The sequence below is a fragment of the Polyangiaceae bacterium genome (assembly GCA_020633235.1).
Classification (GTDB): domain Bacteria; phylum Myxococcota_A; class Polyangia; order Polyangiales; family Polyangiaceae; genus JACKEA01.
Genome location: JACKEA010000002.1, coordinates 1 through 229,123, shown reverse-complemented (window position 1 = coordinate 229,123; position 229,123 = coordinate 1). Strand labels below are relative to the sequence as shown.

Annotated in this window: 203 protein-coding genes, 2 tRNA genes, 1 other RNA gene and 3 pseudogenes (1 of these 209 cut by a window edge); 112 read left to right on the top strand and 97 right to left on the bottom strand. The window is 68.5% G+C overall.

From position 1 onward, the window contains the following. The 3 genes and pseudogenes from H6717_11600 to H6717_11590 all read left to right on the top strand — a co-directional run. A protein-coding gene (locus H6717_11600; protein ID MCB9577654.1) for a response regulator crosses the window boundary here: on the top strand, positions 1-829 show its 3' portion. It extends 641 nt beyond the left edge of the window; only the last 829 of its 1,470 coding nucleotides appear in the window; its start codon lies off the left edge, out of view; it ends in the stop codon at positions 827-829. Between the two features lie 96 nt (positions 830-925). Next, positions 926-1,030: pseudogene (locus H6717_11595) on the top strand (zinc-ribbon domain-containing protein). Between the two features lie 106 nt (positions 1,031-1,136). Then, a complete protein-coding gene (locus tag H6717_11590) occupies positions 1,137-2,639 on the top strand; it encodes a DUF4339 domain-containing protein (protein ID MCB9577653.1) in 1,503 nt (500 codons plus the stop codon). Positions 2,640-2,769: 130 nt separating this feature from the next. Here H6717_11590 and rnpB read toward each other — a convergent pair. The 3 genes from rnpB to erpA form a co-directional block, all read right to left on the bottom strand. Then, an RNA gene (rnpB, locus tag H6717_11585) (RNase P RNA component class A) lies at positions 2,770-3,134 on the bottom strand. 47 nt (positions 3,135-3,181) lie between these two features. Next, positions 3,182-4,069 carry an RNA polymerase factor sigma-32 gene (locus H6717_11580; GenBank protein MCB9577652.1) on the bottom strand — a complete coding sequence of 296 codons (888 nt, stop codon included), beginning with the start codon at positions 4,067-4,069 and terminating at the stop codon, positions 3,182-3,184. A gap of 398 nt (positions 4,070-4,467) precedes the next feature. After that, the gene (gene erpA / locus H6717_11575; GenBank protein MCB9577651.1) at positions 4,468-4,791 is read right to left on the bottom strand and encodes an iron-sulfur cluster insertion protein ErpA; all 324 of its coding nucleotides are present in this window, start codon (positions 4,789-4,791) and stop codon (positions 4,468-4,470) included. 226 nt (positions 4,792-5,017) lie between these two features. Here erpA and H6717_11570 point away from each other — a divergent pair, with 226 nt between their 5' ends. Then, positions 5,018-5,617 (top strand): hypothetical protein, encoded by a 600-nt coding sequence (locus H6717_11570; GenBank protein MCB9577650.1) that lies wholly within the window; start codon positions 5,018-5,020, stop codon positions 5,615-5,617. On the opposite strand, the gene H6717_11565 is transcribed toward H6717_11570, so the two are convergent. Genes H6717_11565 through H6717_11555 form a run of 3 tightly spaced genes read right to left on the bottom strand, consistent with a single transcriptional unit; the run spans position 5,587 to position 9,124 of the window. Then, positions 5,587-7,716 (bottom strand): radical SAM protein, encoded by a 2,130-nt coding sequence (locus H6717_11565; protein ID MCB9577649.1) that lies wholly within the window; start codon positions 7,714-7,716, stop codon positions 5,587-5,589. The two genes, H6717_11570 and H6717_11565, sit on opposite strands and share 31 nt — an antisense overlap. Then, positions 7,713-8,036: a hypothetical protein gene (locus tag H6717_11560; protein MCB9577648.1), complete on the bottom strand. Its 324-nt coding sequence runs from the start codon at positions 8,034-8,036 to the stop codon at positions 7,713-7,715. Before H6717_11560 ends, H6717_11565 begins: the two co-directional genes overlap by 4 nt. Then, complete coding sequence (locus H6717_11555; GenBank protein MCB9577647.1) at positions 8,033-9,124, bottom strand: radical SAM protein; 1,092 nt, start codon at positions 9,122-9,124, stop codon at positions 8,033-8,035. The genes H6717_11560 and H6717_11555 overlap by 4 nt, the downstream gene beginning before the upstream one ends. 52 nt (positions 9,125-9,176) lie before the next feature. Between H6717_11555 and H6717_11550 the strand changes: the two genes are divergently transcribed. From H6717_11550 to H6717_11530, 5 genes are read left to right on the top strand one after another with little or no spacing between them, the layout of a single operon-like run. After that, positions 9,177-10,553 (top strand): hypothetical protein, encoded by a 1,377-nt coding sequence (locus tag H6717_11550; protein MCB9577646.1) that lies wholly within the window; start codon positions 9,177-9,179, stop codon positions 10,551-10,553. Positions 10,554-10,601: 48 nt separating this feature from the next. Continuing rightward, positions 10,602-12,611 (top strand): hypothetical protein, encoded by a 2,010-nt coding sequence (locus H6717_11545; protein ID MCB9577645.1) that lies wholly within the window; start codon positions 10,602-10,604, stop codon positions 12,609-12,611. Further along, the gene (locus H6717_11540; GenBank protein ID MCB9577644.1) at positions 12,608-13,417 is read left to right on the top strand and encodes a hypothetical protein; all 810 of its coding nucleotides are present in this window, start codon (positions 12,608-12,610) and stop codon (positions 13,415-13,417) included. The genes H6717_11545 and H6717_11540 overlap by 4 nt, the downstream gene beginning before the upstream one ends. Beyond that, positions 13,414-15,417 (top strand): hypothetical protein, encoded by a 2,004-nt coding sequence (locus H6717_11535; protein ID MCB9577643.1) that lies wholly within the window; start codon positions 13,414-13,416, stop codon positions 15,415-15,417. Before H6717_11540 ends, H6717_11535 begins: the two co-directional genes overlap by 4 nt. Beyond that, on the top strand, positions 15,414-16,160 hold the full coding sequence (locus tag H6717_11530) for a hypothetical protein (protein ID MCB9577642.1): 747 nt from the start codon (positions 15,414-15,416) through the stop codon (positions 16,158-16,160). The genes H6717_11535 and H6717_11530 overlap by 4 nt, the downstream gene beginning before the upstream one ends. A 91-nt stretch (positions 16,161-16,251) precedes the next feature. Here H6717_11530 and H6717_11525 read toward each other — a convergent pair whose 3' ends face one another. From H6717_11525 to H6717_11515, 3 genes are read right to left on the bottom strand one after another with little or no spacing between them, the layout of a single operon-like run. Then, positions 16,252-17,466, bottom strand: a complete 1,215-nt coding sequence (locus tag H6717_11525) for a PQQ-binding-like beta-propeller repeat protein (GenBank protein MCB9577641.1) — start codon at positions 17,464-17,466, stop codon at positions 16,252-16,254. Further along, positions 17,450-19,561, bottom strand: a complete 2,112-nt coding sequence (locus tag H6717_11520) for a serine/threonine protein kinase (protein MCB9577640.1) — start codon at positions 19,559-19,561, stop codon at positions 17,450-17,452. The genes H6717_11525 and H6717_11520 overlap by 17 nt, the downstream gene beginning before the upstream one ends. Next, the gene (locus H6717_11515) at positions 19,558-20,700 is read right to left on the bottom strand and encodes a hypothetical protein (protein MCB9577639.1); all 1,143 of its coding nucleotides are present in this window, start codon (positions 20,698-20,700) and stop codon (positions 19,558-19,560) included. Before H6717_11515 ends, H6717_11520 begins: the two co-directional genes overlap by 4 nt. 465 nt (positions 20,701-21,165) lie before the next feature. Here H6717_11515 and hisF point away from each other — a divergent pair, with 465 nt between their 5' ends. From hisF to H6717_11500, 3 genes are read left to right on the top strand one after another with little or no spacing between them, the layout of a single operon-like run. After that, positions 21,166-21,933: an imidazole glycerol phosphate synthase subunit HisF gene (gene hisF, locus H6717_11510; GenBank protein MCB9577638.1), complete on the top strand. Its 768-nt coding sequence runs from the start codon at positions 21,166-21,168 to the stop codon at positions 21,931-21,933. Continuing rightward, on the top strand, positions 21,930-24,140 hold the full coding sequence (locus tag H6717_11505) for a hypothetical protein (protein ID MCB9577637.1): 2,211 nt from the start codon (positions 21,930-21,932) through the stop codon (positions 24,138-24,140). The genes hisF and H6717_11505 overlap by 4 nt, the downstream gene beginning before the upstream one ends. Positions 24,141-24,173: 33 nt before the next feature. After that, complete coding sequence (locus H6717_11500; protein MCB9577636.1) at positions 24,174-24,557, top strand: TerB family tellurite resistance protein; 384 nt, start codon at positions 24,174-24,176, stop codon at positions 24,555-24,557. On the opposite strand, the gene H6717_11495 is transcribed toward H6717_11500, so the two are convergent. Further along, positions 24,558-24,926 (bottom strand): response regulator, encoded by a 369-nt coding sequence (locus tag H6717_11495; protein ID MCB9577635.1) that lies wholly within the window; start codon positions 24,924-24,926, stop codon positions 24,558-24,560. Between the two features lie 54 nt (positions 24,927-24,980). Further along, on the bottom strand, positions 24,981-26,330 hold the full coding sequence (locus H6717_11490) for a sensor histidine kinase (protein MCB9577634.1): 1,350 nt from the start codon (positions 26,328-26,330) through the stop codon (positions 24,981-24,983). A 118-nt stretch (positions 26,331-26,448) separates the two neighbouring features. Here H6717_11490 and H6717_11485 point away from each other — a divergent pair, with 118 nt between their 5' ends. The 9 genes from H6717_11485 (at position 26,449) to H6717_11445 (ending at position 36,323) form a co-directional block, all read left to right on the top strand. Beyond that, positions 26,449-28,593, top strand: coding sequence for a putative metal-binding motif-containing protein (locus H6717_11485; protein MCB9577633.1), 2,145 nt, complete (start codon positions 26,449-26,451; stop codon positions 28,591-28,593). A gap of 85 nt (positions 28,594-28,678) precedes the next feature. Beyond that, entirely contained in the window at positions 28,679-29,350 is a 672-nt protein-coding gene (locus H6717_11480; GenBank protein MCB9577632.1) for an SRPBCC family protein, read from the top strand. A gap of 8 nt (positions 29,351-29,358) precedes the next feature. Continuing rightward, positions 29,359-29,721 carry a hypothetical protein gene (locus H6717_11475; GenBank protein MCB9577631.1) on the top strand — a complete coding sequence of 121 codons (363 nt, stop codon included), beginning with the start codon at positions 29,359-29,361 and terminating at the stop codon, positions 29,719-29,721. Then, positions 29,721-30,596 carry a hypothetical protein gene (locus H6717_11470; GenBank protein MCB9577630.1) on the top strand — a complete coding sequence of 292 codons (876 nt, stop codon included), beginning with the start codon at positions 29,721-29,723 and terminating at the stop codon, positions 30,594-30,596. The genes H6717_11475 and H6717_11470 overlap by 1 nt, the downstream gene beginning before the upstream one ends. Before the next feature lie 69 nt (positions 30,597-30,665). Next, the gene (locus H6717_11465; GenBank protein MCB9577629.1) at positions 30,666-31,598 is read left to right on the top strand and encodes a hypothetical protein; all 933 of its coding nucleotides are present in this window, start codon (positions 30,666-30,668) and stop codon (positions 31,596-31,598) included. Further along, a complete protein-coding gene (locus H6717_11460; protein ID MCB9577628.1) occupies positions 31,595-32,239 on the top strand; it encodes a hypothetical protein in 645 nt (214 codons plus the stop codon). The genes H6717_11465 and H6717_11460 overlap by 4 nt, the downstream gene beginning before the upstream one ends. After that, positions 32,227-33,192 carry a tyrosine recombinase XerC gene (locus H6717_11455; protein ID MCB9577627.1) on the top strand — a complete coding sequence of 322 codons (966 nt, stop codon included), beginning with the start codon at positions 32,227-32,229 and terminating at the stop codon, positions 33,190-33,192. The genes H6717_11460 and H6717_11455 overlap by 13 nt, the downstream gene beginning before the upstream one ends. Beyond that, positions 33,189-35,432 (top strand): sulfatase-like hydrolase/transferase, encoded by a 2,244-nt coding sequence (locus H6717_11450; protein MCB9577626.1) that lies wholly within the window; start codon positions 33,189-33,191, stop codon positions 35,430-35,432. Before H6717_11455 ends, H6717_11450 begins: the two co-directional genes overlap by 4 nt. 15 nt (positions 35,433-35,447) lie before the next feature. Next, positions 35,448-36,323, top strand: coding sequence for a phosphatase PAP2 family protein (locus H6717_11445; GenBank protein ID MCB9577625.1), 876 nt, complete (start codon positions 35,448-35,450; stop codon positions 36,321-36,323). A gap of 2 nt (positions 36,324-36,325) precedes the next feature. Here the strand turns inward: H6717_11445 and H6717_11440 are convergent, their stop codons facing one another. Beyond that, positions 36,326-36,916 carry an FHA domain-containing protein gene (locus tag H6717_11440; protein MCB9577624.1) on the bottom strand — a complete coding sequence of 197 codons (591 nt, stop codon included), beginning with the start codon at positions 36,914-36,916 and terminating at the stop codon, positions 36,326-36,328. 144 nt (positions 36,917-37,060) lie between these two features. Between H6717_11440 and H6717_11435 the strand changes: the two genes are divergently transcribed. The 5 genes from H6717_11435 (at position 37,061) to H6717_11415 (ending at position 39,390) form a co-directional block, all read left to right on the top strand. Continuing rightward, the gene (locus H6717_11435) at positions 37,061-37,450 is read left to right on the top strand and encodes a thiol reductase thioredoxin (protein MCB9577623.1); all 390 of its coding nucleotides are present in this window, start codon (positions 37,061-37,063) and stop codon (positions 37,448-37,450) included. Further along, positions 37,447-37,734, top strand: a complete 288-nt coding sequence (locus H6717_11430; protein MCB9577622.1) for a hypothetical protein — start codon at positions 37,447-37,449, stop codon at positions 37,732-37,734. Before H6717_11435 ends, H6717_11430 begins: the two co-directional genes overlap by 4 nt. Continuing rightward, on the top strand, positions 37,715-38,149 hold the full coding sequence (locus H6717_11425) for an OsmC family protein (protein ID MCB9577621.1): 435 nt from the start codon (positions 37,715-37,717) through the stop codon (positions 38,147-38,149). Before H6717_11430 ends, H6717_11425 begins: the two co-directional genes overlap by 20 nt. An 84-nt stretch (positions 38,150-38,233) precedes the next feature. Continuing rightward, on the top strand, positions 38,234-39,034 hold the full coding sequence (locus H6717_11420; GenBank protein MCB9577620.1) for a sigma-70 family RNA polymerase sigma factor: 801 nt from the start codon (positions 38,234-38,236) through the stop codon (positions 39,032-39,034). Between the two features lie 89 nt (positions 39,035-39,123). Continuing rightward, complete coding sequence (locus H6717_11415; GenBank protein MCB9577619.1) at positions 39,124-39,390, top strand: hypothetical protein; 267 nt, start codon at positions 39,124-39,126, stop codon at positions 39,388-39,390. Between the two features lie 663 nt (positions 39,391-40,053). Here H6717_11415 and H6717_11410 read toward each other — a convergent pair. After that, entirely contained in the window at positions 40,054-41,028 is a 975-nt protein-coding gene (locus tag H6717_11410; GenBank protein ID MCB9577618.1) for a D-cysteine desulfhydrase family protein, read from the bottom strand. After that, positions 41,028-41,285 carry an acetyl-CoA carboxylase biotin carboxyl carrier protein subunit gene (locus H6717_11405; protein ID MCB9577617.1) on the bottom strand — a complete coding sequence of 86 codons (258 nt, stop codon included), beginning with the start codon at positions 41,283-41,285 and terminating at the stop codon, positions 41,028-41,030. The genes H6717_11410 and H6717_11405 overlap by 1 nt, the downstream gene beginning before the upstream one ends. A 474-nt stretch (positions 41,286-41,759) precedes the next feature. Between H6717_11405 and H6717_11400 the strand changes: the two genes are divergently transcribed. From H6717_11400 to H6717_11390, 3 genes are read left to right on the top strand one after another with little or no spacing between them, the layout of a single operon-like run. Then, a complete protein-coding gene (locus tag H6717_11400; protein ID MCB9577616.1) occupies positions 41,760-42,104 on the top strand; it encodes a ribosome-associated translation inhibitor RaiA in 345 nt (114 codons plus the stop codon). 3 nt (positions 42,105-42,107) lie between these two features. Further along, positions 42,108-44,534, top strand: a complete 2,427-nt coding sequence (locus tag H6717_11395) for an AAA family ATPase (protein MCB9577615.1) — start codon at positions 42,108-42,110, stop codon at positions 44,532-44,534. Further along, complete coding sequence (locus H6717_11390) at positions 44,531-45,241, top strand: hypothetical protein (GenBank protein ID MCB9577614.1); 711 nt, start codon at positions 44,531-44,533, stop codon at positions 45,239-45,241. Before H6717_11395 ends, H6717_11390 begins: the two co-directional genes overlap by 4 nt. A 3-nt stretch (positions 45,242-45,244) precedes the next feature. Here H6717_11390 and H6717_11385 read toward each other — a convergent pair whose 3' ends face one another. Beyond that, a complete protein-coding gene (locus tag H6717_11385) occupies positions 45,245-46,279 on the bottom strand; it encodes a GNAT family N-acetyltransferase (GenBank protein ID MCB9577613.1) in 1,035 nt (344 codons plus the stop codon). A 79-nt stretch (positions 46,280-46,358) separates the two neighbouring features. On the opposite strand from H6717_11385, the gene H6717_11380 reads away from it, so the two are divergent. After that, positions 46,359-47,828 carry a PLP-dependent aminotransferase family protein gene (locus H6717_11380; GenBank protein MCB9577612.1) on the top strand — a complete coding sequence of 490 codons (1,470 nt, stop codon included), beginning with the start codon at positions 46,359-46,361 and terminating at the stop codon, positions 47,826-47,828. On the opposite strand, the gene H6717_11375 is transcribed toward H6717_11380, so the two are convergent. From H6717_11375 to H6717_11365, 3 genes are all read right to left on the bottom strand, one after another. Beyond that, entirely contained in the window at positions 47,800-48,549 is a 750-nt protein-coding gene (locus H6717_11375; GenBank protein MCB9577611.1) for an NUDIX hydrolase, read from the bottom strand. The genes H6717_11380 and H6717_11375 overlap by 29 nt on opposite strands. Positions 48,550-48,619: 70 nt before the next feature. Further along, positions 48,620-52,279, bottom strand: coding sequence for a hypothetical protein (locus H6717_11370; GenBank protein MCB9577610.1), 3,660 nt, complete (start codon positions 52,277-52,279; stop codon positions 48,620-48,622). A 41-nt stretch (positions 52,280-52,320) separates the two neighbouring features. Further along, positions 52,321-54,006 (bottom strand): serine/threonine protein kinase, encoded by a 1,686-nt coding sequence (locus tag H6717_11365; protein MCB9577609.1) that lies wholly within the window; start codon positions 54,004-54,006, stop codon positions 52,321-52,323. Positions 54,007-54,286: 280 nt separating this feature from the next. Between H6717_11365 and H6717_11360 the strand changes: the two genes are divergently transcribed. Next, the gene (locus tag H6717_11360) at positions 54,287-54,934 is read left to right on the top strand and encodes an RES domain-containing protein (GenBank protein ID MCB9577608.1); all 648 of its coding nucleotides are present in this window, start codon (positions 54,287-54,289) and stop codon (positions 54,932-54,934) included. Positions 54,935-54,937: 3 nt separating this feature from the next. Here H6717_11360 and H6717_11355 read toward each other — a convergent pair whose 3' ends face one another. Continuing rightward, on the bottom strand, positions 54,938-55,348 hold the full coding sequence (locus tag H6717_11355) for a DUF2384 domain-containing protein (protein ID MCB9577607.1): 411 nt from the start codon (positions 55,346-55,348) through the stop codon (positions 54,938-54,940). Between the two features lie 68 nt (positions 55,349-55,416). After that, entirely contained in the window at positions 55,417-55,668 is a 252-nt protein-coding gene (locus H6717_11350) for a hypothetical protein (GenBank protein MCB9577606.1), read from the bottom strand. Between the two features lie 462 nt (positions 55,669-56,130). On the opposite strand from H6717_11350, the gene H6717_11345 reads away from it, so the two are divergent. Beyond that, positions 56,131-56,484 (top strand): four helix bundle protein, encoded by a 354-nt coding sequence (locus H6717_11345; GenBank protein MCB9577605.1) that lies wholly within the window; start codon positions 56,131-56,133, stop codon positions 56,482-56,484. 424 nt (positions 56,485-56,908) lie between these two features. Further along, positions 56,909-57,262 (top strand): four helix bundle protein, encoded by a 354-nt coding sequence (locus H6717_11340; protein ID MCB9577604.1) that lies wholly within the window; start codon positions 56,909-56,911, stop codon positions 57,260-57,262. A 976-nt stretch (positions 57,263-58,238) separates the two neighbouring features. On the opposite strand, the gene H6717_11335 is transcribed toward H6717_11340, so the two are convergent. Beyond that, positions 58,239-59,936: a hypothetical protein gene (locus tag H6717_11335; GenBank protein ID MCB9577603.1), complete on the bottom strand. Its 1,698-nt coding sequence runs from the start codon at positions 59,934-59,936 to the stop codon at positions 58,239-58,241. 95 nt (positions 59,937-60,031) lie between these two features. On the opposite strand from H6717_11335, the gene hutH reads away from it, so the two are divergent. Next, the gene (hutH, locus tag H6717_11330; protein ID MCB9577602.1) at positions 60,032-61,594 is read left to right on the top strand and encodes a histidine ammonia-lyase; all 1,563 of its coding nucleotides are present in this window, start codon (positions 60,032-60,034) and stop codon (positions 61,592-61,594) included. Between the two features lie 6 nt (positions 61,595-61,600). On the opposite strand, the gene H6717_11325 is transcribed toward hutH, so the two are convergent. Further along, the gene (locus H6717_11325; protein MCB9577601.1) at positions 61,601-63,148 is read right to left on the bottom strand and encodes a Rieske (2Fe-2S) protein; all 1,548 of its coding nucleotides are present in this window, start codon (positions 63,146-63,148) and stop codon (positions 61,601-61,603) included. A 201-nt stretch (positions 63,149-63,349) separates the two neighbouring features. On the opposite strand from H6717_11325, the gene H6717_11320 reads away from it, so the two are divergent. Then, positions 63,350-63,742, top strand: coding sequence for a hypothetical protein (locus tag H6717_11320; GenBank protein MCB9577600.1), 393 nt, complete (start codon positions 63,350-63,352; stop codon positions 63,740-63,742). Here H6717_11320 and H6717_11315 read toward each other — a convergent pair. Next, the gene (locus tag H6717_11315) at positions 63,718-64,584 is read right to left on the bottom strand and encodes a DUF4349 domain-containing protein (protein MCB9577599.1); all 867 of its coding nucleotides are present in this window, start codon (positions 64,582-64,584) and stop codon (positions 63,718-63,720) included. The genes H6717_11320 and H6717_11315 overlap by 25 nt on opposite strands. Before the next feature lie 54 nt (positions 64,585-64,638). Here H6717_11315 and H6717_11310 point away from each other — a divergent pair, with 54 nt between their 5' ends. Together H6717_11310 and H6717_11305 are read left to right on the top strand one after the other, a co-directional pair. Then, a complete protein-coding gene (locus tag H6717_11310; protein MCB9577598.1) occupies positions 64,639-65,052 on the top strand; it encodes a hypothetical protein in 414 nt (137 codons plus the stop codon). 236 nt (positions 65,053-65,288) lie between these two features. After that, positions 65,289-65,948 carry a hypothetical protein gene (locus H6717_11305; protein MCB9577597.1) on the top strand — a complete coding sequence of 220 codons (660 nt, stop codon included), beginning with the start codon at positions 65,289-65,291 and terminating at the stop codon, positions 65,946-65,948. Between the two features lie 123 nt (positions 65,949-66,071). Here H6717_11305 and H6717_11300 read toward each other — a convergent pair whose 3' ends face one another. The 3 genes from H6717_11300 to H6717_11290 all read right to left on the bottom strand — a co-directional run bounded on the left by H6717_11300 (position 66,072) and on the right by H6717_11290 (position 69,389). Beyond that, positions 66,072-68,201, bottom strand: a complete 2,130-nt coding sequence (locus tag H6717_11300; GenBank protein ID MCB9577596.1) for a DUF262 domain-containing protein — start codon at positions 68,199-68,201, stop codon at positions 66,072-66,074. A 62-nt stretch (positions 68,202-68,263) separates the two neighbouring features. Further along, on the bottom strand, positions 68,264-68,791 hold the full coding sequence (locus H6717_11295) for a hypothetical protein (GenBank protein MCB9577595.1): 528 nt from the start codon (positions 68,789-68,791) through the stop codon (positions 68,264-68,266). Positions 68,792-68,897: 106 nt separating this feature from the next. Further along, complete coding sequence (locus H6717_11290) at positions 68,898-69,389, bottom strand: hypothetical protein (GenBank protein MCB9577594.1); 492 nt, start codon at positions 69,387-69,389, stop codon at positions 68,898-68,900. Positions 69,390-69,760: 371 nt separating this feature from the next. On the opposite strand from H6717_11290, the gene H6717_11285 reads away from it, so the two are divergent. The 10 genes from H6717_11285 (at position 69,761) to H6717_11240 (ending at position 84,350) form a co-directional block, all read left to right on the top strand. Next, on the top strand, positions 69,761-71,134 hold the full coding sequence (locus H6717_11285) for a serine/threonine protein kinase (protein MCB9577593.1): 1,374 nt from the start codon (positions 69,761-69,763) through the stop codon (positions 71,132-71,134). Between the two features lie 75 nt (positions 71,135-71,209). Then, positions 71,210-72,910, top strand: coding sequence for a protein kinase (locus H6717_11280; protein MCB9577592.1), 1,701 nt, complete (start codon positions 71,210-71,212; stop codon positions 72,908-72,910). Positions 72,911-72,954: 44 nt separating this feature from the next. Next, the gene (locus H6717_11275) at positions 72,955-73,920 is read left to right on the top strand and encodes a hypothetical protein (protein MCB9577591.1); all 966 of its coding nucleotides are present in this window, start codon (positions 72,955-72,957) and stop codon (positions 73,918-73,920) included. After that, positions 73,917-74,954: a PEGA domain-containing protein gene (locus H6717_11270; GenBank protein MCB9577590.1), complete on the top strand. Its 1,038-nt coding sequence runs from the start codon at positions 73,917-73,919 to the stop codon at positions 74,952-74,954. The genes H6717_11275 and H6717_11270 overlap by 4 nt, the downstream gene beginning before the upstream one ends. Before the next feature lie 15 nt (positions 74,955-74,969). Next, positions 74,970-76,649: a hypothetical protein gene (locus tag H6717_11265; protein ID MCB9577589.1), complete on the top strand. Its 1,680-nt coding sequence runs from the start codon at positions 74,970-74,972 to the stop codon at positions 76,647-76,649. 500 nt (positions 76,650-77,149) lie between these two features. Next, on the top strand, positions 77,150-78,457 hold the full coding sequence (locus H6717_11260) for a hypothetical protein (protein ID MCB9577588.1): 1,308 nt from the start codon (positions 77,150-77,152) through the stop codon (positions 78,455-78,457). Between the two features lie 500 nt (positions 78,458-78,957). After that, positions 78,958-80,265, top strand: a complete 1,308-nt coding sequence (locus tag H6717_11255; protein ID MCB9577587.1) for a hypothetical protein — start codon at positions 78,958-78,960, stop codon at positions 80,263-80,265. Between the two features lie 515 nt (positions 80,266-80,780). Then, complete coding sequence (locus tag H6717_11250; GenBank protein MCB9577586.1) at positions 80,781-82,088, top strand: hypothetical protein; 1,308 nt, start codon at positions 80,781-80,783, stop codon at positions 82,086-82,088. 283 nt (positions 82,089-82,371) lie between these two features. Continuing rightward, on the top strand, positions 82,372-83,283 hold the full coding sequence (locus H6717_11245) for a hypothetical protein (protein MCB9577585.1): 912 nt from the start codon (positions 82,372-82,374) through the stop codon (positions 83,281-83,283). Further along, positions 83,256-84,350 carry a PEGA domain-containing protein gene (locus H6717_11240; protein ID MCB9577584.1) on the top strand — a complete coding sequence of 365 codons (1,095 nt, stop codon included), beginning with the start codon at positions 83,256-83,258 and terminating at the stop codon, positions 84,348-84,350. The genes H6717_11245 and H6717_11240 overlap by 28 nt, the downstream gene beginning before the upstream one ends. A gap of 9 nt (positions 84,351-84,359) precedes the next feature. On the opposite strand, the gene H6717_11235 is transcribed toward H6717_11240, so the two are convergent. The 4 genes from H6717_11235 to H6717_11220 all read right to left on the bottom strand — a co-directional run bounded on the left by H6717_11235 (position 84,360) and on the right by H6717_11220 (position 87,401). After that, complete coding sequence (locus H6717_11235; protein ID MCB9577583.1) at positions 84,360-85,850, bottom strand: diguanylate cyclase; 1,491 nt, start codon at positions 85,848-85,850, stop codon at positions 84,360-84,362. 95 nt (positions 85,851-85,945) lie between these two features. Then, positions 85,946-86,725 carry an enoyl-CoA hydratase/isomerase family protein gene (locus tag H6717_11230; GenBank protein ID MCB9577582.1) on the bottom strand — a complete coding sequence of 260 codons (780 nt, stop codon included), beginning with the start codon at positions 86,723-86,725 and terminating at the stop codon, positions 85,946-85,948. Positions 86,726-86,727: 2 nt separating this feature from the next. Continuing rightward, positions 86,728-87,117 carry a hypothetical protein gene (locus tag H6717_11225; protein ID MCB9577581.1) on the bottom strand — a complete coding sequence of 130 codons (390 nt, stop codon included), beginning with the start codon at positions 87,115-87,117 and terminating at the stop codon, positions 86,728-86,730. Further along, entirely contained in the window at positions 87,114-87,401 is a 288-nt protein-coding gene (locus H6717_11220) for a hypothetical protein (protein MCB9577580.1), read from the bottom strand. Before H6717_11220 ends, H6717_11225 begins: the two co-directional genes overlap by 4 nt. A 66-nt stretch (positions 87,402-87,467) precedes the next feature. Here H6717_11220 and amrA point away from each other — a divergent pair, with 66 nt between their 5' ends. Next, a complete protein-coding gene (gene amrA, locus H6717_11215; protein ID MCB9577579.1) occupies positions 87,468-87,995 on the top strand; it encodes an AmmeMemoRadiSam system protein A in 528 nt (175 codons plus the stop codon). A gap of 120 nt (positions 87,996-88,115) precedes the next feature. Here amrA and H6717_11210 read toward each other — a convergent pair whose 3' ends face one another. Next, entirely contained in the window at positions 88,116-88,829 is a 714-nt protein-coding gene (locus H6717_11210) for a hypothetical protein (protein ID MCB9577578.1), read from the bottom strand. Positions 88,830-88,995: 166 nt separating this feature from the next. On the opposite strand from H6717_11210, the gene H6717_11205 reads away from it, so the two are divergent. Both H6717_11205 and H6717_11200 read left to right on the top strand, forming a co-directional pair. Then, positions 88,996-89,067 (top strand) — tRNA-Val (locus H6717_11205). A gap of 812 nt (positions 89,068-89,879) precedes the next feature. Then, positions 89,880-90,728 (top strand): ParA family protein, encoded by an 849-nt coding sequence (locus tag H6717_11200; protein MCB9577577.1) that lies wholly within the window; start codon positions 89,880-89,882, stop codon positions 90,726-90,728. Between the two features lie 479 nt (positions 90,729-91,207). Here the strand turns inward: H6717_11200 and H6717_11195 are convergent, their stop codons facing one another. From H6717_11195 to H6717_11185, 3 genes are all read right to left on the bottom strand, one after another. Further along, positions 91,208-91,555, bottom strand: a complete 348-nt coding sequence (locus tag H6717_11195) for a hypothetical protein (GenBank protein MCB9577576.1) — start codon at positions 91,553-91,555, stop codon at positions 91,208-91,210. A 120-nt stretch (positions 91,556-91,675) separates the two neighbouring features. Next, positions 91,676-92,305 carry a ribosome biogenesis GTP-binding protein YsxC gene (gene ysxC / locus H6717_11190; protein MCB9577575.1) on the bottom strand — a complete coding sequence of 210 codons (630 nt, stop codon included), beginning with the start codon at positions 92,303-92,305 and terminating at the stop codon, positions 91,676-91,678. A gap of 71 nt (positions 92,306-92,376) precedes the next feature. Beyond that, positions 92,377-92,952, bottom strand: a complete 576-nt coding sequence (locus H6717_11185; GenBank protein MCB9577574.1) for a hypothetical protein — start codon at positions 92,950-92,952, stop codon at positions 92,377-92,379. 118 nt (positions 92,953-93,070) lie between these two features. On the opposite strand from H6717_11185, the gene H6717_11180 reads away from it, so the two are divergent. Then, entirely contained in the window at positions 93,071-94,873 is a 1,803-nt protein-coding gene (locus H6717_11180; protein MCB9577573.1) for a metallophosphoesterase, read from the top strand. 1,329 nt (positions 94,874-96,202) lie between these two features. On the opposite strand, the gene H6717_11175 is transcribed toward H6717_11180, so the two are convergent. The 6 genes from H6717_11175 to tsaB form a co-directional block, all read right to left on the bottom strand. Then, positions 96,203-96,724, bottom strand: a complete 522-nt coding sequence (locus H6717_11175; GenBank protein MCB9577572.1) for a TerB family tellurite resistance protein — start codon at positions 96,722-96,724, stop codon at positions 96,203-96,205. Between the two features lie 37 nt (positions 96,725-96,761). Beyond that, positions 96,762-97,466: a DNA repair protein RecO gene (recO, locus tag H6717_11170; GenBank protein ID MCB9577571.1), complete on the bottom strand. Its 705-nt coding sequence runs from the start codon at positions 97,464-97,466 to the stop codon at positions 96,762-96,764. After that, on the bottom strand, positions 97,457-97,879 hold the full coding sequence (locus H6717_11165; protein ID MCB9577570.1) for a helix-turn-helix domain-containing protein: 423 nt from the start codon (positions 97,877-97,879) through the stop codon (positions 97,457-97,459). Before H6717_11165 ends, recO begins: the two co-directional genes overlap by 10 nt. Before the next feature lie 13 nt (positions 97,880-97,892). Beyond that, positions 97,893-98,663, bottom strand: a complete 771-nt coding sequence (locus H6717_11160; GenBank protein MCB9577569.1) for a tetratricopeptide repeat protein — start codon at positions 98,661-98,663, stop codon at positions 97,893-97,895. A gap of 102 nt (positions 98,664-98,765) precedes the next feature. After that, a complete protein-coding gene (locus H6717_11155) occupies positions 98,766-99,473 on the bottom strand; it encodes a Crp/Fnr family transcriptional regulator (protein ID MCB9577568.1) in 708 nt (235 codons plus the stop codon). Positions 99,474-99,490: 17 nt separating this feature from the next. After that, a complete protein-coding gene (gene tsaB / locus H6717_11150; protein MCB9577567.1) occupies positions 99,491-100,135 on the bottom strand; it encodes a tRNA (adenosine(37)-N6)-threonylcarbamoyltransferase complex dimerization subunit type 1 TsaB in 645 nt (214 codons plus the stop codon). 118 nt (positions 100,136-100,253) lie between these two features. On the opposite strand from tsaB, the gene H6717_11145 reads away from it, so the two are divergent. From H6717_11145 to H6717_11135, 3 genes are all read left to right on the top strand, one after another. Then, positions 100,254-100,331, top strand: a tRNA-Pro gene (locus tag H6717_11145). 114 nt (positions 100,332-100,445) lie between these two features. Next, entirely contained in the window at positions 100,446-102,083 is a 1,638-nt protein-coding gene (locus H6717_11140; GenBank protein MCB9577566.1) for a hypothetical protein, read from the top strand. A gap of 65 nt (positions 102,084-102,148) precedes the next feature. Then, a complete protein-coding gene (locus tag H6717_11135; protein MCB9577565.1) occupies positions 102,149-103,483 on the top strand; it encodes a hypothetical protein in 1,335 nt (444 codons plus the stop codon). 1 nt (position 103,484) lies between these two features. Here H6717_11135 and H6717_11130 read toward each other — a convergent pair whose 3' ends face one another. After that, positions 103,485-104,762: a M48 family metalloprotease gene (locus H6717_11130; protein ID MCB9577564.1), complete on the bottom strand. Its 1,278-nt coding sequence runs from the start codon at positions 104,760-104,762 to the stop codon at positions 103,485-103,487. Between the two features lie 71 nt (positions 104,763-104,833). Between H6717_11130 and H6717_11125 the strand changes: the two genes are divergently transcribed. Both H6717_11125 and H6717_11120 read left to right on the top strand, forming a co-directional pair. Continuing rightward, positions 104,834-105,646 (top strand): tetratricopeptide repeat protein, encoded by an 813-nt coding sequence (locus H6717_11125; protein ID MCB9577563.1) that lies wholly within the window; start codon positions 104,834-104,836, stop codon positions 105,644-105,646. 60 nt (positions 105,647-105,706) lie between these two features. Further along, positions 105,707-108,400, top strand: a complete 2,694-nt coding sequence (locus H6717_11120; GenBank protein ID MCB9577562.1) for a hypothetical protein — start codon at positions 105,707-105,709, stop codon at positions 108,398-108,400. 93 nt (positions 108,401-108,493) lie between these two features. Here the strand turns inward: H6717_11120 and H6717_11115 are convergent, their stop codons facing one another. After that, positions 108,494-108,778: a hypothetical protein gene (locus tag H6717_11115; protein MCB9577561.1), complete on the bottom strand. Its 285-nt coding sequence runs from the start codon at positions 108,776-108,778 to the stop codon at positions 108,494-108,496. Beyond that, positions 108,778-109,371, bottom strand: a complete 594-nt coding sequence (locus H6717_11110; protein ID MCB9577560.1) for a class I SAM-dependent methyltransferase — start codon at positions 109,369-109,371, stop codon at positions 108,778-108,780. Before H6717_11110 ends, H6717_11115 begins: the two co-directional genes overlap by 1 nt. 353 nt (positions 109,372-109,724) lie before the next feature. Between H6717_11110 and H6717_11105 the strand changes: the two are divergent. The 4 genes and pseudogenes from H6717_11105 to H6717_11090 all read left to right on the top strand — a co-directional run bounded on the left by H6717_11105 (position 109,725) and on the right by H6717_11090 (position 115,807). Continuing rightward, positions 109,725-111,209: pseudogene (locus H6717_11105) on the top strand (DUF4215 domain-containing protein). Positions 111,210-111,684: 475 nt separating this feature from the next. Next, positions 111,685-112,842: a VWA domain-containing protein gene (locus H6717_11100; GenBank protein ID MCB9577559.1), complete on the top strand. Its 1,158-nt coding sequence runs from the start codon at positions 111,685-111,687 to the stop codon at positions 112,840-112,842. Next, positions 112,839-114,614 (top strand): hypothetical protein, encoded by a 1,776-nt coding sequence (locus tag H6717_11095; protein ID MCB9577558.1) that lies wholly within the window; start codon positions 112,839-112,841, stop codon positions 114,612-114,614. The genes H6717_11100 and H6717_11095 overlap by 4 nt, the downstream gene beginning before the upstream one ends. A gap of 26 nt (positions 114,615-114,640) precedes the next feature. Beyond that, positions 114,641-115,807, top strand: coding sequence for a hypothetical protein (locus tag H6717_11090; protein MCB9577557.1), 1,167 nt, complete (start codon positions 114,641-114,643; stop codon positions 115,805-115,807). A 147-nt stretch (positions 115,808-115,954) separates the two neighbouring features. Here H6717_11090 and H6717_11085 read toward each other — a convergent pair whose 3' ends face one another. Both H6717_11085 and H6717_11080 read right to left on the bottom strand, forming a co-directional pair. Continuing rightward, positions 115,955-117,121 carry a DTW domain-containing protein gene (locus H6717_11085; protein MCB9577556.1) on the bottom strand — a complete coding sequence of 389 codons (1,167 nt, stop codon included), beginning with the start codon at positions 117,119-117,121 and terminating at the stop codon, positions 115,955-115,957. 707 nt (positions 117,122-117,828) lie between these two features. Next, positions 117,829-118,701: pseudogene (locus tag H6717_11080) on the bottom strand (serine/threonine protein kinase). Between the two features lie 122 nt (positions 118,702-118,823). Between H6717_11080 and H6717_11075 the strand changes: the two are divergent. Genes H6717_11075 through H6717_11065 form a run of 3 tightly spaced genes read left to right on the top strand, consistent with a single transcriptional unit; the run spans position 118,824 to position 120,459 of the window. Continuing rightward, on the top strand, positions 118,824-119,222 hold the full coding sequence (locus tag H6717_11075; protein MCB9577555.1) for a TerB family tellurite resistance protein: 399 nt from the start codon (positions 118,824-118,826) through the stop codon (positions 119,220-119,222). Continuing rightward, positions 119,222-119,671, top strand: a complete 450-nt coding sequence (locus tag H6717_11070) for a hypothetical protein (GenBank protein MCB9577554.1) — start codon at positions 119,222-119,224, stop codon at positions 119,669-119,671. Before H6717_11075 ends, H6717_11070 begins: the two co-directional genes overlap by 1 nt. Next, positions 119,668-120,459 (top strand): SDR family oxidoreductase, encoded by a 792-nt coding sequence (locus tag H6717_11065; GenBank protein MCB9577553.1) that lies wholly within the window; start codon positions 119,668-119,670, stop codon positions 120,457-120,459. The genes H6717_11070 and H6717_11065 overlap by 4 nt, the downstream gene beginning before the upstream one ends. 4 nt (positions 120,460-120,463) lie before the next feature. Here H6717_11065 and H6717_11060 read toward each other — a convergent pair whose 3' ends face one another. Continuing rightward, positions 120,464-121,102 carry a DUF502 domain-containing protein gene (locus tag H6717_11060; GenBank protein ID MCB9577552.1) on the bottom strand — a complete coding sequence of 213 codons (639 nt, stop codon included), beginning with the start codon at positions 121,100-121,102 and terminating at the stop codon, positions 120,464-120,466. 38 nt (positions 121,103-121,140) lie between these two features. On the opposite strand from H6717_11060, the gene H6717_11055 reads away from it, so the two are divergent. Beyond that, positions 121,141-122,298 carry an MFS transporter gene (locus tag H6717_11055; GenBank protein MCB9577551.1) on the top strand — a complete coding sequence of 386 codons (1,158 nt, stop codon included), beginning with the start codon at positions 121,141-121,143 and terminating at the stop codon, positions 122,296-122,298. Here H6717_11055 and H6717_11050 read toward each other — a convergent pair. Beyond that, entirely contained in the window at positions 122,276-123,406 is a 1,131-nt protein-coding gene (locus H6717_11050; protein MCB9577550.1) for an amidohydrolase family protein, read from the bottom strand. The two genes, H6717_11055 and H6717_11050, sit on opposite strands and share 23 nt — an antisense overlap. Before the next feature lie 59 nt (positions 123,407-123,465). Between H6717_11050 and H6717_11045 the strand changes: the two genes are divergently transcribed. Further along, entirely contained in the window at positions 123,466-123,972 is a 507-nt protein-coding gene (locus H6717_11045; protein MCB9577549.1) for an FKBP-type peptidyl-prolyl cis-trans isomerase, read from the top strand. Positions 123,973-124,138: 166 nt separating this feature from the next. On the opposite strand, the gene H6717_11040 is transcribed toward H6717_11045, so the two are convergent. The 6 genes from H6717_11040 to H6717_11015 form a co-directional block, all read right to left on the bottom strand. After that, the gene (locus H6717_11040; protein MCB9577548.1) at positions 124,139-124,993 is read right to left on the bottom strand and encodes an FHA domain-containing protein; all 855 of its coding nucleotides are present in this window, start codon (positions 124,991-124,993) and stop codon (positions 124,139-124,141) included. Between the two features lie 50 nt (positions 124,994-125,043). After that, complete coding sequence (pheA, locus tag H6717_11035) at positions 125,044-126,105, bottom strand: prephenate dehydratase (protein ID MCB9577547.1); 1,062 nt, start codon at positions 126,103-126,105, stop codon at positions 125,044-125,046. Between the two features lie 57 nt (positions 126,106-126,162). After that, positions 126,163-126,489, bottom strand: a complete 327-nt coding sequence (locus tag H6717_11030) for an SCP2 sterol-binding domain-containing protein (protein ID MCB9577546.1) — start codon at positions 126,487-126,489, stop codon at positions 126,163-126,165. Between the two features lie 53 nt (positions 126,490-126,542). After that, positions 126,543-127,247 carry a FadR family transcriptional regulator gene (locus tag H6717_11025; GenBank protein ID MCB9577545.1) on the bottom strand — a complete coding sequence of 235 codons (705 nt, stop codon included), beginning with the start codon at positions 127,245-127,247 and terminating at the stop codon, positions 126,543-126,545. A gap of 178 nt (positions 127,248-127,425) precedes the next feature. Next, entirely contained in the window at positions 127,426-127,746 is a 321-nt protein-coding gene (locus tag H6717_11020) for a hypothetical protein (GenBank protein ID MCB9577544.1), read from the bottom strand. Positions 127,747-127,848: 102 nt separating this feature from the next. Continuing rightward, positions 127,849-130,041, bottom strand: coding sequence for a S9 family peptidase (locus H6717_11015; GenBank protein MCB9577543.1), 2,193 nt, complete (start codon positions 130,039-130,041; stop codon positions 127,849-127,851). A 61-nt stretch (positions 130,042-130,102) separates the two neighbouring features. Here H6717_11015 and H6717_11010 point away from each other — a divergent pair, with 61 nt between their 5' ends. The 3 genes from H6717_11010 to H6717_11000 are packed head-to-tail and all read left to right on the top strand — an operon-like array spanning position 130,103 to position 133,196. Continuing rightward, positions 130,103-131,239, top strand: a complete 1,137-nt coding sequence (locus tag H6717_11010) for a CehA/McbA family metallohydrolase (protein ID MCB9577542.1) — start codon at positions 130,103-130,105, stop codon at positions 131,237-131,239. Further along, the gene (locus H6717_11005) at positions 131,232-131,540 is read left to right on the top strand and encodes a gamma-glutamylcyclotransferase (GenBank protein MCB9577541.1); all 309 of its coding nucleotides are present in this window, start codon (positions 131,232-131,234) and stop codon (positions 131,538-131,540) included. Before H6717_11010 ends, H6717_11005 begins: the two co-directional genes overlap by 8 nt. A gap of 39 nt (positions 131,541-131,579) precedes the next feature. After that, positions 131,580-133,196 carry a L,D-transpeptidase gene (locus tag H6717_11000; protein MCB9577540.1) on the top strand — a complete coding sequence of 539 codons (1,617 nt, stop codon included), beginning with the start codon at positions 131,580-131,582 and terminating at the stop codon, positions 133,194-133,196. Between the two features lie 3 nt (positions 133,197-133,199). Here the strand turns inward: H6717_11000 and H6717_10995 are convergent, their stop codons facing one another. From H6717_10995 to H6717_10985, 3 genes are all read right to left on the bottom strand, one after another. Next, positions 133,200-134,648, bottom strand: a complete 1,449-nt coding sequence (locus H6717_10995) for a DNA integrity scanning protein DisA nucleotide-binding domain protein (protein ID MCB9577539.1) — start codon at positions 134,646-134,648, stop codon at positions 133,200-133,202. Further along, entirely contained in the window at positions 134,645-135,898 is a 1,254-nt protein-coding gene (locus tag H6717_10990; protein MCB9577538.1) for an NAD-binding protein, read from the bottom strand. The genes H6717_10995 and H6717_10990 overlap by 4 nt, the downstream gene beginning before the upstream one ends. 67 nt (positions 135,899-135,965) lie before the next feature. Then, complete coding sequence (locus H6717_10985) at positions 135,966-137,732, bottom strand: zinc-ribbon domain-containing protein (protein ID MCB9577537.1); 1,767 nt, start codon at positions 137,730-137,732, stop codon at positions 135,966-135,968. A gap of 106 nt (positions 137,733-137,838) precedes the next feature. On the opposite strand from H6717_10985, the gene H6717_10980 reads away from it, so the two are divergent. Genes H6717_10980 through H6717_10965 form a run of 4 tightly spaced genes read left to right on the top strand, consistent with a single transcriptional unit; the run spans position 137,839 to position 142,121 of the window. Beyond that, positions 137,839-139,578 carry a DUF393 domain-containing protein gene (locus tag H6717_10980; protein ID MCB9577536.1) on the top strand — a complete coding sequence of 580 codons (1,740 nt, stop codon included), beginning with the start codon at positions 137,839-137,841 and terminating at the stop codon, positions 139,576-139,578. Between the two features lie 31 nt (positions 139,579-139,609). Further along, complete coding sequence (locus H6717_10975) at positions 139,610-140,587, top strand: hypothetical protein (protein ID MCB9577535.1); 978 nt, start codon at positions 139,610-139,612, stop codon at positions 140,585-140,587. Then, positions 140,488-141,387 (top strand): hypothetical protein, encoded by a 900-nt coding sequence (locus tag H6717_10970; GenBank protein MCB9577534.1) that lies wholly within the window; start codon positions 140,488-140,490, stop codon positions 141,385-141,387. The genes H6717_10975 and H6717_10970 overlap by 100 nt, the downstream gene beginning before the upstream one ends. 38 nt (positions 141,388-141,425) lie before the next feature. After that, positions 141,426-142,121: a 1-acyl-sn-glycerol-3-phosphate acyltransferase gene (locus H6717_10965; protein ID MCB9577533.1), complete on the top strand. Its 696-nt coding sequence runs from the start codon at positions 141,426-141,428 to the stop codon at positions 142,119-142,121. Between the two features lie 111 nt (positions 142,122-142,232). On the opposite strand, the gene H6717_10960 is transcribed toward H6717_10965, so the two are convergent. The 3 genes from H6717_10960 to H6717_10950 are packed head-to-tail and all read right to left on the bottom strand — an operon-like array spanning position 142,233 to position 145,263. Continuing rightward, entirely contained in the window at positions 142,233-142,664 is a 432-nt protein-coding gene (locus tag H6717_10960; protein MCB9577532.1) for a hypothetical protein, read from the bottom strand. Then, entirely contained in the window at positions 142,661-143,671 is a 1,011-nt protein-coding gene (locus H6717_10955) for an NAD(P)-dependent glycerol-3-phosphate dehydrogenase (GenBank protein MCB9577531.1), read from the bottom strand. Before H6717_10955 ends, H6717_10960 begins: the two co-directional genes overlap by 4 nt. Positions 143,672-143,679: 8 nt before the next feature. Then, positions 143,680-145,263, bottom strand: a complete 1,584-nt coding sequence (locus tag H6717_10950; protein MCB9577530.1) for a 1-acyl-sn-glycerol-3-phosphate acyltransferase — start codon at positions 145,261-145,263, stop codon at positions 143,680-143,682. 586 nt (positions 145,264-145,849) lie between these two features. Here H6717_10950 and H6717_10945 point away from each other — a divergent pair. Together H6717_10945 and H6717_10940 are read left to right on the top strand one after the other, a co-directional pair. Continuing rightward, a complete protein-coding gene (locus H6717_10945; protein MCB9577529.1) occupies positions 145,850-146,686 on the top strand; it encodes a hypothetical protein in 837 nt (278 codons plus the stop codon). Positions 146,687-146,695: 9 nt separating this feature from the next. Then, the gene (locus H6717_10940) at positions 146,696-147,598 is read left to right on the top strand and encodes a sel1 repeat family protein (protein MCB9577528.1); all 903 of its coding nucleotides are present in this window, start codon (positions 146,696-146,698) and stop codon (positions 147,596-147,598) included. A gap of 84 nt (positions 147,599-147,682) precedes the next feature. Here the strand turns inward: H6717_10940 and H6717_10935 are convergent, their stop codons facing one another. From H6717_10935 to gltB, 3 genes are all read right to left on the bottom strand, one after another. Next, the gene (locus H6717_10935; protein ID MCB9577527.1) at positions 147,683-148,351 is read right to left on the bottom strand and encodes a hypothetical protein; all 669 of its coding nucleotides are present in this window, start codon (positions 148,349-148,351) and stop codon (positions 147,683-147,685) included. A gap of 178 nt (positions 148,352-148,529) precedes the next feature. After that, positions 148,530-149,960, bottom strand: a complete 1,431-nt coding sequence (locus H6717_10930) for a glutamate synthase subunit beta (protein ID MCB9577526.1) — start codon at positions 149,958-149,960, stop codon at positions 148,530-148,532. After that, entirely contained in the window at positions 149,960-154,510 is a 4,551-nt protein-coding gene (gene gltB / locus H6717_10925) for a glutamate synthase large subunit (GenBank protein MCB9577525.1), read from the bottom strand. The genes H6717_10930 and gltB overlap by 1 nt, the downstream gene beginning before the upstream one ends. A 150-nt stretch (positions 154,511-154,660) precedes the next feature. Here gltB and H6717_10920 point away from each other — a divergent pair, with 150 nt between their 5' ends. Next, a complete protein-coding gene (locus tag H6717_10920) occupies positions 154,661-155,401 on the top strand; it encodes a hypothetical protein (protein MCB9577524.1) in 741 nt (246 codons plus the stop codon). A 3-nt stretch (positions 155,402-155,404) separates the two neighbouring features. Here the strand turns inward: H6717_10920 and H6717_10915 are convergent, their stop codons facing one another. Further along, a complete protein-coding gene (locus H6717_10915) occupies positions 155,405-155,929 on the bottom strand; it encodes a hypothetical protein (protein MCB9577523.1) in 525 nt (174 codons plus the stop codon). A gap of 142 nt (positions 155,930-156,071) precedes the next feature. On the opposite strand from H6717_10915, the gene H6717_10910 reads away from it, so the two are divergent. Next, on the top strand, positions 156,072-157,607 hold the full coding sequence (locus H6717_10910; protein MCB9577522.1) for a glycosyltransferase family 39 protein: 1,536 nt from the start codon (positions 156,072-156,074) through the stop codon (positions 157,605-157,607). 45 nt (positions 157,608-157,652) lie between these two features. Here the strand turns inward: H6717_10910 and H6717_10905 are convergent, their stop codons facing one another. The 3 genes from H6717_10905 to H6717_10895 form a co-directional block, all read right to left on the bottom strand. Then, positions 157,653-158,195: a hypothetical protein gene (locus H6717_10905; protein MCB9577521.1), complete on the bottom strand. Its 543-nt coding sequence runs from the start codon at positions 158,193-158,195 to the stop codon at positions 157,653-157,655. A gap of 41 nt (positions 158,196-158,236) precedes the next feature. Continuing rightward, on the bottom strand, positions 158,237-158,854 hold the full coding sequence (locus H6717_10900; protein ID MCB9577520.1) for a hypothetical protein: 618 nt from the start codon (positions 158,852-158,854) through the stop codon (positions 158,237-158,239). A 265-nt stretch (positions 158,855-159,119) separates the two neighbouring features. Then, a complete protein-coding gene (locus H6717_10895) occupies positions 159,120-159,464 on the bottom strand; it encodes a polymer-forming cytoskeletal protein (protein MCB9577519.1) in 345 nt (114 codons plus the stop codon). Between the two features lie 338 nt (positions 159,465-159,802). Between H6717_10895 and H6717_10890 the strand changes: the two genes are divergently transcribed. The 5 genes from H6717_10890 to H6717_10870 all read left to right on the top strand — a co-directional run bounded on the left by H6717_10890 (position 159,803) and on the right by H6717_10870 (position 167,915). Then, a complete protein-coding gene (locus H6717_10890; protein MCB9577518.1) occupies positions 159,803-161,230 on the top strand; it encodes a hypothetical protein in 1,428 nt (475 codons plus the stop codon). Between the two features lie 124 nt (positions 161,231-161,354). After that, positions 161,355-162,041 carry a hypothetical protein gene (locus tag H6717_10885; protein MCB9577517.1) on the top strand — a complete coding sequence of 229 codons (687 nt, stop codon included), beginning with the start codon at positions 161,355-161,357 and terminating at the stop codon, positions 162,039-162,041. A gap of 1,638 nt (positions 162,042-163,679) precedes the next feature. Further along, entirely contained in the window at positions 163,680-165,062 is a 1,383-nt protein-coding gene (locus tag H6717_10880; protein MCB9577516.1) for a diguanylate cyclase, read from the top strand. Continuing rightward, positions 165,059-166,507: a sigma-54-dependent Fis family transcriptional regulator gene (locus H6717_10875; GenBank protein ID MCB9577515.1), complete on the top strand. Its 1,449-nt coding sequence runs from the start codon at positions 165,059-165,061 to the stop codon at positions 166,505-166,507. Before H6717_10880 ends, H6717_10875 begins: the two co-directional genes overlap by 4 nt. 46 nt (positions 166,508-166,553) lie before the next feature. Then, the gene (locus tag H6717_10870) at positions 166,554-167,915 is read left to right on the top strand and encodes a TolC family protein (protein MCB9577514.1); all 1,362 of its coding nucleotides are present in this window, start codon (positions 166,554-166,556) and stop codon (positions 167,913-167,915) included. A 39-nt stretch (positions 167,916-167,954) separates the two neighbouring features. On the opposite strand, the gene H6717_10865 is transcribed toward H6717_10870, so the two are convergent. From H6717_10865 to H6717_10855, 3 genes are all read right to left on the bottom strand, one after another. Then, positions 167,955-169,670 (bottom strand): Fic family protein, encoded by a 1,716-nt coding sequence (locus H6717_10865; GenBank protein MCB9577513.1) that lies wholly within the window; start codon positions 169,668-169,670, stop codon positions 167,955-167,957. A 154-nt stretch (positions 169,671-169,824) separates the two neighbouring features. Further along, positions 169,825-170,664 (bottom strand): type I methionyl aminopeptidase, encoded by an 840-nt coding sequence (gene map / locus H6717_10860; GenBank protein MCB9577512.1) that lies wholly within the window; start codon positions 170,662-170,664, stop codon positions 169,825-169,827. After that, complete coding sequence (locus H6717_10855) at positions 170,661-171,218, bottom strand: hypothetical protein (GenBank protein MCB9577511.1); 558 nt, start codon at positions 171,216-171,218, stop codon at positions 170,661-170,663. Before H6717_10855 ends, map begins: the two co-directional genes overlap by 4 nt. 119 nt (positions 171,219-171,337) lie before the next feature. Here H6717_10855 and H6717_10850 point away from each other — a divergent pair, with 119 nt between their 5' ends. Then, positions 171,338-172,201, top strand: coding sequence for a hypothetical protein (locus H6717_10850; protein ID MCB9577510.1), 864 nt, complete (start codon positions 171,338-171,340; stop codon positions 172,199-172,201). Between the two features lie 6 nt (positions 172,202-172,207). On the opposite strand, the gene H6717_10845 is transcribed toward H6717_10850, so the two are convergent. After that, positions 172,208-172,477, bottom strand: coding sequence for a NifU family protein (locus H6717_10845; GenBank protein ID MCB9577509.1), 270 nt, complete (start codon positions 172,475-172,477; stop codon positions 172,208-172,210). A 233-nt stretch (positions 172,478-172,710) separates the two neighbouring features. Between H6717_10845 and rpsP the strand changes: the two genes are divergently transcribed. The 5 genes from rpsP (at position 172,711) to H6717_10820 (ending at position 175,044) form a co-directional block, all read left to right on the top strand. Beyond that, positions 172,711-172,956 carry a 30S ribosomal protein S16 gene (gene rpsP, locus H6717_10840; GenBank protein ID MCB9577508.1) on the top strand — a complete coding sequence of 82 codons (246 nt, stop codon included), beginning with the start codon at positions 172,711-172,713 and terminating at the stop codon, positions 172,954-172,956. Positions 172,957-173,064: 108 nt separating this feature from the next. Continuing rightward, positions 173,065-173,301 carry a KH domain-containing protein gene (locus H6717_10835; GenBank protein ID MCB9577507.1) on the top strand — a complete coding sequence of 79 codons (237 nt, stop codon included), beginning with the start codon at positions 173,065-173,067 and terminating at the stop codon, positions 173,299-173,301. Continuing rightward, a complete protein-coding gene (gene rimM / locus H6717_10830; GenBank protein MCB9577506.1) occupies positions 173,298-173,804 on the top strand; it encodes a 16S rRNA processing protein RimM in 507 nt (168 codons plus the stop codon). Before H6717_10835 ends, rimM begins: the two co-directional genes overlap by 4 nt. Continuing rightward, positions 173,801-174,493 (top strand): tRNA (guanosine(37)-N1)-methyltransferase TrmD, encoded by a 693-nt coding sequence (gene trmD, locus H6717_10825; GenBank protein MCB9577505.1) that lies wholly within the window; start codon positions 173,801-173,803, stop codon positions 174,491-174,493. The genes rimM and trmD overlap by 4 nt, the downstream gene beginning before the upstream one ends. Next, entirely contained in the window at positions 174,490-175,044 is a 555-nt protein-coding gene (locus tag H6717_10820; GenBank protein MCB9577504.1) for an RNA methyltransferase, read from the top strand. The genes trmD and H6717_10820 overlap by 4 nt, the downstream gene beginning before the upstream one ends. Here the strand turns inward: H6717_10820 and H6717_10815 are convergent. Both H6717_10815 and H6717_10810 read right to left on the bottom strand, forming a co-directional pair. Next, the gene (locus H6717_10815; GenBank protein ID MCB9577503.1) at positions 175,013-175,651 is read right to left on the bottom strand and encodes a methyltransferase; all 639 of its coding nucleotides are present in this window, start codon (positions 175,649-175,651) and stop codon (positions 175,013-175,015) included. The genes H6717_10820 and H6717_10815 overlap by 32 nt on opposite strands. Positions 175,652-175,751: 100 nt before the next feature. Further along, on the bottom strand, positions 175,752-176,984 hold the full coding sequence (locus H6717_10810) for a hypothetical protein (GenBank protein ID MCB9577502.1): 1,233 nt from the start codon (positions 176,982-176,984) through the stop codon (positions 175,752-175,754). A gap of 200 nt (positions 176,985-177,184) precedes the next feature. Here H6717_10810 and H6717_10805 point away from each other — a divergent pair, with 200 nt between their 5' ends. From H6717_10805 to H6717_10785, 5 genes are read left to right on the top strand one after another with little or no spacing between them, the layout of a single operon-like run. Further along, positions 177,185-178,411 carry a tetratricopeptide repeat protein gene (locus H6717_10805; GenBank protein MCB9577501.1) on the top strand — a complete coding sequence of 409 codons (1,227 nt, stop codon included), beginning with the start codon at positions 177,185-177,187 and terminating at the stop codon, positions 178,409-178,411. Beyond that, positions 178,408-179,259 (top strand): hypothetical protein, encoded by an 852-nt coding sequence (locus H6717_10800; GenBank protein MCB9577500.1) that lies wholly within the window; start codon positions 178,408-178,410, stop codon positions 179,257-179,259. The genes H6717_10805 and H6717_10800 overlap by 4 nt, the downstream gene beginning before the upstream one ends. A gap of 18 nt (positions 179,260-179,277) precedes the next feature. Further along, entirely contained in the window at positions 179,278-180,705 is a 1,428-nt protein-coding gene (locus H6717_10795) for a hypothetical protein (GenBank protein MCB9577499.1), read from the top strand. A gap of 47 nt (positions 180,706-180,752) precedes the next feature. Further along, the gene (locus tag H6717_10790; GenBank protein ID MCB9577498.1) at positions 180,753-181,397 is read left to right on the top strand and encodes a DUF72 domain-containing protein; all 645 of its coding nucleotides are present in this window, start codon (positions 180,753-180,755) and stop codon (positions 181,395-181,397) included. After that, positions 181,394-182,338 carry a hypothetical protein gene (locus H6717_10785; GenBank protein MCB9577497.1) on the top strand — a complete coding sequence of 315 codons (945 nt, stop codon included), beginning with the start codon at positions 181,394-181,396 and terminating at the stop codon, positions 182,336-182,338. Before H6717_10790 ends, H6717_10785 begins: the two co-directional genes overlap by 4 nt. Positions 182,339-182,353: 15 nt before the next feature. On the opposite strand, the gene rpmB is transcribed toward H6717_10785, so the two are convergent. From rpmB to H6717_10750, 7 genes are all read right to left on the bottom strand, one after another. Continuing rightward, positions 182,354-182,581 (bottom strand): 50S ribosomal protein L28, encoded by a 228-nt coding sequence (gene rpmB, locus H6717_10780; GenBank protein MCB9577496.1) that lies wholly within the window; start codon positions 182,579-182,581, stop codon positions 182,354-182,356. Positions 182,582-182,619: 38 nt separating this feature from the next. Beyond that, positions 182,620-183,555: a hypothetical protein gene (locus tag H6717_10775; protein ID MCB9577495.1), complete on the bottom strand. Its 936-nt coding sequence runs from the start codon at positions 183,553-183,555 to the stop codon at positions 182,620-182,622. Then, a complete protein-coding gene (locus tag H6717_10770; protein ID MCB9577494.1) occupies positions 183,552-184,394 on the bottom strand; it encodes an N-formylglutamate amidohydrolase in 843 nt (280 codons plus the stop codon). Before H6717_10770 ends, H6717_10775 begins: the two co-directional genes overlap by 4 nt. Positions 184,395-184,466: 72 nt before the next feature. Then, entirely contained in the window at positions 184,467-185,357 is an 891-nt protein-coding gene (gene xerD / locus H6717_10765; protein MCB9577493.1) for a site-specific tyrosine recombinase XerD, read from the bottom strand. Positions 185,358-185,530: 173 nt separating this feature from the next. Next, entirely contained in the window at positions 185,531-186,292 is a 762-nt protein-coding gene (locus tag H6717_10760; protein MCB9577492.1) for an indole-3-glycerol-phosphate synthase, read from the bottom strand. A 3-nt stretch (positions 186,293-186,295) separates the two neighbouring features. Beyond that, on the bottom strand, positions 186,296-187,318 hold the full coding sequence (gene trpD / locus H6717_10755) for an anthranilate phosphoribosyltransferase (protein ID MCB9577491.1): 1,023 nt from the start codon (positions 187,316-187,318) through the stop codon (positions 186,296-186,298). Then, entirely contained in the window at positions 187,315-187,971 is a 657-nt protein-coding gene (locus tag H6717_10750) for an aminodeoxychorismate/anthranilate synthase component II (protein ID MCB9577490.1), read from the bottom strand. The genes trpD and H6717_10750 overlap by 4 nt, the downstream gene beginning before the upstream one ends. 6 nt (positions 187,972-187,977) lie before the next feature. Here H6717_10750 and H6717_10745 point away from each other — a divergent pair, with 6 nt between their 5' ends. Next, the gene (locus tag H6717_10745) at positions 187,978-188,283 is read left to right on the top strand and encodes a PilZ domain-containing protein (protein MCB9577489.1); all 306 of its coding nucleotides are present in this window, start codon (positions 187,978-187,980) and stop codon (positions 188,281-188,283) included. A gap of 7 nt (positions 188,284-188,290) precedes the next feature. Here the strand turns inward: H6717_10745 and H6717_10740 are convergent, their stop codons facing one another. Further along, on the bottom strand, positions 188,291-189,160 hold the full coding sequence (locus H6717_10740) for an alpha/beta hydrolase (protein ID MCB9577488.1): 870 nt from the start codon (positions 189,158-189,160) through the stop codon (positions 188,291-188,293). A gap of 150 nt (positions 189,161-189,310) precedes the next feature. On the opposite strand from H6717_10740, the gene H6717_10735 reads away from it, so the two are divergent. Then, entirely contained in the window at positions 189,311-190,456 is a 1,146-nt protein-coding gene (locus H6717_10735; protein ID MCB9577487.1) for a hypothetical protein, read from the top strand. Between the two features lie 40 nt (positions 190,457-190,496). Here H6717_10735 and H6717_10730 read toward each other — a convergent pair whose 3' ends face one another. After that, a complete protein-coding gene (locus H6717_10730; GenBank protein MCB9577486.1) occupies positions 190,497-191,759 on the bottom strand; it encodes an HlyC/CorC family transporter in 1,263 nt (420 codons plus the stop codon). 390 nt (positions 191,760-192,149) lie between these two features. On the opposite strand from H6717_10730, the gene H6717_10725 reads away from it, so the two are divergent. After that, entirely contained in the window at positions 192,150-192,554 is a 405-nt protein-coding gene (locus H6717_10725) for a hypothetical protein (protein MCB9577485.1), read from the top strand. Here H6717_10725 and truB read toward each other — a convergent pair. Genes truB through H6717_10710 form a run of 3 tightly spaced genes read right to left on the bottom strand, consistent with a single transcriptional unit; the run spans position 192,541 to position 195,820 of the window. Then, positions 192,541-193,416 (bottom strand): tRNA pseudouridine(55) synthase TruB, encoded by an 876-nt coding sequence (truB, locus tag H6717_10720; protein MCB9577484.1) that lies wholly within the window; start codon positions 193,414-193,416, stop codon positions 192,541-192,543. The two genes, H6717_10725 and truB, sit on opposite strands and share 14 nt — an antisense overlap. Beyond that, positions 193,413-194,759, bottom strand: a complete 1,347-nt coding sequence (locus tag H6717_10715) for a 1-acyl-sn-glycerol-3-phosphate acyltransferase (GenBank protein ID MCB9577483.1) — start codon at positions 194,757-194,759, stop codon at positions 193,413-193,415. The genes truB and H6717_10715 overlap by 4 nt, the downstream gene beginning before the upstream one ends. Continuing rightward, positions 194,756-195,820 (bottom strand): NAD-dependent epimerase/dehydratase family protein, encoded by a 1,065-nt coding sequence (locus H6717_10710; GenBank protein ID MCB9577482.1) that lies wholly within the window; start codon positions 195,818-195,820, stop codon positions 194,756-194,758. The genes H6717_10715 and H6717_10710 overlap by 4 nt, the downstream gene beginning before the upstream one ends. A gap of 126 nt (positions 195,821-195,946) precedes the next feature. Between H6717_10710 and H6717_10705 the strand changes: the two genes are divergently transcribed. Beyond that, entirely contained in the window at positions 195,947-197,983 is a 2,037-nt protein-coding gene (locus tag H6717_10705; GenBank protein MCB9577481.1) for a protein kinase, read from the top strand. On the opposite strand, the gene H6717_10700 is transcribed toward H6717_10705, so the two are convergent. Genes H6717_10700 through gatC form a run of 4 tightly spaced genes read right to left on the bottom strand, consistent with a single transcriptional unit; the run spans position 197,942 to position 201,511 of the window. Then, positions 197,942-199,165, bottom strand: coding sequence for a hypothetical protein (locus H6717_10700; protein ID MCB9577480.1), 1,224 nt, complete (start codon positions 199,163-199,165; stop codon positions 197,942-197,944). The two genes, H6717_10705 and H6717_10700, sit on opposite strands and share 42 nt — an antisense overlap. Then, positions 199,162-199,749: a GNAT family N-acetyltransferase gene (locus H6717_10695; GenBank protein ID MCB9577479.1), complete on the bottom strand. Its 588-nt coding sequence runs from the start codon at positions 199,747-199,749 to the stop codon at positions 199,162-199,164. The genes H6717_10700 and H6717_10695 overlap by 4 nt, the downstream gene beginning before the upstream one ends. Further along, positions 199,746-201,221 (bottom strand): Asp-tRNA(Asn)/Glu-tRNA(Gln) amidotransferase subunit GatA, encoded by a 1,476-nt coding sequence (gene gatA / locus H6717_10690; protein MCB9577478.1) that lies wholly within the window; start codon positions 201,219-201,221, stop codon positions 199,746-199,748. Before gatA ends, H6717_10695 begins: the two co-directional genes overlap by 4 nt. Beyond that, positions 201,218-201,511 carry an Asp-tRNA(Asn)/Glu-tRNA(Gln) amidotransferase subunit GatC gene (gene gatC, locus H6717_10685; GenBank protein ID MCB9577477.1) on the bottom strand — a complete coding sequence of 98 codons (294 nt, stop codon included), beginning with the start codon at positions 201,509-201,511 and terminating at the stop codon, positions 201,218-201,220. The genes gatA and gatC overlap by 4 nt, the downstream gene beginning before the upstream one ends. 73 nt (positions 201,512-201,584) lie before the next feature. Here gatC and H6717_10680 point away from each other — a divergent pair, with 73 nt between their 5' ends. The 5 genes from H6717_10680 to tsf all read left to right on the top strand — a co-directional run bounded on the left by H6717_10680 (position 201,585) and on the right by tsf (position 207,744). Beyond that, positions 201,585-202,070 carry a DUF4190 domain-containing protein gene (locus tag H6717_10680; GenBank protein ID MCB9577476.1) on the top strand — a complete coding sequence of 162 codons (486 nt, stop codon included), beginning with the start codon at positions 201,585-201,587 and terminating at the stop codon, positions 202,068-202,070. A gap of 42 nt (positions 202,071-202,112) precedes the next feature. Continuing rightward, positions 202,113-203,534 (top strand): Na+/H+ antiporter NhaA, encoded by a 1,422-nt coding sequence (gene nhaA, locus H6717_10675; GenBank protein MCB9577475.1) that lies wholly within the window; start codon positions 202,113-202,115, stop codon positions 203,532-203,534. 151 nt (positions 203,535-203,685) lie between these two features. Continuing rightward, positions 203,686-205,563 (top strand): protein kinase, encoded by a 1,878-nt coding sequence (locus H6717_10670; protein MCB9577474.1) that lies wholly within the window; start codon positions 203,686-203,688, stop codon positions 205,561-205,563. Between the two features lie 198 nt (positions 205,564-205,761). After that, positions 205,762-206,694 (top strand): 30S ribosomal protein S2, encoded by a 933-nt coding sequence (gene rpsB / locus H6717_10665; GenBank protein MCB9577473.1) that lies wholly within the window; start codon positions 205,762-205,764, stop codon positions 206,692-206,694. A gap of 117 nt (positions 206,695-206,811) precedes the next feature. Next, a complete protein-coding gene (gene tsf, locus H6717_10660) occupies positions 206,812-207,744 on the top strand; it encodes a translation elongation factor Ts (GenBank protein MCB9577472.1) in 933 nt (310 codons plus the stop codon). A gap of 44 nt (positions 207,745-207,788) precedes the next feature. Here the strand turns inward: tsf and H6717_10655 are convergent, their stop codons facing one another. Beyond that, positions 207,789-209,141: a sulfatase gene (locus tag H6717_10655; GenBank protein MCB9577471.1), complete on the bottom strand. Its 1,353-nt coding sequence runs from the start codon at positions 209,139-209,141 to the stop codon at positions 207,789-207,791. Beyond that, the gene (locus tag H6717_10650) at positions 209,138-210,067 is read right to left on the bottom strand and encodes an SDR family oxidoreductase (GenBank protein MCB9577470.1); all 930 of its coding nucleotides are present in this window, start codon (positions 210,065-210,067) and stop codon (positions 209,138-209,140) included. Before H6717_10650 ends, H6717_10655 begins: the two co-directional genes overlap by 4 nt. A 65-nt stretch (positions 210,068-210,132) precedes the next feature. Here H6717_10650 and H6717_10645 point away from each other — a divergent pair, with 65 nt between their 5' ends. Beyond that, positions 210,133-210,741: a nucleotidyltransferase domain-containing protein gene (locus tag H6717_10645; GenBank protein ID MCB9577469.1), complete on the top strand. Its 609-nt coding sequence runs from the start codon at positions 210,133-210,135 to the stop codon at positions 210,739-210,741. 35 nt (positions 210,742-210,776) lie between these two features. On the opposite strand, the gene H6717_10640 is transcribed toward H6717_10645, so the two are convergent. Then, complete coding sequence (locus H6717_10640; GenBank protein MCB9577468.1) at positions 210,777-211,109, bottom strand: hypothetical protein; 333 nt, start codon at positions 211,107-211,109, stop codon at positions 210,777-210,779. 263 nt (positions 211,110-211,372) lie between these two features. Between H6717_10640 and H6717_10635 the strand changes: the two genes are divergently transcribed. The 7 genes from H6717_10635 (at position 211,373) to H6717_10605 (ending at position 218,994) form a co-directional block, all read left to right on the top strand. Further along, on the top strand, positions 211,373-211,885 hold the full coding sequence (locus H6717_10635) for a hypothetical protein (protein MCB9577467.1): 513 nt from the start codon (positions 211,373-211,375) through the stop codon (positions 211,883-211,885). A 32-nt stretch (positions 211,886-211,917) separates the two neighbouring features. After that, a complete protein-coding gene (locus tag H6717_10630) occupies positions 211,918-212,424 on the top strand; it encodes a hypothetical protein (protein ID MCB9577466.1) in 507 nt (168 codons plus the stop codon). Positions 212,425-212,512: 88 nt separating this feature from the next. After that, the gene (locus tag H6717_10625; GenBank protein MCB9577465.1) at positions 212,513-213,745 is read left to right on the top strand and encodes a serine/threonine protein kinase; all 1,233 of its coding nucleotides are present in this window, start codon (positions 212,513-212,515) and stop codon (positions 213,743-213,745) included. After that, the gene (locus H6717_10620) at positions 213,742-215,622 is read left to right on the top strand and encodes a protein kinase (protein ID MCB9577464.1); all 1,881 of its coding nucleotides are present in this window, start codon (positions 213,742-213,744) and stop codon (positions 215,620-215,622) included. Before H6717_10625 ends, H6717_10620 begins: the two co-directional genes overlap by 4 nt. 35 nt (positions 215,623-215,657) lie before the next feature. Next, positions 215,658-216,308 (top strand): hypothetical protein, encoded by a 651-nt coding sequence (locus H6717_10615; protein ID MCB9577463.1) that lies wholly within the window; start codon positions 215,658-215,660, stop codon positions 216,306-216,308. Between the two features lie 11 nt (positions 216,309-216,319). Beyond that, on the top strand, positions 216,320-217,345 hold the full coding sequence (locus H6717_10610) for a PEGA domain-containing protein (protein ID MCB9577462.1): 1,026 nt from the start codon (positions 216,320-216,322) through the stop codon (positions 217,343-217,345). Positions 217,346-217,362: 17 nt separating this feature from the next. Next, a complete protein-coding gene (locus H6717_10605) occupies positions 217,363-218,994 on the top strand; it encodes a hypothetical protein (GenBank protein MCB9577461.1) in 1,632 nt (543 codons plus the stop codon). 6 nt (positions 218,995-219,000) lie between these two features. Here H6717_10605 and H6717_10600 read toward each other — a convergent pair whose 3' ends face one another. Next, positions 219,001-219,357 (bottom strand): DUF559 domain-containing protein, encoded by a 357-nt coding sequence (locus tag H6717_10600; protein MCB9577460.1) that lies wholly within the window; start codon positions 219,355-219,357, stop codon positions 219,001-219,003. A gap of 477 nt (positions 219,358-219,834) precedes the next feature. On the opposite strand from H6717_10600, the gene H6717_10595 reads away from it, so the two are divergent. From H6717_10595 to H6717_10585, 3 genes are all read left to right on the top strand, one after another. After that, on the top strand, positions 219,835-220,638 hold the full coding sequence (locus H6717_10595; protein ID MCB9577459.1) for a PEGA domain-containing protein: 804 nt from the start codon (positions 219,835-219,837) through the stop codon (positions 220,636-220,638). Positions 220,639-220,654: 16 nt separating this feature from the next. Further along, positions 220,655-222,268 (top strand): hypothetical protein, encoded by a 1,614-nt coding sequence (locus H6717_10590; GenBank protein MCB9577458.1) that lies wholly within the window; start codon positions 220,655-220,657, stop codon positions 222,266-222,268. Between the two features lie 246 nt (positions 222,269-222,514). Then, positions 222,515-223,927, top strand: coding sequence for a hypothetical protein (locus tag H6717_10585; protein MCB9577457.1), 1,413 nt, complete (start codon positions 222,515-222,517; stop codon positions 223,925-223,927). Positions 223,928-223,937: 10 nt separating this feature from the next. Here the strand turns inward: H6717_10585 and H6717_10580 are convergent, their stop codons facing one another. The 5 genes from H6717_10580 to H6717_10560 form a co-directional block, all read right to left on the bottom strand. After that, complete coding sequence (locus H6717_10580; GenBank protein MCB9577456.1) at positions 223,938-225,215, bottom strand: SEC-C domain-containing protein; 1,278 nt, start codon at positions 225,213-225,215, stop codon at positions 223,938-223,940. 83 nt (positions 225,216-225,298) lie between these two features. Next, positions 225,299-225,706 carry a GNAT family N-acetyltransferase gene (locus H6717_10575; protein ID MCB9577455.1) on the bottom strand — a complete coding sequence of 136 codons (408 nt, stop codon included), beginning with the start codon at positions 225,704-225,706 and terminating at the stop codon, positions 225,299-225,301. A 137-nt stretch (positions 225,707-225,843) separates the two neighbouring features. Beyond that, complete coding sequence (locus H6717_10570) at positions 225,844-226,188, bottom strand: hypothetical protein (GenBank protein MCB9577454.1); 345 nt, start codon at positions 226,186-226,188, stop codon at positions 225,844-225,846. An 86-nt stretch (positions 226,189-226,274) separates the two neighbouring features. Beyond that, entirely contained in the window at positions 226,275-228,908 is a 2,634-nt protein-coding gene (locus H6717_10565; GenBank protein MCB9577453.1) for a CehA/McbA family metallohydrolase, read from the bottom strand. A gap of 69 nt (positions 228,909-228,977) precedes the next feature. After that, positions 228,978-229,123 (bottom strand): hypothetical protein (locus H6717_10560; GenBank protein ID MCB9577452.1); only part of this gene is annotated, 146 nt, incomplete at its 5' end.

The following is a 229,123-nucleotide window of genomic DNA, read 5'->3' as shown; positions in this document are numbered from 1 at the left end:
GGATCTGAGCGTGGTGGCGGAGCTGCCCGAGGAGCAGCTCGATTCGCAGCCCGCCGCGCTCGGCCGCACCGTGCTGGTGGTGGACGACGAAGCCGATATCCGCAAGATGCTCAAGCGCCTGCTCACCAGCCGCGGCTATCGGGTGCTGGAGGCGGACCGGGGCCTCTTGGCCCTGCGGCTGGTCAAGGAGCATCGGCCCGATCTCATCGTGCTGGATGCCATGCTGCCGGAGGTCCACGGCTTCGAGATCGCCCGACGCATCAAGGGCAGCACCCGCTACGGCCACATCCCCATCATCATGGTGAGCGCGGTGTATCGGGGCTGGCGCTACGCCGAGGACCTGAAGCAGAGCTGCGGGGTGGATCACTACATCGAGAAGCCCTTCCGTATCGCCGACGTGATGGCGGCGGTAGAAGCGTGCCTGGTGGAGGCCACGCCGGAGACTCCGGAAGTCGACAGTCAGGAGAGCTCGGCGGACGCGGAGCAGGCGCTGGACGCGGGGGTTCGGGCTTACAAGGCGGGGCGCATCGAGGAAGCCGTGGAGCACCTCCGCCGCGGGATCGCCATCGATCCGCTAGCCTATCGCTTGCATTTTCATCTCGGCCTTCTGTACGGAAAACTGGGGAAAGTCTACGAGGCCATCAGCGAGCTGGAGACCGCCGTCGAGATCAACGCCCACCATTTTCCCGCCGTGAAGAACCTCGCAATCCTCTACCAAAAGGCCGGATTTCGAAACAAGGCTGCAGAAATGTGGGAGCGGGCGCTGTCTCTGGCGCCGGATGACCCCACCCGAAAGAGCATCAAGCAGCACATTTTGAACCTGTTGTGAGCCGCCCTCCAGAAAACCCGCGAAATGAAAGCTTTCGCGCTCCGGGGGCCCTCGCGCTATCCTGTGCCCCGCAAACGCCCGTCGCCGTCCGTCTGAATGAAGTTCCTCTGCCCGAGCTGCAAGGCCAAGTACCAGATCGCCGACGACAAAGTCGCAGGTCGATCGGTACGGATGAAGTGCCGCAAGTGCGGGCACATGATCAGCCTTTCGAAAGTCGTCACCGAAGGATCGGTGTCGCGCAAGCTCGACGGTCTCGGTTCGCGGCCGCCGCCGGCGAGCACTCCTCCGCCGCCCAGCGGCTCGTGGCGTGAGCCCGGGGCTCACAAGCCCAGCCTGCCGCGCGCGGCGCCGCCCCCGCGTCCCGCAGCTGCGCGCTCGCCCCGCGGCCGCCCCGCGCCCCGCGCCGCCGCCGCGTCGTGCGGGCTCGGCGCCGGGCATCACGCCGTCTCCCGGCATCCTCGCCGCGCGCGAGGCGTCGCGCCTGAGCGCGCCCACCGTGGTGGGCAGCCCGCCACAAGAGCTGCTCAAGAAGAACAACGGTGCGGCAGCGCACGCGCTGGCGGACTTCGAGGACACCGGCTTCGACGAAGACGAGCGCACCGTCGTCGCTTCCGTCGGCGGGCTGGCGGCGTCCTTCGCACAGTCCGTCACGGCTCCCGAGTCCGCGCCCCTGTCCACGCTGTCCACGCCTTCGGACGAATGGTACGTGGGCATCAACGGCGTTCCCGTCGGGCCCATTCGCTTGAGCGAGCTCCGCAGCAAGGCGTCCGCGGGCACCATCACGCTGGATTCGCTGGTGTGGCGCGACGGCTTCGAAGAGTGGATCTCGCTGCGTACGTTCCCCGAGCTGGTGGCCATCGTGGAAGAGGGCGTATCCAGCGCCCGAGCGTCGCTCACGCCGCTCTCGCCCCACGTCTCGTCGCCGCCCGTGGCACCGGTCCCGGCACCCAAGCCGGAGGTCTACGATCCCTTCGCGATGCCGTCGGCGCCGGCCGCCGGCGCGCTGGCGGATCCCTTTGGCGCCCCGGCCGCGCCGCCTCCCGCCGCAGCCGTGCCGCAGACCGGGCCCGCGGTCGTCACCGAGCGGGCGCTCAGCGAGTCCGAGTTCGTCATCCCCAAGCGCAGCGGCACGCCCATCGCCGCGTGGATTGCGGTGGCCGCCGCGTTGATCTGCGGCCTCGGCATCGGCTTCGTGCTCTTCGATCGCGAAAAGCCCAGCGACCCCATCGTGAAGTACGTGGAGGTGCCGGCGAAGGATCCGGGCAAGGGCACCGCGGCGAATCCCGAGAGCACCGCCGAAGCGCAGAACCCCGAAGCCACGGACGACGCGGGCACCAAGGCCGTGGCCGGCAAAGCCGGCACCGCGGGCGGCGTCGCCAAGGCGGGCACGCCGGCCACCGCGGACACGACCAAGAAGGGTGGGCTCACGGGGCTCAGTGGGCTCAGTGGCTTGAGCGGGCCGGGACCGACGGGTGGACCCAGCGGCGACAACGGCGCCCAAGCGCACCCCGACGGCCTCGACGGCGCCACCATCCAGAAGACCGTCAGCCGCTACACCGGCAGCGTGAAGCGCAGCTGCTGGCAGCCGGCCCTCGACACTCGAGCGAAGGACGCTCCCAGCTCCGCTCGCGTGAGCGTGACGATTCACGTCGCGCCCAGCGGCAGCGTCAGCTCCGTCAGCTCCAGCGGCGATCCCAAGGGCTATCGCGGTCTCGCGAGCTGCATCACGAGCCGCGTGCGGGCGTGGCAGTTCCCCGCCGCCGGGGCGCCCACGACCGTCAACGTGCCGTTCGTGTTCGCCGCGCAATAGCCTTTGGGTTTGTCGCTGCGCCGCGGAACCTCGCGGCCGCGCGGTCACGTCGCGGAGCGCGCCGTGCGTCCGCGAGCTTCCGCGGCGGACCAACAAAAGAAAAAACGCGCCAGCCGGAGCTGGCGCGGTCGCAGGGTGCGTAAGCCGGGTTCTGTGTCGACGGTCGGTCGCCCTTCCGTCGCTGACGATCATTCCTCTAGGACCCGCGTTACCGCGGGCCTCCAGCAACCTACCCTGGGGCTCGGGCGAGCAGCCCTCGAACGCCCCTATACGTGGTCTTGCTCCGGATGGGGTTTGCCATGCCACGACCGTTGCCGATCGCGCGGTGGGCTCTTACCCCACCGTTTCACCCTTACCCGCCGACGAGCGACGGGCGGTTTGTTTTCTGTGGCACTTTCCTCGAGGTTTCCCTCACCGGGCGTTACCCGGCATCCTGCCCTGTGGAGCCCGGACTTTCCTCCCAGGCGCTCGCGCGCCCGGGCGATCGTCTGCACCGCTTCGACGGGGCGGAACTTAACGCAGGATGCCGGTCTGGGCCAGGGTCAGGCCGCGGCGCTGTCGAACACCTCGCGGGAGTCCTGGGCGGAGCGGCTGATCTCGGTGATGCGCTGGCGCAACTTGCGCTTCGCGCGCTCTTCCAGCTGCCGCGCGCGCTCGCGCGAGACGCCCAGGCGGCGGCCGATCTCGGCCAGCGACAGCTCGTCCTCGGAGTCCGCCAGCAGACGGTTTTCGACGATGTAGCGCTCGCGCTGGTCGAGGGTTTCCAGCGCCGTGCGCACGGTGCGCTTCACCACGCCGCGTCGTTGGTCTGCTTCCAACGTTTCGTCCTGGCTCGCGTCGCTCGCGGGCAGCGTATCCACCATGCTGGTGGCCGAGTCGTCGAACACCTTGGTGTCGAGGGACAGGTCCCGGGTTTCCAGTCGCCGCACCATGGCGGCCACCTGCTCCGGAGTGACGTTGAACTTCTTCGCCAGTGCTTCGTTGGCGCGCTCCGTGTCGCCCAGGAGATTCATGACGCGCACGCGCTCGCGGCGCAGCTTGAAGAACAGCTTGCTGCGCAGGGCGCCGGAGCCCACGCCCACCAAGCTCCAGGAGCGAATGACGTAGTTGAGCACGTAGGCTCGAATCCAGTACGCGGCGTAGGTGACGAAACGATTGCCGCGCTCCGGCTCGAACTTCTTGAGCGCGTGCACCACACCGAAGTTCCCCTCGGCGATGAGCTCCGCCAGCGGCACGCCGTAGCGCCGATACTTCAGCGCGATGGCGACCACGTAGCGCATGTGGGCGCGTACCAGCTCGTCCGCGACCTTGGGGTCTTGAGTCTTCACCCACTGGCGCGTCAGCTTCAGCTCCTCTTCACGAGTGAGCTTCGGGTACTGATGCACTGCAGTGATGTAGCGGGAAAGTGCAGCATCGATCTCGCGCGCCATGGGAGGGGACCTTTCGAGCTGGACGCCGGAACCACTCCGACGTCGCACATACTATGTCCTGGACAAATGATGGTCAAGTCGTTTTGTCCAGGACGTGTCTAAATCTTGTTGCCAGAACCCTTGGACAGACTCTGTTTCGTCAGCATTCGGGGACACCCAGCTATTCCCGAGACGTGACGTAACGTCATTTACGCACGAGATACTCCTCGCGCGAGGGGTTGGTTCCACCTGCGGATGGCCGGGCAAGACTTCCGGACGCAGGGCGGGGGCTGAACCTGGCCGATCGTCCGGAGGCGCGGCTACAAAACCTGAATGGAACCGCGGATCTTGGGGTCAGCCCTAAGGACACCCGTCGAGATCCAGGTTCCGCCAGCCGTCTGGCGCCCCCGCGCGTGAAATCAGACCTGGAAGGAGGAGCCGCAGCCGCAGGTGCCGCTCACGTTCGGGTTTCCGAACTTGAAGCCGGCCCCCGAAACACCCTCGACGTAGTCGATCTCGGTGCCGTCGAGGTACTGGTAGCTGAGCGGGTCGACGAACAGCTGGACGCCGTTGGATTCGAACTGCTCGTCCAAGTCCGTGGGAGAATCCTCGAAGTAGAGGTCGTATTGGAAGCCCGCACAACCGCCGCCGATCACGCGCAAGCGCAGACCCTGGCCTTGCAGGCCCTCGGCCTGGGCGATCTCTTTGACCTTGTCTGCGGCGAGTTGCGTGATGCTGATCATCGGCGGTCCAGTCTCCCTGTAGCGATTTCGGAAGTATATGTCGAAGGGTGAGCGTTCGCTACCCCCCGCAACCCAGGGGGGGCGGCCCTGGGCCGAGGCGGTTTTTCATGTCCTGGCCCACGTTCCGACCCGCGTGGCCGCGTCCCTGTGGGACCAAGAGTACGTCCGGCGTTGTGCCGAAACCCTCGGTTCCGCGGCGCACCGACCCCTTGGGGAGGATGCGCGAGTGCTCGCCCGCCTGCTCGACGATCACGAGGTGCTCGCCAGAGTGCAGCTCCTGGCGTGGCTGTTCGTCGAGGTCGGGCGAGCCCGGAGCGTTGCTCTGGTGGACCTCGCCGCCCTCTCCCCGGACGCGGTGGACGCGCCGGAGCTCCTGCCGGCCTTGCGGCGCGCCGGCGATGCCGTGGAGATCCTGCGCTGCGCCGTCGAGCTCGAAGCGCCGCTGCTCGCGCGCTTGCCGCGCGTGAAGGTGGACGTGGAGCCCGTGGAAGTGGAGCTCCGCCGGGTGCGCCGCGCGGCGCCGGCGCTCGCGCGCTTCACGATCCGACTGCTTGCGCCGTTGAGGCGGCGGGGACGCGTGCGGGGCGACGAGATCTGGGTCGGGGTGCCGGGCTCGGGTCTGACGATCGAGCATGTTGCGTGGCAGGCCGCCCACGAAGCGACGGTGGCGGAGCTCTCGGCACTGGGCGACAGGAGCGAGCGCGAGGTAGAGCACGCAGCACTGGACACGCTGCGCGATCGTGCTCGGGCCGTGGGGCTCGAAGCCGAGCACGCCGTCTGGTTTTCACACTTGGATCACGCCGGCGGTCGCCGATCCGGCACGTAGCGGACGCTGCCGAGCTCCGTGAGCTCGTGTCCGTCGGCCAGACGCCGCACGTGAACGAGCTTCTGGCTATCTGCGGAGCCGACGGGAACCACCAGCTCGCCGCCCACGGGCAGCGCGGCGAGCCAAGCCTCGGGCAGTGATTGCACGGCGAAGCCGGCGAACACCTTGGGGCGTCCGCCCCACAGCTTGGTGTCGTGGGCGCTGGCCGTGAGCACCGTCGCCCGAGGAACGTTCTGCCGCGCGCGTTCGGCCAGGTCGGGGGACAGCTCGATGGCCAGCACGCTGCCCGTCTCGCCGACGAGCTGGGAGGCGAGGGCAGCGCCGTAGCCGGTGCCGGCGCCGAGATCCACGAAGCTGTCGCCCTCGGCGAGAGACAGCGCGGAGAAGGCGACGACGTAGGCGTGCAGCGCCGACAGCGTGGAGCCGCCGTCTTCGGACAGGGGCAGAGCGCGATCGTCGGCGGAGGCGCCGATGTGCTCGACGTCGACGAAGCGCTCTCGGGGCACGGCGAGGAGCGCGTCCGCGAGGGGTGCGTCGGGTTCGGGGCGCAGGCCTTCGAGCGTGTGGGCGCGTGCGCTCTTGGCGACCGCGGACAGCTCCGAGTCGTCCTCCAGCGCCGCGCGCCGATCGGCCGGGCCCACGCTCCCATTGAGGCCGCGCCACAGATGCCACAGGCCGAGGGTGTGCAGGCGGCGCCGCGGGGTGCCGAGCTCCACCTGCTCTCGGACCGCGCGGAGGTAGTAGTCGCGGGCGCTGCCCTGGTACGCGAAGCGCTCTTCGATGCCGCGCACGATGGGCCCGAACAGCTCGTGGCGCAGCTGATTCACGCGGCGGAAGTCGAGCTCCGTCGAGGGATCCACCCATTCCGAGAGGAAGTCCTGATCGCCGTCGTGCCACCAGGGGTAGCGGTGCACCCGCATTCCGGTGCTCGCCTCCCAGCTCACGCGCTCTTCGTCGATGGGGGAGCCGGGATACAGGCGAAAGGGATCGACGCTCAAGAAGCCATGAGTGCCGGCCTCGGGCTCGAGGAACAGCCGCCGCAAGTAGGCCGCGCTGGTCCGGAGCGTGCTCTCGGTTTCTCCAGGATGACCGACGATGATGTTGGCGCCGAAGGGGACGCCGAGCTCCCGCGCCCAGCTCGCCACCTCCAGCATCTTCTCCAGGTAATCCTTCAGCCGGCCGGCCTTGCGGATGCGAGTGAGCTGCTCCGGATCGCCCGACTCCAGCCCGAAGCCCGGGCTCACGTTGGCTCGCGCCATCAGCTCCAGGTCCTCTCGCTCGATCAGATCCACGCGAATCAGTAGCCAGATCTTGCGCGCGCGAAGGGGGCGGCGGGCGAGCTCGGTCAAGAACTGTCGTCGCCAGCCGCGCTTCATTCCGAACAGCGCGTCTGCCACGAACAGCGTCCACTGGGAGAGGTCGAGGAAACGATCCAGTCGCTGCATTTCTTCGACGGCCGTCTCCGGATCGAGCGCGCGCCAGGAGACGTCGCGCTTGGCGCGCTCCATGCAAAAGGCGCAGTCGAAGGGACAGCCGCGGGAGAGGTAGATTTCCGCTTGGGAGGCGACGCGGCGAGCGATGGGCCGATAGCGTTCGAGCAGCGACCAGTCGTAGGGGACGAGCTCGGCGGGATCCGGCACGGAGTCGGGGCCGAGAACGCGCATCAACGGGCGGCGCCCGCTCTCGACGGCGCTCGCCAGGCGCGCCATGGGGCGCTCGCCGTCGCCCACCACCACGAAGTCGAACGGCGAGTCCTCCGCGGTGAAGTCTTCCGGTCGCGCGCTCGGGTGATAGCCCCCCGTGACCAGCCAGGCGCGGGGCAAGAGCTCCCGCAGCCGCGCGCCGATCGCCATCACCTTCAAGTAGTCGTAGGACGAGTAGCAGGAGATGCCGACCAGGTCGTAGCCGCCTGCCACGACCCGGGCGAGGTCGATGGGGCCGAAGGCGCGCTCCATGTCGAAGTCCACCACCTCGACGATGGCGTCGCTGGCGCGTCGGATGGCGCTCGCGATCATCAACAACTGCGGTACGCCGAAGTTGGCGCCGCCGCCGAACAGCCCGCCGGGCCAGATCAAGAGGACGCGCGGGCGATCCTTCACGGGGGCGGGGCCAGACACGGCTGAGGCTCGGCGTCGGCGTCGTCCGTCGCGTCGACCCCCGCGTCCAACGGCGGTTCGAGGCAGGGCCGGGGCTCGGCGTCGGCGTCCGGCGCGGCGTCGCTGCCCGCGTCCAGGGCGACGCCGAGGCAGGGCTGGGGCTCGTTGTCGGCCTGGGCATCCGTGAGGCTGCCGCCGCCGTCGCTGGTGCTCTCACCGCCGCAGCCTTGGGCGGCCGCTGTCGCGATGCCCGCGGCGGCCAGGGCACGCGTGACGAAGCGCGCGCGGCGCCCCAGGATGGCGTCTCGATCCGACTTGGTCACAGGATCACCTCCAAGTGGGTTTTGTCGTCGCGGTGTCGTTCGAAGTGCAGCGCGACGTCGTCGTCCACATGCTGGGAGACGAACGGGTCGACGAAGCGCCGGGCGTGGCCGCTGACCCACTCCGCCGCCGCACCGCAGCCGCCTGCGCAGGTCTTCTCGTGGAGACAGCCTCGGCAAAACTCCGGAGCCTCGCGTCGATATTCGGTGATCTCCGGCGCTTGCAGCAGGGCTCGGAGATCGACTTGGGGATCGAGGATGTCCGCCACGCCGCCGATCGCGGTGCGATGAAGCGTGCAGTTCTTCAGACGCCCGTCGGGGCCGAGGGCAACCTCCTGCATGCGGGTGCCGATGGCGCAGGTGCCGAACTGAATGGGCGCGAGCTCCTCGACCTCCACGGCGCAGGGCGGTACCGGCATGGTGCACGTGATGCGCATGCCGCGCTCCCGAGCGAAGGGGAGGGCTTGGCGGAAGGCCACGAGCAGATCACTCCGGGAGGGCAACAGCTGGGCGGCGTGCCGCGCGGCGTAGCCCGCCGGGCTGAATCGGCTGAGGGCGATCTGCCGGATGCCGAGGGAGTGCCACAGCTCGAGGGTGGCGCCGAGCTCGGCGGCATTCTTGCGCGTCACCACCACGCAGCCGACCACCGGGATGCCCTGGCGCCTCAGGACGCGGACGCCCTCGAGCGTGCGGTCGAAGTGCCCACGTCCGACGTGCGCTTCGTGCAGCTCGCGGGTCGGCCCGTTCAAGGTGACCTGCACGTAACGTACGCCGTAAGGTGCCAGCCGCTTGGCCAGGGCGTCGTCGATCAGACCGCCGTTGGAGATGATCTGTATGCCGACCTCGTGCCGGGCGAGCAGATCCAAGAGCTGGAAGACGTCTCCGTGGGCGAAGGGCTCACCACCGGTGACCGTCACGTGATCGATGTCCCACGCGTCGATCATCTTTTGGACGCGAGCGAGGAGCTTGTCGCGCTCGCCGAAATCCACACCTCCGTCCTCGCGCCACTCGTTGTAGCAGTAGTCGCACTTCTGGTTGCACACCGGCGTCGTCTCGATCGCGACGCTGTACACCTTGGGCCGGCTCCCCATCGCGGGGAGGATAGCATTGCGTGCGCCTCGAGGCTGAGCTACCGCCTGTCGGATGAAGACGTCGGGCTTGGGGATCGTCGTAGGTCTCGCGCTTTCTTTGCTCGGTTGTGGCTCCGACGACAGCGGGGCGTCCCCCGGCGGTGGCGGCGGTGGCGGCGGGGCTGCGGGCGCTGGTGGGACGGCCGGGAGCGGTGGCAGCGCCGGCGCAGCGGGCGGCGGCAGCGCGCTATCGCCCTGCGACGCACCGCCCCGCAACTTGTGGACCTGGGAGCTCGGTGTGATGCCGCCTCAAGACGTGCAGGTGCCGTCGACCTGCCGCGGTCTGACGGACCACGCGTACATCTACGTGGCGGACGACGCTTGGGGCACGGACGTCACCCAGGACCAGCTCGAGACCATCGCCGCCGCGTTCGAGAAGGCGACGCCCAGCGACCCGAGTCAAGGCATCTACTCCCTGGACGTCTCCACCTTCGGTGAGCCGCCCGACGTAGACGGGGACCCGCGGGTGATCTTGTTCTACGTGCCCATGAACGCGTTCCAGAGCTTCACCTTCGACGGCTTCTTCCGCGCGGACGATCAGAGCCCGGGGCCGCACTCGAACGAGACGGAGATGTTGCACCTGAATGCGGCCGGCAAGAACGCGCCGGACTCGGAGTACATGCTGGGCGTGGTGGCGCACGAGCTGGTGCACCTGATCGCTTCCAAGTACGACTCCGCGGAGCAAGGTTGGCTCGACGAGGCGCTCGCCGAGTCGGCGATGGTGAAGGCCGGCTACATGACCGACCTGTCCGCCGGCAAGAGCTACGCGAAGGCCACGGCCATCACCCCGCTGTGTGTCTCCAGCTACTCCGACTACGGCGCGACGTTCAGCTGGGGCAGCTACATGCTCGATCGCTTCGGCTCGGACTTCCTGGCCAGCGTGCTGCAGGACCCCGCCGACGGCCGCGCGTCGATCGAAGCGCATTTGCCGAGCGGCACCACGTTCCGCGACGTGTTCGGCGAGTTCATGGTGGCGACGCTCTTGGATCAGCCGGGCTTGGGTGATGGCCGCTATGGTTTCAGCTCCGTCGACGTCTCGGCTCTCGGCGCCGAGGCGGCGGCGGTGCTCGACGGTGCCCCCCACGACGTGAAATCCGTGGCCTTCGGCGCCCGCATGCTGAAGTTCTCGCCCTCCGGCGCCGGTACCGTGTCGATCGATCTTTCCAGTGCGGATCTGGCGCAGCTCGTCGTCCACTCCGTGGCCTTCGATCCCGCCTCCCCGGACAAGGCGACGGTCACCCTGGAGGACGCGACGCAGAGCATCAGCGTGCCCGTCGCAGCGGGACAGGCGGTGGACTTGGTCATCGCCGTGGACGCGGGCCCCGCGCTCTCGAGCTCCCAGAGCGCGCCGTCCTCGACCATCACCTACACGGCGACCTACTCGCCCTAGTTTGCGCTTGCGACGTCGGATCCGGCCGACGTACGGTGCCTCGGCTCGGTGCTGAAACGGACGACATTCGCTGCCTTCGCGTTGCTCGCTTGGAGCGGCGAGGCGCACGCTCTCGTCTTCGATGCCTCGGGGGAAGCGAGCTTCGACGCCGCCACCACCTGGTCGGAGAGCTTCGAAGATCCCGTCGCCGATGCGGGCGCCGACGCGGGCCCAGGCCTGGTGATCAGCGACGACGCCGACGCCCTCGACGGCACGCACGTGCTGAGCCTCGGTAGCTTCGAGGGACAAGACTTCTCGGTCCCGGTGCCCGCCACGGCAGAAGCCCTGCGGGCGAGCGCCTGGGTTCGGGGCGGCAGCATCGTGGGTACTCTGGAGGCACGCGACGAAAACGGTCGCGTGGACAGCTTTGCCGTGCTGTTCCCCACCGGTCGCGTCACCAGCGACGGCTGGGTGGAGGTCGCGACTCGAGGCTTCAGCGTGGATCCGGCGCGGATCACCGAGCTCGCCTTCGGCATTTTCGCTCCCTCCGAGGCCAGCGTGGACGCCCTGGAGGTCGCCCCGGATGGCCCCGCGGTGGACGAGAAGCCCTGCGCGGGAGTCGCCGACAACGCGGCGTGCTCGGGCGGCCAGGTGTGCATGTGGGGTCGCTGTCGAAACGTCGCCTCCCAGGTGCCGCCGATGCCGCCGGAACCCACGAAGTCCGCTTTGGCGGCGTATCTTCGAACACGCCTGGCGGCGCTGTTCGGCCCTTACGAAAACCGCAAGCTCGACCTTCCGAACGCCCTGGCGGAGATCGACGGCATGGCGAGTGCGCAGGATGCATTCAGCTATTGGCGTCATTTCCAGGTCGCCATTCATCGCCTCCACGACTGGCACACCAAGGGCAACGACGTCTCCGGCTTCCTGCTCTCGAACGAGAAGCCCATCGGCGTGTGCTTCATCGAGGGAGAGGCGGATCTGTCCAAGAGCGTGGCGCCTGCGCCGGCAGGAAAGCTCGACGTGTTGGTCTCTCACGTGGGCACCACGAACACCTTCGACCTCCACCCCGGGGATCGGCTGATCAGCGTGGACGGAGAGCACCCGGTGGAGTGGGCAAGGTCCCTCATCGGCGTGGACTCGGGCTATTGGAGCGCGTCGAACCACAGCACCGAGGCCGAGGCCGTTTCCCGCTTGGCGGGGCTCATCGCGCGGTACGCCGATCACGTCGAGGTGCTGCGCTGCGACGCGGGCACCAAGAAGTGCGCGACCACGGCGGAGACGATTTCGATCACGGACCTGCCGTCGTCCGCGCCGGGCACCTCGGCGGGCATCTCCTGCGACAACCGCCCGATCTTGCACGTCCCCGGCTCCAGCGACAGCCATCCGCAGGGCGGTTTCGTGAGCGGCATCGTGCAAGAGAGCAACGCTCAAGAGGCGATCTACGGCCTGCAGTGGAGCTCCCTGAACGTCAGTGGCCAGGGCGGCGTAGGTCCACTGCTCGAGAGCGCCGTCGCCGACTGGCGCGCGAAGGCGCGCGGCGTGATCCTCGATCATCGCACCGGTTTCGGCGGCACCAACCTGGGTCCTCCCATCATCTGGAACTTGGTACGCACGCCGACTCCACTGGATGTGTTCCTGTTTCGAAAGCGCTCCGATGACGTCGGCCCGAGCTTGCTGGAGGGCAAGGCGACCTTCGACGCGCTGCTCTCGGCGGGAAAGGTCGAGAGCGCGGGCGGACCGAACCCGGACCTCGATCTCCCGGTGGCGCTCTTGATCCACCTCGACGGGTCCGCCAGCGACTGGCTGCCGTTGGGCATGAAGGGCGCGCCCAAGGCGAAGATCTTCGGTCCCTATCCGACGGCAGGCGCCTTCTCCACGCTGTTCGATTTCAGCTACTGGTCGGCCCTCGGCTACTCGATCGCGGTGGGAGACACGATCGACGCCACGGGTCAGACCCGGAACGGGTTCGGGGTGGAGCCGGACGTGGTCGTGCTGCCGCTCCAGAGCGATCTGCTTTCGGGCAAGGACACGGTGTACGACGCCGCCCTGTCCTGGGTGCGGACGGAGCTCAAGCCATGAACCGCGGTTGGGCTCTGGCGCTCTTGCTGCTGTGGGGCGGCTGTGGCGACGGCGAGACGACGCTCTCGCCGCTGGACGCGGGGGGGGATGCCTCGCTCGACGGCGGGCTCCCCGACGCGGCCCAGGACGCGAGCCCCCCAAAGGTGCGGCGCACGGTGATGCAGCGAAACCCGTTCGGCAACGTCGCCGCCACGCAGAACCTGCTCTGGGACGGCGACTTCGAGTGGTCGAGCCCCTTCAGCGGGCAGTACGGCTGGGTGGATGCCGTGTACTTCTCTCCCACCGGTAACTTCTCGCAGATCCGCGTGGGGCCCATGTGCCGGAGCGGGCTGAAGTGCGGGTACATGACCCAGAGCCAACGCGTCGCGGCCATTGGCGTATCCCCTTCCGGTACCAAGGTGAGCGCCAGCGTGTGGGTGAAGGTGCCCACGAACGACTGCGGCGACATGGGGGTGCACCTGTTCGCTTGCGACTTTGCCAAGGATCCGGACCTGCCCATGAGCGACCCCGACGGCCCCGACGCCGACGGCTGGTGCCACTACCAAGCGGTGGGCGCCGAGCGCACCAGCGCAACGTGCTTGTTCCTGCAGGCGCATTTCATCGAGGGAGAGGCGGTCGTGGACGACGCTGTAGTGCAGGCCGCCCCCGCGGATGCGCCGGAGACCATCGCGAAGGTGGCACCAGCGGACGCACGCGCGCTGGACGAAGCACGCAATGGCCTCCGCAAGTGGCTCTCGCCGGGGGCGCATCCTCCGCCAGCGGCTCGCCAGGCCCTGGACGCCTGGATGCGGAGAGCGCGGCGGTGAAGCGCATCGCGCTGGCCCTGCTCTTGCTCGCCCCCGCGGCGCGGGCCGGAAGCTTCGACGCCACGGGGCACTTCGCGCCCGCAGCAGACGCCGTCGTGTTCCACTCGCTGGAGAGCGAGGCGGAGGTCGACTGCCAGGACGGTTGCAGCTTCGAGCTGCTGTCGAAAGAGAGCGAGCTGCCCCTCGCGGGCGACTACTTCGCGCGCTTCTCCGCTCAGCAGGGCGTGTTCGAGGTGCCGCTGGAGCTGCCGGCGGAAGATCGCAGCTTCGTCGCCCACGCCTGGGTGCGCCACGCCCGAGTGTGGGCCCGCATCGTGCTCGAGAACGACGGTGCGCCGCGAGGAACGGAAGTCGCCTACTTGTTTCCGAGCGGTACGGTCACCAGCGACGGCTGGGTGGAGCTGGTGAGCAATCCCTTCAGTGTCACGGGAGACGAGCTGACCCGCGCCGTGTTCCGCGTGACGGGTAGTGACGTGGACCTCGATGCCATCGAGCTCGTTCCCGATGGCAGCTACGATGGCGGCCAGGTCTGCAGCGGCGCCTTCGACCCCGTGTGCGGCTCGGAGGCGCTGTGCGTGGGCGAGCGCTGTCAGCAGGGCGCGCGCTTCGTTCCGCCGCTGCCGCCACCCACGGTTCGAAAGAGCGTCACGGAGTACCTGATGGCGCGCGTGAGTCTGTTCTTCGGCGGCAAGCGCTCTCGAGCGGCATACATGCCGGTGGCGCTGTCCACGATGCAGACGATGCTCACGGCCAAGACGGCGTGGCAGTATTGGAGCGCCTTCGCCCGGGGCGTTCGTGAGCTCAACGATTGGCACACCGCGTTTCGCTCCGGGCTCGATTCGGTGGCCAGCTCGCGGCACTTCGGCGCCTGTTTCATCGAAGGCAAGGCGGACCTCACCCAGGGCGTCTGGCCCAGCCAGGCGGGGTGGGCGGACGTGCTCGTGAGCCACGTGGGGTCCGACGACAATCACCTGGGGCTCGTGCCCGGGGACCGCTTGGTGGCGGTAGACGGCGTGCACCCCTTGGAGTGGGCGCGCTCGCTCCGGCCCGTGAACTTCCGTGATCACGCCGCGACGGATGCGGACGTCGATGCGGAGTACGCGGAAGGCCTCGCGTCATCGATCGCGTCCTTCGCCAAGACCATCAGCGTGATCCGTTGCGACGCCGCCACGCTCGCCTGCAACGGCACCATCGAGACCATCCCCGTCACGGAGCTGCCCGACACCGGGCAGACGCCGTCGTGTGACAACCGCCCGCTCTATCACCTGAAGAATCCGCCCGCGGGCATCGGCGCGCATCACGTGCCCTTCGTCCCTTGGCGCGACGAGCTGGTCGACAGTCAGCCCGGCGAGAAGATCTACGGCATGACCTTCGACAACCTGTATGGAACGTCGCAGGGTCTCACCCCGTTCTTCGCCGACAGCAATCAGTTCTTCCGGGACAACGCTCGCGGCGTGATCTTGGATCACCGCGCCGGCAACGGCGGAACGCTCGATGCGCCGGAGGAGATCACCAAGCTGGTGCGACCGCCGTTCGCGCTGGCGGTGGGTCCCACCTTCATGGCCACCGCCGCCGACGACGGCCCGAAGGACCAAGCCGAGGGGCTCGCGCGCTTCACGGAGCTCGTGAAGTTCCCGAGCCAGGTGTATCAGGTGGGCAGCGACGCCTACGATCCAAACCTGCCCGTCGCGCTCATCCTGCACCGAGACGGCTCCGCCAGCGACTACCTGCCCTTGGGCATGAAGGGCGCTCCCAACGTGCGCATCTTCGGCCCCCACGAGACGGCCGGAGCGTTCTCGTCGTTCTACGAGTTCTCCTATTGGTCCCGCATCGGCTTCCAGCTGGCGAGCGGAGACACCATCGATTTCCAGGGCGACACCCTCATCGGTCAGGGTGCCGAGCCGGACGTGATCGTCGAGCACACGCAGACGTCGCTGCTCTCCGGCAAGGATGCCCCTTACGAAGCGGCCCTGGCGTGGGTGAGGGACAACCTGAAATGAAGTGGCTCGCGCTGATGGTGCTCGTGGCGCTGCCGGGCTGCGGCGACGACGAAACCTCCCTTCGTCCCCTCGATGCCGGGCCCACGCCGCCGGTGGATGCGGGCGTGGACGCCAAGCCCCCGGTCGATTCGGCAGCGCCCATTCGAACCGTCGAGCAACGCAATCCCTTCGGTCACACCACGCTCACGAAGAATCTGATGGTGGACGGTGACTTCGAGCTCACCAGCGGCAGCGGCCAGTACGGCTGGCGCGCGATCGGCTCCGGAGGCTCCGCCACGTTGATCCGCGAGACCGGCGGCCTGTGCCGTTCGGGGGTGACCTGCGGCGTGCTCACGCCGGACGTGGACTTCTTGGGCATGGCGGCCGCGCCCAAGGATCAGCCGATGGACATCACGCTGTGGGCCAAGCCGCCGGAGGCCGATTGTGGTCTCACGGGCGTGAGCTTGATCTCGTGTACCTCGCTGATCGTGTCGCCCATCGCTTCGGTCCCTCCAGACAGTGCGACTCCCGACGAGAGCGGCTGGTGCCGCTACCACGCGGTAGCGCCGGCCATGTCCCAGAGCCCGTGCTTGTTCGTGGAGCCGCTCTATCTCACCGACGGGCGCATCTTGGTGGACGACGTCTCGATCGTGCCGGCCCCCGCCGGTGCCTCGAGCGTGCTGTCGGCCACGGTGCCCACGGAGAGCCAGCTCACCCGCATGCGACGCGCGATCAAGACGCTGCTCGACGAACGCCGCTTGTAGCGATTTCTTGTTGGTCCGCCGCGAGCCCCGTCCCGTGCCGTCGTTTCCGCGCGGGCGCGGTGTGCCCGCGCCGCCGCGACAAGATGCTGGATCAGCTTCCGAGCATCCAGACGTGTCCGGTGCTGCACACCAGCACCATGCGACGTTCGCCGGCGGGCGCCAGCGCCACCGGATCCGGACAGCTGGCCCCAGCGGCGCCGTGGATGCTGCCGTCCTTGCTGACCACGCCGGCGTCCACACCGGGGCGCACGAAGCCGGTGCGCCCTGCGGAATCGACGATGGGCGCCGGCGCGCCGCTGGCGACGCCGATGCCCGGAGCTCCAGCATCGCCGAAGCCGACCAGGGGCTCGAGGGGAACGCGAAGGCTCTCGTGGCCGTCTTTCTCGAGGCCTTCGAGCAGGCCGTCGGTGGTCGTCAGGCGCGCTTCCCCAGTGGCAAGCAGCGCGAGCTGGCCCTCGAGGCGCTCGCTGCCGTCGAGGCGAAGGTGTCGGGTGTCGGTGCTCAGATCGAGATCCACCACGCGCTTTTCGTCCACCACCGCGGTCAGTACGCGCTCGCTGCGGAGCGCCGCTCCGAGCACCGAGCCACCGAAGGAACCGAGCTTCCTGGGCAACGACGGGGGCTGCCAGGCGTACACGTTGCCGCGAGCGCTCACCGCGAGGAAATCTGCGCGGCGTCCGATCAAGGTGATCACGGTCTCCGGCACCTTGGCGCGAGTCTGGAGCCGACCGGCGCCATCGAGCAGCAAGAGATCGAGACTCGAGGCCAGCAGCAGGCCGCCGCTCGGCGTGGGCAATGGCTCGGCGAACACCCGCGCGCCGGAGAGGGGGAGGGACACCGTGGTGGGGTGCTTGCCGTCGGCGTCCACCAGCACGAGCTCGGCGGCGGACGTGACGACGGCGCGGCGCTCGTCGCTGAGCAGCACGGGTCCGGTGACGGGTGAGCCGTTTCCCGTGCGCAAGGACCAGGCGTTCTTTCCGTCGGCGCCGAGCTGGCTCAAGGTGCCGCCGCTGGAGGCGATCACCACGGCGCCGTCTCGACTCACCGCCACCGGGCCGCGCGCCGAGCCCATGGCGCGGGCACGCCACAGGATCTTGGGTGCGTCCGGAAGCGCCGTTCGAGCGCGACCGCTGCGAGCGGCGTCGACGCGCGCCATGGCAGCGGCGCCGGCGGGGGCGCCGACGCTGCGGCGTTGCGGCAGGGACGGGTCGATGGGCTCGGCGGCGGCGCGGGACAGCAGCGCGACCAGGGCGACGGCGCCGAGCCCGAGGGCCCAGCCGAGACGATGGTCAGAGCTTGTCGACACGGACGGTGTATTCCTCGGCGCTGGCCGGCGCCACCTTGGGCATCGGCGGGCTCAGTGGATTCGGGACCAGCTCCAGCGTCAAGCACGCGCTGCCCTCAGCCGTGGCCTCGATCTCGCCGCTGCTCCACGGGCTGGGCATGTCGTTGGGCGGATGTGCCGCGCCGCTCTTGGCGGAGTGCACGCGCGTCGGGATGCCGTCCGCTGCGCCACCGTGCTGCGTCACCTGAAGCACGGCGCTCGACGGGCGGCTGCCGAGCTTGGCGTCCTCCACCACGAAGCGCACCGTGCCGGAGCCCGGCTTGGCACACACCACGTCCACGTCACGCATCCACGCCAGGCGTCCCACCAGGGGCGTGCCAGGGGCGATGACGTTGCCGTCCTTGATGGAGTCGTTGGGCTCGAGCTCGGCACCCGGCGCCGTCTGACTCGCGGCCAGAGTGAGGGTGTAGCTGTCGGACACGTTCTCCAAGACCGGCGGGGCGGCGCCGCCGTAGGGATCGCGATCTTGCATCACCGCCACCAGGTGCGGCCCCGCCGACAGCTCGAGGGCGGGCACCTCGAGGGCGCGGGCGGAGCTGCCGACGCAGTAGGTGCCGAGGGGTGACTCGATGCCCACGCGATACACCAGCGCGCACAGCGGCATGTTCGGCAACCCCGAGAGCGTCAGGGACACCACCTTGCCTTCGGGGGGAACCTGGATGCGATAGAAGTCGCGGTCGCTGCGGCCGGCGTCGATGCGACGTCCGATCTGCCCGTGGACCGCTTGCCCGAACGGTACCGTCGTGGCTTCGCTGGCCGTGTTGTTGGGCTCCAGCTCGGAGCCTTCGAAGGTCGGCGACTCTGCGGCCGTCACCATCAAGCGCCAACCGACGAGCCCACCTGCCACTATGGAGAACAGCAGCGTTGCGCTGGCGACCAGACCGCGGCGCCGAAGCTTGCGCTCGTAGCGCTCGACCTCGTCACGGGTGGCGGCGTCCTCCGCCGATTGCGCCAAGGCGTGCATCTGACCGGAGTCGAGCAGGATCTCGACGCTCGGTTGGCCCTCGTGGCGCAGCTCTTCCACCAACGCTTGCTGCAGCTGATCGACCGACTGGAAGCGGCGCTCCGGCTCTTTCTCGAGGGCGCGCATCACGATGTTTCCGAGCCCGACGGGCAGCGAAAGATCGGGGTAGCGAGCGCAGGGGTTCTGCGGAGCCTCGGTCAGGTGCTTGGTGAGCACGCCCATCGGTCGCGGTGCATCGAAGGGGGGCTCGCCGGTCAGGCACATGTGCATCAACGCGCCGAGGGAGTAGATGTCGCTCCGTTGGTCCGCGGCCTCTCCCCGGATTTGCTCCGGCGACATGTAGTACGGCGTGCCCACGATCGCGCCGCGGGAGGTGACCTCGCCGAGCTCGGCGGACTCTCTCAGCTTGGCCAAGCCGAAGTCGAGCACCTTGACCAGGTCACCACCGGCCTGCCCTTCGAGAATGAAGACGTTCTCGGGTTTGAGGTCGCGGTGGATGATGTCGAGGCGGTGTGCCTCGCCCAAGGAGCTGCACACCTGGATGATGATCTTGGCGGTGCGCTGGGGCGTGAGGTGGCCTTCGCGTCGAATCACGCGACCGAGATCCTCGCCCCGGAGGTATTCCATCGCCAGGTAGGTGAGGCCGTCGGAGGTTCCGAAGTCGAACACCTGCACCGTGTTCGGATGGCTCAGCTTGCTGACCATCAGCGCCTCGCGCTTGAAGCGCGCCACCACCTCGGTGTCCCGAGACAGCTCGCCGGTGAGGAGCTTGAGCGCCATCAGCTTGCCGATGCGCGCGTGCTCCACGCGATACACCACGCCCATGCCACCGCGGCCGAGGGGCTCGATGATCCTGTAGCGCCCTGCGATCACCACCCCGATGAGCGGATCCGCCAACGGCTGGTCGTCGTCGGAGTCTTCCGTCGGCATGGGCCCGGGAGTGGTGGCGGCCAGCGCTTCGCGCCGCCGCGACACGGGGGCATCGGTGATCACCAGCGATCCGGTGGTGAGGCGCACGCCGCACTGGCTGCAGTAGCGCGAGTCGGCCAGCGTCTGGCCGCTGCACGCGTGGCACTGCACCATCTCGCTCACGGCGCGCCTCCCGGTGCGACGATGCTGGCTTCGATGCGGGGCACGTTTTGATTTCCTTCGCGGGAGGTTCCGACGCAGCGCCCCCCGACGCGGGCCAGGTCGCCGATTTGCAGGCCGGTGCGGGCACCATAGTCCACCCGCACTGGGCACGCTGGCTGGTCGCAGGGGACCTCCAGCACGAGCTCGGTGCGCTGTCCGATGGTGTCGATGTGGGTGACGCGCCCCTCGAGGCCCACCTTGGTGTCGGGCGCGAGGCGCCCGGCGACGGCCGCGTAGGAGCGCTCGGCCCCCGCGAAGAAACGCTCGATCTCCGGCGTCAGATCCGCCACGCGCCGCACGGTGACGTGGACCATCCGGGGCGCCAGCCCGGGAGCGGTGGCGCGGATGGTGATGGTTCGCTCGCCGACGGAGGACACACTCATGCGTTGCAGGAAGTGCCCCGTAGGATCGACCGTGATGGGGCGCCCCTCGACGGTTATCGAGCCCCCGCTCTGCGTGACGCCAGCAAGCATGAAGCTCTCCGAATCGATGACGATGCTGTCACCCGGCGCGTCGATCCGCAATGGCACCGCGTTGACGGACAGCGCCAACTGGCCCCGAACCGGTGCAATTCCCGGTGCCGTGGCGGTGAAGGGGAGCGTGCGCTCGATGCCTTGCTTTTCGTCCGCCGGGCCGGTGAGGTCACTGGTGAGATCCAGCTCCAGGCTGCCCCGTCCCTGGGCGTCCAGGGCCACCGCGCGACCGTTCAGAACGACGGCGGCCGTGGGCAGCGCCTCCACGCGCACGGATAGCCGCGGCTTCGGATCCGAGAGCGGCGCGATGTCGGGGGTGAAGCGCGCCATCACCGGCACCGTGACGGCGTATTCGTGGGGCGGACGTCCCACCTCCACCGTCAGCTCCTGATGGCCCGGTTCGAGCTCCGGCTCGAGGCGCAGGGTGACCTTGCCCGCGGCCAGCTTGCCCGCCACCCCCTGGACCGCCACGGCGCTGCCCTCCGCGCAACGCGGACAGTCGAGCATCAAGAGCTGATGACCGGTCGAGTCCAAGGTCACGACGCCGCTCACGCGGACTCGCGTCAGGAACAGCGCCGCCGCCGCCAGGGCCGCGAGGGCGAGGGCGGCGGCGATCCCCAGCAGCAACGGGCGCCGGGATTGGAGGGGCAGAGCCGGCTCGGGCGTCGGAGTTTGGGGTCGGCGCTGGACGATGCGCCGCGCCAGGTCATCCCCATGCCGAGGCGCCCGTCGCAGCGCTGGCTCTGGGTTTTCTGGGGGTCGGGGCGGCGCGGAACCAAGCTCTCGCGGTAGCTGCGCCTTGGGTGCGGGGCTTTCCTGGAGCTTCACCGTCCTGCCGCGCGGGGCGGTGGGGAGCACGGCGCCGCTGCCCAGCACCAGTGTCTCGTTGCCCACTCGGGCGCCTGCCGCGGGGATCCGCGTCCCGCACGCCGCACAGTGGCCACGTCCGGGCTCTTGGGGGCGTCCGCAGCGCGGGCACGGGGGCATTGCCCCCACACTATACCCGACCGACCGCTCCGGGCAGGGTGGGGCAAGTGCAAGGACTTTGTCCAGAAATGGGCCCCTCCGCTATGGGGGAAGGCGCTCTCCTCCATGCTGGCGAAGCGCATCATTCCGTGTCTGGACGTCCGCGACGGTCGCGTCGTGAAAGGCGTCAACTTCGTGGGGATCCGCGACGCCGGAGACCCCGTGGAGTGCGCTCGGCGTTACGACGCCGAGGGGGCCGACGAGATCACCTTCCTGGACATCACGGCCTCGCACGAGGCCCGCGGCGCGCTGCTGGACGTGGTGGCGCGCACCGCCGAGGTGGTGTTCACGCCCCTGACGGTGGGCGGTGGCGTGCGCTCCCAGGACGACGTGCGGGCACTGCTCGACGCAGGAGCTGACAAGATCAGCATCAATACCCGGGCGGTCGAGCACCCGGAGCTGGTGCGCGAGATTGCCGAGGCGTGGGGGTCGCAAGCGCTGGTCGTGGCGGTGGACGCCAAGCGCACCGCGAGCGGTGGCTTCGAGGTGTTCACCCATGGCGGCCGCCGCGCCACTGGGCTCGACGCCGTCGATTGGTGCGTGCGGGCGGCGGCGCTCGGTGCGGGAGAAATCTTGCTGACCAGCATGGACCGCGACGGCACCAAGCAGGGTTACGACATCGATCTGCTTCGAGCCGTGGTGGCCGCCGTTCCCGTGCCCGTGGTGGCGTCGGGGGGCGTCGGCACGTTGGAGCATCTGTACGAGGGTCTGGAAGCCGGCGGCGCGGATGCCGCGCTGGCGGCGTCGATATTTCACGACGGCATTCACTCCATCGCGGAGGCCAAGGCCTTCTTGCGATCGAAGGGTGTGCTCGTCCGCGGAGGTGAGGCATGAGCGTGACGCTGCGCGAGGTGATGGGGGCGGCTCGGAGTCGAGCGGCTTCCTTGGCGGCGGAGGTCGCTGGCTATCTGGTGTTGGGGGCCGCGGACCAAGCGGCGGCCCGGGCGGTGACCGGCGACGACGTCGTGCTGGGGGAAGACGGCACGGTGCGCATCGCCAGCGGTCACTCGGCGGACGACGCGCAAGCGGAAGCCGCGCTCCGGCTGCTGCTCGGTCAGCTGCTCTTGGAGGCGAGCTCGGTGACGCCCGCGCTGTTGCGCGCGAGCCAACGTCCCGCGGCGGCGGGCATCGACGCGCTGGTACAGGAGCTGGAGGCCGCCCTGATCCCGGTGAACCGTGGCGCGGGGCGCCGGGCCCTGGCCCGCCTGCACCGAGACACGGATCGCGCCCGCGCCGCTGGTGCCCTGGAGCCGACGCCGGCGCCGGTGGTGGCCGAAGTCGAGGTGCATCAGCTCTCGGAGCCCGAGGCGCCGGTGCTCACCCCCATCGCGCCGCTCTCCAGCGTGGCGCCGACTGCCGTCGAGGTCAGCGCATCGCCCGTGGAAGCCGTCGCGTCCGTGCTCGTCGAGGCAGCGCTGCCGGAACCTCCGCGGGAGCTCAGCTGGCTGAGCCCCGAGGTCGCGCCCGTCGCTGAGCTCACGCCGTCGGACCTCGCGATCGACATCGACGTGGACGAGCTGCTCGAGAGCGAGCCCGCGCCCGCGGTGTGTGCGGCTGATCTCGAGATCCCGGAGCTCGAGCTCCCGCCGTCCCCGGTTCCTCTCGCCGTCGCCGCGGCGGCTCCGCCGCGAGAGGAGCTGACGGTTCCGGAGCCGGTGATCCAGCGTCGCGCGGAAGGCGCGCACACGCCGCAGCTCGGCAGTGCCGCCGGCGTGCTGCTGCCCGAGGATGCGACGGATCGCATGCCGCCGGTGATGGAGCTCTTGCCCGCGGAGTGCACCGTGGTGATCGCGGAGGTCGAGGAACGTCCGGTGACCGAGGTCGTGGAGCGCACGCAGCCGTTGCCCGAGGTTGCGGAGGTGAGGACGGAGGCGGAAGCGACCGCGGAGCCGGTCGCGGAAGCGGTTGCGGTTGGGGAGCCGGTTGCGGAAGCGGTTACGGTTGGGGAGCCGGTCGCGGAAGCGGTTGGGGAGCCGGTCGCGGAAGCGGTTGGGGAGCCAGTTGCGGAAGCGGAAACGGTTGCGGTTGGGGAGCCGGTCGCGGAAGCGGTTGGGGAGCCGGTTGCGGAAGCGGTTGGGGAGCCGGTTGCGGAAGCGGTTGGGGAGCCGGAAGCGGAAGCGGTTGCGGTTGGGGAGCCGGTCGTGGAAGCGGAGCCGGAGGGGTTTGGGGAGGCTTGGCCGGAGGCGGTGGCGGCGGACCCGTTTGCCGGCGCGTGGCTGGAGGCCGTCGCCGAGCTGGAGGCGGAACCGGAGGCGGTCGCCGCCGGGCCGGTGGTGCGGCCGGATCCCGAGTTCGGGGAGCCGGAGGTGGTGGACGACTCGGATTTGTACAGCGTCGAGGAGCTGTTCGAGCACGCGCGGTCGGCGACCTTGCCGCAGCGCGCGGCGGGGCCCGCGCGCTACGCGCCGCCGCGCTATGCGCCTCGTCAGAGTGACGTCAGCGACCTGCTTCGGGATTTCGGCGTCGCCTCCGTGGGCGACGATCGCGAGCTGTGCCGCGATCTGAAGCTGCTCGCGGGAATGGACGCCACCGGGGCGCCGCCCAGCGTGGAGAGCGTCACGCCGCCCCCGGTCGCGGTCACCACCGACGACGAGGACGACGAGCGCGAAGAGCCCGCCGCCGGCGGCCGGGCCCGAGCCGCCGTCGGGGCTCTGTGCGCGCTCCTCCTCGTCGGCGCCGCGGGCTCTACGGCGCTGCCCAATAGCCGTGCCCTGGCGTCCGGTGGAGTGCGCAGCGTCGCGGCCCGAGCCGAAAGCCGCGTCCAGCGGGAAGCTCCCTGTAGCGCCGAAGTCGCGGTCAAGCGCGTCCCCCAGGACGCCCAAGTCACGCTGCGGGGTGGGGCCGCGGACCAGGTCCTCGAGCCCAGCCAGCGGCAGGACGATCGGGTGGCGTTCTCGGGACTCCCGTGCCGCGAGGCGGTGGAGGTGACGGTCCACCGCACGCGGCAGAAGCGCTGGCTCCGGATCCCCGTCAGCGCCGCCCGACTGGCGCCCCCGCCGGGGGCGCCAGGGCGCGTGCGCGTCACCCTACTAGCTCGTTGACGCCCGCCACGAGGTGTGGGCTTTTGTCGACCCATGCACGAACAGAACATGGCCATCCTGAAGGGGCTCGTGAGCGTGGCGTGGGCGGATGGCAAGGTCGCGCAAGAGGAGCTGGAAGTGATCGAAGCGCTCCTGGACGCGTTCGAGGCGACGCCCAGCGAGGCGACGGAAGTGCGCACCTACGCCAAGGAGCACAAGTCCCTCGACGACATCCCGATCACCGATCTGAGCTTCGATGATCGCCGAGTGCTGTTGCAGCACGCCGTCTTGCTCACCTACATCGACGGCGAACAGCACGAGACCGAGAAGAAGCTGCTCGAAGAGCTGTGCGAGCGCTTGCGCATTCCGACGCTGGAAGCCAAGGGCATCATCGACGCCGCCAGCGATCGAGCGAAGAGCTTCCTGAACTTGCTGTGATCAGCCGGCCCCCACCTGCCGCTCGATCTCTTTGAGCAGCGCGATGGGACTGAAGGGCTTCGTGTAGTAGGCGTTGGCTCCCGCGTCGGTCGCTTTTGCGCGGGAGTCAGGGTCGTCCAACGCGCTGATGATGATGACGGGGATGGAGCGGGTGGTCGGATCCGCCCGCAGCCGCCGGCAAACTTCGAAGCCGTCGTACTGACCTGGAAGCATCAGGTCCAACAGCACGAGCTTCGGCGGATCCGTGGTGGCGACGTCGATGGCCTTGGCCCCGTTGGCCACCGCCGTGACGCTGTAGCCACGTGCTTGAACCAACGCCTCGATCATCTTGCGGATCGAGTCCTGATCCTCCACGACCAGAATGCGCATGGTGGAGCATCATAGCCCTACCGACGCTCATCTATCGCGTTTTCGTCGCCGGGCTCACAGCCGGAGCACGAAAGCGGTACCGCCGCCCTCGCTCTCGATCTCCAGCCGCCCGCCCAAATGACCGGCGGAAAGGCTGGCCGCGAGCAGCGAAATCCCGTCCGGACGGCCCAAGGAGGTGGGGTCCACGCGACGCGACAGCAGGTCCCTGCGGGCGGCGTCGGGGACGCCCGGCCCGCTGTCCACGACCTTCAGCACCGGGCCCGCTTCCAGGCGTACGGTGACGCTCTGGTCCCGGGGCGTGGCCAAGAGAGCATGGTCCAGTAGCGCTCGGACCGTGACGGCAAAGGCCGCGGGCCGGGTGGTGTGGGAAATGTCCGGGGCGATCTCGCTCTCGAGCCGGATGCCGCGTCGCGTGGCTCGGTTCGCCACGGCGTTCACTGCATCGCGCACCGCCGCGCTCAGATCGACGCTGCGGGTGGCGTCGTCGGAAGGATAGTCCGCCACCCGCCCCAGCTCCTGCATCACCGACTGAGCCCGAGTGAGGCGCTCCTCCACCCGCTGACGTAGGGACGCCGCCGGCGTTGCCGCCAGCTCTTCCCGAAGCCCGTCGAGCCACGCGCGCATGCCGCGCTCGACCGCAGCGACCGACGCCACCAGGGTCTCGAAGCGCGCTTCGAGGTCTTCCTGACCAGCGGGGCGTTCTGCCGGCAGCTCTCCCGACGCGACCACCTGGGCCAGCTCCCGGGCGTACACCTCGCCGAGCTGCTGCGCTTGCTCGAGCTCTCGGCGGAGCTCCGCGACCTCGCGCTGATCGCTGGCGCCGTCCGCGGGCAGCCACATCGACTGCAAGCCGCCCTCGAGCTCCAGACGCCCGCCGTGGCGCACCGCCATGCGGGACAGCCAGCGCCGCTCGAGCTCCGCCGTGGGGGAGGCGTCGGGCCCCAGCTCGGCGCTGATCTTCACCCACTCGCCCTGGCGTCGGATCTCGACCTCCGCGCCGCCGCCGTCTCCCGCCGAGCTCGGCCCCGCGTTGGTCTGCCCAACCAGCAGGTGGAGCATGCGCCGAAGCTCGCTCTCCTCGCCGAAAACCTCGGTGCCCGCCCCGGGCTCCATGGCGATGCGGGCGTTGGGCGCGATCTCGCACAGCAACGCCGCCAGATCGATGCGTCCGCGACGCGCCTTGCTGGTGGTGCCGAGCTGCAGCTCCCCCAGCCGGCCGATGGCGTCGTCCAGCGCATCCAGCGAGGTTTCCACCTCGGGGGTGTGCTGGATGGTGACCTCGTTGCCCGGCGGCGGCGGCTGGGTCATGGCCGAAACGCCTTCGCGCAGGGCCTTGGCGGCACCGCGGGCTTCTTGAGCCAGGAGCCAGGACAGCTCCTGGCGGGTCAGGCGTTCGTTCGACACGAGCGCGAAGGATGATGCCACGGTCTGGCGTGCCCGGCCATGGTCTCGTGATCGGTCACTTCTGCCGCATTTCCCAATGGATGGCGGCTCGCCGCGTTAGACTCTAGGATACGTTGCAATGCGCGCGTTGGGAGTCTGGGTCGCGGTCTTGGTGCTGCTGCTGGTGGGCGCCATCCCGGGCTGCGGGGACTCCAGCGTGCCGAGCCCCTTCACCAAAGATGCCGGCGCGGACGGCGACGCTGGCGGCAGCGGCGGGGGCGACGCTCAGGGGGATGCCGATCCGCTCATCGGTGGGCCCTGCGTCGACGATGGGCAGTGCGACGACGGCATCGATTGCACCTTCGACGCCTGCGATCAGGAGATCAAGCACTGCCGCTTCACGCCGGACGCCAGCAAGTGCCAAGACAGCGTGTACTGCGATGGCCTCGAGGTGTGCGATCCCAAGCTCGGCTGTCGGGAAGGGGAGCCCATCTCCTGTTCCGACAAGAACACCTGCACCATCGACAGCTGCGTGGAGGCGACCCAGTCCTGCGACCACGTGGTCCGCGACATGGACGAAGACGGCGATCCCGACGCCGCGTGCGGGGGCAAGGACTGCGACGACACCAACCCGCTGGTCAGCGGCGAGCGGCCGGAGATCTGCGGCAACGGGGTCGACGACAACTGCAGCGGCGAGATCGACGAAACCGGCTGCGTGGCGCCGGAGCACGACACCTGCGTCGACCCATTGGAGATCACCGCATCCGGCGTCAGCACCCTGTCCCTGGTGGCCACCGCCAGCGACTACGCCGCCAGCTGCGCGGGCAGCGGCGGAGGTTGGCGCGACGCCGTCGCCGCGCTGATCGTGCCCGCCGGCGGCCCCCAGGACGTGGACGTCGTGGCGCAGGTCTCGGCGGGGCAGCTGGCCCTCGCCAGCTTCGGCCAGTGCGGCGCTCCGGCCACCGAGCTCGGCTGCAGCACCTCGTCGCCCGTGCCCCAGTCAGGACAGCTGGCCCGCCTGCGCCTGAGGAGCCTTGCCCCCGGCGCCTACCCGCTGGTGGTGTTCGGCACCGCGGATACCGACGTCACCCTGAACGTGAAGTTCTTGCCGCCCACCGTCCAGCCGACCAACGAGACCTGCGGCACCGCGGCTCCCATCAGCCCCGGGGTGCACCAGACGGTCTCCATCGTGGACGCGGCCCAGGACCTCACCGGCGAGTGCAGCGCCAACACCGGGGAGCTGGTGTTCTCCCTCGACCTCACGGCGCCGATGGACGTCCACGCCTACGCCGTTTCCCTGGACGGCTATGGCAAGCCCACCCTCACGTGGTGGCAAGGGCCCTGCACCGCTCCGAGCCAGGAGCTCGCTTGCAGCTCGGGCAAACAGGCCGACGCCTTCGTTCGGGCCGCCAGCCCCGGCACGCTGTACCTCGCGGTGGCCGCCACGGTGCCGACGGATCTGGATCTGGTGGTGGAGCTGTCACCCCCCACGACGCCTCCGGCGGACGAGACCTGCACCTCGGCCCCGCCGCTCACGCCGGGGCAGACCTTGGACGTTCCCCTCGCGGATCACACCGACGACGTGAAGCTCGGCTGTCAGCCCGGCGCCGTCGACGCCGCCTACACCCTGGATCTCGCGGCCAAGTCCGACGTGCTCCTGGTCGGACGCCTGAGCGACTCGGACACCGCCGCCGTGGCCCTCAGCAAGCCCGCCTGCAGCGGTCCGGCGGACGCCCTCGCTTGCCAGAGCTCGACCCTGAGCCCCGTGCGCACCGCCAGCCACGCGCTGGCGGCGGGCAGCTACCGCGCCATCGCCGAGTCCACGGTGGCGAGCCCGATGCAGCTCACCGCCTTCGTGCGCAACGCCACCGTGCCCACCCTGGTCCCCTTTGCCGACACCTGCGCCGAGGCCGTGCTCATCCCCGAGACGGGCGGCTTCTTCCAGGGCAACACCGACAACGCGAGCGCCGACTACGACGCTGGCTGCGACTTTGGCGGCCTCGCGCCCGGCGGCGCTCCGGATCAGATGTTGAAGCTGGTGCTCTCGGCGAAAAAGCGAGTCATCTTCGACATGCAGGGCAGCGCCTACTCCACGTTGCTTCAAGTCCGCAAAGGCCCCGGCTGTCCCGGTCAGGAAATCTCGAAGGCCTGCGCCGCGGGCTACTTCGCGAGCCGCAGCTTCCTCGATCTCACCCTCGATCCCGGTGAGTACCTGGTGCAAGTCGACGGCTACGCCGGGGACTCGGGCGCGTGGTTTCTCGACGTGTTCACCGCCGATCCCTGAAGCTTCACTTCAGGTATTTCCTTGTCGCCTCGCCGCGGAACCTCGCGGTTCGCAGGGCGGCGCGGGCCTGTGATACCCTGGCCGCATGCCGCGTGGGGGTCGCCTCCTCGTCGCCGCATCCGTGGCCACGATCCTCGCAGCTGCCGTCCCTGCGTCGGCCGATGCTGCCGGTCTGCGCCCTGCGCCGGCCCGCCGCACGTTGATCCAACGTCGGCCCGCCGACGGCCTTCGGCCCAGCGAGCGCGCGGAGCTCATGAACGGCGCCGTCGTGTCACGACCGCTCGAGCTCGATCGCGACGACGGGCACTACGTCGGCGGCGTGTCGTATCAGCTGGTCCGCGCTGCGCCGCAGGAAGTGCTCGCCGCTCTGGCGGACGTGTCGCGGCTCCCTGCCGTGCTGCCCCGGACCAAGTCCGCGCGGCTCGTGACGCAGGGGGACGGGGAGCGTCGCGTGGAGCTCGAGCAGGGCAACGGCATCGTGTCGGCGAGCTACACCGTCGTGCTTCGTCACGACGGCCCGAGCACCCTGCGCTTCTGGCTCGATCCCACGCGGCCCCACGGCATTCGAGACGTCTGGGGCTACTTCCGGGTGGAGCCCTTCGACGACAGTCGCTGTCTCATCACCGTGGCGGCGGCGGTGGACGTGGGGCCCGGCTTGGTGCGGCTGTTGTTCGAGAGTCGGGTGCAGCGCGTGGTGCTCGATACGCCGCGACACATCCGCGACTACATCGAACCGCGCGCCCTGGCCACGCGCTGAGCCCCGCCATGACATCGATGAGTGCTTACGTAACGAGCGCCGCCGTGCTGCTCTCGGTCGTGGGCTGCGGCGGCTCCCGGGGGAGCGGAGCGGGAGGTTCCGCGGCGGACCAACAAACCCAGGAACCCACGCAGAACGGGCCGTGTGAGCCCGGCCCCAACGGCCCTCCCGTGAGCAACGAGCACGCGCTTTCGAAGGCCTACCCGAGCTGCGAGGCGGCGTGCTGGGAGCTCGAGTCGCTGGCGCCGCCCGGTGGCGGGATGCCGGCCAGCGCGAAGCTGGTGTCCTGTGCGACGGCTGCCGACGGGCGCAGCGTTCGCTGTGTGGTGCAGCACGAGCGGGTGTGCATCGAGCCCGACCGACCGTACTGATGACGCGGCGTATCGGGCTCGTGCTGTTGGCGATCGTGGGTTGCACGCCCGCAGCGCCGAGACCGGCTCCGCCGGAGCGCGCGGTCGCGGTGCCCGAGCCCCCGGCGCAGCCGGACAGCGGTGCCGCGCCACCCGCGGCGGACGCGGGAAACCAGCAGGAAGCCGAGCTCGACTGGCTCCGGCAGCGGGTGCCGAATCTCCGCGAGCTGCGTCATGGTTCCAACGTGAGCGAGCTGTTTGCGTGGGTCGGAGCCCAGCGCACGCTGTGGCTCACCGGCGGCAAGTATCGCTGTGCCCGCACCGAGGCCCAGCGCGGCGCTGAAGACGATCTCGTGAGTCTCGAGATCCTGGACTCGGAGCGCACCGTGAAGGGGCAGCGCGAGCGCACCCTGGTTGGCGGCTACGCGGGGCATCTCCTGCGCTACGGCTCGAGCGGCCACACCGAGCGGCAGCAAGCGGATGGCAGCTGGAAGGGCGATGGCGGTTGGGGCTCGAGCGGGGGGACGATGGTGGGAGCCCTGTCCGGGTTGGGGGAGGACGCGGCGAGCTACTCCGGACGACCGGTGTTCCTGCAGGCGCGCTGCCCGCGCGTGAGCCTCGGCTGCGCTGACGGCGGCACGCGACCCTGCCGGGATTGCTCGGCGTTCGAGGTGGTCCTGCACCCGATGATCGTGGAGGGCGGCTACGGGATCATTGGCGAGAAGCTGCCGAAGACGTGCAATGAGCCCTGTCCCGCGAGCGACACCACGGATCTCGATCGCGCGCGGGGCATCCTGGAGCGGCTCCGGGACCCTTGGCTGCCGGACGACGAGCGCAGCGACGTGGGGCTCTTCCGCTCCCTCGAGGCGTGCCAGCGGGCGCTGCCAAAGCCCTGAAATTTCCAAGACATGAGTCAGGGACGCCGATCTTTGTCCGATCCCGCTTAGTGAAGTAAGAATCGTCGCATGCTGGCGCGCATCGGCGTGATCGCCCTGAACACGTACCGCGAAGCGGTGCGTGCGCGGGTGTTGCACGGCTTGTTCGCGCTGGCGCTGGCCACCGGGGCCTATGCCCTGGTGGTGGGTCAGTTCGCGCTCAGGGACAGCTTGCGGGTGGTGAGCGACCTGGGCTCGGCGTCCATCTCGCTGTACGCCATCATCGTCGCCGTGGTGCTGGGGGCGACCTCGCTCTATCGCGAGCTGGAGCTGAAGACGATCTTCCCGATCCTGGCGCGGCCCCTGCGCCGCAGCGAATACCTGGTGGGGAAGTACGCCGGGACCGTGCTCACGCTGGGAGTGTTCATCGCCGCCAATGCCGGCGCGCTGCTCTTGGCCCTGGGGCGGCTGACGGATCGCTCCCTCGGTCTGGTGGTGGGGGTCGGGCTCGGCTGCACCGCGGTCCTCGGGCTGGTCGCCTGGCGCTTGCCGCGCTGGCGTACGGCGTTGCCCATCCCGTGGGCGCTGCTGCTGCTCGCCGCCGGCTATTGGCTGAGCTCCGGGGCGCCGGACGATCGCCGCGTGATCTTGGGCTCGGCGGCCCTCACGCTGTGCGAGGTGACGGTGGTGGCGGCCATCGCCACCGTGTTCGCGTCCTTCTCGTCGCCGTTTCTCACCGCCGTGTTCACCTTCAGCGTGTTCTTGGTGGGGCGCAGCGCCGACACCTTGGCGCACCTGCCGCCGCGGGTGTTCGGTCCCACGGTGCAGACGCTGGGGGAGGTGCTGAGCAAGATCGTCCCCAACCTGATGCTGTACGTGCCGCCCCGGCCGCTGCTCACCGGCGAGATCTCGACCACCCCCCTCGGGGACTACCTGCTCCTGGCCCTGGCGCAGGCCTTGGCCTGGGCCGTGGGGCTCCTTTCCGTGGCCAGCCTCATCTTCCGACGGCGTGATTTCCTATGAGCCGGGTGCTGCGGACCATCGCCCTTTCACTGCTGGTGATCGTGCTCGCCCTGGCCGCCTTGACGGCGCGGGCGATGCTCGAGGGACGGCGGGAGCTCGCGGAGTCGGACGCGGCTTTCGACCAGGGGGATCTCCACGGCGCGACGGAGCACGCGCGGCGCGCCGCGGTGCTGTACGCGCCGGGCGCGCCCCACGTGCCCAAGGCCTACGCGCGGCTCACGGCCATTGCCGTGGGCGCCGAGGCCGCGGGCGATCGCCGCGAGGCGGAGTCCGCGTGGCGCGCGATCCGCGGGGCGGCGCTGGAGACCCGGCACCTGTGGATCCCGGAGCGGGCGCACCTCGCCCGCGCCAACGAAGCGCTGGCTCGGCTCGCCGTGAGCGAAGGGGATCGCTCCACGGCGGGGGACAGGAAGGCGGCCTTGGAGCGGGCGCGGGCGGAGCTCGGCCGCGACGACGCCCCCGGGGCGCCCTGGTTGATCGCGCTGGTGCTCGGCTTCGTGTCCGCTCTTCTCGGGCTCGGGCTCGTCGCGCTACGCGGCGTGACGCCGGACGGCCGCATCGTGATCGGTCGCGCCAAGCTGGGGCTCGCGCTCGCGTTGCTGGGAGCAGCCTGCTGGACGGTGGCGGTATGGAAGGCGTGAGCGCGGACGACTTCGCGCGGCGCATCGATCGCTTTGCCGAGTTCCTCTCCGGCGAGCGCCGCTCGTCGCCCCACACCGTGAAGGCCTATCGTCGCGATCTCGAACAGCTCGCGAGCTTCTTGCGCGAGCGTCTCGACCGACCGGTGGGCGTCGCCGACATGAACAAGCTCAGCTTGCGGGGCTGGCTCGGGGATCTGGCGCGCACGCGCTCCGCTACCAGCATCGCCCGCAAGCTGGCGGCGGTGCGCGCGTTCTGCCGCTACCTCGAGCGCGAGGGCGTATTGCGGGAGAGCCCCGCGGCGCTGCTCGCGAGCCCGAAGATCCGCCGCAAGCTGCCAGGCTTCTTGTCCGCGGACGCGGCTGCGGAGGTGATGGACGCACCGCACCAGCTCACGGGCCGCCCTGAGGTGGAGGCGCTGCGGGATGCGCTGGCGCTGGAGCTTCTCTATGGCGGAGGGCTCCGGGTGAGCGAGCTCGCGGCGCTGGATGTGGAGAACGTGTCACTGGAGGAAGACCAGCTGCGCGTGCTGGGCAAGGGACGAAAGGAGCGCATCGTTCCCCTCGGCAGCAAGGCCCGCGAAGCGGTGCTGGCCTACCTCTCGCGGCGGGGCGAATTGCGTCACCCCAAGACGGGCGCACAGGATCCGCGAGCGCTGTTGCTCGGTCGTCGCGGTCGTCGCCTTGGCGTGCGGCGGCTGCAGACCCTGGTGCAGCGCTATGGTGCGCTCGGCGCCGGTCGTCCGGATCTCCACCCCCACGCTCTGCGTCACTCCTGCGCCACCCACATGCTAGAGGGGGGAGCGGACCTGCGCGCGATTCAAGAAATGCTCGGACACTCCAGCTTGTCGACGACTCAACGCTACACCCACGTCTCCCTCGACCAACTGCTGGGTGTCTACGATCGCGCCCACCCCCTGGCGCGACGAGCGAAGAAGAGAGAGCCGAAGGAATGAACGAGTCAGCGGCGGTGGCCGAAGCTTCGCCCAAGCTCGGCGCGAAGGAGCTGTTCCTGCGCACGGCGCGGGCGACCCTGGGCGCGACGTTGGTCGGACTGGTGGCGGCGGCTCTCGACGCGCGCTGGGCGGCCGCGCAGGCGGGTGAGGGGTTCGGGCGCGTCTTCGCCGGCGACGCGGGCCTGGTGTGGCCCATCGCCTTTGCGGTCGGGATCGCGGTGGGGGTGGGCTCGTGGTTCTTGCACCCCGCGGCGCCCCCGTCGTGGCGGCGGCTGAAGGCGTCGCTTCATCCCGAAGACAGCGCCCTGGCGCTGTTGGCGCCGCCATTCGCGGCGCTGTGGTTGGTGGCCACGGCCGCCCTCGCCACCCGAGGCCTCGCGGCGGACATCACTGCGGCCGCCGGGGGTGCGGCCATCGCCCTGGGCGCGCTGTTTGCGGCCCTCGGCGTGGGCGTCGTCGCCCTGGGCGCCGCCCGGGGTCTGACCCGCGTCGCGGCCGACAAGCTCCCGGCGCCGGCCGTGAGTCTGGGGCTGGGTGTCGCCGTCGCCGCCCTGTTCATCGCCTACGCCGTCGTCACGGGCACCACCAGCGGCGCCGGTGGCACCCTCGCGCTGTTCGGCGTGCTCAAGCGTCCGGAGTTGGATCTGCGAGGGCCGGGGCTATTGCTGTTGATCGCGGCGGGGGCGTATCTGCTGCCCGCGGCCTTGCGCCGCGTGCCCGCCGTCGCCGCCCTTGGCGTCGCGCTGCTCATGGGCGCCACCACGCTGTACAGCGCCGGTGCCGGCCTCGCCGAGCGCCAGGTGGCTCTCGCCGCCGAGCGGGGCGCGCCCCTCGGCAAGCTGGCCCTCGCGCGGCTGCGCAAGCTCACGGATCGCGATCACGACGGCTTCAGCGGGCGCTTCGGCGGCGGTGATTGCAACGACGCCGATCCCGCCATCAGCCCGGGTGCGGACGACGTGCCGGAAAACGGCGTGGACGAGGACTGCTCCGGTAAGGACGCCCGCCAGCTGAAGCTCTCGACGCCGGAGGTAGAGGAGCCCAAGGACAAGAAGGCCTGGGTCGCCCAAAAGCTACCGAAGGATCTGAACGTGGTGCTCATCACCGTGGACACCATGCGCTTCGATCTCGGGTACATGGGCTACGAGCGGAACATCACGCCCAACATCGACAAGCTCGCGAAGCAGAGCGTGGTGTTCGAGAAGGCCTACTCCCTCGCGTCTTACACCGCCAAGAGCTTGCCGCCGATGTTGATTGGCAAGTATCCGAGCGAGACGCACCGCGGCTGGAGCCACTTCAATCGCTTCGGCCCGGAAGACACCTTCGTGCAAGAGCGCCTGCAGAAGGCCGGCATCCGCACCATCAGCGTGCAGGGCTACTGGTACTTCTTCCAGCCGGGGGTCGGCTTCGAGCGGGGCTTCGACGTGGTGGATCACAGCGCCGCCCCCAAGGCCATTCAGATGGAGGGCGACCGCACCGTCACCGCCGACAAGGTGAGCGACGCCGTCTTGGACGAGCTCGGCAAGGCGGAGAACACCGACAAGCGTTTCTTCTTGTGGGCCCACTACGTGGACCCGCACGCGGAGTACGTGCGGCACGAGGGCTTCGATTTCGGGCCCAAGAGCCGCGACGCCTACGACAGTGAGCTGGCCTTCGTGGACCAGCAGGTCGGGCGCGTGCTCGATTTCGTCGCCAAGCAGCCCTACGGCAAGCGCACCGCGATCCTGTTCACCAGCGACCACGGCGAGGCCTTCGCCGAGCACGGCATGATCCGTCACGGCTTCGAGATCTGGGAAGAGCTGGTGCGCGTACCGTTCATCGTTCACGTTCCAGGGGCGGCGCCGCGACGGGTGAAGGTGCGGCGCAGCGCCATCGACGTGGTGCCCACGATCCTGGACCTGTTCGAGCTTCCGCCGCCCAGCGGGGAGGGAACCGATTTCATCAGCGGTCACTCGCTCCTGTACGACGTGATGATCCCGCCGGGGCACGAGCTCAAGCCTCGCATCGTGTTCGTGGACATGAGCGCAGGTCCCAACAACGGCGAGCGCCAGGCGTTCATCGAGGACGACAAGAAGCTGGTCGGCAGCCTGGGCCGCCCGATGGCTCTGTACGATCTGGCGACCGACCCCGGCGAGAAGAAGGACCTGCTGGACGACAAGGACGTCAGCGACAAATACGTCGAGCGCTACAAGGCGTTCCGGCGCGATCTCAAGGAGGTCGTGGTCAAACCCATCCCCAAGTGAGACCTGGATCAGTCATTGCGTATCTCGATCATTTCGGCAGCCCTGTTCCCCCTTGTCCTCGCCGCCTCCGCCCGGGCGGAAGACAAACCGCTGAAGCCCAAGACGCTGGAGCCTCCGCCCGAGGGGCGCGCGCGGTTCATCGCGGATCCCTTGCTCGACGGCGGCATCTTGAGCATCTCCGGTGGCTTCGCGCTGCTCCTCAATCAGATCATCTCGACGGAAGAGCTCACCCCACAACAGCCCGGTCCCACGGACCGACTGCTATCCATCGACCGCGGTGTGGTGCACCAAGAGCCGAGCGCTACCGCACGCACGATCTCCAACGTGGGGCTGTATTCCAGCGTGGCCTACGCCGTCGGGGACTCCGTCTACACCGGTGTGGCGGATGGCGCCGAGGCGGGCTGGGTGGACCTCATCATGTATGCGGAGACCGCCGCCGTCACCGGCGCCGTGACGAACCTCGCGAAGCTCGCCGTGCGCCGGCCGCGTCCCAGCGCCTACCGTGAGCGCGACGAGATCGTCGCCCAGGGCGGTACCGCGCCGGAGGTCACGAGCACCAACTCCGCGCTGTCGTTCTTCTCCGGCCACGCATCGATGACCGCGGCTCTTTCGTCCACGGCCACCTACCTCGCCTTCGTGCGTTCCGGCCCGACCCGCGGCTACCTCACCCTGGCCGGCGGCACGGCGGTGACCACGGTCGTGTGTTGGGGGCGTGTCCGCGGAGGCGTCCACTTCCCGACTGACGTGATTGCCGGCGCCATGGCCGGTATCGGGATCGGCGTGATCGTGCCGCACTTGCACCGCGAAGCGCAGCTCAAGCAGCGGCCGGTGTGGGTGGGCGTGCTGCCCACCGAGGGCGGCGGCGGCCTGACGCTGAACGGCTTGTTCTGAGCTCAGCCCACGCGGTTGCGGATCGAGCTCTGCCAGTCGCTCAGCGATCCGTCGGGGAACCAATCGCTCACCACCTCGACGATGGTGAGCAGGCGGGCGCGCTGATCGGGCCCCAGCGGCGTGTTGCGGCGATCGAGGTTCTCGAGCAGTCGATCGACCGACGAACGGATCATCGCTGCCAGCTCTCGCGGATCCTCCGCTGCCTCGGGGCTCGCGATCAGGGTCTCGAGCACGTCCAGCGACCCGAACTGAGGCTCGGTGCTGAGGTCCATCACCGGGCGCCGCTCCACGCGCTGCTCGATGAGCTCGATTCCGGGCGACATGCTGGAGACGACGGGCCCTCGAGTCACGCCGAACTTGAGCTCCGCGGCGCCCAGGCGAATGGTGTCCCCCAGGTCGAGGCCCCGGGTCTTCACCACGCGGTCCCCGTTGACGAAGGTGCCGTTGCTGCTTCCCAGATCCGTCACGCTGACCTTGTCCCCCACGCGGCGGATCAGCGCGTGCTCCCGCGACACGCTGGGCTCGTCGAGGAAGAACGCCACGCGGCTGCCGCGGCCCACGAGGGTCTCCCCTTCGTGGATGCGGTAGCGCATACCGCGGTGCTCGAGCCACAGGATCACGGCGTACTAGGCTAAATCAACGTGGTCTCACGACAAAGTGGGAGTTTTGGTCGGCCAATTTCCGGCTGCCGAACCCTTTTAGCGCCGCCGTGGCTCCTAAACACCGAGGCGAGGCCAATGCACACTACAGAAATCACCAAAGAGAACTTCGACGAAACCGTGGGTGAAGGAATCGTTTTCCTGGACTGGTGGGCGTCCTGGTGCGGTCCCTGTCGCGCATTCGCGCCGATCTACGAGCGCGCCGCGGCCCGTCACACGGATGCCACCTGGGGCAAGGTGGACACCGAGGCACAGCCCGAGCTGGCGCAGGCCTTCGGCATCACCGCCATCCCGACCCTGATGGTGTTCCGCGACGGCATCCTGCTCTTCGAGCAACCCGGCATGGTTCCGGCGCTGACCCTGGACAAGCTGGTCGAGCGCGTGCGCGAGCTCGACATGGACGAGATCCGCCAGAAGCTCGCCGAAGAGAAGGCGAAGGGCGAGCAGCCGACGGCGACGACCGCGTGACCGACGAAGCCGAGGAGACGCCGACGCCGGACGCCCCGGAGCGCGAGAAGCGCGCGGCCAACGAGTTCTTGGCCATGGGGCTGTCCGTTGGCGCCGTGGGCGCCGCAGGGGCGGTGCTGCTCGGCGCCACGTGCCCCTTGTGCGTGGTCGCCACGCCAGCCCTGATCGGTGTCGGTCTGGTGCGCCGAGTGCGCGCCGCACGGATGGCGTCCCGCGCCGGCTCCGTGACAGACTCCGAAGCTCAGAGTCCGTCAGGAGGAGAAGATGAGCCAACACGTGGGTGAATTCTCGATCGCCATCGAGCAGGTCGACGGTTACGAGTTCCGCGTCAAGTTCGACAAGGAACAGTACGAGAGCTTGATGCTCGACGAGCCGGCGCCCCTGAGCCAGGACCGCGCGCCCAACGCCGCGCGCATCTTGGCCGCTGCCGTGGGCAACTGCTTGTCGGCGAGCCTGCTCTTCTGCCTGAGCCGCGCCGGGGTGAAGCTCGAGGACATCAAGAGCGACGTGAAGGTGGAGCTCACCCGAAACGAGAACCGCCGGCTTCGCATCGGGCACATGGAAGTGACGGTCCGGCCCAAGCTCAGCGCAACGGGCGAAAAGATCGACAAGTGCCTGGAGACCTTCGAGGACTTCTGCGTGGTGACCCAGAGCGTGCGTGAGGGGCTCGACGTCAAAGTGAACGTGGAACCTCAGTAGCGCGCCGGGCATCGCGCCGGGCCGACATGAAAATCGAGCTTCGGGACATGGCCTTGGGCCGAGGTCGGACTATGGTTACGGGTCATGTCGAGCTCCCTCGTTGACCGAGCCCGGCGCGGCGACGCCGCCGCCATGGAAGAGCTGCTGGCGGACGTCGCCCCTCAGGTGCACCGTTTCGGTCGCCGCATGTGCGGCAGCGATCACGACGCCGACGACGTGGTGCAGGACACGCTGATCAACGTGGCCACGCACCTCGACCAGTTCGAGGGCCGCGCGTCGTTGTCGAGCTGGGTGTTCGCCCTGGCGCGCAGCGCGTGCTCGCGGCGGCGGCGGGGGCTGAAGAACCGCCCGCCGGTCGCGGAAGAGGCGGTTCGCGAACGCGTCGATCCCGCGCCCACACCGGAACAGCATGCGGAGTCGTCAGAGCTCGGGAGCGCGCTGTCCCGGGCGCTGGATTCGCTGAGTGACGAGCACCGCGAGGTGATCCTGCTGCGCGACGTCGAGGGCCTCACGGCGCCGGAGGCGGCGCACGCACTGGGTACCAGCGTGGACGCGGTGAAGAGCCGCCTGCATCGGGCGCGCTCCGCCTTGCGGGATGCCCTCCGGCCGGTGCTGGAGCCGGACCCCACGCCGATGCCGCGGGACGGAGACTGTCCGGACGTGGTGGAGCTGTGGTCGCGCTATGCCGACGGCGATCTGGGCCCCGACGATTGCGCCAGCATGGAGCAGCACCTCGCCGCGTGTCCGCACTGCGGCGCCGCCTGTCAGGCCTTGAAGACGGCCTTGGTCGCCTGCCGCACCGTGAGAAAGGCGGAAGTTCCCGTCACTCTGCAGCTCCACGTGCGCCGGGCGCTGCAGTCTTGGGCCGAAGAGCAGAAGCCCTGAACCGGCCGGGCCGGGATCAGCCATCAGCCCTTTCTGTCGCAAGCTAAAGCGTTCAGGGGTGGGGCCGTTCGGGGATACGGGAGCCTCCCGTGCCCTTCGACTTCCCCAGCCACACCACGTCGTCCACGCCCCGTGCGGTGCAGCGCGAGGAAGTGGTGTCGCTGTTGGCGGAGGGGCTCGGGCGTCCGAGCGCCGAGGAGCTGGTGCGGGCCGCGGCCCTCACGCTCCGCCTCGCCGGCCTGTCCTGGACTCTGGCAGAGGCTCTCGACGTGCTCGATCGCGTGGCCGACATTCCCGGTCGTACGGGCGTGGCGGCGCTGTTTGCCAAGACGCGCCTGATCCTCGAGCACCACTGAGGCCGCGGCGTGCCCGCGGCGCAGCGACAAACTCTCGGGGAAGCGACCCGGAGGGCATCCCCAGGGCAAGCAGGGGTTTTTTGGCTCTCCTGACATCTTCATGGCCGAGGAATCGTTGGCCTTGGTGCGCCGGTCCCCGCGTTTCGGCCCTCGGGAAAGAGGCGAAGAGAGGCGCTCCGCAATCGAGCCCGGTGCTTCTTTGACGCACAAAGCAGAAGGGGTTTGGGAGAGGTGTCGCCGTTCAGATGCGTGACCTTCGCCAGCGAATGGAACCCGCGCAGCGCGTGGCGTGAGCCCCCCGAATAAAATCGCGACGCGATGTCGAATTCAGTAGACAGGATTTCGGGCGCGCAATGCCTCACCACTGCGTCTCGCGTCACGATGCGCGCAGGGGCGCACGTCCGCCCGACGCTCCGGGGTTCACGCTTGTCCGCGCGGGACGGCCTTCGGTCCTTGCGACCTCTGCGCAGACTCACGCCGCGCTGAGCTCGCCAGCCTTCACTCGCGAATGTCGTCTCTAGTTCCGCGCAGAGGGGACGCTTCGGCCCTTTGCCGCGCCGGACCAGAAAAACCGTTGCCCAGTCGAGTGGCACGTTCCTCTGAGCCCTCCTCATGCACCCACGAATGTGTGAGGAGAGCCGATTCTTGTTGGTCCGGCGCGAGCTACAGCGCTTCGCGGATGGCCTTGCTCTGAGCCAACAGGCCCGGGAGCCCGCCGGTGTGGATGAAGAGCACGCGTTCGGGCTTTTCGCTGAGACGCGATAGCCCGAACAGGGCTTTGCCCGTGTACACGGGATCGAGCACCAGTCCGGTGCGCCGGGCGACCTCCACGATGAAACGCTTCTGCTCGGCGCTGGCCACGGCGTAGGCGGGACCCTTGAACCCATCGTGGACCACGATCTTGGCGGTGTGGCCCAGGCTCGGGTCCACGGCGATGGCTTCCAGCACGATGCGGCCGATCACGCTTTCGAAGTAGGCGGCGTCGTCACACACCGCCATGGCGTGGACCTCCGGTGCGATGCCCCACTCCTGCGCGCCGAGGGCGAGGCCGGCGGCAGTACCCCCCGAGCCGCAGGCGGAGACGATGGCGTCGAAGCCGAGGTTTCGTCCCGCGAGGCCGAGGTCGAGCTGCTGGCGCACCTCGCGCATGGCATCCACGTAGCCGAGGGCGCCGAGACCGTTGCTGCCGCCCTCGGGGATGACCACGGACATGCGGCCGTCTTTTTCGAGCGCTCGCGCGGCGTCCGCCATCACCTCCGCCCGGCGGCGGTAGTCCTCCGGCGTGATGAAACGCACCTCCGCGCCGGCCATGTGATCGAGCAGCAGGTTGCCGTTCACCTTGGGATCGGACTGCGTGGTGCGCAGGAACAAGACGGCGTTCAGCTCCAGCCGTGCGCACAAGAGCGCTGTGGCTCGGGCGTGGTTCGATTGATCGCCGCCGCAGGTGATCACGTGGCTGGCGCCGCGCTCGAGGGCGTCGGCGAGCAGGTACTCGAGCTTGCGGATCTTGTTCCCGGCCTCCGCGCCGGCGCTCATGTCGTCGCGCTTCACCCACACCTGGGCGCCGACCAGCTCGTCCAGAGCATCGGAGTGCCACAGGGGAGTCGGAAGGTGGGCGAGGCGGAGCTTGGGAAGCATCACGCGACCGTCACGAGGCGGGCGCCGCCCTCGACGGTGTCTCCTTGAGCCACGTGGAGCTTCTGCACGGTGCCGGCCTTCGGCGCGCTGAGCTCGTTCTCCATCTTCATGGCTTCCACCACGACGATGGGGGCGCCGGCTTCCACTTCGTCCCCCTCGGCCACCAGCAGCTTCACCACCTTGCCGGGCATCGGCGACGTGATGACGCCGTCCGTCGCCTCGGCCCCCGCGCGGCGCACCGACGCCGCCGCGCGCATGCGGGCGGTCTCCACCTTGAGGGTGGCGCGGTGGCCGCTGCCGCTCACGATCAGATCCGGCACCTTGCCGTCCAGCGTGAGGTCGAACACCCGAGAACCGACCCGCACGGTCACGTCGTCCGCGCCCCGGGCCGACACCTCCGCGTCGAGCTTGCTGGCACTGGCGGCGTCCGCGTCGGCGTCCTCGAGCAGCCGTACCTCGTAGCCCCCACCAGCATGCTCACTGATCTCGACGCACAGCTCGGCGTCGTCGATGGTCACGAAATAGCGCATGTTCGAGCCGGCGGACGGTAGCCGAAAAGTCGCGGAATTTCGAGCAGGAAGACGTCCGCAACGGCTGCGTGGCCCGCGCCCGCCGAACGCAGGCCGTGCGCGGGGCCCTGGAAATCCCAGGGGCTTTCTGCGGGTTGCGGAGAAAAGCCGGCGTCCCCAAGCTGGCACGAGCACTGCAGCTCCCGACCATCGAGGTGAATGATGCCGATCCCGCTCCAGATCACGTTCAAGAACATGGATCCTTCGGAGGCGGTCGAAACCAAGATACGACAGAGAACGGAGAAGCTCGGGCGTCACGCCGGGCGGGTGACGGGCTGCCACGTGGTGGTCGAAGCACCCCACAAGAGCCACCAGAAGGGGCGGCTGTTTCAGGTGCGGATCGACCTGGCCATCCCCGGCGAGGAGATCGTCGTCAACCGAGAGCATTCCTCGGATCCGGCGCACGAGGACGTGTACGTCGCCGTTCGTGACGCGTTCGACGCGGCGCAACGCCAGCTGGAGAGTCACGAGGATCGCCGGCGCGATCTTCATCGCCGCCCGAGCTAGAGCATGGCCCCGGTCGAGCGGCTCCCGCTGTCTCAGCTGCGCGCAGCGGCGGATCCGAACGCGCTGCCGTTCGAGTCCACCGCCGAGCTCGACACGCTGGTCGAGCCCCTAGGCCAAGCGCGAGCCGTGGAGGCCGCCCGCTTCGCCATCGCCCTACGACGAGACGGCTACAACCTGTTCGTGATCGGACCGAGCGGCTACGGCAAGCACGACTTCGTGCGCAGCGTGCTCTCGGATGCGGCGGAAGCGCGCGAAGCGCCGCCGGACTACCTGTACGTCCACGACTTCCGGCGTCCAGAGGAGCCCAAGGTGTTGGTCGTGCCCCGCGGGCGCGGCTCGGAGCTGTCCCGCGACGTCGACAAGTGGGTCGAGGATCTTCGCGCCGGGATCCCCTCCGCCTTCGAGAGTGACGACTACCGAGCGCGCTTGGCCGAGATCGAGCAGGAGTTCCGCGCCCGGCCGGAAGCGGCGTTCCACGAGGTGGAAGCGGAGGCCAAGGCGGCCGGCATCGCCATGGTGCGCATGCCGTCCGGCGTCGGCTTCGCGCCCATGAAGGAAGGCGAGGTGCTCAGCCCGGACGACTTCGAGAAGCTACCGAAGGACGAGCGCGACCGGCTCGAAGGCGTCGTGGAGGGGCTTCAGAAGAAGCTCGGCGAAAAGCTGCGCGCGCTGCCGCGCTGGGGCAAGGAAGCGCGCGACAAGGCGCGCGCTCTCGGACGCGAGGTCACGAGCTTCACCGTCGAGCAGCTGATGGAGGATCTCCGCAAGAAGTGGGCGGACCAGCCCGCGGTGCTCGCCCACCTCGACGCCGTTCGCGCCGACGTGCTCGACAGCGTGGACGAGCTGCGCAAGGAGGACGACGGCTCCCCCCTGGGCCTCGACGGCAAGCGCCGCTTCGCGCGCTACCGAGTGAACGTGCTGGTGGACAACGCCGAGTCGGACGGCGCGCCGGTGGTGTACGAAGACCGTCCCAGTCTGGACCGCTTGCTGGGGCGGGTGGAGCACCGCGCAGAGCTGGGCGCGCTGGTCACCGACTTCACGATGATCAAAGCGGGGGCCTTGCATCGCGCCAACGGCGGCTACCTGGTGGTGGACGCCCGCGAGCTGCTCGGCCAGCCGCAGTCGTGGCAGGCCCTGAAACGCGCGCTGTACGCTCGGGAAATCCGCATCGAGTCGCTGTCGCAGCTGCTCGGGCTGAGCAGCACCACCACGCTCTCGCCGGAGCCCATCGCGTTGGACGCCAAGGTGGTGGTGGTCGGAGATCGCTACCTCTATCACCTGCTCTTGGAGCTCGACCCCGACGTCGGGGAGCTGTTCAAGGTGGTGGCCGACTTCGAGGAAGCCGTCGATCGCAACGCGGACAGCGGCCTCGCCTTCGCCCGCATGGTCGCCACCCTGGTGCGGCGCGACGGGCTGCGCCACTTCGGCCGCGACGCCGTGGCGCGGGTGATCGAAGAGTCGGCGCGCAGCACCGGAGACTCGCGCAAGCTGTCGACACGGGTGCGGGACCTGGCCGAGCTCATGCAAGAGGCCGACTTCTTCGCGTCCGAGCACAACGCCGATCAGGTGAGCGCCGAGGACGTGCAGGTGGCGGTGCGGGCGCGGGACCACCGCCGGGCGCGCCTCCGCGAGCTGATGCACGAGCAGATCTTGAAGGGCACCCTGCTGATCGCCACCAGCGGCGAGGCCGTTGGGCAGCTCAACGGGCTCAGCGTGCTCGAGTTCGGCGGCTCGCGCTTTGGAGTGCCGACACGCATCACCGCGACCGCGAGGGTGGGGGACGGCAAGGTGGTGGACATCGAGCGGGAGGTGGAGCTCGGCGGCGCGCTGCACAGCAAGGGCGTGCTGATCCTGTCGAGCTACTTCGGCGCGCGGTATACTCGGCACATTCCGCTGTCCCTCAGCGCCAGTCTGGTGTTCGAGCAATCCTACTACGCGGTGGAGGGCGACAGCGCCTCGCTGGCCGAGCTGATCGCGCTGATCTCGTCACTCTCGGGGGTGCCGCTGAGGCAGAGCATCGCCATCACCGGCTCGGTGAACCAACACGGAGACACGCAGGCCATCGGCGGAGTGAACGAGAAGATCGAGGGGTTCTTCGACGTGTGTGCCGCCCGCGGCCTCACCGGCGAGCACGGCGTGGTGATCCCGATCTCCAACGTGCCGCACTTGATGCTGCGGCCGGACGTGGTGGAAGCCTGCCGTCGCGGCGAGTTTTCCGTGTACGCCGTCGCTACCGTGGACGAAGCCGTGGAGGTGCTCACCGGCCGCGCCGCCGGCGAAGCGGACGACAACGGGGACTTCCCGGAGGACAGCGTCAACGGCCTGGTGCTCGAGCAGCTCGTGGAGTTCGCGGTGATCGCCGAGGGCTTCTCTAAGTTCCTCAAGATGAGCTCGGGAGGCGAGACCCCGCCCCAGGGAGCCGAGGGATGACGGAGCGCTATCGCGTCGTGGTCGCATTCGAGGCGGCTGCCGACGCGGCGGCGGCCACCCGACAAGCCATCGAGCTGGCTGAGCAGCTGCGAGCGGAGCTGTTCGGCGTGTTCGTCGAAGAGGTGGAAGCGCTACGCCTGGCGGCGTTGCCCTTCGCCACGCTGGTGGATCGCAGCGGTCGCACCTCGCCCCTGCGGCCGGCCACGGTGGAGGCGGGTTGGAAGAGCGCAGCCTCCCGGGCGGAATCCAACCTTTCCCGTGCCGCTGATCGCGCCCGGATCCCAGCGAGCTTCGGGGTGGCGCGGGGTCGGCTGCTGGGGGCGCTCCGGTCGCTGTCCCAGGGGCGCGACCTGATCCTGCTGGGCGAGACGCGCGCGCGCCGCGCGCGGCCGGGGCCGGTGGTGGTGATCGCGCGCTCCCGCGATCAAGCCCTGGGCCTGCTTCCCATCGCCGAGGCCTTGGGCGGCCCGGGGCCTCTGCGCGTGGTGCTGCCGCCGGACGGTGACGAGCCACCCCTGTCCGGCTCTGGCAAGCCCGTTGCCGTCCAGGAGAGCGAGCCCTTCGACGCCGAGGCCATCGGCGCCTTGCTCGCGCCGAGCGGTGCGCGCTTGGTGCTCATCGCCGCGGACGCGCCGTGGCTCGACGAAGGCAGCCTGCCGGAGCTGCGGCGTCGGGTCGGCTGTCCGTTGGTGCTGGTGCGGACCTGAATATCAGGCGCGCACGAGCGCCATCTCGTGATTGCGCGGGCGCGCGGAGGTGAACTCGAATCGTGCATAGAACGACTGGGCGTCCTTGGTCCGGAGGTTCACGCTGCGCACGCTTCGGACGGCGGCGTGGGAGAGCAACAGCTCGAACACACGGCGGCCGACGCCGCGGCCGCGCCATGGCTCGGCCACGGCGACGTCGAGTATCTCCGCGCGCTTGGCGCCGTCGGAGATGGCCCGCGCCGTGGCCACCAGCCGGCCGTCGGCGTTGCGCGCGCCCACCCACGCCGACGAACCGACGAGCGCGGCGGCCAAACGCGCGTCGTCCACGCCCACGTTCCAGTACTGATCGCGCAACAGCTCCACCCCCGCGCTGACGTCCTGGGGGCCGAGGGCAGGGCACAGACGGGTGCCGTCGGGTCCCACCAGAAAATCGGGACGCGGCCCCTCGGGATGCGCGTCCAAGATCACGTCGATGGCGCGAAGGTCCTCCGTCGTGCCGCGCTGCCACAGGCCCCGGACGATGTTCTCGATCTCGCGCACAGGGCGCTCTTGGCCGAGCTTCTTCTTGCCGCTCACGCGGGTGGGCACCACCCGCATCACCCACAGGCTGTCGATGCTGCTCCGGTACAGCGGGTGATCCGCCGCGATGGGAACGTGACCGCCCTCGGGCTGGTGCCGCGCCATCAACGCGGCGAGAGCTCGTGCCTTCGCATCCGGATCGACGACGCGCTCCACCACGCCCTCGACCTGCGCGCTCAAGTAGTACGTGGTGGCCGGGCAGGCGCGCTCGGGATCGCGGAAGTAGCTCGGGATGCGCGCGACGACGCGCTCCGTCGCGATCACCACCGGGCGGCCGTCCCACAGCGTCTTTTCGCCCCGTACGGAGCCGTGGAAGGTGAACGCGTCGTCCACCCACGCCGTATGCAGCGCGCGCAAGAGCGGCGCTCCCTCCGGCGTGGTGCCCGCCACGTGGACGGCTCGGGCCTCCGAGAGCCAGCGGCGGGCTTCGCTCTCGCTCGCACTGTGGATCGCCTTCATGGGCCTCAGGGTGGCGCGCTGCCGGCCTGTCAAAAAGTGCCAGATTGAACATTTTTGGTAGTCCAGTTAGGCTTTGCCGGTGAGCTTCGAGCTGGCGCTGTCCCTGGATCGTCCGGGGCCGCTGTTCGTGGCCATCGCCGCAGCGGTGGCCGAGGACATCGCCCGCGGCCGCCTCGTGCCCGGCGCGCGGCTTCCGGGCACCCGCGCCCTGGCCGAGAGCCTGGGGGTACACCGCAACACGGTGGTCGCTGCCTACGCAGAGCTCGAAGCCGAAGGGTGGATCGAGACGCAAGCGGCGCGCGGCACCTTCGTGGCGCTGTCCCGCCCGGCGGATCGACCGCGGCGCTTCGCCAAGACCGCGGGGCCGCGCTCGGAAGTCCCTCGCCGTCTCGGCTTCGAGCTCCGGCGTGACGTCGCGCCCTTCATGGCGCCGCCCACGGCGCGCTTCGACTTGCGCGGGGGCTTGCCGGATCTGCGCCTCGCGCCGCACGCGGTGCTCGCTCGCGCGTACCGTCGCGCGCTGGCGAAGCGCGGGGGCGCGCTGCTCGACTACGGAGATCCCCGCGGTCTCGGCGAGCTGCGCGTGGGCCTCGGAGAAATGCTGTCCACCTTGCGCGGGTTGGCCCCCGCCGCGGACGACGTGATGGTGACCCGCGGCAGCCAGATGGGCCTGTGGCTCGCGGGCCAACTGCTGCTCGAGCCCGACGACGTGGTGGCGGTGGAGAGCTTCGGCTACGCCCCGGCGTGGCGCGCGCTCTCCAGCACCGGCGCGCGCCTGCGTCCCATCCGTGTGGACGAGCAGGGGCTCGTGGTGAGCGACCTGGAAGCGCTGCTCACCCGCCAGCGCGTGCGCGCCGTGTACCTCACGCCGCACCATCAGTACCCCACGACGGTGGTGCTCTCCGCTGGTCGTCGGCTGCGGCTGTTGGAGCTCGCCCGAGAGCACCGCTTCGCGATCCTCGAGGACGACTACGACAACGAGTTCCACTACGACGGACGTCCGGTGCTGCCGTTGGCCAGCGCGGATCGCGCGGGCGTCGTGGTCTACATCGGCACGCTCTCCAAGGTGCTGGCGCCCGGTCTTCGCATCGGCTTCGTGGTGGCGCCGCCGGCGCTCGTCGAGCGCATGGCAGCGCTCCGCGTTCAGGTGGATCGTCAGGGAGACCAGGCGACCGAAGCCGCCGTGGCGGAGCTCATCTCCGACGGCGAGCTCGCGCGCCACGTGCGCCGCATGCGCCGCGCTTTCCATGCCCGCCGTGACGTGCTGGTCTCGGAGCTCCGAGGGCACTTCGGCGATCGCCTGCGCTTTCGAGTGCCGGCCGGAGGCTTGGCGCTGTGGGCGCGGGCTCCCGGGGTGGACGTGGAAGCGTGGGCGACGGCGGCCCTTGCTCGCGACGTCTCGGTGCGCACCGCCAAGGACTTCTCTTTCGACGGGCGCCGCCGGCCGTACCTGCGCATCGGCTTCGGTCGCATGAACGAGGACGAGCTCCGCGAAGCCGCAGCGCGCCTGGCCCGGGCGTTCAGCGAAAGCGGCCGTTCACGAGGGTGAGGCGCGTCGGCCCCGGCATCGCGCGCTCGCGCACGGGGTGCAGCGGATCCCCGGGGTACGCCACGGCGCGGCGGCCGTTCACCTCGAAAGGCATCGGCTCGACGAGCGGAGGCTTCTTGCCGCGATAGCGCCCGAGCATGGCCTCTACGGACGGCTCCGACGCCAGCGTCATCAGCGTCATGATCTGCGGCGGCGCGAGGTGGATCGCGTCGTCGTAGTAGGCCGCCAGAGCGCGCTTGGGCGTGAGCCACACGCTCTGGTCCGCTTCCTGTCCGTCATGGCTGGCCGTCGCCCCCGCGGGCAGCCGCGCCAAGAAGAAGCGCGTGTCGAAGCGGCGCTTCATCAGCGCCGGGCGTTCCGGCGTGATCCAGCGCGAGAGCGGGACCAGCTCCGCGGGCGTGAGCACCACGCCGGTCTCCTCCCGCGTCTCGCGACAGGCCGCCACCACCAGCGCGCGAGCGCGCCGCGGGTCGAGCTCCGGCTCACCGAGCCACTCTCCCAGGCCTTCGGGTGCGTCGGGCCAGCCGTCGTGATCTTCCGGATCCACCTTGCCGCCGGCGAACACGTGCACGTTCCCGAGCACCGTGGAGTCGCCGCTGCGCCGGAGCAGGAACACCTCCGGGCCGTCGCCTGCGTCGCGCAGCAGTACCACCGACGCGGAGTCCCGTGGCGGGTCGCTCGAGGGCGGGTCGCTCACGGGACGGGGCTCGCGCCGAGCCAACAAGAAAGGACAGCGTCCGCCATGATCGTGAGCATGTCGGGCCGCCGCGGAAACACCGCGCCCCGGACCCTCACTCGGGAATGTTCACGAAGGAGCAGCTCCCGTTGCCCACGGAGCGCGCCAAGCACTCGTGGGTCTCGGGGTGCGAGAGGTAATACACGTCCGCGCCGTCCGTCGCGAAGAAGCGCCCGATCAGGTTGATCATGTACTGTCCGGTGTTCCAGTTGAGGCACGGATCACTCGGATCGAAGCCGTGCACGCCGGTGGGCTGCACGTAGGCCATGAGCTGGCCAAGGACGCGCTTGTCCGCGCTCCAGGCGCCGTCGTCCTTGCCAAAGGGCTCGCCGTCCAAGCGAGGCGCCCACACGTCGTCGATCGTGCTGGCCGTGGCGGGCATCGCGATGCGAGCCAGACGCAACGGCTCGGACGCGTGGGCTTCACCGTAGCCGGCGATGCCCTCGTCGAGGACGTCCACGTTGTAGAGGTACTGCGCGCAGGTGGCCTCGGGGATGGGCTTCTTCACGCAGCGGCCGCTGACGCAGGTCTGGCCGCTGAGGCACTTGCTGGTGTCCTCGTCCGTGCAGGCCGGGTGACAGACCATGTCGTTGGCGGTGACCGGTACTTCGTTCGGCATGCAGCTGGTGAGATCCGCCGGGGCGTTGCGCTCCAAACGGTTGATGCCCTCCATCACGTGCTTTTCCACCAGCACGCGGCTCGGAGTCTTGCCTCCGAGGGCGGAGTACAGCGCGTCCGGCGTGACGTAGTCCGCGTATGCGGGGTAGCGCTCGAGGGCGTCCGGGCGCAGGAACGGCACCGCGCCGGCGGCGCGCCCGAGGGCGATGCCGCTGTTGAGGGGCACGTTCATGTCGCCCACCGTCACGATGTTGAGCACCGCCGTGGGCGGTTGCACGTCGCCGTTCCAGTCCGTCATCGGCTTGAGGCCGTAGTACGGCGCATAGTTGATGGGATCACCCGGGTCGATGATGTTGCTCGCCAAGCTCATGAAGCGACGCAACGACGGGGTCTGTCGGATGTGGCCGAAGCCCTCGGCGATGGCGCGCAGCTTGGAGCCCGCGGCAAAGTACTGATTCTGGAACTTGGTGCAGCCGCCTTCCGCGCTGCACACCGGCTTGGACGAGTTGCCCGTCGGATCCGGCGCTCCGCTCTCGATGAGCCCCTTGCCCCACTCGTCGATCACCGCCACGCGGTGCTCCGTGTCGACGGTGGGATGGCAGCCGGTGTCGCCGTCGTAGCTGTCCACCACGTCGGGCTGATCGTAGAGCTGGATCTCGAGGCGATCCCCGAGGCTCGAGGGCATGCCGATGCGGAAGCGCCCGTCGCTGTCCATGCGCGCACAGCGGAGCTCGCCGTTGCCGCCGTTGTACACGAAGGCGGTGCCGCCCTTGCTGAACAGCTTCTTGTCGACGCAGTTGATCTCGACCTCGCGGCTGTTGTTCACGTCGATCACGTTGAAGCGCAGGCTCACCTGATCTTCGCTGCAGCTGGTCTGGTCCTGCTTGCCGGCGTCGTAGAACTCCTTCGCGGGGACGCCCACGATCAAGGGGCCGAAGTTCCGGAGATAGATGCCCTCGAAGGCGCCGCCCTGGAAGGTGCGCGCGCCGACGTCCAACAGCCCTCCCGAGCCGCTGGTGGGCGCTGCGGCGGTGACCTTGGGGTCGAGCGCCGCGACGAAGGGCGCCAGGATGCCGCCGAGGGACTGGCCCCACGCGTAGTACTTGCCGTCGGGGCCGCCGATGTCGGGCACGCCGTTGCCATCGAAGTCGCCGGCGAGGTTCGGCTCCCCGTCTGCGTCGAAGTCCTGCTTGCTCAGGCGCTTGCCGTCGAAGCTCTTGAACACGCGGAACATCTGCAACAGATCCACGGCGCTCTGGCGCACCACATCGCGGGTGTGGAACAGGTAGCTGGTCCAGTAATCTCCGCCGGAGTTCGGCACGCCGTCGCCGTCGAGGTCGCGGGCGCGGCCGGCGAGCAGCGCGCTGGCGAAGGGTGCCTCACAGGCGCTGCTGAACAGGCCCTTGGCCAGCTTCAGCTCCACGTCCCCGAGCTCGAGGCCGTGGAAGGTCGCGTTCATCCCGACGCTGGCGATGCCTTGGGAAGCGAGCCAGCCCGCGAACCCCAGCTGCTCGAGATCCGAGCTGGTGTAGCCGTGGCCGTAGTACGCCACCGGGAACGGCTGCTTGTGCTCCGCCGTCTCCTTCGGGATCGTGATCATGAACTGGACGTCGTCCGAGCCGACGTAGCCGTCGCCGGTGGCGAAATCGATGTCGAAGGACGCGTTCGGGTCCCGGCCCTTGGGACCGCCTTCGATGAAAAAGGGCGACTTGAAGGTGCCGACGGCGATGTGATCGATGGCGTTGAAGGACTCGAGCAACGAATCCAGGGTGGGGCCCTCGAAGCCGAAGCCTTGATTGGCCAGGGCCTTGAGGGTGGCCTTCACCTTGTCCATCTCGACGATGTTCGGGCGGGCCACCTTGTCCACGCACTTGGGATCCTCTTTCCAGTTGGGATCCTCCTCGGCGCCGTCGGCCATTGCCTCCAGATCGATGAGACCGGCGGCTCGGGCGATGTTGGCTTCGGCAGGGAAGCTCGAAGAGAGCTTCGCTAGCGGGCCCTTGCCGTACAGGCCGTCGCGGATCTCACGCAGATCTTCCACCACCGGTTGCGTGGTGAAGGTCCAGGCGAAGGCCACGTGCTTGAGGCCGGTACCGCCGATGTCGCCGTAGTAGCTGGCGAGGTCCTTGTTGGACAGGTGCGCCTTCAGCTTGGCGATGCCGTCTTCCTGGCTCGGGTGGTACACGAAGTCGAAGGGCGAGCGCACGGGCCTGCCTTCGGCGTCCACCAGTCGATCCGTCACCACCACGGCGTAGCGGGTCTTTTCCTCGAGCGGCACCAGGGGGCGCAGGATCAAGGTGTCGGTCTCGCGCTCGTACCAGGTGAGGAGCTGGTCGGCGATGCACTTGTCGCGCTCGACCTCGCTCACGTTGCCGAGCTGCACGTCCACTTGGCTGGGGCACGCGTCCTGATTCAACAGGTTCGGGCGATCCAGGACGCCGTCGAAGTCCGTGTCCCACTCCGGCTTGTAGATGGGCGTGCCGTCCGCGGTGACGCGGTTCGGATCTCGCTTGCCCGTCTCGGGATCCACCGTTTCGTCGGCGGTGTCCCACATCAGGTTCTCTTCCAGCTTGCGTGTGTCGTTGCGCCAGTACTTGCCCTTCTCGCGAATGATGTACTGGAACGCACCATCGCCGACGTCCACGATGGCGGGCACGCCGGTGTCCAGGTTGACGACGTACACGGCGTCGTCGGCGAGCTCGTAGTCGTCCCCTTGGTGTCGCTTCACCACGTTGGCGAGATCGATCGCGGCGCCGGCCTGGCCGGGCTTCTTGTCGAAGGCGATCGTGATCGGCGCGTAGGTACCCCAGCCTTCGAGGGAGTCGAACTTCTTGCGCGCCGTCGCTTCGATCTCCGTGGGGGCCACGATGCTGGCGTTCACTCGCAAGCCGGTGCGGCTGGTGGGGTCCGGCCACGTGGCGCTGTCGTTCGGCAGCGGAATGTCGGGCAGCGGCTTGTGATACAGGTCGAAGCGAACCGTGGGGCCGTCGCCCGGCGGAGTGCGCCGGAGGCCTTCGGGAACTTCGTCCACGCTGCAGCCGAGTGCCGAAAGCCCGAGGGCGAGCGCAAGGCTGCTCGCGAGAGTGCGGTGATTCATGGCTTTTCCCGCGGGCAGTGTTCCATCGCGGAACGGGTCGGTCAATGGGCCGACGCCGCGCCGCAGTCGTCCGGGATCATGCGGATGTCGTCGCCCGACACCACCGTCCAACCGCCGCTGCCGTAGGTGAGGGTCGCATCCGCTGCAAAGCGCCCCCCCATCTTGGCGCGCAGCGTCGAAAGCGCGCAGCTCGGGGGCTTCACGATGGCCGCGAAACACACGCTGATGGGCATCGCCGTCGCCATCGCGCCGTCCTCCGTGACGGTCACCGACACGAGACAGTTCGAGCCGCCCTGCTTGGGGGAGCGGAAGCTGTAGGACACGATGCCGTCTTCCGTGACGTCCACGAGGCCGTCCTTGTCGGGACTGTCGATCGACATGCTGGTGAGCCCGGCGTCGGCGTACACCCCGCGCGCGAGCTTCTCGGCTTCGGGATAGTAGCCGATGGCGTCGAAGTGCTTCAGGTCGATGCCCTTGCTTCCAGAGGACGAGGCTTGTTGGCTCGGCGCGGAACCACTCCGGGGCGCCGCACCCACCGGCGCGATGGGCGCGGGGCCGCCGCGCTCGGACATGAAGTACAGCGCGCCGCCGCCCACCACCAAGAGCGCGAGCACGAGCACGCCGGCGAACGCGAGGCCCACGCCCACGCCCAGCACGCCGGCGCGCGTGGTGCTGCCGGGCTGGGGCAAGGTCTGCGCGACTCCCGGTGCCGTCGGCGGCAGCGGCCCCGAGGGCGAAGCTGGCAGGAGCGAGTGCCAGCTCTGGGCGCGACCGGTCAGGGTGTGAAAGCTCTCCGCCGGGAGGAACTGCGCTGCTTGGCGGAGCTGCGCGGCGAGCTCGCCGGCGGTCTGGATGCGGCGCGCGGGATCCTTCTCCAGACAGCGGAGGATCACGCTCTCGAGGGCGGGCGGCAGATCCGGTCGCAGCTCCGAAGGGCGCACGGGAGATTCCTGAATTTGCTGTCGCAAGAGCTCGAACAAGGTCTCCCCCTGGAAGGGACGCCGACCGGTGACGCCCTCGAACAGCATCACGCCCAGCGAATACAAGTCCGAGCGGGCATCCACGTGCTGGCCCTGGGCCTGCTCCGGCGACATGTAGAACGGGGTGCCGAGCAGGGCGCCGGTGCGCGTGGCCTCGCTCACCGACGCGATGTCCGGCCTCAGCTTGGCGATGCCGAAGTCGAGGAGCTTGGCGCGTCCCGTCGCCGTGACGAACACGTTGTCGGGCTTGAGATCGCGATGCGTGATGCCTTGGGCGTGGGCGGCGCCCAGCGCGTCGAGCACCTGAAGCATCAGCTGGACGAAGCCGCCCAAGGGCATCGGGCGTTGCTCGTCGAACACTCGCGAGAGCGGGGCGCCGTCGAGGAACTCCATCACGATGTAGGGCCGGCCGTCTTCCAGGCGGCTCAGGTCCGTGACGCTGACGATGCCCTCGTGACGGATCACGTTGACGGCCCGCGCTTCAGCGAAAAAGCGATCCACCATCTGCGGCACGCGGGCGCAGTCGTAGGACAAGAGCTTGATGGCGACGCGGCTGCCGATGTCGGGGTGAACACCGAGATACACCTCGCCCATGCCCCCGGCGCCGATGGGACGGGCAATGCAGTGGCTGCCCACGCGGCGGCCGAGCATGGGGTCGAGGGCGGTGTTGACCAGGGCGGCGCCGTCTTCGGTGCAGAAGCCCGAAGCTGGGTACAAGCGCGCGCATTCCGGGCAGACGAAGCTCACGACGGCGAGGGCAGCGTAACCCAGGCGCTCGGAGGCGTCACTGGTCCCTCGCGCGCTTCACGATGCGTCCTGCGCAAGTTCGCTGGAGCGAAGGCAGCGTAGCTTCCGAATCGAACGCGAGAGGGTTTCGGCGTGATGCTGTCGTGTGGCAACGCGGATGAGTGTGCTTCGTCTGCTGGCGCCGCCATCTTCGGTGCCCGAGCCATGATGTTTTGGTTGTAGCGGAAGTCGGTGGGAGCCAGAATCTGCGTTCCCGTTTGACTCGTCACCAACGAGACCCGTGGACACCCAGAAGACAAGGGACAAGCTGGCTTCGGTCGCGCCCTCGCGTATCACCAAAGCCGCGTTCGTTCGCGCATACAACACGGATGTCGCGACGCTTCACGGGAAAGACTGCTTCTTCGACTGCACCTGGTCCTACCAACGTGGCTATCGCTACAACTTCAAGGGCACCCAGCCGGTCTTGTACTTGGCTGCCGACCACACAGTAGCTAGCGCCGAGATTGGGCCTCGCACGCTCACCGATCTTCTGGGACCACTCTCCGCGAAGGCCTCACCCTACATTTACGTAACCGTCGAAGCCACGGCGAGCGTGCTCGACCTGACGAACGCGCGGGTGCGACGGCGCTTGGGAATCACACTCGCCGACCTACTCGCCCCCACCGATCAGTGGGAAGCGGACATGAACGCCGGCGTTCGCAGTACCACACAACACATCGGAGCACTTGTCGCCGCAGACGCACGATTCGACGGGATGCTCTACCCTCCGTATCCGTGGCGCAAGCTCCTGCGAAAGCAAGGAAAGCACAACTTGGCGCTCTTCATGGACGTCTCCTCCCCCGGGATGGCCAAACCCCGGAACCCGGCCGTCGAGCTTTCCGTCGAGGACCCGCAGGGAGTGTTGAAGGAGTTGGGCCTGAGGCTTTGAGTGCTATCCGCCATGAGCAGCGGTGAAAGCATCCATCAGCGCCGTCTTCAACGGCTCGAGGTTTCTGGCGATGACGAGGTCAATCGGGCGCTCGAGGCCAAGCGCCTTGTTTGGCGAGCGCAGCCAAAGCCGGACTTCCTCTTCCTTGTTGTTGCCGTCGGTCAGAGCGAGCAACAGAGCCACCACGTCGTTGAGATCGTCCCAGAACTTGCGAACGTCCGCACTCTTGGGTCGCACGAATCGCTGCTTGCTTGCCAACTGCTGCGATACCGCCTGGCGCGATACCCCCAGCGCCTTCGCCAATGTCGACTGATCAACCGCCAAAAGCTCGAACAGTCCTTGGATGTCTACTCCCCCCTTGGAACCACGGTACGGGGACGGCGGCACCATGTTGTCGAGAAGCACGGCTTCCATGCCTTCAACATGACTTGCCAACTCGATGTCGTCAAGTGTCTGTCAAGTATAAGTCAAGTAATGTTGGCTCAGCGGTTCCGTCCTTGGATGCGGTTCGCGAGATCCTTCCCGAAGCCCAAGTTGTTGACGATGCCGGAAACCACGCCAACGGCGATGGCCGCGACGACGACTGCGACGCCCGCGATGGTGAGCACGGAGAGGCCGCTCAGGAAGCCGTAGAAGGCGAGGGCACCGCCGGCGAGGAAGAGCACCGCGGCGCCGACGCAACCCGCGCAGCCGCCGTACATCAGGGTGCGGTTCGTCTCGCGTTCGGGAGTCAAGGTGGGGAGCGTCGTACACGGGGGGGAGGCGGGCGTCACGCCCACGGAGATGGATGGGCATGGGCACGGACGAAGACGGGCACGGACGGCGGGCACGGGCACGGATGAAGACGGGCATGGGCACGGAGGACGGGCACGGGCATGGACGACGGGCACGGATGACGGATGACGGGCACGGAGGACGGGCACGGATGACGGGAACGGGCACGGAAGACGGGCATGGGCACGGATGACGGGCATGGGCACGGCGTGCGCACGGAGACGGGCGTGCTCGCGGAGACGGACGGGGACGGACGAAGACGAGCACGGGTTGGATCGGGGTGCGGCGGGGAGACGGTGGGGAGCAGGCGCGCGCCAGCTGACGCTGGCACTGGCGCCTGCAGGCGACGGGGGAGAGGGGAGAGAAACGTCGGGGAGCGGCGGGGTCTCGGTGGCCTTTCTGGGGTGAAAGGCCACCTCGAAATGACAAACTTCAAATCATCCGCTTCGAAACTTCCGCATCATCAACTGAAAGCTTACGGCGTGGCCGTGGAGCTCCTGGACGCCGTGCGAGCGGCCAGCATCCGCGACCGAAAGCTCCGGGACGAAGCGCTGCGCGCAGCGAAGTCCGCGTGCCTGAACGTGGCTGAAGGCGCCGGTCGCTTCACGAGACGGGACAAAGCGCGGGCGTACACCATCGCGCGGGGCGAAACTGTCGAGGCCGTGGCGGCGGTGGAGATCGCAGCACGGGCAGGGGACGCGCGAGCGGAGTGCGTTGCCGAGGTCGTGGAGCTCGGCAATCACCTGTACGCCATGCTCACCAAGCTCATCGTGTGAGGGATGCGCGGTTGGCGCACGAGACCAACGTGCGACGCGGCATCAGCTCCGCACGGGCACGGATGACGGGCATGGGCACGGACGACGGGCATGGGCACGGATGAGGGGAACGGGCATGGGCACGGACGACGGGCACGGGCACGAACGACGGGCATGGGCACGGATGACGGGCATGGGCATGGGCACGGCGATTGGAGAACCGGCGTGCGCACGGAGACGGGCGTGCACGCGGAGACGGACGGGGACGGACGAAGACAGCACGGGTTGGATCGGGGTGCGGCGGGGAGACGGGGAGACGGTGGGGAGCAGGCGCGCGCCAGCTGACGCTGGCACTGGCGCCTGCAGGCGAGGGGGAAGAGGGGAGAGAAACGTCGGGGAGCGGCGGGGTCTCGGTGGCCTTTCTGGGGTGAAAGGCCACCTCGAAATGACAAACTTCAAATCATCCGCTTCGAAACTTCCGCATCATCAACTGAAAGCTTACGGCGTGGCCGTGGAGCTCCTGGACGCCGTGCGAGCGGCCAGCATCCGCGACCGAAAGCTCCGGGACGAAGCGCTGCGCGCAGCGAAGTCCGCGTGCCTGAACGTGGCTGAAGGCGCCGGTCGCTTCACGAGACGGGACAAAGCGCGGGCGTACACCATCGCGCGGGGCGAAACTGTCGAGGCCGTGGCGGCGGTGGAGATCGCAGCACGGGCAGGGGACGCGCGAGCGGAGTGCGTTGCCGAGGTCGTGGAGCTCGGCAATCACCTGTACGCCATGCTCACCAAGCTCATCGTGTGAGGGATGCGCGGTTGGCGCACGAGACCAACGTGCGACGCGGCATCAGCTCCGCACGGGCGCGGAAGACGGGCATGGGCATGGATGACGGGAACGGGCGCGGAAGACGGGCATGGGCACGGATGACGGGAACGGGCGCGGATGACGGGAACGGGCACGGAAGACGGGAACGGGCATGGGCACGGATGACGGGAACGGGCACGGAAGACGGGGACGGGCATGGGCACGGATGACGGGGACGGGCATGGACGACGGGCACGGATGACGGGCACGGATGACGGGCACGGATGACGGGCACGGATGACGGGCGTGGGCACGGAAGACGGGAACGGGCATGGGCACGGATGAGCGGGACGGGCATGGGCACGGATGACGGGGACGGGCGTGGGCACGGAAGACCGGAACGGGCATGGGCACGGATGACGGGGACGGGCATGGGCACGGATGACGGGGACGGGCACGGATGACGGGCACGGGCATGGGCACGGACACGGATGACGGACACGGGCACGGACGACCGGCACGGAGACGGGCACGGACGACGGGCACGGACGACGGGCGCCGCACGGAGATGGGCGTGCGCACGAAGACGGTATGCACACGGCGAACGGAGAACGGGCGTGCGCACGGAGACGGGCATGGGCGTGGCGCTTGGAGAACGGGCGCGGCGCACGGGGGCGAAGGGTGCCCCGTGAGCTCCGAGTCTCTGCGGCTCGCCCAGGAAGCGATCGCTGGGGCGAGGTCGGCACCGAGCGGACGAGAACGAGGGTGAGGTCGGCACCGAGCGGACGAGAACGAGGGCGAGGTCGGCACCGAGCGGACGAGAACGAGGGCGAGGTCGGCACCGAGCGGACGAGAACGAGGGCGGCGTGGGACGGGGATCGCGCCGGACCAACATTCCCTCGTCCTGGATGAGGAAGGGGAGTGGGATCGCATCCCGCGTCCGTCTGGGGCCGTGGGAGCGAGAGGGGAGGCGCGATCAGTATTGGAGGCCGAGACGGCCGACGCCGATGAACTGGTTGTCCATCTTGTTGCCGGCGGCGTCCGCGAAGGCGTTGCCCGGGAAGAACACGCCGCCCTGGGCGCCGAGCTCCAGGGTCATTTCGTAGTCGAGGGCGTGGCGGTACTCGAAGCCGGTGTCGAGCTCGATGCCGAGGTCGTGGCTGCGAGGATCGCCGCCGTCGAAGTTCTCGAACACACCGCCGGTGCCGACACGCACGGGATCGACGAAGTCCGCGGTGGTCTGCGCGAGCACGGCGCCGAATTTGAGGTCGAGCTCGCGGACGGGGCGGACCACTACGGTGGGGTTCAGATAGGTGGCGCCGAACACGCTGCCGTTGGAAGCGAGCAGATCCGTGCCCGGAGCGGGGCGCTGGGTGAGCTCGGGATCCTGCGCGATGCTCGCGGCTCGCGCGGTCTTCCAGTTCATGACCTCGTCGAACAGGATGAGACCGACGTTGTGATTGGGATCGAAACGGAAGCGACGGCTCACACCGTCGTTCGGATCCGCGTCGCCGCTGGCCCAGCCCCACTCCAGGGCCGCCACGAAGTTACCCCAGCGATCGTCGCCTTCGCCCTTTTCGGTCACGGCACCCAAGCGCACGGCGGCACCGAAGGCGCGCACGTCCTCGCGCTCGTTGTCCCGTGTCTGCTGCACGGTGCGCACGTAGTTCGTGTTGCCGAGCAGGTAGCTGACCTCGTATTCGCCGAACACGTGGCCCTGGGTGCCCGGGATCTTGGCGTTGAACTTCCCGGAGGAGTCCAGGCTCCACACCTTCAGGGTTTCGTCGAAGGAGCGGGCGAGCAGGCTGTTCTCTCGGCGTTGATGACGATACACGCCGTAGAAGCCGAGCATGTTGTCGTGCTTGTCCTGATAGAACAGCGCGAGCACGCCCTGCAGCGCGGTCTCGTCGTCGGTCAGATCCGCGTTGGCGTCCTTGAACACCAGATCCCCGGCCAGAGCCACGTTGAAGGGCGAGTCCTTGCCCAGAGGCCGCGTCGCGAACAGCAGCCGCTCCACGATGGAGCCGCCGGAGTAGTCGCCGAACAGCGTCGGGTGGTCGCCGTCGTTGGCGACGAGGCCCATGCCCCAGTGCGAGGGCTGCTGGCCCACGCGGAACAAGCCGATGGGAGAGAGATATTCGAGGTACAGCCAGCGCGGCTTGACCTTCAGGGGTTGCCGCTCGTCGTAGGGCTCTTCCGCGGCGTCGACGTGCTCCGTCTCCTGCCCACCGATGAAGCCGCGCGGCACGTCGATCTGACCCACGAGGCGCAGGTTCTCGCGCATGGTGAGCTGAGGCGTGATGCGGAACCAGTGCGTGAGTCGCGTCGTCTGTCCCAACGAGTCCGTGCTGGGGTCGTTGCGGAAGGGGCGCAGCGGCAGGTCCGAGAGCGCGGTGAAGCGCGCCTGGTACTCGCCGTGGATCTGGAATTTGATCGAGTCCGGGTTCGGCGGGGAGAACGGCGTGCGTCCCGTCTCCAACACGAAGCGCGGCTTGAACTCGGTGCCGGTGGTCTCGTCGGACGCCGGCGGCGGTGGCGGAACCGGACGCGACGTGGGCGTCTCGGTCACCTCGGGTGGCGGCGGCTCGGCAGGTTGGGCGAGCAGCGACGGCGACCAGCACACGAGTGCGGCGGCGAGAGCGGAGCGGAATGGAGCGAGGAAAACGCGGCCCACGGGCCGGCGAGAATAGTGATGCGTTGGCAACCGGAGCAAGTCATTCCTTGCTGGAGCCGGGTGAGGAGTCCGAGCGGCTGGTATAGGCTCACGCCGTGACCCGCGAAAATCGCCCCCCGGTCGTGCTCGGAAGCCCGATTTCCCTGGAGGATCTCGTCGAAGTGGCCCGCCGTCGGCGCCCCGTCGCGCTCGCACCGGACGCTGCCGCACGTGTGGATCGTGCGCGCCGCGCGGTGGAGAAGATCGCCGAAGCGGGTGACGACGCGCCCAGGGTGTACGGCGTGAACACGGGTTTCGGCGCGCTGTCGGAAACTCGCATCGGTGCGGACGACGTGCGGCGCTTGCAGAAGAACTTGGTGCGCAGCCACTCCACGGGGGTGGGTCCGGAGCTCGCTCCGGATGCCGTGCGCGGCATGATGTTGCTGCGAGCGCAGACGCTGTCCTTCGGGCACTCCGGCGTGCGCCGCGTGATCATCGACCAGTTGATCCAGATGCTGAACCAGAACGTACTGCCGCGGATCCCGGCGCAAGGATCCGTCGGTGCCTCGGGCGATCTCGCGCCGCTGGCACATTTGGCCCTCGCGCTCACCGGAGAAGGCGAAGCGCGCTTCGAGGGGGAGCTCGTGGACGGGAAGACCGCCCTCGAGCGTGCGGGGCTCGCGCCCGTGGAGCTGGAAGCCAAGGAAGGCCTGGCGCTGATCAACGGCACGCAGTTCATGACCGCCCTCGGCGCTCTGGCGCTGTTCGACGCCGCGCGGCTGGCCACTGCGGCGGACGTCGCCGGTGCCATGAGTCTCGACGCGCTGAAGGGCAGCAAGCGGCCCTTCGAGGCGCGGTTGATGAAGCTCCGCCCGCACCCGGGGCAGGCCGTGGTTGCGCAGAACCTGCGCACGTTGCTGGAGAACAGCGCCATCATGGTCAGCCACGTGAACTGCGAGAAAGTGCAGGATCCGTACTCCCTGCGCTGCATGCCGCAGGTTCACGGCGCTTCCCGCGATGCGCTGGCCTTCGCTCGAGAGGTGGTGGAGCGCGAGATCAACAGCGTCACCGACAACCCCAGCGTGTTCCTCTCGGACGACGACGGCGCCGACATCGTCAGCGGCGGGAACTTCCACGGTCAACCCGTTGCCTACGCCCTGGACATGGCAGCCATCGCGGTGGCGGAGCTCGGCAACATCAGCGAGCGCCGCGTGGAGCAGCTGGTGAACCCGGCGCTCTCCAGCGGGCTCACCCCGTTCTTGGCGCGGCACAGCGGGCTGGAGAGCGGCTTCATGATCGCCCAGGTCGCCAGTGCGTCGTTGGTCAGCGAGAACAAGGTGCTGTGCCACCCCGCCAGCGTGGACTCCATCCCTTCCAGCGCCGGCAAGGAGGACCACGTGAGCATGGGCAGCATCTCCGCACGCAAGGTGCAGAACGTGGTCGACAACGTTCGTCGCTGTCTGGCCATCGAGATGCTCACCGCCGCAGAGGGCCTGGAGCAGCGCTTGCCGCTCACGGGGGGGGACGGCGTGGAGGCGGCGCGCGCCGGAGTGCGCCAGGCGGCGGCGCCGCTCACCGAAGACCGGCCGCTGTATCAAGACATCGAGCGGGTGGCGGAGCTGATTCGCGACGGAGACTTGCTCGAGCGCGTCAGCGCCCAGGTGGGGCCCCTGACCTGAGCCTCCTCAGCCCTCTTTGGCAACGAAGGCCAGGGCTTGCCGCGCGCTCCGGCGCACATGGCGGCGCGGCAGCGGCGTCTCGAAGAAACGCCGGAGGCCAGGTATCAGCGCGGGAGGCTCGTGCCCCGCGGCGCGAAGCGCACGCACGGCCGAAAAGGTCTTCAGCAAGTGTGCGCTCACGATCGGCTCGGGCTCGCCGTGATCCAGCACGATGCCCCGGGCGGTCGCCAAGTACGCATCCGGCTCCGCGGAGAAAGCCGAGACGTCTTCGTCGCGATCGAGATAGCGCGCGTTGCGTCCGACGAAGCACGCCATCTGCAGCAGCCCGGCGGGCCACAGCTCCGGGTGGCGGCGGCACTGCGTCCACACGGCATGGGCGAAGGTGATGCCGTGGGTCACGTCCAGCCAATCGACGTTGTCCGAGTACGGGCGATCGCTGCGCGCCATCCAGCCGATGTCGAAATGGAGCAGCGCTTCCGCGAGCGCCTCGAGCAACGCGGAGAACAATCGCTCCGGCTCGAGACCGGAGCCCCGAACCGTCGCCTCGAGGGCGCCCGGCACGCCATGGGCTTCGAGCGCCACCACGGAAGGAAGCTCGGCACCGGAGCCGAAGCGCGCGAGAGCGCTGCCGTAGCCGCGAAATTCCGGGATCAGGTCCTCGCGCTGGGCGTATACCAGGGAGCGCACCAGCGACGAGAGCACCGGCTCCCGCACGGCCGGGCCGAGGCGGCGACACAAGGCGAACGCCTTCTGTACGTAGATCAACGAGTGGCCGAAGTCCGCGTAGTGGGCGAGGGCAGCGCGGGACAGCGCGCGCTCCAGATCGTCGAGCGCCGTGTCCGGCGCCAGCATCGCCAGCGCCAGGGCTTCGTTCTCCGCCTCGATGGCGGCGCACAGACCGTCGGCGTCGAACTGCGTCCGCTCCCGCGAGTACGGAAAGCAGGGCCGGCGCAGGGTGTCGCGCGCCACGTGGGCGACGGGCTCCAGCGCACACACGAGTCGCTCCGTCTCGTCTCTGGACTCGTCCAACAGCGCGAGCCAGTCCGCCGCCGCCGCGTAGGCGTGGGTCATGCCGTATTCGAGCTGCTCGCTGCTGCGCGCGATGCTCCAGGCCACGGTGTCTTCGAGGGGCACGCCCAACGCCGCGAGGCGCGCCAGCTCCCGGGCCAGGCGCGCGTAGTCGTCGTCGTCCGCCGCTTCCCCCAGGCGCGCGAAGCCCCGCTCCACCCGCACCTCCGCCGGCGGCTCTTCCACGTCCACCAGCACCATGCCCCGCTCGATCCGTGTCGCGTACACGGCGAGGGCGTCGCCGCCGAACACGTTCTCGCCGGTCGTCAGGTCGAACTTCCAGTTGTGCCAGTTGCAGGTGAGCCGGCAATCCTCGTCCACGCTCCCTTCCGAGAGCGGATAGCCTTCGTGGGGGCAGCGGTTGTCGCAGGCGCGCACGCCGTCGTTCACCACGAACAAGGCGATCTGCTTCTTGCCGATGCGGACGGCCTTGCGCTCGGATGCACGGAGCTGTTCGAGAGGCAGGGCGGGTTTCCAGACGGCCATGGCGACACGGAGTATGCCCCGCGGCTGCCGGGGGAGCCGGCGTCCGGTCGATGGATCAGACCGAATTCCAACGCGCTGGAGGGGGGAGGGATCGATCCAGGACTTGGACCGAGTGGTCCCAGGGCGGCGGGCAAAAGAGCGCGGGTTTTCGCGTGAGCCCCCCTGGCGCGGCGCTTGCTTGGGGCGCGCGCGGAGGCTTCGATGAAACTTCGTATCTCGATGACGATGGCCGCTCTGCTCACCGCCTGCTCACCGGGGATGATGAGCGCGATGGGCATTCAGTCGACGGGTGGCTCTCTGAAGGCCACCAACACCATGAGCGTTCCGGTGTGCCGGGTCACGGTAGTGGACAAGGACGACGCAAATCGCAAGTTCGTCAACGAGCTGAACCACCAGGTGCTGATCCCGGCGGGCGGAGAGGCGAGCATCAGCTACCCGCCTACCTTCGACGATCAGGGCAATCCCGCCAGCGCCGTCTTCTCTCTCGAGGTGTACGGCTGCACCACCGAGGGCGTGGGCAACGAGGCCGGGACGCTGCTCGCCACCATCGAAGGCGTGGATACGTCCAGTCAGACCGCCGTCGCCTTGCGCTGAGTCCCGAGGGCGCGCCGCAGCACGGCGCGGCCGATGAGGAACGCGGGCAACAGCAGCAGCAGGAACACCGGGATCATCACGCCGGTCAGCCGGATCAAGCCGGTGATGATGGCCGAGCCGACGTTCAGCACGTCCGCCCCAGCGCGCTTCATTGCGCGGCCGAACTGGGTGCCCGCGACCAGCGGCTCTTGGCGCTGGAACGTCACCTCGATGGCCGAGAGCCGCGTCTGATTGTCGAGCACGCGCTTTCGGCCTTCGAGCTTCTCGATGCTGCCACGCACCTCGGCCAGCTGCTTCTGCACCTTCAGGGTGTCCTCCACGGTGGTCGCCTTGTCGAGCAGGGCGAGGTATTGCTCCTCGAGCTTCTTCTCGGTCTTGATGCGCGCTTCGACGTCCACGTACTCCTCGGTCACGTCCTCGCTCTTGATGCTCTCGCTCCCCACGGCCGTGCTCATGCGCCGCAGCTCGCCGAGAGCGTCGTCGAAGCGATCGGCGTCCACCTTGAGGCTCACGCGCACCCACCGCGGCTCGCTCTCGTCGCCGCCGCCGCTGGCGGTTTCTTCCACGACGTATCCAGAGAAGCGCTTGGCCACCGCCGCCGCATCGCGGGCGGCGGCGGAGGGGGACTCCACGGTCAACGTGAGCGTCGCGTTCTTGATGATCTTCCGCTCACTGGCGCGCAGCGTATCGAGGCTCGCGGCGCCCTTCGGCGCAGCGGTCTGGGCTGCCGGCTCCGGAGGGCTCGCCCCCGCGTCCGCCCGCTTCGCGCAGCCGGCCAGCGCCAGGGTGGCGGAGACGACGACGCCGAGGGACACGGTGCGGAGGGCAGCGCTGATTCGCATGCCGTGACAACGGCCGACCCCAGACGCCCTTACACCCGTGCTACCGTCGGCCCCATGCGACGCGTCGGTTCCGCCCTGGTTTTCTCCCTGGTTCTCGCGGCTTGTACCGGTCCGAAGATGGCGCCCTATTCGCCCACGGATCGCTCCACGGAGCTCTCCTCCGAGAAGCTCCTACCGGCGGCGGAGGGCACGCTCCTCGATCGCGGTTATCTCATCGACGAAAAGGACGAGGCCTCCGGAAAGATCGTCACCAAGGAGCGCACGCTGCTCGGCTCGCAGATCGCCCAGGAGAAGTTCAAGTACTTGTGGACGGTGGAAACGAGCGGCGGCCACTTGAAGATCCAGATCGGCTGCCGCAAATCGAACGCCGACGAGATCGTGTCCTGTGGCGACGAGGTCCCCGAGAAGCTCGTGAAGGAACAGAAAGAGATCGTCGAGCAGATCTTGACCGAAGCCGGCGGCCAGTGACGATCCTGTCGCTGCGGCGCGGTGCCCGTCGCGCCGCAGCTGGCGGCGGAGGCTCAGCCCCGTCCGGGCACTGGTTGGAGGCGCCTTCTAGGCTGGAGTCCAAGCTCCCGGTTTGGCGCCCGATCTTTGTTCCTTGACGACTTCTCGTCCGTCCGCTCACATTCCCACGTGGAAGCGTTCGAACGCGCCGACGACAGGGGAGCTGGGCGGTGACAGAGAATTCTACACTGACGAGCGTGTTCAATGCGCTCATGATCTTTCCCAGCCCGCGTAGCATTGAAAGAGCAATTGCTGAGCTGAGGCAGAAGCACCCTGGCAGGTCGCCGCAAGATCTGGCCAGGTCATTGGTGACCGGAACGATATGGCGGCTTACCGGCGCGGGCGTTGTCGCGTCACTGCCCGGTGCGATTCCCGGGCTGGGCACTGCAGCGCAGGTCGCCATCGAGGGAACGACACTCACTGCGGAGACTTGGCTCATTCTACGCAACCTGACGACATTGCAGCTGATCGTGGCGGGTCTGCACGGACACGACCCAGCTTCGCTCGATCGTAGGGATGAGGTCGTGGTGGTTTGGGGACTGACGACTGGAGCCATCGTGCCGGCAAGAGAGGCAACGCGTCGGGTTGGTACGAAGGTGGCCATCAAGCAGTTCAACAAGAAAGTCAGCGGGAAGCTGCTTGCCGCCATCAACAGGAAGCTCGGGACTACCGTGTTCACCAAGTGGGGAACCAAGCGCGGCGGTATTGCGCTCGGTCGACTCGTACCATTCGGAGTCGGGATTCTGGTTGGAGGCGGAATGAACTACATGACGGCACGCGCGTTCTCTGCGCAAATTGTGCGGTACTATAGCGAGCTGTTGCCCTGCGATGCGGAAGTGCTCGTGGACTGCGAGTAGACCCATCTCGGCAAGTGGCAGGTGCGACAATTTTCGGATTGTTCGAAGATCGTCCACGCGTGGCCTAGTCGGGCTCGAATCCGGATCGATGAGTACTCCGGCCGTAGAAGGTGCCCTGGCTGGCTAGACGTCGGTGCGGACCTTCATGCCTTTGACAAATTCCGTCAGATCCGCACGGATCGAGGCATCCCGCGAAGCGATCGCGCTGATCACTCCGTCGGTCGGAGAAGATTCCGGATCCAGCATCACGCTATCCAGGCCGAGTGCCTTCGCCCAGGACGACAGCGATACCTCGCCCTGCTTGACTTCGTGGACCTGGTTCATGAACCAAGCGAGCGTGTGTCTGCCCTTGGAAATGTTGAACGCCTTCTCGAGCAACGAGCAGTTGCCCAACATGTTGACAACATGAACCGGGTCTGCTTCGTCGTCGACATGGCTCGGCGGCTCTGTTTTCAGTTTCGTTTCCCAGAGCGCGAAGGCCACCGCGTGATCTACATCTAGGTTGGCCTTCCGCTTTCCGAGCCGCAGGGGGGTAGCGGACATCAGCCAACGCGTGGCGTCCAAACGGTGCCAGACCCACAGTGCAGTGCGATAGGTTGCGACCCGCTCGCGGCTGCTCGCGGCAAGACTCGCGATGTAGTTGGCCGCATCGGGCTCCAAGTCCACCACGAAGCCGTTCAACCTGCGTGCGAGCGCCTCGTGAAGTTCGGCCACCGTGCCAACCTTCTCGCACGCGAGAAACTCATCATTCAACGCCTTCGCATACCCACCCATGGCAGGGGAAGATCCCGACCAGCGCCCCGCCCATTGGGAGCAAATCAACCAGCGATCGACCCGGGCCGATAGCGCAGCGTCGATGCTCTTCTGCAGTCCGTCCCGCTGGGGAACTGCCAGCTGGTGCCGGTCTTCCCAATCAGCGGCGATGTACCGCCATGCCCAAACGACCGCGAGCGCGTTGAGCGAGGAATATTGCCCAGCGCCCCCGAATTCGAGCCCGCGGCTCGCTACCACGTCTAGCGCACCAATGATTGCGTGGCTGATCCCTTTCCATCGGCGGGCTAAGTCCGACGCCATGGGCCGGATTGTGGCGCCCTTCAGTAGGTCGCGATTTGCCAGGATCTGGCCGCCATTGCAGAGCACTGACCAAATGAACGAAACGGCAGCGACCAGATCGTCCATCTTGATGTCTAGCCCGCGGTCCGCGAGTTCCACGAGCAGATCCTCAAAGCACTCACCCGCGGTCCTCCCGCCGGTCGCATTCGGGTCCCAGCCGACCTTCAGCCAAGCGAGCGTGATTTCCTCACGAGAGAGCGTACGACCAGCTGTGTTGAGTCTGGCGAAGATGTTCACGATTGCATCGTTGTAAGCATCCTCCGTCCAGATGTTCCCGTCGAAGGCCACCAGCTCAAGGTATGTTACCTCGCTGAGCTTCACATCGCGAAGCGTCGTCATCAGCTCGCCCATCGGGATGAGCAGTTGTTCGACCTTCGCGTCCGGGATGCCTTCGCTCTTCAGCAGCCGCTGGAGTATGTCCCGGAATTGACCCTCCTTTATGTTCGGGTTCGGCGTGGCCGAGCTCCAAAGCCGGCTCATGCGAACGAGTCGTCCCTTGTTCGCGTCCGCGAACGCTCTCGCAAGCGGCTCTTCGTACGTCGCCGGCTTTGTCCACTTCGACTGGCCATCTGAGGGATCCGTGATCACCCACTGCAGCACGGTGCGAAAGTCGATGGTCAGAAGGTCTCCGCTCGAATCGTATTCCCGGAGAAAGCGATCGAGGTCGAAACAGAGGCTGGCTTTGGACCAATGGCGGTACTTGCCGTATCGGCCACGGGGGCGACGGTCCTGGACTTCCTGCGCCCAAGCGCGATCCTCCATCTTGAATCCCCAGGCGTCTCCGCCGAGCGCGAGTAGCAGGCTCTGCACCCGCTGCTGGCCATCGAGGACCATATGGTAAGCGGCGGGTGGGTCCTTTCGCGTAACGACACTGCTGGCCGCATCGCTGGTTCGATCCACCACGCGCCAGAACTGCCGATGCGGGATGTTCTGAATGTCTGACTGTCCCACTTTCCACATCAACAGAGTGCCAAAGGGCCAGCCCCTGATCAGTGAATCCACGAGAAGCGATACTTGATTTGGGGTCCATACATACGGCCGCTGTAGGTCCGGAATGAGCACGGTCGCGCCATCGGCAGATCGGGCTCGGTCGAGCAGTTGGTGAAGTTCTTCAGTCTTCTCCTTGTAGATGTTGGCCATGGCTGCGTCCTCCTCTTCAAACTACCTACGAGCGTCTCGGGCTCCAGACCTGCTCTGCCCTATCAATTCTCGTGTTCCCGAAGGCCGCGGAGCTCTGCGGTGTACACGGGAAAGGGGTGAACGAACTTGCTCGAGTCGTGGGGGTGGTCCAAGACCTCTTCGAACCGCTCCGCGGTGATGAAGGAACATGCGGCCTGTAGCGGAAAAACCGCGAAAGCGCGAACCCGGTCCGGGCGCCGCGCTTCTCCGGGGAGGACGATGGCGCCACGCACGAGCAGCGTGGGGTCGAAGGCGTCGCACGTGAGGGCGTGAAACTCCATGCCCAGGGTGGTCCCGAGCGCGACATAGGGTGTTCGCCCTGGCTGTGGTTGTGCATCTGCCAGCGGGAGGTGAATGAGCTTCGACCGTACCTGCTCGAACCCAAGCGAGGACGTATTGGCTTTTGCCGACGTAGCGCGCGCGAAGAAGATGTCGACCACTCGGGTAATCGAGGTGGTGAGCTCGGCCAGCGACTCCATTCGAGCCTCAGCGAGCTGCTCGAGGTAGCTGACGAAATCTGGCGGGAACTCCGACGCCAAGTGCCAATTCATGTCACCCCCGACAATGCTCTGTGTCTCGTGAGCGAGAGACGCGACGCTACCGCTTCCACACGCCCCTGCCAACCGTTGGCGTGCACGTGCGGGAACGGGCGTAGGGTCAATTCACATTGGCGTTCTCTGGGCGAGGCTCGATACGGTGGATGGGAAACGGGTGAACGGACTCGCCGCTGCCTTCCAGCACCGCGCGTTGGAAGCGATCCCAGGTGATGAAGCAACAGGAGCCCTCGAGCGGAAACAGCATGAATGGGCGAATTCGCTCAATTTCTGATGCTTCTCCCGGCAGCACGACCGCCCCGCGCACCACGAGGCCTTCTGGGCGTGTGTTGCAAGTGTGGGCGTGCAGCTCGATTCCGAGTGTTGATTCCAGAGCCACGTAGCGCGACAGGCTCGGGCCGGGTTCGGTCGGCTCGGTCCCCGCTGCCGGAAGGGTGGTCAGGGCGTGTTGCACTTCACCGAAGGTGACGCACGTCGTGCTTGCTATCGCGGCGTGAGCGCGAGCCAAGAACACGTCCAGGTATTGGCGGACCGACTCCGCGAACTCGCCGGGTGTTTGTCTGCGCGTTTCAGCAAGCTGCTCGATGTATCCCACGAACTCCTCCGGTAGTGATGTGGACCAGCTCATGGCCTCCCCCAAGGAAGCTTCGACGTGAGGATCCTCGTGCCGCGCACGCTACCCTCATCTTGTGGTGTTCTGGAACTGTCAGCCGTGACAGGCGCAGGCGCGAAATGACGGCCGCCATGCGCCGCTTCGGTTCCTGCGACAGGGGCTGTCGCAGGATTGCGACGCTTCTGGTCGGGCCGGCCCATCCGGACGGTACCGCGCCGGACCGGCAAGCCCTCGAATGTCCAGGCATTGTTTGGGGAGGGTGCGAGGTTCGGGGAAACCGGCGGCGCGAGCGGACGAAGCGCTGGGTCAGCTGGCGGCGACGCGCCAGCTGTCGTTCGATATACTCACCACACTTGGCTCGAGACTTGCCAGATCCTACCGACGTCAAGCGCCCCACGGGGGACCCGCTGGAAGGCACGCCGTATCGAACCGTCTCCCGGTTGGGGGAGGGCGGAATGGGCGCGGTCTATCTGGCCGAGCACGATCTGGGGCGGACGGTGGTGGTCAAGGTCGTGCATCCGTCGCACGCGCCGGATCGCGAGGATCTGGTCGAGCGGTTGGCGTTGGAGGCGCGCAGCCTCGGCCGTCTCACCCATCGCAATGTGGTGGAGGTGCTCGACTTTGGGCGCACGCCGAGCGGACGACCGTATCTGGTCATGGAGTGGCTGAAAGGGCACACCCTCGCCCAAGAGCTGAAGGCGCGGCCTGCCATTCCGGTGCTTGAAGCGATCGATTTTGCGCGCCAAGCGCTCGCGGGTCTCGGTGCGGCGCACGCGCTGGGGGTGGTGCACCGGGACGTGAAACCCACCAACCTGTTCCTGTGCTCACCTACGGACGCCGGCCGGATCCTGAAGGTGTTGGATTTCGGGATCGCCAAGGTGCTGGAAGGGATCTCCGACAACGCACCGGCACCGTTAGGCTTTCGGACGGATGGCCACGCCGTCATCGGCACGCCACGGTACGTTTCTCCCGAGCAGGCGGCGCTCAAGAGCGTGGACCACCGCTCGGACATCTACTCGCTCGCGTTGGTGCTCTACACGATGATCGCCGGGCGCGGGCCTTTCGATCACACCAAGAACGTGATCGAGCTCCTCGCCGCGCATCGGATGCAGTTGCCGGCGGCGCCCTCCCGCTTCGCGCCGGATCCAGTTCCTGCGGAGCTCGATGCGGCCGTGCTTCGAGGGCTGGCCAAGCGGAAGGACGAGCGGTTCCAATCAGCGGACGAGTTCTCTGCTGCGCTCGGGCAGATCGCCGTGCGGCTGCGAGGCCCGATCGGATCCGTGGGCACCATCGCGGTGCATCGGAGCGAGCTGGTGTCGGACTCGGAAGTGGCGCGCGGACAAGCCGTTCTGGCGGACAACAACGATTCGACCGACCGCGGCGTGCCATTCACGCCCCTCGCAATGCCGCCGCGAGCGCTCGGTCCGGCGCCTCTTCGCGAGCCCTCTGCCTCGGACGCGCTGCCTGTACACGACGGGAAGACCGATCCCATCGTTGAGCCGGACGCGCAGCCGGTTCGCGCATCAAACAGCGATGTCGGCGGGCGCACCCCGGGCACGCTGCTCTCGGCCGCGCAGCAAGAGCCAGTACGGCCGCCAGAATCGAGCGGAGCGCACGAGCCCAGTGCGTCGCGAGAGCCGAGTCTGTCGCGAGGCGGGTTCGCGCTCGTTGTGCTGCTGAGTGTCTTTCTCCTTGGCTTGGCGGCTCTTGCCATGACGCGGTTGTAGGCCTCGGATGGTGTCGCGACAGAACGATGATATGCTTCGCCACGCCCCGGACTCACGGGTCCGGAGGAGGTGGGGTTGACTCGCCGACGCTTTACACCCGGCACGTTCGTGGATCGCTACGAGATCATCGCCCCGCTGGGGGAGGGCGCTCAGGGCGACGTGTACATCGCGCTTCAGCCGTACCTGCGCAGGCGGGTGGCGATGAAGTGTCTGAAGGTGGACGACGCGGAGCCGGCCGAGGTCAAACGCCGCTTTCAGATTGAAGCGCAGGTGCTGGCCGAGCTGAAGCACGCGAACGTGGTGCAGGTTCACGACGCGGGCGTGACCGCCGACAACGTGGTCTTCATTGTCATGGACCTGCTGGAGGGCGAGAACGTACAGCAGATCCTGCGGCGCGTTCGCCGCCTGAGCGTGACTCAGGCGCTCTACTATGCGGCGCAGTTCGCGGACGGACTGGACCAGGCCCATGAGCACGGTGTGGTGCATCGCGACGTGAAGCCGGCCAACCTGTTCGTTACCACCGGGGACGAAGCCAAGATCTTGGACCTGGGCACGGCGAAGTGGTTCCACTCCGGCCTCAAGACCACCGACCAGATGATCATCCGCGGCACGCCCGCGTACATGGCACCCGAGCAACTGTTCGGAGAGAACGTAGATGCACGGACTGACGTCTACACGCTGGGTCTGGTGCTCTACGAGTGCATCGCGGGGCGCTACGCGTTCACCGATGCGAGCGGGAACGTCCCTGGCCCGCGCCAGCTTGCGGGTCTTCAGATCCACGGAATGCCGCTGCCGCTTCCGAGCATCGTACCGGCGGTTCCCGAGTTCATCTGGCAGCTGATCCTGAAGGCGATCGCCAAGCGGCCCGCGCAGCGGTACACCAGCATGTCGGAGTTCGGAGAAGCAATTCGACGAGCCCGCAAGCAGTTCGGTGAGCATTGTCGAGGGCGCGGCTTGGTGCCCGCGATCCAGCACCTGTACGACCTGCCGGCGTTGACGCCGGCCGATCCCGAACCCGGACCTCAGCCGGAATCGCCACCGGCTCAGGTTGAGCTTGCCGGGCGTCAGCCGACGTGGTCGCCCGAACCCGTTCCTGCCGAGCAGGCAGCGCTCGCGGGCCGACTGACGCTCCGACTCGGGACCACTGCAAGCGGGGGAGCTGCCCCGGCTCGGCCCGCTGAACCGCGCACCGCCACCCACGCCAAGCCGGCTCGCGCTGCTCCGCTCAACGGAGGTCGCGTCGCCAGCCAGGCTCGGGTCAAGCTTCCCGCGCAGGTGGCGGATCACACGCCGGATGCCCTTGCCCGCAGAGTCGAAGCGAAGGTCACGCCGCGGCGCCGGCGGCGTTTCCGATTGTCTCGTATTCAGCAGCAGATCTTGGCTGCAATATGGACGGGCGGTGCCATCGTGCTCCTGATCGTCGCTATTGCTCGCTGGGTGCGGGCGCGCGCTGCGAGCTCAGCCGAGCCGGCCGCCTCCACAGACTCGGCTAGCACTGGCAGCTTGGCCACTACGGAGTCTCCGAGCAGCATCCCCGCGGAATCGTCTAGCGCACTGGTGCAGGCTGGCGCTCCCAGCCCCACGCCTGCGCAGCCGGCCGCCGAGCTTCCTTCCAGTGCTGCGGTAGCAACCGCACTTCGGGCCGCGCCGAAGGCCGCGGAATCCACGTTCCCAACACCCAAGATGGCTGCACCAAAGTCGACGCCCCGGCCCGGGCCGGCTACGAAACCCCGAGCGAAGCCTGGCCAAGAGGACGAGTTCGCTCCCATTTATTGAAGCTTCATGTCTATCCCCGCCAACATTGCTCCGAGAGGCACAGCGTGACTTCCGAACGGAAGAAGTCGCGCTTGGAGGCGGAGGTTGCGGGCCACAACGCACGGTTGGCGTCCGCCATCGAGGAACGAGATCGCGTTCCCGGAGTTGCGACCAAACGCACCACGTTGCGGGACGGCACGTGGGCGGAGCCGGACACCGGCGAGGCGACCGCGCCGAGCACGAGTGGTTCCGGCTCCGAGGCGAGCTCCGAACCGAACCCATTCGAGACGGCGGTGCTGCGGGTGCCAGCACAGGCTGCAAGGCTGCGGCTCGAGGCGGAAGAAACCGACGGCAGTGGTCAGCCCACGGCCCGCGCGCTCGAGGCACAGCGCGCCTTGCGTGACATCGCGGTCGAGGCGGAATCGGTGGACACCTATGAAGAGCGCCAAGCGGAGCGCCGTGCGCAGCGCGAGGCCGAGCCTGCCGCCGGCCAGGTGTACATCGCTCCGGAGACCCCGCCCGCCGCGTACGACAAGACGCTGGAGATGCAGACGGTCCACGTCAAGGACTCGCTTGATGCCGCGGACTCCGAGGCGGACGAGCGGCGCGCGACAACGCAACGCAATCTCCGAGCCCCCGCCCGTCGAGCGCCCGGGGCGCGCGAGCCACGGAAGTGGTGGCCGCTGATCGGCGCCGCCGCCATCGTCGTCGTGGTGATCCTCATCTGGGCCAATCGATCACGCAGTCCGGATCCACTGCCGAACATCGCGTCCGCCGCCGCGCCAACGGAAGCGACCGGCCGTCCCGCGCCCACCCCTTCGGCACCGCGGCTGGTTCCAACTCACTCCGCGCCTGCTGTCTCCACTCCGAGCGCTCCGGTTCTTCCAGCCGCACCCGGCACCACGACGTCACGTCCCGCGATTCCGCCGGTTTCCCCGCGAGCCTCGGCTCGCGGGGTACAGCCTCAACCCTCGAGCGCTCCCGCGCCGACCTCATCCAACGGCAAACCCCTCTGGTTCCCAATCGAATGAAGCGAATTCTCTCAGTCGCATGGGGCGCCTGCCTGATGCTGGCCTTCAATACCGCTGTTGCCCAGCCGTCAAACGTCGACACCGTTGCCCGGGATCTCCTGAGGCGTGGGCAGGCGGCGGCCAACAATGGTCGGTGGCAAGAAGCGTACGAGTCTTTCCGCGCGGCGTGGGCGCTAGATCAGCGTTACGTGGTGGCCTGCAACTTGGCGCAGGCGAGCCTTGAGTTGGAAAAGTTCGTTGAGGCGGCAGAGCGAGCACGGGACTGCCTGCGGATGTTGCCGACCGACACGAAACCGGCACAACGCAAGGTAGCTTCGGAGGGTTACGAGCGCGCCCGAAGCCAGGTTGGCGCTGTAAGGATTGAAGTGAAGCCGCGCGGTAGCGAGGTGTTCTTGGACGGGAAGAAGTTGGGTCTGGCACCCCTCGCTGAGGACCTGTTCGTGGAGCCTGGGCAACACGTTGTGAAAGTCACTTATCCTTCTAGAACACCCGCGGAACGGACGGTTGTCGCGAGCAAGGGGGAGGTCCAGCTGGTGAGGCTGGAACTCGAGGGTGCCGGAGGCGCGCCAGCAGGCAAGAGCAACGGCGAGCACACCACAGGCAACCCTGGGACTGGTAAGCCGCACGACACATCGCGCGACGGTGTGGCACCACGGACGGTTGCGCTGATTGCTGGTGGGGCGTTGACGGCGGTTGCCGTTGGTTTGGGTGTGGGGTTCAGGCTGAAGGGCTCGGCGGCGCACGATGATGCGGCCACCTCGCTCGACGCAGCCACAAGCAAGTTCGGACCCGCCCCCTGCTCATCGGCGCAAGGCGCGAGTTCCTCTCTCTGTGCAGAGGTTCGCAGCAAGCGGGACGAAGGCGACAGCGCCAACGGCATTTCAAACGTGTCGTTCGTCGCGGCTGGCGTGCTGGGGGTCGGCACCGCGGCAGCGTTCTTCTTGTGGCCGGCGGAATCTTCGGCCCGCGCAGTGCGAGCGACTCCGTGGACGACGGGCAACGCCAGCGGGATCACATTGCAGGGCAGCTTCTAGTGGTGGAGGAACAAAATGCGATCGCTTCTCGGACTCTTGGGTTTTTCGATGCTTGCGGTGACGACGGCGGCCTGCGGCGATACGAGCTCGACGTGTGACGAACTAGGTACGAACTGCGGCGGCGCTGGCGGCGCGAGTGGGGATTCGGGTACGGGCGGGACATCGGGTAGCGGCGGGACTGCCGGGACCTCGGGGACGGGGGGGCAAGGCGGGGAAGCGGGGACGGCGGGCGCTGGTGGGGATGGCGGGACGTGCGACATCACCAAGAGCCCAAGCGAAGAGAGCTGCCTCATCGCGGAGGAGTACGGAATTTTCGTATCGCCGAGCGGGTCGGACGCGACGGGGGACGGGACGGAGGCGAAGCCGTACGGGACGCTATCGAAGGCGGTGAGCGAAGCCGCCTCCTCCGCCAAGAACGTGTACGCGTGCGACGACGGCAGTGGCTACACGGAGGCGGCCCCCCTGAACCTCTCCGGGTTGTCCGGACATGGAATCTACGGCGGCTTCGATTGCGGCACGTGGCAATACACGACGAGTGCGAAGGCGAAGCTGACGGGAGCGAGCACGGCGCTGAGCATCACGGGGACGACGGCGGGGCTGAGGGTGGAGGACTTCCAGGTGATGGCGGCGGACGGAGGAGCGGGGGAGTCGAGCATAGGAGCGCTGGTGGCGAGCGCGAGCGGAGTGGAGCTACGGCGAGTGGAGCTCGTGGCGGGGAAGGGAGGAGACGGCGCGGCCGGCGGGAACGGGACAAAGGGAGCGAACGGCGCCTCTCCCAGCACGGCGCCGGCGTGCGCCACGACAGCGCCTGGGCAAGCGGGGTGCGACGCGGAGTGCGGGTTGGCGCTGACGCCGCAGCAGACGCACCTCGGCGGAGCCTGGCCTGCCGCGAGCGGATGCGGGTCGAAGGGCGGGCAAGGCGGGACGGCAACGCAGGGGGCTAGCGGTGGGCCTGGCAACCCGGGAACACCCCAAACGAACGTGACACCGCCCAACGTTGACAACTCTGGCTCAGGGTCAGGGACGATTGGTGCAAATGGTCAGAGCGGTGGCGACGGCTCTAACGGCAATCCGGGCACCCTCGCATCGTCGGCCCCCGCCACCGGGGTCTTCAGCGGCACGGGCTTTGCCCCCGCAAACGGGACGGCGGGCACGGACGGGCACGCTGGGCAAGGTGGAGGGGGAGGCGGAGCGAGCGCGGCGAGCCTCGGGACGTGCATCGGCGCTTCCGGGGGAGCCGGCGGGATGGGCGGCTGCGGTGGCACGAAGGGCACTGGGGGAGGCGGAGGCGGAGCGAGCGTGGCGCTGCTCGCGTGGCAGTCGGCCGTCACCCTGGAGAACGTGACGCTGACGGCGAGCGCGGGGGGCAAGGGCGGCAAGGGCGGTAACGCGGGCGAGGGCGGCTCGGGTGGGAGCGGCGCTCCCGGCGGCGCGTCGGGCACGGGCATGGGCAAAGGCGGGTCCGGAGGCGACGGCGGCACGGGCGGCGTGGGTGGGTCGGGCTCGGGAGGCAGTGGCGGGCCGAGCTACGCGCTGGTGTGGAGCGGGACGAAGCCTATCGAGGCGGGGACGGTGACGAAGACGGCGGGCAGCGGTGGTACGAAGGGCGCGGGCGGCAGCGTGTCCGGCGTGGGAGTGAATCCCGCCCCGGACGGCACGGACGGAGCGAGCGGAGAGGAGCACGAGGCGCCGTGAAGGGGCTTGTCCGGCGAGGCGCGGGTAGCTCGACACCCTCGGGAGTGTCGAGCACGGGAGGCGCGGCCGTGTCCGGCTGCCTCTCTCGCTGCGGCCGCGACAGAAACGGTCGTCGTGCTCGCGGCGATTCCGCGGCGAGCCAACATCCAGCGGCCGTGGCGGCGCTGGCGCTGTGTCTGGCGTTGGGGACGGGGTGCGGGAGCGACGAATTTACGGCGAGCCCTGGCGGCGGCGGCGCTGGCGGCGCGAGTGGGGATTCGGGTACGGGCGGGACATCGGGTAGCGGCGGGACTGCCGGGACCTCGGGGACGGGGGGGCAAGGCGGGGAAGCGGGGACGGCGGGCGCTGGTGGGGATGGCGGGACGTGCGACATCACCAAGAGCCCAAGCGAAGAGAGCTGCCTCATCGCGGAGGAGTACGGAATTTTCGTATCGCCGAGCGGGTCGGACGCGACGGGGGACGGGACGGAGGCGAAGCCGTACGGGACGCTATCGAAGGCGGTGAGCGAAGCCGCCTCCTCCGCCAAGAACGTGTACGCGTGCGACGACGGCAGTGGCTACACGGAGGCGGCCCCCCTGAACCTCTCCACGTTGTCCGGACATGGAATCTACGGCGGCTTCGATTGCGGCACGTGGCAGTACACGACGAGTGCGAAGGCGAAGCTGACGGGAGCGAGCACGGCGCTGAGCATCACGGGGACGACGGCGGGGCTGAGGGTGGAGGACTTCCAGGTCGTTGCAGCGGACGGAGGAGCAGGGGAGTCGAGCATCGGAGCGCTGGTGGCGAGCGCGAGCGGAGTGGAGCTACGGCGAGTGGAGCTTGTGGCGGGGAAGGGAGGAGACGGCGCCGCTGGCGGGAACGGGACAAAGGGAGCGAACGGCGCCTCTCCCAGCACGGCGTCGGCGTGCGCCACGACAGCGCCTGGGCAAGCGGGGTGCGACGCGGAGTGCGGGTTGGCGCTGACGCCGCAGCAATTCCACGCTGGCGGAGCCTGGCCGGCCGCGAGCGGATGCGGGTCGAAGGGCGGGCAAGGCGGGACGGCAACGCAGGGGGCGAAGGGTGGCGGTGGCAACTTCGGAATTCCGCAGAGCAACGTCAGTCCGCCAAACGTTGACAACGGAACGTCGGACCAGTCCACGATTGGTGCGGACGGGAATCCGGGACAACCAGGCTCTCCCGGCAACGCGGGCACCCTCGCATCGTCGGCCCCCGCCACCGGGGTCTTCAGCGGCACGGGCTTTGCCCCCGCAAACGGGACGGCGGGCACGGACGGCCACGCTGGGCAAGGCGGAGGGGGAGGCGGAGCGAGCGCGGCGAGCCTCGGGACGTGCATCGGCGCTTCCGGGGGAGCCGGCGGGATGGGCGGCTGCGGTGGCACGAAGGGCACTGGGGGAGGCGGAGGCGGAGCGAGCGTGGCGCTGCTCGCGTGGCAGTCGGCCGTCACCCTGGAGAACGTGACGCTGACGGCGAGCGCGGGGGGCAAGGGCGGCAAGGGCGGTAACGCGGGCGAGGGCGGCTCGGGTGGGAGCGGCGCTCCCGGCGGCGCGTCGGGCACGGGCATGGGCAAAGGCGGGTCCGGAGGCGACGGCGGCACGGGCGGCGTGGGTGGGTCGGGCTCGGGAGGCAGTGGCGGGCCGAGCTACGCGCTGGTGTGGAGCGGGACGAAGCCTATCGAGGCGGGGACGGTGACGAAGACGGCGGGCAGCGGTGGTACGAAGGGCGCGGGCGGCAGCGTGTCCGGCGTGGGAGTGAATCCCGCCCCGGACGGCACGGACGGAGCGAGCGGAGAGGAGCACGAGGCGCCGTGAAGGGGCTTGTCCGGCGAGGCGCGGGTAGCTCGACACCCTCGGGAGTGTCGAGCACGGGAGGCGCGGCCGTGTCCGGCTGCCTCTCTCGCTGCGGCCGCGACAGAAACGGTCGTCGTGCTCGCGGCGATTCCGCGGCGAGCCAACATCCAGCGGCCGTGGCGGCGCTGGCGCTGTGTCTGGCGTTGGGGACGGGGTGCGGGAGCGACGAATTTACGGCGAGCCCTGGCGGCGGCGGCGCTGGCGGCGCGAGTGGGGATTCGGGTACGGGCGGGACATCGGGTAGCGGCGGGACTGCCGGGACCTCGGGGACGGGGGGGCAAGGCGGGGAAGCGGGGACGGCGGGCGCTGGTGGGGATGGCGGGACGTGCGACATCACCAAGAGCCCAAGCGAAGAGAGCTGCCTCATCGCGGAGGAGTACGGAATTTTCGTATCGCCGAGCGGGTCGGACGCGACGGGGGACGGGACGGAGGCGAAGCCGTACGGGACGCTATCGAAGGCGGTGAGCGAAGCCGCCTCCTCCGCCAAGAACGTGTACGCGTGCGACGACGGCAGTGGCTACACGGAGGCGGCCCCCCTGAACCTCTCCGGGTTGTCCGGACATGGGATCTACGGTGGCTTCGATTGCGGGACGTGGCAATACACGACGAGTGCGAAGGCGAAGCTGACGGGAGCGAGCACGGCGCTGAGCATCACGGGGACGACGGCGGGGCTGAGGGTGGAGGACTTCCAGGTGATGGCGGCGGACGGAGGAGCGGGGGAGTCGAGCATAGGAGCGCTGGTGGCGAGCGCGAGCGGAGTGGAGCTACGGCGAGTGGAGCTCGTGGCGGGGAAGGGAGGAGACGGCGCGGCCGGCGGGAACGGGACAAAGGGAGCGAACGGCGCCTCTCCCAGCACGGCGCCGGCGTGCGCCACGACAGCGCCTGGGCAAGCGGGGTGCGACGCGGAGTGCGGGTTGGCGCTGACGCCGCAGCAGACGCACCTCGGCGGAGCCTGGCCTGCCGCGAGCGGATGCGGGTCGAAGGGCGGGCAAGGCGGGACGGCAACGCAGGGGGCTAGCGGTGGGCCTGGCAACCCGGGAACACCCCAAACGAACGTGACACCGCCCAACGTTGACAACTCTGGCTCAGGGTCAGGGACGATTGGTGCAAATGGTCAGAGCGGTGGCGACGGCTCTAACGGCAATCCGGGCACTTTCGCATCGTCGGCCCCCGCCGCCGGCGTCTTCAGCGGCACGGGCTTTACCCCCGCAAACGGGACGGCGGGCACGGACGGGCACGCTGGGCAAGGTGGAGGGGGAGGCGGAGCGAGCGCGGCGAGCCTCGGGACGTGCATCGGCGCATCCGGGGGAGCCGGCGGGATGGGCGGGTGCGGTGGCACGAAGGGCACTGGGGGAGGCGGAGGCGGAGCGAGCGTGGCGCTGCTCGCGTGGCAGTCGGCCGTCACCCTGGAGAACGTGACGCTGACGGCGAGCGCGGGGGGCAAGGGCGGCAAGGGCGGTAACGCGGGCGAGGGCGGCTCGGGTGGGAGCGGCGCTCCCGGCGGCGCGTCGGGCACGGGCATGGGCAAAGGCGGGTCCGGAGGCGACGGCGGCACGGGCGGCGTGGGTGGGTCGGGCTCGGGAGGCAGTGGCGGGCCGAGCTACGCGCTGGTGTGGAGCGGGACGAAGCCTATCGAGGCGGGGACGGTGACGAAGACGGCGGGCAGCGGTGGTACGAAGGGCGCGGGCGGCAGCGTGTCCGGCGTGGGAGTGAATCCCGCCCCGGACGGCACGGACGGAGCGAGCGGAGAGGAGCACGAGGCGCCGTGAAGGGGCTTGTCCGGGGAGGCGCGGGTAGCTCGACACCCTCGGGAGTGTCGAGCACGGGAGGCGCGGCCGTGTCCGGCTGCCTCTCTCGCTGCGGCCGCGACAGAAACGGTCGTCGAGCTCGCGGCGATTCCGCGGCGAGCCAACATCCAGCGGCCGTGGTGGCGATGGCGCTGTGTCTGGCGTTGGGGACGGGGTGCGGGAGCGACGAATTTACGGCGAGCCCTGGCGGCGGCGGCGCTGGCGGCGGCGGCGCTGGCGGCGCGAGTGGGGATTCGGGTACGGGCGGGACATCGGGTAGCGGCGGGACTGCCGGGACCTCGGGGACGGGGGGGCAAGGCGGGGAAGCGGGGACGGCGGGCGCTGGTGGGGATGGCGGCAGTTGCGACATCACCAAGAGCCCAAGCGAAGAGAGCTGCCTCATCGCGGAGGAGTACGGAATTTTCGTATCGCCGAGCGGGTCGGACGCGACGGGGGACGGGACGGAGGCGAAGCCGTACGGGACGCTATCGAAGGCGGTGAGCGAAGCCGCCTCCTCCGCCAAGAACGTGTACGCGTGCGACGACGGCAGTGGCTACACGGAGGCGGCCCCCCTGAACCTCTCCGGGTTGTCCGGACATGGAATCTACGGCGGCTTCGATTGCGGCACGTGGCAGTACACGACGAGTGCGAAGGCGAAGCTGACGGGAGCGAGCACGGCGCTGAGCATCACGGGGACAACGGCGGGGCTGAGGGTGGAGGACTTCCAGGTCGTTGCAGCGGACGGAGGAGCAGGGGAGTCGAGCATCGGAGCGCTGGTGGCGAGCGCGAGCGGAGTGGAGCTACGGCGAGTGGAGCTTGTGGCGGGGAAGGGAGGAGACGGCGCCGCTGGCGGGAACGGGACAAAGGGAGCGAACGGCGCCTCTCCCAGCACGGCGTCGGCGTGCGCCACGACAGCGCCTGGGCAAGCGGGGTGCGACGCGGAGTGCGGGTTGGCGCTGACGCCGCAGCAGACGCATCTGGGCGGAGCCTGGCCGGCCGCGAGCGGATGCGGGTCGAAGGGCGGGCAAGGCGGGACGGCAACGCAGGGGGCTGCTGGAGGCCAAGGCAGCCCCGGGACACCGCAGAGCAACGTTACGCCGCCCAACGTTGACAACTCTGGCTCAGGGTCAGGGACGATTGGTGCAAATGGTCAGAGCGGTGGCGACGGCTCTAACGGCAATCCGGGCACCCTCGCATCGTCGGCCCCCGCCACCGGGGTCTTCAGCGGCACGGGCTTTGCCCCCGCAAACGGGACGGCGGGCACGGACGGCCACGCTGGGCAAGGCGGAGGGGGAGGCGGAGCGAGCGCGGCGAGCCTCGGGACGTGCATCGGCGCTTCCGGGGGAGCCGGCGGGATGGGCGGCTGCGGTGGCACGAAGGGCACTGGGGGAGGCGGAGGCGGAGCGAGCGTGGCGCTGCTCGCGTGGCAGTCGGCCGTCACCCTGGAGAACGTGACGCTGACGGCGAGCGCGGGGGGCAAGGGCGGCAAGGGCGGTAACGCGGGCGAGGGCGGCTCGGGTGGGAGCGGCGCTCCCGGCGGCGCGTCGGGCACGGGCATGGGCAAAGGCGGGTCCGGAGGCGACGGCGGCACGGGCGGCGTGGGCGGGTCGGGCTCGGGAGGCAGCGGGGGGCCGAGCTATGCGCTGGTGTGGAGCGGAACGAAGCCTATCGAGGCGGGGACGGTGACGAAGACGGCGGGGAGCGGCGGCACGAAGGGCGCGGGCGGGAGCGTTTCGGGCGTGGGCGTGAATCCCGCGCCGGACGGCACGGACGGAGCAAGCGGAGAGGAGCACGAGGCGCCGTGAAGGGGCGTGTCCGGCGAGGCGCGGGTAGCTCGACACCCTCGGGAGTGTCGAGCACGGGAGGCGCGGCCGTGTCCGGCTGCCTCTCTCGCTGCGGCCGCGACAGAAACGGTCGTCGTGCTCGCGGCGATTCCGCGGCGAGCCAACATCCAGCGGCCGTGGCGGCGCTGGCGCTGTGTCTGGCGTTGGGGACGGGGTGCGGGAGCGACGAATTTACGGCGAGCCCTGGCGGCGGCGTGTGACCGCTGGAGCAGACGACGTCTTTGGTGAGGCTGACGAGGGAGGTGTGCTGCCCGCGTTGGCGTCGGGCGCGCGTGTGGGACCCTACCGCGTCGTCAAGTACCTCGGGTACTACGACGCCGTCGAGCGATACGAGGCGCGGCATCGGCTGGGTCGTACCCACGAGCTGAACCTGATACCCGTCGCGCTGAACTTCGGTATTCGCTACGTGGAACAGCTGAAGCAAGAAGTCGCGGTTCGTTCGCGCGTTCGCCATTCACACGTCGTCCGGGTGTTCCATGCTGGAAGTCATGGATCGCATCGACGGCTGTGGCTGTCTCTCGAGCGGACGCCTGGCGCCGGACTGCGTGAGTGGCTCGCCAAGAACGGGGCTTTTGAGCCCGAGGCGGCCATGCGGCTGTGCGCGCAGGTCGCGCGCGGCGTGCTCGCACTCGAACCTTGCCTGCCAGCGCCCTTGCGGCTGGTGCGGGGAAACGTGCACATCGTGAACAGCACCACGGCCAAGGTCACCGATAGGTTGGCGTCCAACGCGTCTGCCTCCATGGGCGCGCAATCCCTTGCGGACAACTGGTATTTCTCCGTTCATGGTGTGCCGGGCCTCGGAGAAGGCCCTCGCGACCAGGTCGTCTTTCGTCTAGGCCTGATCTTGTTCGAAATGGTCTCCGGACGACCGCTCTTCGACCGAGGCGCTGACGCGAGCGCATTCCGAAATTGGCGCGATTTTCGCGGGTCCACCGAGTTCGGAAAGGCGGTTGCGGTTCTGGACCACTTCCTTGCGCCCGACGCCAGCGCTCGCCCGTTACTCAAAGCCGTTCCGAGCGTCCTCCACGGCAAGGGCCTGACCTTGCTCGAAAGCCCGGCATCCAGAATTCACGGGGAGTCGAGCGAGACGCACCCGGTACAGCCGGAGCCCGCGCTCGACTCGTTCGCGTGGACGCTGCCGAAGAGGGACGAGTAGCTCGACAGGATTTGCCGCGTGGCGTAGATTCGAGCGTCTTCATGCAGTGTACGGGTGGGAACAGTCTTGCGATGGCGCTGCTAGTGAGCTTGACGCTCGCAGCCGCACCCGCGGCAGCGCAGCAGACAGCACGCGAGTTGTTCGAGGCGGGACGCGTCTTGCATTCCAAACGCGACTACGCCGGCGCCGTGGCGCTCTATGAGAAGGCCTGGAGCAAAGAACCGAGCTACGAGATCGCTGCAAATCTCGGCCAGGCCGCGCTTGCCATCGGCAACCAACGGCAAGCAGCGAAGTACCTCGCGTACGCTGTCGCCCATGCTCCTGCGAGCGACGAAGCCGCTCGCGATCGCCTAGAGCGATCGCTCGAACGAGCCGAGAAGGCCGTTGCCCGCATCCAAGTCACTGTCAATCCACCAGGCGTCCGCGCGACCATCTCGATCGACGAGCGGGAAGTATCGGAGCTGGACCGCTCGCAGGGAAGCTACGTGAATGGGGGCGAGCACCACATATCGGTGACCGCTCCCGGCTTTGCTGCCGCGCCGCAGACCGTCACCGTAGAACCGGGACGGAAGTACGGCGTGCAGTTCGATCTCGAGGAAGTGAAGCGCACGCCCGTGGTTCCAGGGCCCGCGGCGCCGGCGTCGGTGCGGCACCACCCCACGCCAGAACCGACATCAAACGCCAAGGAAGCGGTCGTGATCGCAGGGCTCGGGCTCACTGCGCTTGCTGTGGGCACAGGTGTGTTCTTCACGTATCAGGAGCGCAGCTCTCAGGACGAGTACGTGGCATTGCGCGTGGCGTTGCTTCAAGAGGCCGGCGGCGAGCCCAATTTCTGCGCGTCGCCACCCCCATCGCGCGCCGCACGCTGCGCAAAGCTTGCCGAGGTGAACGATTCCCGTGAGCGGGAGCGAGCCTTGTCCACCGCAGGCTTCGTCATCGCTGGCGTTGCCGTTGTCGGTACTGCGACCGCATGGCTCCTGTGGCCAGAAGGGGGAGAGCACCAGAGCAGCGCGGCAGTCGTGCCTTTGCCTGGTGGCGCGGCTGGAGCATATCGGGCGAAATTCTGAGGTCAGCGCTCAGTACTCGTCCGCCTGCCACATCGCGCGCTCGAAGCGCATCACGCGATTTCGTCCGCCTTCCTTTGCCTTGTACAGGGCCACGTCGGCGAATTTCACCGCCTGCCAGAAGCTCTTGGTGTCGGTGCCCAGCTCGGCAACACCCAGGCTGATGGTCTTCTTGATACCGCCCTGCTGCGGAGCGAACCGCTCGGCTTCCACCGCCTTGCGGATCCGCTCGGCCACCAACAGCGGCCCCTCGGTGACGGTGTCCGTGAGCACCACCAAGAACTCCTCCCCGCCGTAGCGCACGGCAATGTCCGCACCGCGGACGGCGCGCTGGATGATGGCCGCGGTCTGCTTCAGCACTGCGTCGCCGACGTCGTGGCCGTGGGAGTCGTTCACTTCCTTGAAGTAGTCCAGGTCGCACATGACCAGGCCGACGGGTGCCTTGCGACGCGCGGCGCTCGCCACCAGCGTGTCCGCGTACTCCTCCAAGAAGCGCCGGTTGTGCAGCCCCGTCATGGCGTCCCGCAGGGTGGACTGCTTCAGGGTGCTCATCAGCCGCTTGGCCTCGATCACCGGCAACGCTTCGGACAAGAAGCGTCGCCCGCGGCGCACCAGCGTGTGCGCCGCCTTCATCTGTGGGTCTTGCTCGTCGCGGTCGAACAAGAACTGCACCACACCGCCGGTGCTCCCCGCGATGTTCATGGGCACGCAGACGTGCTCCTTGTCCTGTCCTCCGCGGAAGTAGCGGCAGATCTTGGGAAAGGCGGCAGACGACACGATCGCTCCGGTCTTCTTCGCGCGGCACAGGTTGCAGTCGAGGCGAATGTCGGGGCTACAGGCTTCCGCCGCCGCGGCGCTGGAGCTGACCACCGGCGTGAGCCGGTTCTTGCTGTTGGAGACCTCGTAGATCACCAGCTCGTCGAGGCCCAGCAGGGCGAGCTGGCGCCCCATGCGGTCGTAAACCTCCCCCGTCGTGTCGTCCCCCTCGATCACCTTCTTGAACGCGCTGATCTGCTGCAGGACCGAGGTCAACTGATTGAAGCGCTTCGCCACATCGCCCACTTCGTCGTTGCCCACCAAGGAAATGGGAGCGATGGGCCGACCGTCGTCTTCCGTCTGGCCGGTGTAGCGATCCGTGAGCGCCTTCACCTGACAGCCCAGGGCCTCCAGGGGTCGGGTGAGCGCCCGGGTCAAGAGCACCGCGAAGCCAATCAGGGGCACCACGGAGATCGACGTCAGCCCCAGGATCACCAAGCGCTCCATGAAGCCGTCCACGGACAGCGCCGCCAGGGACCCCAGGAGCAGGATCCAGCCCGCGAGGCCACCGGAAAAGAACAGCAGCTTCTGGCGGATGGGAACGTCGAAGGTCAATAGCCGATACAGCCGGCGGAGGAGGCTCGGCCTCTTGGACTCGGCCGTGCTGGACGTGGGAGCCGGAGCCTCGAGGATCACCACCGGGGGCAGTGACTGGCCTAGGGGAGCGATGTCTTCGGTGAGCTGCATGGGAGTCCGCCCTCCGACCGAGACAGAACGGCGCCCAGCGCCGAAGGTTGAGCGCTTTTTTCGTTTGGATGTCGGGGCGGCGCGAAACCCGGCGCTCAGCGGCCGGCGAAGCTCGGCGGGCGGCCGGCGCGGAACGCCGCGATCGCCTCTTTCAAGTCCTCGGTGCCGAAATCGATGGCCTGATTGGCGGCCTCGCGGTGCAGCGCAGCGGAGAGCTCCGACAGCAACCCGGCCGAAAGCGTCGCCTTGGCCTGAGCCACGGCGATGGGCGCCGCCGTCGCGATCTGCTCCGCGCACTCGGCGGCCGCCGCGTCGAGCTCGTCCTTGGGCAGCGCGCGACTCACCAACCCGAAGCGTTCCGCTTCTTCCCCGCTCACGAGCTTGCCGGTGAGGATGAGCTCCCGCGCCCGGGCGGCGCCCACCACGTGGGGCAGGAGCACGCTCGAGCCCATGCCCGGGTGAAGCCCCACGCGCACGAAGTTCGCGCCCAGCTTGGCCTCACGAGCCGCCAGGCGCACGTCGGCCGCCAACGCCAAGCACAGCCCCGCCCCCACGGCGGCGCCGTGGATCACCGCGACGCTCGGCACCCGCAGCCGCAGCACGGACAGGAACGTCCCGTAGAACGCCACCATGTTGCGTTGGTTCTCCTCCGCCGCACGCTTCGAGCTGTCCTCGATCAGCGAAAAATCCCCACCGGCACAGAAGGCACGACCGGCCCCGCTGATGAGCACGACGCGGGCGGCATCGTGGGCGTTGATGCGCTCGACGGCGTCGGCGATCAGCCGCCCCATCTCCTCGGTCATCGCGTTGTGCTTGTCCGGTCGGTTCAGGACGATGCGACTGATGCGTCCGACCTCGACCTCGATGCTGCTCATGCTCAGAAACCTTCCGTAGAGGGCGCCGGGGGAGGAAACCCAGGCTCTCCGGCGCCGGACGGATCGTAGCCCTGGGCCGGCGGCGCCGCGGGTGCCCCGGGCGCGGTGCAGGCGATGGTGGCGGACTGCGGTGCGTAGATGCCGAGGGTCTGGATCCCGAGGTAGCTCTGAAATGGGTCCATCTCGGTCTCCACTTCCGCCCAGCCGTCGGGGCACACCCGATTCAGGTCGTAGGGACCGCTCCCTTCGACGATTCCGATCAGGTAGCCGCTGTGCCATTTCTCGTAGTGGCTCTCGGGCGAGTGCCACGGCGGCTGGCCCGAGCGCACCGTGGTTCGGAAGCAGCCGCCCGTGAGCGCCGCCGCCAGCACCACCCAGCCCACGCGCCTCATCGTGGGGCCGCCTTTTCGCACACCACCTTCACCTTGCGCGGCGTGTAGATGCCCAGGGTGACCACGGAGACGCCGAGGGTGAGCACGTTCTCGCCGCTCGACACCTCGTGGGCCCGCCCCGTGGGGCACACGTCCCGAACGTCCACCACCGCATGCCCCACGCTGCCGAACAGGAAGAAGTGATTCCACTCCGTGTGGCTCTCGCCGGCCGCTACCCGCGGGTCGCTGAACGTGGCCGCGCAGCCGGTCAGAAGCAAGGTCGAGCACACGAGCCAGCGGCGCATCGAACGAACGGTACTGCGTTGCCGGGCATCATGGCCAGCCATCACAGGATGATTACGATGGCCGGCATGTCCTCTCTACGCGAGATCGGGCCCGAGCTTCCGGCTCTCGCCCGGGCGGCCATCGCCGCGGAGCTCACCGGCACTTCCGTGGCGCTGCCGGCCGTGGAGCTGCCCCGCGCTCCGGTGTTCGTCACGCTGCGCACCCAGGGCGGGGACCTGCGGGGCTGCATCGGTACCATCTCGGCGATCGAGCCCGACGTCGCCCGAGAAACGATGCGCAATGCCGTCCTCTCTGCCACCCAAGATCCGCGCTTCGGACCCGTTACGGCGGCGGAGCTCGCGGGTCTCAGCGTGGAGGTGAGCGTGCTGATGCCGGAAGAGCCGGTCCACGACGTGCGCACCCTCGACCCGCAGCGCTACGGCGTCATCGTGCGGGACGCCCTGGGCCATCGCGGCGTGCTGCTCCCGGACATCCCGGGCGTCGACAGCGTCGAGGAGCAGCTCCGCATCGCGCGGCGCAAGGCCGGCATCTCCCACGACGCGCCCATCGACGTGAGCCGCTTCCAGGTGTTGAAGTTCGAAGAGCGGCGTTGACGCGCCGAGCCGGGCGGCCGCGGCGTTTCCGCGCCGGGCCGGGCGGCCGCGGCGTTTCCGCGTTGCCCCGACAAGATCTCGTAGAAGGAGTCTACTGATGTTGGTGCGGCGCGATGCCCGTCACGGCACCATGCCCACTGCTTCTCGCGGGTCGAGCTCCCGCGCACAGTCGCCATACAGCGAAAAATGATGGCTGGTTCCGGGTAGCTCGAAGCGCCACGCAGGGCCCGCGGACGCGCGGTAGTACTCGATGCGCGCCAGACGATCCCGCGGCGCGCCCTTGCGCATGGCAAACGCCCACACGTCGCGCGTGGTGCAGCGCGGATCCGGGAGCGGCTCCGGTGAAGACGGACCACAGGGGTAGTCCGACACGTCGGGATCGGCGACCAGGCCCTCGGTACGGAGGTGTATCGTCTGCTTGCCGCAGTACTGATGGCGCGCCAGCGTGCCGGGCTCCCGCGCCGGCTGGGGTCCCTGCCCTTCCGGGCTCTGGAACACGAAGCGCGCACGGCCCGGTCCTTCACTCACGTCGATGGTGCCATCGCTCTTCACGCCTTCGGCCACCATGCCGCGCAAGATGATGCGCTTGGTGAGCGAGCGTGCCTTCTTGAGCGCGACGACGGGATCCACGTTGGTGGGGTAGCCACTGAGCCCTTCCGTAGTGGGCGGACCGGGCGGCTCGGCGACCTCGGGGCGCGACTCGAGCTTCGCCCACCAGGACAGACCGAGCCCGAGAGCGAACGTCAGCACCACGATGGCCAAGCCAATGATGCGGTCCTTCTTACGCGCGGCCTCGATGAGCTGGCGCTGTGCTGCGGGATCCGGGTCGGCCATAGGGCCGCTCCGTATACCAAAAACCGGCCCGGTTCTCGATCGTCGACTGCGCTCTTCGTCTCGGGCTTGGGGCCGGTCGGAAGCGATTGCGTTGAGTCCCGAGGCACGCTAAGAATCCGCCCCTCCCGGGCCTCCCGGGTCGGCCGGCCACTCCGGTGTCCGGTTCGGGCGCATAACTCAGTGGTAGAGTGCGATCTTCACACGGTCGAAGTCGCAGGTTCAAGTCCTGCTGCGCCCACCCATAGATTCCGAAAGTTGCGTGCTCTCGGATGCGCTCAAAGCACCAGCTCCGAGCCCTGGGCATCAATTGCCAACAGAACGATGGCGGCTAGGTTGGAGTAGAGGCTGGAGTGCCAGGTCGCAATACTGACCTTTACACCGCAGACGCGTGCCTTAGTACCCCCTAGGGGTTCTTGCCGGGCCGTCGTCAGCATCGCCGGGCGCCTGCTCGTTGATATGCGCCGGGAAGTGCGACGTGTGATCCGCTGCGCGCAAACCGAAACGCCGCCGATAGGCACATCGATCTAGGCGGTGAGGGTACATGAGTGATCAGGCGGGCGAACACGACTCCTCTGGCCTTTACGACCAGTGCGCTGCGCCGGCGTTTCGCGTCACCAGCTCGAAAGCACCGGAGGCGCGGCGGCCTCTTGGAGCCACTCGTGGAAACGGTGCGCCCGATCAGACGGGTCACGATCCCCGCGCACCGAACTCGTAAGCGATAGACTCGGCGATGCCACGACGCCAAACGGCCTAACTGATCGCGTCGACGATTGCGGCTGCCGCCACTAAGTGCAAGACCTTGGTGTCGTCCTTGCGCCAAACGCGGGTCGCGAACTGAACTTCTCGGCGTCCACCTCCTTCTCCGCTGCAGAAACGCTGCGACTGCCCCTCTTGCCATGGTGAAGCTAGCCCGGCGCACGAGCGAGAGCTGGGAGCTTCAAAGCAGCTGCCACACTGCCCCCATTCGCACACATTCGGGCTGCTGCACGGGACACTACCGCCCCGCGGCGACGAGCGCGATGGCAGAACCGTGTGCTAACTTCGGAACTCATGGCAAAAACAGTTGCTCTCATCAACATGAAGGGTGGAGTCGGGAAGTCGACTCTGGCCGTCAACCTTGCTTGGCAGTTCGCCGCTTTCACCACGTGGGCGAAGAAGGTGCTCGTTGTTGATCTGGACCCGCAGTTCAACGCAAGCCAGTACATGTTGGGAGCGACCGGATACGCGAAGCAGGTCGCGTCGACGGATCGACCAACCGTCTGGAATATCTTCGAGCAGCGCACGAGAACACCGGGGTCGGGTTCCCTCAAGGCGCCGACTCCGGCGGACACAATTGTGAACATCGTTACGTATCGAGGTACGGGTCGCCTAGATTTGCTCCCCTCGCGGTTGGAACTCGCGTGGTCGCTAAAGCAACCGGCAGAGAAGGAGTATTTGCTTTCGAAGTTCCTGAAGAAGGTAGAAAGTGACTACGATCTGGTCGTTATCGACTGCGCACCCACCGAGTCGCTACTGACGACGGCGGCCTACCTGGCGAGTGACTTCATTGTCGTTCCAGTGAAGCCGGAGTATCTGTCGACAATCGGTCTCCCACTCCTGGCTCGGTCGCTTCAGGAGTTTCACGAGCACTATGACGACCACTCGGTGGCTGTGGTGGGCGTCGTGTTCAATCACGCTTCCAACTACGCGCCGGAGGAAACGCGATCCAAGCGCGAGGTCCGGACAGAAGCGAAGAGGCTCGGCTGGCATGTTTTCGACTGCGACATCCCCTTTTCGCGTTCGTACCCAAAAGGCGCGCGCGAGGGTCGGCCCATATTTCGTACGTCGAACGCACAAACGAAGCAGAAGACCGCATTTCATATCTTCGCGCAGCAGCTGGCGCGGAGGATTAGCTTGTGACTAGTGGGCCCAAACGCACGCTTCTCGAAGACCTAGCGAGCCTACTCCGGAAGCATGGTCCGGAGGCATTTGACGAACTTGCCCGACAACTCGCCGCTCCCGGTTTTAGAGAGGAGCTCGTTCAGATTCTCGGAACTCTGGCGAGAGCGTCGGGGACATTGCCACCGCACATCGAGTCCCTGCCAGGTCGTAGCCGGCACTCAGAAGGCGACGGAATGAGCGGTGAGGATGAACACGTTCGAAAGCGGCTGCTGGAAGCCGTGCGAGCTCGCCTAAACGACAGGCAGAAGTTTCCAGGCGTGGCTGACTTGAGGGAGTTTGCCGAGAAAGTCGGATTCCGTCCGAAGCAGAAGGCCTCGCGGGCTCAACTCGTAGGCGCGCTTTGCAGGGAGCTAGCTCGCCGTGACACTGCTGAGTTGAACGAGCTACTCCAGCTGCTCACAGCGCCGGAGGCGAGCTCCTTGCGTCAATGGAGTGACCTAATCATTTTGGAAGACGAGCGGAGCTGAGCGGCCAAACGCGTGATGCGATCCTCGCGGTCTCCAATCCTCGATCCGGACCTGACCCATCGGCGCGAAGGCGCGAACGCAAATCTCCGCGTGACTGGCATTGCGCCCTAGCGACGTCAGCTGTTGGTTGTCGGGGTCGCTGAAGGCCTGCTGGAACATCTCGTCTGGCGACGACGCCTTGGGGAATTCGTCCCCGCAGTGGACGATGTCGGGTGCATTCGACTTCTCCACTAGCTGGATCTTCAGGCGCCAGCCGTAGGTCTCCACGCTTGGCAGATATTTGTCCGTCCTCTGCGTGATCTGCGAGCCCAGCAGCACGCGGCTCGCGGTAACGGTCTTGCCAGTCGCTCGTCCTTATCGTCGACAAGCTAGCCGCAATCGAGCCGCTTGGCTTCCTCGCAACCGGCAGATCTTGGTCGGCATTCAGTCAGGGGAGCGCTACGCCGTGAGCGCGCTCCGGATGCGACGCCACACGGCGTCGCGACCGGTACCGTCCTTGGCGGAGAACCCGATCACGGGTAGCCCGGCGCTCTTCTTCAGCTTGTCCAGCGCGAGCTTCTTTTGCGACGCCGGCAGCTTGTCGAGCTTGGTGGCCACCAGCAGCGTCGTGACCGGACGCCGGTTCTTCGCGGGTTCGGCCAACAGCTCCAGTAACTCGCGGTCGTCTTCTTCCACGCCGCGGCGCACGTCGACCAGCACCACCACCAAGGCCAGCGAGGGGCGCGTGAGCAGATAGCCTTCGATCAGATCTGCCCAGGCCTTGCGCTCGACCTTGGAGCGCTTGGCGTAGCCGTAGCCCGGAAGATCCACCAGCGTGGTGCCGAAGCCATCCGAGGTGCGGGCCTCGAAGAAGCTGATCTGCCGCGTGCAGCCCGGCGTGGAGCTGGTGCGTACCAGGTTTCGGCGCTCCATGAGGCTATTGAGCAGACTGCTCTTGCCCACGTTGGAGCGGCCGGCGAAGGCCACCTCCACGCTCACCGGCGGCGGTAGCTCGCCGCTGCTCTTGGCGCCAGCGACGAAGTGGGCGTCGACGACGCGGGGGCGTTTTTCGGTCTCGGCGGAGCTCACGGCGCGGAGCATGCCGGAGGCCGGGACGTCGCGCCAGCGCGGGGTTCGCCGCGCTGGCGCGCGCTGGGGAGCTACTTCTTCTTTTCGTCCTTGTCCTTCTTGTCGTCGTCCGGCGCTGCAGGCTGGGGTCCGGGGGTGTTGCGCGGACGCCCCCAGTTGCCGGGGCCGCTGCCGTCGCGGCGCCGCATTCCGGGGCGGCCGTCGCGGTTCATGCCGGGGCCCATGCCCATGCCGGGGCCCATGCCCATGCCCATGCCGGGGCCCATCATCGGCGGACGGTGGGCCATCTCGCTCATGGACTTCAAGATCAGCTGCACGCTGCTGGCGTACTGCTCGGCGCTGATGTCGTTGTTCGCGCGAGCTTCGCACAAGCGGAAGAGCAACGTATCCAGCATCGCGGCGTGACCGTCCGGCGCCCCCGGCATCGCCGCGCCTCGCTTGCCCTTCTTCATCATCTTGGCGCCGCCCGGAGTGCGCATCGTGCAGACGTGGGACGCACTTGCGCTCTTCTGGGCGATGGTAATCGCGCCCGGGGTCCCCACCACGTAGGTGCCGGACTCTTCCAAGTGGGCGGAGTGAACGGGAACGGAGCGTGCGCAGCCGCTGGCCAGGAGCAACGCCGCGGCGGCAACGAGGAGCTTGGTCATTGTCGATACACCTCTGAGCAAGAGAATCGACCGAGGGTAGTCGAAGCCGGGACCGTGGAGGGAGCCCGCATGACACCCGTCACGGCCAGCGCACGGGGGAGCGCGCACAATTTCCAGCATGAAGCGCGGTTGGCTGGTGTTGGGGATGTGCATGACGGCCAGCCCGGCGCTGGCGAGCCCGGGGGACGCCCACTACGCCCGGGGCAGCTCCGACATGTTCTGGTTCATGCACGTGTCGGATCTGCACACCAGCTGTGAGTGGAACGCGACGGACGAGGACGCCAACATGAGCTTCGCCTTCGGCCCGGCGCTGTCGGCCATCGATCCGTGGTTCCTGGTTGCCACCGGCGATCTGGTCGACGGCTCGCCCCTGGGGGTGCCCACCACCGGGCAGAGCCAGGCGGAGTGGGACGAGTACCGGGCGCACTACGAGAGCGCGGGGCTCTCGCCGGATTTCTACTTCGATCTACCCGGCAACCACGATGGCTACGGCGACACCGGGTTCACCCACTACTTGAAGAGCTCGCTGCAAGGGAAGACGAACCAAGGCACCTACGTGTCCTGGAGTGTGGACACGCCCCTCGGCTCCTACAAGTTCTTCGGCCTCGACAGCGCGGGCGTGGGCAGCGGGCCCTTCAGCGAGAAGCCGGAGTTCTTGCAGGCTCAGATCGACGCCATGAACGGCGAGCTCGCGACTGGCCCCGCGCCGGACCTGGTGTTCGTGCTCGCGCACCACCCGATCCTGGATCCCAAGAACGGCGACCAGGTGGTGCAGACGCTGAAGGATGCCGGCGGTGGCTTCTACGTCCACGGCCACGTCCACGAGTACGACGAGTACAGCGACGGAGATCCGAGCATCGTCGCGAACGAGGTGGACTCCTTGGGTCAGAAGACCACGGACAACATCGGCGTCGGCGTGGTCGACCATCGCGCCTTCGTGTACCGAGCGACGGGGGTCAGCGCGGCGTGGCCGCTGGTGATCGTCACCGCGCCGGTGAGCCGCTCCCTGCGCGGCGGTGACACGAACCCGTACGCGTACACCGTGTGCAAGGACCGACCGGACAATCCCGTGCGCGCGGTGGTGTTCGCCGATACGTCGCCCAGCGCGGTGAGCGTGACCGTGGGCACCCTGCCGCCGGTCGCCATGAGCCCCGAGAGCGACCCCGTGGGTGTGTGGTCGGCCGTGGTGGACACGACGAGCCTCGTGGTCGGCGGCGCGGACGTGACGGTGACTGCGACCGTGAACGGCGTCACGCGCTCCGACACCGTCACGACGGACCTGGTGGCCGGACCGTGCGCCGAGCTACCGAGCGACGCGCCGGCGGTGGGCGGCGCGTCGGGCGCCGCCGGCACGGGCGGCAGCGTCGCTACCGGCGGCAGTGCGGGGCAGGGGGCGCCAGGGCGCGGCGGGCAGCGCGGGCGCGGCGGGCAGCGCGACAGAGCCGCGCGCGCGCCGCGGACGTCGCCGACGACGGCGGCTGCGGCTGCCGCACGGCGCGCCGCTCCGCGCCGTCGTTCGGGTGGCTGGCACTGCTGCTGCTTGCCGTCCGCCGCCGGAGGTTCCGCGGCGGACCGACAACATCGAGCTGAGCTCAGGCGCGGCGTCGGCGGCGACGCACCGCCGCGACCAGCAGTCGGAGCTCCTCACTCTTCACCAGCCACGCGGCCAGCAGGAACACGACGCCGAAGCTCGCTGCGGCGGCGGCGCCGGGCAGCATGCGCATCACCGGGCCGCCGCCCACGATGCCGTCGAGGGACCTCGCGAGCCACACGCCCGAGAGCGCAGCGGGGGCGGCGGCGAGCAGTGTGCGCAGCATGGAGCCGCCGATCTCCGCCAGGTGCAATGAGGGGAGGCGACGCCGGAGCAAGATCACGAGCAGCGTCATCTGCGCTGCGCTGGCACCGGTCACCGCCAGGCTGATGCCGACGTGACCGAAAGGGCCGCGCAGGGCGAGGGCGAGGGCGATGAACACGCACAGATCCGTGGCCGCCACGAACACCGGAGTGCGGGTGTCGCCCAGAGCGTAGTAGACGGCGACCAGCTGCCGGACGGCGGCCACCATCCAGATGCCGAGGCCCTGGGCGGCCAGCGCCTTCGCGGTCTCGTGAGAGGCCACGGCGTCGAACTCGCCGCGCTGGAAGATGAGCACCACGATGGGCTCGGCCAGCGCTACGAACAGCGCCGTGGCGGCCAGCCCCACGAACAGCGCCAGCCGCATGCCGTAGGCGAAGGTCTTGGCCACTTCGTCGTGCTCGCCGCGGGCCACCAGCAGCGCCAAGCTCGGCAGCGTGGCCGTGGACAGCGCCATCACGAAGATGCCCTGAGGGAAGTCGCACAGCCGGAGGGCCCAGCCGAAATAGCTCTGGGCGCCCACGTCGAGCTCCGACAGGAAGCGCCGCGCCAGCACCACGTCGATGTAATAGACGCCGAGACCGATCAGCACGGGCCCCATGCGGCGCAGGGCCTCGCGCACCCCGGGGTGGCCGAAGGCCAGACGCGGCGCGGAGAAGTAGCCGATCTTCTTGAGGCTCGGCCACTGCGCCATCACCTGCAGGGCGCCGCCCACCAGGGCGCCCACGGCCATGGCCAAGATGCGCTCCTTGCCTTGGGCTCCGAGCCAGCCGGGCAGCACCAGGGCGCACACGATGAACGCCACGTTGAGCAGGCCCGGGGCGAAGGAGGTGACGACGAAGCGCTTGTGGACGTTCAGGGCGGCCACCCCCAAGGCCGCCGTGCCCATGAAGAAGATGTAGGGGAACACCCAGCGAGTGAGCTCGACGGTCCGTTCGTACTGGCCGGGCTGATCCTTGAAGCCCTCCGCGAACAAGCTCACCAGCTCCGGCGCGAACACCACGCCGGCGATGCTGACGGCGATCAAGAGCGTGAGGGACAGCCCCCGCAGAGCGCGGAACAGCTCCCGCGCCGCTTCTTCGCCCTCTTGCTCCCGAGTCTGGGTCAAGACCGGCAGCACGGCGTTCTGCACGGCGCCCTCCGCCAGCAGCTGCCGCAGCACGTTGGGGATGGTGAAGGCCACGAAGAAGGCGTCGGTGGCCCCCCGGGAGAAGATGGCGGCCAGCACCTGGTCCCGGCCCAGGCCCAGGATGCGGCTCATCAGGGTGCCGGCGGCCACGATGCCGGCGCGGCTGGTGATCCGCCGGCGCTCTTCGTCCCCTCGGCTGGGCTCGGCGGCCTGATCGCTCACCGCCCTGCTCTACTCCGCCCGCCCCCGAGCGGCCAAGCAGCTCGCTTTCAGGAACCGAACAGCTCTTCGTGCGCTTCGTTCAGGATCGCCTGAGACTCTGCCGGGGACAGCTCGAAAGCCCGCGCCAAGGCTTCGATGGCGGCGGCTTCGGAGTGCGCGACGTGATCGTCCACGAAGGCCACGCCGGCGGCGAGGCGAAACGCGAACGTACGGCCGTCTTCCGTGGTGATGCGCTGGCTCACGGCTTCCAGCCGGCTGCGCCAGCCGTCGCGGGCGAGCTTCTCGTTGAAGCGCTCGAGCACCGACTGCAGCTCGATGCCGCGGACCTCGTGCATGTCCACGATGGCTTGGAAGCTGGCCGACAGTTGCTCGGTCTCTTCGCGGCTGATGTTGCCATCCACTGCAGCCATCAAGAACATCGCTTCCAGCGTGGCCTCGAACTCCACCGCCTGCGCTTGCTCGGCGTCCGAGAGCAACTCTCCGGGTCGCAAGCTCTTCGCGTGCGCATGCGCCGCTTCCCCCGCCGTCACTCCCGTGGCCAGCTTTCGCAAACGAGCGTCGAGAACCATGGGTCGAGTGTACCAGCGGCCGTGGGCCGGCGCCTCGCTATTCGAAACCCATGTGCGTCTTGAGCGCGCGCTCGACAAGATCGAGGGCGATGGGTACGTCGGCTTCGGTGACGGCGCCGGCTTCGCCTCGGGTCGCGGCGAGGAGCCGCGTGCGCACGGCCCCAGGCAGTCGCCGCCGTGCACCACCACAAGCCCTGCACACCAGGCCGCCGCGTCCCTCGTCGACCATCGCGGCCTTGCCCTCCATGCAGGGTTTCCCGCAGGAAACGCAGCGTTCCAGATCGAGCCCCCAGCCCACGGCGGACAGCAGCCGGAGGCCGAGCTCCGTGAGGTGCACGCCTGCGGAACGCGTGTCATTCGCGTCGTCGAGACGATCCAGAAATTCCGAGAGCACTTCCCACGCTTCCGGTTCCGGCGTACGTGGTGGCGCTGCGCGGCGCACCCAACCGAGGGCACGTCCGGCGGCTTGCATCTTGTCCAGGTCGATGGCGAGACGCGTCCGCGGCACGTCGATGCTCGACTCGCGCAACACCGACAGCTCCGCTCGCGGACGATCGTCGAGGCGCACGCGCAGCGTGTGCATCGGTTCCAAGCTGCCGCCGAAGCGCTTCTGGCTCGCCCGCGCACCACGAGCCAGGGCGGACACACGGCCGAGCTCCTCGGTGAGCAGAGTGACGACCAGATCCGACTCGCCGTAGGCGACGCGCTTCAGAACGAGGGCGCGCGTCGTCGTCACGCCCAGAGCGACGACGGCGCGCGGCTCGAGAGCTCTTGCGGCATGTCGTCCCCGCGCGGCTTGAGCACGATGGACAGCGCGAGGGTGAACAAGATGAGCAGCAGCACGAAGGCGATGGCCACGCCGTAGCGGCGGCCGCGGGCGGGCTTCGTGGGGCTGGAAATGGGCAGCGGCGTGACCCACGCCACGCGGCGGCTGGCGGTGTAGCGCGCCAGCACCTCGTCCGGCGTGAGCCCTACGGCGACGGCGTAGGACTTGAGGAAGCCGCGCACGAACACTTCCCCCGGGAGCTCGTCGAAACGATCTCCCTCGATGCGTTCGACGCTGGACATGGGCACACGCGTGGCGCGCGAAATCTCTTCCACGCTCATGCGCCGCTCTTCCCTTTGGCGCCGAAGGAGTTGTCCCACCGTCTCCATCGAGGGGCCCAGCCTACTTGTTTTTCGCCTGCATGGAGCGGCATTCTTTCCCGGTCGCGCTCTTGTCATCCAGCTCCGCGCAGCGCTGGAAGTCGGCGCCGGCGTCGGCTGTGCGGCCGAGCTTCCCGAGGACGCGACCCCGCTCGAGGTACGCTTCTTGGAGCGACGAGCAACCCGCGGCCTGGGTGTCGACGGCGTTGGTGTACGCGTCGAGGGCCTCGGTGTACTGACCCTTGCGGGCGAGGGCGAGACCCAGGCGGTAGTTGCCGACGCAGAATAGGGGTTGAGCAGCGACGGAGCGCCGCAGGGCGTCGATGGCTTGATCCAGACGGCCCTGCTCCAAATAGGCCCAACCCAGGTTTCCCCAGGCATTTTCCGGGGTCTGGTACAGCATGTCGGCGGTCAGGGGCTTGAGGATCTGGATCGCCGCGTCGAGCTTCTTCTCGTGGATCAGCACCACCGCCAGCGTGTTCTTGGCCTCGCGAAAGTCCTTCTTCCGGTCGATGGCTAGGCGCGCGTACTTCTCGGCTTCCTCGAGGCGACAGTCCCCTTGGCCGGTGCTGCAGAACTCCAAGTACAGGAGGGCGACGAGATGCGTGGCGTCGGCGTTCTCGTCGTCCAGCTCCACCGCCTCGAGGGCGTGGCTGAGGGCTTGGCGCGGCCGCTGTTGCCGGAGCCAGAGGTCGCGGGCGATGTCGTACTCGCTCTCGCTCATGCGCACCGGGTCACCGCCCGCCGGTGTGTTGCTGCCCCGGCCACCTCCGCAGCCGAGGGTCGCGGTCATGATCCCAAGCGCTGCCAGGAGAATCCGCATCGACGCGGGGTGCCTACCGCACGCCGCGGCAATCGTCAATCAGCCGCCAGGTGTTCGAAATGCCAGGGGTTCCTACCCCCGGCGGTTGCGCGCCGGGGCTTCGTCCTCGGTCCCCGCCAACTGGTCTCGGAGGCCCAAGAGCCCGTACAGCTCGCGCAGGGCGTCGGCATCGGGGATCTCGATGCGCTCGTCCACGATGCGAACGTAGCCCGCGTCCCTCAGCTCCTGGACCGTGCGTTTCACGCTGTCGACGTCGAGCCCCACGCGAGTGGACAGCTCCATGGGGGACACCGCCAGCTCCACCGGGCCCACATCCGCGGCTCCGGCGGCCAAAGTCTGCTGGGCCAGCTTGGTCAGTGCCACCACCACCTTGGACTTGGAGTCCCGCACCATCAGGATCTCGATCTGGTCCTCGGCGTCCCGCAGGCGCCGCACCAGCTGCTGCAGCACTCGCATCCCCACCGCGGAGTTGCTGGTGAGCACGTGTTGGAAAGTGGCGTGATCGAGCGCCAGAGCCACGCCATCGGACAAGGCCACGGCGGTGGAGTTGCGATTCGCCCCCTGCAACAGCGCACTCTCACCGAACAGGTCGCCGGGCCGGAGCACGCGCAAGCTGCGCTCCACCGCGCCCACCTTCTTGATCAGGCGGACGCGACCTTCTTGTAGCAGGAAGGCCTCTCGGGCCACCTCGCCCTCCGTGAACAGCACCTCTCCCCCGGAAAAACGCCGGCCGAAACGCGCCAGAAGGCGGTCTTGCTGCTCGTCCGCGGAGGTGGCCATCGGCTGCGGATGGTAGTTCAGTGTGGCTCGAGAGGCGAGGGGGGCAGCTTCGGAAGCACCGCCCCCGCGTCCCGGGCATAGTGAGGCTCCGGGGCAGCACTGGCACTGCTGCCCAAGCGAGCCACCCACTCGGCGTGGGGTAGTCCGCCGAGGGCATCATTCCCTCCGGGAAGCTCCCGCGCGACGTCGCCGATCAACACCGCGTCGGCGCCGAGTCGACCTCGCGCGTCGGCGATGGCCGTGTCCCGAGGTAGCGCTTGGGGGGCGAGCAGCTCCTTGCCCTCGGCGTCGTAGCCGGCCACGAACACTTCTCCCCTGCGCGCGTCGAGCAGGGCCAGGCGCACCGCCCCATTCCCCGCAGCGGCCAGCGCCGCGAGCGATCCCACGCCAACGACGGGGATCCCGAGCCCCAGCCCCAAGCCCTGGCCCAGGGCGATCCCCACCCGAAGCCCGGTGAAGGACCCCGGGCCGATCCCCACCGCCACACGATGGACGTCATGTCGGGTCAGCTTTGCCTGAGCAAAGACCTCCTCGAGCAGGGGCAGGAGCCGCTCCGCGTGGGCGTTCAGGTCGCTGTGCTCGGCGCTGGCCAGCACGCGTCCGTCGTCGAGCAACGCGACGGAGCCCCGCCGACTCGACGTCTCGATGCCCAAAACTCGCATGGCTGGCGGCTCTAGCTCGAAATCGTCGGGTCGTCACCACGAGGGACTTGCAATCGTGACAAAACCGTCTAACTTCCGCGCACCCTCGTCGACGCCCTCGGGTTTCGGCGGCGGCGGTCGGGGCGTAGCGCAGTCTGGTTAGCGCACTTGACTGGGGGTCAAGGGGTCGGTGGTTCGAATCCACTCGCCCCGACCACTTTTGTATCTGGGGGTTGGTCCGCCGCGGAACCTCCGGTTCCGGCCGCGCGGGAAAATAGCGGGATTTGTGCACGCGGCAGCGTTTGCGGCGCGCCGCTGTTACACTCGTGTCATGAGGCAGCTCCCTCGTCTGCTGATCCTCGCTTGCTTCACCGCCTTCATCGTCGCGGCGTGCTCCATCGACTCCAAGGGCACGCTGACGGACTCACCGGACGGCAGCGTCGCCGCGGACGGCGGTGGTGGCTTCGGAGGAGTGAGCGGCGAGTGTTTCGTCGGCGCCAAGGTCTGCGACGGGAAATGCGTGTCCGAGTCGGATCCCGCCACCGGCTGCGGGCAGGGCGCGTGTGAGCCCTGCAACGCTCCCAACGCCGTTGCGAAATGCACCGGGGACCTGTGCGACCTCGGCGATTGTCAACCCGGGTTCGCGAACTGTAACGGCAACACCGGGGACGGCTGCGAGGTGGAGCTCGACACCAATCCCCTGAACTGCGGCGCCTGCGGCAATGACTGCACCGTCAAGGGGCCGACCTGGATCGTGTGTAAGGGCGGCGAGTGCAAGCAGTCGGACTGCCCGACCGGGGAGGCGGACTGCGATCAGGACGAGATCTGCGAAACGAACATCACGAACGACGTGAACAACTGCAAGCTGTGCGGCGTCCAGTGCAGCTTCGCCAACGCCGCGGCCAGCTGCGTGAACAGCAGTTGCACGATGGGCAGCTGCGACGCCGGCTACGCGGACTGCAACAACCAAGACATCGACGGCTGCGAGATCAACACGCAGACCGACACGGATAACTGCGGCGGGTGCAACACCCAGTGCCAATCGACGAACGCCGTCACCGAATGCAAGAACGGCAAGTGCAGTCCTTCGTGTGCCAACGGTTGGGGGGACTGCGACGGCAACCCGAACAACGGTTGCGAGACACCGCTCACCACCGTGAACGACTGCGGGGCCTGCCACACCAAGTGCACCGCGGCGCCAGCCGGAGGCACGGCGGCGTGCCAGGGCAGCTGCACGTTCACCTGCGGGGGTGGCCTCACCAAGTGTGGCAACGCTTGTCGAAACCTCACGAACGACGTCAACAACTGCAACGCCTGCGGCAACAAGTGCCCTGCGGCGCCGGCCGGCGGAACCGCCGTGTGCCAGAACGGAAGCTGCACCTTCACCTGCGGTGGCGGGCTCACCAAGTGCGGCAATGCCTGCATCAACACCAGCGGGAATGACGTCAACAACTGCGGCGGCTGCGGCACGAAGTGCACTGCGGCGCCGCCCGGGGGCACCCCCGCATGTGCCAGCGGCAGCTGTACCTTCACCTGCGGCGGCGGCCTGACGAAGTGCGGCAACGCCTGCATCGACACCAACGGTAGCGACGTCAACAACTGCGGCGGCTGCGGGACGCAGTGCACCACGACCGTTCAGAACGCCACGCCGGCGTGCTCCAGCGGAACGTGTACCTTCACCTGTAACAGCGGGCTCACCAAGTGCGGCAACGCATGCTTCGACGTGCAGACCGATCCCAACCACTGCGGCTCGTGTCCCAACGTGTGCAACCCCGCGCACGTGGAGACCACGGAGTGCAAGAGTGGGAGCTGTGACTACACTACGTGCTCCACCGGGTACGACGATTGTGACAGCAATCGCACGAACGGGTGCGAGACCACCCTGGGCACGGATCAGAACTGCCTGTCTTGTGGCGATCAGTGCACGGGCGGAAAGCACTGCAAGAGCAACGGCTGCCACTACAACTGAGCGCGCCCGGCGCGGCGTGGTATTCTATCGGCTCGCGGGAACCGAACCTTTCCTTGGAGGAGCCGATGAAGCTGCGTCGACTTTTGGGAACACTTGGATATGTAACGACGGGGCTGGTGCTCGGCGGAGTCGTCACCAGCGCATGCTCCGGAAGTGACGGCGGGGGCAACACGGCATCGAACTTCGGGGGGAGTGGCAACGGCAGCGGAAGTGGAGGCGGGGGCGTCGGGGGAGGCGCCGCGGACAGCGGCACGTCGGGGAACGGCGGCAGCGCGGCGGCCATCAACCTCGACGGTGGACCCAAGGATTCCGGCATCAACGCGGACGCAGCCTGCGATTTGCAGGTGTACGAAGCGAAGCTCGAGAAGAAGCCCGTCGACGTGGTCTTCATCATCGACAACTCGTGCAGCATGAGCAACGAGATCACCAACGTCGAGAACAACATCAGCACGAACTTCGCTCAGATCATCGGCGCCTCCGGAGTGGACTACCGCGTGATCATGATCGCGGAGCAGGGCCCGAACTCGCAGCAGTCGATCTGCATCGGAGCGCCGCTCGGTGGCTCCACTTGTCCCATCGCTGCCAACCAGCCGCCGGTGAACAACCCGCCGCTCTTCTTCCACTACGACAACAACGACGTCGAGAGTCACGACTCGCTGTGCAAGATGATCGACTGGTACGACAAGCCCGACCGCTACAACCTCGCCCCCGGCGGCTGGAAGGATTGGCTCCGGCAAGACGCTCTGAAGGCGTTCGTGGAAGTGACGGACGACGGCATCTCGTGCACCCGTGGCTCTTGGAGCTACAACGACTCCGACAACGTCAACACGGGGCAGACCGCGGCGCAGCAGTTCGACGCCGACCTCTTGGCGCGGGATCCGGCGCAGTTCGGCACCGCGGCGGAGCGGAACTACATCTGGTACAGCATTGTTGGGCTCGGAGCCAAGCCCAATCCGGCGGAGCCGTACCTGCCGACGGACGCCGTCACCACCAGCAAGTGCAGCACCGCGCCGGGGCCGGGCACCGGCTACCAGTGGCTCAGCAACATGACCGGCGGGCTCAAATTCCCGGTGTGCGAAGGCAACGGCTTCGACGTCGTGTTCCAGGAGATCGCCAAGGGCGTGATCAAGGGCGCCACCTTGGCCTGCGAGTTCGCCATGCCCGAGCCACCCACCGGTCAGGAGCTCGATCCGGACACGCTCACCATCGAGTTCACGCCGCAGGGCGGCAGCAAGCAGACCTTCACCAAGGTCGGCAGCGCGGCCGAGTGCAAGGCCGGCGCATTCTACGTGGACGTCGACAAGGTCAAGCTGTGTCCGGAGACCTGCACCACGGTGCAGAACAACGACAACGCCACGCTCCAGGTCCTCGCTCTGTGCAAGAGCCAGGGCCCCGCCTGATTCAGTCCAGGCCGGAGAGCGCGCGATTCAACGTGGCCTCCACGAACTGGGGGGTCACGTCGAGTCGGCGCGCGGCGTCGATCAGCACTTCGACCTCCGCTTGGTGAAGCTCGTTGTCGGCGAGGGCCACGACCACCAAGTCCTCGATGATCTTCAGCCGACGATTGGGCGAGAGCTTGAGGCTGAGCTCGCGCCCGAGCTCCCCGAGCCGCGCGGCGTGCTCTTCGGCGGAGAGCGCCGCGAGCTTCTCCTTGGCTTGGGTCACGCCCCGCTTGCCCACCAAGCGTCCAAGGGCCTTCTTCTCTCCCCGAGCCACGGTGCCGTCCGCCAGGGCCACGTCCATCCCAGCGAGGGCGAGGTACTCCTGAACCAAGGGCGCGACGGGTGAAGCGTCGCCGAGAAAGCTCGGGTCCATCAGACGCATGATCTCGCGCACCTCTCGCTCCAGCTCCGCCTCCGTGAGCGCCTTGCCGCTCTTGCCCAAGAGCTGATGAAAGGCGACGTCGCTGCCGCGGCGCCCCAGCAGATCGTGGTAGGTCTTGGATCGGCTGAAGGCGTCCAGCGCCTTGATCCGAAGCGGGCTGTAGGGGTGCGTGGAGAACCAGTCCTGCTCGCTCGACTCCATGGCGTCGGCGGCCACCGCCGCGAACTGCGTCGCGCACTCCTCGGCGTGACGCAGGTAGGATTGGCTCGAGAGCCCGCTGGTGAGCTTGAAGAAGGCGCGCACGGCGGTGTCGAAATCGTCGCAACACAAGAGCCCAACGCGATCCGCCGATAGCTCCGCGTAGCGCATCCAGGCGCACAGCCGGGCCAGGTGGATGGGCGCCAAGGTCTCGTCCTCCACCAGCTGTTCCGGGGATAGCCGGAAGTGGTCGAACAGCGCGTGTCCGAGCTCGTGTCCGAACACGAAGCGGAGCTCGCCGCCATCCAGGCGCTCGAGCCCTTCACTGGTGATGCCGAGCAGCACCACGCCCCCTTCCGGCGGCACCACGAACGCGTTGATCTCGCGCTCGGACACGCAATAAAGCTCGATGGGGACCTCGATGCCCAGCGTACGGATCACGTCCTCGAGGGCTTGGTAGGCCTCCGGCGCGAGGGTGGGGGAGAGCCGCAGCGCCGAGAGCAAGAGCTGACGGCGGGCCGCGAGCACGCGCTTTGGATCGCGGTCTTCGATGACGCGTCGAAAGCGCGCGTCTTTCATCAGCGCTTCGCGCATCTCCACCTCTCCGTCGAAGACGATGCGGTCGAGGTCGAGGCGGGCGGGAAGGCGGCTCGTCATGCTCCGCAGGCTGTCGAGGGTGCGAGGGCGCGTCAACGCGCGTGGCGCGAAATGCTCCTATACTGTGCGACGTGGAGTTTCACGACTTTGCCCGCCAGCCGGACCAGCAGCTGGACGTCGGCCTGGGCGCCCTGTTGATCGCCAAGGACGCCTACCCGTCGCTGGACCTGGCGTTGGAGCAGGCACGTCTCGACGCGCTCGGCCTGGGGCCGGGGGCGCTTCGGGAGCTGCCGCCGCTTTCGCAGGCCCGCGTGCTCAGCGAGCACCTGTATGGCGAGCTCGGATTTCGCGGCAACGACAGCGACTACTACGACCCACGAAACTCCTACCTGAACGACGTGATGGAGCGTCGCGTGGGTATCCCCATCACGTTGGCCGTCATCTATCAGGACGTCGCGCGGCGTGCCGGCGTGAGCGCCAGCGGGGTGAACTTTCCGGGGCACTTCTTGCTGCGCATCGACGCCCCGGACCACGCGCCGCTGTTCATCGATCCGTTCCACGGCGGCGGCGTTCTCGATCGCGACGCCCTGTTCCGCCTGTGGGCGGAAGTGACGGGTGGCAAGGCAGAGGTGGACGACAAGGTGCTTCGCGCGACGTCGTCTCGGCAGACCTTGGTTCGCATGTTGATGAACCTCCGCGCCATCTACGCCACGCGCGGCGACTACCGGGCGCTGTACCTGGTGCTCGACCGCATCGTCGAGCTGGCGCCGGACTCCGCGTCGGAGGTTCGGGACCGCGGCCTCTTGGCGGCGAAGCTCGGGGCACCGCGTGCGGCCCTCGAAGACTTGGCGCTCTACCTCAGCATGGCCCCCCAGGCCGGTGACGTGGCGGAGGTGCGCCGCATCGTGGACGCCATCGAGGGCAAGATCGGCCCCGAGAACTGAACGGGCCAGGTTCCGCGGCCCGCGGTCGATGATATAAAGCCGTCCCTCCCCGGCTCTGACATGCGTTTCGCCATCGTCGTCGCACCCTCGAAAAAGCAGACTCGACGCTCTTCCGCGGTCAGCGCGGAGCTCCTCGCAGAGCGTCTCGCAGAAGCGGATGCCCACTTCCAAGTCGAGTGGGTCGAGCCCGGCGCGGGAGCGCTGGCCCGTTTCACGGATGCCCTCGCAGCGCGAGCGGACAAGTCCGGCCAGCTGCTCGTGCTGTATTCCGGTCGTGCCCGGGTGGACGACGAAGGTCGCGTGCTGCTGGCCCCAGGCCGGACCAAGGGCGGCATCAATCTGGCGGCCCTCCGCAAGCGGGTGGCGGCGGACGGCGCGGATGGTCTCTTCCTGCTCGATCTGATGCACCCGCCGGACGAGGACGACCCCACGGCTTCGGCCACCTTCACGGCGGCGGTGCGGGACGCGGTCCGACCCAAGAAGAGCGGCGTGGGCCTGATGGTGACGGCACGGCCGGAGCCTACCGACTCCGACGGCGGCCCATCGCCCTTCGCTCGGGCGCTGCTCGCCGCGCTGGAGGCGTCCACCAAGAAGCTGTCCAAGCACGGCATGGTGACCGCGTCCGCGGTGTACGAGGCCATGCGCGCGGACGCGGATCGCTTTCACGCCCTCGCCGCCGCCGGCGCGTTCCGCGGTGCGCGGGAGTTCCCGCTCCTGGTGCAGCCCAGCGTGGTGATCGGCGATCCGGCGAGCATCCCGCCCCCGCCGCCATCGCACGACGACGAGAGCGTGCGCCCCCCGGCGGGCTCCATCCCCGACGACGCACCGGAGCCGTGGCGGGTGGGAGACGCCCACCGCGCCGCCGACCGCTTCGACGAAGCCATCGGCGAATACAAGCGCGCCCTGCTCATGCTGGGCCGCTCGAGCCCCGAGCGCGCGGATCTCTACCACCGCATCGCTCAGTGCAAGCGCGCCCTCGGGAGCGACAGCGAGGCGGTGCACAACTTGGACAAGGCCTTGGGAGTCGACCCGCTGCACCGCCGCGCGCTGGAAGAGGCGCGGGAGCTGCTCGTGGCGCAGGAGGACTTCCGCCGCCTGGACGAGCTGTATCGCCGCCGCGTCGAGGCTACCGCAGAGCCGCGGGACAAGATCGCCGATCTGGCTGCCATCGCCCGCATGTGGCTCGACGAAGCCAAGGACCCGAAGCCCGCGATCTCCGCTCTGGAGCGCTGGCTGTCGATCTCGGAAGACCGTGTGGCATTGGAGCTCTTGGTGCGAGCCGAGGACGCCCTCGGGCAGCACGCTCGCGCGATCGCCACTCGCCAGCGATTGGCCAAGGTACTGGGGGACGCGAAGGAAGCCGCAGAGGTGTTGGTCGCCGCCGCGCGTATCGCGCGGGACGAGCTCGAGGGTGGCGCCGAAGCAGTGTCCCTCGCGCGGGAGGCGCTCGGGCGCGATCCCTCCGCGCTGGCTGCCCTCGAGATCGCCGCGGGCGTGCTCGGCGTCGCGCGCCGCTGGCGTGAGCTCGCCGAGCTGTACGAGAGCGTGTTGGAGCGCACCACCGACGATCATCTCGCCTGGGACCTGGCCAAGAAGCTCGGCGTCTTGTTTCGCGACGAGCTGGACGACGCCGAGGGCGCGAAGCGCGCGTTCTCCCTGGCCACCGAGCGTGGCCCGGAGGACGTCGAGGTGCACGAGTGGCTCGCCGAGCTGTACGAGGCGGAGCGCGACTACACCCGCGCCGCGCGGGTGCTGCGGGCCGCGGTGCGGCTCACGCCGCGGACTGCGCCGCTCGTGCAGCGCACGCTGTGGTGCTTCGAGAAGACCGGCGAGACGGACTCCGCCTGGAGCGCTGCGTGCCTGCTCGATCACCTGGGCGAGGCAGACATCAACGAGTCCTTGCTGGCGGATACCCATCGCCCGGAAGGGCTCATCGCCGCGCGCGCGTCGATCCATGGCGAGGTGTGGGAAAAGGATCTGCTCAGCAAGGATCGCGACGACGAGCTGGAACGACTGCTGTCCACGGTTCGCGAGGTGGCGCACCGGGTGCGGCTCTCGGATCTGGAAAAGGCCGGCAAGGTGCCGCGCCTCGACGACGCCTCCCGCTACGATCCCGCGGGCACCACCACGCTGGCCCGCAGCCTGAGCTGGACCTGTCGCCTGCTCGGGATGGAGGTCCCCGCCCTGTACGTGGAGGCAAACGTCCCCGGCCAGCTCGTCGCATTGCCCATGCTCGAGCCGGTGGTGATGGCGGACAAGGCCCTCGGCAGCGGGCTCAGCTTGCCGGAGCTCGCCTTCTTGTGGGCTCGGGCCCTCAGCGTGTTTCGTCCCGAGTACTCCCTGCGCCGCGTGATCCACTCGCTCCCGGACATGGCGCGCTTGGTGCTGGCGGCGCTGTCCGTGGGTGGTGCCGTGGAGGGCGACTCGGTGGACGGCCACACCCGCGCTCTGAGCCAAGCCCTCGACGACGAGCTCGACGAGACGGCCCACGAAACCTTGGCGGAGATCGCCAGCGACTTCGACACCCGCGGAGCGCGGGCGCGCATCGAGCGTTGGCTCCACCGCGCCGATCGCATCGCCGGCCGCCTGGGTCTGGTGGCGTGCGGCGATCTGCACATGGCCGCGGAAATCTGCGAACGCTTCCCGCTGGCCACGTCCAGCGTGGACGAGCAGCTCGACGATCTGTTCGCCTTCGCGCTGTCGGAAGAGCACGCCGACATTCGCCGTCGCCTCGGCGTGTCGGTCAAAGGTTGAGCGCGACGGGCATCGCGCCGCACCAACAATAGAAGCCGCCCCAGACGGATCTTCAATTTTGTCGCTGCGCCGCGGAAACCCGCGGCCGCGCGCTCACTGCTTTTGACAGCTGTACTCGCCGACCAGGTACAGCGAGCGCTGGCACTGCACGGTGACGTCGCCGACCTTGGGCACGGAGTAACGGTAGGTGTGCCACAGCGGGTTCTTCGCCATCTCGCGGATCTTGGCGTCGCACTTGTCCTGACCGGAGCAGGCCAGATCCTCCGACATGCGGATCACCTCGGTGTTGTCGCCGTACACGTTCATGAAACCGAGCACGGTGACGCCGATGAGGCACAAGGAGATGATGGGGCGAACGATGCGGCGTGCTTCGGCCATCAGCCCGCGACCTCGAGCTCGAAGAACGGTTGGTCGCGTTCCTTGCTCCACCACAAGCCGCAGCCCACGCTCACCAAGTGCTTGCTCAGGATGCCGCGGTAGTAGGAGCCGTTGCGCACGTGGATGTCGGTGTCCGTGCGGGTGGTGTCGCAGCGCTCGCGCAGGTCGCCGCGGGTGGTCACTTCCACGTACACCAGACCGCGGGACATCGCGGCGATGTTCGCGATGGCGGGCGCCACGTCCGGATCTGGAAGGTACTGCAAGACCCCCTGGCAGATGATCAGGTCGTACTTCTTCCGGTCTCGCCAGCGCGCGATGTCGCGATGCAAGTAGCCGTGCTTCTTGCACATGACCTGACTGACCTCGGTGCCGGTGTAGGCAGTGCCCTTGGCGTTCTTTTGGACCCACTGCTTCCAGAGACCGATGCCGGCGCCGATGTCGAGAACGGCCTTCAGCTCCACGTGGTTGTAGCGCGCGAAGGAAAACACGAAGTTCGCGAGGTGATCGTGCTCTTCCGGAGCGATGACGCGGGTCTTCGGGTTCTCGTAGAACCGGTGGTAGTAGGCATCGTCGAAACGCCGGAAGCGATCCATGGCGGGAGTCTACCCGAAGCGCCGCGTTCACGAACGCCGGCCTCGCGCGGCCGTCGGCCGCCGGGCCGAAGCGACTGCGCTCCACCACCAGCGGATAATTGCGCTAATCTGCCATCGTGGCGCGTTCTCTACTCTTCGCATCTTTGGGCGCGGCAGCACTGCTCGCCGCTGGCATCACTCCGAGCTGCGGCGGCAACGCCGACGTGGTGGAAAAGACCGGGATCGGCGGCAGCTCCGGAACCGCGGGGGACGCGAGCACCGGTGGTAGCGGCGGCACCGGCGCGGTGATCGACATCGACTCCGGCACGGACGCCTCGGACGCCGGCGCCGATGCCTGCGACGGCTGCGAGCCGCTGCCCGGCTGTGGCGACGGCGTCGTGGATCCGGGCGAAGCTTGCGACGACGGAAACTCCGTGAGCGGCGACGGCTGCACCGCTGCTTGCGATGCCATCGAGCAGGACTTCGCGTGTCCGGAGCCCGGCAAGCCCTGCGTCTCCACCGTGAAGTGCGGCGACGCAAAGATCACCGGTAGCGAGACCTGCGACGACGGTAACGCCACCGCGGGCGACGGCTGCGGTGCGGACTGCAAGGTGGAGGCCGGCTACAAGTGCCCGACGCTGGGCGTGAAGTGCGAGGCGGCGCAGTGCGGCGATTCGATCGTGGCGGGCGCCGAGCAGTGCGACGACGGCAACGCCGCGCCGGGTGACGGCTGCAGCGACACCTGCGTCTTGGAGAAGGGATGGGCGTGCCCCACGCCGGGGCAGCCCTGCGAAAAGACGGTGTGCGGCGACGGCGTGGCCGAAGGCACGGAGCAATGTGACGACGGCAACAACGACTTGGGCGACGGCTGCACGCCGTTCTGCGTGAACGAGCCCAACTGCTCCGCCGGCGCTTGCACCAGCACCTGCGGCGACGGCTTGAAGCTGCCAGGGGACAACGAAGAGTGCGAGGACGGCAATACCCTTCCTGGCGATGGCTGCTCGCCCACGTGCAAGGTGGAGCCCGGCTACAAGTGCACCGACGTGACCACCGAACCGAACACGCTGCTCTTGCCCATCGTGATCCGCGACTTCAAGGCCAAGGGCACCAGCGGTGGGCACCCGGACTTCGAAGCTTACCTGGGCACCGACAAGGGCATCGTGAAGGCGACGCTCGGCAGCGACGGCAAGCCGGTGTACGCGCCGGCCAGCGGCGGCACCCCCACCACCACTGGAAAGGGCGCCTTCGACCAGTGGTACCGCGACACCGCGGGCGTGAACCAGACCGTGCTGCAGACGCTGACGTTGAACAAGATCGCCGGAGGAGTGTTCCAGTACAACAACGGAAACTTCTTTCCCATCGACGGCCAGCTGTTCGGCAATCAGGGCAACAGCCACAACTTCCACTTCACCAGCGAGGTCCGCTACTGGTTCGAGTACAAGGGCGGAGAGAAGCTCGACTTCACGGGGGACGACGACGTGTTCACCTTCGTGAACAAGCAGCTCGCCATCGATTTGGGCGGCGTGCATGGCGCGCAGTCTGCGAGCATCACGCTGGACGCGGCCGCGGCGACCACCTTCGGCCTCACCGTGGGCAAGGTGTACGAGATCGTCGTGTTCCAGGCGGAGCGCCACACTACGCAGTCGAACTACAAGCTCACCCTCTCCGGCTTCGCGAACGCGACCAGTACCTGCGCCAGCGTGTGTGGCGACGGCGTGAAGACCCCCGACGAGCAGTGTGACGACAAGGTGCTCGCCGGAGGCTACGGGCAGTGTGGGCCCGGCTGCGTGTTCGGCGACTACTGTGGCGATGGCACGGTGCAGAGCAGCGAAGGGGAGGAGTGCGACGACGGCGTGAACCTCACGCCCTACGGCACCTCCGGATGTGCCCCGGGCTGCAAGCTGCCGGCGTTCTGCGGAGACAACAGCGTGCAGAGCCTGTTCGGCGAGCAGTGCGACGACGGCGTGAACGACGGCGGCTACGGCGAGTGCGCCCCGGGCTGCAAGCTCGGTCCCCGTTGTGGCGATAAGGTCATCCAGGCCGGCGAAGGTTGCGACGACGGCAACACCAAGAGCGGCGACGGGTGTAGCTCCAAGTGCCAGGTCGAGGGACCTCGCTGAACGCAGGTCCAGGGGGTGTTGGTCCGGCGCGAGCCCCGTCGCGCCTCCGAAACCGGCCAGCCGTTCTTTGTGGTCTGACGCCCCCAAACTCCTGAAAAACGCGGGTTCTTCCCAACTTTTAGAAAGTTTTCGATGCGACCGGGGGCGGGCTGGGCCATCGATCATGGGCGGCGCACGAGTGCGTCATCGGAATGCCTACGTGGAGAAGGTGAACATGAGAAGCGTTCCCGTTATCGGGGCCACCCTTATTCTGTCCCTATTCGGAGCAGCTGCGGCCTGCAGCGCCTCCGGCACGGAAAAGAAGATCTACGTCCAGGGCGGTGGCGGCGGCGGCAATGTCGGCAACACCGGCGGCGCCGCGGGCACCACCGGGACCGGAGGCATCCAGAACGACGGCGGCGGCATCGTCGACTCGGGGTCGAACGACTCCGCGCTGAGCCCGGACAGCGCCTGCGCCGCCGAGACGGCGGAGGCCAAGCCCGTTCCGGTGAACATGTACCTGATGCTCGACCGGTCGGGATCGATGAGCGGCAAGTGGGGCGCGGCGACGTCTGCCATCTCCACCTTCGTCTCGGATCCTGCCGCCGCTGGCCTGCGCGTCGCGCTCGCCTACTTCCCGACGGATCAAGACGACTGCGATCCGCTCTCCTATTCCACGCCTCAAGTCCCCCTTGGAGAGCTGACCAAGGATCCGGCGCCGGCGGACGCCCAGGAGCAGAAGCTCTCGGCGTCGCTTTCTGCCACCGGCGTCACGGGGCTCACGCCGATGTTCCCCGCCTGGGTCGGCACCTTGGGATACTGCACCAGCGTCGCGAAGAAGCACCCGAAGGAGAAGGTCATCGCGGTGCTGCTGACGGACGGCAGCCCCACGGGGTGTGATTCCAAGACCAACACCATCGACCAGATCGCGGCGCTGGCGGCTTCGGCCTACGCCGACACACCGCCGATCGTCACCTTCGCGATTGGCCTCGAGGGCTCCCAAGAAGCGGAGATCAAGCAGGTCGCCCAGGCCGGCGGCGGTCAGGCGTTCTTCATCGGCAGCTCGAACCTGCAGGCCGATCTGCAGCAGAAGCTGAACGAGATCGCCGGCGGCGAGCTGTCCTGCGAATACCTCTTGCCGGAGACCGGCAAGAACGGTGACCCCACGGATCCGGGCAAGGTGAACGTCGTCTACTACGGCGGCGGCGGCTCGAACCAAGAGCTCGTGAAGGTGAAGGACGCAGCGTCCTGCACGCTGAACGGCTGGTACTACGACGACAACCAGAACCCGACCCGCATCTACCTGTGCCCGGCCACGTGCTCGTCGGTGCAGAACGACTCGGGGGCGAAGGTTCAAGTGCTCCTCGGCTGTGAGACGAAGGTGCCTCGATGACGCGCATCGGATTTCTTGGAGGCAAGATGAACAAGGCGAAGTGGCTCGGACTCTCTGCGGTTTCTGCTCTGGTGCTCGCCAACGCGTGCGCCCAAGGGCAAGACGAAACTCAGATCATCTACCTTGGACCTGACGGTTCTACGGCCGGAACCGGTGGCGTCGCTGGTAGCGCCGGCACCGGCGGCAAGGGAGGCACGGGGGGCACGGCAGCCACGGGCGGAACGGGTGGCACGGCCGCAACCGGCGGCACCGGGGGCACGGCGGCCACGGGCGGCACCGCTGGCAGCGCCGGCGCGGATGCGGGCTCGGACTCGAGCACCGGCGGCGCGGGCGGCGCCACGGATGCAGGCTCGGACGCTCCGGACTACGACGCCAGCGGCCCCTGCACTCCAAACACGATCCAAGAGAAGCCGTGCGGCGCTTGCGGGACCAGCGCGCGGCTGTGCGACACCACCGGCACGTGGCTCGAATGGAGCGCCTGCAGCGGTGAAACCGGCGAATGTACGCCCGGCACGCAGACCACGGAAGCCTGCGGCAAGTGCGGCACCATCACCTACTTCTGCTCGGCGTCTTGTGTGTACTTGCCGGGGCCCTGCGAGAACGAGGGCATCTGTAGCCCCGGTGAGCTGAACGTCTCCAACGCTTCGTGCCCGACGGGCCAGGTGCGCACGTCGGCGTGCACCAACACCTGCACCGCCGGCAACTGGACGCCCTGCAGCACCAGCTACACCTGGCAGAAGATGGCGGACTCGCCACTGACAGAACGCCGAGAGTCCTCGTCGTTCTGGAATGGGAGCATGTGGATCGTCGCTGGTGGATATGGCTCGCCGAGCCCCTATTACAAGAGCGACGCGGCCATGTTCGATCCGGCCAACAACACCTGGACCGCATTGCCGGCGTGGCCGAGTTCTTTTGACGGTCGCGAGCGGCCTGCCCTAGGCGGCAATGCGACGAAGACCGTCATCTGGGGCGGCTACGCGAGCGGTGCAGCCGGAGACGGCATCGTCTTCGATGTGACGACTCAGACTTGGTCGACGATGTCGACGACCAGCTCTCCAGGACCGCGATATGACATGGCCTACGCGTGGGATGGGACGGCCCAGAAGCTCATCGTGTTCGGGGGGCGGTCGTCCTCCACGAGCTATCAGAACAACCTGCATTCCTACGATCCCGCAACGGATACCTGGGTCGAGTTGCCGCAGTCGCCCCTCACCGGACGCGTCCAGACGCAGTTTGCTTGGGACAAGGATCGTCGCTGGCTCTACATCTGGGGGGGCTACAGCGGCAGCTACTTGAACGACGGCGCCATCTACGACGCTGACGCGAACAAGTGGCGGGCATTGCCCCCAGTGCCCTCTACGTTCGACGCACGTCGGGAAGGCGGCGCAGCTGTCGCCAGCGACAAGTTCGTCGTCTTCGGTGGCTATGGATCGAGTCCGACGAACAAGGGCGACGGGATCATGTTCGACCCGGTGACCAATCAGTGGACGATGTTGCCGACGCCGCCGCTTGACGAGCGGTACGAGGTGGTTGCTGCGAGCGATGGCCAGCGGGTGGCGTTCTGGGGCGGTGAGCAAGGGTCAGTTGAGAAGGGCGATGGTGCGATCTTCGACCCAGCAAACATGAAGTGGCAGGGCATGAGCGAAGGCACCTTGGTTCAGAGCCCTGAACCTCGCTATTACGCGATGGGCGATTGGACGCCGCAAGGGATCATCGTGTGGGGTGGCTACGGCACGACGTATCTGGGTGATGGCAAGATCTACAAGCCGTGACGAGCGACACGAAAGGGAGAGCGACAATGCGTAAGCTGGTAATCGGAACGCTCGTTGGGTGGACGCTGGTCAGCCTCTCGGCCTGCGGCGGTGGAGACGACAGCACGGGCCTCGGCGGTAGCGGCGGGGCCACCAAGGACGGCGGCAGCGACGCTTCCGGTGGTCTCGGCGGTGGCGGCACTGGTGGTGGTGGCACCGGCGGTGGCGGCACCGGCGGCATCGGTGGCGGCGGGACGGGCGGTGGTGGCACCGGCGGCGTCGCCGGCGCCACCGGTGGTACCGCTGGTCAAGCGGGGTCGGCGGGCGCTTCGGGCTCGGCCGGTCAGGCGGGCGCCGGCGGCGGTACCGCCGGCGCCGGCGGCACCGCGGGCAGCGCGGGCGGCGGCGGCACGGCGGGCTCGGCCGGTTCGTCGGGCAGCGCCGGGACCGGCGGTATCGTAGATGCTGGCTGGGACGCCACCGGCAGCAGCAACAGTTGCTGCGGCCCGGCGACCACCCCGGGCTGTAACGATCCGTCCATCGAGCAGTGCGTCTGCTCCAAGGACGGCGCCTGCTGTTACAGCGCGTGGGACGCGATCTGCGTCAACGAGGTCAAGAAGTACAACTGCAACGGCTGTCTCTGTATTGACAAGTGCAGTGGTGCGGGTGCGACCAAGTGCGTGGGCGACGAGGTTCAAGAGTGCGCGATGCAATCCACGGGCTGCCTCGATTGGCAGACCGACACGGTGTGTCCCACAGGGGAAGTCTGCATGGACGGCTCGGCAGGAGCCGCTTGCGCGCCTCCCCCGCCGTCCGCTGAGAACTGCTCCGAGGCATTCCCCCTCCAGTCGGGCACGAACTCGATCGCTTGGACAGCGTCCGTTGCGGACTACCTCACTTCGCCGACTTCGTGCCAACCAAGTTTTGCAAACTTGGATGGGCCAGATCTGGTCCTGAAGTACGTGCCAGCTACGACCAGCACCGTGACCATGTCCTTCGCGAAGCCCACCGACACGCGCTGGGTGGCGATCGTATCTGACGCCGCGTGCGGTACCACCACGGAGACAGCGTGCGCGTCCGAGTGGGCGGCATCCACGATGGACCTCACGTTTTTAGGGACCGCAGGAACCACCTACTACATCTACGTGCGCGATACCGATTCAGGCACAAGTCCATTGGATAACCCTCTGGGCGTTACGGTTACGGAAACATGAAACCGGTTCAAATGCACTGAGGCTCGGGACGTGAACGAGCCGCCGAGCGTGCTCGCCGTGGAGCCGGTGGACGCTCGATAGCCTGAGTCGGGGCGGTTGAATCCATGTGACCATCTGGCGGATCCGCGGAACCAGACGTGACGTGTCTCAGGCTCGAATGGTTGGGCGGTAGACTCCGAGCCGCGTCGCCACCGCAGCGGCGGAGGCGAGGCGGCGCGCCGCGCGACCGCGGAGGGGGAGCGGCTCCGGCGCGAGCCCTTCGCGGGCTACGAGCTCGTCCAGCGTGCCGGAGCGCTGCCCGGTGACGCTGCCGTAGGTGCCCTTCAGCACCAGGCCGCCCGTCGTGAGCCGGACGCGGTTCATCACGTCGAGGGTGCTCTGGTTCCAAGCGGCCAAGAGGTCGTCGGGGCGAAGAAACGATCGCCAGTCGCGGGCCAGGGACTCCGGCGCTAGGGCGCTCGTGAAGTCCGCCGTGGTGAGCTGCATGTGCGCGAGGTGTTTTTCGCTCGGTGGCAGCGAAGGTTGGCCCAGGCGTTCGAAGAGCTCCCCGCTGGCAACGCGAAGGGCGACGAGCTGCACGATCTCCCGCGCCTCGCGCGGGGCCTCGTAACCCGGCCGCAGCGTTTCCGCGTAGGCGACCACCAAGTGCTCGAAGTCTTCGGCCAGCGCGCGCGGGAGCGCGCGGTGGTCGTCGCTCCGGCGCTTGCGCTTCGGGCGCGCGCCCTGCCGTGCTTCGATGTACTCGATCTGCGTGTCGATCATGTGATCGAAGGTACGGATCAGCTCGGCGATGCCCGGCGTGCTCGGCTCGAGCAAGGCGAGGGCCTGGGCTACGGCCTCCACCGTGGAGATGCTGTCCCGCGTGGGCTCACGGCGGATGCGATAGCGGCTGGGCTCGGCGGGACGCAGCCGATAGCGCGGCAACCCGCGCAGCCAAGGGAGGTCGCGATACAGCGTGCGCGCGTGGTGCCAGGTGCCGTCGAGCACGACGAGCTGCGTGGGGACCGGGCCGCTTGCCGTGCCGAGCTCGACGGCGTCCGCGGCGGGGTAGAGCAGGCCGGCGCCGGGCAAGAGCCAGCCGGGCGGTGACGCGAGGGCGCCGCGGAAGGCGACCTCGATGTGCACGCGCTGCAGCGACAAATCCAGGATACGAGCGGTACCAATCGGGTGGAACCGCTCCCGGGGATGTTGCACCACGGCGATGGGCGTTCGGTTCTCGACGCGGCGGATGGTGGCGCACACGCAGGTGACGCGCGGCTTGTGGCAGCGATAGCAGCGCTCCCGGGGTGAGGGCGCCGGAACGACGAGGCTCACCGCTTGTCCTTGTCCTTGCCCTTGCCCTTGCCGTGACCGTTGCCCTTGCCGTTGTTGCTGGGCGGGGGCGTGGCGGTGGTGACGGGGCGGGTCGGAGCCACGGCAGCGGCGGGGGCCGGCGCGGTTGCGGCCTGAGTCGCAGTGGGCCGCGGCGTGGGTGTGGGCGCCGGGGTGGTTGCAGGGGCGGCTGCCTTGCTCGTCGCCTTGGGGGTAGCGGTGTGGGTGACCGGAGCTTGGGGCGCCTCGGCGGCGGCTTCGCTCTCGGTTTCCGTGGACGCGCCGGGGGGCGGGGCGCTCAGGGCGGGCGCAGCGATGGGAGCGTTGCTCGGGCTCGGGGTGGCGACGGAGCTGTCGCTGTCCATGATCTCGTCGCCGAAGTTGTAGATGAGCAACGCAACGGCGCCGATGCCCAACACCACCAGCAGCCCCACACCGAGTAGCAGTATGGGCAGCAGCGCGGAGCGCTTGGGCTCGGCCGGTGGTGGAACCGAGCCGGCGGCGGGGGGAGTGGCCATGCTCTGCGGGCCCAGGCTGCTGGGACCGAGAGACGCCGGGCCCATGCTCGCGGGGCCGTAGCTGGAAGACAGGCTCATGGCGCCGGGCGCGGTGACGGCCATGGCGGCGTAGGCAGGTTGGCTCACGCTCACCGGCGCGACCATGTCCACCCGCGTGGGCTCGTCTCGCTTGGTCTGCACCCCTTGGCCGACGGCGTAGGGTGGCGGCTGACCGCGCATCGCCGCGCGCACGTCGGCCTGCATGGTGCGGGCATCCGGGTAGCGAGCGTCCTTGGAAAACGCCAGCGAGAGATCGACGATCGCGCACACGTCGCGGGGAATGTCCGGGGCCACGGAAGCCAGCGGCGGCGCGGGCTGGGTGGCCATCGCCATCAAGAGCTCTGCTTCGCTGTCGGCTTCGTGCACCTTGCGCTTGGCCAAGATGCGAAACGCCGTGGCGCCCAGCGCAAAGACGTCCACGCGACCGTCCAACTGGGCGCGGCGTCCGAGGGCTTGCTCCGGCGCCATGTAGGGCAGGGTGCCGAGCGCCAAGCCCGTACGCGTCTTGAAGTCTCCCGGCACGTCGTCGAGCATGCGCGCGAGACCGAAGTCCAGCACCTCCACGCGGCCGTCACTGCACACGAACAGATTGTCGGGCTTGATGTCACGGTGGATGATGCCTTGCTCGTGGGCGCGAGCCAGGACGTCCAGCACTTGATCGAGGACGTTCAACATCTCGGCGACGGAGATGCCGCCCAGGCGCTTGGCACGCTCCGACAGGGGCTCGCCCTCGAGCAGCTCCATGACCAGGTAGGCTTCGTCGTCGCTGCCGTGCTCGAGCATGGCAACGGCGCCCACGTGATCCACGCGATTGGCAACGTAGGCCTCGCGCAGGAAGCGCTCGCGCACGTCGCGCCGGAGGGCCATCTCCGGATGGAGGATCTTGACCGCCGCGCCCTGACCGCCTGGACCGGTAGCTGCATACACGGCGGCCATGCCCCCCGTGCCGAGCAATCGCTCCAGCCTCCATTTGCCGCCGATGACCTTGCCGATCCGGCGTGCGGCGACTTCGTCCTCGGTCTCCATGGCGAAAAGCGAGCGCGGGGCTCCCAGCCCGTGCCCCCACCCATAGCGCGGCCGGGCCCCGGCAACCAGGCTCATGCCGAGGAAAGGCACTGATCCGCCGGGCCTTCGACTATGATGGCGCCATGACGCCGAGCGAAAAGAACATCGTCAAGTCGCTGGTTGCGGTGGCCTGGGCCGACGGCAAGGTGGAGGCCCCGGAGGAGCACGTGATCGAGGGGCTGCTCGCGGGCTTCGACGCCACCGACGAAGAGGCGGACGAGCTCATGAGTTACGCCAAGACGCGCCGCACGCTCGACAAGGACCTCCCGCTCCAGGACTTGAGCACGGACGACCGGGAGCTGTTGCTCGCCAACGCGGCGCTCTTGACCCACGCGGACGGAGAGCAGAGCGACAGCGAGAAGAAGTTGCTCGACAAGCTGATCGAGATCCTGGAAATCGAGCCCGAGGAAGCCGACGCCATTTTGGACTCCGTGAAGGACGGCGCGCTCACGCTCGGAAGCAACGTGCTCGAAGACGCTTGATGCTCGACAAGAACGAACGCCAGTTCTTCGCGGGGTCCGATCCCAACCCGGTGATCCAGGGCATCAGCGGGACGCTGTACCAGGCCGGCATCGTGCTGACCCAGACCGGGCCCAACACCTGGGCGGGCCGCGGCAACGTGGCGAGCTACGGCATGGTGCCCAAGGTCGCCGTCAGCGTGATGCCCATGCAGGGCGGCTTCTTCGTGGACGCCCGCATCGGTCCGGACTTCGAGAGCAACGGACTCATCATCTTTCTCGTGGCCTGGCTGTTCTTCTTCCCCCTTGCCATCGTGCTGGGCGTGATGGGCTATCAGGACTGGCAGACGCGGCATCAGCAGCTCTCGGGGGTGCTGTGGTCGAGCGTCGGACATCTGATCACGGCGCCTCCGGCGCCGCAGTGGGGCGGGGGCGCGATGGCGCCGGGGCCCTGGGGCGGAGGTCAGGCGTGAGCGTCTTCCGCGACGGCATCCTGGAAGGGAAAGTGGCGCTGATCACCGGTGGCGGTAGTGGCATAGGCGCCGGTATCGCCAAGACCCTGGCTCGTCAGGGGGCGCGCGTGGTGCTCGTCGGCCGTACCCAGGAGAAGCTCGAGGCCACGGCCGCGGAGATCGACGGGCCGTCGCTGTGCGTGGCCTTGGACGTTCGGGACTACGACGCCCTGGCCGGCGCCGTGGACAAGACCACCACGGAGCTCGGTCAGCTCGACATCTTGGTGAACTCCGCCGCGGGGAACTTCCTCGCGCCCGCGGCCGGGCTGTCGGCCAACGGATTTCGCGCGGTCATCGACATCGATCTGGTCGGCACCTTCAACGCCTGTCGCGCGAGCTTCCAAGCACTGTCCCGTACTCGGGGCGCGGTGCTCAGCGTCACGGCAACACAGGCCTTCATCCCGACGCCGCTCCAATGCCATGCCGGCGCTGCGAAGGCCGGCATCGAGAAGCTCACGCGAGACCTCGCCCTGGAGTGGGGCTCGGTCGGCGTTCGGGTGAACGCCATCGCGCCGGGCCCCATCGCCGGCACGGAGGGCATGCGCCGCTTGGCTCCCCCCGGGGAAGACAAGAACGCCCTCGAGCGCAGCATGCCGATCGGGCGCTTCGGCACCATCGACGAGATCGCGGAAGCGGCGCTGTTCTTGCTGTCCCCGGCGGCGGGCTTCATCACCGGCACCACGCTGCTGGTGGACGGTGGCCAATCCCTGCTCGGCGCGGGGCCGTTCCTGAAGTTGATGGAGGGCTGAGGCCTCAGCGCTCTCCCGGGCCCTGGTGGCCGATGAGGGTCTTCTGATCCGTGGGGCGGTCCGGCGGCATGCTGGGGGGCATGCTCTCGCCGTGGGAGCCGATGCCGAGCCCGGATACACCACCGGAGACGATGAACGCCATCATGTCCGTCGGATGCACGTCGAGGGGTTCCACCAGCTCCTTGGGAACGATCAGGAGATTGCCCGCGAAGTTGTAGGACTGCGGGAAGTAGACCGCGACGTGGCCGGGGAGGTGCAGGCCGTGCAGCGTCTCCCGCGTCACGAAGCCGAGGGCTCGCGCGGATTCGGTGAAGGCGACGGCGACGGGACGGTCGAAGCGCTTCTTGTCGCCGACGAAGGCGTTGATGAGATCGCGGATTGAAGTGTACAGCAGCTTCAGCAGCGGAACGCGGGTGAGCGCATTCTCCATGCTGCGCACCACGGCCTTGCCCACGACGTTCGAGGTGAGGAACCCCACGAGCGTGACGATCCCGACCGTCACCACCAGTCCGAGGCCCGGGATCCCGATGGGGATCAGCCTGTCGACGGTGGAGATCAAGAGCCAGCCGATGTACAGCGTCCCCACGACGGGAGCGAGCACCAGGCAGCCTCGCCAGAAGTACGACAGGATCCTGTTGGCCATGCGCGGGCACATAGCGGAATCCGCGGAGGATCGCGAGAGTGACGGATAGCCGCGCCCGGCGCCTCGCGTTCGCAACGATCGCGAACTTCGCGTTCTTCGTGGGCGTCACGGCCTTCTTCACCTTGCCGGTGCGACTCCAGGCGCTGAACGCGTCGCGGGCGGAGATCGGCCGGGTGATGGGCGTGTTCGGCCTGGCGAGCTTGTTCGCCATTCCCGCCACCGGGGCGCTGGTGGATCGCTACGGTCGCCGTCCCTTCGTGATCGCCGGCTGTGTGGTGTGGTCGCTGGTGGCGCTCTTGTTCGCGCGGGTGGAGACGATGAGCGCGTGGCCCTACGCCCTGCGCTTCCTCCACGGGCTCTCGTTCTCGTTGGTGTTCGTGTCCACCAACGCGCTGATCGTCGAGCTGGCGCCGCCGGGCGGGCTCGGCCGCGCCATCGCGGTGTTCGGTACCACCACCTTGGCGGCTCACGCCGTGGGGCCGTCCGTGGGGGAGTGGGTCGCTCACCGCTGGGGCTTCGCCCTGTTGTTCTCGGTCGCCGGCGCATTCGGCGTGCTGGCCTTGTTCGGGTTCTTGCGGGCGGGGGATTCCGGCGCCGTCGCCGCCGACGCCGACGCCGAGCCCATCGGCATGGCGCGCTTGGCGCTGCGCCGCGGTGGCCGCGGCGTGCTGCTGGGAGGGCTGTCCACGGCCCTCGCCTTCGGTGCGGCCATCAACTTCGTGCCCGTCTTCGTGCGGGCCCGGGGGCTGCCGAGCCACGCGCCGTTCTTCATCGCCTACGTGGTGAGCGCCGTTGGGGTGCGGCTCTTCGCCGGCGGGCTCGGGGATCGCGTCGGTCACCGCCGCGTGGGCATCGTCGCCGCGCTCTTGTTCTCCGTGGCCGTGGCCAGCCTGGGAGCGGTGCACGGCGTGGGGCTGCTCGTGCTCCTGGCGCTGATCTTCGGCGCGGGTCACGGCTTCGCGTATCCGTCGATGAACGCGCTGTTCGTTCAAGACGCGCCGCCCTGGGCTCGCGGTCGCGCCATGGCGCTGTTCAACCTGGCGTTCAACATCGGCATGACGCTCGCGGCGTTTCTTGCCGGAGAGCTCTCGGAGCGCTTTGGCTACGGCGTGATGTTCGGCGTCCTCGGCGCTGCCGCCAGCCTGGGCGCGCTGGCCGTGGCGCTGGACCGACCTATTGCTTCAGATCCAGCTTGAGCACCCGAATGGCATTCTTGGAGTAGATCTTCTCGAGCACGTCCCGCGGCAGGTTGATGCCGCTGATCTTCCAGTTGCCCTGAATGGGCGTGGGATGATCGAAGTCCACGTCCGCCGTCTCGAAGTAACGATAGCTGGCGGAGAAGAAGCGCTTCTCTTCCTCCTGGGTCGGTGGCTCGCTGCCGCTGGAGCCGAGGAACAGCGGCGTGGGCTCGGGTCCTACGCCCAGATCCGAGCCGTACAAGATGCGGTCGGCGAACTCGACGAACAGCGCGCGCATCTTGTCCGGTGGATAGCGTCCCATCTCCGGGATCCGCGCCGCGGTGTCGACGTACATGTTCGGATACTTGCGCAGCATGCGCGCGACGCGCTCGGGGTGCTCCGCGCAGTTGCCGAAGTGGACGGAGATGAACGTGGTCTTCGGGTGCCGCGCGATGCGCCGCTCGAGCTGCTTCTGGATCTCGTCGAAGCTCGGCACGTCCCTGCCGTAGAGCGACCAGCCGGGGTGCGCCGTGAGCTCGGCTTTGCGCGCGTTTTCGTCGTCCACCGGGAGCCAGAACGCCTCCGGATCTCCCGCGTGGATTGCCACCGGCATGCCCAGCTCTCCGGCGGCTTCGAACACCGGATCGAGCTCCGGATCGTCCACCGGGATGAGCTCGCCATCGGGGCCCCGGAGCGCCAAGCCCAGCGCTTTGGTGATCTTGAGGCCCCGTGCGCCTTGCTTGTGGGCCAGGCGGAGGGCTTGGGCCATGCGCTCTCCATAGCCCGGGGCCTGGGCTTGCTCGTAGGCGAGGGCGGCGAACACCGTGACGCGTCCGCCGGAGGCCCGAGCGGCGGCGATCTGCGTCGGAAGATTGTCGAGGGGGTGCCCACCGGAAAGATTCACCACGTGGTCGAACCCGTACTCCGCCATCAGCTTCTTCAGCCGCGGTACCCCCGTGGCGGACAAGTGCACGTGCACGTCGATGCGATAGGGCCGCGGCTGGGCGCTGGCGCTGGCTAGCGGAGCGGGTGCCAGCCCGCGCTCGCGCCGAGAGACCACGATGGCGATCACCGCGATCACGGCGAGGACTGCAAGGAGCAGGACGGAGCGCCGCGACGCCTTCACGCGTTCGATTATGCACCCCTTTGACACCGGCGCCATCGCGGCTTAGGTCACCGGCCGTGATGAAGACCCCTTGGATTTGTTTGTTCGCGTGTGTCGCCTTGGGCGCGTGTCAAGACAAGGTGCCGGAGCCGGAGTCGCGGGTGCAGCCGAGCGCCACGCCCGAGCCGGCGGTGGCGTTGCCACCCGCCAGTGCATCGGCGGCGGAGCCGGCGGAAGACGCCGCCGCTCCCAAGAGCGTCGACAAGCTCGAGAAGATCGACGAGAAGGTCGGCAAGGGCCCGGCGGCAAAGTCGGGCGACACCGTGAAGGTGCACTACACGGGCCGCCTGATGGACGGTACCAAGTTCGACAGCTCACTGGATCGCGACGAGCCGTTCTCCTTCACCCTGGGTCAGGGCCAAGTGATCAAGGGCTGGGACGAAGGCGTCGTCGGGATGAAGAAGGGCGGCAAGCGCAAGCTCGTGATCCCTTCGGACATGGCCTACGGCAAGCGGGGCAGCCCGCCGAAGATCCCGCCGGATGCGCCGCTGCAGTTCGAGATCGAGCTGCTCGAAATCGGGAGCTGACCACGGCGCTTCGCCAGAGCATGGATCACGGGCGGCCCCAGATTTGATTTTGTCGGGCCGGCGCGGAAACCGTTCGGATGCGGAACCTTTGCCCGAATGGAACGCGCAACGCTGGCGCGATCCGCGAGGCCCTGCGCAGACTCACGCCATCGAACGAGGCGCGGGATCAGCGTGCGCGCGCGGCGGCGTCGGCCAGGGACTGGATGCGCCGGACGGCGAAGCGATCCGTGGGGCTGGTGGCCTTCTGATCGAGATCCGCGGCGTACTTGCGCAAGAGCGTGCGGTCGATGGCGAGCTTGCCGACGACGGCGTGGGCCTCCTCCACGACGTCGAGGGGAAGGGGACGGCCGAGGGTGTGGAACAGCCGGATGGCGTAGTCGACCCAAGACGGCTTCTTGGTGGCCAGGGCGATTCGAATCGCGTAGCGCGCGGCGTCTTCCGCGAGGCCGCTCGGCAACTTGAGGCCGGCTTCGGCCTCGGACAGGGCGCCTTCCAGCATGCTGGTCATCAAGCGCTCGGCTTCGTCCCCGCGGCCCAGGGCCAGGGCCTTGTCGACCACGCGGGCGAGGAGCGAGAAGGCGTCCTTGCGCCGGGCGGTGACGGACACTTCGTCGCTCTCGGGCTCGACGCGAACTTGCACCGTGACGGCCTTCTTGACCTCCGGCGCAGTGGCGGGGCGATCCTCTCCCAGCCTCACTACCTCGAGCATCTCGTCCGCCACGCTCACGCGCGTGCCGACGTCGACCTCGATGCGTCCCTTCAGGGGGCGGGAGTCTATTTTCACGCCATTGATGCTGCCCAGGTCTTCCACCATGACGCCGACCGGAGTGACGATGATCTTCGCGTGCCTGCGCGAGACCAAAGGGCTATCCAGCACGATCTGGCAGTCCGTGCCGCGCCCCACCAGAGTTTCTCCGAGCGGGAGCGGAATGGTGCGATTGCCGTGGCGGACGGCGTAATGCGGGCCGGCCGCGGCGGTGCCGCCACCCAGCGTCGTCTTGTTGAGATCCTTCGGCGCCACGGCGACCTGAGCCTACGCCGCCACTTCGCCTCGGTAAAGCATCCGCGATCTCAATCCGCGCGGGGATAGCTGCCCAGCACGCGTACCCGTCCGGCGTGGCCAGCGAGGCTTTCGAGCGCGCGGGCCACGGTGGGATCACTCCGGTGCCCTTCGAAGTCCGTGAAGAACACGTAACGCCAGATGTGATCCACGGCAGGTCGCGACTCGATGTGCGTCAGGTTCAACCCGGCGTCCTCCAAGAGCTCGAGCGCGCGTCGAAGTGCGCCCCGCTCGTGGCGTACGGAGAAGGAGATGCTGGTCTTGTCCCGGCCGCTGGGCGCCGCATCCTCGGTCCCGAGAACGACGAACCGCGTGACGTTTTCGGCGCGATCTTGGATGCCCTCGAAGAGCACCGAGAGCCCGGCGAGGTCCGCGGCCAGGCGGCTGGCTACCGCCGCGGAGCGGTCGTCTTCCGCGGCCTCGCGGGCGGCGGCGCTGGTGGAGGGGGCGACGACCAGCTGCGCACGCGGCAGATTCTCCGCGAGCCAGCTGCGGCACTGCGCCAAGGCCTGGGGGTGGGAATACACGCGCTCGATGGAGCCGCGGTCCCCAGGGCGCCCGACCAGACAATGGGCGATGTCCATCAAGATCTCGCCGCGGATCATCAGGTCGTTGCGATCGAGCTCGTCGAGGGTCGCGCTGACCGATCCTTCACTGGAGTTCTCGATGGGCACCACGCCGTAGCTCGCGTGGCCCCGCAACACCGCGTCGAAGACGGCGCGGATGGTGGTGGCTTCCACGTAGCGCGGCGAGAGGCCGAAGGCGCTCTCCGCCGCCATGTGGCTGAAGGTACCCGGGGGGCCCAGGTAGGCGATGTCGAGCGTCTGCTCCAGCGCCAAGCACGCGCTCATCACTTCACGGAACACCGCCCGGATGCCGTGCTCCGGAAAGTCTCCGGCGCGAGCCAGCAGCCGTGCGATCACGGCACGCTCGCGCTCTGGGTCGTGCATGCCGGCGCCCTGCTGGCTCTTCTCGTCGCCAATCGCTCGCGCCAAACGAGCACGCTCGTCCAACAGGCCGAGGATCTCGTCGTCGATCGCGTCGATGCGCGTTCGCTTCTCGTCGATGCTCATGGGGCATCGCTCGGCCCGAGCTCGATGCGCCGCACCGAGCTCGAGCCGACGGTGAGCTCACTTCAAGACGTCGGTGAGCTTCTGCAGCTTCATCGCCAAGCCCATGTCGCCTTCGATCTTGAGCTTGCCGGAGAAGAACAGCTGCTGGCCGTTGGCCTTGCCGTCGAGCATGTCGACGTAGTCGCTGGCCGCCATCTTGATGGTGCACTGTGCGTCGCCGTCACCCTCGGTCACGCCGGGGTTGTCCTTGAGGTTCATGACCCAAGTGCCACCGTCGTCCCCGGCCAGCACGAACTTGTACACCGCGCCGATGCCAGCGGCGGCGTCCTTGTTCGCCTCGATCTTGGTCTTCGCCTCTTCCATCTTCTCTTTGGCAGTCGCCATGCTGTCTCTCCTGTTTTTGTTTTCGTTGCTCCCGCCAACCGGCGGATGAGTCGTCAGCGTTCGAAGGACTCCACGAAGCGTTGGTGGCGTCCGGTCCAGATCCAGAGCACCAGGCTCTTGGCGCGTTCGCGATCGCGGCGGCGGATCGCGTCCACCACGTGCTCGTACCCTTCCGTGATGGAGCCCGGGCTCACCCACAGGGTCTCCAGGTAGGGGGTGTACTTCTCGAGCAGCCCACGCACACTGTTCAGGAGCAGGCGGGGGACGATGTTGTGCGCCGCCTGCGCCAGCTCGAGGTTGAACTCGAAGTCGAGCCAGAGCAGCTTCGAGAGGTTCTTCTCGCCCTGCATCTTGGCCACCGTCAGTGTCAGCCGCGCGAGGTCGTCGTCGCTACGGCGCTCCGCGGCGAGGCCCGCCAGCTCCTTGGTGAGCATGCGGGCGAACTCGAGCAGGCCCGCGAGCACGGTGGTGTCGACCATGCCATCGGGCGACACCGCGAGGTACTCCACGACCTCGAGCCCGGCGTTGTCGCGATAGTCGAGCACCACGGTGCCGACCCGCGGTCGGCGCTCGATGAGCCTCAGCTCCTCGAGCTTGTTCATCGCCTCCCGCACGGTGAAGCGGTGCACCGACAGCTCCTCGGCCAATGCGACCTCGGGCGGCAGCTTGTCGCCCGGGGCCAGCTCACCGCTCAGGATGCGCGCCTTGAGCAGCTCCAGCACTTGATCCGCTCGGGTCCGCTTGCCCCGAGTGGGCACCCCCGTGTCGGCTACTTGCTTCCGCGCCCTGGCAGTCACCGGTGGCGGTTCTAGAAATGAATGGTCCAACAATCAATGCAAAATGTTGGACCATTGCAAAGTGATGGAATTATGGACAAAATTACGAAACGGCCCGCGGGCTGGTAGCCGTGGGCCGTTTCGCGGAAGCGCCGAGGGCTCAGTGCTTGCTGGGTAGCTTGAGCTTGCCTGTGGAGGGCGCGGTGGTGGTTGCCGTGGTGGTGGCAGTGGCCGTAGCGGTGGCCGTCGGCTCCGCGGTCGCGACCGGCGTGGTGGTGGCCGTCTCTGTCGGGGCGACGGTCTGGGTGGGGGCCGCCGTTTCCGTGGCCGTGGCGACCGCGGTGGCCGTTTCCGTGGCGGTCGGAGCCGGGGGTGGGGGCGTGCTGTCGGCGGGACGCTGCTGGGATTCGATGACGCAGCCAGCGGCGACGGACGCCATGGCAACCAAGAACGTGAGCGCAGACAAAGCTTTGGGGGTCATGAAGGCTCCTCTCGAGCGGGTTTGGCCGAGGTTACATCGAACCCGGGCCCGGCGCGACGGCATGTCGGCCAAGGTGATACGGGCCATCCGGCGCGAATATTCTCAGCTCCCGAGCTGCCACAGCAGAAATGCATACAGATCCGCGTACTCCTCGGCCACTTTGCTCATGGGTTTGCCCTGGCCGTGGCCGGCGGCGTCCTCCGTGCGGAGCAGCACCGGCCGCTTGCTGGAGGTCGCGTGCTGCAGGGCGGCGGCCATCTTTCGTGCGTGCATGGGATCCACGCGGGTGTCGCCGTCCGCGGTCATCATCAACACCGCCGGGTAGGGCGTGTGCTCCTCGACGTGATGGTACGGCGAGTAGGCGTACAGCCACTCGAACTGCTGGGCGTCGTGGGGCGAGCCGTACTCGCTCACCCACAGCTTGGCGATCAGGAAGTTGTCGTAGCGGAGCATGTCCGTGAGCGGCACTGCGCTGACGGCGGCGCGGAACAGCTCGGGATGCTGGGTGACGGCGGCCGCCACCAATAGCCCACCGTTGGAGCGCCCGTAGATGCCCAGGCGTTCGGTTCGCGTGATGCGCCGTTCGATCAAGTCGCGGGCGACGGCTGCGAAGTCGTCGAACACGTTCTGTTTCTTGTCGAGCTGCCCGGCGCGGTGCCAGTCCTCGCCCAGCTCGCCGCCGCCGCGCAGGTTCGCCTGCACGTACACGCCGCCTTGCTCCAGCCACGCCAGGGTGATGCGGCTGAAGCGCGGCAACAGGCTGACGTTGAAACCCCCGTAGCCATAGAGCAGCGTGGGGGCATCCGCGGTGTCGATCGCGACGTCCTTCTTGTGGACCAGGAGGTACGGCACCAGTGTGCCATCCGCGCTCTTGGCGTTGCCGCGCTGCACGGCAAAGTCGCTGCCCACCACCGGGGCGGAGACCTCGGCGAACACCTCGGTCTTGCCCGAGTGTACGTTCAAGCGCTTGACCACCGGTGGGTGGGCGATGGACTCGAAGTCGTAGAAGGCTTCGTCGCCATCCGGCAGGCCGGTGACGCCGCCGTTGCTGCCCAACGTCGGTAGGCTCACCTCACCCAGGCGCTTGCCGGAGAGGTCGAAGCGCAGCAGACGAGAGCTGGCGTCGTCCAGGTAGCCGACGAAGAGCTGGCCGGCCACGACGTTGAAGTCGTTCAGCACGTCGTGGGCGTGCTCGGGGATCACGAGCTTCCAGTTCTTGCGGGCAGGGCGCGCGGGATCCACGGCGTACAGCGCGTAGCGCGGCGCGCCCTCGTTGGTTCGAACGTAGATCCGGTCGTTCACCGCCAGCGGGTCGTAGACGTGCTCCGCACCTTCGGTGAGCTCCGTGAGCACGAGCTTCTTGTCGTGGGTGTCTGCCAGCCAAACGCTGCTCTTGCTCCACCCTTGGTGCACCCGCACCAAGAGCCAACGCCCGTCCGGCGAGATGGTACAGCTCGGGAAGTCCGTCATGTCCGCGGACTCGAAGATCAACGGATCCTTGTCGGAATCGCTGCCCAGCACGTGCTCGTAGATGCGCCGGTGGTACTTCTCTTCGTCCTTGGGCACCGAGCCGGGAGCCGGAAAGCGCGAATAAAAGAAGCGCTTGCCGCCCGGGAGCCAACACACCGAGGAGTAGCGCGCGCGGGTGATGCGGTCCGGCAGGTCCTTGCCCGTCGCCACGTCACGCACGAACAGCGTGCTCTCTTCCGTACCGCCCTCGCTCACGCCGTAGGCGAGGAGCGCGCCTTCCGTGGAGGGCACGTACCAGTCCAGCGCGGTGGTGCCGGCGGCGCTGAGGGCGTTGGGATCCACGAGTACGTGGTCCTCTCCCGAGGCGCCGTCGCGGTACAGGAGCACCGGCTGGTTCTCGTGTCCGTGCCGGCGCGTGTGGAAGTAGCGGCTCTTTCTCGCGCCGCGGCGGACCGTGGGTAGGGAGATCTCGCCGATGGTGAGCAGCTGGGTGATGCGAGCGTGCAGCGGCTCCCACACCGGCAGCGCGCGCAGCGTGTGCTCCGTGCGCCGGTTCTGCGCTGCGACCCAGGCTTTCACCTCGGGATCGTCGGAGCTCTCGAGCCAGCGGTAGGGATCCGCCACCCGGCGGCCGAACCAGGTGTCCACCACGTCGTCGCGGCGGGTGAAGACAGGGGCGTCGGACTCGAGGGACTGAACCATGACGGGGGTGATGGCGGCGGGCTTGGGCGCGGGCGGCGGAGGCTCGGCCGGCAGCGGGGAGAGGCTCGTGCAGCCCCCGAGCCACGCCGCGAGCAGGACGCCCCCACCGAGGTGGAGCTTCATGAGGCCGTGAGCTTACCGCCGTTTTGGACAGCGTGGGGTGGGGCAGGCAAGATCGGACGCGATGCGACTCTTGGCTGCCGCCCTGTGCTCCATTGCGCTTTCGGGCTGCACCCGCGCGGATGTCGCCGAGCCCAGTGCTGCGCGCTCCGCCCCGCCGTCCGAACCGCGGGCTTCCGCGCCGGCCCGACAGGAATCTGCCCCCGAGAGGAAGGCCGAGCCCGAGCGGCCGGTGGCCATCCCCTGGCTCAAGGGGCAGACCCACGTCCACACCGAGCGCTCCTACGACGGCCACACGCCCCCCGAAGAGGTAGTGCGCTTCTACCAGGCGCGGGGCTACGACTTCCTTGCCATCACGGATCACAATCGCATCACGGTGGTGGATGCTCCGCCGGGGATGCTGCTGATCCCGGGGGTGGAGCTGACGCAGAACTCCACCATCTGCGATCCCAAACCGGTGCAGGGCTACCGCTGTCTGTTTCACTCCACGGCGCTGTTCGTGGATCCAGCCAAAGACGAGCGCCACGGAGAGAAGCTCAGGATGCCCTTCGTGCCGGGTCGCCGCGAGGCGTTCCAGGCGCAGTTCGACTTTGCCGAAAAGCTCGGCGGCATCTACGTGCTCAATCATCCGTCGTTCCATTTCGCCGCGGACGCCCGCACCATCGTCCAGCTCGCCAAGCACGGCCTGAAGTTGGTGGAGCTGATCAACGCCGGGCTCGACCAACAACACCCGGACGGGCGCGAGGCCGCGGAGCGGCGCGCGGAAGAGCTGTGGGATCAGGTGCTGAGCTCCGGCGTCACCGTGTGGGGCTTGGCGACGGACGACGCGCACCACTTCTCGGACGCGGCGGAGCGTAGGAAGATCGGTAAGTTCGCCTACACCGGAGATCGCGCTTGGATCATGGTCCACGCCGAGAAGAAGCCTGCGAAGATCCGCGAGGCGCTGCTCGCCGGGCACTTCTACGCGACGACGGGCGTGCTGTTGGACGAGGTCGAGCGCTCGGCCAAGGCGCTCTCGGCGGTGGCCCGGGGCAGCGGGCCCTTCGAGTTCGTGTTCGTCGGCAAGGACGGCCGCGAGCTGTCGCGCTCGAGGGGAGTCAGCGCCCGCTACGAGCCCAAGGGCAACGAAGGTTACGTGCGCTTGGTGGTGAGCGATACGAACGGGCACAAGGCCTGGCTCCAGCCGGTGCCGCTTGGCTGAGCATCGCCTGTTCGTCTATGGATCCCTCAAGAGGGATGGGCGCCACCACGATCACATGGGCGGCGCGCGCTTCGTGGCGGAGGCGGAGACGATCGACGGTCACGTGCTGGTCGCCCAGGGCGACTACCCGGCGCTCGGGCGGGGTGAGGGTCGTGTTCGTGGTGAGCTGTTCTTGGTCAGCGACGCCTTGCTGGCGGAGCTCGACCTGTTCGAGGACTGCCCGCGCCTGTACCGGCGGGCGGAAATCACGCTGTCCGACGGCTCCCGGGCGCTGGCCTATTGGCGCCCCGAAGATTGCTGATTTTTGGGCCAAACGCCGTGGCTTTGGCATGCACCCTCCATGGCAATCGGACAGAAGTCGCGCGTCCTCGGCGTAGGCCTCGCGCTCCTCGCCCTGGCGGCTTGTGAGGGCCAGACCGAGCTTTTTGGGGAAAAAGCGCCCGGAGCGGTGAAGCTAAAGCCGGAAAACGGCGGCGCGCAGGTGGACGGGGAGGACTGGTCTCAGGTCCCGGTGCCCCCGGCCGATGGGCCCAAGCTGGCCCCCATCGCGATGATCACGCCCATCTATCCCAAGCCCGACAAGAAGTCCGACGCGATCGGCTACCTACGGGTGGGCGCCCGCATCGCCCGCTCGGCGGAGCCGGTGAGCAAGCGCGACTGCCCCGGCGGCTGGTACGCGGTGCGTCCCGTCGGCTTCGTGTGCGTAGGACCCGATGCCACCCTCAAGCTCGACAACCCCATCGCCAAGGCGATCCAGGTGGAGCCGAACCGCAGCTGGCCGATGCCCTATCGCTACGCGTTCATGCGGTCCATCGCGCCGAACTACCTGAAGATCCCGTCCAAGGCGGAGCAGTTCCAGTACGAGATGCGCCTCGAGCGACACCTCCGCAACTGGAAGAAGCTGCGAGAGCGCTGGGATGCCCTGGACGTGGGCGCCAACGACGTGCCGCTCGACAAGGACGGCTACGCCATCGGGAAGATCCCCGAGCACGCGCAGCCGATGGACCAGAGCGAGCGGTTCGGAGGCGACGGTCACGACGAGGTGCCTTGGTGGCTCAAAGGGGAGCGACGCATCCCGAACCTGTCGTCGTTTCGAGCGCCGCCTTACGCCGTCATCGCCAATCGGCTCAAGCGGCACGCGGGCGTGGCGTTGATCGGAACCTTCGTGGCCGGTCCCGAGTCGCAGGATCGGCGCTTCGCCATCACCACCGATGCCCGCTTGGTGCCGGCTGACAAGCTGAAAGCCGACTCAGGCTCACCGTTCCACGGGTACTCCATCCGCGACGAGGGACTGCCCGTCGCCTTCGCACGCAAAGCCGGCGCCACCTGGTGGGACCTCAAGGACGGGAAGCTCGAGCACGGCGAACGCCTCGGTTGGCGCGAGTTCATTCCGCTCACCGGAACCGTCCGCGCGATCCAAGGCGTGCGGATGGTGGAAGCCAAGAACGGCCGCTGGCTCAGGAGCTCGGATCTGAAGACCGCGGCCAAGCCCAGCAAGCTGCCGAGCTGGGCGAAGAAGGGCGTGAAGTGGATCGACATCTCCATCGTGAGTCAGACGATGGTGCTGTGGGAGGGCGAGCGCCCGGTGTATGCCACGCTGGTGAGCACCGGCCGTGGCGGTCTGGGCGAGCCCGGCAAGACACTGAGCACGCCCCGCGGCACGTTCCGCGTGTACGAGAAGCACGTCACCACCACCATGGACTCGGACGTGGCGGATCACGAGTTCGAGCTGCGGGACGTGCCCTGGGTGATGTACTTCAAGGGCGGCTACGCCATTCACGGCGCCTACTGGCACGACGACTTCGGTCGCGTGCGCTCCCATGGTTGCGTCAACGTCGCTCCCATCGACGCGCGCTTCACGTTCTTCTGGGCGAACCCCGAGGTGCCGGAGCACTGGCACGCGGCCTACTCCAGTGAGGCGCTGGGGCAGGGCACCATCGTGAACATTCACCCCTGACGCTCACTTCGTCGAGCGTACGGACACCTTCAGGGTGACCTGTTCCGGCGCGCCGGTCGCGAGGCGCGACCCGGGCGGCGGCGAGAGCGCACGGTACAGTGTGGTGGTCTCGTCCAGGCCGGACAGGTCCACCGGCTCGGTGCGGATGTCGTTGTACTTCCAGCGCTCGTCCTTCCGCACCCGGAGCTTGACGGTGCGGGGCATGGCTTCGATGCGAGCCAAGCGCAGACCGGCGTGGAGGCGTCCACGCACGGTGGCCTTCACCGGAACGTCCAGCAGCACGGTCTCCCGCGCCGTCACGTTGACGGTGTCGGGGTCGATACGCCGCACCTGTACGCCCCCGGGCAAGGACAGGTCCTGGTCCCGGAGCAAGATGCGCTGGTCGCCGGGCTTCAGGCGATTGGCTTGGATGGTGAACGCCAGGTGATCCGGCGACAGGGGCAAGAACGCCCGCTCGGGACCCATCAGCGTGACGCGGGCCTCGGGCGGCTTCGGCTCGTCGAGCAGCCACTCCTCGGGCACGTCGCGGAACACGATGGGGACGGTGAGGGTGCGCGACACCTGACTGCTCTCACGCCCGATGACGACCACCCAGGCGATGACGGCCACCAGCACGGACACGGCCTTCACCCCCAGGTCGCGAGCGAACAGTCGTCGCCACACGCTCGGACGCTTCTCGGGCCAGGTCTCCTGCAAGAAGCGATAGATGCGCTTGCGGAGCTGCTCGGAAGTGGCCAAGGGCTCGAGCTTGCCCGCTTGGGCCACGGAGATGGTGCCGCGCTCCTCACTGACGACGACCACCAAAGCGTCGGAGCATTCCGACAGACCGAGGGCCGCGGTGTGGCGTGTGCCGTACACGGCGTCGTCGGGTACGCGCTGCGACAGCGGCAACCGCACGCCGAGCTTGCGCAGTAGTCCATCGTCCACGATGACGGCGCCGTCGTGGCCCGCGGAGCTGGTGTCGAAGATGCTGGCCAGGAGCGGCACACTGATCTGCCCCTCCACCACGAAGCCGCCGGAGAGATGCCGCTCGAGGGGCTCCCGCCCACGGAACACCACCAGTGCGCCGATGCGCTTGTCCGACATTTCCGACAGCGCCGTGACCACCGGCTCCACCACGGCTTCGTGGCGGCTCGTGGTGCGGCGCAGGGGCAGCCGACCCTCGATCGCGATGCGCTCGAAGACGCGGCGGATCTCCTCCTGGAAGATCACCACCAGCGCGACCAACGCCACGGTGATCGTCGCCTGGAAGATCAAGAGCGTGAGCACCATGTCGAACAGGCGCGCGGCGAAGTACAAGCCGATGAGCGCTGCCAGGCCGCCCAGGGCGAAGCGCGCGTGGGCGCGGCGGATCCAGCTGATGGTGACGTACAACGCGGCGGACACCACGATGACGTCGAACAGATCGGCGAGGCGTGCCCGGAGCCAGAGATCTCCAAGCAGGTCGTTCATGGCGAAAACCAGTGCTCCGGCATGCTCTGGGACACGAGCTCCGAGACCCCGAAGCCGTAGATGCGTCCGTTGTGGGCGACGTCCTCCGCGAAGGCGGACAGCTGATAGCAGCGCACCACCACGCTCGCGCGCTCGAAGCGCTGTGCCACCCACAGCGCCGTGCGGAGATTCTCCGGGTCGTCCCCGGCGCCGACCACCACGAGGGGCTCGCGCTGATCGAAATGGGCCGCCGCACGCTGCCACAGCCGTGGATCCCCGAGATCGCCTTCGATGCAGTGGCGCTGGTAGTCGCCGGCAAAGCCGACTTGCTCGTCGAATTCGGCGGCGCGCCGCTCGGCCATGCGATCGAGGATCACGACGGTGTCGAAGCGGCCGGCCTCCTTCTCCTGGAGCTCCTTGAGCACGGTCTGGCCGAAGCGTCCGAAGCCGGCGAGCACCACGCAGTCGAGAGGGTCGGTCCGCTCGAAGTGCTCGACGATTCGGGTCTCCACCAGATGACAAGCGGCAATCTGGTGCGTGTTGAACACCTCCGCGTGGCGCGAGACCGCGGTGCCTTCGAGCACGCTGGCCATGCGCAGATCCGAGACGTGCACCATGATCCGCTTCGAGAGCTCCGGCACCAGCGACAGGATCTTGGCGGCGGCGTCGAGATTCGAAAAGTCGTCGTCCGAGAGCAGGGCGACGCGGGCTGCGCGCTCGAGGTGCAAGGTCGCGAGAAAGTCGGCGTCGGTGACGTCGCCCATGGCCACGTGGGCGCCGTGAGCCTCGCGTAGCGTGTCGATCTCCGCGTGCGCCGTCCGGGACTCCACCACCACCACCGGCACGTGGGGGTGCTGCCGGCGCAGCCGCCGAAGATACAGGGTGGTGAGCTGATCGGCGCCGAAGACCACGAAGTGGCCGCGCAATCGGTACAGCCGCCACAGCTCCGGCGTGAGCACCCGCACGATGGCCTCCACCAGCGCGGTGGCGGTGATCGCCGGAGCCGCGAAGTACGAGAACCACGCCAGGCTGACGGCGAAGGTGGAGCCCTTCAAGGGGACACCGAGATCCGTCCCGCCCAACACGAACAGCGACATCGCGTAGTACACCCGAGCCAGCATCGGCTCGCCGGCGATGTCGGGGCGTGCACTCGGTTGGGCGCCAATGGAGAACGCCACCAGGGCGCAGACGAACACGAAGACCAGCGCGAGAGCCCTCCAGCGGAACCACTTCCAGATCCCGCCCAGCCGGCGTCGCCGCTGCGTGCTCATCGACCTCGTGCAACGAGCAGCAGAACCAGGACGGCCAGCACGGCGCTGGACACCAGGGCAGCGACGCTCATAGGCCGAGACGATCGAACAGCACGCGCGGCTCGCGGAAGTAGTACGCCGCTGCGGCCGCCGCGAGCAACACGAGCACGAACAGCAGCAGCCACACGAAGCCGCTGCCACCCTTCTTCTTCTGCTCGGGCGCGGGCATCGACACCGGCGGCGGCGCCACCGGAATCGGGGCGACGGGCGGGGGCGCCGGCGTCGGCTCGGGGACGATCGGCACCGGCTCGGGAAACGGCGCGGCCAAGCGCTCCGCGGCCGCCACGGCGGGCTGTTCGAGCAACGTCGTGGGCTGATCGTCTTGGAAGATGGTGGTGGGCTGGTCGTCGTCGAACAAGCTGGTCGGCTCTTCGTCGGCGAAGTCTTCGGGCCCCGCGGGCTCGGGGTTCTTGGCCAGCGCGTCGAGGGAGAACAGCACGGAGTCGTCGTGGCGCGCCCCGGTGAGGTGCGCGTCCTCTTCCGTCGTCCAATCCGGCGAGGACGGCACCGCGCGGGTCACGTCCTCGTGGGCAGCGTCGTCCATCAGCTCGTCCACACCCACGTCCATGGTGGTGGCCGGCTGTCGAGGGGGCCCTTGCATCTCGTCGAGCAAGCTGGCCTCACGCAAGAGCTCCGCGGCTCGGGGCGCGTCCATGCTCACGGTGACGTCGTCGAAGCTCACCGCGTCGTCGTCGAAGGGCGCGTTGAGATCCGGCGAGGACCAGCTGCCCGGTTCTCGCCAGACGCCGCTGGAGCGGGAGGGCGGCAGACCGTCAGAGACGATGGTGCGGTCGTCGTCGTCCGACTCCTCCGGCAGCGGCGCCAGGCCGCGAGCGCTCAGGGCGGCGGCAATGAGCGGGATTTCCCAGGGCTGTTTCCAGTCCTCCATCCCGTCCGCCCAGATGAACGTTTCCTGATCGATGGCCCCGCGGGCGTACAGCTCGACGACCTCGTTGGTGTTCAGCTCCTCGTGCTGGTCGTCCGTGATGGCCACGGTCCATTCGGGCTCGTCCCCCGACTCCGAAGCGGCGGGCTCTTCGGCCACCGGAGCCATGGGCGGCACCGCGGGCTCCTCCACTGCGGGCGCGGGGATGCCGATCATGGTGCGCTTGTTGGCCGACACCCGTCGCGGCGCAGCGCCCGCCGCCGTGGGCCGCGGCACCGCCGCCGCGGGCTTGGGGGTGGGCTTGGCCTCCGCGACCACCGGCGGAGGCGAGGGTTCGTCGTCCGCGCCGGGACCACCGAGGCCACCGAGGAGCGTCTGCTTCGCCGGGTTGCGCTGTCGCGTGCGGGCACCGGGCACACCGGCACCGGGCTCGTGCCAACCACTCGGGCGATCGTCCAGCGGCGAGAATCCGCCGCCCACGTTCTTGGTCGCGACCAGCTCCGGTTCGGGCTTGGCGGGCTCGAAGGGCTTCGGCGCGGGCTTCGGTTCGGGCTTGGGCTCCGGCTTGGGTTCCGGTTTGGGTTCGGGCTTGGGCTCGGGTTTGGGCTCGGGCTTGGGCTCCGGCTTGGGTTCCGGCTTGGGTTCCGGCTTGGGTTCCGGTTTGGGCTCGGGCTTGGGTTCCGGCTTGGGCGCGGGCTCGGGCGCGGGCTTGGGTTCCGGCTTGAATTCCGGTTTCGGCGCGGGCCTGGGCTCCGGCTTCGGCGCTTTGGGGGCTGCCGCACCCAGAACCGTGCCGTCCACTACGATACCGGCGCCGCAGTGCTTGCACTTGATGCGGACCTTGCGTCCGCGCACCTTCGCGTCCGGAACGGCGTAGCGCGCAGGGCAATTAGTACAGGTAACTTCCATCAGTTGCCGAGCGAGGGCTCGTCCAGAGACTATTCCAGCGGGTTTCGTTTCGCCACTGCCCTTTTCCGAGCACCTCCGGCCCGGGAGTCTAGAGTCCAGAAGGCCCATGACCGGCCCCTCGATCGATCTGCGCTGGGCGGGTGCAGCGCGCGTAGGATTGGGAGCTGCCCTACTCCTCGATCTGCTGCGTCGCGCCCAGGTGGCCCGAACGTTCTTCAGCAACGAGGGGGTGCTGCCCAATCACGTCGCGCTCCTCCGCGAGCACACGCTGCCGACGTTCTACATGTCCCTCAGCCGTCCCGGCGAGGTGGCCGTGGGCTTGGCGCTCACCGCCGTCGTCTACCTGCTGTTCACCATCGGGTTTCATACCCGCGTTTGTCACCTGCTGGCGCTCGCTTGCTTGGTGGGCTTGGGGCTTCGGAACCCGCTGGTGCAAGCGCCCGCCGAGCCGCTGCTCGCCGCGCTGCTCGCGCTCACGGTGACGCTCCCGCTCGGACGCCGTCTGTCGATCGACGCCCTGCGCGCGAGCTTGGCGCGTCGCCACGAGAAGTCCTCGGCGGAGCTCGCGGACCGGGAGTCGCCGGCCGTCAGCCATCGGAGCATCGCCGTCGCGGTGCTCGTGGCGACCTGGTCGCTGCTGCATGTGCTCGGATGTCTGGATACCACCGACGCCTCCCTCGGATACCTCCTGCATCACGACGCTCTGGTCAGCGGAGTCGGTCGTGCCCTGCGCGAGCCCCTGTCCCTCCCATGGGTCGCCCGCGGCGTGCGCCTCGCGCTGCTTGCCCTCGCGCTGCTGCTGCTGATTCCACGAGCGCGACGCCTCGCCGCCCTACTCGCGGGCTTGCTGTACGGCGGCCTCGCCCTCACCACCGAGCTCGATCTGTTCGCCTTCGTGCGCTTTTTGCCGTTCGTGCTCCTGCTTCGGACCCCGGGCCTCGCCGCCCGGTGGTTCGCGAGGGATTCGCGAAAGCGAACCGTGATCTTCGACGCCGACTGCGGCATCTGCCTGCTCGTGTCGCGGGTTCTCGTCCGCCTCGATCCGTTTCGCCGCCTGACCTTCGTGGGCAATGACGAGCTCGAGCGCATTCCCGATGCCGTACCCCGTGACGTCCTCGAGACCAGCGTCGTCGTGATCGACTCGAAGGGTGGGGTGCACACCGAAGAGCGCGCCGTCTTCGAGATCGGCCGGGCGCTGCCTTTTGGCATTTTGATGTTGGGGTGGTGCGGAATCCCGGGGCTCGCCGCCATCGGTCGTCGCGGGTACCGCGCGATCGCGGAGCGTCGCATCGCGATTTCGTCGTGGCTCGGCTTGGGCGCGTGCGGCATGCCGCACGCGCCCTCGGGAGGCGGCGCCACGGCGCCGCCTCCCGCGGAGCACCCACGGCTGCGCGCCGTCGTCGCCCTGAGCGTCGCGGCGCTCATCGTCGCCGGCGTCGCGCACGACTCGCCGTGGCTCGCGGCGCTGCTGCCGCCGCCGCCGGCGGCGGCGGCGGCCGCGCGCGCGCCCTGGGCGTCGCGCCGCTGGTCGGACGTCCTCCGCGGAGCATGGACGCCTCGTCGTGGACGCCACCCTGGCCGACGGCCGCCACGTCGATCCGCTCACCGGCCGCGAGCCGAGGCTCGCGGCCGGTGGCCCCGCGCTGTCCCGCTGTGGGCCGCCTACGGCCGTCACCTGCGCGAGCCGCGCTTCGAGGCCGAGCGCGTGCCCTTCCGCAGCTGGCTCGTCGCTCGCACGGAGCCCAAGGCGACGACGCTCACGGTGTGGTGGGTGCGCGAGCGCGCGCCGGAGCCCGGCGCGAGCTCCGCCACGCCACTGCCCCCCGTCGAGCTCTCGCGCGCCTGACGCCCCTGTTCATGTTGGGACCGAAGCCCTGATGCGCTGGCTCGCCGTCCGCTACGCGTCCGCCGACCCGCGCTCCCTCGCCCTGCTGCGCATCGCCCTCGGTCTGCTCTTGGCCGTGGACGTGCTCCGGCGCTTCCCGGATCTCGCGGCGCATTACTCCAACGCCGGTTGGCGTCCGAACTACGCCGTCTTCGCCCACCCGCTCACGCCGCACCTGTTCTCGCTGCACCTTTCGCTGAGCACGCCCACCGCCGTGGCGGTCCTGCTCTCGCTGCAAGTAGCGGTCAGCCTGCTGTTGTGCGTGGGCTACCGCACGCGCTGGATGCAGCTCGCCTCGGCGCTGCTCGTCACCAGCTTGGACAGTCGCACGATCTTGCTGGAAAACGGCGGCTTCGTCGTGCTGAACCTGCTGGCCGTGTGGACCCTGTTCCTGCCCCTGGGGCGGCGCCTGAGCGTCGACGCCTGGCTCGCCTCCTGGCGCGGAGACGTGGAAGGCAGCGTGGACGACCTGAACCGCAGGCTTCCGCGCGATACGACGCCCGTCGTGTCCCTCGCCATCTTCGCGCTCATCGCGCAGTGGGCGGTGATCTACTTCTTCAACACCGTCCACAAGGACGGCAGCACCTGGCACGACGGCACCGCGGTCTACTACTTCTTTCAGCAGGACCGCATGCTCACGAGCTTCGGCGGGCTGGTACGCCATCACATCCCGTTCGCCGTGATGCGCATCGCCACCTACGCACCCTCGCCATCGAGGCGGCGCTGGTGGCGCTGCTGTTGTCGCCGGTGCTCACCCAGCGGGCGCGCATGCTCGCCTGGGGGCTCGCCCTGGTGCTCCACGGCTCCATCGCGGCCGTCGTCAATCTCGGACCGTTCTCGTGGGCGATGGTGCTGGTGTTCTTCGCCTACGTGCCCGCCTCCGTCTGGAGCAAGCGCGCCCAGGGACGCCCCGAGCAAGTGGTGGAGCTCGATCCCGAGCGTGCGGATCACCTGGGCGTCGCTCGTGTGATCCGTCGTCTGGACCTCTTCCAACGGGTACGCTTCGCGGCCGGGTCGGAGCTCCGCCTCGAAAGCGGCGAGAGGGGCGTTGCCGCCGTCGTCGCCCTCGGCCGCTCGCTGCCTTTCAGCCGGATTATTCGGCTGTTCGCCCGCCCGATCCACTGGCTCGCCAGCCACCAGGGGGTGCGCGAGCGCCTGGCCCGCGGCGTGACGCCGGGCGAGAGCCAGGTTGCCGATCCGCCGTCCGACGCCGCGCGCGCCGTGGTGCGCTGGCGGCGCATCGCCGCCGAGGCGCTGGTGGCGCTCTTGCTCTACGCCAGCGCGCTGCAGGTGTTGATCGAGAACCGCGGTGTGCCCGCGTCGCTCAAACCCCAAAGGCCCCGCTGGCTCGAAGCGTTGGTGATCTACCCGCGCATGTTCCAGGGCTGGAGCATGTTCGCGCCCAACCCACCGGCGGAGGACGGCAAGATTGTCGTCGATGCCGTCACCGTGGAGGGTCGCCACGTCGATCCGCTGACGGGCCGCGCGCCGGACTTCGACGTCAACCCCCCGGGCGGCTTCCACTTCGATCAACTGTGGGGAGATCTGCATCGGCGTCTCGCCGATCCCAAGTTCGCGGCGCTGCTGCCGGGCTTCCGCGACTACTTGATGCGCTACCCGGAGCGCACCGGACGCGCCGAAGACCGCATCGATCGACTCGAGATCTGGTACGTGAGCGAGCACGTGCCACCGCCCGGAGTGCCGCCATCACCCCCCACGCGCCGCCGGCTGCTCGGCGGCGCGTCGTTTCCACTGCTCCACGCCCGGTGATTGCGCGCTCGGCGCCGAGAAAGTAGCTTCCGCCCGCCATGACGGTCTGGCATCTGTCCCGCGCCATCGTCGAAACCGCGTGGATCAGCGCGCCCACGGTGGTGGATGCCGCGCTCGGTCGCGTCACCTCGGAGGCGTGCGACGAACGCCTCGACTCCTGGTCGCGCCGCCTGCTCGAGCAAGCGCGCATCGAGCTGTCGGTGCACGGCCTCGGGCACGCTCCGGTGGGCGAGACCTTCGTGGTGATGAGCAATCACCAATCGCTGTACGACATTCCGGTGGTGTTTCAGGCTCTCGAGCGTCGGGTGCGGATGGTCGCCAAGTCCGAGCTCTTTCGCGTCCCCGTGTGGGCTCCTGCCATGCGCGCCTCGGGCTTCGTGGAAATCGATCGCAAGAACCGCGAGCGCGCCATCGAAAGCCTGTCCCGCGCCAAGGAGGCCCTCGCGTCCGGCACCAGCATCTGGATTGCGCCGGAGGGAACTCGTAGCCGTAGCGGCGCCCTCGGCGAGTTCAAACAAGGCGGTTTTCACCTGGCGCTCGACGCCGACTGCCGCATCCTGCCCGTCACCATCGTGGGCACTCGCAAGGTGCTCCCCGCCAAGGGCTTCAATGTGAGGCCCGGCGCCCTGGTCCACGTGTGGGTGAGCGAGCCGGTGCGCGCCGCTGACTACGGCCACCAGCGCCGCGCCGAGCTGTGCGAAGAAGTCCGTCGTCGCATCGCCGAGCACCTGTAGCCGAGCGTCGCTCGCTCCGACGAGCCCCGGGGTCGCCCCGTCTTGGATTCGCGCCGGACCAACAGGATCATGAAAATTGTCGCTGCGGCGCGATGCCCGGCGCGCTCGCGATCAACGACGGCGTCGCGGCCCAGTGCGGGCCTCTGGACGGAACGAGTCCGGATCTTCGGCGCCGGCGGCGCGGGCCAGTCGCGTTTCCTCGATGGCGTCGCTGATCACCAGGCTCAGCCGGTGCAGTCCTTCGCTCGCGTGCACGTGGCTGCCGAGGTTCGCGGAACGCAGGCGCTGCTCTTCGTCCATGCTGCTGCCGTAGAAGACGACGGAGTCCGCGCGTCCGTTGGCGAGCAGCCAGCCCGCCGTGGCCAGCGCCTGGGGCAGCTCGTCGGCGAGCACGGCGCAGTCGTAGTGGGTGAGCACGCCCATCGCGCGCTCGGTGCTGGTCACCACGTCGACGCTGAAGCCACGGCGGCCGAGCACGTGCGCCATCGCCTTGGACAGGGCGACGGAGGAGACGACGGACAGCACGCGGGGCGTGAGGATCATGGGCTCAGGGCAACGAACTCTGCACCAGTCGGGATGCTCATCAGATCCCGCATGAGGGTGGGTACGTCCCCCCCCTCGTACAGCAGATGATACACCGCCTTCACGATGGGGAGATCGATCCCCTTCTTCACCGCGTAGTCGTGGACGGCGTGGGTGGTTTTCACACCTTCGGCTACCATCCGCATCTGCTTCTGGATTTCCTGAAGACTTTCGCCGGCTGCCAGCCGCGCTCCCACCTGATGATTGCGTGACAGGGGCGACGAGCAGGTGGCGATCAGGTCGCCCATGCCGGCCATGCCTCCGAAGGTGAGCAGCTCCGCCTTCATGGCCATGCCGTAGCGCGCCATCTCGCTGAGACCGCGCGTGAGCAGCAGCGCCTTGGTGTTCTCGCCGAAGCCGAGACCCGCGGCCACACCGGCCGCGAGCGCGACGATGTTCTTGAACGCGCCGCCCACCTCGGCACCGATCACGTCGCGACCGCCGTATACGCGAAAGTAGTCGTTGTTCAGCACCGCGGCGGCGCGCTCGTACACCTCGTCGAAGTGCGAGGCCACGAGCGTTCCCGTGGGCTGCTTGTTGGCCAGCTCCTTGGCCAGGTTGGGCCCCGAGAGCACGCCGATCTTCCGAACGCAGGTCTCCTCCCGCAAGATCTCGCTCATGCGTTTGAAGCTGCCCTCCTCGATACCCTTGGAGGCGTGGATGAGCACGTGCTCGCCGCTCAAGAAGTCTCCGAGCTCCCGCGCTGCGGCGCGCATGCCGTGGGAGGGCACCACCATCAAGATCAGGTGACAGCTCTTGGCGATGCGCTCGAGGTCGTGGGTCGCTTCTACGTTGTCGGGTAGCCGAACGTTGGGGAGATAGTCGGCGTTCTCGTGCTTGTCGTTGATGCCCCGGGCCAGCTCTTCGCGCCGCGTCCAGAGCCAGACCTTCCGGCCGTTGTCCCCGAGCACCTTCGCCAGGGTGGTGCCCCAGCTGCCGGCGCCAATCACTGCCACTCGATCGTCCATCACGTTCCTCAAGCGAGGGCCCGGCCCAAGTCGTAACCGCGCAGTCGATTGCCGTAGTAAAGAAGCAGGTTGCGATCCTCGTGGAAGATGCGGTCGCCGCGGCGCACCGCCGCCGGCCGAACGTGGTAGCAGGCGTAGGCGCGCAGGGCGTCGTCCACGATGCTACGCGGATCGCGCGACAGCTCTTCCGACAGCCGCGGCCCATTCGGGAGATCGCGTATGGCGCCGAGAACCCGGCCCGTCTCGCTGGCGAGCTCGTCCACCGGCACCGCCGGGGCGTGCCCGCCGGTGCGCAACAGGCGATACAGATCCATGCCCGGGTTCTTGTGCTTGAGCAGGGAGAGCAGCGCATGGCCCACGAGGTGCGTGGACATCACCACGTTCTCGTTCAGGAACGACGCCACGATCTGCTCCGACAGCTCGTTGGTGTACTCGGCGTCGCGTTGGGGCTCGTGGCGCGGCTCGCCGTCCACCGCCACGTAGCTGGCGGGGTCCACGATGCGACCGCGGGGGTCGAGGCTTCGGCCTTCTTCGTCCACGCGGTTGCCGAACAGATCCAGCGGGGGCGAGAAGGTGAGCACGACCTTGGCATCCAGGCTCACGAGATCCGAGAGGAACTGCAGCACCCGCCGGGGCTTGGAGAACTCGTCGTCTTCGATGATGTAGCGCGCCTTGCCCACTTCCTTCAGGTGATCGTCAATCAGCGTTTCCGCTTCCAGCACCAGCTTGTAGGAGATGGTGCAAGGGACGACGTACAGGTTGGGCTTGTCGCGCTTCACCCGCAGGTTCTGGATGTAGGCGTTGATGCCGGTGCCCAGCAGCCCGCGCTTCAGGTGCTGCTCCACGGCGCCGCTCCGGCTGCGGGTGCCACCGGGGAAGAACAAGTTGTTGTATCCGAGCTCCAGGGCGACGGTGGCGTACTCCTTCAGCACGTCCTTGTAGAGCTTCGACTGCTTCTTGCGGTCCACGCGATAGGCGCCGAGGCGACCCATGAAGAAGGACGTCGCCGGGTTCTCGAACAGGTTGAGCCCCGCGCCGTACAGCAGCGGCGGCAAGCCCATCAGGTGCACCGCGTAGCCCAGGACGATGCTGTCGAGGTGCGAGGAGTGGGTGGGCACCACGATCAACGTGCCGTGATCCAGGAGCGAGCGCACGTGGTCCACGGCCCCTTCGATGCGCATGTGATCCGAGAGTCCGCGGCGCAACGACGACAGCGAGGTGAAGCTCTTCGGGGTCATGGCGCCGAGCAACAGCGACAGCCCCGTGGGCACCACCGTGGTCGACAGCTTGTAGACGTTGTCGTCGAAGTTGCCCACGATCTCCGCGGCGAAGCGCCGCGAGATCTGGTCCAGCAGATGGCGCAGGTCCGCGTCGGAGGCGTGGCGCAGCCGTCGCTGGAGCTTCTGGTAGAAGGCGGAGTCGGCCTTGAAGCGCGCGTCGTGCTTGGCGCGCTCGAGGCGTCGTCGCTCATGGTACAGGGTGTCGCTGATCGCGGCTTCCAGATCGAGGCTGGAGCGGGCAGCCGCCACGGTGCGGTCGACCACTCGGGTGGCAGCCTCGATTTGGGCGCGCTCTCGGTCTTCCGGGCGCATGGGGCTGCCAGCCTACAACGCGGGTTCGGGGGAGGTGGCGGCTTTCGTCAGGTTTTCACGGCGGCATACCCTCGGGTATGTGCGGGCGTAGCGCGGCGGAGGTATGCTCGGAGTGTCGACTTGCTTGTGGAGGGAAACATGCGCGCGCTGCTTCGTTGGCTCGGGGTTCTTTCGTCGCTGGTACTGGTTGCCTGTGGGGGCGATGACTCGGTGACTTTCGGCGGCTCGGACGCCGGAGCGGGCAGCGGCGGCGTGGGCGCCTCCGGAGGCACGGGCGGCAGCGGCGCCACAGGGGCCTTCGCGGGCAGCGGCGCGCGACGGGCGGCGTCGGCGCGACGGGCGGCGTCGGCGCGACGGGCGGCGTCGGCGCGACGGGCGGCGTCGCGGGTGCCGGCGCGACGGGCGGCGCGGCCGGCGCGGGCGCCACGGGCGGCGCCGCGGGCAGCGGCGGCGTGGCGGGCACCGGCGCCACCGGAGGCGTGGCGGGCGCGGGCGCCACGGGCGGCGTGGCGGGCAGCGGCGGCGCGGCGGCTGCACCTCGGTCGCGGACTGCGACGACCAGAGCGCGTGCACCACGGACAGCTGCGTGAACGGCAGCTGCCAGCACGCCGCGGTGGACTGCGGCGACGGCAACGCCTGCACCACGGACAGCTGCGACGCGAGCGCGGGCTGCGTGCATGCGCCCCTCGACTGCAACGACAGCAATGCGTGCACCACGGATTCCTGCAACAACGCCACGGGCTGCGTTCACGTCCCCAAGAGCTGCGCCGACGGCAACGCCTGCACCACGGACAGCTGCAATCCGAGCACGGGGCAGTGCGCCCACGCGCCGAAGGACTGCAACGACAACGACGCCTGCACCGTGGATACCTGCGCCGCGGCCACGGGTCAGTGCCTGCACGCCGCCAAGAACTGCGCGGACGGCAATCTGTGCACCACGGACAGCTGCGATCCGAACAGTGGTCAGTGCTTGCACGCGCCGAAGGACTGTCTCGATGGCAACGTGTGCACTGCCGACAGCTGCAACGCGACGACCGGCGCCTGTCAGCACGCGCCGGTGGCCAACTGCTGCAACCACTCGCTGTGCTCCACCGGGTTCAACCTGAACGCCGTGTCGTGCAGCTACGGTGCGGATGACTGCGCCCAGAAGGTGTGTGCGAAGGACGCGTTCTGCTGCGTGTCGAGCTGGGACGCCGTGTGCGTGGGCTTGGTGCAGGACACCTCCGTGTGCACGGGTGACTACTCCTGCGATTGCACGCATGACTACTGCACGACCGGCGGCGCGCTGAAGGCGAGCTGCGACCCGTGTGTGGCGGCCATCTGCGCGACGGACTCGTATTGCTGCTCCACCGGCTGGGACAACCTCTGCGTCCAATCGGTGGCCAGCACGTGCAACGTGCCTTCCGGCTCGAATTGTCAGTAAGCTCCGGGCGTGACCCGAACTGACGAAGAAAAAGCCGGGCGCCGGCGTGCGCCCCCGTCCTTGCTGGCTCAGGTTCCGCCCCGGCGCTCGCCCGTGGGCTACGTCGTGGCGCTCGGCCTGGGTGCGGCGCTGGGCTTCCGCGTCGCCCAAGCCGTGCCGCGGGGCGGGGCGGCGAGCGCTTCGGGCAGCGCGGCAGATCTCCTGGGCGCCGCGTGCGAAGCTGGCAAGGCCGCCGCCTGTGGCGATCTCGGTAAGCTCTACGCGCTGGGGGTGGGCGTGCCTCGAGATCTAGGCCGCGCCGCGGATCTGTTCGACAAGGCCTGCAGCGGCGGCGATACCGCAGGCTGCGCCTCCCTGGGGGAGGCCCTCGACGTCGGCCAAGGGCGAGCGCGCGACGCGACCCGCGCTCGAACGCTCCTCGAGCAGGCCTGCAATGGTGGCGTGGGCGACGCCTGCGCCCGCTTGGGCGACAAGAGCGACAAGGGCCTGGGCGTGCCCAAGGACGAAGCCAAGGCGGTGGAGTACTTCCGCAAAGGCTGCGAGGCCGAGAGCGCCGCGGCCTGCGCTGGCCTCGCTCTCGCGACCTACGTGGGCAAGGGCGTGCCCGCCAATCCCGTGCGCGCCAAGGTGCTGTTCGAGAAGGCCTGCAACGGCGGCAGTGCCGAGGGCTGCTACGGCTACGGCCGCTCGCTGATGGGCAGCCGCGGCGGAGAGCAGGACGCCGCGCGCGCCGCCGAGCTGGTGCAGAAGGGCTGCGACATGGGCAGCGCCCAGGCCTGTCGCGCGATGGCCCTCATGCTCTCGGATCGCGGCAATCAGAAGCCGGATCCGGATCGCGCGAAGGCGTTGTTCGAGCGCGCCTGCGGCCTCGGGGATGCGACCAGCTGCGAGCGCCTGCGCGGCGGCGGCTGAGCGCGGGTCGCGACGGGCATCGCGCCGCACCAGCAAAGAAAATCGGACCAATCCGCCTGATTTTGTTGGCTCGCCGCGGTGCCGTCAGGTCACGCGACACCAAACACGGAGGATCACCGTGTTCTTCACGGTCCACGGCGTCACGTCCACGCGATCCACCTCGTCCATGTTGCGCGCGGGCAGGCGATCGAGCAGACGCTCTTCCACGAACTGACGGCGCGCCTGCTCGGTGCTGAGGCGCGCGAGATCTTCGCCGCGCACCACGAAGGTCGCCATCTCGAAGACATCCAGCGCTTCACGAGATTCACTTTCCGGAGCGCGCTCCGCCATCACGGCGTTGGCCAGCGCTTCCAGGGTGTCACGGCCCGGCGCCGGGATCACGTTCACCTCGGCGGCGGGATCGAAGGCGCGCAACGGCTTGTCGTAACCCTTGGTGCTGACCCTTCGACGCACGCCGGTCTGGGGCTCGCCCAGCTCGGAAGCGATCGCCGCCATGGTGTCGCGACCGACGACGCCTTCCCGAACCTCGATGTCGGGCATGGACGCCGTGGTGTTGTAGCGCTGCTCGTAGTCCACCGTGCTCATGTGGGCGCGCACTTCGATGGGGGTCGCGCTCTTGGCCTCTCCCACGATCGCGGACAGCGTCTCGCGGCCGGCGGGGGCGAGCTCGAAGGACAGATCCGGGCTCGAGGGTTGGAAGTTGCTCGCGCCGCCGCTCACCAGGGAAGCGACGTCCTCGGCGATGGCCGCCATGGTGTCCCGGCCCGCAGGCCCGTACTCCACTCGAATTTCCGGACCCGACTCCTGCGGCACCTTCTGCCGGGGACGTGGGGGGAGGGGAGGCTTCTTTCGCTTCGGGGAACTACCGCTCGACAAGTCGTCCTCACTGCACAGTATCTCACGACTCGGCCGAGGAGGCGAAAGGCGGCCGTCATGCGGCGTCGGAGTCGCTCTTTTCGCGGCGAAGCCAGGTATCGATGGATGCCGCAGTGCGCCGTCCATCCGCGATCGCCCACACCACCAGGGACTGTCCCCGCTGGCAGTCGCCGGCCGCGAACACCCCCGGCACGCTGGTCATGAACTGCTCGTCCACCCGCACGTTACCGCGGCGGTCGAGCTTCAAGCCCAAGTGTTCCACCAGCCCTTCGTGCTCGGGATGCACGAAGCCCATGGCCAGCAGCACGAGATCCGCCGACAGCTCGTGCTCACTGCCCGCAACGCGCTCCGGACGACCGGCGCGCATCTCCACCTCCACGCAATGCATGGTGGTGACACGGCCGGCGTCGCCGCTGAAGCGCTCCGTCGACACGCTGAAGCGCCGCTCGCCGCCTTCTTCGTGGGACGACGACGTGCGCAGCATGAGCGGCCACAGCGGCCACGGTGTCGAAGGGGAGCGCTCGTCCGGCGGACGCGGGAGGATCTCGAGACTGGTGACGCTGAGGGCGCCCTGGCGGTGGGAGGTGCCGATGCAGTCGCTGCCGGTGTCGCCGCCGCCGATCACCACGACGTGCTTGCCGGCGGCGCTGATGACGCGGTCTTCCGGTATCGGATCTCCCGCCACGCGGCGGTTTTGTTGCTCGAGGAAGTCCATCGCGAAGTGGATGCCCGAAAGCTCGCGTCCGGGCACCGTGAGGTCCCGCGGCTTGCGGGAGCCGATCGCCAAGCACACGGCGTCGAACCGCTCTTGGAGCTCCGCCACGCTCAGATCCACGCCGACGTTCACGCCGGTCTCGAAGCGCACGCCTTCGCGCTGCATTTGCTCCACGCGGCGCGTGACGATGCTCTTGTCGAGCTTGAAGTCCGGGATGCCGTAGCTGAGCAGCCCGCCGATGCGATCGTCCCGCTCGAGCACGACCACGTCGTGGCCGGCGCGCGCGAGCTGCTGCGCGGCGGCGAGGCCCGCGGGACCGGAGCCCACGACGGCCACGGTCTTGCCGGTCTTCTCGCGCGCGGGTCGGGGCACGATGGCGCCGTCGGCGATGGCGCGATCGGCGATGGACTTCTCGATCAGCTTGATGCTGACGGGATCGTCGTTGATGCCCAGCACACAGGCCGCTTCACAGGGGGCGGGGCACACCCGCCCGGTGACCTCGGGGAAGTTGTTGGTGGCGGAAAGCGCATCGAGAGCCAGATCCCAGCGGCCGCGATACACGTGATCGTTCCAGTCCGGGATCAGGTTCTCCAGCGGGCAGCCGGTGTTACAGAACGGTATGCCGCAGTCCATACAGCGAGCGCCCTGACGCTGGAGGGACTCCTGCACCACCGGCAGCTCGAGCTCGCGAAAGTCCTTCACGCGCTCGTCGACAGGGCGCTTGTCCGCTTCGGCCCGCTCGTACTCGAGGAATCCGGTGACCTTGCCCATCACTCCGCCTCCGGTGGGTGGTGATCCGGCTCCGGCGTGGGCTCCGCGTCCGTGGCTTCCACCGGCAGATCTTCGAGCTGGGAGAGCACGCGGCGATACTCCACCGGCACCACCTTCACGAAGCGACCGAGGGTCTGCTCCCACACCCCGAGCAGCTCCTTGGCGAGCTCGCTGCCGGTGAGGGCGATGTGCTCTTCGAGCAGCCCCGCGAGCATCGGCGCGTCGTCCCCGGACAGGGCTTCGAGCTCGACCAGCCCGTGATTGACTCGGCTCGCGAAGCGGCCGTCGTGATCCAGGACGTAGGCGATGCCGCCGCTCATGCCCGCGCCGAAGTTCCGGCCGGTGCCGCCCAGCACCACGATGCGACCGCCGGTCATGTACTCGGCGCCGTGATCCCCGACGCCCTCCACCACTGCCGTTGCGCCGCTGTTGCGCACCGCGAAGCGCTCCCCGGCGCGGCCCGAGAAAAAGGCGCGGCCGCCGGTGGCGCCGTACAGCGCCACGTTGCCGACGATCACGTTGTCGCAGGTTCGGAAGGTGGCGCCGGCAGGAGGCCGGACACACAAGAGCCCGCCGCTCATGCCCTTGCCCACGTAGTCGTTGGCGTCGCCCTCCAGGCGAATGTCCATACCGCTCACGGCGAAGGCGCCGAAGCTCTGACCTGCGCTGCCGCGGAAAGACAGACTGACGGCCCCGGGGGGCAGCCCCGCCTTGCCGTGGCGCCGCGTGATCTCCCCGGCGAGCATGGCGCCCACCGTCCGGTGCACGTTCTGGATGGCGCGCTCGATGCGCACCGGCTCACCGCGCTCCAACGCCGGCTGGGCCTGGGCGATGAGCTCGTGATCCAGCGCCGTTTCCAGGCCATGCTCCTGGGACTGGCACTGCGTCACGCTCACCCCCGGATCCGGCGCGGCAGGGCTCAGCACGTCGGAGAAGTCGAGCTTGCCGGCCTTCAGGTGGTGCGTGTCGCGCTTTCGGATGCGATCGACGCGCCCCACCATCTCGCGGATGGTGGAAAAGCCGAGCTGCGCCATCAGCTCTCGCGCTTCTTCGGCCACGTAGAACATGAAGCGAATCACGTGCTCCGGCTGTCCCGTGAACTTCTTCCGCAGCTCGGGATCTTGAGTGGCCACGCCTACCGGGCAGGTGTTGAGGTGGCACTTGCGCATCATGATGCAGCCCGACGCCACCAGCGGCGCGGTGGCGAAGCCGAACTCCTCGGCGCCCAGGAGCGCGGCGAAGACGACGTCGCGTCCGGTGCGCATCTGGCCATCGGTCTGTAGGATCACGCGGCTGCGCAGGTCGTTCTTCACCAGCACCTGGTGTGTCTCGGAGAGACCGAGCTCCCAGGGTACGCCCGCGTGACGGATGCTGGTGCGTGGCGAAGCGCCGGTGCCGCCGTCGTGCCCGGCGATCAGGATCACGTCGGCGTGCGCCTTGGCCACGCCGGCGGCAATGGTGCCGACGCCGGCCTCCGCCACCAGCTTCACGCTCACGCGAGCCTTGGGGTTCACCATCTTCAGATCGAAGATGAGCTGCGCCAAATCCTCGATGGAGTAGATGTCGTGATGGGGCGGCGGTGAAATCAGCGTCACGCCCGGTGTGGAGTGCCGGGTCTTGGCGATCACGGCGTCCACCTTGTGCCCCGGCAGCTGCCCGCCTTCGCCCGGCTTGGCGCCTTGGGCGACCTTGATCTGCAGCTCGTCGGCGTTGACCAAGTAGTAGGTGGTGACGCCGAAGCGCCCGGAGGCCACCTGTTTGATGGCGCTCTTGCGACTGTCGCCGTTTGCGTCCCGCAGGTAGCGTTCGTCGCGCTCGCCGCCCTCGCCGGTGTTGCTCTTGCCACCGATGCGATTCATCGCGATGGCGAGGTTCTCGTGCGCCTCGGCGCTGATGGATCCGAAGCTCATGGCGCCGGTGGCGAAGCGCTTCACGATCTCCGCCGCGGGCTCGACCTCCGACAGGGGCAGGGGAGCGTCGGCGGGCAGCAGGTTCCACATGCCGCGGAGCGTGATCAGTCCGCGACTCTGCTGGTTGATCAGGTCCGAGTACTCGCGGTAGCTGCGCACGTCCTCCGTCCGCACCGCGCGTTGCAGCGCCGCGACGGTACCGGGCGTCCACATGTGACGCTCGCCTTGGGCGCGGTAGTGGTACTCCCCGCCCACGTCCAGCATGTGGCTGGGCTGCGCCGCGAACGCGCTCTTGTGACGCCGCGACGTCTCGTCCGCGATCACTTCCAGGTCGATTCCGCCGATGCGCGAGACAGTGCCGGTGAAGTAGCGCTCCACCAGCTCCTCGTCCAAGCCCAGAGCCTCGAAGATCTGAGCGCCGTGATAGCTCGACAGGGTGCTGATCCCCATCTTGCTCATCACCTTCAACACGCCCTTGTTGGCCGCCTTGATGTAGCGCTTGCGCGCCTCGTACACGTCGAGGTCCTCCGGGAAGGTCCCTTGGCGGACCATCTCGTCCACGCCGTCCAGCGCCAGGTACGGATTGATGGCGCCGGCACCGTAGCCGAGCAGCAGGCAGAAGTGGTGCACCTCTCGGGCTTCGCCGGTCTCTACCAGGATGCCCACGCGCATGCGGGTGCCGTTGCGCATCAGGTGGTGGTGCACCGCGCCGGTGGCGAGCAAGCTCGGGATCGGCGCCATGTGCTCGTTCGCGCCGCGGTCGCTCAGGATGATCAGGCTGTGATTGTTGAGCACGGCCAGGGACGCCAGGCGGCACAGCTCGTCCACCGCGGCCTTGAGCCCCTGGGCGCCCTCGGCCACCGGGTAGAGCATGGGCAGGGTGGCGGGCTGGCGAAAATGCATCCGGTGGCTGCCGCGGAGCTTCTCGAGCTCCTCGTTGGTGAGCAGGGGGCTCGGCAGGCGGAGCATCTGCGCGTGATCCGGCAGCTCGAAGAGCAGGTTGCCCTCTCCACCGATGAAGTTCGCGATGCTCATCACGAGCTCTTCGCGGATCGGGTCGATGGCAGGGTTGGTGACCTGAGCGAAGTGCTGCTTGAAGTAGTTGAAGAGCAGCTGCGGCCGCTCCGACAGCACCGCCAGCGGCGTGTCGGTGCCCATCGAGCCGACGGCTTCGGCGCCGTCTTGGGCCATGGGTGCCATCAACAGGCGCAGGTCTTCTTCGGTGTAGCCGAACATGCGCTGGCGCTGTCGCAGCGCATCCGGTGCCAGCACCGTGGACTCCACGGCGACGTCGTCCAGGTCGTCGATGTTGATGGCGTTTCGAGCCAGCCACTTGCCGTAGGGCTGCTGCTTGCAGAGCTCGCTCTTGAGCTCTTCGTCCTCGACCACACGCCCCGCTTCGGTATCGACCAGGAACATGCGCCCGGGCTCGAGACGCCCGCGGCGCTCGATGCGCTCCGCGGGGATGTCCAGCACGCCCGTCTCCGAGGCCAGCACCACCAGGCCGTCCTTGGTGATGGTCCAGCGCGCAGGCCTGAGCCCGTTGCGATCCAGGATCGCCCCGATCTGCCGGCCGTCGGTGAAGGCCAGGGCAGCCGGGCCGTCCCAGGGCTCGATCAGACACGCATGGTACTCGTAGAACTCGCGCTTCTCGCGCGGCATGTCCGGGTCGTTCTGCCAGGCTTCCGGCACCAACATCATCATCACGTGGGGCAGGGAGCGCCCCGCGTGCATGAGCAGCTCGGCCACGTTGTCCAGCGTGGCGGAGTCGCTGCCCCCCGGCGTGATGGTCGGCAAGATGTGGCGCACCTCCTCACCGAAGATACGGCCGTCGAACAACTGCTCCCGGGCGCGCATCCAGGCTTCGTTGCCGCGCACGGTGTTGATCTCGCCATTGTGGGCGATCAACCGAAACGGTTGCGCCAGCTCCCAAGTGGGGAACGTGTTGGTGGAGAACCGCTGATGAACCAAGGCCAGGCGGCTCTTCATCAGCGGGTTCTGCAGGTCGGGGTAGAAGCCCGCGAGCTGCTGCGCGAGGAGCAGGCCCTTGTACACGATGGTACGGGCCGACAGGCTCGGGATGTAGAACTGGTCGGCGCCCTCCAGGCCGCTCTCCCGCGCCGTGCGTTCCGCCCACTTGCGGATCACGAACAGCTTGGACTCGAAGGTGACCTCGTCTTCGCAGGTGGAGCCCACCAGCACCTGCTCGATCACCGGGGCGCTCGCCCGCGCCACGGGACCGAGCACCTCTTCGTTCACCGGCAGCTGCCGCCAGCCGATGAGCCGCTGGCCGGTACCCGCGATCTTGTCCTCGATGATCTGCTTGAGGCGCGCGCGCTGCGTCTTGTTCCGCGGCAGGAACACGGAGCCCACGCCGTAGCGACCGGGCTCGGGCAGCTTGACCTTGTCGCAGGCTTCGGTCAGCAGCTCGTGGGGGATCTGCACCAGGATGCCGGCGCCGTCGCCGGTGAGCGGATCGCAGCCGCTGGCGCCGCGGTGCACCAGGTTCAAGAGCACGTCGACGCCTTGCTTCACGATGGCGTGCGAGCGCTCGCCGCGGATGTTCGCGACGAAGCCGACACCACAGGCGTCATGCTCGAGCTTGGGGTCATAGAGCCCCGACTTGTCGGGAAGCGGCATTCGTCAGTGCTCCGTGCGGGCGTGGGCTCGGGCCCCACGAGCCCTGGCCACGTCCGGCAGGGGTCGTAAATAGGCCACGGATTGACGCGCCGCGCAAGCGCGCCCGTGGGTTGTGGCACCCCGCCCCCGCTGGTAATCCCCCAGGTCGAGATGAGCTCCCGCACCCTGGTCGTCGCCACAGCAATCGTGATGTTGGCCCTGCTGGCCTGCAAGAAGAAGAGCAGCGCCACCACGGAGCCGATGCCGGCGCCCACGCCCGCGCCGGTCTCCACCGGTCCTTGCCCCATGGGCAAGAGCATGGACCCGGGGCAGGGCGAGTTCCGCCCCGCGGTCACCGCCTTCAAGGACAAGAAGTACGACACCGCGCAGCTGCTGCTCGACAACCTGATGAAGAAGTACCCGAACAGCGCCACGGTTCGGGTCTGGCGTGGGGACGCGGCGCTGTTCGACAAGAAGACGAAGTACGAGGCAGCCGCGGACGACGCGATCCCGTTCTACCAGGAGGCCGAAAAGCTCCACGACAAGGAGTGCACGCTGCCCGAGAGCGAGCACTACTACCTGCGCATGGGCTTCGCCTTCGCCTACCTTCGCAAGAAGGACGCCGAAAACGCCATCAAGCACCTCGAGATCGCCAAGAAGAACTGGGACAACAGCGCCGAGATTTTCTACAACCTGGCGCGCGCCCAGTGCATGAACAAGGACGTCGACGCCTGCGCCGACAGCTTCGAGAAGGCCCTCGATATCGCCAAGGCCCTGCGACGCCCCAAGTTCCTCCGCACGCACAACTCGCTGGACGACTGGATCCGCCGTTCCCGCACCCAATCGGAGTTTCCGATCCTGCGGCGTAACGCGCGCTACAGCCAGATCATCAAGAAGGCGAAAGAGGACTGAGCCTCACAACGTGTCGGGCAGGGGGGAGTACGGGCACTCGTTGTTCACGACGAACGCGATGCCGTCCCGCGGCGAGTTCTCGTCGTTCAGGTAGTAGTCGATGCGATAGCTGCCCTGGGAGAAGCGCGGATCCGGGGGATCGGCCTCCAGATCCCGCTCGTGCGAGATCGTGATCTGCGACTCCCCCTTGCCGGTGGCGATGTTGCCAAACTCGTTCAGCTCGTCGCCGTGCTCGGAGTCCGGGTCGTAGAAAGGCTGTCCGTCCTGCGCCAGCACGAAGGGCAGGGTGGTGTCCGGCTCGTCGTTGCCGCCGAGAACCGTGACGTAGGGCCAGAGCAGGGTGTCGTCCCGGTAGCTCAGCACCTCGGCCGTCACGTAGAAGCCGGACGCATCCGGGTGGATGCACTTGGTGCGACGCACTCCGTCTGCATCTCGGGAGACGTACAGGTCCTTGATGTGGGCGGAGCGGCAACCACTGAGGCTGGCCAGAAGCGTGATCGCCACCGCCAGCGTGCTCGAGAGCCTCATGGATGCGCAGTATAGCCAGCTCCCGGCGGCCATAACAGCGTGGAATCGGGTGAAAAACCTGTCTAGCCTCGGCCGCCGTGCGCAACGCCCTCCGCTACCTGCTGCCACTGCTGGCCGTGATCGCTCTGGTGGAGGCCGGATTGTGGCTGTTCTGAGCCGCCTCGCGCGTCCCCGCGTGCTGCCGTTCCTGCTCTATGGGCTGTCCCTCGTGCTCCTGCTGATCGCATCGCGGCTGACGGGGCCATCGTTCGAGGAGCTGGGCCGGCTGGCCAACGTCGACGCCACCGGCGCCGTGGTGAAGGGCATCGCGGGGTCGGGGCTCGGGGCGCTTTCGGACGCGCGGGCCCAGACGGTGTACCGCGGCTTCGACGCTCGCGGCACGGGGTTCATCCTGCTCGCGGCCTGGTCGAAGCTCAGCTTGGGACGCGTGGGGATAGTGGATCCGCTGACGGCCTCCCGCTTGCCGTGGCTGCTGCTCCTCGCCGCGGCACCGCTTTCGCTGTGGTCGCTGCTCGCGCGGCGCTTCGGTCCGCTCCTGGCTGGGTTCGGGGCGCTGCTCCTGTTGCTGACGCCGCGCTGGCTCCACGCCGCTGCCACCGCCTCCGACGCGGCGCTCTTGGGCACCACGTGGTTGGGCGCCTTCGCCCTCGCCTTTCGAGCACGCCAGTCGCGCCAACATCGGCTGCGCTGGGCGTTGCTCGCGGGGCTCTGGGTCGGGGTGGGGGCGACGCGGAGCCTCGCCGCCCTGTGGCTGGTGCCGCTCATGATCGCGGTGGAGGTGCTCGCGTCGCCGCGTCGCTGCTTCCGTGGCGGCAGACTGCTCGCCCCCAGCAGCGCGCTCTTCGCCCTCGGTTTCGCTCCGCTGTTGCTGCTGATCTCCAATCCCGGCTTGTGGAAGTCCAACGTGGTGGGCCTGGCGCGCTGGGCTCTGGCTCCGCTGGCTCCCACGGTGCAGCCGACGCTGGTCTTGGGCGCCACCATCCAGCGACCGCCGGTGCCCGGGGGCTACGCCGCGTTGTGGTTGGTGGAGACCACGCCCTGGGTGCTATTACTGCTGGCGCTCGTGGGTCTCGGGTCGAGCGTGGTGCGCGTCGTCCGACGTCGCGCCGAGCCCTGGGACGTGCTGCTGCTCGCGGGCTTCGCCGCCACGCTCCTCGGTCCGGCGCTCACGCCGCTGCCCCTCACGCTGTTCCCGCCGCGGGTGGAGCTCGCGTTGCCCTTCGTGGCGCTGGCTGCCGCGGCGGGAGCCAGCGCCGCGCTGTCCGTCGCCCAACCGAAGCTCGCGCGCCCGAGTCTCGGCGTCGTACTCCTCGCCGTCGCGCTCTCGAGCCTGGTCCGCGTTCCCGTGCTGGGCAGCTACTTCTCGCCGCTCCTCGGAGGCGCGGGTCGTGTGATCGCGGCCCGCAGCTTGCCCCCCGGGGACGGCAGCGAGCTGTCGCGCATGGCCGCCGCCATGGACGCGATGGGCTTGCCGCAGATCACGATCTCCGCCGAGCCCGAGGTGCCGCCCAACGCGTTCTCCACACTGCGCGAGCTCGGCCGCATGCGCGCGGCGGTCGTGATCGTTCCCCGCGGCCGACCTGCCCAACTCCAGCTGACCCGCGGCGCCGTCCCCGGCGCCGTCGCCCGGGTCGAAGCGGGTGGCGCCGTGCTGTGGAGCCTGGCTCCTAGCCCCTGACAGATTTTGTCGGGGCGGCGCGAGCCCGGCGCGCCCCGCGGCTCGTCACTTCGCCGTCAGCACTTGCACCAGCGCTTCGCCGCTACCCACCCGCGGCCGCACCTTCGCGCTGAGGGTCCCGCCGGTGCGCACGCAGATCGGCCCGCCCTCGGCGACCAGGGCAAAACGGCCCGGCAGCACGTCCCGGCCGAGCTCTCGGCCCTTCGCGTCGCTGAGCACTGCGTCGAGCTCCCGCACGCTCGGCGCGCCCACGGCGATGACCCGCACGCAGGCCAGGTCCGGCACATCGACCGTCACCGTCGCGTTGCCGTGGGCGGCGCGGACCGCTTCCCCCAATGGGCGGAACCCGGGAGCACACGCTGCGGACAACGCCGCGAGGGCGGCCTTGGGCTCGGACGGCAGCGGGCGCACTGCGTCGAAGCAGCCGCTCACGGCGGGGCGCTCGGGGGGCGGCGCGGCGGCCACCGACGGCGCGCTGCTCGCGGCCGGCGGCACGGCCGCAGAGGTGGCGCCGGGGCCCGGATCCGACGGCGGGGTGCGCTTGCACCCCGCCAGCACCAGCGCAGTCACTACCCAGCGGATCCGCACCCGTGCGCCCTACGGCGCGACCGTCGCGCCGTCAACTCAGCTCACTTCTTCTTGCTCTTGTGCTTCTTCTCGGCGCGGTCACGAGAGCCCACCACGGCGGTGTCCGCCGCGTAAGCGACCTCGCCCGTCACCACCGAGCCCGGCACGGGGAGCTTGGGCACGATCAGCAGCTCGAGGTTCAGCTGCGTATCGTCGTCGTCGATCTTCTTGAGACGCCACGTGGCGTCGAGCCGCTTCACGTTGCCCTTCACCATGTGGCCTTCGAGGATCTTCTCGTTGCCCACGCTCTTGATCGGCTCGAAGCGCACCACCGCCCAGATCTTCGCGGCGCCCTTGAGGATGGGCACCTGCAGGTAGACGTCGGTCTTGTCGCCGTCGCGCCCCACGACCTTGGATTTGTCGAAGCGCTTGATGAAGTCTTCGTAGTGGCGGAAGTCCTTGATGACCTTCTCCACCGTCTTTTCCGGAGCGGCGATGTGCACGCGGGCGCAACCGGCCTTGGTGCTGCTGTGCTTGGTGAGCACTTCGTAGCGCTCGGAGTCCCTCAGCTTCATGAGGCGCTTGGCCTCGGCATCCGGCGCCGCGGAGGCGCGAGGAGCGAGGACGGCGAGGCCCATGGCGGCCAGCAAGGACAGTACGGTGGTACGACGTGAGCTCATCAAGAACCCTCCCGTTGGGCGAGACTTACGGTTTCCCCTGCCGCGATCTTCCACCCACGATGACCATTCGTCGGGGCGAGGTCCAGCAGGTTGCTGCATGGCGTGGACTTGTGCAGGAGCCATGCCGCCGCTCCCGGGCACGTGAAAAATCGCTCTGAGTCCGAGGGCTTGCGTCGGAAGCGCGAGTCCTGGGGGGAGCTAGGAGCCGGGCGCGGTGGACCCCGAGGTTCTCAGGGGGTGAGGCGCTTCCGCCACAGGCGAGGCGCTACAGCGGCGCCATCGTGCAGCTGCCGGAGAACTGCACGCCCTTGTCCATGAAGATCTCCGGGGAGTGCAGGTTCCCGTTCACCCGCGCCGGCACGTACAGCTCGATGGAGGTCGCTGCGCGCACGTTGCCGGTGACCGTGCCCCCCTTGATGATCACCGTGGCCACGTCGATCTCGGCGTCTACCTCGGCCCCCTCGCCGATGATCAGCACGTCGTCACTGTGGATTTCGCCCTTGAAAAAGCCGTCGATCCGCACGCGACCCTCGAAGTGGAGCTTGCCCTCGAAACGGGTACCCCGGCCCAGCAAGGCCGTGATTTCGGTGGCGGGCAGGGAGGCGTCCATTGGGGCGCGGAGCATACAGGGTTCGTCCGGCTCGCTCCACCAGACCCGCGTCGTCAGCTTTGCGACGATCTTCCCGCCCACCGCTGACAGTTGCATAACGTGGCCTCGGAGCTACCCAAAAAGTCACGCTATTTCAGTCGTTTAGGTGAACGGCTTGGGCGGGAACGGATCCTGCTTTCTGGGGTGCCGTCTCGGGATCCGAACGCGGTCGTCACGCACGGATTGACGCTGGTCACCGTTCGTGAGAGGCCCTCCGGCGCTGAAAAGGCGGGGGGCGCTGTGCTCGGGCGTGGCGCCGAGGCTGCACTTTGCATCAATCAACGAGAGGTATGCGTTCGATGAAGGGCCGAAGCTTGGGTCGCCTTGGTATTGGGGTCGCGCTGGCCGCGTCCGCCGTCCTATTCGCGATGCCGTCCTACGCTCAGGACGACCCCGCCCCGCCGCCGCCCGACCCGGGCGCCGCTCCCGCCGAAGGAGACGCTCCAGCAGCGCCGCCGGCGGCACCAGATGGCGAGAAAAAGCCCGAAGACGCGGCGCCGCCCTCGAACACACAGCAGCCCGCTCCCGCACCGGCCACGCCGCCACCTGCCGGCGGCACCGCCCCCACGGCAGCGCCGCCGCCGGCTGGCGGAACGGGCGGCGCGCAAATTGGCTTTGGCGCCAGCGCCAATCCGCAGATCGACACCGGCGCCAAGACCGGCGGCCCGGGCGGGGGCGAAGCCAAGGAAGAGAAGCTTCCCTGGCGTGGCACCTCCCTCGGCTGGGACAACTCCGCCACGACGGAGACCGTGGGCGTCGGCCGAAACGAGCTCACGCGCAACCCGACTTACGAAATGTCGTTCATCTTCGGGCCCCGCTACTACCTGTGGGAGGCCGAGGATCCCTCCCAGAGCATCAGCCTGCGCGGGCGCCTGGATCTGATTCGCGAGTTCACCAACAGCGATTCGACCACGAAGCGCGGCGAGTGGACGCTCAGCGATCTGTCCATCTTCCCGCAGTACTCCCGCAATCTGTACAAGGAAGGGGACATCCGTACGGATCTCGCCCTGCGTGCCCCCACGCTGGCGTTCCCCACTTCCAAGAACAGCGCCAACAGCGGTCGCATCATTCAGGTCGGCGCGCTCGCCGGCGTGACCCAGCAAGTGCCCCTGATGGGTACCTCGGAGCCGGTGCTGCAGACCTTCGCGCTCACAGGGCGCGTCGGCTACAGCCACTGGTTCACCAAGGCCACTCAGCCCACCAACGGGGATCTGGCCTACACTCGCATGGGTCCTGACGGCCGCGCGCTCCCGAGCGATCAGCTCGGTGGCGCGGCGAACGCTGCGCACAACGTCACCTTGGACCTCATCGGCGAGCTGGCGATCACCGAGAAGGTGGTGTGGACCAACTGGTTTTCGTGGCGCCCGGTGTGGAAGTACGACTTCGAGAATCGGCCGGTGTGCGGCAACCTGCTCACGGGCTGTGAGACCCCGAGCACGGTGCAAGATCCGAACAACTTCTCCGTCATCACGTTGTTCAACTCCGAGGTCGGGGTGGACGTGATCGACGAGATGAACGTCGCCGTCGGCTACGCGAACTTGACGTTGCAGCAGGGGCCGGACGGCACTCGTCGCAACATCTTCTACAGCCCCGACGCGCGCGTGTACGCGACCATCACCGCCAAGCTCGACGAGATCTACAAGTCCGCCAGCGGACTGCGGAAGTCGGAGTCCAGCGACAAGCGCGTCGAAGAAGCCTCGCTTCGCCGCCGCCGCAGCGCCCAGTAGCCGGGGTTTGCCGGGGGCATTTCGCCCCCGGCGCGGCGCGATGTTTCCGCGCCGGACCAACATCCCCTGTCCCCGAAGCCGCCGGTTCTGGCTTTCGCCGGAGCCTCGTGCGAAAGTGCTGAGCATGGATAAGAGGCTCAGCGTGGTGCTCGCGGTGGGCTTGGCGCTCGCGCCGGCGTGGGCTTGGGCCCAGAGCCAAGGCGCTCCGGAAGCGCCCAGTGAGGCCCCGGCGGAGGCGCCCTCGGGCAAGGCGGCGGAGAAGGAGAAGCCTCCGGGGGTGACCGGCGGCTACAGCTGGTCGAAGAAGCCGCGGCGGCACTACCGCGGGAAGCGCCGCAAGATCGACCCGAACGCGCCGATCGCGACCTACCCGGGTTTCATGATGCTGCCGGACGGCACCAGCCAGCTCTGGGTGTACGTGAACAAGAAGGTGCCGGTGCAGGTGAGCAAGGCGCCGGGGCGCGTCACCTTCGTGCTCACCGGCGCGCAGATCGCCGTGTGGAACAACACCCACGTGTTGGCAACGCAGTTCTTCGACACGCCGCTCAGCCGCGCGCGGCTTCGTCCCGACAAGGCGGGCGCCCAGCTGGTGCTGGAGCTGCGCGAGAACGTCACGCCGACCCACACCGTGATCGACGGCCCGCGCGGGACGATGGTGCTGCGGGTCAGTCTTCCGCGACCGAGTCACAGCTACGTGGCGACCGATCAGGTCGCGCCGCTAGGGGTGGGGCAGAGCCAAAGCGACCGCGCGGCGGTGCACTCGGCCCCGCGGGCGCCGAGCGCCGTGAAGAAGCCCGGCCCCAAGCCCTGACCTTTCCGTGCAGCGTCTCCTGCCTTTCGGGATCGCCGCGCTGGCGATGGCCTGGGCGCTCCCCGCACGCGCGGCAGAAGAGCCCGAGTACCGCGTCGACTTCCGCGCCGGGAAGGTCGAGGTGGACACCCGCCTGCAGCGACTGGAGCTGTCCGACGACGTCGTGATTCAGGTGGATCGCTACCGGCTGCTGAGCGACCACCTGACGCTGCAGCGCGGTCCTCGGGGCGTGGAGGTGGAAGGACGCGGGCGGGTGGCGTTCTGTCCCTGTCCGGACCCGCCGCTGTCGCTCACCTTCGACTCGGCGACGGTCGCTCCGCCCACCGATCTGCTGCTGGAGAACCCCACGGTGTACGCCGGCAGTGTACCGGTGTTCTGGCTGCCGTGGTTCTGGCTGCGGGCGAAGAACCGGATGGGGCTCTTGCCGCCACGGCTGTCGTGGCGGGGCGACGATGGGCTTCTGGCCGGAGCTGGCGTGCACGTGCCCTTCGGCAGCGACAGCGACACTCAGCTCGACGTGTTCGCCTCGGGATACCTGAAGGGCGGCGCCGAGCTCGAGGGGCGCTTGGCGGCGCCCACCTCGTCCACCCGCGTGCGTTGGGATCACTTGAATCAGAGCTTGCTCGAGCTCGACGCCCACGGCAGCGCGGGAGGGCGCCACGCGGGCAGTGTTGCTTGGCGGGTGGACGCCATCCGCGGGGCGCGCGGGCGGCGGGGGACGGTGGAGCTCGAGCCGGCGGCGCGCCGCTTCGATCGCGCGGAGCTCGAGCTGTCGGAGACGGTGTCCGGGGTGGTGCTCGCGGCGGGGGCCCAGAGCGTGGGGCGTCGTGCCGCACCCGTGGACGAGGTGGGGGAGATCGGCCCGCGAGCGCACCTCGGCGTGAGCGAGGCGCTGGGCGCTCACGGCAGCGTGGACCTCGCCGGCGACGTGGCCAGCTTTCGCGAATCCGAGAGCCGGAGCTCCAGCGCGGTCAGCGAGCGCGCGGCCATCGGCTTCGCCCCCGTGCTGGGGCCGCTGAGCGTCGACGCGCGGCTCCGTCACGGGCTGGAGCTGTCGAGCACGGAGGTGGACTCGGGGCTCGACAGTTGGGGCGCGCTCGACGCGCGCGTCGGGCTGCCGCTGGTGCGGAGCTTCGGCGCGGGGCCGGATCCGCTGCGCCACCGCGTGGAGCCCTTCGTCAATGGCGGCGCCCGCGCGGCGCTGCACCGCGGCGGCCGGCCCGCCTTCGATACCTTGCCCGCGCCGGACGAACCGCTGCTGCGCGTGGCGGCAGGGCTCGACACCACCCTCGGGCGCTTCGCCGCGCGGGACGCCCTGCGCTTGACGCTGCTGGGCGGTGAAGTCGGTCCCACGGAGGATCTGACGGCGCTCGGAAGCGGGCGCCTCATCGCGGACACCACGCTCTTTGGCGCCAGCGTGGAGTCGACCTGGGACGTGGACACCACGCGGCAGCCGACCACCCTTGCGCGTCTGCGTCTCGGGCGCCCGGACGACGTTCACGTCTCCGGCCACGTGGAGAGCCGGGGCGACGTGGAGCCCGTGCTCGCGCGCTGGCTGTCGGCGGATGACTTCTCGGAGCCGCCCCTGGGTTGGCTTTCGGACTCGGGTGTGAGCGCCGGCGGCGAGATCGGCGTGACATGGACGCGCTGGCTCGCGAGCAGCGTGGGTTCGGAGCACGACCTCAGCGCGAGGAAGCTGCTCGCGGTGCGAGGCAGCATCGGTTACCGACACCCGTGCGGCTGTCTTGCGGTCCTGGCGTGGGCCGGAAAGCGGGTGGGGCGCGGCGGCGCAGACGCTTGGCTTTCCCTGGATCTGATGCCGTAGTCGTCCCCCGCGCCCCGATTTCTGAACTCCGCGGCAGTAGTGCTACCCTCGGAGCCGTGGTTGACAGCGAGCCGCCTCTTGCGAGCGAACCGCCCATCTCCGGCGGACCGGTCTCCCGCTCCGTCGTGGGATCCACGATCGTCGTCGCGGACGACGACCGCATCACCCGTGAGCTGCTGTCCAGCATGCTGCGCGCCAACGGCTTCGTGGTGGAAGCCGTGGAAGACGGCCAGGCCGCGGTGGAGCGCGTGGGGCGCGGCGACGTCGACCTGGTGCTGCTCGACATCCTGATGCCCAGACTATCGGGCCTCGAGGCGTGCCGTCTGCTCAAGGGCATGACCACCGAGACGTTCCTGCCGGTGGTGTTGGTGACGGTGAAGACGGACACCCAGAGTCGGGTGGAGGGGCTGCGCATCGGCGCCGACGACTACGTGTGCAAGCCGTTCGACGAGCGTGAGCTCATCGCTCGGGTAGAGGCCATGCTGCGCATCAAGAAGCTCCACGACCACGTGGTGCGAGCGCGAGCAAAGCTCGAGCAGCTGAGCGTTCACGACGATCTCACGGGGCTCTACAACTACCGCTACTTGCACACGCGGCTGGCCGAGGAGTTCAAGCGGGCAGAGCGCTATCACGACCCGCTGGCGTGCATCGTGCTCGACATCGATCGGCTGCAAGCCATCAACGATTCCGACGGCAGAAGCGCCGGGGACACCGTGATCAAGGGCGTCGCGGAGGCCATCGGTCGGACGGTGCGGGACGTGGACGTCGTGGCCCGCTTCGGAGGCGACGAGTTCCTCGTGGTGCTGCCCAGCACGCACTTCGCCGGCTCGGTCACCGTGGCCGAGCGGATCTGGCGCTCCGTCAGCGAGCGGCCCTTCTTCGGCGAGGGCTCCCGGCCCTTCCGCGTCACCTTGAGCGTGGGCGTCGCGCTGTATCCGTCGCGGGACGTGCGCTCGAAGGACGCGCTGCTCCGTGCTTCCGACGCGGCGCTGCACCACGCCAAGCGCGACGGCGGCAATCGCATCTGCGTCTTTCAGCAGCACGGCTACCTGTACACGCCGGTGGTGGGCGAGGGCACCGGGGAGCCGCTCCCCTCCGAGCGGCCGGGCACGCCGCGCTCCAATCCCCCGCCGGCGGGGCGTCGCGGCTATCGCATCTCCGATCGGCCGCCCTCCAGCCGTCGGGGGTCGGGATGAGCGAAGACGAAGTCGAGGCCATCACGACGGACGGTGCCGATCCGTTGTGCGTGTTGGTGGTGGACGATGAGCCGACGCTGCGGCGGAATCTCGCGCGGATCCTGCTGAGTCGCGGCATGAAGGTGCACACGGCGGGGGACGGCGCCGTGGCCATGGAGCTGCTCGGCAGCGAGCGGGTGGACGTCGCGCTGGTGGATCTGATGATGCCCAACGTTGGCGGGATGGAGCTGTTGGAGTTCGTCAAGAGTCGCCACGCGGACGTGGAAGTGATCATGATGACGGCCTTCGCGGATGTGGAGACCGCCGTAAAGACGGTGCGCGCCGGCGCCTACCACTTCCTGACCAAGCCCTTCCGCTCCAACGACGAGGTCGTGCTCTCCGTGGTGAAGGCGGCGGAGCGCCGCCGGCTCCTGGATCGCGCTCGCATGTTGGAACAGCGCCTCGAGCAGATGCGCAAGTTCGGCGAGCTGATCGGCAACTCGCCCCGCATGCAGGAGGTGTATCGCCTGGCCCTGGGCGTGGCGCCCACGGAGACCACGGTGCTGATCCTGGGCGAGAGCGGCACCGGCAAGGAGCTCACGGCCCGGGCGATTCATCAGCACTCGCGGCGCAGCGGGAAGCCCTTCGTCGCCGTCAACTGCTCGGCCATTCCGGTGGATCTGGTGGAGAGCGAGCTGTTCGGCCACGTGCGGGGCGCATTCAGCGGCGCCACCGCCACGCGTCCGGGGCTGTTCGAGGCGGCAGACGGCGGCACCATCTTTCTCGACGAGGTGGGCGACCTACCGGCGCTGGCCCAAGTGAAGCTCCTGCGCGTGCTGCAGCAGGGGGAGATCAAGCGCGTCGGTGCCAACGAAACCAAGATCGTGGACGTGCGCGTGGTGGCGGCGACCAACGTGGACCTGCGCACGCAGATCGAACAGGGACGATTTCGCGACGACCTCTACTACCGCCTCAACGTGGTCGCCATCGAGCTGCCCGCGCTGCGGGAGCGCAAGGACGACATTCCGCTCCTCGCTTATCACTTTCTGCACAAGCACACGCTCCGCGCCAAGCGTGACATCAAGCGCATCGACCCGGATGCGATGGCGCAGCTCGAGCGCTACCCCTGGCCGGGCAACGTGCGCGAGCTGGAGAACGCCGTCGAGCACGCCGTGGTGTTCTGTCATGGCGAGGCGCTTTCGGCGGGGGACCTGCCCTTTTCGCGAGGCGCACCGTCGGCTGCCGGGAGCGTGGACGAAACCTCCGGGTTCACCAGTGCCCTGTTCGATCTGCCCTTCCGCGAAGCGAAGCAGCGGGCCCTCGACGAGTTCGAGGAGAGCTATTTGTCCACCGTCCTACGACGAGCTCAGGGCAACGTGTCGGAGGCCGCACGGCAGGCCGGGCTCGACCGTTCGAATTTCCGACGGACCGCCAAGCGCGCCGGACTTTTGGGCAACAAGGACTGAGTCCAGCTCTCGACGCTCGCGAGACAATCGGGATAGGCTGCGCCCGATGCGCTTTGCCCTGGCCTTCGTCTTGCTTGCGACCGGCACCTTGGCCGCGAGCCCCGCGCGAGCGCAGGAGTCGGCGAAGGTCAGCGGACCGCGCTACGATCTGAGGCGCTGTCTCAACCTGGCGGAGCAGAACTACCCGAAGATCCACGAGGCTCGGGCGCGCTTGGAGCAGAAGCGTGCGCAGGTGCGGCAGGCCCATACCCAGCCCTACTCCGACTTCACCTTCACCGGGGGCATCGGGCCGGCGCCCACGGTTCGCGGAACCAGCATCTACAGCCCCAATACGGACGCATCGCTGACCAGCAACATGGCCCTCGCATGGCAGGTGGGCATCGAGGGCGCGGTGCCGCTCTGGACGTTCGGCAAGATCACGAACCTGTGGGACGCCGCCGACGCTCAAGTGAAGGTCGGCGAGCACGAGGTGAAGAAGGAGAAGAACGCCGTCAAGCTGTCGGTGCGGCAAGCCTTCTACGGCATCCTGCTGGCGCGGGATTCCCTGCTCTTGCTGCGAGACGCCTCCAAGCGCATCGACAAGTACATCAAGCGGCTATCGGATCGCGTGGCCGAAGGGGAAGGGGACGACATCGAGCTCATCAAGCTCAAGATGTACCGCGAAGATCTGGTGGTGAAGGAGAGCGAGGCTCGCCGTCACGAAGCGCAGGCCCTCGCGGGGCTGCGCTTCCTCACCGGCGTCCGTGGTCAGTTCGACATCGCGGACCGACCCCTCAAGAAGAACCCGCACACCCTCGCGCCGCTGGCTCGCTACCTGGAAGCGGCGCGCTTGTTTCGTCCGGAGATCAACATGGCGCGGGCGGGCATCGCGGCCCGCAACGCCCAGCTTCGCCTCGAACGCTCCCGCTACTATCCGGATCTGGCCGTCGGCCTCAGCGCCAAGTGGGCCAAGGCGCCGGAGGTCACGGACCAGCAGAACCCCTTCGTGCACGACGGTGGCAACTACTTCCACTACGGTGCGGCGCTGGTGCTGCGCTGGAAGCTCGACTTCCTGCCGCAGTCCGCGCGCGTGGCGCAAGCCGCGGCGCAGGTGGAAGAAATCCGCGCTACCGAGCGATACGCGCTGGGGGGCGTCGCCGTGGAGGTGGAGAACGCCTACATCGAGGCCCGCGACGCCCAGAAGCGGCTCGACGCTCACACCCGCGCGCTGAAGCTGGCGAAGCAGTGGCTCATCAAGGTGCAGCAAGGCATCGACGTGGGCACCTTCGAGGAAGAAGACATCGCAGATCCCGCCAAGGAGTACGCCCTCAAGCGCTTCAACCAGCTGTCCGCGATCTTCGACTACAACGTGGCGGTCGCCAAGCTGGCCCAGGCGACGGGCTGGGACGCGATGAACAACGAGCGTTGAGGGCGCGGGCAGGGGCGTGCCCGCGCCGCACCGACAAAATCAGAAGCTTGCTCGGAGGGTGGCTTCTTGGTCGTCGAGACGCTTCTCGATGCTGGCCAGGCCATTGTTGATGGCGTCGCGCACCATCGTGATGATGGTGGGCAGCGAGCCCTTGAGTGCTTCGTAATAGCGCTGCCGCTCCGTGGAATGAATGATGGCAGGCGGGTAGCCCGAGCGCATGAGCAACACGTTCATCAGCAAACGGGCGACCTTGCCGCTGTCCGACGGGAACGGGAAGACGCGCAGCAGATCGTAGTGAGCGCGCGCCGCGATGCGGATCGGGTCCTTGATCTTCTTCGGCTCCGGGCCGTTCAGCCAGTCGATCACCTGGCGCACGCGATAGGCGATCTTGTCCGGCTGGGCGTACTCGTGGAAGTACAGCCGGTGCTGGGGAATGTCCTTGCGGTACTTCACGCTCTTCAGGTCGCCCTCTTCGGGGTGAAGCGTGAGGTAGAGCTTCTTGATCACGTCGATGTTGACGCTGGAGCGCTTCTTCTCGCCGAGGTCACGGACCAGCTCGAGGGCCGTCTTGTGGCGACGGATCTCTTCGCACACCGGCTGGAGACTGCTGTCGGGTACTACCGTGATGTTGGGATCGATCGCGGTCTTGAGCTCCTGGAAGGTGTAGACGACGCCTTCCAGGGCGCTGTCGTGGTAGATCCAGGACATGTCGAAGCTCTCGGCGTACTCACGCCGGAACTCCTCCGGGCACTTGCCGAGACGCTCTACGATCAACGCGTAGCGCTCGTCGATCCGCTCCGGCACCGGTGGCGGCGGAGGAGGGGGCGGCGGGGGCGGCGGCACTGGAGATGCTGCCGGCTGGGGCTCCGGCGGGGGACGGGGGGCGACGGGCGCCTCGCCGGTCACGCGGCGGGTGGTTCCCGATTGGTTCGGGATGGCGTCGGGTCGATACACGCGCGTGGTGGCACCCCGCCCTGAACCGGCGCGTTGGGCGCGCTTGCTGAGGCGGGCCACCTTGCCCTCCAGGGCTCGGCGGGCGGCTTCCTTTTCGGCCCGCAGGCGCTCGCGCTCCGCTTCCTTCGCCTTGCGATAGGCCTCGCGCTCGGCTTCCCGCTTGGCGCGCTCTTCTTCTCGGGCGCGCCGCGCTTCTTCCTTCAGCCGCTCGCGCTCGGCCTCGCGCTCGGCGCGCTCCTCTTCCTTCGCTCGGCGCGCTTCTTCCTTCAAGCGCTCGCGCTCGGCCTCCCGGGCCTTCTTGGCGGCCTCGCGCTCCTTGCGCTCTTTTTCGCGGGCCTTCTCGCGCTCCTTGCGCTCTTTTTCGCGGGCCTTCTCGCGTTCCTTGCGCTCTTTTTCGCGCTCTTTCTCGCGGCGGGCCTTCTCGCGCTCTTTCTCGCGCTGAGCTTTCTCGCGTTCTTTCTCGCGGCGGGCCTTCTCGCGCTCTTTCTCGCGGCGGGCCTTCTCGCGCTCTTTTTCGCGACGGGCCTTCTCGCGGTCGCGGTCTCGGGCGCTGACCTTGGCCTTCTTCGCCACGGTCTTCTTCTTTGCCGCCGCCGGCTTCTTCTTGGCCTTGGGCTTCGGCTTCGGGGCCGGCCGCTTCTTGGGCTTCGGCTTCGGCTTGGGCGCCGGCTTCTTCTTGGCCTTCTTCTTGGACGAAGAATGCTGAGATTTCTTGGGCTTACGAGGCGAGCTCGCTGCCCTTCGGGTGGTGGCTTTCTTGGCCACCGGCTTCTTAGACTTCTTCTTGGATCGCGCCGGCATCGCAGGTCGGACACCATCCCGGCGCCCGCAAGGAGGCCCTAGTGGGGGCTGGGACGGGAAGTCCCCAAAGCTTCGGCCGGAACGTAGTCGGCTCGAACCTACGTCGTCAAGCAGGCTTGCGGGGAGTGACGCTGAATTCTGCCACGAACCGATATCAGCCGACGGGCCGGGACTCGCGGAAGTAGTCCGGGAACAGCTCGCTGTTCGGGAGGGGGTCTTTGCGGGCGGTGAGGATCTCGCAGCCGGCGTCGGTGACCAAGACGGTGTGCTCGAACTGAGCGGAGAGGGAGCCATCCGCGGTGATGGCGGTCCAATCGTCGTCGAGGATCTCCACCTCCCAGCCACCGAGGTTGATCATGGGCTCGATGGTGAAGGTCATTCCTGCCCGTAGGCGGATGCCTCGGCCCCAGCGCCCGTAGTGGCTCACCTTCGGTTCGTCGTGGAATACGCGGCCGATCCCATGCCCCACGAAGTCGCGCACGACGGAGCAACCGTGGCCTTCTGCGAACTCCTGGATCGCCGCTCCGATGTCGCCCAATCGAGCTCCCGCCCGCACCTGCGCGATGCCGAGATCCAGGCTCTTGCGGGCGACCTCCGTCACCTTCTTCGCGTCTTCGTTGGGTGTTCCTACATAGAACGTGGCCGAGGTGTCACCGTGGAATCCCTTGTACACATGGGTCACGTCCACGTTGACGATGTCGCCCTCCTCCAGGCGGCGGGCGCCGGGGATCCCGTGGCACACGACCTCGTTGACGGAGGTGCAGACGCTCTTGGGAAACCCGCGGTAGTTCAAGGGGGCGGGGCGGGCGCCTTGTCGCAGGGTGTCCTGGTGGACGAAGGTGTTGATCTCCTCCGTGGTCACGCCTGGGACGATGAGGTTGCCCACGCGGACGAGGGTGTCCGCGGCGAGGGCGCAGACCTCACGCATCGCTTCGATTTCCTTGGGCGTCTTTATTTCCACGGAGCCCGTTCGAAAGCTCAGGGCACGTCTCATGAACCGACCTCGGACACTAGCATGGCACTCTCCACGGCCCGGCGGATTTCCGGGGTATCCGCTTCGGCGTGCCAATGCAGCACGCGCGCGCCGTGGTCGTTATAGCGCTTCGCGAAGAGGATGACCCCCCTTCCGACCAGATCGGTCTCGGTGGATCGGATCCAGGGAAAGGAGGGGCTCGAAGCATCGACCTCCAAGGTGATGGGGCCGGCTGACGATTCGCCGCGCACCACCCCCGTCGGCGTCAGCACCAGGACGTAGGACTCGAGAGCGTCACGGCGGTCGCGGGTGACGGTGGACACGCGGCCCGCGAGCACCAGGGCGGCGCTACGAGCGCGGGCGGTGAGGCGTCGGTCCTCGCCCACGGGTGTAGGCCGCTCCAAACCGAAGAAATCCGGGGAGAAGGTGTCGTCGAACAGGGCAGAGTCGGCCGCCGTGTACGGCGCGAGGGCCACGGGATCGGGCGCGTTCGCCTCGGGCTCGGGGCCGCAGCTCGCAGTGGCAGCCAAGCACAAGGCAAGGAGCGCGAAGGTAAAGGGTGCGCTAGGTTCCATCATTCCAGGGCCTCGGCCGTCTAAGATGGGGCTCGAGCTGTGCTTGAGCCAGCGTCGAGGCCGGTGCTAGCGTGGTGCCCCGGCCACGGGGCATAGTCAAGGATTTCGGGAGGATAGCAATGAAGCTCAAGCTCTTCTCGGCGCTCGTCGGAGCAGCACTCGTCACCGCCATCGCGCCAGCCCATGACGCGGCAGCATCGCCTGCCGTCGTCTTCGCCAAGCCAAAAGCCAAAAAGGCCAAGGCTCCCAGCGCGTCCGACAAGCCTCCCATGATGAAGAAGCGCATCGGGCTCAGCCCGAAGGGCGTGGCGTGGGGCATCAGTGTGGAGCAGTTGGCCAAGATCTACGATCGCGTCTTCGACAAGGAGTTCGTCCCTCTCTACAAGAAGGTCTCCCCGGGGCCGCGCATGGCGGCTCTCGACGCCGAGCTGGAAAACAAGAAGGCGGTGCTGCGGCACAACAAGATCCTGTTCGGCACGCTGCCTACTGGGATCGACCAGACTCCGCTCAAGGGGATTCAGTACTCCTACGGCAACAACGAGAGCATGACTCGAGTCACGCTCCGTAGCGGCACGACACGTAACTTCTTCTTCTTCAATGACAAGCTCTGGATGATCTACGACGAGCACAAGCTGCGGGAGGGTGGCCCGTACGGTGCGAGCTTCGAGGAAGCGGTTCAAATCCTCACCAAGAGGCTCGGTGGCGTGGAACCACAGATGGTGGAGCCGGATTACGCGAAGGGCGTGAGCTTTCCCGAGGCCCGCTGGCAGGATGGCAAGGTCGTGGTCCGTGCCATCAACCGCGAATACCAGAAGATCATCGGTATGGCCTACGCGGACACCTCGGTGTTCTTCAATCTGTCGAAGTACCGAAAGAACAAGGTGGAGGACCCGAGCGCCATGGACAAGGACGTGGCGGCGGTCACTCAGAAGAAGACCGAGCCCCCGAAGGACGAGGGCAAGGACAAGAAGAAGAAGAAGTAGCGTCCGCTACTCTTCGAGCCGCTCGGCATCCGGCGGTACGATCGCGCCCGAGCTCAGGTCGACCTGGGCCTCGGGCGCGACTGCTTGGATGGCAGGCTCGATCACGCGGCGCTTGGTGAGGGTGAGGCCCGGACAGCCCGAATAGTGCCCCTTCACGTGGAGCCGAACCTCACTGTCGGTCACCGCGATCAAGTACACTTCTGCCCCGTCCGCCCGCAAAAGTGGGGCGATCACCTGGCGAACGACACGTTCGAGCTCGTCACGCGACGACCCCATAGAGACGGCGACGTTAGCACGGCCACGACCTCCGTCGCGAGCCCTCGAAACGGCTGCATTTCTGTTTCGGGCTGGACAACCGGCCCGAGACCATCTAGACGCTCGTCTCCCGTCTGCGGCTCCGACCGCTGGCAGCGCTGGCGCCCTGGGTGCCCGGTGCTACCGTTGTCGGGTCCGGGCGAATCACAGTCCTGCCCCACACCCCCGTGATTGGGGACCAGTTTCGAGGAATCATGGCCGTTCACATCCGACTCGCCCGCCACGGCGCCAAGAAGACTCCGTTTTACCGCATCGTGGTCACGGACCACCGCAATCCGCGGGACGGACGCTTCATCGAGAACATCGGCGTTTTCAACCCCGCCGAGCCCGCCAAGCTCGAGATCGACCGTGAGCGCCTCGAGTACTGGAAGTCCCACGGCGCCCAGCCGTCCGCTACGCTGGAGCAGCTCCTCAAGAAGACGCCCGCGCCCACGGCGTGACGGGCCAGCTCCGGTCGCGGTGTCGCACGGACTACTCCCCCCAGCGACTCTTCCCCTCAGCATTTCGGGCGCAACCCAGCGCCAGCGACCCCCGGAGTTCTCCTGCCCATGGCCTTGAAGGAATTGATCTCGACCATTGCGAAGGCACTCGTCGACGACCCTGACAGCGTCGAAGTGACCGAAATCGAAGGCGACCACAACTCGCTCATCGAGCTGAAGGTCGCCAAGAGCGACATCGGCAAAGTGATTGGCAAGGACGGGCGTACCGCTCAGTCCATGCGCACGATTTTGACGGCGGCGTCCACCAAGCTCGGGCGTCGCGCGCACCTCGACATCGTCGATTGAAGCCGATCGAGATCGGTCGCGTCGGACGCGCTCACGGCCTATCCGGTGAGGTGCGAGTGCATCTCCATTGGGATGGGAGCGACGCGCTGTACCAGGCGACCGAGGTCGCGCTGGAGCTGCCGGACGGTAGCCAGCGGCAGCTTGCTGTCGAGGCCGCACGACCGACGAACAAGGCGGTGCTGCTGAAGCTGGTTGGGGTGGATGGTCGAAGCGCCGCGGAAGCACTCTCGGGGGCCAAGGTCTGGGTGCCGCGCGAGGCCCTGCCGCCGCTGGAAGACGGCGAGTACTACCTTTCCGATCTGGTCGGCGCCCGGGTGATGGCCCCCGACGGCGAGGTGGGGGAGGTCGTCGAGGTGCGCCTTCACCCGAGCGTGGATGCCATCGTGGTGCGGCTCGTCAGCGGGGAGCTCGTGGAGCAGGTGCTGGCGGAGCCGTGGCTCGGGCGAGTGGACGTGGAAGCCGGCGTCGTGGAGCTGACGTCCCGGGACGGGCTGTTCGCATGAAGGTCGGCGTCGTCACGCTGTTCCCGGAGCTGTTCGCCTCCTTCTTGGAGGTGAGCTTCGTCGGCCGGGCCATCGAGCGCGGAGTGCTCCAAGTGCACCTGGAAGCGCTGCGCGCCCATGGGCTGGGGAACTACGCGACGGTGGACGACACGCCTTACGGTGGCGGCTCCGGCATGGTGATGCGCGTGGACTGCGTCGTTGCGGCCATGGAGAGCGCAGAACGCGCGCTTGGGGGAAGAGCCCACCGCGTGCTGCTCACGCCTCAGGGACGCCGGCTGGACCAGACCTTGCTCGGAGAGCTGGCGACCAAGGAGCGAGTGCTACTCGTGTGCGGCCGCTACGAGGGCTTCGACGAGCGCACTCGCCAGTGCGTGGACAGCGAGGTATCCCTGGGTGACTTCGTGCTCACCGGGGGAGAGGTGGCGGCGATGGCGATCGTCGAAGGGACGGTTCGTCTGCTCCCGGGCGTGCTGGGCAATGACGCGTCTCCCACGGAAGAGTCTTTCGGACCGGACTGGGGAGGGCTCCTGGAGTACCCGCAGTACACGCGGCCCGCCGAGTTTCGCGGGATGGACGTGCCGGACGTGCTGAAGAGCGGGGACCACAAGAAGATCGCCCAGTGGCGTCGTGAACAAGCGCTGGCGCGCACGCGGGAGCGCCGCCCCGATCTGTTGGAGGACGACGAATGAGGAGCGTTGCCGCGCTGCTCGCGCATCATCCGGTGCTGGATCGGCAGCGCGAGGTGGTCACCACGGCGATCACGAATCTCGATCTGCACGACATCTCGCGCAGTGCCTACACCTACGGTCTGAGCCATTTGTTCGTGGCGCATCCGGTGCAAGCGCAGCGTGAGCTCGCGCTCCGGGTCCGGAGCCACTGGACCGAGGGCAGCGGAGCAAAGCGCATTCCGGATCGCAAGCCCGCGATGGGGATCCTCACCGTGGTGACGAGCCTCGACGACGCGCTGGCCGAGCTGGGGCAGCCGGAAATCTGGGTCACCAGCGCACAGGCGGGCGACCGGCCGTCGCTCTCTTACGAAGCAGCTCGGGACGCCCTGAAAGACGAGGGCCCCAGCGTTCTGATCGTGTTCGGCACCGGTTGGGGGCTGGCCCCCAGCGTGCTCGAACGCGCCGCTGCGCAACTCGAACCGGTGAAGTCTCCGCGCGCCGACGGCTACAACCATCTCTCCGTGCGTGCCGCCGCCGCCATCACGTTCGACCGACTGCTCGGCCCTCGGTGAGCGCGCCGAGCTCGCTCGATCGCTTGCCGGGCTCGCACCACTCCACCAGGGGCGGCTCGATGCTCAGCCCGCCGCTCTTTCCGGGGCGTAGCTCGATGAGTGCCAAGCGCGCCGGGCTCTGGGCCGTGGAGTGCACCAGCCGGAGCCGCTTGGCAGCCAGGCCGGCGCTCTCGGCTCGAGCGAGGAGCAACGGCAAGCTACGGGCCGGGTACACGAATGCAGCGCGGCCACGGCTGCCGAGGGCGGCGGCCGCCGCCCTCAAGAAGGGCGACAGGCTGCCCACGTCCGCCGCGCGTTGCCGCGGCTGGCTCGGCTCGCGCGTTGTGCCGGGCTCGAAATAGGGCGGGTTGGATACGACCAGGTCGGCCTTGCCCCGCAGGGCTTCTGGCAGGCCATGTTGCTCGAGGTCCACCCGGTGCACGTGCCCATCAGCGTGCGCCAAGCTCAAGTTCTCCTCGGCGAGCGTGGCGAGGGTGTCGTCTCGCTCCACCAACTCCAGCCGAGCGCCGGGCGCGAAGTGGGACAGCGCAAGGGCCACCGCGCCCACGCCGGCACCGAGGTCCACCACGCTGCGACCGCGATCGCACTCGGCCGCGAACGCCGCCAACAGCAGGCTGTCGACGCTGACGCGCGGGCCGAGCCGCGGCTGTCTCAGCCGCAGCTGGCCCCCGAGCAGCGCATCTTCGGTGACGTCCGCCGGCGTCAGCTCACGGCACCTGGAACGGGCGCAAACCGCGCAGGCTGACGGCGCTGATGGCGTTGGGGAACACCCGAACGTCGTAGTACCCGAGGCTCACCAGCTTGTCGCCGCCGTTGCCGTCGGGGATCACGCCGGTCCCTGCCACTCGGGCGAAGGTGCCATCCGAGCCGTCCACCTTGATGTCCAGGGCCGAGTACAGCGCCGTCCGCCCGGTCCCGATGTTCTGGCGGCTCTGCTCGGGTAGCGGATCGTCCTCGTCGGAGTTGAAGTAGACCAAGCCCTTGCGCGGCAGGGAGATGTCCACCCGGGCGTTCTGCAGTCGGATGTTGTCGCAGTCGTGGACCTCGCCGCCGATGGCGCCGTTGCCGGGGGTGATGGTCTGGCCGATGGCCACCGTGGGGATGGTGTTGAAGTCGTCCGCCGCCAACGCCCGCACGTCGTAGTGGTAGCTGTTGCTGGTCGCGTCGTAGTCCGGGTCCTCTTCGCTGATGTAGACGTTGTAGGTGTACAGCGGCTGCCAGCCGTCGCCGTACGTCTTGATCAGGAGCTCCGTGTACATCGGAACGCTCGGGTACTCGTACTTGCGATTGGGGCGCGGATCGTCGTTGCAGTTGGTGACCTGCTCCATCTCGATTTCCATGTTGGCGTCCACCACCAACTGCGATCCCACCAGATCGCCGAGGGCGCCGTCCGTCGCAGGATCCCCGGTGCGCTTGACCTTGTAGACTTCCATCGTCACTCCGATGAGATCCGTGTCGAGGCAGCCGCCGTTGGCGAACGCCTTGATCACACCGGAGAGGGACGCGGTCTTCTGATCCGCACCCGCGGCGGGCTTCTGCGGGTAGTTGGCCGGATCGAAGCACTTCAAGTTCGGCTCGGCTCCCGAGGGGTCGGCGTACTCCTTGGTATCCGTGGTGCGTTCGAGATAGTGCGCCGTCTGCGCCTTGCCCGGCTCGCCCACCAGCACGCAGCAGCTATCCACCGGGCGCCCCGAGGAATTGTTGCAGGTGCCGCTCGCGTCGTGCAGGCAGGTTCCCTGACAGAAGTCGTCGTTCGCGGGGCGGACCGTTCCCGGGCACACGCCTTCGCCGTTGTTCGCGTAGGGCGAGCCGCCATCCCCGCTGCTGCCGCCGTTTCCTCCCGTGCCGGCAGTGTTCTTGTCTTCAGAACAGGCGATGCTGGATGCGATGGCGACGATGCTCGCCAAGGAGACCGCGATGGTGCGGAGGGACCGCTGCATGGCTATTACCTCGAAGGAATCAGGCGGAAAATTTCGAATCGGGCCGAGGCCGAGGACGTCTCATGGAGAGCGGCCCAGGACCCCAGAGCGCAACAAAGCTAGCGAAAAAAAGGCACCCTCGCATTCATAATGGGGCCGGCTTCGGCGAAAAAACGGTGACAAGGTAGGAGCTGGCCGCTACCACCCGCGAAAGTACAGACATGTCCCTCAGCCTTCGCCTCACCCTGTTCGCGTGTTTCTTGAGCACGGTCGCGAGCGCCGCCGGCGCTTCCCCCGAGCAACTCCTCGACCAGGGTCGCGCACTGCGTCAATCCGGCCGTTTCGACGACGCGGTGAAGGTTCTGCGCAAGAGCTACGGGCGGGCCCGCAGTGGCGACGTCGCCGCCGCGGTGCGCTACGAGGCGGCTCGGAGCCTGATCGAGGCGGGCAAGCAGAAGCAAGCGCTGGCGGAGTGCCGCACGCTCGGGCCCGTGGCGCCCGCCAAGGCCGACGCCTGCCGCGCCGAAGCGTACCTACTCTGGCGCCGTGCATCCCTGGCGCTGCCCTCGGCGGAGCGCGCGCTGTCCCGGGCGCCCAAGGACTACGACGCCCTGGTCGCCAAGGGCCGCGCGCTGCGGCAGATGGGCAAGCCGAAAGAGGCCGAGCAAGCGTTGCGCGACGCGCTCACGAGCGACGGGAAACGCTACGAGGCGCACCTCGAGCTGGGCGAGCTGCTCAGCGCCCAGGGCCAGAAGAAACGCGCGATCGCGGAGCTCGAGAAAGCGCATCAGCTGGCGCCCCGCGAGCCCGCGCCGCTGTTGGTGTTGGGCCAGGAGCTTCCCGCCGGCAAAGCGGCAGCGGCTCACCTGGCGGAGGCGATCAAGATCCGCCCGCAGTACGGCGCCGCCCACGCGCGCCTCGGAGAGGTGCTGCTCGCGCAAGGAGACACCGCCGGCGCCGAAGCGGCGCTGCAGAAAGCGCTGGCCGTGGATGGCAAGCAAGCGGATTGGCGAGCTGCCCTGGGACGCGTGCTGCTGGCAAAGGGTGACGCCACGGCGGCTCTGGCGGAAGCCCAGGCGGCGCTCAAGCTCGTCAGCAACAATGGCGCGGCCAAGCTCGTAGCGGCGGACGCGCTGGCGGCGAAGGGCGACATCGATCTGGCCATCGAGGCCTACGAGCAGGCTCACGGTTACGCGCGCACGGATCCCACGCCCTTGGTCCACGCTGCCAAGGCGTGCTTGGCCCAAGCGCGACCCACGACGGCGCGCGCTTTCGCCGACCGCGCGACTCAGTCGTTCCCCAAGCACGGCCCTGGTTGGGAGGTGCTTGGCGACGTGCACGCGCATGCCAAGGAGACGGCGGCAGCCCGCAAGGCCTATCTGCACGCGTTGAAGAGCACGGGCACCGATCGAGCTCGGGTGCAGAAGAAGCTCGCTGCGCTCAAATGAACGTCTCCGGCGCCGTCCTCCGACGGCTGGCCTACGCAGGGGCGCGCTATGGTCCGCGGCCCTGGCTCCAGTACAGCCCCCCCGCCTTTGGGGTGCTGTTCGCGGCGCTGATGCCCGAAGCGCGGCGGCGGGTCCGCACGAACTTGCGCCGCGTGCTCGGCCCGCGCTCGGCGATGGTCGAGAGCGCGGACGTTGCCCGCACTTTCGCGAGCTACGCGGGGAGCCTTGCCGAGGCGCTCGCTTCGGAACGCGCCGACGCGCGCCACGCGCGCCGACGAGTGCGCCCGGGCACCGAGCTCGAGTGTCTGAGTCAGGGCGCCGTGGTCGTGACCGCGCACGTGGGTGCCTGGGACGCAGCGGCTCCTCTCTTGGCGCGTGACCTGGGCGTCGACGTGATGGTGGCGATGACAGCGGAACAGGACTCGGGCGCGCGGAACGTCCACGATGGCGTGCGTCGTCGCGCCGGCGTGCGCATCGCCCACGTGGGCGCCCACGCTCTCGATGCCCTGCCGCTCTTGCACCATTTGCGCGACCGCGGCGTGGTCGCCGCGCAGCTCGACCGCGGCGCGCCCGGCGGTCGCACGCTCACGACCCAGCTCTTCGGCGCCCCCTTCGAGGTGCCCGAGGGCCCCTTCGCGCTGGCGGCGCTGGCGCGGGTGCCGGTCGTCCCCCTGTTCGTCCGGCGGGTCGGGCATTTCGACTATGAGCTCTGGGGCGGCGAGCCGATCCGCGTCCCGCCGCGCCCCAGCTCGGCGGCGCTTGCGGCGGCGGCGGCTCGCGCCGTGTGGGAGCTCGAGCGGTTTCTGTACGCGCATCCGACGCAGTGGTTCCACTTCGACGGCGGCTGATGCGTTAAGGTGAAGGCGATGCGAAGTGTGAACTTGGCGTTGGTCGCGGCGCTGTTGGGGGGCTGCTCGCAGATCATCGGGCTCGGCGATTTCGAGGACCAACCCGCGACCGGGGGCGGAGCGGGCGTTGCCGGCGACGCAGCGGCCGGCGCGGCCGGGATGGGCGGTTCCGCTGGCGGCGGTGGCGCTGCTGGGGTCGGCGGCGTCGCTGGCAGCGCCGGTGCCGCAGGGAGCGGCGGTTCCGTCAGCTATGGCTGCAGTCTCGTGAACGGCACCTTCGACATCTTCACCACCCAGCTGCAATTCACGAAGCTCGACTCGGCCACTTTGGGCGTGGGAAGCGATACCACGGGGGATGATGCCTACGCTTTCGCGCGCGCGGAGGATCTTGGCGCCGAGTCGGTGATCGGCATTCGTCGCATCCACTCCGATGGCAGCCTGGGCTCGGAAGCAAAGGTCAAGCGGCCCGCAATCAACGACGCCAGCAAGGTCGCGATCATTCATCCGGGGGCGGGGGGTGTGCTCGGGGGCAAGCTGACGCTCCTCGGCTGGAACACCAAGAATCTGGTCGGGGGCGAGCCGCAAGCGCATCTCATTCGGCTGGAGGTGCCCCTCAATGCGTCCGGCGAGCCCGTGACCAATGGCGTCACGCGGATGGATTTGCCGACCTCGGGGTTCTGTACTGGACCTGAGAGCTCGATCGACAGGGCCTCCTTCGCGGTCCAGGGCCCGAACGCCCACTATGCTGTCGGCTGCAAGAACCTCACCAACGGACGCTCGCTCACGGTAGGGCAGGCGGGCTCGACCACCTTCGTCAGCGTCAACGCGATGCCGGCCGATCAGACCTACGTTCCTGTCAGCTTCGCGCGCTTGGCATCGCAGAACTGGGTGCAGACCGCGACGCCCGCTGGGTTCCGCGTGGGGACGACGGAAACCACGCTGACCGGGACCTGGCAGCTCGACTTGGCCGAGGCCGCGGGGGACTCGACCAAGCTCCTCGGGGGGATCGCCGTGCAGCAGGGGGCGAAGCTCGCCGCCTTCGGTCTGCAGGTTCCTTCCTCCGGGACGCCCACGCTGTACTCCGGCGTCTTCGACGAAGCGAAGCTCACGGATCTCGGCTCCACCAAGCCGCCGGCCCTCTCGCACACGTCCCCCATGAACCACACGCCGGATAGCTTCGACCTTTCGCGAGGCAAGGCCGGCATCGCCGCGGTGTCGTCGTCCGAGACGGACAACCGCGTGCTGCTTCACTGGTTCGGCCTCGATGGTAGTCCACGGGTGGCAAACTTCGTGGTCACCACCGCTCAGGGCAACTTCACCGTGAAGGCAGCGGCGGCGGCGACCATCGCCGATCTGGACGCTACGAAGCAGACGCTGGTGGTCGCTTGGTACGAGGAAGGCAGCGCTGTCGCCAAGGTTCGGGCCGGCGTCGTGACCTGCCAGTGAGCTTCTGACTGGCGCCGGGCGCCCGGGTTTGGCAGAACGCGGACGCAATGCACCTTTCCGTCGGCACGGTGGAGCTCCGAGGCGACTTCTCCCGCTACACGAAGAACTTCGACCTGCTCGAAGTGCGCACGGACGCGGGCCGCGCACCCCGCACCGCGCGCCTCGCTGGCTGGAAGAGCTCCGCCCCGGAGGGGTTCGTGTTCAGCGTGGTGCTGCCCTCCGAGGTCACCCAGCTGGAAACGGAGCCTTCCGAAGAGGCCCTGCGCCGCGCCTTGGCGGCAGCGGAGACGCTCGACGCCCGCTGGATCGTGGCGCGCACGCCCGCCTCCGTCACACCCACCGCCCGCTCTCGCAGCCGCCTCTCGCAGCTCGTTGCGCTGCTTCCGAAGCAGCGCAACATCGCCTGGGAGCCCGCAGGTCTGTGGGAGGATGCCGCCGCGGAATCCCTAGCCGCGGAGCTCGGCGTGGTGCTGGTGCGGGATCTGGGACACGCCGAACCAGCGCCCGGGAGCCGTATCTACACGCGTCTCCGGGGGCTCGGCCATGGCGGCCGAATTCCCGCCGGCGCAGTGGATCTCGTTGCGGACCGGCTGATGGAGTGCGAAGAAGCTGCCGTCGTCGTGGAGGGTAGCGGAGCCATGAACGTCGCTCGCGCTCTGCGCCAGCAGCTGGGCGAGATGGAGGAGGAATGACCCGAGCGCTAGCCATCGCCAACGATCCCGTCGTGGAAGAAGCCGCGACGGAGTTTCTGGGGGCCAACGGATCGGCCACCGGGGCGGTGCTGTGCGGGTTCTTCGCGGCAGCGGGCGCCTACGCCGGAGTGCTGCTGGGCCCGGTCTCCGTGCTCGCCGCGGGGGTTGGCGCCGGTGCCCGTGCGTTCGACGGTCGGCTCCGTCAGCCCGGCCTCGGAACCCGGCGCCCTCGCGGGTTCAAGGCGGACGAAGAGGTGCCGGACGAAGCGCGCGTTGCCGTCCCCGCCAGCATTCCCGCGGCTCTCGTAGCCCACGCGTACGACGGCGGCCATTCCCTGGCCAGCATCGTCAAGCCCGGCATCAGCCGCGCGCAGCGCGCCGGTGCCGCCGCCCGCGCGTCCCTGCTGCGCTTGGTGCGCACCGGCGGCGCGGGCGCCTTCACCGACGTCAGCTTCGTACGCCCCCTGCTGCGCGTGGCGGGGCCGAGTCAGGGTGGCCTACTCACCACCACGGACTTCTCCCAGGTGCCGGACGTGGACCACGAGGCCACCCTGCGCGATGGACTGTATGAGCCGCCCTGGGCCGAGGAGGGCGCCGCCACGGACACCACCGAGCTGGGCGTGGGCTGCGCGGTCTGCGCCGTCGACGTGCGCGGTAACTTCGCCGCCCTCAGCTACCGGCGGCTGGTCGACGGCTTCTTGCTCGAAGATCTCGAGCTCGAGGCGCCACTCGCCGCGGTGCCCGTCAAACGCGGTGTGGCGCGCGTCGCCCCCGGCGCGCCGCTCTCGGCGCCTGCTCCCATTGCCATCCGCACGGATGGAGCTGGTGCCATCGTCGAGGTGTTGGCAGCACCTAACGCCGCGCGACTCGACGTCGCGACGGCGCCCTTCGTGCTGCGTCGCTCGGCGAGCAGCAAGCAGGTGGAGGCGCTGCGGCGCTGAGACCGGCTCTGAAGCTCAAGAAAGGCTGAGGCCGTTCTTTTTGGCGAAGGACACCAGGCCGACCTTATCGATGGTCTTCAGGTCCTTCGTGGTGAGCTTGAGCGTCACGTAGCGACCCAGCTCCGGCACCCACAGGCGACGACGCTGCACGTTGACGTTCTGCCACCGCGGCGTGTGGATGTTGGAGTGGGACACGTTACGGGCACGCATCCGGCGCTTTCCTGTGATCTCGCTTCGGGCCATTTGGAGGGGCGGGAAGCTAGCGTAGGAGTCCAGGTCGTTCAAGCGACTTTGCGGCTTTTTTCCGATTCCGCTGGGGGCCGACCAGCGAGGGACAGGCGGCGGGCCTCCGGCGCCCAGAACGCCGCCAGCAGCTGATACACGCCCACGCTGGTGAGCAGGCTGGCGCACAGGATCCCCACGGCCGTGGCTGGGTAGGTCAGGTAGCCCGTGTCGGCGTCCGCCAGGGGCGTGAGCTGCCGCACGGCGATCTCCACTGGCAGCACCGCCAGCACCAGCACCGCCCAGAACCCCGAGGCTCCCGTGGTGCTCTCCCCCATGAAGCCAAACAGGCCCGAGAGCACCGCCGCCACGCACACGCCCGCCGCGACCCGCACCACCGTAGGCGCTCCGGGCTCGAAGGCCAGCATCACCTCCAGCGCGATGAACGGGGCGGACAGCGCCATGGCCCCCGCCAGCACGTGCCGCGCTCGAGGAAACGCACGATAGCGCGCGCGGAACAAGAGCGCCGCGGGCAGTACCGTCAGGGTCAGTAGCCGGGCGATGACGCGCAGCACGCTGCCATCCACCGCCATGCCCGCCAGCGGTCCCGCCCCCCGGGCTCCGAGCACCATCAGCACCACGCCCAAAAGCACCGCGACGGCACCTCGAAGGGCGTAGGGGAAGGGCAGGGCGGCCAGGGCCGCCACGGCCCCCGCTGCCGAGAACGCGATGGTGGCCGCGTCGGCGTGGACCGCCGGCACACCCACGCCCCAGCGCATGGCCGCCCCCAGCAGGCCGAGGGCCAGGGCAATGCCCACGAACCAGATCCGCGATGCGTTCCGGCCGGGTTGCAGTGGCGCGAGCTCGTCTCGGAGCACCTCCGAGGCGAGCAGGGGCTTGGGGACTTCCTTCACCGCGGTGTGGACGCCCGAAGTGGGCCCGCGCTCAGCCTGCGCAGTGGACGTGGAGCTGGCCATCTGAGGCAGGGTTTTCATGCTAGCGCGAGCTTTCCCAGCTGCGCCACCAGCGTTCGACAGAATGCCCGGGTCTCAGCGAAATCTTTAGGCTTTTTGGCGAGCGTCCGCTCGTCCATGTAGAGCCTCCGGCTGATTTCGATCTGGATCGCGTGCTGCCCCTGCCGGGGGCGACCGTAGTGGCCAGTGGAGAACCCGCCCTTGTAGGGGTTGTCGTGATCCACGCTCCAGCCCCGCTCGCGGCACACGCGTTCCGTACAGTCGAGCACCGCCCGGTCCGCGCTCGTTCCCCCTCGGCTTCCGGGCACCACGTCCGCTCGCAGCTGCCCCGGATCCGCGTGTCCCGGCCGACCACGGGACGGCATCGAGTGTCCGCACAGCAGGATCACGTAGCCAAACCGCTCCTGCTTGCGTTGCAGCAACTGGCTCAGCGTGAGGTGGTAGGGCCGATAGATGGCCTCCAGGCGCCGCTCGAGCTCCGCCGGCGGCAGCGCCCGCTCCAGGGCGGGCAGGTCGTCCGTGGTCGAACGCCAGATCAGGCCGTGGGGATAGGGCCGCGTGCCCTTGCCCTCCACCGTGAGGCCATCGACGTCCTGAGCGGAACGGTTCAGGTCGCAGACGTAGCGACTGACCTTGGACGCGAGCAGCGTGGCGCCTTCAGCGGGCGCGTCGACGTACAGCTCGTCCACGTACAGGTCCGCGTCCCGCGCCAGCGCACGCACCGGGGCACACAGCGTGGCCATCGAGGTGGCGTCCACCGAGAGGCCCGCGTGGGGCACCTCCACGACGACGGGGATCTCCTTCGCTGCGGGCTCGTGGACCTCGAACACCGCCGCGGTACTTTCCGGTTGAACGCTCACTCCGCCGCCAGACGCGACCGTCTAGCTCGAAATCCCGCCCGCAACAAGCGCACCCCGAACCGCGGGCCGGAGCTACCCCCGCGGGTGCGAGCGTTGGTGAGCGCGACGAACATGGTCGCGGGTGACGTGGGTGTAGATCTCCGTGGTGGCCACGTCGCTGTGGCCCAAGAGCAGCTGAACACTGCGCAAATCCGCTCCCCCGGCGAGCAGGTGGGTGGCGAAGGAATGGCGCAGCTTGTGGGGGTGGACCGAGCCCCGGATCCCCGCCGCCCGCGCCGTGCGTCGCACGATCTTCCAAAACGCCTGTCGCGTCAGACGCCCGCCCCGCGGGGAGGGGAACAGCACCGCGGTCCGCTCCTGCTCCTCGTCCCGCGCCGCCAAATACGCCTCCAGATGCTCGAGGGCGACCTCTCCCATGGGGACCAGCCGCCGTTTGCCGCCCTTGCCCGTCACCGCCAAGACGCCCCGTTCGAAGTCCACGTCTGCCAGCGTCAGGCCGACCAGCTCGCTCACCCGCAGCCCCGCGGCGTAGGCCACGCTGAGCATCGCCCGATCCCGGAGGCCGCGCAGGGTGCTGGCGTCCGGCGCCTCGATCAGCCGCACCAGCTCGTGCTCCGCCAGCGTGTGGGGGAGCTTTCGTCCCGACCGCGGCCGCGCCGCTTGGGTCGTCGGGTCCGCCGTCAGCACCCCCTCCCGCAGCAGGAATCGCATCAGTCCGCGTGCCGACGACAGATGCCGCGCCGCGCTTCGAGCGCCCAGCCCGCTGTGGGCCAGGGACGAGAGCCAGCCGCTGAACAGACCCAGATCGACGTCCTCCGGCCGTGTCACGCCCTGTTCTTCCGCGAAGCCCACCAGCTTCGCGAGGTCGCGGCCATAGGCTGCCACGGTGTGGGGCGAGAGCGCCCGCTCCACCCGCAGGTGGTCGAGGAAAGCATCCACGGAGGCATCCAGGCGCACGCCCAAAGGTTACGGAAATCCGCCGGACCGCGACAGTTTTGCTGCGATTTCTTTTTGCCGCGGCGGCGCGGAAACGACGTGGCCGCGGGGCGCCGGGTGGCCGCGGCGTTTCCGCGCCGGCCCGACAAAGAAATCGAAAATCGGAAGCCCCAGCGAGGATACCGGCGACGATCGGAAGCTTAGCCGGCGCGGTCGCGCATCGCGGCGAGCAGCGGGAGCGGGTCGGCCTGTCGCATCAAGGCTTCACCGATGAGCGCCGCGGAAGCGCGGCTGTCGGCGACCTTGGCCACGGCGTCGGGGTCGCCCAGGCCGGAGAGGTGGACGGCTGCGGCCCAGCTCGGCAACGACGCGAGCACCCGTCGCGCCCGCTCCGGGTTCATGTCCAGGGAGTCGAGGTCCCGCACATTGACGCCCACGAGCTTGGCGCCCGCGTCGAGGGCCAGGCGCGCCTCGTCGTGGGTCGCCACTTCCACGAGGGGCACGAGATCCCGCGCGGCGGCTGCGGCAATCAGCGCCGGCACACGCTCGGCGGCGAGACAGCGCACGATGAGCAGCACGGCGTCGGCCCCGTACGCCCGCGCGGCATCGAGCTGGCGCTCGTCGATGACGAACTCCTTGCACAGGATCGGAAGCGACGTCGCGCTGCGGGCTTCGCCCAGGTGCTCCCACGCACCGGCGAAGAACTCCGAGTCCGTCAGCACGCTGATCATGCTGGCACCGGCGCGCTCGTAGGCGCGGGCCCGCTCGGCCACGGACAGCTCGCAGCTCAAGGCGCCGGCGGAGGGCGACCGGAGCTTGATCTCCGCGATCAGCCGGAGCGGCTCTCCCCGGCGGCGCGCGAGAGCGACGGGACGGCGCGGCGGCGGCGCCGGCAGCTCGCGTGCCGCGAGGGCGTCGAGCTCCCGCTGCTTCTGGGTCAGGATTTTTTCCAGCACCCCCACGCTTCAGCCTCGGTGCGCCGCCGCGCTCTGCTTCCAGCGCTCGAGCGTGTCTCCCGCGGCGCCGGAGGACAGCGCGCTGCGAGCGCGCTCCGCTGCGTCCTTGGGCGACAGGCCCTCGGCCACGCACAGGGCGGCGGCGGCATTGAGCAGGATCGCGTCCCGGGCGGCGTGGGCCTCGCCCGTCAAGATACGCCGGAGGATGTCCGCGTTCTCGTCGGCGCTGCCCCCCGCGGCGGCACCCGCGGCGCTCGTCGGCAGGCCGAAATCTTCCGGCGTGACGCTCAGCTCCCGCAGCTCGCCGTCGTGCAGCTCGGTGACGCGCGTAGGGCCGTAGGGGCTCACCTCGTCGAGGCCGTCGGCACCGCGCACCACCCACGCCCGGCGCACTCCCAGGCTGCGGAGCGTCTCCGCGAGCACCGGACGCAGGGCGTCGTCGTAGGCGCCGAGGAGCTGATGCGTGGCCCGCGCGGGGTTCGCCAGCGGGCCCAGGCAGTTGAAGATGGTGCGGATACCGAGCTCTCGGCGGGCCACGCCGCCGTGGCGCATCGCCGGATGATGCACCGGCGCCATCAGGAACGCGATGTTCGCCTCGCGCAGCACCTGGGGAGCGGCGGCGGCGGGGAGATCCACCGGGACGCCGAGCGCTTCCAACACGTCGGCGCTGCCCGAGCGGCTGGAGACGGCGCGATTGCCGTGCTTGGCGACGGCCACGCCGGCGGCGGCGACGACCACCGCCGCGGCGGTGGACAGGTTCAACGTACCGCTGCCGTCGCCGCCGGTGCCGCAGGTGTCCATCACGCGCTCGAGGCCGTGATCCACCGCCACCATCGCCGCGCGCATCGATTCCGCGGCGGCCGCGATGATCTCGGCGCTCTCGCCCCGGAGCCGCAGGGCGACGGCGAAGCCCGCCACCTGCACCGGCGTCCATTCTCCGGCGAGGATGGCGTCGAACACCCGGCGCACCGTCGCCGGGGAGATGCCGGCGGGGCTCTCGAGCTCGGCGTAGACGTCGGCGAATTTGGTCATAGGGAGGCGAGCCAGTTTTCGATCAGCCGGAGGCCGTGGTCGGTGAGGATGCTCTCGGGGTGGAACTGAACGCCCTCCACCGCGAGCTCACGGTGGCGGAGGCCCATGATCTCGCCCTCCCTGGTGCGAGCGCTCACCTCCAGGCAAGCGGGCACGCTCGAGGGCTCCACCAGGAGCGAATGATAGCGCGTCGCTTCGAAGGGGGAGGGCAGCTCTCGAAACACGCCACGGCCGTCGTGCTCGATGGGGGAGGTCTTGCCGTGCATCAGCCGCTTGGCCCGTACGATCTGCCCGCCCCAAGCCTGGGCGATGGACTGATGCCCGAGGCACACGCCGAAGATGGGCAGCTTGCCCGCCGCAACGCGGATGAGCTCCAGGGTGATGCCGGCGTCGTCCGGGGTGCCCGGCCCGGGGGACAGCAGCACGCCGTCGGGCGCGTCGGCCAGCACTGCTGCCGCGGTGGTGGCGTCATTCAAACGCACGTCCGCCCGGGCGCCGAGGGACTCGATGTACTGCACCAGGTTGAAGGTGAAGGAGTCGTAGTTGTCGATCACCACGACACGGGTCGGCACGGCAGAAGCGTCGCATCCCGCTTCCGCGGCGTCAAACGAGACCCCGGAAACTTCGGGTGCCGTCCCGTGCCCCGATACCATTCCATCATGTTCGATCGGCGCACCTCGTTCCGTAAGCCCATCCGCATGTTCTTCAACAAGTACCTCGATGGGTATCCGCACCTGTGCCGCAGCGTGGACCTGTCCGACTCGGGGCTCTTGGCCGTCAGCTACAGCGAGCCCGAAGGTGCGATGGAGTCGTTCCCGATCTCGCTGCGGCTGCCCGGAGATCCGTCCCCCGTCTGGGTCTGGGCCCGCGGCGTGTGGCGCAAGGATCGCACGCAAGCGATCGAGTTCGTCAGCACCGCGCCCGACGACGCCCACCGCCTCGAGCGCTTCCTGGCGGTCGCCTAACCCGTCTTCAATACTCGTGCTCGCGGAAGAACTTCTCGATGCGGAGGTTCACGAGCTCGGGATACTCGAGGGCGGTGTAGTGCGTGGCGCCGCGGACCACGAGGATTTCGCCGCCGGGGATGCGTCGCGCCATCTGCTGCGCGATCTGCCGAGGAGTGAACGCGTCGCGGTCCCCGGTGATCACGAGCGTGGGCACCGCGATGGTCTCGAGCACGTGGGCGGCGTCGTGATCGCCGAGGGCGCGCAGCGTCGCCAGGTACAGCTCCAGATCCACCTCGCCGAACTCGGCGGCGATCTCGCGGAAGGTCTCTTCGTCGAGGGTGCTGCCGATGATGCCGAGGCGCTTGAGCCAGAGCACGGTTTCGGGCCAGCGCGTCGCTCGGCGCAAGAGCCGCGAGCCGGTACCGCCAAAGCGGCGGCTCTGGTTCAAGAGGCGGGGCACGATGCGAGACGCCAAAGGCACCGCCACGGTCTCGAAGGGGCGACCGAAGGTGCCGTTCACCAGCACCAGGTGGCTGACCATCTCCGGGTGCTTCTCGTAGAGCTCGAGCACCACTTGAACTCCCATGCTCCAACCAATGAAGGCGGCCCGCTCGATACCGGTGGCTTCCAGCACCGCCTCCAGATCGCCAACCTGAGCAGAGACATCGACCTCGGGCGGGCTGCCCGGGGGCGGGCCGGACCCATACAGTCCGCGGTAGTCCCAGCTCACGATGCGGTAGCGATCGCGGAGGTATTCCACCTGGTGGTGCCAGGCGTGGAACGGCCCTCCGAGACCATTGGCGAGGACGAGGGGCGGCCCGTCGCCACCACTGTCGTGATAGGCGATGGTGGTCCCATCGTGGGAGGTCAGCGTCCGGGTTTCGAGCTCCGGCATGGCGCGGCTCGGCCAGCTGATAGCCTCACTCTGGCACTGGGCCAAGGTCGAAGGCACGGCGGTGTCGTACAGGATGCACGAGGGTCGCCGATTCAATCTTGCCGGCGAGGGCCCTCACCGCTAGTGTGCCGCCCGCTGGCGAGCAGCTAAATGGCCGAAGAAAAGAAGCCCAAGATCGATCTCAAGGCCCGTCTCGGGAAGAAGACCATCACCTCACCGGGCGGACCCTCCATCCCCCCGCCGGTCGGTCTGCCCAAACCGAGCGGAATCCCGGCGCCCCCTTTCCAGTCGCAGCCCTCGCGACCCAAGGTGGACGCCTCCAACCCGTACTCCGCCATCTCCGCGGAGCAGGCCCCCGCTCGAGCCGAGCCGCAGGCCATCAAGGTGGAGATGAGCGAGGAGGTCGTCGCCGCCCAACGCAAGGGCCGCGCGAAGGTCGCGATCTTGGCCGTGGTCACGGCCTTCGTCGGCGGTCTCGTGGGCTTTGCCGTGGGTAGCGGCGTGGAGCGGGGCAAGGGCGCGGAGAAAGCCATCGCCGGCGCTGGAGATCTCGCCAAGGAGATCGACGACACCAACGCCAAGATCGAAGAGCTGGCGGAGGTGCTGAAGTCGGCTCGCGAAAAGCTCAGCAGCAACAAGTATCCCGAAGAAGAAGTGTCGAAGCTCGGCGGCATCGACATCCCCTTCTCCGGCGCCAACCTCACCGGCAAGGGCATCGGTCGCTTCAAGCCGGAGGTGGTCACCCTGCTGATCAACTTCGCCGGCGGTGCCACGGAAGCGAACGAGCAGAAGGACAAGATCCGGAACATCCTCACCGGCGCCAAGCCGGCGATCACGGACTACCTCGCCCAGAAGGAGACTCCGAAGGTGCGCTGGGGTGCGTACTTCGAGAACGGTCCTTACGGTCCTTGGGTCAGCATGCAAGCGCTGCCCGATCCTTTCCTCGTGAAGCCGGCGGACAAGGACAAGGACAAGAAGAAGGACGAGAAGGCCAAGCCCTTCAAGTGGCCGGAAGACTTCAAAATCAGTCAGCGCGGCAAAGAGTACAAGCTCAAGCGCTTCACCAGCGGCGACCCCAGCAAGAACCGCGGCGATCCGGAGATCATCCCGGTGAACCCGGACACGCAGGACGACGTGTGTCCGACGGACACGCTGGTGCGCCTCACGCGTGAGCTGCGCGACATGGAAACCGTGCTCCGCGGCGACAAGTCCGATCCTGCGAACGAGAAGGACGGCCTGATCGACACCGGCAAGGTGTTGCTCGATCAGATCAAGAGCATCGGCAAGCCGGGCTGACCCGCGCGACGACCGTCACCCACTCGCATCACCGCCGCCGTCAGGCGGCGGTGACGCGTGGATCGCTCGGCTGGCTCGGGCGCGTGGGGGGCCGGATCTCCACCTTGGCCACGCGTCGCGCGTCGGCATCCCGCACCACGAACTCGTGACCCAGCGCCACGAAGCGCGCGCCTACGCGCGGGACGCGGCCCAGACGATCGACGATGAAGCCGCCGAGGGAGTGGTAGTCGCCGTCCTCCGGCATTTCTGCTCCCAGATACGGCTCCAAGTCACCGATGGGGATGGCGGCATCCACCAGCAGCCGTCCGTCGTCCAGCTCCACCACCGGCGGCTCGTTGGTGTCGTGCTCGTCGCGGATGTCGCCGACGATCTCCTCGACCAGATCTTCCAGCGTCACGATGCCCGCCAAGCCGCCGAACTCGTCGATGACGACGGCCATGTGGTGGCGACCGGCGCGCATGTCTTTGAGCACGCTGGAGGCGGCGCGGGTCTCCGGCACGAAGGCGACGGGTCTCCGGAGGACCTCGCTCAAGGTGAGCTGTTCCAACCCTTCGTGGTTGGCGGCGTGGGACAAGAGGTCCTTGGTGTGCAGCATGCCCACGACGTTGTCCACGCGCTCTCGGTACACCGGGTAGCGGGAGTGCCCGAGCTCCGTGGTGACCCGGACGATCTCGCTCAGGGGCGTGTCGATGTCGAAGGACACCAGCTGCGTGCGCGGCACCATGACCTCTCCCGCCGTCAGCTCGCCGAACTCCAGCACGTTACGGATCATCTCTGACGCTTCGTGGCCGAGGGCGCCGGTCTCCTCGCCTTGATTGACGATGATCTCGACCTCGTTCTCCGTGACCCGGGCGTCCGGCGGAATCGAGCCGGTCTTCACCACCCGTTGGTCGACCAGGCGACCGAGCGCCACCATGGGCGCGGCCAAGGGCGCGACCAAGAACTCGAAGGGCCGCAGGTAGCGCAGCATCAAGGGTGCCGTCCGCTCGGGGTTACGGAGCGCGACGGCCTTGAGGATTTCCGCCGGGATGCCGTAGAGCACGAGGGCCGCCAGCGCGGAAAGCAGCGCGCGCCATTGGCCGATGGGCTCCGCCGCCATCGTCAGCGCGATGAGCACGGCGCTCGAAGCGATGCCGAGCACCCGCAGCGTGACCCAGCGGCCCTCGATGGTGCGCCCCGAAATCAGGTAGCGGTCGAGAGCGTCGCGGGACTTGCCTTCCAGGGCCTCACGCAGGGCGACGCGCCGTGCGTTCGATAGGGCGCCGATGGCCGCGCTCGCGGCTCCGAAGAGCGCGGCGCCCATGGCCGGAAGCACTGCAATGGCTAGCTCTAAAATGATGCGTTCTGGTGGAGATGCTGAATCCAAGTCGTCTCGGGGCGCTGTGGCGGTGCCGCCCCCTCCCAGGGTTCAAAGTTAGCGTTGCGATCCATGAGCGCGCAACCCATGGCCGGCTCGGTCCGAGCGGGCCCCGTGTCCAATTCCGTATCGTCCTCGTCCCGGGCCGCTTCTAGCACCCCGCGAGGTTCCGCGCCGCAGCGACATCCAATCAAAAAAGCGAAGCAGAACGGGCAATTCAAGGAACTGCTCGGAAAGCTCGGGGAGCACCCGAGGCGGCCCTTCGCCGGGCCGGCGCCCAAGCTCGGGGGCAAAGCGAAGAAGGGGGAGGAAGCGCCGCCGGCCCCGCCGGAGCCCATGGCGCCCCGGCGCGAGCGGGAGGAGCCAGCGCCCAAAGACGACCTGCCGCCCTTCGACCCGATGGTGCGAAGCCTGGCGCATCCGGTGCTGGCGCCGCCGCTGCAGGCGCCCCCGCCGCCCGCTGTGGACCCGGCGGCGCTGCCGGTGGTGCCGCTGGACACGTTGCTCCAGCGGTTGGTCAAGCGCGTGGCGTGGGGTGGGGACGGGCGGCGGGGCGCGGCGCGGCTCACGCTCGGGGCCGGCAAGCTCGACGGCGCGACGGTGACGGTGCTTTCGGAGCCCGACGGCCTGGTGGTGGAGGTCGACCTGCCACCGGGGATGGACGGCGCGGCGCTGTGCGACCGCATCGAGAAGCGCTTGGCGGACCGCGGGCTGCCGCTGCGAGAGATCACGGTCCGCTGAAACCACGGACCACGCGCCAGACGTCGTCGCGGGCTTCGCCCAGCGCCACCAGCTCTCCCGCGGCGTCGAGCCAAGCCGACACGCCGGCTTCCGGCGCCGCCGTGAAATGCTCGGCGCCGAGCTTCTGGCCCAACCGCGCGCGGCGAGTGCCGTCGTCCGTGAGGGTGACGACGGGGAGCGCGCGGCGCGCGGCTTCCGCCACGGGCATCGGCACCGGCGGCGGCTCCGGTAGCGGCCAGGGGGACGCGTCGTCGAGCGTGAAGCGGCCGCTCGCGGTGCGGCGCAGGCTGGTGAGGTGCGCGGGCAGGTTCAATGCGTCGCCCAGGTCCCGGGCCAGGGAGCGCACGTAATAGCCCTTGGAGACCGTCATCCGGATGCGCGCGCGCGGGCCGTCGAGGGCGAGCAGCTCGAGGGCCTGCACACGAACGGGGCGCGGCGGGAGCTCCGGCGGCGCGCCCTGGCGGCTCTGACGATGCGCCCGCACGCCGCCCACCTTGATGGCGCTGAAGGCCGGCGGCACCTGCTCGGCGCGCGCGCGCTCCGCGGCCAACGCCGCCTCCAGCCGTTCCGGATCCAGCGTCTCTACTTCGAGCTGGCGAGTGACGCTGCCCTCGGCATCCAGCGTGTCCGTGGCGATGCCGAACAGCACCTCTGCGTCGTAGCTCTTGTCCTCCAGGGTGAGGTAGTTGCTGAGCTTCGTGCCTTGACCCACGAGCGCGACGAGCACGCCGGTGGCCAAGGGGTCGAGGGTCCCCGCGTGGCCGACCTGACGCGTGCCGTAGACCCGGCGCAGCCGAGCCACGACGTCGTGACTGGTGGGGCCTCGCGGCTTGTCGACGATGACGACGCCGCTCGCGGTCACCCGAACCAGACGCTGCTGCGGCGAGCCACGCCGTCGTCCAACATGCTCTGAATCGTGGCGCGCACGCGCTCCGACAAGCGACCGACCAACACGTGATCGTCGGCGGCCTCGGGACCGTAGCCTTCGAAGCGCACCATCTCGCCGAAACGGATGATCCACTTGGTGGGCGCGGGCACCAGGCCCAGGGGGCCGAGCAGGGGGAAGGTCGGTGTGATCGGCACGTAGGGGAGCCCGATGGCTCGCGTCAGCGTTTCCACCCGGTGCAAGAGCGGGCTGGTCTCCTCCGCGCCGATCACGGCACAGGGGATGAGGGGCGTTTGCGTGCGCAGGCACAGGCGGATGTAGCCGCCGCGGCCGAAGCGCTGGAGCTTGTAGCGATCCCGGAACAGCTTGCCGATACCCTTCACGCCCTCCGGAAACACCGCCACGCACTTGCCCTTCTGGAGCAAGCGCTCGGCGTTCTCTTGGCACGCGCGCACGGCACCAATGCGATTGATGAACGCGCCCAGGAACGGCAGGTAGTACACGAAGTCTTCTGCCAGCCAGCGCAACGACCGGCCCGAGGGATGATCCAGCCGGAGCGCGCTGCGGAGCATCAGTCCGTCGAAGGGAACAGTGCCGGAATGGTTGGCCACCACCAGGCAACGACCCGACGCCGGGATGTTCTCGAGGCCCGTGGCCTCGGTGCGGAAGTACGTCTTGTACAGGAAGTCGAACAGCGGCCTGAGCCGGGCCTCATAGGCCGGATCGAGACCGAAGTCGTCGACCTCCTCGGAGCGATGGCGCATCCCGATGCGGCCCCACTGGCGCAGGTAGTAGTCGCTCGAGAGCAGCTCCTTGACGGCGTCCGTCATGCTGCCGTCGTCGCTGCCGGGGCGCTCGATGGGCAGCGGCGCGCCCAAGCGCTCCGCCACGCCCCGGGCGGCGCTCTCCACTTGTTGTCGGATCGAGGGCGGCGGCTCGTCGTCGTCCTCGCGGCGCATCATGCCGTCGAGGCGCGCCTCCAAGGCGCGGATTTGCGCGGCCACGTCGGCGTCCTCGAGCTCCCGCGGGGGCGTCGGCCGCGACGACGGTGGCGGCTCTTCCGCCCAGTAGTCGCGCGGCGGCACCACTCGCGAGCCGATGCCCAGCTCCAGTGCTTCCTCGTCCATCTCGGCGGGGGCGCTCTCGCGGCGGCCGGACTCGGGCGCGGGCTCCGGCTCCGCACGCTTGGGTTTGGTGCGGGGCCGCCCGGAGCGCTTGGTCTGGCGCGTTCCGCTCGGCTTCTTGCTCCGCGCCGGGCGCTGGCGGCTCGGTTTGGTGCGCGTCGAGGACGTCTTCTTCGCGGTGCGTTTGGGGCTCACGCTGGTGTCTCCGAGAGCAGCTTCACGTCCCGCAGGTGCTGAGCGCTGGCGAAGTCGATGACCGCTTCGCGGGTGGTGTACACCGGCACGAAGCCCATGGTCTTGGCGGCGTGCTCGCCATCCGCCACGCACAAGTACTGCAGGTAGTCGAGGAACGAGGGCGGTGCTTCCGACAGGTGCGCCACCCACAATCCGGATGCCAGGGTGTTGGCGATGGGACGCGGGATGGGCAAGCTCAAACGGCCGGCGAGCTTCACCACGGTGGAGAGTGGCAACACGCCATCCCCGACGATGTTGAAGACGCCGGGCACGTCGTGGTCCACCGCCAGCTTGAAGGCCGCGACGGCGTCCGCCTCGTGGACGAACTGCCACAACGGATCGAAGCCCAGCATGGTGGGCACCAAGCGGCGGCCGAGATAGCGCGTGACGTAGTTCTGCACCGTGGGACCGAGGATGGGCGCGGTGCGCAGGATCGTGACCACCCGCCCCTTGCCGGGCTTGCCGAAGCGCAACACGTCGCTCTCCGCTTCGATCTTGTCGGCGAAGAACGGGTCGCCCCGACGCGCCCGCAAGGGGTGCTTTTCGGTGAGAAAATTGGGGTTCGTGGGGTGAGCGCCGTAGAGCACGGTCTGGCTCCAGAGCACCAGCTTCTGCACCTCGGCCCGCCGGCAGGCGTTCAGCAGATGCATGGTCCCCACGCTCTCGAGCTCGTGGGCCCAGGCCGTGGCGTGGGTGGGGGACGCCAGGAACGCGAGGTGGACCACCGTGTCCACTTCTTCTGCGCCCAAGATCTCGCTGATCCGCTCCTCCGCCGAGGGCTCGGTCAGATCCACGTCGTAGACCCGGGTCTTTCCGGCAGCAGTGGAAGGCGCGTCGACGTCCAGGGTGACGATGCGGCGCACCCGCTCGTCTTCCTCCAAGAGGCCGATCAAGTTCTTGCCCAGGAACGACGCCGCTCCTGTGACCGCCACCGAGATCGGCGTGCGCCGGCGGCTGATTCGCGCGTCACCGGACTTCGCGAGATCCCCCCGGCCTGCACTGTCGCCCCGCCGTTTTCCCATCGGTCTTGGCCGCACCGTAGCCGAAGCCCACGGAAAAGGGCAGGGGTGCGAGCGTGCCCGACCTTTCCGCCGCAACCTGCGAAGATTCCCTGAATCATACCCGGGGTTGCGTTAACCTATGATGCGATGGCAATCGTCCGCCCCATCCTCCGCAAGCTCGGGCCCTACCGGCTCGGGGAGCGGTTGGGAGCGGGCGGAATGGCAGAGGTTTTCGTGGCCCAGCGGGACGGGCCCCACGGCTTCGCCCGGCGCTTCGCCATCAAGCGCATCTTGCCCCAGCTGGCCAAGGACCCGCGCTTCGTCGCGATGTTCTGTGACGAAGCGCGCATCTGCGCCGCGCTGAGCCACCCCAACATCGTTCAGGTGGTGGACTTCGGCGAGCACGCCGGCGACCTGTTCATGGCCATGGAGTACGTGGAGGGCGTCTCCTGCGCCAAGCTCCTCCGCTCCGTCGCCGCCCGCGGGGAACGCTTTCCGCTGGGCGCCGCGCTGTTCATCGCGCACGAAGTGTTGCGTGCGCTCGCGTTCGCCCACGACGCGAAGGACGAGCAGGGTCGTCCCCTCGGCATCGTCCATCGCGACGTGTCCCCCGGCAACATCCTGCTCGGCCGTGCCGGCGAGGTGAAGCTCACGGACTTCGGCATCGTTCGCGGCGCCTTCATCGACCGCCGCACCTATCCGGGCGAGCTCAAGGGCAAGCTCGGCTACATGGCGCCGGAGCAGGCCGTGGGCTCCGAGGTAGACGCACGCAGCGACATCTTTGCCGTCGGCATCGTCCTCTCGGAGATGCTCCTCGCGCGGCCGCTGTTCCCCGGTCACACGGAGATGGAAATCCTGACGCGCATCTACGAGGCGGACCTCGGGGTGCTCGATCGCAAGTCCGACGAGATCCGGCCGGACCTGATGAAGGTGCTGCGCACCGCCTTGGCGCGGGATCCCGCGCACCGCTATCAGACCGCACGGCAGTTCGAGAGCGCCCTGCGAGGCGTGGCAAAAGCCGCAGGGATTTCCCTGTCGGACGCCCTGCTCACTCCCTGGCTCGCGAGCTCGGGGCTGTTGCCGTCGTCCAGCGGAACCCGCCATGTCGCCGTGCGGCCGAGCGATCCCGGGGACATCGCCGCGGCGGCGAAGGCGGCGGCGGCACGGGCCCGCGCCGCGATGCCCACGCCCACCCCCCGTTCGCTGCTGATCGCCGTGGGAGGCGACCCCGGTGGCGCGCGCTACGAGCTCGGGGCCGCCTCCGTCGAAGCGCTGACTTTGCCCGAGGTCCTGGAGCGCATCGCGACGGGACGCGCGACGCGCTCCACGCTGGTCAGCAAGGAAGGCGACGAGCCCGTCACTCTGGACGAGGTTCCCGAGCTCATCCGTCTCGCGCGGCGGCCCGCGTATCACTTCGGCATGCCCCACGACGACGACGACACCGCCCTCGAGCGCGCCACGCTGCCGGCAGTGCTCATGTCGCTGTGCAAGCAGCGCGCGAGCGGGCTGTTCGTGGCGCGCGACGCGAACCGCGAGAAGCGCGTGTACCTGCGGGATGGCCGCCCCTACTTCGTGTCGTCGACCCACCGAAGCGAGCTCCTCGGCGAGCGGCTGGTGGAGGCGCGCTTGGTGACCAAGAGCGCGGTGGAGCGCACGCTGGTGCTGGCCAGTGAAGCGGGCACCGTTCGCCTCGGAGAGATGCTCGTGCGCCGTAGCCTGCTGCGCCCGACGGAGCTGCTCCGCGCGCTGGTGGATCAGCTGGAGTCACGCTTCGTGGAGCTCGGCAGCTGGCGCTCCGGCCGCATCGCCTTCTTCCCCTCGGAGCACTGCTCCGACGAGGTGCCGCCCTCGCCGCGTTCTCCCTACGAGCTCGTCAGCGCCGCCGTGCGCCAGGGCTACCGCGAGGAAGAGCTGTTCGACCTGCTCGAGCCCTGGTGGGAAGAGCCCATCGCGCGGAACCCCGCCTGTGGCATCGGGCCCAGCGAGCTCGGCCTCACCCCCGCAGAGCTCAGCGTGCTCGGCGTGTCCGTCGCCGCCGCGGGGGTCGGAGGGGTCGTGCGCACCGTCCTGTCGCGGGGCATCGCTCACCGGGAAGACGCCCTCCGGGCGGTGTTCCTCGGCCTATCGAGCGGTTGCCTGGTGTCACCCGGGTGGCCGGCTCGAGGGGCTGCCCACCGGGCTTGAAGCCGGGCAGCGCGCGCGGATCCACACCAGCTGATCGCCCTTCGCGAGCCACAAGCTCAGCCGGTCGCCGTTTGCTGCCAGCGCGAACCCGCTGGCCTCGGCCACCGCCATCGCGCTCGACAGCGGCTTGCCGGCGGCGTCCACCACCACCGCGTGCACCACCCGCTGGGTCGCGAAGCGGCAGCTCGCCGGACCAATCCAAGCGATGATTGCGCCGGCGCCGAGCGCGCGCGCGATGACTCCATCCGGAGGCGCGTTGGTCGCGACGGTTTCTGTCGCGCCTCCCGGGGTGCGTATCTCCACCGGGAAGCCGCCCTCCACGCAGGGCGCGGTCTCGGCGGCGCCCGGCGCGACCACCAAGGGCGCCTTTCCGTGGGTCACGTCGTACACGCCGTTCGGGGTGGGCACGTCGGCGAGGTGCTTGGCCTCGCCGGCCTCGATGCCGTAGAGCGCCACCTGCGAGCCGTCCGTCAGCGCGATGCGGGCGCGCCCCGCCTTGGGCTCGGTATCCACGATGGCGAAGGGCCGGAACGCGCCCTCGGTGGCGATGTCCACGCTGCCGCTCGCGCCATGGCTGAAGCTGACGGTGGCACCGGGAGCTTCGGCCGCGCGAGCCAGCGAGGTCAGCAGCGCACAGCCGTCCTTCGTGCACTGCAGGTCCGTCACCTCGAGGTGATCCCCATTGGGCCCCGCGCTGGCCTTTCCGTCGCTCCACAGCGCCGCTTGCCCCACGCCGCCGTCTTCGCCTTGGGTCCAGGCGTACACCCAGCCCTTCGGCCCCTCCGCCACCACGGGAGGCGCGTCGAGGTCGGTCCAGGGCGCTGGGGCCACGCGCCCCGTGAGCAGTGTCACCAGGCCACTGCCACTGACCGTGTCGTCCGTGCCCTGCGCCAATAGCAGCGTGTCGAGGCTGCCGGAGGCCGCGACGAAACGCGCTTCGGGCTTGGGCAGGGGCGCGCTGCGGATCGGCAGCTCGATGCGACAGCTTCCGGGTAGACCAAAGCCGCGGGTGGAATCGATCTCGCGTAGCGTTGGCGCGGCCATGCTGGAAGCCATGCTGGGAGCGATCACCACGGCGCTGGCGGACGCGCTCGGCGCGCCTTTCGCCGAGTCGTGATTGCAGCTCTTGCACCCCGCCGTGAACGTGCAGGCGAGGGCCAGCAGCGCCCCCGAGAGCCTCACGAGCTCGCCTCGAGGGCGAGGCGCAGCACGGGGTAGGGAGCGAACTCGTTCACCACCTCGAAGCCGGCTCTGCGATACAGCTCGAACGGCCCCGTCCACATCTCTTCCGGAGCAAGAATGTCGGCCCGCCGCGGAAACGCCTCGATCGCGACGGCGTGGTGCGCCTTGGCCCAGTCGATCGCCGCGCCGAGCAAACCCCCAGCAATCCCCGATCGGCGCTGGGCCTCGTCGACCAAGAAGCAGCCCACGGTGAGCACGCCCTGGCGATCCCCGGCGAAGCACGGCAGCCCCTTGTACAACCGTTGATCGTAGAGCTTTGGCACGTCTTCCGCGCGGGCGAGCTTCATCCAGCCGACCACGCGCGCGTCGTCTTCCACTGCCACGATGCCGGTCCCTTGCGGAGATCCGACGGCGTCGATCAGCTCCGCGCGACTCTTTTCCGGCGCGTTGTAGCAGCGGTCGAGCCACGCGTTCTTGTCGCCGGAGAAGTGCCACCAGCGACAGAAGCAAGGCGAGCCCGTGCGCTCGAAGAGCTGGGCGAGGGCTTCGGCATGCTCCGGCATGACGGGGACGAAGCGCGTCATGCTCGAGCGCGCTCCACGGCGGCGGCCACGGTGCACAGCCGCTCTTCCGCAAAGGCCGGCGCGATCAGCTGCAGTCCTACGGGCAGCGCGGGACGGTCGGCGCGCGCCTTCGTGGGCCCTACCGGCACCGACAGCGCGCTCACGCCGGCCAAGCTCGCGGGCAGCGTGTACACGTCGGCGAGGTACATCGCGAGCGGATCGTCCACGCGCTCGCCGAGGGCGAAGGCCGGTGTGGGACTGGTGGGCGTGGCCAGCACGTCCACGCGCTCGAAGGCCTGCTCGAAGTCGCGGCGCACCAAGGTGCGGACGCGCTGCGCTTTGAGGTAGTACGCGTCGTAGTAGCCCGCGCTCAGCACGTAGGTACCGAGCAAGATGCGGCGCTTCACCTCGGCACCGAAGCCGGCGTCCCGCGTGTGACCGTACATGGCGGCGAGGCCGCCCTGGGGCGGCTCGCGGCGCAGACCGAAGCGCACGCCGTCGAGGCGCGCCAGGTTGCTCGACGCTTCCGCCGTCGCGATCACGTAGTACGTCGCGACGCCGTAGCGCGTGTGGGGCATGGGCACTTCCACGATCTCGGCGCCGGCGCCTTCGAGCTCGGCGACGGCGGCGCGCACGCTGTGCTCCACCTCGGGGTCGAGCCCTTCGGCGAAGTATTCGCTGGGCACGCCCACCTTGAGGCCACGCACGTCGCGGTCGCAGGCGGCCTCGTAGTCGCCGACGACTTCCGGGGAGCTGGTGGAGTCTCGCGCGTCGTGGCCCGCGATCACCGACAGAAGGCGCGCGGCGCTTTTCACGTCGCGGGCGAAGGGGCCGACCTGATCGAGGCTGGACGCGAAGGCGACCAAGCCGGTGCGGGGCACGCGGCCGTAGCTCGGCTTGATGCCGACCACGCCCGTGAACGCCGCCGGCTGTCGAATGGAGCCTCCGGTGTCGCTGCCCAGGGACAGCGGCGCGATGCCTGCGGCCACGGCCACGGCGCTGCCGCCGCTCGAGCCGCCGGGCGTGCGCGTGGGGTCCCACGGATTTCGCGCGGGACCGAAGGCGCTGTTCTCGGTGCTGGAGCCCATGGCCAGCTCGTCCATGTTCGTCTTGCCCACGATCAGCGCGTCGGCGGCGCGCAGCCGCGCGACCACCGTCGCGTCATAGGGCGGTCGCCAGCCATCCTGTACCTGCCCGCTGCGGGTGAGGATGCGCGAGCCCGCCGTGGTCGGCGCGTCGCGGGTGCACAGCGCGTCCTTGACGGCTACCGGCACTCCCGCCAAGGCGCCGAGGGGCTCGCCGCGGCCACGCCGCGCGTCGATGTCCCGCGCGGAAGCCAGCACGGCGTCGTCCGCCAGATGCAGAAAAGCCCCCAGCTCGGCCTTCGCCCGGGCCACGGCGAGGGACGTCTCGGCGACCTGTACGGCACTCAGCTCTCCGCTCCGTACCCGGCGCGCGAGCTCTGCGGCAGGCAGCGTCAAGATCTCCGTCATGGCTCGTCGATGATCGCGGGAACGGCGAAGGACGTCTCCCCCAGGCGCGGCGCTTCGCTCAGCGCGTCCGCAGTGGAAAGTCCCTCGAGCGGCACGTCGTCGCGCAGCGGCGCGGCGGCCACGGCGACCTGCGCCGTCGGCTGCACGTCGTCGGTGGAAAGCTCCTGCAGCAGCTCCACATATCCGAGGATCTGCTCCAGGTCGCCTTCGAGGCCGCGGAGCTCGGCGTCGTCGAGGTCGATGCGGGCCAGGCGCGCCAGGTGGCGGAGTTGGTCTCGAGACAGGGCCATGGGGCGGGACAACCTATTCCCACCCGGGACAGTTGTCAGGTGCCAGCCGTCGAAAGCCCTGATAGAAGAAGGCATGCATCGGGTCGCGCAAGGTTGGGGCCCGCCCGGGGGCTACGGCCCGCCCGGGGGCGGCTATCCGCCGGGAGGCGGCTATCCCCCCGGTGGCGGTGGTTTCCAGCCGCCGCCTCCGCCTGGCGGCGGCGGCTTCCAGCCCGCGCCGCCGCCCGGTGGCGGCAAGCCCATCACCGGCGGCAAGGCGACCATCGCCATGCACCAGATGACCATCGACCCGAACACGGGGCTGCCTCGGGGCGAAAAGCCTCCGGCGAGCACCGCGGCGGTGGTGGCGCTGGTCGCGGGCCTGTTGCTGTGCCTCGGTCCGCTCACCGGCATCCCCGCCATCGTCGCGGGCATCATGGGCCTGAGCGCGGTCAAGAAGGATCCCACCGGCGTGGGTGGCAAGGGCATGGCCATCGCGGGCATCGTCCTCGGCGCGCTGAACTTGATCGGCTTCGTCGTTTGGCTCCTCTTCACGGTGCTGGTGGCCGCGACGAGCTAACGGGTTGCTCTCGGGGCCCGGGCGCCCCAAGCACTGAAGACGATGGCCCACGACGCGAGCGCGAAAGTCAAGCTCAGCCGCCCGCCGCCCGAGACTTGGGCGCCGGCGCGGCAGGCAGCCCTTGCGCTGGTGCGCCCCCTCGAGCGTTTCCTCAGCATCCAGGCCGCCAGCGGTATCGTGCTGCTACTGGCCGCCGTTGTCGCCATGGTGTGGGCGAACTCCCCGTGGAAGGAGAGCTACACGCACCTGTGGCACGCGCCGGTGGTGCTCGGGGTGGGCGATGTCGTGTTCCAGAAGGACGTGCACTTCTGGATCAACGACGGCCTGATGGTGATCTTCTTCTTCGTCGTGGGTCTCGAGATCCGTCGCGAGATCCATCAGGGAGAGCTTTCGGAGCTGCGGCGCGCCACGCTGCCCATCGCCGCCGCCATCGGCGGCATGATCGCGCCGGCGTTGATCTACCTCTCGTTCAACGCGGGCAAGCCGTCGGCCGGTGGCTGGGGTGTGCCCATGGCGACGGACATCGCCTTCGCCGTCGGGGTGCTCACCTTGCTCGGGCCGCGGGTGCCGTCCGCGTTGCGCGTGCTGTTGCTCGCCCTCGCCATCATCGACGACATCGGCGCCATCCTGGTGATCGCGCTGTTCTACTCGTCCGGCATCCAGGTCGGAGGCTTGTTCGTCGCCCTCGGCGGCGTGCTCGGCACGTTGCTGCTGCAACGCGTGGGCGTGCGGCAGACGCTGGTCTACGTGCTGCCCGGCATCGTGGTGTGGGCCGGCATGTTGATGGCCGGCATCCATCCCACCATCGCCGGCGTGATCATGGGACTGCTCACGCCGGCCAAGTCGTGGTTCGGCGGCCAAGGCTTCTTGGAAGAAGCGCGGGACGCGCTGGACGAGTTCAGCGACAAGAAAGAGCACGTCGACGACGCGCACTCCTTGATGCCGCCCTTGGGTCGGCTCGAGACCGCGCGGCGAGAAGCCGTCGCTCCGGTAGTGCGGCTCGAGAGCGCGCTGCACCCCTGGGTGGCCTACGGCATCATGCCGGTGTTCGCCCTGGCGAATGCAGGAGTCAGCGTGGGGGAGGTGGACATCGCCGGCGCCGAGAGCTTCGTCATCGCCGTGGGGGTCACCCTCGGCTTGGCCCTGGGCAAGCCCCTAGGGGTGGTGCTCTTGAGCCTGGCCGTCGTGAAGGTCGGGCTGTGCGCTCTGCCCCGGGGCGTCAACGTGCGGGGCTTGCTGGTGGTGGGCAGCGTCGCGGGCATCGGCTTCACCATGGCCCTGTTCATCGCCCAGTTGGCGTTCACTGACGCCGGTCACCTGGGGGTGGCCAAGCTGGCCATTTTGGTCGGCTCGCTGGTCGCGGGCGTGCTGGGAGTGGTCCTGGGACGGGCTTTGTTGCCCAAACACGCGCCAGAAGGTGTCGCAGCCACGGCGGACGAGGCAGAACGCTCCACGGACACTTGAGCCGCAACTGGGGGCAGTTGGGGCCGAGAAAGCCCCTATGGCCGCTCCGCGCCGCTGGCCTCGACGCTCAGCCCCCCAGCCGATATCCTCTACCTTGCCTTCGGCTGGACGCACGGGGCGTCGCCGCGTCTTCTCGGCCTGGGCCAAAGCGATGAGCACTGCGCGCGAGTTTCAAGACGGCGAGGTCGTCGCGGGCACCCGCTACCAGGTCGAGTCTCAGATCGGTGCGGGCGGCATGGGTTCGGTGTACCTGGTGGAGCACACCGAGCTCGGCAAGAAGTTCGTGCTCAAGGCGCTGTTCCGGGAGCTCGCCACCCGCAAGGACTTGGTCGCGCGCCTGCGCCAAGAGTGGCGCTCCCTGGCTCGGCTCGAGCACCCGAACATCATCAACGTCACGGATGCGGGCACCAGCTCCACCGGCGTTCCGTTCTACGTGATGGAGCGCCTCGAAGGGGAGACCCTCGGGGACCGCCTGGTGCGCGAGGGCCAGCTGCCGGTGGAAGAGGCGCTGGCCATCACCGTCGGCGTGCTCGATGGCCTGGCGGCGGCCCATCAGATCGGCATCGTGCATCGTGACATCAAGCCGCCGAACATCTACATCGTCAGCGGCGGCGCGGTGAAGCTGCTCGACTTCGGCGTGGCCAAGATCGTCAGCTCCAGCGCCGAGGTCATCACCGCGCGGGGCATGGCCATCGGCACGCCGCGCTACATGTCACCCGAGCAGGCTCGGGGGGATCGCGTGGATGGCCGCGCAGATCTCTACGCCGTGGGGCTCATGTTGTTCGAGATGCTCACCGGCGTCGGCCCCTTCGACGACGCGGTGGACGCCAATCAAATGCTCCTGGCGCACCTCACGCAAGAGGCGCCCCGGCTCAGCACCCGCATCGCGAACATGCCGCCGGAGCTCGACGACATGGTGGCCAGCTTGCTGCACAAAGAGCCGTCCCAGCGCCCCGCGACGGCGGGGCAAGTGTCGGCCGTGCTGTCCGGGCTGCTCCGCCGGTGGGTGAGCGTGTCCACTCAGGCGCCCACGGCGGAAGCGCGCTACGACGCGCCCACCGTGGAAGCGCGGGCGAGCCAAGCCGATGGGACGCCCTTGCCGCCCACGGCCATCGATGGCGCGGCCGGGCGGCGCGTGGTGGGCGGCGCCCAGACGCTGCCGGCCAGCGCGAACCTGAGCAATACGCTGGTCATGGGCGAAGCGGACACGGCGCTGTCCCAGGGCGTGGCTGCAGATCCGATGGGCCCGACGGTCATGTCGGCCCAGCTCACGTCCCCGGCGGGGCCGCCGTCCTTTCAAGAGACCGTGGCGCCCAGCACGGAGCCGAGCGCGCCGCCCAGCTTCGAAGCGTCGGTTTCGAACACGACGTTGGTGGATGCAGATCCGGGGCCGGGCTCCGCCGCGGGCCCGCCGTCCTCGTGGGACCGCACCGTGCGATTGCCGGAGGGCGAAGCGCCGTCCTTGCCGGGGGACGAAATCCGGACGCACACCTCCGTGCCCGCGGTGGCGGCCGTCCGCGGTGCAGAGCAGCAGGTCACGCCGCCGCCGGTCATCACCGGGGTAGCGGCGCCCGCGCCGAAAAAGTCGTCCGCGCCGTTGGTCATTGCGGCTGCCGCCATTGGACTTTTGGGTTTGCTCGGCGCGATCGCCGTCGCGGTAGGCCTGTCCCGCGCGGAGAGCCATCCCGCGCCGGAGGCCGTCAGTGCCGCGGCCGAACCCAGTACCGTCCCTGCCGCAGCGCCCGCGCCCACGGAGACCGCCGAGCCCACGTCGAGCCCGGTCGCAGCCGCGGCGTCGGCCGCGAGCGCCTCGCCGAAGCAGAGCGCCGCGCCGGCCAAATCCGCGCCGAAGCCCGCCGAGAGCGCGCCGGCGGCCAAGGTGGAGACGCCCCCCGCCGCCACGGCCGAAAAGACGTCCGAGCCGGCGGCCCCGGAGAAACCCGCCGCCCCTCCAACGGCCAAGCCGGCCCCCGCCAAGACCGCGCCGCCCCGACAAAATAAACCAGCGTTGCCCGCGTCGGGGCTGTAGCCAGCAGTACTGCTCAATTTCGGCGGAAATCGTGCCGTCGGCCCTTTACTGAGGGGGCGACATGCCGTAGGTTCCCGGCCCCCTCACAGGGGGATGACCCCAATAAACCACACGTCCCACGTGCGCTGACGACCGGGTCCGGTGCTTCTTCGGAAGTCCCCCGGCGGTGGGACGGAGGCCAAACCGGAGGATGCGCAAATGACCGAAACCGAATCTGTTCAGACCACCGAGAACGACGACAAGCTCGGGCTCGATGCCCCGGAGCTCGAAGCCACCGCCACGGCGGTGCCACGCACCGCGGTGCTCGCCGCCGAGCGCGCCCAGGAGGACGTGAAGCGCGAGCCGCGGGACCCCGCAAACCCGCTCAGCGTGCGCGAGCTGTTCGAGGCCGGCGCCCACTTCGGCCACCAGACCAAGCGCTGGAACCCGAAGATGCGGCAGTTCATCTACGGCTCCCGCAGCGGCATTCACATCATCGATCTCGACCAGACGTCGCGGCTGTTCAAGCGCGCGTTCGACTTTTTGGCGGACACGGTGTCCCGCGGTGGCCACGTGCTGTTCGTCGGCACCAAGCGTCAGGCCGCGGAGATCGTGCAAGAAGAGGCACAGCGCGCGGGTCAGTACTACGTGACCAACCGCTGGCTCGGCGGCACCCTCACCAACTTCCGCACCATCAAGGGTGGCCTGGAGCGCCTGCGTTCGCTGGAGCGCATGCGGGAAGACGGCACCTACGAGCAGATCCCGAAGAAGGAAACCGTCAAGCTCGACAAGGAGCGCGCCCGCCACGAGAAGTACATCGGTGGCCTCAAGGGCATGGGCTCGCTGCCCTCGGCGGTGTTCATCATCGATCCCGCTCAGGAGTCGATCGCCATCAACGAAGCCCGCAAGCTCAAGATCCCGGTGGTGGCCATCACGGACACCAACTGTGATCCGGATCTGGTGGACTACGTGATCCCCGGAAACGACGACGCCATCCGCTCCATCCGGCTCATCTGCGGTGCCGTGGCGGACGCCTGCATCTACGGTTCGGCTCGCCGCCGCGACCACCAGGCCTCGCGCGACCGCGATGGCGGTCAGCAGCCGTCGGCCCAGCCGGACGCTCAGGTCATCTACTCGCGCAATCGCGCCTGAGGAGCCGAGCTTCGTGATTCGTATGCGGGGCCGCGGCAAAGCCGTGAGCCCCGCTCGTCTTTGTCTCCGGAAGCCCTCCGGGGGCAGCCAGCCATCCCGTAGATAGGAGAGCAGCCAATGGCTCAGGTGAGCATGCAGCAGGTGAAGGAGCTTCGAGACCGCACCCAGGCCGGTCTGAACGATTGTCGTAGCGCCCTGATGGAATCCGAGGGCGACATGGACAAGGCCGTCGACATCATCCTCAAGAAGGGTCTCGCGAAGAGCGCCAAGCGCGCCGGCGCGGTGGCCACCGAGGGCGAGATTGCTTCCCGCGTCGCCGCGGACGGCAAGAGCGGCGTGATGGTCGAGGTCAACATCCAGACGGACTTCGCGGCCCGCAACGAGGACTTCCGCGCCTTCGTACAGAAGGTGCTCGAAGCCGCGGACAAGGCCAAAGATGGCGCGGAGCTCTCGGCGGAGCCGTTCCCTGGCGGTGAGGGCAGCATCGAGGACAACCGCAAGGCGCTGGTGGGCCGCTTGGGCGAGAACATCACCGTGCGCCGCTGGCAGCGCCTGAGCGTCACCGGGTCCGGCCGCGTGCACAGCTACGTGCACATGGGCGGCAAGATCGGCGTGCTCCTGGCCGTGAAGACGGGCACGGACGCCGCCGCCGGCTCGGACGCCCTGGTGAAGTTCGCGGACGACACGGCCATGCAGGTGGCCGCCATGGCGCCGCCCTTCCTCGACAAGAGCGAGGTGCCGGAAGACGCCAAGAAGCACCAGTCGGAGATCTTCGACGCGCAGCTGGCGGAAGAGGGCAAGCCCGAGAACGTCCGCCCGAAGATCATCGAGGGCAAGCTGAACAAGTGGATGAAGGAAGTCTGCTTGATCGAGCAGGGCAGCGTGCTCGAGACGGACAAGACCGTCGATCAGGTGCGCGCGGCTCTCGCCAAGGAGCTGGGCACGGACGTCAGCATCGAGAAGTTCGTCCGCTTCCAGCTGGGCGAAGGCATCGAGAAGCCGCAGGGCGAAGACTTCGCGGCCGAGGTCGCGAAGATGACCCAGAACTGAGGCGCCATTGGCGGGCGGCGCGACAAAGCGCCGCCCGCGCCGCTTCAGTATTGCCGCCGAGATCGCCGGGGGGCGTCAAAATCCGGCAGGGCGTCGTTGGCCTTCTTCCAGCGCGCCTGCATGTCCGTGAGCAGCGGTCCGCCCTTGGGCGTCAGGTCCTCTTGCTCGCCAGGATCGCGATCCAGGTCGAACAGCAGCGGCTCCGGATCCGTCTCCGTCACGACGAGCTTCTTCCCCTTGTGGATGAGAGCGCGGCGCCGCGGCGTCTGATCCGTGTAGGGCATGTCGATGATCACGTCCTCCGGGCCCGGCCGCACCTCGCGCACCAGCTCCGGCACCAGGCTCTTGCCGCGAAAGCTCTGCGGCGCCTTCTGACCCAGGAGCTCGAAGAGGGTGCGGGCCAGATCGATGTGGCTGCGCCGCGCGTCTATGGTGCCGGCCTTCACTCCCGGCACGTCGAACAGGAGCGGCACCCGCGTCGTCACGTCGTACAGCAAGAAGCCGTGCTCGAAGTAGCTCTTGTGCTCGCCGAAGGCTTCGCCGTGGTCCGCCGTCACCACGATGGCCGTGTCCTTGCCCCACGGCGCCGCGCGCACGTGATCGACGAGGCGCCCCACCTGCGCGTCCGTGAACACCACCTCGCCGTCGTACTGGTTTCTGAGGCCCTGGCCGATCTCGTCGAGCTTCACTCCCGGGGGCACGGCCTTGCTCGGCGCGCCGGTGAAACGTGGATAGCCTTCGTGCCGCGCGTAGCTGAAGTGCGGGTCCATGAAATGCACCCAGGCGAAGAAGCGCTGTTTCGCTTTCCCCTTCGCGCGTTCGTCCAGCGCCTCGATCATCATGTCGGCGAGCTTGTCGTCGGTGACGTGGCCATCGCGGGCGGGCATGGTGGTGATGCGCGGCAGCACGCGCCAATCCGAAAAGCCCTGGTTGATGCCGGTGGCGCCCAAGAAATACACGTGGCCGTGCACACCGATGGTAACGAACCCGTCTTTTTGCAGCACCTCGGCGAGCATCGTCGCCTCTTCCCCGAAGCTGCTCGTCGCGCGTCCATCCCGCGGGATCTCCGACGGATAACGCCCGGTCATCAGCCCCGCCAGGGACATGCTGGTGTAGCTCGAGAGCGCGTAGGCGTGGGTGTACACCACGCTGCGCTTCGCGATGCGGGTCAGGTTCGGAGCGATGTCCCGCGGGTAGCCGAGCCACGGCATGTCCGCCCGCAGCGCGTCCACCGTGATCAAGAGCAGGTTCTTCGGGTGGGGGCGCGGCGGGGGAGGGGGAGGCGCTTCGGGCAGCCTGGCCGAGGCCTTGGGTTTTGTCGGTTCGGCGCGGGACCTCTCGTGGCGATCGCAGGCGACCGCGCCGAGCAGCAGCAAGAGGGCGGCGGTGCGCCTCACGTCGCGCGGAACCAGGCGATGGTGCGGTCGAGCCCGGTCTGCCAGTCCACCTTCGGATCGTAACCGAGGAGCTCCTTGGCGCGGTTCACGTCCGCCCAGGAGTGCGTGATGTCGCCTTCGCGCGGCGCCGTGTGCTCCGGCTCGCCCTCGTAGCCGTAGCGGCGCATCAGCTCCCGCGCCATGTCCAGCAGCACCACGCGCTCCCCGGCGGCCACGTTGAACGCGAGGCCCGAAGCCTTGGGGGCCGAGGCCGCCGACAGGTTCGCCTGCACCACGTTGTCGATGAAAGTGAAGTCCCGCGACTGCTTGCCGTCACCGTAGATCTGCGGCGGCAGGCCTTCCGACATGCGGCGGAGCCAGATCGGGATCACCGCGGCGTAGGGCGAGTTTGGATCTTGCCGGGGCCCGAACACGTTGAAGTAGCGCAGGCACACTGTTTCCAGACCGTAGGCCCGGGTGAACGTCTGGCTGTAGAGCTCCACGGCGAGCTTGGTGGCGGCGTAGGGCGACTTGGGGAAGAGCTCCATGGTCTCCTCCTTGGGCAGCCGTTCCGTGTCGCCGTACACCGACGACGACGACGCGCTCACCACTCGCGTGACGCCGAAGCGCTGCGCCGCCCACAGCACGTTGAGCGTGCCGGTGGCGTTGGCGTCGTGGGACGAAATCGGGTCCTTCATGGAGCGCGGCACGGAGGGCAGCGCCGCCTGGTGGAACACCAGGTTCGCGCCCTCCGTCGCGCGGTCCACGTCGGCGGGCGCGGTGAGGTCGCCCTTGATGAAGCTGATGCGGCTCATCACCTCGGAGAGGTTCTCGAGGCGACCCGTGGAGAGGTTATCGAGCACGACGACCTCGTCCCCGCGATCCAGCAACGCACGAACCAAGTGAGAGCCAATGAACCCGGCTCCGCCGGTAACGAGACAACGCATGGGCAGGGATGTACCAGAGTTATCGCGTTGCGGCTGTACCCAATTAGGGTACAATCGTACCCGTATTGAGTACAACGCCCCTAGCTGACGCGGACGCGCTCTTCCCCAAAGCTCGACGGGAAGTCATTGGCCTCCTCTTTGGTCATCCGGATCAGGAGTTCTACCTGCGGGAGATTGTGGAAGCGACCGGGCTGGGTCTTGGACACGTGCAGCGGGAGCTCGCCCGGCTGAGTGCCGCTGACATCCTGACTCGGGTACAGCGTGGCCGCAGCGTCTTCTTCCAGGCCAACCCAGAGTGCCCGATCTTCGAGGAGCTTCGCGGGATCGCGATGAAGACGACCGGCGCGGCCGCCGTTCTGCGGCGGGCGATGGCACCGCTGGCGAACCGCATCCGAGTTGCCTTCATCTTCGGGTCCGTGGCTCGCAGGGAGCAAAAGGCTGAAAGCGACGTCGACTTGCTGGTGATCGGCGATGTCTCGTTCGCCGATGTCGTGGGATGCATTCGCGAGACCGAGGCGAAGCTGCGCCGAGAGGTGAACCCCGTTGTCTACTCTCCTACAGAAGCTTCGGCGAAGCTCGCAACTCGAAATCACTTTTTGACGAAGGTCTTGGCAAGCGAGAAGCTGTACCTGGTGGGTGGCGACGATGAGCTTCTCGCGCTACCGACACGTTGAGACCTCGTGCGCGGACACTGCCGCGAGCCGCAGGCTCAGTGGGTGCGCGACTCGAGCTCTTCCAAACGCCGCACCAAGGCGTCGACGCGTTTCTCCAGTTCGGAGACGAAGATCTCGACGTGCACGACGATCTGGGGGGCTTCGACTACTCGCGCTAGGCGCTCGCCGAAAGGTTGCTTCGCCGCAGCACACTTCTCACGAAGGCCGAGCGCTTCCTTAGGGAGTTGGTCGACAAGCTGCTCCGCCATGTGATCGATCTTCGCCCCCAGACGGCGCTCGACCCCAAGGACCAGCGCTTCGTGCGCCCGCACGGTGTCCTCGAGTGCGGTGAGCACGTCAGCGGTGGAGGGTTCCCTCGACTCGCCCATCTCCCGCAGTATGCGTCTTCTTGCCCTTCGAGACCACGGCCCGAACCACAAGCGGATGGGCACGGGGTGACGAGCCCGGCGGGCGCGGACCGCGGTGGGCGGGCGATGGGGCCGCTCCTTGCGACAGCCTTGGTCGCAGCCGGACGGCGGGCATGGCGGGCGTCATGCGCTGGGGACCCCCTGTCGCGATTGACAGTTACAGATCACCGCAAGCTGCCGTTAGCGTAGATAACCTGACGTCGAATTTCCGATTGGGGGAATCCATGAGTGGGTCATCACTACCGGGGGAGTTCGTGGGTTACATCGAGCAGCTGGCGGAAACGCGCAAACAAACGCCGGACGAGTTTGCCGAGTCGATCCGGCGCTATCTACATGTGTTCGTGGCTCGCGCTCGAACGGCCATCGCGAGCACGTCCGCCGTTACGTTTCGGAAGGTCGAAGAAGCCCTGACGGCCCTGCCGGCGGCGGGGATCGAGCCGGGGCCCAGCCTCTCGCGCTACGTGGCCCTCGAATCGACGCTCGGGATCGAGCTCCACGCGCATACCTGCAACCCGCGTCCCGAAGGTCTGGTCGTGCGCGGCGCCATCGTGCTGCCCGGGGAAGCCGCCGACCCTGAGCGGATTCGCGCCTTCATGCTGTTCCCACTCGAGGGCGCGTGCTGCTTCATCACCTGGGACCGCTTCGAGCGCGCGGTGCTGCAAGGCAGCGGAGAGGCCGCCCACCCGTTCCCCATTCATCGCGTCGAGCTTCGCGCGCTGGGGGAGGGCGCGAATTAGCGCGGCGCACGCCCGCGAAGGTACGCTGTCGCATGGTTGAAGAGAAGGTCGGGGGCGTCAGCCAGATGTTGGTCGACATGGCCGAGGCGCGCGGTCAGACGCCGGAGCAAACACTGCTGGACCTGCTGGCCTGCGCTGAAGCCGCTGGAGACGAGCTCGCCGGGTTGGAAACGCCGCTGCTCTCGTTTGACGAAATGAAACGAGCGCTGCAGCGCATTCCGGAGTCCAAGCAGCTCGAGCACGGCTTCTCCCCCGTGTACGCCGTGCTCACCAGCACGGTGAACGTGCAGCTGCACGTATTCACCTGCGAGCGAAGGGAAAGGCTCTTGGCCGTGATGGGCACCCTGGTGCTCCCGGGTGAGGAGCAAAACCTCGCCCGCGTGAGGCCCTACGTCCTGTTCCAGTTCGAGCGCGGTTGCGTGTTCATGACGCTGGATCGCTACGAAGACGCGATCACCAATCCGCAGCGGGATCGGGTGACGTATCCCTTCCCGGTCCACGCCGTGGACGTGCGAATCGTGGAAGGCGCCGAGAACTGACGCGCAACATTTTGCGCAACCGGTCCTCCCCCTGGACGAAGATGTCACCTATCATTGCCGAGCGACCACCAGGGGCGAGGCCAAGATCATGGAACGTGCTGCTGCCGGTGCCGAGGGCAACGGCGACCCGCTGACCGGAACCGGATATCGAAGCATCGATGTCATCGGGCGAGGTGGCGTCGGCGAAGTTCACTTGGCGGAGCACTTGGAGCTGAAGAAGCGCGTGGCCGTAAAGGTGTTGCGGCCGCAGTTCCACGCTTCGGAGCGCCAGATGGAGCGCCTGCGGCGCGAGGCGCGCGCTCTCGGCGCGCTTCGGCATCCGAACATCGTTGCCGTGTCGGACGCTGGCGTCACGCCGTCCGGCCAGTTCTTCCTGGTCATGGAGCGTCTGGTCGGCTGCACGCTCCACACCGAGATGCACATCCGGCGCTTGCCGGTCTCCGAAGCGCTGTCCACCGCCATCGCCGTGCTGTCCGGCCTCGGGGAGGCGCACCGCGCAGGCTTCGTTCATCGGGACATCAAGCCGGGCAACATCTTCCTGCACACAGATGGCAGCGAACGCATCCCGAAGATCCTGGACTTCGGCGTGGCGAAGTTTCTGGCCCCAAGCGCCTTCGCCCGCGTCCCCCTCACCAGCCAGGGTCAGGCCGTCGGCACTCCGCTGCACATGTCTCCGGAGCAGGCAAGCGGCCGGCCGGTCGATGGTCGCGCGGATCTGTACGCCGTGGGTCTGCTCTTGTACGAGATGATCACCGGGCGCGGACCATTTGCCACGCGCGATCCGGATCAGGCCATGGCTGCCCACGTGAACGAGACGCCCGCAGCTCCTTCATCTCTTGCTGCGGAGCCCGTCGCTGCGGAGCTCGACGCGATCGTGCTCAAGGCGCTGGCCAAGGATCCCGCCGATCGCTTCCAGACGGCCGAGGAAATGGCGGACGCCCTCGCAGGGGTTCGGCGGGCCATCCGGCAGCCCGTGGGTTGGCTGGCAACAGTGGGCTACGACTCCTCCGACCCAGCCGCGGTGAAGGCCGCGCCGCGAGCACGGGCCGAGAGTCCCCTGCCCGAACCTGCCGCAGAACCGCCGCCGGACAACCCGACGCTCCAATCCGCGGGAGCGCCCGGACCGCTGCCGGCCGACGTCTCCACCACCGTCCGCGACGACGCGACGCCACCCGCCATGCCCGTGGGGCAAGCCGCGACCGTGGAACATCCCGCACCGCCGCCTGCACGCACGTTGGGTGTATTTGCTTTGGTGCTGTTGGTGAGCGCCATTGTCGCTGCTGCGCTCATGGCCTGGCTGTTTGCGGGAGGGTCGCCATGAGCGTACATTCCGCTACACTCGACCCTCGAGTGAACGCCCTAGAGCAGGAGCGCGGTCCCCTCGACCCGGGGCAGCGATTCGAGAACTTCGAAATCGTCGGGCTCTTGGGCAGCGGCGGCACGGCCTTCGTCTACGAGGGGTACCAGGAGTTTCTCGATCGCCGCGTCGCCATCAAGGTCATCCCCGGCAAGGCCGAGAAGGCCGCCGAGTTCCGCCGCCGCGCCCGCGCCGAAGCCATCGTGCTCTCCCGCATTCGGCACCCGAATGTGGTGCAGGTCTTCGACGCGGGCGTCACCTCAGACGGCGCGTTGATCTACATCATCATGGAACGGCTCATCGGTCGGCCGCTCCGGGACGTGCTCATCGCGCTACGGGCGCTGTCGGTACCCGAAGCGCTCGTGGTGGGCGCCCAGGTCTGCGATGCGGTGGAGGCGGCGCACCGGTTGGGCGCCATCCACCGCGATCTGAAGCCCGAGAACATCTTCATCGAGAACGGCAATCACGCCCGCGTGCTGGACTTCGGGATCGCCAAGTTCCTGGATAGCGGAGGCTTCCAGACCACCGACAAGTACCGCTGGCAGGGCACGCCGCTGTACATGAGCCCCGAGCAGCTGCAGGGCCGGCAGGTGACCGTCCGCACCGACATCTACGCCCTGGGTACGCTGCTGTACGAAGCGCTCGCCGGTGGCCACCCCTGTCTCAATGGGATCGAGACGCCGACGCACACGGAGCTGGGCTGGATCCAGATCGGCCACGTGCCACCGCCCCTCACGGAGCTGGTGCCCACCATTCCGGACTACGTGGCGCGTGTGGTGCAGCGAGCTATCGCCAAGGCGCCGGAGAACCGCTACGGATCCATGCACGAATTCGGCATCGCCCTGCGAGATGCCGAACGCCGCTTCACGCTCGAAGCCGAGCGCCGGCGCTTCGCCACCGCGCTTCGGGATCTGGTGGGCGAGACCAACAGGGCGAGGCCCGGACAAGCCGCCTTTGCGGGTGCGGATACAGAACAGAGTCCGTCGCTTCCGCCCGAGACCACGCAGGAGATGCTGCCGCCCGTGGTGCCCCCCGCCGCGCTGAAGAACCGCGACACGGTGCGGCTGTTCGCGCTGCCGTCGCCCGGCGCTGGGCAGGGCGCCCCAACGCCGGTCGTGCTCGAGCGCGAGCGCATCGACGCGCCGCCCGTCGCGCCCGCCGTGGTTCCCGCTCGCCGCGCCCCTGCGCCCTCTCGCGCTAGCGCCGCGGCTCCGGCGCCGCCGCCACAGCCTCCCCAGCAGCTTGTTGGTTCGCCGCGGAAACAAGCCAAGCCAGTCAGCACCGCGCGCCGGCCGTCGCCAGCGGCGCGCTCGAAGTTCGAAGCCCTCGCTGCGCGCGCACTCGCTACCCCTGCGCGTGCGGCCCTCGTCGCCTGCGTGCTTGGAACTGCGATCGCGGTGCCCACGAGTATCGGAGTGAATCTCGCGAAGCGGGCGCGGCAGGCAAAAGCATCGCCGCCTGCGTCCGTCGTGGCGTCGTCCACTGTGGCGCCGCCCGTCGCGTCTGGTGCGCCGAGCCCTGAGCCAGTACCAGCGCCGGCCGCACTGTCGGCAGCCCTGCCTGCCACGTCCACGAGACCAGCGTCGCCGGCTGCAACGGCCCCGACGAAGGCAGCCCCGCCTGCGACAAAAGGCGCCGAACTCTGGTTTCCCGTCGATTCACAACGACCGAAGCCGGCGGCGGTGCCGCCCGCCGAGCCCATCAACGGCGATCGCTCGGGAGCCGACTTGCCCGGCGAGCCCATCAACGCGGATCCGCCGCGCACAGCTCGCAAACCCGGAGGTTCCGCGGCGGGCCAACAATCCCCACCCCACAAGGCGTTGCCCGGCTCGGGCCTGTAGAGACCATGTCCGCAAAGCGCTCAGAAGCTGATGTGGTGGGGCACGACGCGAGCTTGCGGGCTGCCATGGACGAGCTGAATCAAGGCCGGGGCGAGGGAGATCCGTTGTTTCCGGAGGCGGGGAAGGTGGACGAGTTCAATCCACATCGGTTCCAGCAGCGCACGGCGCCGCCGGGGGTGCTTCGAGCGATGGCGGCCGTGGACCTTCGAGCCGTGGACTCCGGCGAGAACGACGTAGACGCGCCAGCACCTGAGGCGGAGCGCGAATCGACACGACAAGCGGCGCCCGCGCCGCTGGCGTCACGGGCCACGATCGTGATTGGCGTCGTGCTGGTGGCGGCGGCCCTTGCCGTTTGGCTCGGCCTGCGCGCGGACGACAGCGCGCAGTCTGCGCCAGCTCCGACTCAGCCGGCGGCCGAGAAACCGGAAGCACCCGCGCCCGCGGTGCCGCCGGGCGTGACGTCTGCGAAGTCCGCGCCCAGCGTTGCGCCGCCACCCGCAACCAGTGCGAGCGCGGCGCCGAAGCCCAGCACCGGCCAGCAGCCCAAGCCGGCGCCGAGCATCTCCAAGCCTCCGCCCACCAAACCAAAGCCTGCGCCCGCTGCCTCCAAGCCGGCGGTCACGCCACACCCCGCTCCCGCGCCTTCGCTGCCACCTGGCTACGACCCCCAACGCCCCGTACTTTGAGCATGCCTACCTTGCGTTCCCTCTTCGTTGCGTTCTTCTTCGCCATTTGCCTGTTCGCGCCCGGCGCCAGCGCCGCGGACGACGAGCGTGCGGTCCAGCTCTTCAACCAAGGTCGTGACGCGATCGTGCGGAACGACTTCAACAAGGCCTACGCCGCGCTTTCCGAAGCGTGGAAGCTCAAGCAGAGCTACGACATTGCGGCGCTGCTTGGGCAAAGCGAGCTGCAGCTCGGAAAGTACACGGCAGCAGCGGAGCACCTGAGCGCTTCGTTGCGGGCGTTTCCGTCGACGGGTGACGCGCGCAAGAAGAAAGCCGCCGTGGAGGCGCTGTTGGTGAAGGCGAAGCAGCACGTGGCGGAGGTGACGGTGACGGTGAGTCAAGACGGCGCGGACGTGCTGCTCGACGGAGCGGCCGTTGGGCGCTCGCCGCTGGAGGCGCCACTGTACCTGGACGCCGGCGAGCATCGGCTCAGCGCGCGAGCGCACGGTTTTGAGGACGCGACGGAAACGGTCGCGGTGACGGCGGGTAGCGTGAAGAGCGTCTCGCTGCAGCTCGAGGCCGAGACGCCGAAGCCGGCAGGGGGTGGAGGCGCGGGCGGGGCCGGTGCGGGTTCCGGAGCTGGCGGAGGGGCTGCCGCGCCGGGTGGCACGCAGCACCCCGGCGCGGAGGGTGGCGCGCCGACCTGGGTACTGGTGACGGGAGGCGCGCTGGCGGTGGTCGGTCTGGGTGTGGGCATCGGGTACGCGCTCCGAGCAAATGCCACGCAGTCAGAGATCGACGACGCGAAGCCGCGCGCTCAGAAGGAGTGCGCCGCGCCAAGAAGCAGCGCATGGTGTCAGGAACTGGGCGACACCATCGATCGGCGGGATCAATCGCGGAACATCGCGCTGGCCGGGTTCGTCGGCGCCGGTGCCTTCGCGGCGGCGACGGCGGGCGCGGCCGTCTTTTGGCCCACGGAAGAATCGTCGAAGGGGGCGGTTGTGGTGCCGCAACTCGGGACACGAGGCGCGGGCGTTGCGGTTGTCGGTAGCTTCTGAAGTGGATGGAGAGCGCGATGAAGACGAACAAGGTGCTGAGTAGCGTCCTGGTGGTGGGTCTGACGAGTGTTGCGGTGGGCTGCGGTGGCGGGCCGTACAGTTGCGAGGACGGGATCGGCTGCCCCGGCGCGGGCACCGATTCCGGCACTGGCGGTACCGCGGGCGCGTCCGGTAGCGGTGGCACGTCCGGCAGCGGGGGCCAAGGTGGGCAGGCAGGGACGGCAGGAACTGGTGGCGACGGCGGCACGTGCGACACCACGAAGTCTCCGAGCCAAGAGAGCTGCCTTGTGGACGAGCAGTACGGTGTGTTCGTGGATGCGGGCAGTACGGCCGGCACGGCGGATGGTACGCGCGCCGCACCGTACAAGACGATCACCGCCGCGCTGGCCAACGCCAAAGGGAAGAGCATCTATGTGTGCAACACGAACGGTGAGTACAACGAGGACGTCACCGTTTCGAGCGCGAACGACGGCGCCGCCATCCATGGTGGTTTCAAGTGCACGGACTGGAAGTACGACACGACGACGAAAGCGGTGATCAAGGGCTCCACGACGGCGTGGAAGGCCAGTGGCCTGAGCGTCGGAATGACGGTCGAGGATTTCGATGTCCAGTCGGCGGATGGCGCGCCCACGGGTGAGTCGAGCTTCGCCATGATCGTCAGCGCGTCGCAGAACGTCGTGCTCCGGCGCGTCAAGATCACGGCTGGCAAGGCGGGCGGCGGCCAGGACGGCGCAGCGGGACAAGAGGGCACTGCTGGCGTTGTGCCCGCCGCCGCACAGCAAGGAACTGCGGCGACGTGTGCGGGCGCGCCGGCCACGCAGAGCGGCGGAATGTGGGGTGCTGCGAGCGAGTGCGGCTCACTCGGAGGGTCGGGCGGCGACGCGAAGAAAGCCGGCGCGGGCGGCAACGGAACACCGGGAACTCCGTTGACGAACGTGAGCCCGGCAAACAACGACAACAAAGGGGACGGCTCTGCGATACCCCCCGCCGATGGTACCGCCGGCAAGCAGGGCTCGAACGGCAACGCCGGCAGTGTGGGTCTTGTCGCAGCGGCAACTGGCGCGTTCAGTGCATCGGGCTACGTACCCGCCGACGGTCAAGCCGGAACCGACGGTTTCCCTGGCCAGGGCGGCGGTGGCGGTGGTGCCAGTGCAGCGACCGGACTCTCAACGTGCATCGGCGCATCCGGCGGCGCCGGCGGGATGGGCGGTTGCGGAGGCAAGCACGGTAGCGCTGGGGGTGGCGGCGGAGCGAGCGTGGCGCTGCTGTCCTGGCAGAGCCAAGTGACGCTAGACAGTTGCGAGCTGATAGCCAGCGATGGCGGCAACGGTGGAAAGGGCGGTAACGCCGGGGCGGGCGGTTCCGGAGGTTCTGGAGCGGCAGGTGGCGCCGCCGCCAGTGGAATGGGCAAGGGTGGATCCGGCGGCGACGGCGGCACCGGTGGGCCCGGCGGCTCAGGCTCCGGTGGGTCAGGTGGTCCGAGTCACGGACTCGTCTACAACGGCAGCCAGCCACAGCAGATCGGCACCGTGAACATCCAGAGTGGCAACGGCGGGACGAAGGGCAAAGGCGGTTCGGTGAACGGCATAGGCCTCAATCCCGCGCCCGATGGAAGTGACGGTGACAACGCGAGCACGTTCGAGCAGTGAGTGTGCTCAAGGCGGCAAGGCGGCGCGGATGCGAGCGACAGCTTCTGGCAGATGATGGACGACCAGGTCAGCGTCCAAGCGCAGCACGCGCCAGCCGGCCCGGCGGAGGTCGCGGTCCCTGCGAGCGTCGGCGGCAGTGCGCTGGGCGTGGTAGCCGCCATCCACTTCCACCGCCAAGCGCACTTTGGGAGCGGCAAAGTCAACGATGTAGCGACGGATGACGAATTGCCTGCGGAAGGGGACGCCGAGCTTGGAGGCGCGGAGCGCTTGCCAGAGCTTGAGCTCACTGAAGGTGGGGTGCTGGCGCATGACGTGTGCGCGCTGGCGAGCGATGTCGCGAGGGGTGAGGTGGAAGTGACGCATGAAGACCTCCAGTCCCGGCTTGCTGCCGGGCTACGCCCCCGCAGGCGCAGGCTGCATGACGCGCCCGAGGGACGGAGTGGGAGGCGCGCGCCGCCCGCGTCGCGCCCCGGCTTGCGAGAGTCGGGGCGCGGCAGGGAGCGTGCGCCGCTCAGCGGAGCCCGGCAGCAAGCCGGGACGAGGTCGAAGGGGCGGCACGGCCGAGCCGCCGCGAGCGACGGGAGCCAAGCGCGCCCAGAGCCACGCTCCCAGTCACTCAAACCCAGCAGCTCGGAGCCAGGCCACCGGCGCGGCCCCTCCCATTTGCGCGGAGGCCCCCTGGGGGCCGGAGCCCAAATAAGGGAGGGGCAAGCCGCGCGCAGGGCCCGGAGGGCCCGAGCACGGCGGGGGTGGGCATTCCCAGACATTGCGGCGCTGCTTGGGCAAAGCGAGCTGCAGCTCGGAAAGTACACGGCAGCAGCGGAGCACCTGAGCGCTTCGTTGCGGGCGTTTCCGTCGACGGGTGACGCGCGCAAGAAGAAAGCCGCCGTGGAGGCGCTGTTGGTGAAGGCGAAGCAGCACGTGGCGGAGGTGACGGTGACGGTGAGTCAAGACGGCGCGGACGTGCTGCTCGACGGAGCGGCCGTTGGGCGCTCGCCGCTGGAGGCGCCACTGTACCTGGACGCCGGCGAGCATCGGCTCAGCGCGCGAGCGCACGGTTTTGAGGACGCGACGGAAACGGTCGCGGTGACGGCGGGTAGCGTGAAGAGCGTCTCGCTGCAGCTCGAGGCCGAGACGCCGAAGCCGGCAGGGGGTGGAGGCGCGGGCGGGGCCGGTGCGGGTTCCGGAGCTGGCGGAGGGGCTGCCGCGCCGGGTGGCGGGAAGAGCCCGGATGGCGGAGTCTCGGCACGCACCGTGGTGCTTGCGAGCGGAGCGGTGTTGACCGTGGCGTCGGCTGCTGTGGCCGTGGGATTCATGGCGAAGGCGAACGGGCACCAGAGCGACGCGGACAAGTTGCTCGCGGACGCGAAGACGCAGTTCGGGAGCGCTACGCCGTGCTCAGATGCGGGCCGGGGTAGCTCGCTTTGTCAAAACATCGCAGACGCAAGCCAGCAGCGTGCAGACGCGAACCGAGTGGAGGGCTTTGCCTGGATAGCAACTGGGGTGTTTGCGACCGCGACCGTTGCGACGTTCCTGCTGTGGACGCCGAGTGCCGACCACGACAGCGCGCGGGCGAGGCGATTTGAGCTGTCGCCAGCTCTTGGGTCCAAGATGTTTGGCGGCACGGTTCGAGCCCGATTCTGATCGGAGGGAGTGAACAATGAAGAGCGTGGCTTTGCTTGGTTTGGTTTGCGCGGGCGCAGTTGTGGCGGCTTGCGGCTCGACGGACGTGACGTGCTCAGACAAGGGCGAATGGTGCGGTCCGGCGTCCGACTCTGGAACGGGTGGCAGCGGCGGCGGGTCGGGCACCGGAGGCACCTCGGGCAGCGGGGGCCAAGGCGGCCAGGCGGGAGTGGGCGGCCAAGCGGGTGGAGACGGGGGGACGTGCGACACGACGAAGTCGCCGAGCGAAGAGAGCTGCTTGGTTTCGGACGAGTACGGTGTGTTCGTGAGTCCGACGGGTTCGGACAGCGCTGGTGATGGGACGAAGGACAAGCCGTACGCGACGTTGACGAAAGGGCTGGACGCGGCGGCAACATCGAAGAAGCGAGTGTATGCGTGCGCGACGGGTGGGACGTACGTGGGGCCGGTGAACGTGACGAGCGCGCACGACGGGGTGTCGCTGTACGGTGGATTCGACTGCACGACGTGGGTGTACAGCGCGAGTGCGCCCACGGTGGTGGGCGGAGCGGAGACGCAGGTGTTGAGCGTGGAGGGAGTGACGGGATTCGAGGTGGAGGACTTCGACGTGGTGGCGACGGACGCGACGGTGGGGTCGAGCATCGCGGTATGGGTGAAGGACTCGACGGGAGTGACGCTGAGGCGAGTGAAGGCGGAGGCTGGGAAGGGAGCGAAGGGGGACGACGGGACGGCGTTCACGGCGGCGGCGAAGGACGGCACGCCGGGGAACAAGGGAGTGGATGCGTGCACGAACCCGAGCAACGGAGGCGCGGCGGTCACGACGAGCTGCACGCCGGGGACGAGCACGGGCGGGAAGGGCGGGGATGGGGGTGTGGGCGCGAACAGCGCGGGCGCCGGCAACCCCGGACAGACGGGAACCAAGGGCGGAGCCGGAGTGGGGGAAGGCCTGGGCGGGAGCTGGGGTTGCAGCGTGGGCAGTACTGTCGATGACGGCGGCGGCCAAACGGGCTCCAACGGCGCTCCCGGCAATCCGGGCAACGGCGGTACCGGCGCGGGCGCGCTGAGCGCGTCGGGCTACACGCCTGCGTCCGGCGAGGCGGGCAAAGCGGGGAGCGCGGGCCAGGGCGGCGGAGGGGGCGGTGGAGCGAAAGCGCCGCTCGCGGGCTGCGCGCCGTTGACGGGAGCGAGCGGGGGTTCCGGGGGAGGTGGCGGCTGCGGCGGAGCGGGCGGCCCCGGCGGAGGTGGCGGCGGGGCGAGTATCGCGCTGGCGAGCATCAACTCCACCGTCGTGCTGGACGGAGTGGAGCTGGTGGCGAAGGACGGAGGCGCGGGAGGGAAGGGAGCGCTGGGGCAGCAGGGGGGTAGCGGTGGCACGCCGGGTGCTGGCGGCAAGAAGGGCAGTTCGGGGAACGACGCATGCCCAGGCGGGCAGGGCGGGCAAGGCGGCGCGGGCGGACCCGGCGGCGGCGGAGCGGGCGGACCGAGCATCGGGCTGGCGTACGTTGGGACGAAGCCTTCCGGTGCGCCGAGCGTGACGACGGCGAGCGCGGGGGCGGCGGGTGGCCTCGATGGGTTGGGACAAGCGACGCACGCAGGGAGCGACGGGGTGGTGGCCAATGAGCAGAGCTACTGAGCGGAGGCGCGACAGAAACGGTCGTGCCGGTCGGCAGGCGTGTGGTGGCGTGGGCTGCGACGTCGAGGCGCGAGGTTCCGCGGGGGGCCAACATCCAGCGGTCCTGGCAGCGATGGTGCTATTGCCAATCCCCACGCCGGACGGCTCGGACCGAGCGGCGCACGAAGCGCTGTGAAGCGGGTGGCCGGGTCTAGGAAAGGCGCGGCCCCCTCGACACGCTCCGGAGTCGGGGGGCGGGAGGTGGGTGTGCACGAGCTTTCCATTCCGCGGGTGCTGGCAACGGCGTTGAGCCGCAGCGGCGTCACCACCGCGGGGGAGGTCTCGCAGTGCTCGCGGAAGTGGCTGGCCGAAAACGTGCGCTACGCGCCGGATCAACCCATCGGCTTGCACTCGCTTCGGCAGCTCGGCCGCGCGCTGCGCGTGCTCGGGCTCGACTTCGGCACGGGAGGGCCGCCCGTTCCGGGGCCAGAACCGAGCCCAGAACCGAGGCGCCGCGCCGAGACTGATCTCGGTAGGGGTGGGCCGCCCATTGCACGGCGTCGGAGCCGGAGCGTTGTGCTCGACTTGCCCCGTCAGGCCCCGCGCATTCGTGACCGCTCACAGAAGCGCGCGGTGGCGCTCAATGCGCGGGGTTATGCCGCGTGTGCGATGACGATCCAGGAGTTGCTTCCGTTCGGGTTGCCGTACACGTACGTGGAGCTCTTGCCGCCACGCGGGATTACCATGGCTGGTGAGCTCGCGAGCTGCACGGGGCCGGACCTCGAGCGCATGTTTCCGGACAGGCGCTTCTGGCTGCGGCTCGACGAGGTTTCCGGCGCGCTGCGGCGTGTCGGGCTCGATCTCGGATTGGAGTTGCCCAGCGGCTGGAGCGAGGTGGCGCGCCTGCACCGGCGCAAGCTTGCGCTTCCGGACATGGTGGACCCGACCGAAGACGTTGCCGAATTGGACGACAATGCGCTGCGCGCGTGTGGACAAACCCTCGTAGCGCTCAGACTCCCTGCGCGCGCCGTGGGGCGCTTGGAGTGGGTGGGGGTTCACCGAGTCGGAGATCTGGCGCGCTGCCAGCCGGAGCAAATCTCGAGGCTTCCCCGGATGGGAAGGAAGACGCTGGCGGTCATCGAGGAGCGTCTGGCAGCGCTCGGGCTGCGGCTGGGCGTGCATCTTCCGGAAGACTGGGAAACTAGCGCCTTGGCGCTGCGTGGTGGCGGGCAGGTGGGGGATGCGATCCTCGACAGCGAGTTGGAACGAATGCTCGCCCTGCTGCCGACGGAGCGAACGCGGGGGCAGGTGCGAGCGATCAACGGCTGGGGTGGAGAGCCGCCGCCGAGCACCGCGTCCGTCGCGGCGCTGTACGGGGTAACGACCAAGTGCATCCATGGGAAGCTCGCGCGTTTGGAGCGCACGGTGCGCGCTGCGGAGCTGGAGCTTCCCGCGCTCGGGCGATGCCTGGAGCTGATCACGGCGCGCGCGCCGTCCAGCGTGGCGGACGTGGAGAGCGCGCTCCGCGAGGCGGGACTGGTGCGCGGGCGCATCCATCCGGAAGCGGTGCGCCGCGCCGCCCGTGCCGCGGGCTTGCCCTGCCATTTCCGAGTGCGTGGCAGTTCCGTGCAGTTGGTGCCGGAGCGCGCCGGGGCTCGCGCCGGACCAACCCAAAATTGAACAGGGATGCTCAGCGCTGTAGCTGGAGCTCTTGCCACATCCAGGCAGGGTCGTGGGCGGGCTCGCCGGTCTCTCGCGCTTGGGCGTACATCTGTTCCAGCTCGACCAGCATGTCGCGCACGCGCGGGCGAAGCCTGTCGCTCTTCACGGCGTCGCGGGGTGTCTGGCCGTCGAGGCGGGGAATGGGCTCGTCCAGCCAAGCGCGATAGTGCTCGTCGAGCTTCTGCTGGATGACCGCACGAAGTTCTTTTGGAAGCGGCACGGAGGAGCCGGGCTCGGGGACGACATCCTTGGGATCCTGGTGCTCGATGCTGCGAAAGCTGAGGGCCGTGCCGGCGATGGCCTCCAGCTTCGTCCGGGCTTGCTCCGCCTGGGCCTCGAACTGTGTGAGGAGGTTCAGGGTGTCGTCGGTGAGCTCGACGAGGCCCGAGGCCGTTTCTCCACCTCGCCAGAGCCAGCGCGGCGCGTCGGGCGCGTGTCGTTCGAAGCTCCCGTCGGCGTCCAACGCGCGGCTCACGGCGGAGGTGTCCGTGACGTTGAAGCGTGACACGACGAAGGCGAGCGACGGCGGATTACGCTGCGCCACCCAGTACTGATGCAAGAGCGGCGTCACGTCTTCGAAGAAGGCGTCGTCCACTGGGCCGATCTCGCGTTCGTACTCCTCCGCCAGCTCCCGCAGATGGTTCATCAGGCGCCCGCGGAACTGCGGCAGGAACGGCAAGATTTCTCCGTCGAACACGGGCTCGCCGCCGCTGCCGCTTGGCAATACCCGCACCGCCAGCACCGCGCCGGGAGGGATCTCGCGGGACGCCGTGCGCTCTTGCACGCGGGTCAGCTCGCCGGTCAGCACGTTCCGGAGCGTGAGCCCCACGCCGGCGCGCACCTCGGTGGCTTCGTAGGGGCGCACCACGCTCTCGCGCGCGAGGCGCAAGTAGCGCAGCACACCGGGAGGCAGAGTGATCTCGTCCGTCTCGAGCACCAGATCCGCCATGCGTAGACCGTCGTCGTCGAGCTCGTAGTCGAAGAACATGTACCAATCGGCGAAGCGATCGCTCACCAGGCCGAGCTCCGGATGCTCGTCGTCGTGGACCGTTCCCCACATCTCGTCGTCCACCGCGGCGACGACGTCCTCCCAATCCGTGTCGTCCGCGAGCTCGCTCAATATGGCCAGGGCCACGTCGCGCTCTTGCTGCGTGTAGCGCGTACTCTCGGCCTTCCCCGCGCAGCACCTCTTGTACTTCTTGCCCGACCCACACGGGCACGGCTTGTTGCGGTCCACTCCGGCCATGCCCAAGCGAATACGATAGTTTTCAGAGCTTGGATAGTGGCGGGGGGCAAGGACAGAGCCGACGGGCGTGGCCGGCGGGTTCGCTACTGGTCGCTAACAGCTGCTCGCGCCACGCCGATCGGCAGGAACATCCGGCGCGGCCAGGACGATGCATCTACCGTGACGAAGTCATACTTCTCGTAGAAGCGCTTGCCGTCCTCGTCCTTGGCGTCGACGATGATCCCCAGGCAACCGACGATCTCCGCGGCTGCGGTCACCCGGTACAGAGCATCAAGTAGGAGAGCCTCACCCAGGCGCCGTCCTCGAGCACGGTCGTCGACAGCAAGCCGGCCGATCAGCGCAACCGGCATCGGGTAGCGAGGAAGCTTCTTCTCCATCACAGAGCCAACATCGGCGGACACGACGGCGGCCATGCTCAGCGTGTAGAAGGCGATGACCGTGGGAAGCCCGGCCGCAACGTCGTCAGCCGACGCATCCACCACGTAGGCCAAGCCGACGTTCCCCTGGTCGTTGGGTAGCGCGTGGCGCCGGAAGTAGTCATCGAGCGGATGCTTGCCACACCGAAAACCGCACGCCGGATCACCGGGACCAATCCGGCGTGTCAGGTATGTGGGGCTTGCTGGCTCTGTCATCGGCGGCGACGCTTCGCGGCCGCGCGCAAGCGCGCGTTCGGCTCCGCGGGAGCATCTACCAGCTCTTGCATCTTGGCGATCGCCGCGTCCGGAAGCTCGAGGTCGTCCGGCGAGAGAGCCCACTCCAGCGCCGTGAGCGTGGGCGTCATCAACTCACACACGGCCTGCCGGTCACGCGGATCCTGGGTCACCAGCCGACGGCCGCGGCGAATCTCCAAGACCGCCTTCAGGAACAACGACAAGGCCTCGTCGATGATCTGGCTGCGGCTCAACCCAAGCTGGTCTGCGAGCTCTTGTACAGCCGAGCCTCGGCTATCGGGTACGGTTGCTTCGAGTCGCATGGCGCCTCCTGCCCTCACAATTGAGGGACATGTGAGGGATAACGCATCCAGGGCGCTTTCGCAAGCCCAGAGGCTGAACCTGGGCCTCAGGGCTTGAAGAAGATCGGGTTCGAGACCGCGAAGGGCATGCGACCGGGATGCAGCGGCGCGAGATCGCTGTCGCCCTTGGCGTGGAACACGACCCAGTTGCGCGCTTTGCTGCCGTCTAGCGTGACGCTGACCTGATTGACGAAGGTCTTGCCGGTTCCGCTGCCCAGCGGCGCGAGGGCCTCGGTGGAGACCGTCTCGCCGTTGACGATCACTTCCAGCGTGGTCGGGTTCAGCCAGCTCGGGGACTGCACGGTGACGGTGAAGTTGGCGCTGCCGGTGGCCTTGACGGTTTCGCCGGGCTTGGCGCCGCCGGGGCCGTCCACGGTCATGAACAGACCGCCGCTCACGACGGCGGTGCCGGCGGCGAGCACGTCACGCACGGCGTTCACGGTGAGCTTCGTCGGATCGTCGTGGCCGAAGTAGAGGCAGGTGCGCGGATAGCCGACGGGGCTGGTGCGGATGTGATGGCTGTCGGAGGAGCCCACGGCCCAGAAGGTCTTGTCGTGATTCAAGAGCGAGAACCACGCGGCCACGCTCTTGTCTCGATTGCTCTCGAAGTCGGAGTCGTTGAATACCTCGATGGCGTCGAAGTCGTCGCTCCACAGTGTTTTGTCTTTGCCGGCGCCGGTGGACTCGTCGAAGGCGGCCTGGCTGAAGTAGGCGCCGAAGCCGGTGCCGCTCGGGTGGTTGACGATGAGCACGGGGTTTTCCGGCTGCGCTTGCACGTCGGCGAACATGGCCGGCGGCTCTTTGCCCACCCACTCGATGGCGCCGTTGTTCACCTTGTCGGGCTTGGGCAACAGCGGCACGACGCCGAAGTGCCCCCAGGTGAAGGTGGTGAGCTCTTCGCTGGGCATGCCGAAGGCCCACGGGGTGAGGCCGAGCTTCTCCACGATGGGCTGGAAGTCGATCACCCACTCGTGCTCGCTGGAGACCGGGATTTCCAGGCCATCGCAAATGGCGCTGGCGACCTTGCTCTCCGGCGTGTCGTCGGAATCCGCGCTCTGGTAGCTGTGGATGTGCCAGTCGGCGCACATCCAACCGGTGCTGTCCACGCTGCGCTCGAGGGTGACGGGAACGTCGGTGGTCTGCCCGGCGGTCACGCTCACGGTCTGGTCGCTGAGCTCGTACTCGTAGCCGCGGGTCACGATCACTTGGTGATCGCCGGGGGGCACGTTCAGCGTCACGTCGCCCGTGATGGCGTAGGCCTGGTGTAGGCGGCCGTTGGTTTCGTCGAGCACGCCGAACTCGTCGGGGGCGCCGGTGGTGCCGGCCTTGGGGACCACCTGTACGCGCACGGGGATGGCTTGATTGCTCACCGAGTCCACGGCGGAGACGTGGAGCTTGCCGGTGGGATCGAAGGTCAGATCACTCGCGGTGGAGCCGGCCGCCACGGCAGCGCCGGCGCCCAGCGGATAGCCCTTGGCCTGGGGGATGAGCTTCACCGCCTGGCTCTGGGGCGCGTGGATCACGTAGGCGCCGTTTTCGTCCGCCTTGGTGCGGCTCAGATATTTGCCGGCGTCGTCTTGCTCGTGCACCCAGGCGCCGGGGACGGGATTGCCATCGGCGTCTTTCACGGTGCCGCTGATCGCGCGCCACTCCTCGCCGCCATCCACATGGCTCAAGGCCACGCGCAGGCCGTCGTACTCGGGACCGCCGGCGATCACCTCGGCGTGATCCACCCAGGTGATGGCGCAGCCGTCGGCGGTGAAGCCGGGCCCCAGGGTGTACACGAAGCCGCTCACCTCCAGGCCGAGCTCCAGCGTTTCTCCGCCCGCCGGACGCCACGCGAAGCTGGTGCCGTCGTTCACGAAGCCCGCCCAGGGCAGGTCTCCGCTGGCTTTGCCGAAGCCGTTGGCTTCCGTCACCAGCTGGTTGTGGTTGGTGTGGAAGAAGCCGTGGATCTCGTCGCTGATGCCGTCGAAGGCGAGCTCGATCGGATCCGGGGAGGGGTTGATGATGCCGAGGCGGATCAGGAGCTTTTCGCTACCGGGCTCGAGCACGTAGTCGTACGCGGCTTGCACGTCGTAGCGCCGCGGGAACAGCGTGGCGAGGGAGCCATCGAGGAACGGGATGGCCTGAAGTGGACCCGACACGCGCACCACGGCGGCCTTGCCGTCGGTGCCATCGTTGATCACGCTGACGCTGGTGGGGTTCACCATCTGGATGGACAGCGCCATCAGCGTCTCCACGTAGTACGACGTGCCCAGCGGCTTGCCGTCGTCGCCCACGCGATCGACCGCCAAGATCTCACCACCGAAGCGCGCGTAGCCGTCGGACAGTCCCTTGTCCTCGATGGTCACGGCGATCTTGTCGTTGGCGAGCACGAAGTCCCCGATGTTCACGCGCTGCCGTCCATGCGCCGGCTGCACGACCATCGCCGCGTTGGTCAGCCGCCCGGCCCGCGCTTGCCCCGCCGCCTTGGCGCCATACGGGTCCGCGCTGCCCGTGTCGTCCCCGGCTTCGAAGACGTCCGTCTCCGTGGGACACACGCCGCCCTCGCTCCCGGCGGAGCCGCCGCTGCCCGCGCTACCGCCGGGTGCGGAATCGTCTCCCGAGCAGCCGTGCAGCGCGGCCACCGTGAGCAGACCAATAACGATGGGTGAAGCAAGCCGTCGACGCGTCGTCATCGTACTGTCGACGAAATGTAACATGCCCTTTGCAGGGATGTCGGCCCGCCGCGGAAACAACGCGACGCGTCAGGGGCAGACGAGAGTGCCCGTCGCGGTGGTCTCGGTGCGGTAGTAGATCGTCGAGAACTCCGCCTCACACAGTCGGCTGAAGGTCACTTGGCCGGTTGTCAGATCCACGTCGAAGTGGACCCAGCCGGTGCCGAAGTTGTTGT

What these genes read in the sequence shown, in the direction of transcription:
- H6717_11410 (MCB9577618.1), bottom strand. Translation starts at nt 41,028, where the DNA reads ATGCTTCCCAAGCTCCGCCTCGCCCACCTTCCGACTCCCCTGTGGCAC.
- H6717_11075 (MCB9577555.1), top strand. Translation starts at nt 118,824, where the DNA reads ATGACGCCGAGCGAAAAGAACATCGTCAAGTCGCTGGTTGCGGTGGCC.
- H6717_10785 (MCB9577497.1), top strand. Translation starts at nt 181,394, where the DNA reads ATGACCCGAGCGCTAGCCATCGCCAACGATCCCGTCGTGGAAGAAGCC.
- H6717_11385 (MCB9577613.1), bottom strand. Translation starts at nt 46,279, where the DNA reads ATGAAGGCGATCCACAGTGCGAGCGAGAGCGAAGCCCGCCGCTGGCTC.
- H6717_11070 (MCB9577554.1), top strand. Translation starts at nt 119,222, where the DNA reads ATGCTCGACAAGAACGAACGCCAGTTCTTCGCGGGGTCCGATCCCAAC.
- H6717_10625 (MCB9577465.1), top strand. Translation starts at nt 212,513, where the DNA reads ATGGAACGTGCTGCTGCCGGTGCCGAGGGCAACGGCGACCCGCTGACC.
- H6717_10915 (MCB9577523.1), bottom strand. Translation starts at nt 155,929, where the DNA reads ATGAGGCTCTCGAGCACGCTGGCGGTGGCGATCACGCTTCTGGCCAGC.
- H6717_10745 (MCB9577489.1), top strand. Translation starts at nt 187,978, where the DNA reads ATGTTCGATCGGCGCACCTCGTTCCGTAAGCCCATCCGCATGTTCTTC.
- hisF (MCB9577638.1), top strand. Translation starts at nt 21,166, where the DNA reads ATGCTGGCGAAGCGCATCATTCCGTGTCTGGACGTCCGCGACGGTCGC.
- erpA (MCB9577651.1), bottom strand. Translation starts at nt 4,791, where the DNA reads ATGATCAGCATCACGCAACTCGCCGCAGACAAGGTCAAAGAGATCGCC.
- H6717_11210 (MCB9577578.1), bottom strand. Translation starts at nt 88,829, where the DNA reads ATGGCCGACCCGGATCCCGCAGCACAGCGCCAGCTCATCGAGGCCGCG.
- H6717_11505 (MCB9577637.1), top strand. Translation starts at nt 21,930, where the DNA reads ATGAGCGTGACGCTGCGCGAGGTGATGGGGGCGGCTCGGAGTCGAGCG.
- H6717_11300 (MCB9577596.1), bottom strand. Translation starts at nt 68,201, where the DNA reads ATGGCCAACATCTACAAGGAGAAGACTGAAGAACTTCACCAACTGCTC.
- H6717_10710 (MCB9577482.1), bottom strand. Translation starts at nt 195,820, where the DNA reads ATGGGAAAACGGCGGGGCGACAGTGCAGGCCGGGGGGATCTCGCGAAG.
- nhaA (MCB9577475.1), top strand. Translation starts at nt 202,113, where the DNA reads ATGGCCCACGACGCGAGCGCGAAAGTCAAGCTCAGCCGCCCGCCGCCC.
- trpD (MCB9577491.1), bottom strand. Translation starts at nt 187,318, where the DNA reads ATGACCAAATTCGCCGACGTCTACGCCGAGCTCGAGAGCCCCGCCGGC.
- H6717_11140 (MCB9577566.1), top strand. Translation starts at nt 100,446, where the DNA reads ATGAGGCAGCTCCCTCGTCTGCTGATCCTCGCTTGCTTCACCGCCTTC.
- H6717_11420 (MCB9577620.1), top strand. Translation starts at nt 38,234, where the DNA reads ATGTCGAGCTCCCTCGTTGACCGAGCCCGGCGCGGCGACGCCGCCGCC.
- amrA (MCB9577579.1), top strand. Translation starts at nt 87,468, where the DNA reads ATGTCCTCTCTACGCGAGATCGGGCCCGAGCTTCCGGCTCTCGCCCGG.
- H6717_10590 (MCB9577458.1), top strand. Translation starts at nt 220,655, where the DNA reads ATGAAGAGCGTGGCTTTGCTTGGTTTGGTTTGCGCGGGCGCAGTTGTG.
- H6717_11120 (MCB9577562.1), top strand. Translation starts at nt 105,707, where the DNA reads ATGCGTTTCGCCATCGTCGTCGCACCCTCGAAAAAGCAGACTCGACGC.
- H6717_11340 (MCB9577604.1), top strand. Translation starts at nt 56,909, where the DNA reads ATGACAAACTTCAAATCATCCGCTTCGAAACTTCCGCATCATCAACTG.
- H6717_11495 (MCB9577635.1), bottom strand. Translation starts at nt 24,926, where the DNA reads ATGCGCATTCTGGTCGTGGAGGATCAGGACTCGATCCGCAAGATGATC.
- H6717_11175 (MCB9577572.1), bottom strand. Translation starts at nt 96,724, where the DNA reads ATGGTTCTCGACGCTCGTTTGCGAAAGCTGGCCACGGGAGTGACGGCG.
- H6717_11090 (MCB9577557.1), top strand. Translation starts at nt 114,641, where the DNA reads ATGCGTAAGCTGGTAATCGGAACGCTCGTTGGGTGGACGCTGGTCAGC.
- H6717_11270 (MCB9577590.1), top strand. Translation starts at nt 73,917, where the DNA reads ATGAAGCGAATTCTCTCAGTCGCATGGGGCGCCTGCCTGATGCTGGCC.
- H6717_10960 (MCB9577532.1), bottom strand. Translation starts at nt 142,664, where the DNA reads ATGATCCTCACGCCCCGCGTGCTGTCCGTCGTCTCCTCCGTCGCCCTG.
- H6717_10890 (MCB9577518.1), top strand. Translation starts at nt 159,803, where the DNA reads ATGAAGGGCCGAAGCTTGGGTCGCCTTGGTATTGGGGTCGCGCTGGCC.
- H6717_10995 (MCB9577539.1), bottom strand. Translation starts at nt 134,648, where the DNA reads ATGAACGACCTGCTTGGAGATCTCTGGCTCCGGGCACGCCTCGCCGAT.
- H6717_10680 (MCB9577476.1), top strand. Translation starts at nt 201,585, where the DNA reads ATGCATCGGGTCGCGCAAGGTTGGGGCCCGCCCGGGGGCTACGGCCCG.
- H6717_11455 (MCB9577627.1), top strand. Translation starts at nt 32,227, where the DNA reads ATGGAAGGCGTGAGCGCGGACGACTTCGCGCGGCGCATCGATCGCTTT.
- H6717_11320 (MCB9577600.1), top strand. Translation starts at nt 63,350, where the DNA reads ATGAAACTTCGTATCTCGATGACGATGGCCGCTCTGCTCACCGCCTGC.
- H6717_11020 (MCB9577544.1), bottom strand. Translation starts at nt 127,746, where the DNA reads ATGACCCCCAAAGCTTTGTCTGCGCTCACGTTCTTGGTTGCCATGGCG.
- H6717_10845 (MCB9577509.1), bottom strand. Translation starts at nt 172,477, where the DNA reads ATGGGGTCGTCGCGTGACGAGCTCGAACGTGTCGTTCGCCAGGTGATC.
- H6717_10935 (MCB9577527.1), bottom strand. Translation starts at nt 148,351, where the DNA reads ATGGCGGCCATCGCCGAGGACGTCGCTTCCCTGGTGAGCGGCGGCGCG.
- H6717_10805 (MCB9577501.1), top strand. Translation starts at nt 177,185, where the DNA reads ATGTCCCTCAGCCTTCGCCTCACCCTGTTCGCGTGTTTCTTGAGCACG.
- tsf (MCB9577472.1), top strand. Translation starts at nt 206,812, where the DNA reads ATGGCTCAGGTGAGCATGCAGCAGGTGAAGGAGCTTCGAGACCGCACC.
- H6717_10820 (MCB9577504.1), top strand. Translation starts at nt 174,490, where the DNA reads ATGAGGAGCGTTGCCGCGCTGCTCGCGCATCATCCGGTGCTGGATCGG.
- H6717_11450 (MCB9577626.1), top strand. Translation starts at nt 33,189, where the DNA reads ATGAACGAGTCAGCGGCGGTGGCCGAAGCTTCGCCCAAGCTCGGCGCG.
- H6717_10640 (MCB9577468.1), bottom strand. Translation starts at nt 211,109, where the DNA reads ATGGGCGAGTCGAGGGAACCCTCCACCGCTGACGTGCTCACCGCACTC.
- H6717_11095 (MCB9577558.1), top strand. Translation starts at nt 112,839, where the DNA reads ATGACGCGCATCGGATTTCTTGGAGGCAAGATGAACAAGGCGAAGTGG.
- H6717_11470 (MCB9577630.1), top strand. Translation starts at nt 29,721, where the DNA reads ATGACGCGGCGTATCGGGCTCGTGCTGTTGGCGATCGTGGGTTGCACG.
- H6717_10920 (MCB9577524.1), top strand. Translation starts at nt 154,661, where the DNA reads ATGAGCTCCCGCACCCTGGTCGTCGCCACAGCAATCGTGATGTTGGCC.
- H6717_11500 (MCB9577636.1), top strand. Translation starts at nt 24,174, where the DNA reads ATGCACGAACAGAACATGGCCATCCTGAAGGGGCTCGTGAGCGTGGCG.
- H6717_10870 (MCB9577514.1), top strand. Translation starts at nt 166,554, where the DNA reads ATGCGCTTTGCCCTGGCCTTCGTCTTGCTTGCGACCGGCACCTTGGCC.
- H6717_10810 (MCB9577502.1), bottom strand. Translation starts at nt 176,984, where the DNA reads ATGCAGCGGTCCCTCCGCACCATCGCGGTCTCCTTGGCGAGCATCGTC.
- H6717_10835 (MCB9577507.1), top strand. Translation starts at nt 173,065, where the DNA reads ATGGCCTTGAAGGAATTGATCTCGACCATTGCGAAGGCACTCGTCGAC.
- H6717_10985 (MCB9577537.1), bottom strand. Translation starts at nt 137,732, where the DNA reads ATGGAAGTTACCTGTACTAATTGCCCTGCGCGCTACGCCGTTCCGGAC.
- H6717_11425 (MCB9577621.1), top strand. Translation starts at nt 37,715, where the DNA reads ATGAGCCAACACGTGGGTGAATTCTCGATCGCCATCGAGCAGGTCGAC.
- H6717_11370 (MCB9577610.1), bottom strand. Translation starts at nt 52,279, where the DNA reads ATGAATCACCGCACTCTCGCGAGCAGCCTTGCGCTCGCCCTCGGGCTT.
- H6717_10955 (MCB9577531.1), bottom strand. Translation starts at nt 143,671, where the DNA reads ATGGACGATCGAGTGGCAGTGATTGGCGCCGGCAGCTGGGGCACCACC.
- H6717_10600 (MCB9577460.1), bottom strand. Translation starts at nt 219,357, where the DNA reads ATGCGTCACTTCCACCTCACCCCTCGCGACATCGCTCGCCAGCGCGCA.
- H6717_11235 (MCB9577583.1), bottom strand. Translation starts at nt 85,850, where the DNA reads ATGCAGCTCACCGAAGACATCGCTCCCCTAGGCCAGTCACTGCCCCCG.
- H6717_10865 (MCB9577513.1), bottom strand. Translation starts at nt 169,670, where the DNA reads ATGCCGGCGCGATCCAAGAAGAAGTCTAAGAAGCCGGTGGCCAAGAAA.
- trmD (MCB9577505.1), top strand. Translation starts at nt 173,801, where the DNA reads ATGAAGGTCGGCGTCGTCACGCTGTTCCCGGAGCTGTTCGCCTCCTTC.
- H6717_10990 (MCB9577538.1), bottom strand. Translation starts at nt 135,898, where the DNA reads ATGAGCACGCAGCGGCGACGCCGGCTGGGCGGGATCTGGAAGTGGTTC.
- H6717_11480 (MCB9577632.1), top strand. Translation starts at nt 28,679, where the DNA reads ATGCCGCGTGGGGGTCGCCTCCTCGTCGCCGCATCCGTGGCCACGATC.
- H6717_10570 (MCB9577454.1), bottom strand. Translation starts at nt 226,188, where the DNA reads ATGCGACTCGAAGCAACCGTACCCGATAGCCGAGGCTCGGCTGTACAA.
- H6717_10930 (MCB9577526.1), bottom strand. Translation starts at nt 149,960, where the DNA reads ATGGGCAAGGTCACCGGATTCCTCGAGTACGAGCGGGCCGAAGCGGAC.
- H6717_10895 (MCB9577519.1), bottom strand. Translation starts at nt 159,464, where the DNA reads ATGGACGCCTCCCTGCCCGCCACCGAAATCACGGCCTTGCTGGGCCGG.
- map (MCB9577512.1), bottom strand. Translation starts at nt 170,664, where the DNA reads ATGAGACGTGCCCTGAGCTTTCGAACGGGCTCCGTGGAAATAAAGACG.
- tsaB (MCB9577567.1), bottom strand. Translation starts at nt 100,135, where the DNA reads ATGCGAGTTTTGGGCATCGAGACGTCGAGTCGGCGGGGCTCCGTCGCG.
- H6717_11440 (MCB9577624.1), bottom strand. Translation starts at nt 36,916, where the DNA reads ATGCGCTACCGCATCCACGAAGGGGAGACCCTCGTGGGCCGCGGCAGC.
- gatA (MCB9577478.1), bottom strand. Translation starts at nt 201,221, where the DNA reads ATGACGGAGATCTTGACGCTGCCTGCCGCAGAGCTCGCGCGCCGGGTA.
- H6717_11110 (MCB9577560.1), bottom strand. Translation starts at nt 109,371, where the DNA reads ATGGATCGCTTCCGGCGTTTCGACGATGCCTACTACCACCGGTTCTAC.
- H6717_10795 (MCB9577499.1), top strand. Translation starts at nt 179,278, where the DNA reads ATGCGAAGTGTGAACTTGGCGTTGGTCGCGGCGCTGTTGGGGGGCTGC.
- H6717_11345 (MCB9577605.1), top strand. Translation starts at nt 56,131, where the DNA reads ATGACAAACTTCAAATCATCCGCTTCGAAACTTCCGCATCATCAACTG.
- H6717_11400 (MCB9577616.1), top strand. Translation starts at nt 41,760, where the DNA reads ATGCCGATCCCGCTCCAGATCACGTTCAAGAACATGGATCCTTCGGAG.
- H6717_11485 (MCB9577633.1), top strand. Translation starts at nt 26,449, where the DNA reads ATGCGCGCGTTGGGAGTCTGGGTCGCGGTCTTGGTGCTGCTGCTGGTG.
- H6717_11465 (MCB9577629.1), top strand. Translation starts at nt 30,666, where the DNA reads ATGCTGGCGCGCATCGGCGTGATCGCCCTGAACACGTACCGCGAAGCG.
- H6717_11325 (MCB9577601.1), bottom strand. Translation starts at nt 63,148, where the DNA reads ATGGCCGTCTGGAAACCCGCCCTGCCTCTCGAACAGCTCCGTGCATCC.
- pheA (MCB9577547.1), bottom strand. Translation starts at nt 126,105, where the DNA reads ATGAGCATCGACGAGAAGCGAACGCGCATCGACGCGATCGACGACGAG.
- H6717_11030 (MCB9577546.1), bottom strand. Translation starts at nt 126,489, where the DNA reads ATGGCGACTGCCAAAGAGAAGATGGAAGAGGCGAAGACCAAGATCGAG.
- rpmB (MCB9577496.1), bottom strand. Translation starts at nt 182,581, where the DNA reads ATGGCCCGAAGCGAGATCACAGGAAAGCGCCGGATGCGTGCCCGTAAC.
- H6717_10775 (MCB9577495.1), bottom strand. Translation starts at nt 183,555, where the DNA reads ATGAAAACCCTGCCTCAGATGGCCAGCTCCACGTCCACTGCGCAGGCT.
- H6717_11165 (MCB9577570.1), bottom strand. Translation starts at nt 97,879, where the DNA reads ATGGAGACGGTGGGACAACTCCTTCGGCGCCAAAGGGAAGAGCGGCGC.
- H6717_10620 (MCB9577464.1), top strand. Translation starts at nt 213,742, where the DNA reads ATGAGCGTACATTCCGCTACACTCGACCCTCGAGTGAACGCCCTAGAG.
- H6717_11475 (MCB9577631.1), top strand. Translation starts at nt 29,359, where the DNA reads ATGACATCGATGAGTGCTTACGTAACGAGCGCCGCCGTGCTGCTCTCG.
- H6717_10670 (MCB9577474.1), top strand. Translation starts at nt 203,686, where the DNA reads ATGAGCACTGCGCGCGAGTTTCAAGACGGCGAGGTCGTCGCGGGCACC.
- H6717_10705 (MCB9577481.1), top strand. Translation starts at nt 195,947, where the DNA reads ATGGCAATCGTCCGCCCCATCCTCCGCAAGCTCGGGCCCTACCGGCTC.
- H6717_10750 (MCB9577490.1), bottom strand. Translation starts at nt 187,971, where the DNA reads ATGGTATCGGGGCACGGGACGGCACCCGAAGTTTCCGGGGTCTCGTTT.
- H6717_10900 (MCB9577520.1), bottom strand. Translation starts at nt 158,854, where the DNA reads ATGAGCTCACGTCGTACCACCGTACTGTCCTTGCTGGCCGCCATGGGC.
- H6717_10740 (MCB9577488.1), bottom strand. Translation starts at nt 189,160, where the DNA reads ATGCCGGAGCTCGAAACCCGGACGCTGACCTCCCACGATGGGACCACC.
- H6717_11185 (MCB9577574.1), bottom strand. Translation starts at nt 92,952, where the DNA reads ATGACCAAGCTCCTCGTTGCCGCCGCGGCGTTGCTCCTGGCCAGCGGC.
- H6717_10605 (MCB9577461.1), top strand. Translation starts at nt 217,363, where the DNA reads ATGAAGACGAACAAGGTGCTGAGTAGCGTCCTGGTGGTGGGTCTGACG.
- H6717_11155 (MCB9577568.1), bottom strand. Translation starts at nt 99,473, where the DNA reads ATGGCCACCTCCGCGGACGAGCAGCAAGACCGCCTTCTGGCGCGTTTC.
- H6717_11530 (MCB9577642.1), top strand. Translation starts at nt 15,414, where the DNA reads ATGAAGTGGCTCGCGCTGATGGTGCTCGTGGCGCTGCCGGGCTGCGGC.
- H6717_11180 (MCB9577573.1), top strand. Translation starts at nt 93,071, where the DNA reads ATGAAGCGCGGTTGGCTGGTGTTGGGGATGTGCATGACGGCCAGCCCG.
- H6717_10885 (MCB9577517.1), top strand. Translation starts at nt 161,355, where the DNA reads ATGGATAAGAGGCTCAGCGTGGTGCTCGCGGTGGGCTTGGCGCTCGCG.
- H6717_11460 (MCB9577628.1), top strand. Translation starts at nt 31,595, where the DNA reads ATGAGCCGGGTGCTGCGGACCATCGCCCTTTCACTGCTGGTGATCGTG.
- H6717_11160 (MCB9577569.1), bottom strand. Translation starts at nt 98,663, where the DNA reads ATGACCGCGACCCTCGGCTGCGGAGGTGGCCGGGGCAGCAACACACCG.
- H6717_11115 (MCB9577561.1), bottom strand. Translation starts at nt 108,778, where the DNA reads ATGGCCGAAGCACGCCGCATCGTTCGCCCCATCATCTCCTTGTGCCTC.
- H6717_10725 (MCB9577485.1), top strand. Translation starts at nt 192,150, where the DNA reads ATGGCGCCCCGGCGCGAGCGGGAGGAGCCAGCGCCCAAAGACGACCTG.
- H6717_10650 (MCB9577470.1), bottom strand. Translation starts at nt 210,067, where the DNA reads ATGCGTTGTCTCGTTACCGGCGGAGCCGGGTTCATTGGCTCTCACTTG.
- H6717_10695 (MCB9577479.1), bottom strand. Translation starts at nt 199,749, where the DNA reads ATGACGCGCTTCGTCCCCGTCATGCCGGAGCATGCCGAAGCCCTCGCC.
- H6717_11000 (MCB9577540.1), top strand. Translation starts at nt 131,580, where the DNA reads ATGGCAATCGGACAGAAGTCGCGCGTCCTCGGCGTAGGCCTCGCGCTC.
- H6717_11045 (MCB9577549.1), top strand. Translation starts at nt 123,466, where the DNA reads ATGAAGACCCCTTGGATTTGTTTGTTCGCGTGTGTCGCCTTGGGCGCG.
- H6717_10950 (MCB9577530.1), bottom strand. Translation starts at nt 145,263, where the DNA reads ATGCGCCCGGAAGACCGAGAGCGCGCCCAAATCGAGGCTGCCACCCGA.
- H6717_11310 (MCB9577598.1), top strand. Translation starts at nt 64,639, where the DNA reads ATGCGACGCGTCGGTTCCGCCCTGGTTTTCTCCCTGGTTCTCGCGGCT.
- H6717_10875 (MCB9577515.1), top strand. Translation starts at nt 165,059, where the DNA reads ATGAGCGAAGACGAAGTCGAGGCCATCACGACGGACGGTGCCGATCCG.
- H6717_11405 (MCB9577617.1), bottom strand. Translation starts at nt 41,285, where the DNA reads ATGCGCGCGGCGGCGTCGGTGCGCCGCGCGGGGGCCGAGGCGACGGAC.
- H6717_11135 (MCB9577565.1), top strand. Translation starts at nt 102,149, where the DNA reads ATGAAGCTGCGTCGACTTTTGGGAACACTTGGATATGTAACGACGGGG.
- H6717_11220 (MCB9577580.1), bottom strand. Translation starts at nt 87,401, where the DNA reads ATGCGCCGCTGGCTCGTGTGCTCGACCTTGCTTCTGACCGGCTGCGCG.
- H6717_10630 (MCB9577466.1), top strand. Translation starts at nt 211,918, where the DNA reads ATGGTTGAAGAGAAGGTCGGGGGCGTCAGCCAGATGTTGGTCGACATG.
- H6717_10975 (MCB9577535.1), top strand. Translation starts at nt 139,610, where the DNA reads ATGCGCTGGCTCGCCGTCCGCTACGCGTCCGCCGACCCGCGCTCCCTC.
- gltB (MCB9577525.1), bottom strand. Translation starts at nt 154,510, where the DNA reads ATGCCGCTTCCCGACAAGTCGGGGCTCTATGACCCCAAGCTCGAGCAT.
- H6717_10800 (MCB9577500.1), top strand. Translation starts at nt 178,408, where the DNA reads ATGAACGTCTCCGGCGCCGTCCTCCGACGGCTGGCCTACGCAGGGGCG.
- H6717_10850 (MCB9577510.1), top strand. Translation starts at nt 171,338, where the DNA reads ATGAAGCTCAAGCTCTTCTCGGCGCTCGTCGGAGCAGCACTCGTCACC.
- H6717_11435 (MCB9577623.1), top strand. Translation starts at nt 37,061, where the DNA reads ATGCACACTACAGAAATCACCAAAGAGAACTTCGACGAAACCGTGGGT.
- H6717_11580 (MCB9577652.1), bottom strand. Translation starts at nt 4,069, where the DNA reads ATGGCGCGCGAGATCGATGCTGCACTTTCCCGCTACATCACTGCAGTG.
- H6717_11550 (MCB9577646.1), top strand. Translation starts at nt 9,177, where the DNA reads ATGAAGACGTCGGGCTTGGGGATCGTCGTAGGTCTCGCGCTTTCTTTG.
- H6717_10880 (MCB9577516.1), top strand. Translation starts at nt 163,680, where the DNA reads ATGGACGCGCTGGCTCGCGAGCAGCGTGGGTTCGGAGCACGACCTCAG.
- H6717_11010 (MCB9577542.1), top strand. Translation starts at nt 130,103, where the DNA reads ATGCGACTCTTGGCTGCCGCCCTGTGCTCCATTGCGCTTTCGGGCTGC.
- gatC (MCB9577477.1), bottom strand. Translation starts at nt 201,511, where the DNA reads ATGGCCCTGTCTCGAGACCAACTCCGCCACCTGGCGCGCCTGGCCCGC.
- H6717_11555 (MCB9577647.1), bottom strand. Translation starts at nt 9,124, where the DNA reads ATGGGGAGCCGGCCCAAGGTGTACAGCGTCGCGATCGAGACGACGCCG.
- H6717_10635 (MCB9577467.1), top strand. Translation starts at nt 211,373, where the DNA reads ATGAGTGGGTCATCACTACCGGGGGAGTTCGTGGGTTACATCGAGCAG.
- H6717_11130 (MCB9577564.1), bottom strand. Translation starts at nt 104,762, where the DNA reads ATGACGAGCCGCCTTCCCGCCCGCCTCGACCTCGACCGCATCGTCTTC.
- rpsB (MCB9577473.1), top strand. Translation starts at nt 205,762, where the DNA reads ATGACCGAAACCGAATCTGTTCAGACCACCGAGAACGACGACAAGCTC.
- H6717_10735 (MCB9577487.1), top strand. Translation starts at nt 189,311, where the DNA reads ATGGCCGAAGAAAAGAAGCCCAAGATCGATCTCAAGGCCCGTCTCGGG.
- H6717_11315 (MCB9577599.1), bottom strand. Translation starts at nt 64,584, where the DNA reads ATGCGAATCAGCGCTGCCCTCCGCACCGTGTCCCTCGGCGTCGTCGTC.
- H6717_11015 (MCB9577543.1), bottom strand. Translation starts at nt 130,041, where the DNA reads ATGAAGCTCCACCTCGGTGGGGGCGTCCTGCTCGCGGCGTGGCTCGGG.
- H6717_11540 (MCB9577644.1), top strand. Translation starts at nt 12,608, where the DNA reads ATGAACCGCGGTTGGGCTCTGGCGCTCTTGCTGCTGTGGGGCGGCTGT.
- H6717_11200 (MCB9577577.1), top strand. Translation starts at nt 89,880, where the DNA reads ATGGCAAAAACAGTTGCTCTCATCAACATGAAGGGTGGAGTCGGGAAG.
- H6717_11100 (MCB9577559.1), top strand. Translation starts at nt 111,685, where the DNA reads ATGAGAAGCGTTCCCGTTATCGGGGCCACCCTTATTCTGTCCCTATTC.
- H6717_11395 (MCB9577615.1), top strand. Translation starts at nt 42,108, where the DNA reads ATGGCCCCGGTCGAGCGGCTCCCGCTGTCTCAGCTGCGCGCAGCGGCG.
- H6717_11225 (MCB9577581.1), bottom strand. Translation starts at nt 87,117, where the DNA reads ATGAGGCGCGTGGGCTGGGTGGTGCTGGCGGCGGCGCTCACGGGCGGC.
- H6717_10855 (MCB9577511.1), bottom strand. Translation starts at nt 171,218, where the DNA reads ATGGAACCTAGCGCACCCTTTACCTTCGCGCTCCTTGCCTTGTGCTTG.
- H6717_10730 (MCB9577486.1), bottom strand. Translation starts at nt 191,759, where the DNA reads ATGGGCGCCGCGCTCTTCGGAGCCGCGAGCGCGGCCATCGGCGCCCTA.
- H6717_11355 (MCB9577607.1), bottom strand. Translation starts at nt 55,348, where the DNA reads ATGGAAGCCGTGCTTCTCGACAACATGGTGCCGCCGTCCCCGTACCGT.
- H6717_11265 (MCB9577589.1), top strand. Translation starts at nt 74,970, where the DNA reads ATGCGATCGCTTCTCGGACTCTTGGGTTTTTCGATGCTTGCGGTGACG.
- H6717_11390 (MCB9577614.1), top strand. Translation starts at nt 44,531, where the DNA reads ATGACGGAGCGCTATCGCGTCGTGGTCGCATTCGAGGCGGCTGCCGAC.
- H6717_10580 (MCB9577456.1), bottom strand. Translation starts at nt 225,215, where the DNA reads ATGGCCGGAGTGGACCGCAACAAGCCGTGCCCGTGTGGGTCGGGCAAG.
- rpsP (MCB9577508.1), top strand. Translation starts at nt 172,711, where the DNA reads ATGGCCGTTCACATCCGACTCGCCCGCCACGGCGCCAAGAAGACTCCG.
- H6717_10980 (MCB9577536.1), top strand. Translation starts at nt 137,839, where the DNA reads ATGACCGGCCCCTCGATCGATCTGCGCTGGGCGGGTGCAGCGCGCGTA.
- H6717_11295 (MCB9577595.1), bottom strand. Translation starts at nt 68,791, where the DNA reads ATGAATTGGCACTTGGCGTCGGAGTTCCCGCCAGATTTCGTCAGCTAC.
- H6717_10565 (MCB9577453.1), bottom strand. Translation starts at nt 228,908, where the DNA reads ATGACGACGCGTCGACGGCTTGCTTCACCCATCGTTATTGGTCTGCTC.
- H6717_10965 (MCB9577533.1), top strand. Translation starts at nt 141,426, where the DNA reads ATGACGGTCTGGCATCTGTCCCGCGCCATCGTCGAAACCGCGTGGATC.
- H6717_10790 (MCB9577498.1), top strand. Translation starts at nt 180,753, where the DNA reads ATGCACCTTTCCGTCGGCACGGTGGAGCTCCGAGGCGACTTCTCCCGC.
- H6717_11230 (MCB9577582.1), bottom strand. Translation starts at nt 86,725, where the DNA reads ATGAGCAGCATCGAGGTCGAGGTCGGACGCATCAGTCGCATCGTCCTG.
- H6717_11060 (MCB9577552.1), bottom strand. Translation starts at nt 121,102, where the DNA reads ATGGCCAACAGGATCCTGTCGTACTTCTGGCGAGGCTGCCTGGTGCTC.